Raw genomic sequence first — 230,686 nt, forward strand, 5'->3', positions numbered from 1 at the left:
TCAACCTTCCACACCCTCGGCCTGACCATCATCCGCGGCGAGCTGAAGACACTGGGCTACAAGCCGGGCTTCTCGCTGTTCGACACCGATGACGCCAAGGTGTTGATCAAGGAACTGATGCACAAGGAAGCCGACACCGACGCCGAGCAGATCAATGCGGTGCAGAGCCAGATTTCCACCTGGAAGAATGACCTCATCCTGCCCGGGGCGGCGCTGTCGCATGCCGAGGATGAAGATGCCCAGTACGCCGCGGTGATCTACGAGGCCTACAACCGGCATCTCAAGGCCTACAACGCGGTGGACTTCGATGACCTGATCCTGCTGCCGGTGGTGCTGTTCCGTGACCATCCCGAGGTGCTGGCGCGCTGGCAGCGGCGCATCCACTACATGCTGGTCGATGAGTATCAGGACACCAACATCAGTCAGTATCTGCTGGTGAAGATGCTGATGCAGGAGCGTCAGACCTTCACCGTGGTGGGGGACGATGATCAGTCCATCTACGCCTGGCGCGGTGCGCGCCCCGAGAACCTCGTCACCCTCGGCGAGGATTTCCCGCGCCTGAATCTGATCAAGCTGGAGCAGAACTATCGCTCCACCGGCATCATCCTGCGCGCAGCGAACACCCTGATCGCCAACAACCCGCACGTCTACGACAAGACGCTGTGGTCGCAGATGGGCGATGGCGACCCGATCCGCATCATCATGAATCGCAACGAAGAGGCCGAGGCCGAGCGCGTGGCGGGGGAGATCCTGACGCGGCGCATCAAGGAAGGCGCCGAGTGGCGTGATTTCGCGGTGCTCTATCGTGGCAACTTCCAGGCGCGCCTGCTGGAGCTGAAGCTGCAGCATTACCAGATTCCCTACAAGCTCTCCGGCGGTACCTCCTTCTTCGGGCGCAACGAGATCAAGGACGCGATGGCGTATCTGCGGCTGTTGATCAATCCGGCCGATGACAACGCCTTCCTGCGCATCGTCAACGTGCCGCGACGCGAAGTCGGGCCGGGCACGCTGGAGAAGCTGGCCAACTACGCCACCGGGCGTGGCGTGTCACTCTACGCCGCCTGCAGCGAGATGGGCCTGCGCGAGCAGCTCAGCGAGCGGGCGCTGGACCGCCTCGGCCGCTTCACCCACACGCTGGACCGCGTGCGCCGCGAGATGGATGCCGGTCAGTCGATCAGCGCGATCCGCGAGCTGTTTCATGAAGTGGATTACGAGGGCTGGCTGTATCAGAACGCCAGTGCCCCCAAGATCGCCGAACGGCGCATGGCCAACGTCTGGATCCTGATCGACCAGCTGGAGAAGTCGATCAGCGGCAATCCCCAGGACCAGGTGGAAGAGCTTGAAGGCAGCGAGGCGATGGTCGGTGACACCGAGACCGGTGATGTCGCGGCGGCCATCTCACGTCTGGTGCTGCGCGACATTCTCGAGCAGCAGGCCGAGGAGGACGATTCGGACCGTGTGCAGCTGCTGACGCTGCATGCCTCCAAGGGCCTGGAATTCCCGCACGTCTACGTGATGGGGCTGGAGGAAGACCTGTTGCCGCACCGCAACTCCATCGAGATGGAGACGGTGGAGGAGGAGCGTCGCCTCGCCTATGTCGGCATCACGCGGGCACGGCGCACGCTGGTGCTGACACTGGCCCGGCAGCGCAAGACCTACGGCGAGATGATGGACTGTGTGCCGAGTCGCTTCCTGGACGAGCTGCCCCCCGAGGATCTCGAGTGGGAAGGGCGTGCCGACAAGCCGCAGGATCAGGAGAAGAAGGTGGCCCGCGGACGGGATGCCATCGCGGGCCTGCGTTCCCTGCTCGGTTAGTCGCGCTCGAGGGTCAGCGCACGGAGTCGAGCAGATAGTCCACGGCGGCCTTCACTTCCTCATCGGACAGCGCCGGGTTGCCGCCCTTGGCCGGCATGGCATTGAAGCCTTCGATGGCATGGGTGTAGAGCGTCTCGTCGCCCTTGGCGAGACGCGCTTCCCAGTCGCTGGCCTCGCCCAGACGCGGTGCGCCGGCCGCGCCCGTGGTATGGCAGGCCATGCAGATACCGCCGTAGACCTTCTCGCCGTCGATCGCGCTGGCAGCGCTGGCGGAGTCGGTCTCCGCCGCCGCAGACGGCTGTTGGCCCGCTCCGGCCATGTCACCTGCGCAACTCTCACCTTTCAGGCATAGCTCACCCACCGGCTTGAGGCGCTCGGCGATGGCGTCATGCGAATTGTCCGCGGCGAGCGCCTGTGAACTGACAAGCACGCTGAACAGCATCGCGCTCAGGGAAACCGGCAGGGATGAGCGCGTGAGGAATGACGCGGATGGCTGGCGAGCTTGCATGAGGTGCACCTTTTGAAGGCTGTGTATCGAGCCAGTATAGCGCTGGCCGAGGGGGCGGCAACCGTGTGACGGGCGTGATATCTCGACAACGTAGAATCAAGACGTTACCATAAGCGCGCCTTGGTTCTCCGCAACCATGGCATGCGCGCCCATAGCTCAGCTGGATAGAGTACTGCCCTCCGAAGGCAGGGGTCGCAGGTTCAAATCCTGCTGGGCGCGCCAACGAATTCCGTCATCGGCCGATCGGCAAGATGACATCCGAGAAGCCCTCGCACCTCACGGTGCGGGGGCTTCTTGCATTCTGGCTTGCGTGGACTGTCGTGCAGACTTTCTTTGACGCCATCAAACGAGTGTTCTAAAACGGAGTGAGCCACGACGACGTCTGTCGAGATGGCTCGCATGCGTGAGTTGCTGGACGCTCAGCGAGCAGCCTTCGCCCACGCGCCGATGCCGAGTGCCGAGGAGCGGCGTGGCTGGCTGGCAGCGCTGCGTGATGCCCTCAAGGCGCACGAGGAGGCCTTGGTCGCGGCCATCAGCCGAGATTTCGGTCATCGCAGTGCTCACGAGACACGCCTGGCGGAACTGGTACCGAGCTACGAGGGCATTCGCCATGCACGCCGTCACCTGAAGGGCTGGATGAAGCCCTCGAAGCGCCACGTCAGCGCCGCCTTCCAGCCAGCCAGTGCAAGTGTCGTCTACCAGCCACTTGGTGTGGTCGGCATCATCGTGCCGTGGAACTATCCGCTGTATCTGGCGATCGGCCCCTTGATCAGCGCGCTGAGCGCCGGCAATCGGGTGATGATCAAGATGAGCGAATTCACGCCGGAAACCGCCGAGGCGCTGCGCGGCATGCTCGCGGATGCCTTCGAGGAAGTGCAGGTCGCGGTGGTGACCGGCCAGGCCGAGGTCGCGGCGGCCTTCTCGGCACTGCCCTTCGACCACCTGCTGTTCACCGGCAGCACGGCGGTGGGCCGGCATGTGATGCGCGCCGCGGCGGAGAATCTGACCCCCGTCACGCTGGAGCTGGGCGGCAAGTCGCCGGTGATCATGTCGCGCCAATTGATGGCGGACGACGCGCAGCGCCGCGAGGCGGCCTCACGTCTTGCCTTCGGCAAGGGCATGAATGCCGGCCAGACCTGTGTCGCTCCGGATTACGTGCTGTGTGCGGAAGATCAGATCGAGTCGCTGGTTCAGGCGTTGGGGGAGTGCTTCCAGCGCTTCTATCCGCGCTTCGCCGAGACGCAGGATTACTCGCGCATCATCAATCAGCGTCAATACCAGCGCGTGAGGGAAGTGCTCGAGGATGCACTGGCCAAGGGTGCGACGCTCAGGCCATTGCTCGACAGCCCTGACTGGGATGACCCGGCGCTGGTCGAGAAGCGTCTGATGCCGCCGCTGGCACTGCTTGAGGTGACGGATGAGATGCGGGTGATGCAGGAGGAGATCTTCGGGCCGCTGCTGCCGATTGTCGCGCTGCCGGACGCGGCGGTGGATGAGCTGTCCGCTGCGATGGCCTACGTGAATGCGCGCCCACGCCCGCTGGCGCTTTACTACTTCGGCCACGACAAGCACGAACAGCAGCGGGTCACCGAGGGCACGCATGCAGGCGGAATGTGTCTGAACGACACCCTGCTGCATGTGGCGCAGGATGACATGCCGTTCGGCGGCATCGGGCCATCCGGCATGGGGCATTACCACGGGCGGGAAGGGTTCCAGACGCTGAGCAAGGCCAAGGGCGTCTTTGCCAAGGGGCGCATGAATGGCGCGAAGCTGATGTATCCGCCCTATGCCGACGGGCCGGCAGCACGCGCCATCCATGGTCTGATCCGCCGCCTGCTGATGCGCTAGGCGCTGTCAGCGGTGCAGATCGCCCGCGCTTTCCGGCTGGTAGTGGAGCGCCTCGATACGTACCTCGTGCAGGCTGCCATCCGGCAGCTGCCACTCGATGAGGCTACCGACCCGCAGCCCCAGCAGAGCGGCTCCCAGAGGCGCCAGTACTGACAGGCCATCCTGCTGGTCTGACAGGGCGTGCGGATAGACCAGCGTGCGTATCAGGGTCTGCTGGCGGGTCAGATCCGTGAACTCCACGCGGCTGTTCATGCTGACGATATCGGCGGGCACCTCGTGAGGCTCGACGATATCGCCGCGCTCCAGTTCGTCCTCGAGCTGTTCCGCCACCTGGCGGTCGGCAGCCGAGACGCGATCAATCAGGCGCTCGAGGCGTTCGGCATCCAGACGATTGATGATGATCGAGGGAAGTGTGGCCATGTGACCTCCTGTCAGGTGTGGTATCCGCGCCTTGCTGACAAGGCCTGGCGAGTTACCAAAAAAACAGCCCTCCGCCGGGTAGGCGAAGGACTGTGTGCAGAAGTCATCATATAAACTTCACTCAGCGCTGGATAGTCCGGATAGTCCTGCAAGCCATCGTTTCAGGCGCTGGAGCTGACGAACAACCAGTCGCTGATCTCGGCATGATTCAACACCACCAATTGCTGCGCACGGGGCGACTCATCCAGATAATCCGGATTGATGCCCAGCTCACGCAGCACATACTGGACGAGGGCGCCGCGAGTTGGCAGGTGAAGCTCGCCGTCGACCATGCCGTGGTCCTGTTCGATCAGGCCACGCTCATCTGGCGTCAGGCGAGGGTCTGCCCCCAGGCGCAGGGTGACCCGGGTTTCCCAGCCGTCATCGAATTCACGTTGACTGCCTTCAAGTGCCTCGCCGAACAGCTCAGGGACATCGCGGAATCGAGACAGCACGAAGTCGCGAAAAGCCCGGTTCTTCTCACAGAAGGCCCGCACATGCCAGCGACCTGCGGCATAGACCAGCGTATGTGGACACAGGATACGCTCTTCCCCCTGAGGGGAGTTCAAAGAGGCGTAGGTGACCTCCAGGCGTGCTCCCTGGCTGGCCGCTTCAATCAATGTCCGGACCACGGGCGGGCTGGCGCTGCGGGACGGCAAGCGGAGCGCCTCGGTGTTGGCCTGACCGAGTCCGAGTCCGGTGAAGTGGGGATTCAGATTGTCATGATTGCCGAGCAGCTGCAGATATTCATCCACCTCACCCCGCGTCAGCATCGGGTGAAAATTGGCGGAGGGGCGGTAGCCCTTGATCACGGGATCATATTCAAGATTGTGTTCGGCGACGGTCTCGCGATAGGTCTTCATGACGCGTGACGCCTGCTGGCGTGCTATCCCGAAGGCGTTGCCCAGATGACGTGACGTGACGCGGCCTTCCCACAGGGCGATGATCTCGATCAGACGGTAGCGTGCCAGCGTGTCCCAGGGCAGGGTTTCCAGGCGTTCCTTGATGCTCATTGATGAATCCTTTCATACGGGTCTTCTATGGCGTCTTACTTGCTGGCGCGCTTGCGCTCGTTCTCTTTCAGGTACTTCTTGCGGATACGGATGTGCAGCGGAGTGACTTCCACCAGCTCATCGGAATCCAGGAACTCGATCGCCTGTTCCAGAGTGAAGCGGATCGGCGGCGTCAGCACGATGTTCTCGTCGTTGCCGGTGGAGCGCATGTTATCCAGCTTCTTGGCCTTGGTCGGGTTGACGACCAGGTCGTTGGCACGGTTGTGGATACCCACCAGCATGCCTTCATAGACTTCGGTACCGTGACCGATGATCAGCTTGCCGCGCTCCTGCAGAGTGTACAGGGCGTAGGACAGTGCCTTGCCCGGCACCATGGAGATCATGACACCGTTGCGACGCTCGACGCCTGCGCCTTCCTTCAGGTCACCGTAGTGATCGAAGCGGCTGGTCAGGATGCCGGTACCGGAGGTCAGGGTCAGGAACTGGCCACGGAAGCCGATCAGACCACGTGACGGGATGATGAAGTCCAGACGCACACGACCCTTGCCATCCGGGTTCATGTTGGTCAGCTCACCCTTGCGGTAGCCCAGCTCTTCCATGATGGAGCCCTGGTGCTGCTCTTCACAGTCGATGATGACTTCTTCGTACGGCTCCTGCTTCTTGCCGTCGATTTCCTTGATGATGACTTCCGGGCGGCCCACGGCCAGCTCGAAGCCTTCACGACGCATGGATTCGATCAGTACGGAGAGGTGCAGCTCACCACGGCCGGAAACGACGAATTTCTCCGGCGTCTCACCCTGTTCGACGCGCAGGGCGACGTTGTGGATCAGTTCCTGATCCAGACGCTCACGGATGTTGCGGCTGGTGACGAACTTGCCGTCCTGACCGGCGAACGGAGAGTCATTGACCTGGAAGGTCATGGAGACGGTCGGCTCATCGACGGTCAGCGGCGGCAGCGCTTCGACGGTCGCGGTGTCGCAGATGGTGTCGGAGATCGCGAGGTTCTCGATACCGGTGATGCAGACGATGTCGCCGGCGGTCGCCTTGTCGGTCTGCACGCGGTCCAGACCCATGTGGGTCATGACCTGGCCGATCTTGCCCTTGCGGACAGCGCCTTCCTTGGTGACGATGGAAACCTGCTGGCCCGGGCTGACGGAACCGCGCTTGATGCGGCCCAGACCGATGACGCCGACGTAGCTGTTGTAGTCCAGTGCGGAGATCTGCATCTGGAACGGGCCGTCCAGCTCGACCTTCGGCGGCTCGACGATGTCGACGATGGACTGGAACATCGGGTCCATGGTGTCTTGCAGGTCTTCCGGATCCATGCCGGCAATGCCGTTGAGGGCAGAGCAGTAGATGATCGGGAAGTCGAGCTGCTCGTCGGTCGCGCCCAGGTTGTCGAACAGATCGAAGATCTGGTCGACGACCCAGTCAGGACGAGAGCCCGGACGGTCGATCTTGTTGACGACGACGATCGGCTTCAGACCCTGGGCGAAAGCCTTCTGGGTCACGAAGCGAGTCTGCGGCATCGGGCCATCGACAGCATCGACCAGCAGCAGTACGGAATCGACCATGGACATCACGCGCTCGACTTCGCCACCGAAGTCAGCGTGCCCAGGGGTATCCACGATGTTGATGTGGTAATCGTTCCACTGGATCGCGGTGTTCTTCGCGAGAATGGTGATGCCGCGCTCTTTTTCCTGGTCGTTGGAATCCATGATGCGTTCCTGACCCTCGGCCTTGCGGTCCAGGGTGCCAGACTGACTCAGGAGCTTGTCGACCAGGGTAGTTTTACCGTGGTCAACGTGGGCGATGATGGCTATGTTGCGAAGTTTCTCGATCACGACGGGAACCTGTGCGGAAAATGGGCGCTCGCGTACCGGGCGCTTGTGATTTGGGGCGCATTATAGGGGGCATGGCATGCCTCCTGCCAGCATCGTGCATTCACGAGGCGGGTCAGTGAGGGCCATGGATTGGCCTGAAGTGCCCAAATGATTGTCTCTCAAGTCTTTTCCGCGCGCTTGTGACAGATGAAAAAAAGAGCCGCCGGCTCCATCGGAGAATTACCATGGCTGAGAAGACACTTGCCCTGATTGAAGAACACGAAGTCAAGTGGGTTGATCTGCGCTTCACCGACACCAAGGGCAAGGAGCAGCACGTCTCCATCCCGGCGCGCACGGTTGACGAAGAATTCTTCGAGAATGGTCAGATGTTCGATGGTTCTTCTATCGAAGGTTGGAAGGGCATCAACGAGTCCGACATGATCCTGATGCCGGACGACGGCACTGCCTTCCTTGACCCGTTCACCGAAGACACCACTCTGGTGCTGCGCTGTGACGTCATCGAGCCGGCCACCATGCAGGGCTATGAGCGCGACCCGCGTTCCGTCGCCAAGCGTGCCGAGGAATATCTGAAGTCCACCGGTCTGGGCGATACTGCCTTCTTCGGTCCGGAGCCGGAATTCTTCATCTTCGATGAAGTGCACTGGAAGAACGAGATGAACGGCGCGATGTTCAAGATCTCTTCCGAAGAAGGTGCATGGGCGACCGATTCCACGCCGGAAGGCGGCAACCTGGGTCACCGTCCGCGTCTGAAGGGCGGCTACTTCCCGGTCCCGCCGATCGATAGCTTCCACGATATCCGTGCTGCCATGTGCAACACCCTGGAAGCCATCGGTCAGGAAGTCGAAGTTCACCACCACGAAGTGGCGAACGCCGGCCAGAACGAGATCGGTGTCAAGTTCAACACCCTGGTCAAGAAGGCCGATGAGGTTCAGGAACTCAAGTACGTGATCCACAACGTGGCGCACGCTTACGGCAAGTCCGCGACCTTCATGCCCAAGCCGCTGGTCGGTGACAACGGTTCCGGCATGCACGTTCACCAGTCCTTCTGGAAGGATGGCGACAACCAGTTCGCCGGTGACGAGTACGCGGGTCTGTCCGAAATGGCCCTCTACTACATTGGCGGCATCATCAAGCACGCTCGTGCGCTGAACGCCTTCACCAATGCGTCCACCAACTCCTACAAGCGTCTGGTGCCGGGCTTCGAAGCCCCGGTCATGCTGGCCTACTCTGCCCGCAACCGTTCCGCTTCCATCCGTATCCCGTACACCGCCAGCCCGAAAGGCAAGCGTGTCGAGGCTCGCTTCCCGGATCCGACGGCCAACCCGTACCTGGCGTTCTCCGCGATGCTGATGGCCGGTATCGACGGCATCAAGAACAAGATCCACCCGGGCGATGCCATGGACAAGAACCTCTACGACCTGCCGGCCGAAGAAGCCAAGTCCATCCCGACCGTGGCCGAGAGCCTCGAACAGGCACTGACCGCGCTGGACGGCGATCGTGAGTTCCTGACCCAAGGTGGCGTCTTCACCGACGACATGATCGATGCCTACCTCGAGCTGAAGGGCGAAGACATCCAGCGCCTGCGCATGGCGACTCACCCGCTCGAATTCGACATGTACTACAGCGTCTGACTGTCAGCGGTGCTGGCCCTGGGCAGCGTCTCGGCGGAGCTCGAGGCGGCTCAGGTCTACCGGCACGTGGATGCCAACGGCAACGTGGTGTTCAGTGATCAGCCGGCGGGCGGCAGCAAGGTCAAGCTGACGCCGCTGAGTGTGGTGCCTTCCACCGAGTCTGCTCCCTCGCGGTAGCCGACCCTCCGCGCCTGCCGTGGATGTCAGCTTCCGTGGCTATACCCGCTTCTTCATCCAGAGCCCGAGCAATGAAGAGACGCTGCCCACGGGGCAGGCCGGCAACCTGGCGGTGCGCCTGGCCATCGAGCCGCAGCTGCGTCCCGAGCACAAGGTACGCGTGACCGTGGATGGCGCGCCGTCGCAATCGGCCATGAACAGCAGTGTCTTCATGGTGCCGGGGCTCGAGCGTGGCAAGCATGTCATCCAGGCGGAGCTGCTGGATGCCTCCGGACGAGTGCGCCAGACCACCGAGCCCCGTGTGGTCTACGTGCAACGCGCCAGCGTCAATCTCCCGCGCAATCCCAACAACCCGGCCAATGCCGGGGGTGGCTGAGAGTGCACCATAATGGTGCTTCAAATCGACGCCCGAAAGAGGTGCATCGGCGCGGGTGCCATGCACGCGGCATTTGCACCAGACTGGCGCGGTTATTGCAGAACAGGGAGACGTACTGCGAATGGCGGATAAAGGCATGCATCAACGACTGCTCGAACACCTGAATACTGCCGTGGTGGTGCTGGATGCACAGCTGCGCGTGGTATGGCTGAACCCGGCGGCCGAGACGCTATTGGCGGTCAGCCTGGTGCGCGTCAAGGGCAGCTCCCCTGAACATCTGACCGGGCTGGATGAAGAGCCCATCAAGGTGCTGCGCAAGGCGCTGGAAGAACAGCATCCCTATACCCAGCGTGAGGCCGAGATCGTCAATGCGGCCAACGAGCCGCTGACGGTGGACTTCACCGCGACCCCGGTCAGCGCCAATGAGCTGCTGGTGGAAATCGAGCCGCGTGATCGTCTGATGCAGATCTCTCGCGAGGAGGCGCTGATCGCTCGGCAGGAAGCCGTCAAGGTGCTGACACGCGGGCTGGCGCATGAAGTGAAGAACCCGCTTGGCGGTATCCGGGGCGCGGCCCAGTTGCTGGAGCGCGATCTGCCGGAACCGCAGATGGTGGAGTTCACGCGCATCATCATCGAGGAGGTGGATCGCCTGCGCGATCTGGTCGATCGCATGCTGGGGCCGAATCGGCCACCGCTGCAGTCGCCGGTCAATATCCACTCGGTGACCGAGCGGGTGCGCTCCCTGCTGGCGGCGGAAGGGCATCACATCAAGCTGACGGCCGACTATGATCCGAGCCTTCCTGAAGTCATCGGCGATGAAGGCCAGTTGATCCAGGCGGTGCTCAACATCGCGCGCAACGCGACCCAGGCCCTCAACGAGCAGCCGCAGCCCGAATCAGCCGATGGCAATGAGGCGCCGTGGGAGATCACCCTGCGCACGCGGGCCCGGCGGCAGTTCACGCTGGGTCATGAGCGCCATCGTCTGGTCTGTGAGCTGGCGATCAGCGACAACGGCCCGGGCATTCCCGAGGCGCTGCGCGAGACGCTGTTCTACCCGATGGTCTCGGGGCGCGCCGAAGGCTCAGGGCTCGGGCTTTCCATCGCCCAGGGCATCCTGCACCAGCATCAGGGGTTGATCGAGTGTGACTCGCGCCCCGGCCATACCGAATTCCGACTATTAATCCCGCTTGCCGGCACTTCTGGAGATCCCTCATGAGCGAGACTGCACGCGTCTGTATCGTCGATGATGACCGCGCCATCCGCTGGGTACTGGAGCGCGCTCTGGCCCAGCCTGACCTCGAGGTGGAAAGCTTCGAGCGCCCGGATCAGGCAGAAGCCAGCATCATGCGACAGTGCCCGGATGTGCTGATCACCGACATCCGCATGCCCGGTATCGATGGCCTCGATCTGATGGCACGAGTCCGCGAGCGTTATCCGGACCTGCCGGTGATCGTGATGACGGCCCATTCCGACCTCGACAGTGCCGTGGCCTCCTATCAGGGCGGTGCCTTCGAGTATCTGCCCAAGCCCTTCGATGTCGATGAGGCGCTGGCGCTGGTGCGGCGCGCCGTGGCGCACGCGCGGGAATCCAAGGCCCCCGCGGTGGTGCCGGAAGGATTGACCAAGGAGATCATCGGGGAAGCGCCAGCGATGCAGGAGGTCTTTCGGGCCATCGGTCGCCTGTCCCAGTCGCACATCACCGTACTGATCAACGGCGAATCCGGGACCGGCAAGGAGCGTGTCGCCCAGGCGCTGCATCAGCATTCGCCCCGCAAGGCCAAGCCGTTCATCGCGTTGAACATGGCGGCGATCCCCAAGGACCTGATGGAGTCAGAGCTCTTCGGCCACGAGAAGGGCGCCTTCACCGGTGCCACCGCTCTGCGTCGCGGACGCTTCGAGCAGGCCGATGGTGGCACCCTGTTCCTGGACGAGATCGGCGACATGCCGGCGGAAACCCAGACACGTCTGTTGCGGGTGCTGGCGGATGGCGAGTTCTACCGCGTGGGGGGCATCACGCCGGTCAAGGTGGATGTGCGTATCATCGCCGCGACCCACCAGCACCTGGAGGCGTTGGTGGAGGATGGTCGTTTCCGCGAGGATCTCTTCCACCGCCTCAACGTGATTCGCGTCCACCTGCCACGGCTGTCAGAGCGCCGTGAGGATATCCCGCGCCTGATGCAGCACTTCCTCGCCGAAGCCGCACGCGAGCTGGCCACGGACCCCAAGGTGCTCACCGAGGCGGCCGAGAAGCACCTCACGCGCTTCGACTGGCCGGGCAACGTGCGCCAGCTGGAGAACACCTGTCGCTGGCTGACGGTGATGGCCTCGGGCCGCGAGGTGATGGTCGAGGATCTGCCGCCGGAACTGCGTGACGTCAGTGGCACCGAGGCCGCGTCCGGGGACTGGCGTGGTGCCTTCCGTGAATGGGCGGACCGCGCACTCGCCGCCGGTCATACCCATCTGCTGGAAGAGGCGGTGCCCGACTTCGAGCGCATCCTGATCGAGACGGCGCTCAAGCATACCGGCGGTCGCAAGGGCGAAGCCGCCGAGTTGCTGGGCTGGGGACGCAACACGCTGACGCGCAAGCTCAAGGTGCTGTTGCCGGCACTGGCCGAGGATTGAGGGACAGGAGAACCGCCCAGCGGTCTGGAGAGAAAGAGAACAGGGTGCCACAATCCCTGTTCTCTTTTTTTCTGCCCGTCATTCACCGTTGTCTGCTCGCCGGCGTCGTTTCTCGGGCGCCTGCCAAGGAGTTGCCTGATGTCATCAATGAACTGGGAACGACTGCTGGAGCCGAGTCGCCTGCATGACGCACCGGGCACCGTATCGCGTGAGATGGGCCGTACGCCCTTCCACAAGGATCACGACCGGATCGTGTTCGCGGGCTCCTTCCGACGGCTGGGTCGCAAGACCCAGGTGCACCCACTGACCGACAACGACCACATCCACACGCGTCTGACCCACTCCCTGGAGGTCGGCTGCGTCGGGCGTTCGCTGGGCATGATGGTCGGCGAGAAGTTGAAGGACCATCTGCCCGAGTGGGTCACGCCCGCCGACCTCGGCGTCATCGTCCAGACCGGCTGTCTGGGACATGACATCGGCAACCCACCCTTCGGGCATGCCGGAGAATATGCCATCCGTGACTGGTTTGCCGCAGAGGCCGCCAGTGACCACGGGCGTCTGTCAGGCTTGAGCGAGGCCGAGCGCGAAGACCTGCTGACCTATGAAGGCAACGCCCAGGGCTTTCGTATCGTCACCCAGATCGAATACAACCAGTTTCATGGCGGCATGCGCCTGACGGCGGCGACGTTGGGCACCCTGCTCAAGTATCCCTGGACGGTGAAGCACGCCACGGCAGGCGGCAAGTTCGGTTGCTACCAGAGTGAGCGTGAACTGCTGGATCAGGTGGCCGAGCGCTGCGGGCTGCTGGCGCGTGACGATGGCCGCTGGTGTCGCCACCCGTTGGCGTGGCTGGTCGAGGCTGCCGATGACATCTGCTATGCGCTGCTCGATCTCGAGGATGGTCTCGAGATGGGCATACTGCAGTTCGAGGAGGTCTACGAGATTCTGACCGGCATCAGTGGTGGCGCGCCGCGGGAGTATGACGACATGGTCGCGCGTGGCACGTCACAGCGGCGCAAGGTGGCGGCCCTCAGGGGCGCGGCGATGGAGCGGGCGGTCAATGACGTGGCCCAGGCCTTCGTGCAGCATGAGGCGGAATTGCTGGCGGGCACCCTCAGTGAGGACCTGCTGGATCTGTGTCATCCCGATCTCGGCTGGGGCGTGCGGGAAGCCAAGAATCTGGCGCGCCAGAAGATCTTTCGCAACGAGCGCAAGGCCAAGCTGGAAATCGGCGCCTACACCACGCTGGGCATCCTGCTCGAAGCCTTCATCGGGGCTGCCCATGAGCTGCACACCACGGGGCGCTCCAGCTTCAAGCATCAGCGCGTGCTGGCGCTGATCGGCGAGAACACCCCGACGCGTGACTGGGATCTCTACCGCAGTTACCGGCGCATGCTCGATTTCATCGGCGGCATGACCGATCACTTCGCCGTGGACCTCGCTCAGGAGATGGGTGGCCGCTTGCGCGGCGACTGAGCCTCATTCATGATAAGCTATTATCATGCAGGGCAATAACGATAAACGAGGCTTATTTATGAGCAAGAAAACCCCCGGAGGAACCGCTGCCAACGCGGAGAACAAGCCAGAGAAGGCCTTCGACATGATCGACAAGCCGACCTTCTTCGGCTCGATCTTTCTGCTGCTGGCAGTGACGTTGCCATTGGTCATCTTCCCCGAGCAGGGTGCGATGTGGGTATCGGCGGCCAAGAATTTCGTCACCAGCAAGCTGGGTGTGCTCTACCTGATGCTGGGTGTCGGAGCCGGTGGCTTCATGATCTACATCATCTTCAGTGATATCGGGCAGATCAAGCTGGGCGACGCCGAAGAGAAGCCCGAGTTCTCGATCGTGTCGTGGGCGGCCATGCTGTTCTGCGCCGGTATCGGGGCCTCCATCCTCTACTGGTCGATGATCGAGTGGGTCTACTACTACCAGTCGCCGCCGTTCCACGTGGAAGGTCAGACACCGGAGGCCGCGGAATGGGCCGCCGCCTACGGTATCTTCCACTGGGGGCCGCTGGCATGGGCGATCTATCTGATTCCCGCCGTGCCGATCGCCTACTTCTACTACGTGCGTCACCACAGTGTCCTGAAGATTTCCGAGGCGCTGATGCCGGTGCTCGGCGAAAAGCTGGCGCGTGGCTGGCTGGGCAAGCTGGTCGACATCAGCTTCGTCTTCGGCATGCTGGGTGGCGGGGCGACCACGCTCGGTCTGGCAGCTCCGATGATCAACGAGGGGGTGCATGAGCTGTTCGGCGTACCCAAGTCGCTGATGACCCAGGTCGTCGTGCTGCTGGTGTGTACCGCGCTGTTCGGCTACAGCGCCTACGTGGGGCTTAAGAAGGGCATCAAGCTGCTGTCGGATATCAACTTCTGGCTGGCGGTCGGGTTGCTGCTGTTCATCTTCATCGCAGGTCCGACCCTGTTCATGGCCAATACCGGTCTGGACGCGCTGGGGCGCGTGATGAGCAATCTGATCCACATGGCGACCTGGCTTGAGCCGTTCGCCGAGTTCAAGGGCTTCGAGAACACCCACTTCCCGCAGGACTGGACCATCTTCTACTGGGCCTGGTGGCTGGTGTTCGCGCCCAGCGTGGGGCTGTTCATCGCGCGCATCTCGCGGGGTCGCACCATTCGCGCGATGGTGGCGGGCTCGATGTTCTTCGGCACCATGGGCTGCTTCCTGTTCTTCATGGTGATGGGCAACTACGGCCTGTACCTGCAGCTGTCAGGTGAGCTGGACGTGGTGACCATACTCAACGAGCAGAGCCCGACCGCTGCCATCTTCGCCATGCTGCATACCCTGCCGCTGGACTATGTGGTGATCTTTGCCTTCACGCTGCTGGCACTGATCTTCACGGCCACCACCTTCGACTCCATCTCCTACATCCTGGCGGCCGTGGTCCAGAAGGAAGTGGATGAGGAGCCGATGCGCTGGAACCGTCTCTTCTGGGCCTTCGCGCTGTCGTTCATGCCGATCGTACTGATGTTCGTCGGCGGGCTGGAAACCCTGCAGACGGCCTCGATCATCGGTGGCGTGCCGTTGCTGGCGGTGGCGTTGCTGCTGTGCATCTCCATCGTGCGCGCCGCGCACTATGACCTGCGCTATCAGCCGGATTACACGGTCAAGGAGATCAATATCGAGGAATTCCCGGAAGACGACCCCTGGACGGAAGAGGGCACCTGGGAGATTCCGGACGAGGACGTGCCTGCGGCGGGCAAGCCGCAGCAGGACACGCCCAAGGATCATGTCGAAGGCGACCCGCACAGCCGTCCTTCCCGACTGTGACTCAGGCGGTTTCCTGCAGTGTCTCGCTGCGGGAGCGGCGCGGTGTCAGCACCGGCGGCGTCGGGTCCTTGTCGTCATTGTCGAGGGCCAGATAGCGACTGATGGCGGCACCGATACGCCGTGAACTGTCCTGAATGCCCTGGTTGCCGAACAGACGATTGAACTCGAAGACCATCGGATGGCCATCGACCATCGCGATATCGAAGCCGGCGTGGTCGACACTCAGCGCCTCGGCCAGCTGCAGCGCCAGCTCGATGGCGGGCGCCGGGATGTTGTCATAGGCCGTCTCGCCGCCCTGACTGACATTGGAGCGATAGCCGCCCAGCGGCGTGACGCGCCAGTAGGCAGTGATGACTTCGCCACCGACCACCACGATGCGCAGGTCACGATCGATATCAAGCCGCGGCTGGGCATACAGCACCGGGTGCTCGGCTGCGTGGGCTTCCAGCTCGCCACGTGACTGGATCAGCTTCACCCCGGCCCCCATGGAGCTCTTCACTTCCTTGACGATCAGCGGATAGCCGAAGCGTGCCTCGATGTCGTCGATTGCCTGACGGCTGGCACCCCGAATCTCGGTGGGCGGCACATTGTCCGGGCAGATGGCCTGAAAGACGCGCGTCTGCTCGACCTTGTCGTGGCCGATGGCGTAGCTGGGCAGGCTCGGGAAGATGCGTTTTCCCAGGCCGTAGACCAGGGTGGTGATCTGCCAGTATTCGGGAAACAGCAGGATGTCAGCGGCGCGGATCTCGTCGAGGTGATCCAGCATGCGTTCCGGCTTGATGTAGCGAACGCCGGCGATACCGAGGGTGCGAAATGCGTCGAAGGTGATGAGTTTCATGGGGGATATGTCGCCAGAAGCGCCATCATTGCGATGGCGCGATCAAGGAGCCAGGGCTGGACCGGCGCGTATTTAACGTCGCGCCGGCCCGCTTGGCAAGTCCTTGTGACGGGCGGGCGTTCGGCCTGTACCCGCAGCAGAATCGCCTCGTTGATGCGCTGCTTGAGTGCCTCATCCAGCGCCGGGCAGCCATCCTCCGGGGTCATGCAATGGGTGCTGAGCCACTCGGCCAGCCCTTCGCCATTGACGACGTCCGGGTCGCCCTTGCGCTGTTCACCACGCCGGATGATCTGCCAGCCCGGCAGCGCCAGAATGCCGTGTACCGGTACCTCGACACCACACTCGCGCTTGAGCCAGGCGGCAGTCCAGTCACGCGCGACGCGTGTCTCGCGCAGCGGCTTGCGCTCGCGCCCGCCGGGGAAGTGCAGGCGCCCATCCTCCAGCTTGACCTCGTTCTTGATCGCTCCCAGAGCATCCAGCGGACGCGAGCGCGCCTTGGTGCGGATGGCATAGGCACCGAGCGGCGTGAGCACCAGATGGTCGATATGGAAGCCGTCGGCGGGGACGTCATGATAGACCACGCTGCTCAACTGCTCCGGGCGAATGAGCTGATCCAGCTCCTGGCCGATGGACAGCTCGCAGGCCAGCCCCAGCTTCAACTTGCGGATGCGCTGGAAGTGGCGGGTGAGGCGCAGCGCGAAGATCAGCACGAACAGCGCGCAGGCCAGTCCATAGCCCGCCCACTCCAGCCAGTTCTGCTCTTCGCCGAACACCATGCGTCCCATGCCATAGATCAGCGGGCTCAGTGTGATGAGCGGTCCCAGTGCGCCATCGAGAAACAATGACTGGAAGGCGTCATCGAGGCGGTCTCGCAGGCTCTGGCCCGGCTCGCGCAGCTGGCGGCGGGTCAGGGGTGACTGGATGCGGCGCTCATGCAGGCCGCGCATGCCCAGCACCACCAGCGCGATGGCGCCCAGCGGGGTGAGAAAGAAGACAGGTAACAGGTATTCCAGCCAATCCATCGGGATGTCCTATCTACAGGAGAGGGGAGCGTATTCAGTGGCCCAGCGCACGTGGCAGCGGCACGATCGGCACCTCGACCTCACCCTGCGCTGCGTTGTGGGTAGTGTCCAGTACCGGCACCACACTGTCATTGATCCAGTACAGCTTGCCGTCACTGCGCACGTCGGCCTGCAGTGCATAGCGATGGCCATCCTCGATGGCATTGCGATCATATTGCAGGCTGACCGGGAAAGGCCCCTGGCGCAGACCGCCGAAGCGGGTGCTGGCGATCAGGTTGGCCGGTGCATCGGCTCTGGAGATATCCACCAGGCGGACCTCCAGCAGCGCATCACCCGGTGCCTGGAAGGCCTGCTGTGGCACCACGCGTGCCTCCAGCTGAGCGAAGTCAGGGCCGGTCATGCAGCCCGCCAGCCCCAGCGTGCCGAGCAGCAGGTTCAGCCGCCGGCCAGCTTGACGGTATAGCCGCGTCGCGTCAGCTCGGTCTTGAGCGTCTCGCGGTGATCGCCCTGGATCTCCACGATACCGTCCTTGAGGCTGCCGCCGGTGCCACACCGCTGCTTGAGAGTCTTGGCAAGCGCCTTGAGTTCCTTCTCCGCCAGCGGAATCCCGCTCACGGTGGTCACGCCCTTGCCCTTGCGGCCGCTGGTCTCGCGGCGGATACGCACCACGCCATCGAGGCTGTCGAGCCGTTCGCGCTCGGCGAGGTCCGCGCACTCGCAGTCGGCTTCGGCGCGGCGGCATTCGGGGCAGGTGGCGCCGTGTTCAGTGGAATAGACAAGCCCGGAAAGTTGATCCTTGAGCGAGGCCATGATGTCTCCTGCGGTACGCCGTCAGATCAGTTGATCTTCGGGTCCAGCTCGCCACGGTGGTAACGCTCGAACATCGCTTCGAGGTTGATCGGGTCGATCTTGCTGCCGTGGCCGGCAGCACCGAAGGCTTCGTAGCGTGCGATGCAGATGTCGCGCATCGCCTTCACGGATTCCTTCAGGTACTTGCGCGGGTCGAATTCAGACGGGTTCTGGGCCATGAAACGACGGATGGAGCCGGTGGAGGCGAGGCGCAGGTCGGTATCGACGTTGATCTTGCGCACACCGTGCTTGATGCCTTCGACGATCTCGTCGACCGGAACCCCGTAGGTTTCCGGAATCTTGCCACCGTATTCGTTGATGATTTCCAGCCAGTCCTGCGGCACGGAGGAAGAGCCGTGCATCACCAGGTGAGTCTCGGGGATGCGGGCGTGGATTTCCTTGATGCGCTGGATGGACAGGGTGTCACCCGTCGGCGGCTTGGTGAACTTGTAGGCGCCGTGGGAGGTGCCGATGGCGATGGCCAGGGCATCGACGTGGGTCTTCTTGACGAAGTCGGCGGCTTCTTCGGGGTCGGTCAGCATCTGGTCGTGATCCAGCTTGCCTTCGGCACCGATGCCATCTTCTTCACCGGCCATGCCGGTTTCCAGCGAGCCGAGGCAACCCAGTTCGCCTTCGACGGACACGCCACAGGCATGCGCCATCTCGACGGTGCGACGGGTCACATCGACGTTGTATTCGTAGCTTGTCGGGGTCTTGCCATCTTCCCCCAGCGAACCGTCCATCATCACCGAGCTGAAGCCCAGCTGGATGGAGCGCTGGCAGACGGCTGGCGAGGTGCCGTGATCCTGGTGCATGACCACCGGGATATGCGGGAATTCCTCGATCGCGGCCAGAATCAGGTGGCGAAGGAACGGCGCGCCGGCGTATTTGCGAGCGCCTGCAGAGGCCTGGACGATCACCGGAGAGTCGGTGTGGTCGGCGGCTTCCATGATGGCGCGCATCTGCTCGAGGTTGTTGACGTTGAACGCGGGAATGCCGTATCCGTACTCGGCTGCGTGGTCCAACATCTGGCGCATGCTGATCAATGCCATGACATCACCTGTCTTCTTGGGGAATGGAAAAGGGAGTAGCGCAGCCCGGGTCAGCTTGCAGCGGCTTCCAATGCCGCCACGGCCGGTAGCGTCTTGCCTTCCACGTACTCGAGGAAGGCACCGCCACCGGTAGAAATGTAGGACACGCGGGACTCGACAGCGTATTTGTCGATGGCCGCCAGGGTGTCCCCGCCGCCAGCGATGGAGAAGGCGTCGCTCTCGGCGATGGCCATGGCCAGCTTCTCGGTACCGTTGGCGAACTGGTCGATCTCGAACACGCCCACCGGGCCGTTCCACAGAATGGTGCCGGCATCCTTGAGCAGCGCCCCGAAGCGGGAGGCGGTGTCCGGGCCGATATCCAGAATCATCTCGTCATCACGCACGTCGGCAACGTCACGCACGATGGCCTCGGCCTTGTCGGAGAACTCGGTGGCCACGACGACGTCGGTGGGCAGCGGGATCTCGACCTTGTCCATCAGCGCGCGAGCGGTCTCCAGCAGGTCAGCCTCGTAGAGCGACTTGCCGACGTTGTAACCGGCGGCGGCGATGAAGGTGTTGGCGATGCCGCCACCGACGATCAGCTGATGGCACTTGTCGGACAGCGCCTTGAGCACGTCCAGCTTGGTGGAGACCTTGGAGCCGCCGACGATGGCGACCATCGGCGCGCGCGGCGCGGCGAGTGCCTTCTCGAGGGCTTCCAGCTCGGCAGCCAGCAGCGGGCCGGCGCAGGCGTCCGGGGCGAAGCGTGCCACGCCATGGGTGGAGGCCTGGGCGCGGTGCGCAGTGCCGAAGGCGTCCATCACGTAGATGTCGCACAGGGCGGCGTAGGCGCGAGACAGCGCTTCATCGTCCTTCTTCTCGCCGGCATTGAAGCGCACGTTTTCCAGCAGTACGACCTCGCCCTCGGCGACGTCCGGTGCCGTATCGAGATAGTCGGTGATCAGACGCACCGGGCTGCCCAGCAGCTCGCCCAGGTGTGCCGCGACCGGTGCCAGAGAGAACTGCTCTTCCGGCTGCCCTTCGGTGGGACGGCCCAGATGGCTCATCAGCATGACGCGCGCTCCCGCATCGCGGGCCGCCGTGATGGTCGGCAGGCTGGCGCGGATACGCGCGTCGCTGGTCACCTGACCATTGCGAACCGGCACGTTGAGATCTTCGCGGATCAGCACGCGTTTGCCTGACAGGTCGAGGGCGGTCATCGTTTGCACGTTCATGACGGGTTCCTTGGTCGTGAATCGGTGGAGAGAGCTCCCGTCGCCAGAGGCGTTGTCATCTCGCAGGCGTGCCAATGGGTGGCGACGTCCAGCATGCGATTGGCAAAGCCCCATTCGTTGTCGAACCAGCACAGCATCTTGATCAGCCGGCCGCCGGCAACACGGGTCTGGGTCGCATCCACGATACCCGAGCGCGGATCGTGGTTGAAGTCGATGGACGCCGTCGGCTCCTCGCTCAACCCCATCAGGCCCTGCAGGCGTCGTGCGCAGGCTTCGCGCAGCAGGTCATTGACCTCGTCCGCGCTCACGTCGCGCTTCACCTCGATGGACATGTCCATGCAGGACACGTTGATGGTCGGCACCCGCAGGTGCAGACACTCGAAGCGTCCTTCCAGATGCGGCATCAGGCGGTTGATGCCCTTGGCCAGCCCCGTATCCACCGGCACGATCGAACTCATTGCGGAGCGCGTCAGGCGCAGGTCCGTCTGGTGGTAGGCGTCGATCACCGGCTGGTCGTTCATCGCCGAATGCACCGTGGTGGTGACGCCACGCTCCAGCCCGAAGGCCTGCTCCAGCACCGTGAGGATCGGGATCAGGCAATTGGTCGTACACGACGCCGCCGAGACGATGCGCATGCCGCCAGCGTCCTGCCCTGTCCCGGCGGGGGCCAGCGCCGACTGGTTGATGCCGCACACGATGGTGGCATCGACATCGGCGTCGGTATCGCCGGGCTGGGAGAACAGCAGCCGTCCCGCGCCTGCCGATAGATGGCGCTCGGCGGTGGCGCGGTCCTTGAAGCTGCCTGAGCACTCCAGGACCAGGTCAATCCCCAGTGCCCGCCAGGGCAGGCAGTCTGGATTGGCCTCGGACAGGATGCTGATCGCATGGCCGTTGACGACCAGCTGGCCGTCGCGCTGCTCCACCGTGCCGGGGAAGCGGCCATGGGTGGTGTCGTAGCGTGTCAGATAGGTGATGGTGTCCAGGTCTGACAGCTCGTTGATCGCCACCACTTCCAGTGGCAGCGTCTCGCCACGTGCTTCACGTTCCACCAGCGCTCTCAGCACACACTGACCGATGCGTCCGTAGCCATTGATGGCCACTCGCAAGGGGGCGTTCCCCTGGCGAAGACGCATGCTGGCCTCCTGGGAGGCGTCGGAGGTGGGCAGAGGGGACTGATGGCTCAATGAGGTCTCGTTCCGAGTGTTTTTCAGGGGGTCCATGGTAGCGCATCGCTTTGCTGGGCGGAGGGAGCGAAAGGCGCGCAAGCGCCTGATTTCTGGTTTTTTTCGTCTAAGAACACGTAGTCACACTACCCAACTGGAGGGGTTGTGTAGTCGCCATCCACGCTGTCTGTCGAGGGCTGGATCGCCGGAGAATGACCGTTCATGCAGGATGAATCGTGTCATCAAGCTGTGAGTGACATGGAGTGCGTCGACTACAGGCGACAGCCGGTGACGGTGGAGGGCTTCTCGAGTGTCGCACAGACGAAAACGCCGCCGCTCCCAGCGGGAGGCGGCGGCGTCGATCTGCGTCTCACTCCGTCATCGACGGGGTGAGTCAGGCGGTGATCAGCCCAGCAGCGTGTTGGCGCGTTCGACCACGTTCTCGACCGTGAAGCCGAAGTGCTTGAACAGGTCGCCAGCCGGCGCGGATTCCCCGAAGGTCTCCATGCCGATGATGTCGCCGTTCAGGCCGACATACTTGAACCAGTAGTCACGATGCCCGGCTTCGATCGCCACGCGCGCGGTGACGGAGGACGGCAGCACGGATTCGCGGTATTCCGCGTCCTGGGCATCGAACAGGTCGGTGGCCGGCATGGACACGACACGCACGGCGCGACCGGCGGCTTCCAGCTCGGCGGCGGCATCCATCGCCAGACCGACTTCGGAGCCGGTGGCGATCAGGATCAGTTCCGGCTGGCCGTTGGCGGCGTCCTTCAGCACGTAACCGCCACGGCTGATGTTGGCCAGCTGGGCCTTGTCGCGGTTCTGGTGCGGCAGGTTCTGACGCGACAGGATCAGCGCGGTCGGGCCGGAGTGACGCTTGATGGCCGCATCCCAGGCGGCTGCGGTCTCCACGGCATCCGCCGGACGCCAGGTGGACAGGTTCGGCGTGGTGCGCAGGCTGGTCAGCTGCTCGATCGGCTGGTGCGTCGGGCCATCTTCGCCCAGACCGATGGAGTCGTGGGTGAAGACGTAGACGGCCTGCTGACCCATCAGGGCGGCCATGCGAACGGCGTTGCGCATGTACTCCATGAAGATCAGGAAGGTCGCGCCGTACGGGATGAAGCCGCCGTGCAGACCGGCGCCGTTCATGATCGCACCCATGCCGAACTCACGCACACCGTAGTGCAGGTAGTTGCCGCTGAAGTCTTCGCGGGTGATCGCCTGGGCGCCCTTCCAGAAGGTCAGGTTGGACGGGGCGAGGTCGGCGCTGCCGCCGAGCAGTTCCGGCAGCTGCGGGCCGAGCTGGTTCAGGCACTCGAAGGAGGCCTTGCGCGATGCCGGGCTGTCGCCGGCGGCCTGAGCGTCCTCGATCATCTTCTCGCTGCTCAGGGCGTGCGGCAGCTTGCCTTCCAGACGACGGGTGAACTCGGCGGCCAGTTCCGGGTGCGCGTCGGCGTAACGGGCGAAGCGCGCATCCCAGTCACTCTCGAGCTTGGCGCCGCGCTCGCTGGCATCCCAGCCCTGATAGATGTCTTCCGGGATGTGGAAGGGTGCGTGGGTCCAGCCCAGCTTCTCGCGGGTCGCCGCGACTTCGTCGTCACCCAGCGGAGCGCCGTGGCAGGACTCGGTGCCTTCCTTGTTCGGGGAGCCGAAGCCGATGACGGTCTTGCAGATGATCAGGCTCGGCTTGTCGTCGTGGCTCTTGGCCAGGGCGATGGCGGCGTTGATCTCTTCCGGCTTGTGGCCGTCGACGTTGGCCACGACGTGCCAGCCATAGGCTTCGAAGCGCTTGGCGGTGTCATCGGTGAACCAGCCTTCGACTTCCCCATCGATGGAGATGCCGTTGTCGTCATACAGGGCGATCAGCTTGCCCAGACCCAGGGTGCCGGCCAGCGAGCCGACCTCATGGGAGATGCCTTCCATCAGGCAGCCGTCGCCCAGGAAGCACCAGGTGGTGTGGTCGACGACGGTGTGGCCCGGACGGTTGAACTGCGCCGCCAGTGTCTTCTCGGCGATCGCCATGCCCACGGCATTGGCCAGCCCCTGGCCCAGCGGGCCGGTGGTGGTCTCGATACCCGGCGCATAACCGTATTCCGGGTGACCGGCGGTCTTGGAATGCAGTTGGCGGAAGTTCTGCAGATCTTCAAGGCTCAGCTGGTAGCCCGTGAGGTGCAGCAGGGAGTAGAGCAGCATGGAGCCGTGGCCGTTGGACAGCACGAAGCGGTCACGGTCGGCCCAGTTCGGGTTGGCCGGGTTGTGCTTGAGGTGGTCGTTCCAGAGCACTTCAGCGATGTCGGCCATGCCCATGGGGGCGCCGGGGTGGCCAGACTTGGCCTTCTGAACGGCGTCCATGGAAAGTGCACGGATGGCGTTGGCCAGGTCAAAACGGGAAGGCATGCAATAGCTCCTCGCCTGCGGGGCGTCAAGAGTGTGGCAATGAATCACGGCGTTCTGCCTGTGGTGCGCAGCGCGCCGGAAAGGACAGTGCGTCGCGTGAACCTTGTGCGTACGAAGCTTCGCCCGTACGCGATCTCCGGGCCAGTATTGTCACCGAGATGACGGGGCGCGGCAAATCGCATCCGGGCCCCGCAGCCGTCCATGCGTCTTGCTGACTTATGCCGGTTGGTGTCCTTCTTGTGGCAAAAAGGTCTCGAAACGGCCGTCGTGCAGTCCGCATGGCGCTAGGCACTCACATAAGTGGCGTGTAAACTCGCCCCCCCGAGGCCGGGCCGTCTGTGTCAGTCCTCAACGTGCGCCGCAAGCGTGTTTCTACTCGGTCTCAAGCAGCCATCTGCCGTCAGTGGCCGAATCATCCCCGCATCCGAAAAGAGGGTCGAGGACCAATGAGCGAATACTCACTCTTCACATCCGAGTCCGTGTCCGAAGGGCACCCGGACAAGATTGCCGACCAGATTTCCGATGCCGTGCTCGATGCCATCATCGCGCGCGACAAGCAGGCACGCGTGGCGTGCGAAACGCTCGTCAAGACAGGCGTGGCCATCGTGGCCGGTGAGATCTCCACCAGCGCGTGGGTCGATCTCGAGGAGCTGGTACGTCGTGTCATCACGGATATCGGCTACACCTCTTCCGATGTCGGTTTCGACGGCGAGACCTGTGGTGTCCTGAACCTGATCGGCAAGCAGAGCGTCGATATCGCCCAGGGCGTCGATCGCACCAAGCCGGAAGATCAGGGCGCGGGCGACCAGGGCCTGATGTTCGGCTATGCCACCAACGAGACCGACTCCTTCATGCCGGCGCCGATCCACTACGCTCACCGTCTGGTGGAGCGTCAGGCGGAACTGCGCAAGAACGGCATGCTGCCGTGGCTGCGTCCGGATGCGAAGAGTCAGGTCACCTTCCGCTACGACGAAGCCGGCAAGCCGGTCGCCGTCGAAGCCGTCGTGCTGTCCACCCAGCATGACCCGGAAGTGTCCCAGGAAGACCTGCGCGCGATGGTCAAGCGCGAGATCATCGAGCAGGTCCTGCCGGCCGAGTGGCTGTCCGAGACCACCGAATACCACATCAACCCGACCGGCAACTTCGTCATCGGTGGCCCGGTGGGTGACTGTGGTCTGACGGGCCGCAAGATCATCGTCGACACCTACGGCGGCATGGCCCGTCACGGTGGTGGTGCCTTCTCCGGCAAGGACCCGTCCAAGGTCGATCGCAGCGCCGCCTATGCCGGTCGTTACGTGGCCAAGAACGTCGTCGCCAGCGGTCTGGCCGACAAGTGCGAGATCCAGGTCTCCTACGCCATCGGTGTCGCCGAGCCGACTTCCGTCTCGATCAACACCTTCGGCACCGGCAAGATCAGCGATGCCAAGATCGTCGAGCTGGTGCGCGAGCACTTCGACCTGCGTCCGTATGCCATCACCACCATGCTGGATCTGGCGCACCCGATGTATCAGCTGACCGCTGCCTACGGCCACTTCGGTCGTGAGCCGTTCGAGCACAGCTACAGCTGGACCGACGTGACCGGCGAGAAGAAGACCGAAACCTTCACCGCCTTCCCGTGGGAAAAGACCGACCGTGCCGCTGGCCTCAAGGCTGCTGCCGGCCTGTAAGGTCGTCAGCTCGACAGGCCTGGCAGGGGAGGGGCATCTCGCCCCTCTGACCCTTTGTGGGACAGCAACAGGAGAGAGGCCCAGTGGCTGATCTACGCTATCTCAAGGGCTACGGCCCCGAGATCCAACAGCAGGCGAGTGAACTGCTGGCGTCGGGCAAGACGGCAGCCTTCTTTCTCGCTAGATATCCCGAGCCACATCAGCTGCAGGGGGCCCGTGCGCTGCATGACTACACCATGGCGCTGAAGAATCAGTACCTGCGCAGCTCGGCGCCGATCAGCAAGGTGGTCTATGACGACCGGATTCACGTCATCGACAACGCCCTGGGGCTGCACACCTTCGTGTCGCGGGTGCAGGGCAACAAGCTCAAGGCCAAGCACGAGATCCGCATCTCGTCGTTGTTTCGGCGCCTGCCGGAGCCGCTGCTGAACATGATCGTGGTCCATGAGCTGGCGCATCTGCGCGAGAAGGCCCACGACAAGGCGTTCTATCGACTCTGCTGTCACATGCAGCCGGAGTATCATCAACGTGAGTTCGAGCTGCGTCTCTATCTCTGTCACCGTGAACGTCACGGCGATCTCTGGTAGTCACGGCCAGTGCTGGGGAATGACAAGGACGTCATGCCCGCCAGGGTATCGGCGCCACTGCAAAGGATCGTTTTCGGATGCTCAATCTCGCTGCACTGTTCATTACCATCACTGCCGTGTGCATGTGGTTCAACCACCGGGTCCTGCGCCTGCCCCCGACCATCGGCGTGATGGCCATCGGTCTGGTGCTGTCACTCGGCGTGATCGGGCTGGATCACTTCGCAGTGACCACCGTCGTGGCCGACATCGCGGAAGACTGGCTGGGGCGCATCAACTTCAACAGCCTGCTGATGGACGGCATGCTGTCCTTCCTGCTGTTCGCCGGTGCGCTGCACGTGGATCTCTCGCGTCTGAAGGCCTACCGGCGCTCCATCGGCCTGCTGGCCACGCTGGGCGTGCTGGTCTCGACCCTGGTGATCGGCTCCGCCGCCTGGTGGCTGTTCCAGTGGGCCGGCATCGAGGTGCCCTACCTGTATTGCCTGGTGTTCGGCGCGTTGATCTCGCCCACCGACCCGATCGCCGTGCTCGGCATCATGCGCAGCGCCGGGGCGCCTGCCGACATGGAGATCCGCATCGTCGGCGAGTCACTGTTCAATGATGGCGTGGCGGTGGTGCTGTTCACCGCGCTGTTGAGCGCGGCCTCGGCGGGCAGCGGTGAGGTCGAGCTCGGCCACATGGGGCTCCTGTTCCTCGAGGAAGCCGGCGGCGGGATTCTGCTCGGTCTGGCACTGGGGGCGCTGGTCTATCAGCTGATGCGCAGCATCGACCAGTATCAGGTCGAGGTGATGCTGAGCCTGGCGCTGGTGTTGGGCGGCTACGCGCTGGCCTCGGCGCTGCACGTCTCCGGCCCCATCGCGATGGTGGTGGCGGGGCTGATCATCGGCAACATGGCGCGTGATGGCGCCATGTCCGACAACACCCGCCGCTATCTGGACGGTTTCTGGGAGCTGGTCGACGAGATTCTCAACGCGGTGCTGTTCGTGCTGATCGGCCTCGAGCTGGTGCTGATGCCGATCACCCTGACCTCGATCGGTATCGCCCTGGCGCTGGTGGCGGTCATCCTGCTCTCGCGTCTGGCGCTGATCGGCATTCCGCTGAGCATCTTGCGGCGCTGGTATACCTTCCGGGCCGGCACCACGCGCGTGCTCACCTGGGGGGGACTGCGTGGCGGCATCTCGGTGGCACTGGCCCTGGCGATTCCCGAAGGTGACTTCCGCGAGCCGCTGGTGGTTACCACCTACATCATCGTGCTGTTCTCGATCCTCGTGCAGGGGTTGAGCATCGGCAAGCTGGTGACCGCAGTCGTCGGAGATCGCTCTCGCTCGGAGGCGCCGCACGACCAGCATTGAGTCAGAGCCTGCCAAGAGAAACGCCCCCTCACTGATAGCAGTGAGGGGGCGTTTTCGTTGCTGTCGAGAGAGGCAAGCCAAGGGCATCGCAATGGCGGGTCAGAGGGCGGCCAGCCCCCGGGCAAAGACGCCGCTGAGCGGCTTGGCCTCGCCGCCCGGTGCCGCGCGGGTGACGGCGGGCTGGCGCATCAATGTCAGCAGCAGATCCCGTCCCGCCAGTAGCGGGTCGACCACCGGCAGACCGATATCCCGAGCGATGGCGTCGCGCAGCGGCCCCATCGCGGCGCAGCCCAGCACGATGCTGCCGGCACCGCTCGCCCTGGCCTGCTCACAGCTCTCAAGCAGCGCCTGCGGGGGAGTGCGTGCCTCGGACAGCGCCAGTACCGGGACGTCACAGGCCAGCAGCGCCTTGCACAGCGGACGCATCGCATAGCGCTCCAGCAGCTGCTCGGACATCGGCAGCGTGCTGGTCATGCTGGTGACGATGGCAAAGGAGGGAGCCGCCAGCGTGGCCATGTGCATGGCGGCCTGGGCGATGCCGATCACCGGCACGGGGCTCAGTTCGCGGGCGGCCTCAAGGCCGGGGTCACCGAAGCAGGCCAGCAGATAGCCATCGGCGGGGGGCGTGTCCAGCAGGCCTTCTCTGTCCCGGGTGATCAGACTCAGCAGCGCGACCACCGCCATGGCTTCCTCGACGGCCGTCTCGATGCTGGGGGCGCCATGCTCGGCGGTCAGTACCTCGAGTCGGACGTCGTCCGCGAGCTGTCGTTGCAGCGAGTGCGCCATCTGCTGGCTCATCGCCTGGCTGGTGTTGGGATTGATGACCTTGAGACGCAACATGGCGCCCCTCTGGAGACAACAATGACACCCCAGACTCCCCCTGACCTGAGCAACGCCAGCAAGCGGCTCATCAACGACGACCTCGCGCCCTGCGAGCAGAACTGGAACTGGTACAACATCTTCTCGTTCTGGATGTCCGACGTGCACAGTGTCGGTGGCTATGTCTTCGCCGCCAGTCTGTTCACCCTGGGCCTGGCCAGCTGGCAGATTCTGGTCTCGATGCTGGTGGGGATTCTGGTGGTGCAGGTGTTCGCCAATCTGATCTCGCGGCCCAGCCAGCAGACGGGGGTACCGTTTCCGGTGGTCTGCCGCCAGTCCTTCGGCATCTATGGCGCCAATATCCCGGCGATCATCCGCGGGCTGATCGCGGTGGTGTGGTACGGCATCCAGACGTATCTGGCGGCACATGCCTTGATGCTGGTGCTGCTGCGTTACGTGCCGTCGCTGGAGGGGCTGACCGAGGTCCAGTACCTCGGCCTCTCGCAGCTTGGCTGGTACTGCTTCCTGTTCATGTGGGTGCTGCAGGCGCTGGTGTTCTGGTGGGGCATGAACGCGGTGCGCCGTTTCATCGATTTCGCCGGACCGGCGGTCTATGTGGTGATGTTCGCGCTGGCGGGCTGGATTGTCTGGCAGGCCGGCTGGGACAACATCAGCTTCACGCTGGGCAGCAAGACACTCTCCGGCAGTGATGCCCTGTGGCAGATGGTGATCGCCGCGGCCCTGGTGGCGGGCTACTTCGCGGGTCCGACGCTCAACTTCGGTGACTTCTCGCGTTACTGCGCCACGCCTGGTGACGTGAAGCGTGGCAACTTCTGGGGCCTGCCGGTCAACTTCCTGCTGTTTGCCGTCATCACCGTGGTAGTGGTGTCCGGCACCCAGCCCATCTTCGGCGAGATGCTGCATGACCCGATGGAGACTGTCGCGCGCATCGACAACGGTGTCGCGGCGGCGCTGGGCATCCTGACCCTGGTGCTGGCGACCATCGGCATCAACATCGTGGCCAACTTCGTGTCACCGGCGTTCGATTTCTCCAATGTGGCGCCGTCGCGCATCAGCTGGCGGATGGGCGGCATGCTCGCCGCCGTCGGCTCCATCTTCATCACGCCGTGGAATCTGTTCAACAATCCGGAAATCATCCAGTACACCGTGGGCATTCTCGCCGCAGCCATCGGCCCGGTGTATGGCGTGATCCTGTTCGATCACTACTTGATCCACAAGGGCGGCATCAACACCCGGGCACTGTTCACCGACAGCGCGCAGGGGGAGTATTTCTTCGAGAAGGGCGTCAATGTCGCGGCGGTCAAGGCGTTGCTGGCCTCCTCGGCGGTGACGCTGGTGATCAGCTTCCTGCCGCTGGGTGACATCACCCACTTCACGCTGTTCATCGGCGGCCTGATGGCGGCAGGGCTGTATGGCATCTTCTCGGGATATTGGCTGGGAGATGCCGCCTCCGCGCGCATCTATGTGCCTGCTGGCTCACGCGGCAAGGTGACGATATCGCATTGCTCGGCGCCGTCTGCGCCAATCTGTATTTCTGCTTCGGCGCGACGATGATCCAGGATGCCATCACGCTATCGCTGTGGAACCTGAGCTTCTCGACCTCCATGCTGATCGCCATGCCGGCCTGGCTGGTGTGGGGCTGGCGGTACCAGCTGGTCAGCAGTCTGCCGTTGATACTGGGCTATCTGCCGCTCTTTCTATGGCTGAGCCCGCTCTCGCTCAAGGACCTTGCCGGCGCGGGAGGTGCCTACATGATCGCGACGATGATCATGGCGCCGGCGCTGGCGCACGCTCGCAGCTCCACCTTCCTGCGTACCGTCAAGCTGCGCCGGGCACTGGAGGTGCGCAACGCCGAGCTCAGCCACATGAATCAGCAGCTGCTCACGCAGCAGCATGAGCTGGAATACCGTGCCAACCATGACCTGCTGACCAGCCTGCCCAACCGCCGCTGTGGTCTCGAGTTTCTCGACAGGACGTTGGCCGCCAGCCTGCGAGAACGCCGGTGTCTATCCATCCTGTTCGTGGATGTCGATCGCTTGAAGTACGTCAACGACACCTTTGGCCATCCCCAGGGGGACCGGCTGATCCAGTTGGTCGCCGCAGGCGCGGCACAGGCCGCGGGAGAGGAAGGGATGGCCTGCCGTCTGGGCGGAGACGAGTTTCTGGTCGTGCTGCCCGGGGCCTGCGATATGGCCAGTCAGCAGGCGGCGAATCAGCTGATGCATCACCTGGAGGCGCAACGTCTCGAGGAGCAGATCGCCTTTCCGGTCGAGGTGAGCATCGGGCGGGTCACGCATGACTCGGTACTGCAGGGCGAGATCAGCGTGCAGGATCTCATCCACATCGCGGATGATCGCATGTACCGCCAGAAGCGCGCCGGCCGGCATGCGGTGGTAAAGGGGAGCAATCAGCAGGCGTGAGCGGCCGGCGTCTTCTGCAGAGGCGGCGCCACGGCATGCGTCACTCGGCCAGGTGCGGACATTGTTCATCTCGGACGTGCATCTGGGCACGCCGGACTGTCAGGCGGCGCTGCTCGCGAAACTGCTGCGGCGCGTGCGCCCTGAGCGTCTGTATCTGGTCGGCGATATCGTGGATCTGCTGGCGATGCGCAAGCGTGCGGTGCTCGACAAGGACCAGCAGGCGCTGGTGGCGCGGGTACTGCGCCTGGCACGCAGTGGCTGCGAGGTCATCTACATTCCCGGCAATCACGATGCCGCCTTCCGTCGTCTGTGCGGTCTGAAGCTACACAACGTCAGCATCGAGCGGCGCGCGATTCATACCACGGGCAGTGGACGTCGCCTGCTGGTCTCCCACGGCGATGAATTCGATACCCATGTGCGCATCGCGCCGTGGCTGCTCACGCTGGGGGATGGCATGCACGGCTTCATCCTGTCGCTCAATCGCTGGTGCAACCGCGCGCGTGGCATGTTCGGTCTGCCTTACTGGTCGCTGGCCAGCGCGCTCAAGCGCCGCAGTGGCGTCGCCCAGCGCTATGTGGCCCAGTTCGAGGAGGCGGCCATGCGCCAGGCACGTCTCGAAGGCCTGGATGGCTATGTCGGTGGGCATATCCACCAGGCGGGCTTTCGGGTCGAGGATGGCGTGCTCTACTGCAACGACGGCGACTGGGTAGAGCACTGCACTGCGCTGGCGGAAGATGGCGACGGCGCACTGCATCTGATCGACTGGCAGGGGCAGATCATCGAGACGGCGCCGCGTCATGTGATGCCGCGTCAGGCCGTGCCACCTGCCACCGAGGCCGTCACCCCCGAGATGGCCGGGGCCTGAGCCTCACCCCAGCCCGCTGATCGTCAGCATCCATGACAGGTAGAGTGGGATGATCAGCGGGGCCGCCAGGGTAGTCAGCATCACCGCGATCGCGCCCTTGGCCGGCTGGATGTTCAGCTCGATGGCCAGCACGACCACATTGGCGGCCATCGGCACCACCCCCAGCAGCAGCAGGACCTGCGCCAGTACCGGGTCGAGTGCGAACAGGCTGCCCAGCAGCATCACGCTGCCCAGACTCAGCAGCGGCCACATCACGAAACGCAGGGCAGTCGCGGCCAGGATGAAGCGCGGGTCGACCTCGCGCAGGCTGACACCCCCCAGCGTCATGCCGATGATCATCATGCCCAGCACCGTGTAGCTGTACTTGAAGTAGTCGAGCCCCTCCATGACCGCCCCCGGCACCTGAAGCCCCAGCGTGCCGACCAGCAGTGCGGCCATGAAGGCGTAGATCAGCGGCAGCCGCGCGATCTTCACCAGACTTTGCTGCATCGAGAACTGCCCGCGCGCACTGACGTAGAAGCCCAGCGTGAACTCATACAGGGTGATGCCGAGCAGGCAGAACAGGTACTGGGTCACGCCTTCCGGCGGCAGCAACAGCATCGCGACCGGCAGGCCGAAGTAGCCGGTGTTGCCGGTGCCGGAAGAGAAGGCGAGCAAGGCGGCCTCCTGCGGCGGGAAGAACTTCGCGGCCAGTGGACGCACCAGCAGACAGATGAGGCTCGACAGCGTGAACAGGCCCAATGTCAGACCCAGATCGCTCAAGGAGGGCTCGCCCAGCACCAGTCCGCGGAAGAAGGTCAGCGGCGCGATCACGTAGATCAGCAAGGTGGCGATGGGGCGTGGGTCGATGGCCAGCTTGCGGGCGCACAGTGCGCCGATGGCAACGAAGGTGATCAGCATCCAGAGCGGTTGCTGCAGATCCAGGTGATCCATCACGGTTCCTTGTGAAGCGACAAGAACATCAATGCCGGACACGACCGACCAGGAGGCCGCCCCATGAGCGCCAGCGAACACCCCTCAGGCATCAGTTTCGAGTTCTTTCCACCGAATACCGAGGTGGGACGTGAAAAGCTGATGGGTGTCCGTGACCGCCTGGCCGCGCTGGACCCGGCATTCTTCTCGGTCACCTATGGCGCTGGTGGCTCCACGCGTGAGCGCACCTTCAATACCGTGCAGTCCGTGCGCAGCAGCGGTATCTGCACGGCGCCGCATCTGTCATGTGTCGGCAGCGACCGTGGTGAGCTGCGCGAGATTCTCGGCGAGTATCGCGAGCAGGGCATCAAGCGCCTGGTGGCGCTGCGCGGTGATCTGCCGTCCGGGATGGGCGCGCGCAGTGAACTGCGCCATGCCAATGAGCTGGTGGAGTTCGTGCGTGACGAGACCGGCGATCATTTCGAGATCGCGGTGGCCGCCTACCCGGAGTGTCACCCGCAGGCTGACAACTACCGTATGGATCTGGAGAACTTCGCACGCAAGATGAATGCCGGGGCCGACATCGCCATCACCCAGTACTTCTTCAATGCCGATGCCTACTTCCACTTCGTGGAGCGAGCACGTGATCTGGGCATCCAGCAGCCGATCATCCCGGGCATCATGCCGATCACCAATTACACCAAGCTGGCGCGTTTCTCCGACTCCTGCGGTGCCGAGATTCCGCGCTGGATTCGCAGGCAGCTCGAGAGCTACGCCGATGACAGCGAGAGCCTCCAGGCCTTCGGTACCGAGGTGATCTCGCGGATGAGTCAGCGTCTGCTGGATGGCGGCGCGCCGGGTCTGCATTTCTATACCCTCAACCAGGCCGGGCCGTGTCTCAAGGTGCTGGAAAACCTGGGGATCTCTTCTCGCTGAGGTGTGCTCGCCCGGCGTGCGCGGCAAGTCATTGGCAGAATTGCATTGAATGTGACGTCTCTCGCCCTGAGGTCTGAGGGGTAGCCGCTTGCGACAGCGGCCCGCAAGCCACTCAAGGCGTCGGCAGTGAAGCCGGCCTCAGTGAAGGAGAGATTGGTCATGAATCACGAGACACAGCACACGGCATCCTTTGCGTCATCTACCAGAAAGCCCTTCAAGAGCGCCGCTGCGGTGGCGCTCGGTGCCTGGTTGTTCGGCGGTGTCGCCCAGGCGGCCACCGAGGTGGAAATGCATCGTGTCAGCAGTGACGGGGTCGGCGAGACCGTCGGTAGCATCATGGCCGAGGACACTGCTGATGGTCTGCTGCTGACGCCGAAGATCGAAGGACTCGAAAGCGGCATCCATGGCTTCCACCTGCATGCCAATGCCAGCTGCGAACCCGCCGAGAAGGACGGTGAGGCCGTGGCCGGTGCCGCGGCAGGTGGCCACTTCGACCCAGAGGAGACCGGCACCCACCAGGGCCCGTATGGCGATGGCCACCTGGGCGATCTTCCGGCGCTGAGCGTCGATGCCGATGGCAAGATCTCGCTGCCGGTGTTGGCTCCGCGCCTCAAGGAGAGCGATCTCGGCGGTCATGCGTTGATGATCCACTCCGGCGGTGACAACTACACCGATACGCCCAAGCTGGGTGGTGGCGGCTCGCGCGTTGCCTGCGGCGTGGTCAAATGAGTCAATGCAGCTTGCCGGGGTCCAGGATACGCACCGGCTGGACCTCATCACTCGCGGGCTCGTCGCGTGGCGCGTTCACGCGCGTGGACAGCTCCTCGAGGGTGGGCGGTTCCTCGATGGCCTGTTGCTCGAAGAAGTCACAGGACACGCAGTCACGGTAGCGTGTCTCGTTCTGCTCCCAGGTGCGCAGGCGGTCCATTGCTCCGCAGCGTGGGCAGACGGCACCCGCGATGAAGCGCTTGATGGTAGACATGGTGCCTCCAGTCAGGATCTGGTTGTGTCAGGCCGCTCGGCATCGGGCAATGCGAGCGTCAGGCGGACGATGCGCCATATGATACGCCCCCGACCGGCAAAGGTCAGGGGCGCAGGGACAGCGGTGTGTGATCTCAGGCCGCCTGGGCACCGATGCCGGAGTGACGCAGCAGGGCATCGACCTGCGGGTCACGGCCCCGGAAGGCGCGGAACAGCTCGGCGGCATCACGCGAGCCACCCTTGGCCAGTACCTCTTCCCGGAATCGCTGACCGGTGGCGGTGTCGAAGACGGCGCTTTCCTCGAAGGCGCTGAAGGCATCCGCCGACAGCACTTCGGCCCACTTGTAGCTGTAGTAACCCGCGGCGTAACCGCCGGCGAAGATGTGGCTGAAGCCATTCTGGAAGCGGTTGAACTCGACCGCCGGGACCACGGCGACCTTGCTGCGTACCTCGTCGAGCAGCGTCTGGACATCGCCGGCGGACGGCGTGTCGAGCTCGTGATGCAGGCGGAAGTCGAACAGCGAGAATTCCAGCTGGCGGACCATGGTCATCGCCGCCTGGAAGTTGCGTGCCGCCTGCAGGCGCTCGAGCATGTCGTCGGGCAGGCGCTCGCCGGTATCCACGTGACGCGCGATCAGATCCAGCCCTTCACGCTCGTAGCAGAAGTTCTCCATGAACTGGCTGGGCAGCTCGACGGCGTCCCACGCCACGCCATTGATGCCGGAGACTTCGGCGACTTCCTGACGGGTCAGCATGTGATGCAGACCGTGGCCGAACTCGTGGAACAGCGTGACCACCTCATCGTGGGTCAGCAGCGCCGGGCGGCCACCCACCGGGCGGGTGAAGTTGCAGGTCAGATAGGCGACCGGCAACTGCAGGCTGCCATCCTCGCGGCGACGACGCACGCGGCACTCGTCCATCCAGGCGCCGCCACGCTTGCCTTCGCGGGCATAGAGATCGAGATAGAAGCCGGCGATCGGCGTGTCATTCTCGATCACCTCGTAGTAGCTGACGTCGTCGTGCCACACCGGCACTTCACGCTGCTGGAAGGTGATGCCGTAGAGGCGATTGACCACCTCGAACAGTCCGTCGATGGCCTGCGGCGCCGGGAAGTAGGGGCGCAGCTGTTCCTGATTGATCGCGTAGCGTGATTCGCGCAGCTTCTCGCTGGCGTAGCCGACATCCCACGGTTGCAGGTCATCGATGCCGAGGCTTTCGGTGGCGTAGGCCGCCAGCTCGTTGAACTCTTCACGCGCCTGGGGCACTGCGCGGGTCGCGAGGTCCTCGAGGAAGCTGATGACCTGTGCCGGCGAGTCGGCCATCTTGGTCGCCAGTGACAGTGAGGCGTAATCGTCGAAACCGATCAGCCTGGCCAGTTCCTGACGCAGGGCCAGAATCTCCTCGATCACCGGACCGTTGTCGAAATCACCGGCGTTGGGACCCTTTTCCGAGGCGCGGGTGACGAAGGCGGTGTAGACCTCCTCGCGCAGCTCGCGGTTGTCGGCGTAGCTGAGCACCGGGAAGAAGCTCGGGAAGTCCAGGGTGATGCGATAGCCTTCCAGCCCCTTGGCCTCGGCGTTGGCCTTGAGCGCCGCGAGGCCGCTTTCCGGCACGCCCGCCAGCGCCTCTTCCTCGACATCCTTGTGCCAGGCCTGGGTGGCATCCAGCACATGGTTGGAGAAGGTGTTGGAGAGTTCGGACAGGCGCGCCTGGATCTCGCCATAACGCTGCTTCTTGTCCTGGGGCAGATCGACACCGGCGAGACGGAAATCGCGCAGACTGTTGGTGATCGCCTTCTGCTGGGCTTCATCGAGGCTTGCGAATTCATCGCTGTCCGCAAGGCGCTGATAGGCCGCAGCCAGATCGCTGTTCTGACCCACCCAGGTGGAGTAGGCCGACAGCTTGGCCAGACAGGCCTGATAGGCCTCGCGCAGCTTGGGGGAATTCATGGTCGAGTTGAGGTGCGAGACCGGTGACCAGGCCTGACTCAGGCGGTCGCCCAGCGCTTCCAGCGGCGCGGCGAAGTTGTCCCAGCGCGTGTCGTCGCGGGTGGCCTCGATCAGGCGCTCGATCTCCTGCTGGTTGTGCTCCAGCAGTTCGCTGATCGCGTCTTCGACATGCTCGGCCTTGAGGGTGTCGAAGGGGGGCAGAGTGTTGCGTTCCAGCAGGGGATTGATCGACATCGTGTACCTCGCGTCATTCGGATGGGCGGCAGCGGTGAACGGTAAAGGAAGACTGGCGCATCGGAGGCGCCACGAGAACGGTGTCACCGTCGCCGCGGGGATACCTAGAATGTGAGGCCTTGGCGCGTGTTATTCAATCTATCGACCCGATAGGAGGACCACGAGAGCAGACATGAGCGAAACCACCGAACGCTGGGGCAGTCGCCGCGCCTTCATCCTGGCCGTCACCGGCGCTGCCGTCGGGTTGGGCAACATCTGGCGCTTCCCGTACATGACGGGCGAGAACGGCGGTTCGGCCTTTCTGCTGCTGTACATCGGCTTCGTGCTGCTGCTGGGCCTGCCGGTGATGATGGCCGAGATCATGATCGGTCGCGCCGGTCGGCGCGGGCCGATGCAGGCGCTCGCCCATCTGGCGACCAGCGCTGGCCGTACGCCGAACTGGCGCTGGCTGGGCTTCTTCGGTGCCATCACCATGTTCTTCATCCTGTCGTTCTATTCGGTGGTGTCGGGCTGGTCGATCGAGTATCTGGTCGATTCACTGAAGGGGGACTTCAGCGGCATGAGCCCGCCGGAGATCGGCGCCTCCTTCGGTGCCTTTCTGGAAGACCCGGTCACCATGACCTTCAACCACACCGTCTTCATGCTGATGACCATGAGCGTGGTGGCCGCCGGCATCTCCTCGGGGCTCGAACGTCTCAACAACCTGATGATGCCGCTGCTCTACGTGCTGTTGCTGGCATTGGCCGGTTACAGCATCAGCACTCCGGGCTTCGGTCCCGCCATCAGCTGGCTGTTCATGCCCAATCCCGACGCCATCACGCTGGACGTGATACTCAATGCCATGGGGCATGCCTTCTTCACGCTGGCGGTCGGCGCCTGTGCGCTGATGGCCTATGGCGCCTACATGCCGGAGCGCCAGAGTCTGCCGACGGCCGCGATCGCCGTGGCGGCGCTGGACATCGGGGTGGCATTGCTGGCGGGGATCGCCATCTTCGCGGCGGTGTTCAGTCAGGGGCTGGACCCGGCTTCCGGGCCCGGCCTGATGTTCGTCAGCCTGCCCATCGCCTTTGCCAATCTGCCGGGCGGTAGCCTGCTGCTGGCGCTGTTCTTTCTGTTGCTGCTGCTGGCGACCTGGACCAGCTCGATCAACATCGCCGAGCCCATCGTCGAGGTGCTGCAGGGCTGGGGAATGACACGTCGGCGTGCCGCGCTGGCGGTGGGCATCGCGGTCTGGGCGATGGGCCTGTTGTCGGTGCTGTCCTTCTCGAGCCTCAAGGAAGTGCACCTGCTGGGCGAGATGAACGCCTTCGATGTGGTGACGACGATTCCGCCGGACTTCTTCCTGCCGATCGGCGGCCTGCTGATCGCCATCTTCGCGGGCTGGATCATGCCGCAGAATCTGGCATTGGCGGGGCTGGGGACGTCGCGTCGTTTCTTCCGTTGCTGGCGTTGGGTGCTGCGCTGGATCTCGATTCCGCTGGTGCTGGTCGTGCTGGGGTGGAGCTTCTTCAAGTAGACGTCGAGCAAACCGCAACGCGATTCAGGCTGCCGCGCTATTGGCATCATGACGATGGGAGCAGTAGGCTGGTGGCCTAATTCAGGAGGCAAGGCATGAGCATTCGATCCTTCAAGGGCCTGACGCCGCGGCTGGGCGAACGGGTTTTCATCGACCCCAGCAGTGTCGTACTGGGCGATGTCGCCCTCGGTGATGACAGCTCGGTATGGCCACTGGCCGTGATCCGCGGCGACATGCACCGTATCCGTATCGGCGCGCGTACCAGCGTGCAGGACGGGGCAGTGCTGCACATCACTCACGCCAGCGACTTCAATCCGGGCGGCCATCCGCTGGAAATCGGTGACGACGTCACCATCGGCCACAAGGCCGTGCTGCACGGCTGCACCATCCATGACCGCGTGCTGGTCGGCATGGGAGCCATCGTGATGGACGGTGTGGTGGTGGAGGATGAGGTCATCATCGCGGCGGGCGCACTGGTGCCGCCTGGCAAGCGTCTCGAAGGCGGGCATGTGTATGCGGGCAATCCCGCGCGTGCGCTGCGTCCCATCAAGGACAGCGAGCGTGAGTTCTTCACCTATTCGGCGGTGAACTACGTCAAGCTGAAGGATCAGCATCTGGCTGAGGATTACGCCGGCTGAACCTCCTTCAAGGAGTTCCCCGAGCGCAGCAAAGAGCACTCCCCCGTCGGCCCTGGCTGGCGGGGGAGTGCGCGTTTCGGGGGCTGCATTTCCCGAGCGTTGACGGTGGAGGCAGCATCTGCACTCACAAACCCGGACAAGCCATTGTTTTTCATGAAATGCTTGCGTCATAATCTGGACATATATCCAGTGCCAGTGTGTGGTGACTGGTCCAGTGACATCGTCGAGGGCTCGCGACCCGTATCTCATGGCCAATTTTCGTACCCATATCACCGTGGCAGCCTTTGCCGGCGGTATCGTGGCGGCGGCCGGCTGGCAAGGCGGCCTGTGGTCACTGGCGGAGGGTGTGCCGCTGGCGAGCCTGACGACCTTCGGTGGCATCCTGCCGGACATCGACTCCGACAACTCGCGCGCCATCCGTATCCTGTTCACGCTGTTTGCGGTGCTGGCGACCATGGCCTGCGTGCTGCTGCTGCAGGACCGCCTGCTGGCGGGGCCGCTGATGATGGCGGGCGGCGCGACCTATCTGGGCGTGCGCTATGTGGCCAGCGCCATCTTCAAGCGTTTCACCGTCCATCGCGGCATCTGGCATTCCCTGCTGGCCTCATTGCTGTGCTCGCTGGGCGTGACGGCCGCCAGTCTGCATCTGCTCGGCCAGAGCGAGGAGCAGGCCTGGTGGCAGGGCGCCGCCCTGTTGTTCGGCGCCATGATCCATCTGTTGCTGGATGAGATGTACAGCGTCGACATGGTCGGAGCGCGTCTCAAGAAGAGTTTCGGCACTGCCTTCAAGCTGTTCGATTACCGCGAGCCGGGCAACTCGCTGGCGATGGTGGCGGTGATCGCCGCGATGACTCCCTGGCTACCGCCGCTGGCGGTGCTGGTGGACATCATGCACCTGCAGGGACCGCTGTCCGTCTTCGGCGCCAGCCTGTCTCGCCTGATGGCCGGTGTCTGACACGACGGCTGCCCCTCCGCCATGCTGTCGCCGATATTGCCCTCCAGTCCCCCCAGCAGCACATGACGCTCCGCACAGTTTCTCAGCTCACGCACATTGCCTGGCCAGTCATGGTCGAGCAGCGCCTGCAGCGTACGCGAATCCAGCGGCGGAACCTCCAGACTGGTGCGCTCGCTGGCCAGAATGGCGAAGTGTCGAAACAGCTGCAGGATATCCTCGCGATGCTCACGCAGTGGCGGCAGATACAGCGTGACGACGTTCAGGCGGTAGTAGAGGTCTTCACGAAAGTCGCCGGCGCTGGCCGCTTCACGCAGGTCACGCTTGGTGGCCGCGATGACGCGGATGTCGATGGGGCGCGGTGTATTGCTGCCCAGTCGCTCGATACTGCGCTCCTGGAGGACACGCAACAGCTTGATCTGCAACGACATCGGCATGGACTCGATCTCATCGAGAAACAGGGTGCCGCCGTCGGCGTGTTCCAGCTTGCCGATCCGGCGCTCGCTGGCGCCGGTAAAGGCCCCCTTCTCGTGGCCGAACAGCTCCGACTCGATCAACGTCTCCGGCATGCCGCCACAATTGAGTGCCACGAAGGGCTTGCTGGCACGGAGACTGCGCTCGTGGAGACAGCGGGCCACGCGATCCTTGCCGGCTCCGGTCTCGCCGTACAGCAGGGTATCGGCATCCACCGCCGCCAGCCGTGAGACCTGGGCATCCAGGCGCTGAATCACCTCGCTGCTGCCGACCAGACGTGGCCCGGCGCTGTTGCGCTGGGTATCCAGCTGCTCGCGCAGTGAGCGGTTCTCCAGCGCCAGACGCCTGGCGGCCACCGCACGCCGCACCCCGTCCAGCAGCCGCTCACGATCGAAGGGTTTCTCGATGAAGTCCCAGGCGCCGCCCTGCATGGCGGAGACGGCGGTATCGACATCGCCATGCCCTGTCATCACGATCACCGGCAGCTCGTCATCCAGCTCACGGGCAGCGCGCAGCAGGCTCAGACCATCCATGCCCGGCATGCGGATGTCGGTGATCACCACGCCTTCGAAGGGGGCTTCGGTGTTCAGGATCTCAAGCGCTTCCTCGGCACTGGCCAGCGGCCGGGTGAGGTAATCGGCCAGCATCAGGCTCTGGCTCAGGCTGTCGCGTAGATGTGGTTCGTCATCCACGACCAGCACCTGCATGTCAGCATTCGTGACATCACTCATGACGGCTCCTGTGAATTGGCGGCGGCGGATGGGGAAAGGGGCTGTGAGGGCGTGGGGAAAGGGGCTGTGAGGGCGTGCCCGACGCCGGCAGCGTCAGTCGGAACAGTGCGCCCCCCAGCGGTGAGGGATGCGCCTCGAGGGTGCCGCCGAGATCCGCCACGATACGCGCGCTGATCGACAGCCCCAGTCCCAGTCCCTTGCCATCGGCGCGCTGGGTATAGAAGGGTTCGAAGACCCGTGTCAGCTGGGCTGGCGCAAGCCCCGGGCCGTTGTCATGCACTTCCAGCACCACTTGCGTGCCTTCACTGCCGGCTCGTTCATGCAGGTTCAGCTGGAGGCAGGCTGGCGCTGACGGCCTGTCGCCCAGCGCATCCAGTGCATTGCTGAGCAGATTGACCAGTACCTGCTCGAGGCGTACCGGTTCGGCGCGCACCCTGGGCAGGGCGGTGCTCTGCTCACGCGTGATGTCGACTGCCTGGGCATCACGGCGTGGCTGCAGCAGGCGCAGGGCATAGTCGAGACTGGTGGCGAGGTCGACCGCTTCCAGGCGGTCACCACTCTTGCGCGAGAACTGGCGCAGCTGGGCGCTGATCTCGCCCATGCGCTGGGTCAGCTCGGTGATCTGGCGCAGGTTGCTCTCGACCTGAGGTGTCTGGGCACGGGCGAGGAAGGCGCTGGCATTCTCGGCATAGGCGCGGATGGCGGCCAGTGGCTGGTTGAGCTCGTGGTTGATGCCGGCGGCCAGCTCGCCAAGCACTGCCAGCTTGGCGGTCTGGATCAGTTCATCGCGGGTCGCGCGCAGCTCACGCTCGGCGCGGGTACGCTCCTCGACTTCCGCGCTCAGGCGCGCATTGCTGGCAGCGAGGTCACGGGTGCGCTCGACCACGCGTTGCTCGAAGGCATCGCGTGCCTGGGCGAGGGCCTCGGCCTGGGCGCGCCGCTCGCTGACATCGAAGACCGTCACCAGCCAGCGCGGGCCATTGGGGCTCGGTAGCGGGGCGCAGGACAGCTCCAGCGGCACGGCCACTCCGCTGCGCAGGCCATGCACTTCCAGCGGCCCGATCGGGCGGGGGCGGGTCAGGTGGTCCAGCAGCGCACGCTCGGCCGGCAGGAACAGTTCGCGCAGGTCACGCCCTTCGCGTGCGCTGGGCTGCCGGGGGCTGTCGTCCCGTGAGGCATCGGCGCTCAAGGGCGAACCGAACAGCGCCACGGCGGTAGGATTGAGGTACACCAGGTGAGCACGTTCATCGAGGATGCACAGCCCCGCCTGAGTGCGGTCGATGATGCCCCGCACCCGTTGCTGACTGGCGGCGAGCGACTGTCGTTCACGTTCGGCGAACAGACGCCGCTCGCGCAGGATGCGCAGCCGTTGCCAGCCCAGCCCCGCCAGCAGGCACAGCAGTACGTAGCCACCGGCGGCCAGTCCGGCGGCTTGCCAGATGCTGCCGCGCAGCGGGGCCAGGGGCTTGAGCACATGCAGGCGCCAGCCGATGTCCGGCAGCGGGCGTGACAGGCTCAACCAGGCGTGCTGCCAGAGATCGCCCGGCGTCAGTTGCAGCAGCTCGACCGTGGTCGACAGATCGGACAAGGCTTCACGGTGATAGAGCCGCAGGGGGCGCAGGCGTTGATTGGCATAGCGCTGGGTGTCGAGCAGCCGGTTGCGGGTCTCGTCACTGAGGGGGTCCAGCGTGCGCAGTACCCGGTCGGGCTGACTGGCGATGAAGATCACGCCGTGCGGGTCGGTGACCATGATGTCGGCATTCTGATCCAGCCATGCCGCTTCCAGCGCGGCGATCTGCACCTTGGCCACCACCACGCCGCGCCGCCCGCGGGGACTCACCACGCTGGCGCTGAAGAAGTAGCCACGCTCGCCGGAACTGGTCCCCAGCCCGTAGAAGCGTGCTTCGCCGCCATCGATGGCGTCCTTCCAGTAGGGGCGGAAGCGATAGTTCTGGCCGATGAAGGTGGATGCCGAGCGCCAGTTGCTGGCGGCGATGGTGGTGCCGACGTCGTTGACCAGGTAGAGGTCGGACACCTTCGCGAGCGCGCGCATGCGATCCAGCCGTTGATTGAGTGCCATCTCGGCGCTGGGGTCATCGGGGGCATCAAGGAAAGCGCGCAGCTGATCGTTCTCGGCGACCAGCCGTGGCAGGTAGGCATGCTGACTCAGTTGACCACGCAGGCTGGCGGCGGTCAGGCGCAACTCGTTGTCTGCTTCATGGGTCAGGCGCTCGAGTGACTGGCTGCGCGCGACGGCCACCGCCTGCCAGACGCACAGCATCAGACCGATCGGTAGCACGATCGCCAGCAGCAGACGCCAGTGGTGAGGCAGACGCGTGTCCTTCATCGGCAGGCCTTCCTGGGCAAGGGCTCAGCACCCTCAGCGCTCCGGCATGGCCTGTGCACGGCGCAGGGCACGCTGTGCACGGGTTTCGGCGCGCTCCAGCTCCAGCAGTGAATCCTCGACGAACACCAGGTGCTCGTGGGCCGCGTTGCGGGCGTCCTCGGCGCGTCCTTCCATGATCGCCTCGAACAGGGTGCGGTGCTGCTGGATCAGGCGCGGACGCGATTCCGGCTTCTCGAACAGGTGGCGCAGGTTGGCCACGATGCTCTTCTCCAGCAACTGGAACAGGCTGCGCATCGAGTGCAGCAGCACCACGTTGTGTGCGGCCTCGGCGATGGCGAGGTGGAAGGCGGCATCCGCGCCGGCTTCCAGTTCCGGGTCACGTCCCTCGAAACTCTTCTCCAGCGTCTCGAAGCATTGACGCAGCATCTCCTTGTCGGCCGGAGTGGAGCGCATGGCAGCGTAATAGGCGCTGATGCCTTCCAGGGCGTCGCGAAACTCCAGCAGGTCGAGATTGAACTCGGAGTGCCGACCCAGCAGCGCACTGAGCGGGTCGGACCAGGCGCGCGCCAACTCTTCGGACACGTAGGTGCCGCCACCCTGACGTGAGGTCAAAAGCCCGCGCGCCGCCAGCTTCTGGATGGCTTCCCGTACGGACGGTCGCGAGACCTCGAACTGCTCGGCGAGGGTGCGCTCCGGAGGAAGCCGCTCACCGGGCTTCAGACTGCCTTCGAGAATCATGCTCTCGAGGCGCTCGGTGAGCACATCGGCGATACGGGGTTGGCGGACGGGGGCGTAACGCATGGAAGTGTCCTTGCGGCAGGAGTGAAAGGTGGCGCCGAGTGCTGCAACCCCGAGTGCTTCACTGCTGTGCCCGACAACAATCACAACAATTCGCCTGCGGAGTTTCCGTCATGTCCGAGCCCCTCCTGGCCTTGCTGGCCTTTGCCCCCATTCTGCTGGCGGGCATCCTGCTCGTCGGCCTGCAATGGCCCGCGCGCCGCGCCATGCCATTGGTCTTCCTCGTCACCGCTGCCATCGGCTATTTCGTGTGGCAGATGTCGCTGACGCGCATTCTGGCCTCCACGCTGCAGGGATTGATGGTCACCGTCTCGGTGCTGTGGATCATCTTCGGCGCCATCTTCCTGCTCAACACCCTCAAGCATTCCGGGGCGATCGCGGTGATCCGCGGTGCCTTCACCACCATCAGCCCGGATCGGCGCGTACAGGCGATCATCATCGCCTGGCTGTTCGGCAGCTTCATCGAGGGCGCTTCCGGCTTCGGGACGCCTGCGGCCATCGCGGCGCCGCTGCTGGTCGCCATCGGCTTCCCGGCGCTGGGGGCGGTGATGGTGGGCATGATGATCCAGTCGACGCCGGTATCATTCGGTGCGGTGGGCACGCCGATCGTGATCGGCGTGAACGCAGGCCTCGACAAGACCAGCCTCAGCGAGCAGCTGCTGGCGAATCATTCCAGCTGGGAGGCCTTCCTGCAGCTGATCACCTCGGAAGTCGCCATCGTGCATGGCATCGTCGGCCTGCTGATGCCGCTGTTCATGACCGTGATGATGACGCGCTTCTTCGGCGCGAAGAAACGCTGGAGTGAAGGGCTGTCGATCGCACCGTTCGCGCTGTTCGCCGGGCTGTGCTTCACGCTGCCCTACGTGGCGGCGGGAGTCTTCCTCGGCCCGGAATTCCCGTCACTGATCGGTGCCCTGGTCGGCCTGATCATCGTGGTACCGGCGGCGCGTGTCGGTTTTCTGCTGCCGAAGGACAGCTGGGACTTTCCGCCCGAGGCCGAATGGCCCAGGCATTGGCTGGGCGACCTGACGCTGGAGCGTGATGAGGTCGAGATGGCCGCCGCCGGCAGACGTCCTCTACCACTGTGGCTGGCATGGCTGCCCTATGGCCTGATCGCGCTGCTGCTGGTCGCCTCGCGCGTGTCGGGCGACGTCAAGGCGTGGCTGGTCAGCGTGCAGTTCAGTGCCACGGACCTGCTGGGGGCCAGCGGTGTGTCGGGGTCGATACAACCGCTCTACCTGCCGGGCGGCATCATGGTCTTCGTGGCACTGATCACCCTGATGCTGCATCGCATGCAGACGCGTCAGCTGGTGGCGGCGGCCAGTGAATCCTGGCGCACGCTGGTCGGGGCCGGATTCGTGCTGGTGTTCACCATTCCCATGGTGCGCATCCTGATCAACTCCGGCGTCAATCTGAACGACCTGGCCTCGATGCCGGTGGTGATGGCGAACGTGGTGGCCGACAGTCTCGGTCAGGCGTATCCGCTGTTCGCGTCCGGCATCGGCGCGCTGGGGGCCTTCATCGCCGGCTCCAACACGGTCTCGAACATGATGCTGTCCCAGTTCCAGTTCAATGTCGCTGCCCAGCTCGGGCTGTCGGGAGCGCTGATGGTGGCGCTGCAGGCGGTCGGGGCGGCGGCCGGCAACATGATCGCCATCCACAATGTGGTGGCGGCCTCGGCGACCGTCGGCCTGCTGGGGCGTGAGGGACGCACCCTGCGCATGACGGCGATTCCGACGGCTTACTATCTATTGGCTTCTGGCGTGCTTGGCTTGCTGGCGTTCCACTTGCTTGGCCTGAGTGACCCATTGCTGCCATGACTGCTCCTGACGCCATTGCACGAGATGCCTTGAGCGAGACCCCATCGGCGACTGAGCGTGCAGCTGCCTATCTGGCATTGCGCGAGGCGCTGGCATTGCACCTTCCCGCTGAGCGCTTGATTCACGACGCGTTGCGGACGCTGGCCTACGGCACGGATGCCAGCTTCTATCGTCTGGTGCCGCAGCTGGTGGTGCGCGTGCATGACGAGCAGGAGCTGGGACATGTGCTGCGCGAGTGTCGGGCGCGCAAGCTGCCGGTAACCTTCCGGGCGGCCGGGACGTCGCTGTCCGGTCAGGCGCTGACGGATTCGGTGCTCATCCAGCTGGGCGGTGAGTGGCGTGGGGCGCAGGTGCTGGAACAGGGCAGTCGCATCCGTCTGCAGCCGGGGGTGATCGGCGCGCGTGCCAATCAATTGCTGGCCCCCTTCGGGCGCAAGATCGGCCCGGACCCGGCCTCCATCAACAGCTGCATGATCGGTGGCATCGCGGCCAACAACGCCTCCGGCATGTGCTGCGGCACGGCACACAACAGTTATCGCACCGTGGAGGACATTCGCGTCATTCTCGCCGATGGCACCTGCCTGGATACGGCGGTGCCGAAGAGCGTACAGGCCTTCCGTGCAAGCCACGCTGGCCTGCTGGCAGCGTTGGAAAGGATGGCCTGCGATGTGCGGGCGGACCCTGAACTGGCGGAGCGCATCCGCCACAAGTACCGCCTCAAGAACACGACCGGCTACAGCCTCAATGCGCTGGTCGACTATGCCGATGGTCTCGAGATCCTCAAGCATCTGATGATCGGCTCGGAAGGCACGCTGGGCTTCATCGCCTCGATCACCTATCGCACGGTGATCGAGGAGTCGCACAAGGCGGCGGCGCTGGTCTACTACCCGAACATCGATGCGGCCTGTCGCGCCACCATGCTGCTCAAGACGGCGCCGGTCGCGGCGGTGGAGCTGATGGACCGCGCGGCGCTGCGCTCCGTCGAGGACGCGCCGGGCATGCCGGAGGTGCTGCGCACCCTGCCGGAAGCGGCGGTCGCGCTGCTGGTGGATGTGCGCGGCGCGCATCAGCAGGAGCTGGAGGCGCGCATGGCGGAGGTCGCCCGCGTGCTGGAAGGCATCGAGACCTGTGAAGCGTGGGCCTTCACCCAGGATGCGCAGCGCTATGCGTTGTACTGGAAGATCCGCAAGGGGCTGTTTCCGGCGGTCGGTGCGGTGCGTGACCTGGGGACCACCGTGATCATCGAGGATGTCGCCTTCCCCGTCGAGCGGCTGGCGGAAGGGGTCGGGGCGCTGACGGAGGTCTTCCTGCGTCATGGCTACTCTCAGGCGATCCTGTTCGGCCACGCGCTGGAAGGCAACCTGCATTTCGTCTTCCCGCAGGGCTTCGAGCGTGAAGGCGAGGTGGAGCGCTATCAGGCATTGATGGATGACGTCGCACGGCTGGTGGGGCAGGAGTACGGTGGTTCGCTCAAGGCCGAGCATGGCACCGGTCGCAACATGGCACCTTATGTAGAGCTTGAGTGGGGCAAGGAGGCCTACGCCCTGATGTGGCGTATCAAGGAGGCTTTCGACCCGGACAATCTGCTCAATCCGGAAGTCATCCTGACGCGCAATTCCCGTCTGCATCTGGAGAACCTCAAGCCTCTCCCGGCAGCAGACCCGCTGGTGGATCGCTGCATCGAGTGCGGATTCTGTGAGTCGGTCTGTCCGTCGAAGAATCTCAGCCTCACTCCACGTCAGCGCATCGTCATCCGGCGTGAGATCGCACGACTCGCCGCCCTTGATATGCCGACGGACGGGCAGCGCGCTCAGCTGGCGGCGCTCAAGAAGGATTACGCCTATCAAGGCATGGAGACCTGCGCGGGAGATGGTCTGTGTGCGACCCAGTGTCCGGTCGGCATCAATACCGGGGATCTGATCCGCGGTCTGCGCCACGAGGAGAACGCCGGTGCCGATCATCCGGGCAAGGTGAAGGTGGCGCACTGGGCCGGCGAGCACTTCACCCATGTCACCAGTGGCATGCGCGGTGTCTTGCGCCTGGCAGATGGGCTGCATGGTGTGGTCGGTACGCGCAACATGCGACGGCTGACTCAGGCCGCACGCAAGGTCTCCGGCGACAGGGTGCAGCAATGGACCCCCAGCATGCCAGGCGCCGCTCCGCGCCCCTATCTCAAGCGTCTGGCGCAGCCATTGGGGCGCAACGAGACGCCCAATGGGCATGTCGTCTATTTTCCGTCCTGTGCTACGCGTGTCTTCGGGGTCGCCACTGACGACATCGATCCGCGCAGCGCCACCGAGATGGCGCTGGCCCTGATGGACAAGGCGGGATTCGAAGTCGTTCTGCCCAAGGGAGTGGATGCTCTGTGCTGCGGAATGGCCTTCCAGTCCAAGGGCCAGTTCGAGGCCGGGGATGCCAAGGCCGCCGAGTTGGCAGCCGCGCTGGTGGAAGCGAGTGATGGCGGGCGTCTGCCGATCTTCTGTGATACCAGCCCGTGTCTCGCCCAGGCACAGGCCTACGCACGTGAACATCTCGAGGTATCGCTGACGCTGGTCGAGCCGGTGCAGCTGGTGCTCGACTATCTATTGCCACACCTCTCGATCACACCGCTCAAGGCAAGAGTCGCGGTGCATGTCACCTGCTCCAGTGTTCGCATGGGCTTGGCGGAGCGTTTCGTGGCACTGGCGCGCCAGTGTGCGACCGAAATCGTCGTGCCGGAAGAGATCACCTGCTGTGGTTTCGCGGGAGACAAGGGCTTCGCGACACCGGAGCTCAATGCTTCGGCGCTGAAAGGGCTGAAGGACGTGGTCGCCGACTGTGACTATGGTGTCTCCAACTCGCGCACCTGTGAGATAGGGCTGAGTGAGCACTCAGGGCTCAGTTATCAGTCGATTCTTGGCCTGGTGGATCGTGCCTCGGCATCAAGGCAAGGATAGCGTGACAGCGTGATGACAATCTCTTGAAAAAGCCCTTGTGCTCAGCCCGAATCGTGCGTAAAGTACGCATCCGCTGCCGGGGACGCATGGCGTTACCAGCGGTGAAAGAGGTTTGCAGGTGATTGTTTTATTTGATGTTTTTGAAGTCCGCTTCCAAATCATCGATTGACAATCCCGGGCGATTCGCTAGAATACGCCGCACTCCTTACGGAACAGGTGATCGAGCAACGCTCCTCACCGCTGGATGATGCTTAGAGGCAGTCGATTGACTCATCATCAAGTGCTTGACTTCTCAAGCGTTCCGGATAGAATATGCCTCCTCGCTTAACAGCGACGCTCTTTAAAAATTTGATCAGGTAATTCGTGTGAGCGCTTGCCGATGAGTGGTGACAAGGTCACCAAATATCGGAGCAAGCCTCTCACGAGAAGTTTGACTCTGAACCAAGTTTGGTCTGCTTAACAGACTATCAAGCTTTCAACTGAAGAGTTTGATCATGGCTCAGATTGAACGCTGGCGGCAGGCTTAACACATGCAAGTCGAGCGGAAACGATTCTAGCTTGCTAGAAGGCGTCGAGCGGCGGACGGGTGAGTAATGCATGGGAATCTGCCCGATAGTGGGGGACAACCTGGGGAAACTCAGGCTAATACCGCATACGTCCTACGGGAGAAAGCAGGGGATCTTCGGACCTTGCGCTATCGGATGAGCCCATGTCGGATTAGCTTGTTGGTGAGGTAACGGCTCACCAAGGCGACGATCCGTAGCTGGTCTGAGAGGATGATCAGCCACACTGGGACTGAGACACGGCCCAGACTCCTACGGGAGGCAGCAGTGGGGAATATTGGACAATGGGCGAAAGCCTGATCCAGCCATGCCGCGTGTGTGAAGAAGGCCTTCGGGTTGTAAAGCACTTTCAGCGAGGAAGAACGCTTCGGGATTAATACTCCCGAGGAAAGACATCACTCGCAGAAGAAGCACCGGCTAACTCCGTGCCAGCAGCCGCGGTAATACGGAGGGTGCAAGCGTTAATCGGAATTACTGGGCGTAAAGCGCGCGTAGGTGGCTAAGTCAGCCAGGTGTGAAAGCCCCGGGCTCAACCTGGGAACGGCATCTGGAACTGCTTGGCTAGAGTGCAGGAGAGGAAGGTAGAATTCCCGGTGTAGCGGTGAAATGCGTAGAGATCGGGAGGAATACCAGTGGCGAAGGCGGCCTTCTGGACTGACACTGACACTGAGGTGCGAAAGCGTGGGTAGCAAACAGGATTAGATACCCTGGTAGTCCACGCCGTAAACGATGTCAACTAGCCGTTGGGTCCCTTGAGGACTTAGTGGCGCAGCTAACGCAATAAGTTGACCGCCTGGGGAGTACGGCCGCAAGGTTAAAACTCAAATGAATTGACGGGGGCCCGCACAAGCGGTGGAGCATGTGGTTTAATTCGATGCAACGCGAAGAACCTTACCTACCCTTGACATCCAGAGGACTTTCCAGAGATGGATTGGTGCCTTCGGGAACTCTGAGACAGGTGCTGCATGGCTGTCGTCAGCTCGTGTTGTGAAATGTTGGGTTAAGTCCCGTAACGAGCGCAACCCCTATCCTTATTTGCCAGCGAGTAATGTCGGGAACTCTAAGGAGACTGCCGGTGACAAACCGGAGGAAGGTGGGGACGACGTCAAGTCATCATGGCCCTTACGGGTAGGGCTACACACGTGCTACAATGGCAAGTACAAAGGGTTGCAATACGGCGACGTGGAGCCAATCCCATAAAGCTTGCCTCAGTCCGGATTGGAGTCTGCAACTCGACTCCATGAAGTCGGAATCGCTAGTAATCGTGGATCAGAATGCCACGGTGAATACGTTCCCGGGCCTTGTACACACCGCCCGTCACACCATGGGAGTGGACTGCACCAGAAGTGGTTAGCCTAACCTTCGGGAGGGCGATCACCACGGTGTGGTTCATGACTGGGGTGAAGTCGTAACAAGGTAGCCCTAGGGGAACCTGGGGCTGGATCACCTCCTTATCGACACTGTCTACTGCTCGCGGCAAGTGCTCACAACGAATTACCTGATCTTATTGCTGGCTTAGCCGGCAGTGGCAAGCGTGCTCGACAGAGCGCGCTTCTCACTGTTCTCTGAACAGCCGCTCTTTAACAATGTGAATCATGCTGACGATGGAATGTGCGCCAAGCACATCTCCATCAAAACGATATGTCGGAGAGGTCCGGCAGATTCGTAATCCTTGACAGACCCCTTGGGGTTATATGGTCAAGCGATTAAGCGCATACGGTGGATGCCTTGGCAGCCAGAGGCGATGAAGGACGTGATAGCCTGCGATAAGCGTTGGCGAGGTGGCAAATACCCTGCGACCCAACGATTTCCGAATGGGGAAACCCACTCACCATCAGGTGAGTATCTATAGGCCAATACATAACCTATAGAGGCAAACCCGGGGAACTGAAACATCTAAGTACCCGGAGGAAAAGAAATCAACCGAGATTCCCCAAGTAGCGGCGAGCGAACGGGGACCAGCCCTTAAGCGATACAACTGACAGACGAACAAGCTGGGAAGCTTGACGATACAGGGTGATAGTCCCGTAGTCGAAGTCTGAGTATCGTGAAATCGAGTAGGTCGGGGCACGAGAAACCTTGACTGAACATGGGGGGACCATCCTCCAAGGCTAAATACTCCTGGCTGACCGATAGTGAACCAGTACCGTGAGGGAAAGGCGAAAAGAACCCCGGCGAGGGGAGTGAAATAGATCCTGAAACCGTATGCGTACAAGCAGTGGGAGCACCTTCGTGGTGTGACCGCGTACCTTTTGTATAATGGGTCAGCGACTTATATTCTGTGGCGAGCTTAACCGTATAGGGGAGGCGTAGCGAAAGCGAGTCTTAACTGGGCGACCAGTCGCAGGGTATAGACCCGAAACCGGGCGATCTATCCATGGCCAGGGTGAAGATTGAGTAACATCAATTGGAGGCCCGAACCCAAGTATGTTGAAAAATGCTGGGATGAGCTGTGGATCGGAGTGAAAGGCTAATCAAGCCCGGAGATAGCTGGTTCTCCTCGAAAGCTATTTAGGTAGCGCCTCACGTATCACCGCTGGGGGTAGAGCACTGTTTCGGCTAGGGGGTCATCCCGACTTACCAACCCGAGGCAAACTCCGAATACCAGTGAGTGCAGCGTGGGAGACACACAGCGGGTGCTAACGTCCGTTGTGAAAAGGGAAACAACCCAGACCGTCAGCTAAGGTCCCAAAATCCTGATTAAGTGGGAAACGATGTGGGAAGGCTCAGACAGCTAGGAGGTTGGCTTAGAAGCAGCCATCCTTTAAAGAAAGCGTAATAGCTCACTAGTCGAGTCGGCCTGCGCGGAAGATATAACGGGGCTAAATCAGGTACCGAAGCTACGGGTTCATCCTTATGGATGAGCGGTAGAGGAGCGTCGTGTAAGCCAATGAAGGTGGATTGAGAAGTCTGCTGGAGGTATCACGAGTGCGAATGCTGACATGAGTAACGATAAGGGGAGTGAAAAACTCCCCCGCCGGAAGACCAAGGTTTTCTGTTCTACGTTAATCGGAGCAGAGTGAGTCGGCCCCTAAGGCGAGGCGGAAACGCGTAGTCGATGGGAAACGGGTTAATATTCCCGTACCGGATGTGGTTGCGATGGGGGGACGAAGAAGGCTAGGTGAGCCAGGCGTTGGTTGTCCTGGTGAAAGCATGTAGGCCGAGGAATCAGGCAAATCCGGTTCCTCTGAGGTCGAGATGCGAGACGAACTGACTACGGTCAGGAAGTCATCGATGCCACGCTTCCAGGAAAAGCCTCTAAGCTTCAGATCACATGCGACCGTACCCCAAACCGACACAGGTGGTCAGGTAGAGAATACCAAGGCGCTTGAGAGAACTCGGGTGAAGGAACTAGGCAAAATGGCACCGTAACTTCGGGAGAAGGTGCACCGGTTCGAGTGAAGGACTTGCTCCGTAAGCTCTTACCGGTCGAAGATACCAGGTGGCTGCAACTGTTTATTAAAAACACAGCACTCTGCAAACGCGCAAGCGGACGTATAGGGTGTGACGCCTGCCCGGTGCCGGAAGGTTAATTGATGGGGTTAGGATTCGTCCGAAGCTCTTGATCGAAGCCCCGGTAAACGGCGGCCGTAACTATAACGGTCCTAAGGTAGCGAAATTCCTTGTCGGGTAAGTTCCGACCTGCACGAATGGCGTAATGATGGCCACGCTGTCTCCACCCGAGACTCAGTGAAATTGAAATCGCAGTGAAGATGCTGTGTACCCGCGGCTAGACGGAAAGACCCCGTGAACCTTTACTATAGCTTTACACTGGATGCTGATGTTGTCTGTGTAGGATAGCTGGGAGGCTTTGAAACCACGTCGCCAGATGCGGTGGAGCCAACCTTGAAATACCAGCCTGACATCATTGGCGTTCTAACTCAGGTCCGTTATCCGGATCGAGGACAGTGTATGGTGGGTAGTTTGACTGGGGCGGTCTCCTCCTAAAGAGTAACGGAGGAGCACGAAGGTACCCTCAGCACGGTTGGAAATCGTGCATTGAGTGCAAGAGCATAAGGGTGCTTGACTGCGAGACAGACACGTCGAGCAGGTACGAAAGTAGGTTCTAGTGATCCGGTGGTTCTGTATGGAAGGGCCATCGCTCAACGGATAAAAGGTACTCCGGGGATAACAGGCTGATACCGCCCAAGAGTTCACATCGACGGCGGTGTTTGGCACCTCGATGTCGGCTCATCACATCCTGGGGCTGAAGTCGGTCCCAAGGGTATGGCTGTTCGCCATTTAAAGTGGTACGCGAGCTGGGTTTAGAACGTCGTGAGACAGTTCGGTCCCTATCTGCCGTGGGCGTCGGAAGTTTGAGAAGAGCTGCTCCTAGTACGAGAGGACCGGAGTGGACGAACCTCTGGTGTTCGGGTTGTCATGCCAATGGCATTGCCCGGTAGCTACGTTCGGACGGGATAACCGCTGAAAGCATCTAAGCGGGAAGCCCCCTTCAAGATGAGACTTCCCTGAGGCCTTGCGCCTCCTGAAGGGCCCTTGAAGACTACAAGGTTGATAGGCTGGGTGTGGAAGCACAGCAATGTGTTGAGCTAACCAGTACTAATTGCCCGTGAGGCTTGACCATATAACACCCAAGGGGTTTGCGCATGATTCATATTGCGAGTCGCGAGGCCACAAGCCTCGGGACTCAGGCACCGCAAGGTGCCACCGTTTCGCCTGACGACCATAGCGAGCGTGAACCACCCGATCCCATGCCGAACTCGGAAGTGAAACCGCTTAGCGCCGATGGTAGTGTGGAGTTTCTCCATGTGAGAGTAGGTCATCGTCAGGCACTTATACTGAACCGCCCATGTAGCCTTGCTGCAGGGGCGGTTCTCTTTGTGTCGTCAGGCACTTATACTGAACCGCCCCTGCAGCCCAGCTGCAGGGGCGGTTCTCTTTGTGCGTAGGAAAAAGAGCACTGGATGATACTTGTCGGTGCCCTGTCTCTGGTCATGGCGGGCGTGATGCTGGTCGGTTACTCCCTTGAGCAGGGGCTGCTGGGGCCGGGCATGCGACTGGCGCTGGGGCTGGGCTTCGGCATCGGCATGATCGTGCTGGCTGAATGGCTACGTTGGCGCACGACGCAATCTCCCAGCTTGACCGGAGCCGTGAGTGGTGCGGGAAGTCTGGTCACCGCAGCAAGTCTATTGGCCGGTCACTACCTGCTGTCGTTGGCTTCTCCACTCGTCACCTTCGTGCTGTTGGCTCTGCTGAGTCTGTGGACGCTGGAGCGTGCCCGCCATCATGGCCCATGGCTGGCCGCGCTGGGCATGCTAGGTGGTTACGCCCTCCCGCTTGCCTTGCCCCTTCAGGCACAGTTGGGAGGAGCCGCCAGCCTGATGCTGCTGGGGCATCTAGGGGTCATCGCCCTGGCATGCCGCCTTCTGCACCGGAAGATCGGACTGAACTGGCTGTATTGGGGGGGATTGTGCGGTGCCTTGCTATGGTGGATGGCGCTGCTCCCCCTGGAATGAGTGAAAAGCCCCCGAACTTTGGTCGTTGTTCTTGGCTCGCAAGCCCATGAATCCGATAGAATGTGCCCTTTTGCACAGGGACGCTCCCCGCATGACCATCCGTGATCTCATTCGCCTGCTCGGAGATGGTGACTACCACTCCGGAGAGGCCCTGGGCGAAGAGCTCGGGGTGTCGCGTACGGCGGTCTGGAAGCAGCTCAAGAAACTTGAGGCGCTTGATATCCCGCTTGAGGCTGTGAAGGGGTTGGGCTATCGACTGGCCAACCCTATCGAGTTGCTTGATGGACAGCGGATCATCGAAGCGCTGCCACGCGAGACTCGCAAGCATCTGAAGCGCCTGTTCATCGAGGAATCGTTGGATTCCACCAATACCTTCATCCGTGAGCGCTTTCGCCAGGGAGCGGGTCATGCAGAGGTCTGCCTGGCTGAGGTGCAGTCTGCCGGGCGGGGTCGTCGTGGTCGCGAGTGGCAGACGCCATGGGGCCGCAGCCTGGTCTTCTCACTTGGTTGGCGCTTCGAGTCAGGTGCCGCGTCACTGGAAGGCTTGAGCCTGGCGATCGGCGTGGCCGTCGCCGAGGTGCTGGAGGCGGATGGGTTGCCTGCGCGCCTGAAGTGGCCGAATGACGTCCTGCTTCAGATACAGAAGGACCAGCCGAAGATTGCCGGCATTCTGGTCGAGGTGACAGGTGATGTCTCCGGGCCTTGTGATGTCGTGATCGGTATCGGGTTGAACATCGAGTTGCCGGCGAGTCATCGCGAGGATATCGGGCAATCGGTCGCGGCGGTACGTGACATCATCCCGGGCGCTTCACGCAACGCTTATGCGGCTCGCCTGATGGAGTCGCTGCTGGCCCTGTTGCCTGAGTTCGAAGCTGAAGGGTTCTCTGCCTGGCAGCAGCGCTGGAATGAGCGCAATGCGTTCAAGGGGCGCGATGTGGTGATTCTGCGAGGCGACAAGCGGGAGGAAGCCATCGCTGAAGGTGTGGATATCAACGGAAATCTCGAGGTGCGCATGAATGGCGAAACCATCACACTCGCCGGTGGCGAGATCAGTCTGCGCGCTGTCTCATGATTCTGGATCTTGATATCGGCAACACCTTGTCCAAGTGGCGTCTCAAGGACACTGTCTCCAGCGAGATCCGCTCACGCGGCGCAGTATGGACACGTGAAGAGTGGCGTCCAGGGGAGGATATTCCCGATCTGGACGTCGTCACGGCAGTGCGCATTTCCAGCGTGGCGCGCAAGCAGGTATTGGATGAGACCGTCGAGCTGCTGCGCAAGCAGGTCGGGGCAGTGCATGTGGCACGCTCGACACGTGAGGCGCTGGGGGTCACCTGCGGGTATGAAGAGCCGCAGCGATTGGGGGTGGATCGCTGGCTTGGCGCGCTTGCCGGGCATCATCTGACCGGCGGATGTTGCAGTGTGGACTGTGGAAGCGCCATTACCGTGGATTTCGTGTTGCCGGGCGGGAAGCATCTCGGGGGCTATATCATTCCCGGGCTACGCCTGATGAAGGAGAGCCTCAAGCTGGGGACGCGCAACGTGGCCATCGACCCGGACAGTGAGGTGGACAGCCTGCTGGCGCCGGGACGCAATACGGTGGAGGCGGTCAATCACGGGATCTACATGGCGGCGGTCAGTGCCGTCAATCGGTTGTATGCCGAGGTGTGTGATCGTGAGGGGGTCGCGCTGCCGCTGTTGCTGACCGGAGGGGATGCACGCGTGGTAGCGAGAGGCCTGCGGGTTCCTCATGCATTATGGCCGGACATGGTCTATGCCGGTCTCGAGGCGCTTTTCCCGCTGACAGCGGCGGAGCGTGCCGGACGCCTGTCAGGCGCGCCGGAGCAGCCGCGCGTTGCTGATCTGGAAAAACTTCGCTCAGGGCTTGCACTTACCCAGATGCTTTGACATACTACGCCCCGTTCTGAGGAGATACATTCCCTCAAGCGCTTGAAGTCAAAAGAAATCAAGCACTTGACAGCGTATCCCAAGCGACGTAAGATTTGTCGCCATAGAAGAGGTGGGGTTCCCGAGTGGCCAAAGGGAGCAGACTGTAAATCTGCCGCGAAAGCTTCGAAGGTTCGAATCCTTCCCCCACCACCAGATTCGCTCATGATGGCATGTTCATCAGGGCAGCAAGAGTTGGAAAGCGGGCATAGTTTAATGGTAGAACCTCAGCCTTCCAAGCTGATGACGCGGGTTCGATTCCCGCTGCCCGCTCCAGTTCATCTCGTCTGACGAGATTGCGCAAAGGTTTTGCTCGTGTAGCTCAGGGGTAGAGCACACCCTTGGTAAGGGTGAGGTCGGCGGTTCAAATCCGCCCACGAGCTCCATACAACGGAAAGGCGAGTCGCAGTTTGGCTCGTCTTTTTCGTTTCCGACGACCTCCCAGGTCGCGGTCAAAGATAAGGCTTGTCAGTATGGGTTGTCTCAGCTATGATGGCGCCCGCTGTTAATTCAGCCTTGTTTTTAGTCTCTGGAACACGCAAGTGTTACAGGCCAGTAGCTCAATTGGCAGAGCAGCGGTCTCCAAAACCGCAGGTTGGGGGTTCGATTCCCTCCTGGCCTGCCATCCTTCCCCAGGATGGTATTCGACTTCTTACCGATTCTCGATTCTAGCGATCGCTGCACCCTTGAGGAGTCTCTTTGATGAAACAGAACGCCGAGGTGCAGGAAGCGCGCCACGACGGATTCAAGTGGTCGGTCGTTGTCATTCTTCTTGTGCTGGCTGTTGCCGGCAACGCCTATTTTGCTGACCAAGCGCTGCTTTATCGCGTGCTTGGCGTCGTCGTGCTTGGCGTTGCAGCGGCTGCTCTGGCCATCACGACCAACAAGGGTCGTGATGTCGTCGAGCTGGCAAGCAGTGCGCGCCGCGAGATCCAGCGCGTCGTTTGGCCGACCCGACAGGAAACTGTCCAGACAACTGCCATCGTGCTGGGTGCCGTGCTTATCGTGGGCCTGTTGCTATGGCTCATCGATACCACCCTCGGCTGGCTGATGTCCGGCATCGTCAGTTAACGGAGTTTCCATGTCCAAGCGTTGGTATGTCATACACGCCTATTCCGGTTTCGAAAAGCAGGTCATGCGCTCCCTGAATGAGCGTGTGAAGCTGTATGCCATGGAAGAACACTTCGGTGAGATCCTGGTGCCTGTGGAAGAAATCGTCGAGATGCGTGACGGCAAGCGCCGCAAGAGTGAGCGCAAGTTCTATCCAGGCTACGTGCTGGTCGAGATGGACATGAATGATCAGTCCTGGCACCTGGTGAATGAAACCCCGCGCGTCATGGGGTTCATCGGTGGCACGCCGGAGAAGCCGGCTGCGATCACCCAGAAAGAAGCCGACGCCATGTTGCGTCGCGTTCAGGACGGTACTGACAAGCCGCGTCCGAAGACTCTCTTCGAGCCGGGCGAGACAGTGCGCGTCACCGACGGTCCTTTCGCCGATTTCAATGGCGTCGTCGAAGAAGTGAATTACGAAAAGAGCCGTCTGCAGGTCAGCGTGCTGATCTTTGGGCGTGCCACGCCAGTGGAGCTCGAGTTCTCGCAGGTCGAGAAGGACTGATCTCTGGATCACCTTTCCTGTCTGGATACGAGCATCACGGCAACACGACGGGTCGCCTGAGGCGGCCCGGTTTCACGGGGAGCCGCAAGGCGCTACCACCCAAAATGGAGTCCTATCATGGCCAAGAAAGTACAGGCTTACATCAAGCTGCAGGTCGCAGCCGGTAAAGCTAACCCGAGCCCGCCCGTGGGTCCTGCCCTCGGTCAGCACGGTGTCAACATCATGGAGTTCTGTAAAGCGTTCAACGCCGCTACCCAGAACGTCGAGCCGGGCCTCCCGACTCCTGTGGTCATCACCGTGTATTCCGACCGCAGCTTCACCTTCGTCACCAAGACGCCGCCTGCCGCCGTCCTGCTGCTGAAGGCTGCTGGTCTGAAGTCCGGTTCTGGCGAGCCGAACAAGAAGAAGGTCGGTACCGTGACTCGCGCTCAGCTCGAAGAGATCGCGACCACCAAGGAGCCGGATCTGACAGCTTCCAATCTGGACGCTGCTGTTCGCACCATCGCCGGTACTGCCCGTAGCATGGGCCTGAACGTGGAGGGTCTTTGATCATGGCCAAGATTTCAAAGCGCGCCCAGGCGATCAACGCAAAAGTCGAATCCGGCAAGGTCTACAGCGTCGAAGAAGCTGTCGCCCTGCTGTCCGAGCTGTCCACCGTCAAGTTCAAGGAGACTGTTGAAGTCTCTCTGAATCTGGGTGTCGATCCGCGTAAATCCGACCAGGTCGTTCGCGGCGCTACCGTCATGCCGAACGGCACCGGTAACGACGTGCGTGTCGCTGTCTTCACCCAGGGCGCCAACGCTGAAGCAGCGAAGGAAGCCGGTGCAGACGTCGTCGGCATGGACGATCTTGCTGAGCAGGTCAAGAAAGGCGTGATGGACTTCGACGTCGTCATCGCTTCTCCGGACGCCATGCGCGTCGTCGGTCAGCTGGGTCAGATCCTCGGCCCGCGCGGCCTGATGCCGAACCCGAAAGTCGGTACCGTGACGCCGGACGTCGCGACTGCCGTGAAGAATGCCAAGGCAGGTCAGGTGCGTTTCCGTACTGACAAGAACGGCATCATTCACGCCGGTATCGGCAAGATCGACTTCAGTGCAGACGCGATTCAGGGTAACATCGACGCCCTGGTCGCCGAAGTGAAGAAGCTGAAGCCGAGCACTTCCAAAGGTATCTACCTGAAGAAGATCACCCTGTCCAGCACCATGGGCCCGGGTCTGACCGTCGATCACGCCAAGTACGCGTAAGGCAGTCACAGAATGTTTCACTTTGCGGTCCCCGTGCTCAGCCGCGGGGCGCCGTCAAAGACCGCAGGTGCCAGCCTTGTCGCTTCGGTGGCAGGGCTGGCTTAATCGCGACGTGATGCCTGCATCGCGCGCAGCCTGCGCAGATGGTGTCCCAGCCTCGCTGGTGGCAGCCATCCTCCAAGACTCTCCCGCGCAGTTCAGGTGAGAGAGATGGTAAACCACTGGGGAATTCGTTCCCCGGCACGAAATGGAGTCAACACCGTGGCTTTAGGTCTCGAAGACAAGAAGGCAATTGTTGCTGAGGTCAGCGAAACCGCCAAGGGTGCTCTCTCCGTAGTCGCTGCCGACTCTCGTGGTGTAACTGTTGGCGCAATGACCGAATTGCGCAAGCAGTGCCGCGAAGCGGGCGTCCAGCTGCGTGTTGTTCGCAACACCCTGGCTCGCCGTGCGCTGTCCGGTACCTCTTATGAGGTGCTGAACGAGTCCTTCGTCGGCCCGACCCTGCTTGCATTCTCCATGGAACACCCGGGCGCTGGCGCTCGTCTGTTCAAGGAATTTGCCAAGAAGGTCGAGGCATTCGAAGTCAAGGCACTGGCCTACGAAGGCGAGTTCATCCCGGCGGCCAACATCGACCGTCTGGCATCTCTGCCGACCCGCGACGAAGCACTGTCCAAGCTGCTGTCTGTCATGAAGGAAGCTTCTGCAGGCAAGCTGGTCCGTACTATCGCAGCACTGCGCGATCAGAAGCAGGAAGCCGAAGCCGCCGCGTAAGCGTCGCTTCTTCCTCCTGGCTGTCTCGTGCAGCCTGAATCGATTTCCGTTTGACCGAGCATCTTTGCTCCGCAAAGTTTAGGATTGCTAAAATGGCACTGACCAAAGAAGACATCATCAACGCCGTCGCTGACATGACCGTCATGGAAGTGGCTGAGCTGATCGAAGCAATGGAAGAGAAGTTCGGCGTTTCTGCCGCTGCCGCCGTCGTTGCTGGCCCGGCCGCTGCAGGTGAAGCCGCTGAAGAACAGACCGAGTTCGACATCGTTCTGACTGCTGCTGGTGACAAGAAAGTCAACGTCATCAAGGCTGTTCGCGAACTGACTGGCCTGGGCCTGAAAGAAGCCAAGGCAGCTGTTGACGGCGCTCCGGCCACCCTGAAAGAAGGCGTGAGCAAGGAAGACGCTGAAGAAGCGAAGAAGAAGCTGGAAGAAGCTGGCGCGTCCGTGGAACTCAAGTAACTCGTGTTCCAGGCTACGCACGCTGCGTAAGCTTCCTGGCTGGTGGCGGACTCCGCCACCAGCCTTTTTCTGTTGCAAGACGAATTATGACGGCGAGCCAGCCCGCAAGGGAGGCTTGCCGTCCGCGCCTGATGGACATCGCCGCGCCATCAGGTATGAGCCGACCACGCATCGGTCACCCAAGGTGAACAAGCTGGGGAATACAGATGGCTTACTCATACACTGAGAAAAAACGCATCCGCAAGGATTTTGGCAAACTGCCCCAAGTGATGGATGTGCCTTACCTGCTGGCCATCCAGCTTGATTCCTACCACGACTTTCTCCAGCAGGACAGGGCGCCAGAACAGCGCCTGGAAGTCGGCCTTCACGCTGCCTTCAAGTCCGTGTTCCCGATTGCCAGTTTCTCTGGCAACGCAGCGCTCGAGTATGTCAGCTACCGTTTCGGTACGCCGGCGTTCGACGTAAAGGAATGTCAGCTGCGCGGAGTGACCTACTCTGCACCGCTGCGCGTGAAAGTGCGCCTGATGATCTACGACAAGGAATCGTCCAACAAGGCGATCAAGGACATCAAGGAGCAGGAAGTCTACATGGGGGAAATCCCCCTGATGACAGAGAACGGTACCTTCGTCATCAATGGTACTGAACGTGTCATCGTGTCTCAGCTGCATCGCTCGCCGGGTGTGTTCTTCGATCACGACAAGGGCAAGAGCCACTCGTCCGGCAAGTTGCTGTACTCCGCACGTGTGATTCCTTACCGCGGTTCCTGGCTGGACTTCGAGTTTGACCCGAAGGACAACGTCTACGTCCGTATCGACCGTCGTCGCAAGCTGCCGGCCTCCGTGCTGCTGCGTGCCATGGGCATGACCAGCGAAGAGATCCTCGGTACCTTCTTCGATACCACCATGTACCACATCGAGCGCAGCGGCTTCTCCGTTGAGCTGGTGCCGTCACGCCTGCGTGGCGAGACTGCCGCCTTCGACATCAAGGATGCCGATGGCAGCGTGATCGTGGAAGAAGGTCGTCGCATCACCCAGAAGCACGTCCGTCAGATGGAAAACTCCGGCCTCGAGCGTCTCGAAGTGCCGATGGAGTACCTCTACGGCAAGGTGCTGGCCAAGGATCAGATCGATCCGGCCACCGGTGAGCTGGTGTGCGAATGCAACAGCGAGATCACCCCGGAACTGCTGGAGAAGATGGCCCAGGCCAAGATCACCCAGTTCGAGGTCATCTACACCAACGATCTGGATTGCGGTCCGTTCGTGTCTGACACATTGAAGCTGGATACCACGCGTAACCAGCTCGAGGCACTGGTCGAGATCTACCGCATGATGCGTCCGGGCGAGCCGCCCACCAAGGACGCGGCAGAATCACTGTTCCAGAACCTGTTCTTCAGCGAAGACCGCTACGACCTGTCGGGCGTGGGTCGCATGAAGTTCAACCGTCGCCTGCGTCGCGAAAGCGATACCGGCAGCGGCGTGCTCGATCAGGACGATATCCTGACCGTCATGCAGGAACTGATCAGCATCCGTAACGGCAATGGCGATGTCGATGACATCGACCACCTGGGCAACCGTCGCATTCGCTCTGTGGGCGAAATGGCGGAAAACCAGTTCCGTGTCGGTCTGGTCCGTGTCGAGCGTGCGGTCAAGGAGCGTCTCTCCATGGCCGAGAGCGAAGGCCTGATGCCGCAGGATCTCATCAACGCCAAGCCGGTTGCGGCGGCGGTGAAGGAATTCTTCGGTTCCAGCCAGCTCTCCCAGTTCATGGATCAGAACAACCCGCTGTCCGAAGTGACGCACAAGCGCCGTGTCTCCGCGCTTGGTCCGGGTGGTCTGACCCGTGAGCGCGCCGGCTTCGAAGTTCGTGACGTTCACGCCACGCACTACGGCCGTCTGTGCCCGATCGAGACGCCGGAAGGCCCGAACATCGGTCTGATCAACTCCCTGGCGACCTACTCCAAGACCAACAGCTATGGCTTCCTCGAGACGCCGTACCGCAAGGTCGTGGATTGTCAGGTCACCGACGACGTCGTCGATCTGTCCGCGATCGAGGAAGGCGATTTCATCATCGCCCAGGCCTCCGCGACCGTCGACGAGAACAACCGTCTGGTCGACGACCTGGTTCAGGTGCGTCACCGTGGCGAGACTACCTTCATGGCGCCGGAAAAGGTCACCATGATGGACGTGTCTCCGCGTCAGGTCGTCTCCGTCGCTGCGGCATTGATCCCGTTCCTCGAGCACGATGATGCCAACCGCGCCCTGATGGGTGCGAACATGCAGCGTCAGGCCGTTCCGACCCTGAAGGCTGACAAGCCGCTGGTCGGTACCGGCATGGAGCGCTTCGTGGCGCGTGACTCCGGCGTCTGCGCCGTGGCACGTCGTGGCGGCGTCATCGACTCCGTCGATGCCAAGCGTATCGTCGTGCGTGTGCGGGAAGAAGAGATCATCGGCGGTGAAGCCGGCGTTGATATCTACAACCTGACCAAGTACGTCCGCTCGAACCAGAACACCTGTCAGAACCAGCGTCCGATCGTGCGCCCGGGCGACGAAGTCGCCATCGGCGATATCCTGGCCGACGGCCCGTCCGTCGACATGGGGGATCTGGCACTGGGTCAGAACATGCGTCTGGCGTTCATGCCCTGGAACGGCTTCAACTTCGAGGACTCCATCCTGTTCTCGGAGCGTGTGGTGCAGGAGGATCGCTTCACCACCATCCACATCCAGGAACTGACCTGTGTCGCGCGTGACACCAAGCTCGGGCCGGAAGAAATCACGTCCGATATCCCGAACGTCGGCGAGTCCGCACTCTCCAAGCTGGATGAGTCCGGTGTCGTCTACATCGGTGCCGAGCTGAATCCGGGCGACATCCTGGTCGGCAAGGTCACGCCGAAGGGCGAGACCCAGCTGACGCCGGAAGAGAAGCTGCTGCGTGCCATCTTCGGCGAGAAGGCGTCCGACGTGAAGGACACCTCTCTGCGTGCCCCGACCGGCATGAAGGCCACCGTCATCGACGTTCAGGTCTTCACCCGTGACGGCGTCGAGAAGGATCAGCGTGCGCTCTCCATCGAGCAGATGCAGCTGGCCGAGGTCCGCAAGGACCTGCAGGAAACCTACCGCATCGCGGAAGAGGCGACCTTCGAGCGTCTGCAGCGCAACCTGGTCGGTCAGGCGGTCAACGGTGGTCCGAAGCTCAAGAAGGGCGACGTGCTGACCGATGACTACCTCGAGGCCCTGCCGCGTCAGGAGTGGTTCAAGCTGCGTCTGCAGGATGAATCTCTCAATGAGCTGCTGGCCCAGGCCGATGAGCAGCTCGAGATCCGTCGTCGCGAGATGGACGAGCGCTTCGAAGACAAGAAGCGCAAGCTCACCCAGGGCGATGATCTGGCACCGGGCGTGCTCAAGATCGTCAAGGTATACGTCGCCGTGAAGCGCCGTATCCAGCCGGGTGACAAGATGGCCGGTCGTCACGGTAACAAGGGTGTCATCTCCGCGATCATGCCGGTGGAAGACATGCCGTTCGATGGTTACGGCGAGCCGGTAGATGTCGTGCTGAACCCGCTGGGTGTTCCGTCGCGCATGAACGTCGGTCAGATCCTCGAGACCCACCTCGGCATGGCCGCGCGTGGTCTGGGCGTGAAGATCGAGCACATGCTGCGCGAAGAGCGTGCCGAGCAGGTCAAGCAGATCCGCGAGTTCCTCGACAAGGTGTACAACACCGTCGGTGGCCGCCAGGAAGACCTCTCCGTGCTCAGCGATGACGAGATCATCACCATGGCGCACAACCTGAAGAAGGGCGTGCCGATGGCGACGCCGGTCTTCGATGGCGCCAAGGAACACGAGATCAAGCAGTTGCTCACGCTGGCCGGTATCCCTGATTCCGGACAGATGGACCTCTACGATGGCCGCACCGGCGAGAAGTTCGATCGCAAGGTGACCGTCGGTTACATGTACATGCTCAAGCTCAACCACCTGGTGGATGACAAGATGCATGCGCGTTCGACCGGCTCCTACTCCCTCGTCACGCAGCAGCCGCTGGGTGGTAAGGCGCAGTTTGGTGGTCAGCGCTTCGGTGAGATGGAGGTCTGGGCCCTCGAGGCGTACGGCGCTGCCTACACCCTCCAGGAGATGCTCACGGTCAAGTCCGATGACGTGGAAGGCCGTACCAAGATGTACAAGAGCATCGTAGATGGCGATCACACCATGCAGGCGGGCATGCCCGAATCCTTCAACGTGCTGGTGAAGGAAATCCGCTCGCTGGGTATCGACATGGAGCTGGAAGGCTGACGCCGAAAAGCCACAAGTATTGACGGTCCGCAAAGCCTGGTGTCAGCAGCCAGGCTTTGCCCATGACAACTCCGCAACGGAGCGACCCATGAAAGATTTGGTGAAAGTTCTCAAATCGCAGGCGCAGTCCGAAGAATTCGACGCCATCAAGATTACCCTGGCGTCTCCGGACATGATTCGCTCGTGGTCTTTTGGTGAAGTGAAGAAGCCTGAAACCATCAACTACCGGACATTCAAGCCGGAACGTGATGGTCTTTTCTGTGCCAAGATCTTTGGCCCGGTGAAGGACTACGAGTGCCTGTGTGGCAAGTACAAGCGGATGAAGCATCGCGGCATCATCTGTGAGAAGTGTGGCGTTGAAGTGACCAAGGCGGCAGTGCGTCGTGAGCGTATGGCTCACATCGAACTGGCCAGCCCGGTCGCGCACATCTGGTTCCTGAAGTCGCTGCCGTCCCGTATCGGCATGCTGCTCGACATGACTCTGCGTGATATCGAGCGTGTGCTGTACTTCGAAAGCTTCGTGGTCATCGATCCGGGCATGACGACCCTCGAGAAGGGTCATCTGCTCAATGATGAGCAGTACTTCGAGGCGCTGGAAGAATTCGGCGATGACTTCGATGCCCGCATGGGTGCCGAGGCCATCAAGGCGCTGCTCGAGGACATCGAGCTGGAAGAAGAGGTCGAGCGCCTGCGCGAAGAGATTCCGCAGACCAACTCCGAGACCAAGATCAAGAAGCTGTCCAAGCGCCTCAAGCTGCTGGAAGCCTTCTACTATTCCGGCAACAAGCCGGGCTGGATGATCATGGAAGTGCTGCCAGTGCTGCCGCCGGACCTGCGTCCGCTGGTACCGCTGGACGGCGGCCGCTTCGCGACCTCGGATCTGAACGATCTGTATCGCCGCGTGATCAACCGCAACAACCGCCTCAAGCGTCTGCTCGACCTCAATGCGCCGGACATCATCGTGCGCAACGAGAAGCGCATGCTGCAGGAATCCGTGGATGCACTGCTCGACAACGGTCGTCGCGGTCGCGCCATCACCGGTTCCAACAAGCGTCCGCTGAAGTCACTGGCCGACATGATCAAGGGCAAGCAGGGTCGTTTCCGTCAGAACCTGCTGGGCAAGCGTGTCGACTACTCCGGTCGTTCCGTCATCACCGTCGGCCCGACCCTGCGTCTGCACCAGTGTGGTCTGCCGAAGAAGATGGCGCTTGAGCTGTTCAAGCCGTTCATCTACGCCAAGCTGCAGGCCTCCGGTCACGCCAGCACCATCAAGGCCGCCAAGAAGATGGTCGAGCGTGAAGCCCCGGAAGTCTGGGATTTCCTCGCCGACGTCATCCGCGAGCACCCGGTGCTGCTGAACCGTGCCCCGACTCTGCACCGTCTGGGTATCCAGGCGTTCGAGCCGCTGCTGATCGAAGGCAAGGCCATCCAGCTGCACCCGCTGGTCTGCGCGGCGTACAACGCCGACTTCGATGGTGACCAGATGGCCGTCCACGTACCGCTGACGCTGGAAGCCCAGCTGGAAGCGCGTGCGTTGATGATGTCGACCAACAACGTGCTGTCGCCGGCCAACGGCGAGCCGATCATCGTGCCGTCCCAGGACGTCGTGCTGGGTCTGTACTACATGACCCGCGAGAAGATCGGTGCCAAGGGTGAGGGCATGGCCTTCGCGAACCTGGGTGAAGTCGAGCGCGCCTTCGGCACGCACAGCGCTCACCTGCACGCGATGGTCAAGGTCCGTCTGACCGAGACGCTCAAGGATGAAGAATCCGGCGAGCTGTACGAGAAGACGTCCCTGCACGACACCACCATCGGTCGCGCACTGCTGTTCCGCATTCTGCCGAAGGGCATGCCGTTCGAGCTGATCAACCAGGTGATGAAGAAGAAAGCCATCTCCGGTCTGATCAACGAGGCGTACCGTCGCGTCGGTCTGAAGGACACCGTCATCTTCGCTGACCAGCTGATGTACACCGGCTTCCGTCTCGCGACCTGGTCCGGCGCCTCCATCGGCGTCAACGACTTCGTCATTCCGGACGCGAAGAAGGTCATCATCGACGCGGCCGAAGACGAAGTGAAAGAGATCGAAGACCAGTTCTCCTCCGGTCTCGTGACCGCGGGCGAGAAGTACAACAAGGTCATCGATATCTGGGCGCGTGCCAACGACCGTGTCGCCAAGGAGATGATGGCGGGTATCTCGAAAGAGACCGTCGTCAACTGGAAGGGCGAAGTGGTCAACGGCGAAGACGGCAAGCCGATGGAGCAGGAGTCGTTCAACAGCGTCTTCATCATGGCTGACTCCGGTGCTCGTGGTTCCGCGGCCCAGATTCGTCAGCTGGCCGGCATGCGTGGCCTGATGGCCAAGCCGGATGGCTCGATCATCGAGACGCCGATCACCGCCAACTTCCGTGAAGGTCTGAACGTACTCCAGTACTTCATCTCCACCCACGGTGCCCGTAAGGGTCTGGCGGATACGGCACTGAAGACCGCCAACTCCGGTTACCTGACGCGTCGTCTGGTCGATGTTGCCCAGGATCTGGTCATCACCGAAGCGGATTGTGGCACTCAGGAAGGTCTGATCCTGCACCCGGTCATCGAAGGCGGTGACATCATCGTCCCGCTGTCTCAGCGTGTGCTGGGTCGTGTCGTGGCACAGGATGTCGTCGATCCGGTCTCTGATGAGGTCCTGATCGCACGCGGCACCCTGCTGGATGAAGCCTGGTGTGCACAGCTCGATACCATGGGCGTCGATGAGATCATCGTGCGTACCACCATCGGCTGTGAAACCGTGCACGGTGTCTGCTCGGCCTGTTATGGCCGTGATCTGGCGCGTGGCCATCAGGTCAACGTCGGTGAAGCCATCGGTGTCATCGCGGCACAGTCCATCGGTGAGCCGGGTACCCAGCTGACCATGCGTACCTTCCACATCGGTGGTGCCGCCTCGCGTGCTTCTGCCGTGGATAGCGTCCAGGTCAAGCACGGCGGCCACGTGCGTCTGCACAACATCAAGTCGGTCGAGCGCGCGGATGGCAAGCTGATCGTCGTCTCGCGTTCCAGTGCGCTGGCTGTCGCTGACGATCACGGTCGTGAGCGTGAGTTCTACAAGCTGCCGTATGGTGCCGAGCTGTCCGTACGTGACGGTGACAAGGTCGAATCCGGTCAGTCCGTCGCCAAGTGGGATCCGCACACTCACCCGATCGTCGCCGAAGTGGCGGGTCAGGTGCAGTTCACGGACATGGAAGATGGTCAGACCATCAACCGTACCACCGACGAGATGACAGGCCTGTCCTCCATCGAAGTCATCGAGAGCGCCTCACGTCCGTCCGCGGCACGTGACAAGCGCCCGATGATCATGCTGGTGGATTCCAGTGGCAAGCACGTGACACTGCCGGGCTCCAACACGCCGGTCCAGTACCTGCTGCCGGGCAATGCCGTCGTGTCCGCCGAGAATGGCGCAGCCGTCGGTGTGGGTGACGTCATCGCACGTATCCCGATGGAAGCGTCCGGTAACAAGGACATCACCGGTGGTCTGCCGCGCGTTGCCGACCTGTTCGAAGCACGTCGTCCGAAGGAACCGGCCATCCTGGCCGAGATCTCCGGTACCGTGACCTTCGGCAAGGAAACCAAGGGCAAGCGTCGCCTGACCATCACGCCGGCCGAAGGTGACCCGTTCGAGCTGTTGATCCCGAAATGGCGCCAGATCAGCGTCTTCGAAGGGGAAACGGTCGAGAAGGGTGAGGTCATCTCCGATGGCCCGAGCAATCCGCACGATATCCTGCGTCTGCTCGGCGTCGCGGAAATGACCAAGTACATCACCACCGAAGTCCAGGAGGTCTATCGCCTCCAGGGTGTCGGCATCAACGACAAGCACATCGAAGTCATCGTGCGTCAGATGCTGCGCAAGGTGGAGATCACCGATTCCGGCGATTCCAGCTTCATCACCGGCGACCAGGTGGAATACGCCCGTGTCGTCGAAGAGAACATGCGTCTCGAGGCCGAAGGCAAGTTCCCGGCCAAGTTCGACCGCATCCTGCTCGGTATCACCAAGGCGAGCCTGGCGACAGAATCGTTCATCTCGGCGGCCTCCTTCCAGGAGACCACACGAGTTCTGACCGAAGCCTCTGTCACCGGCAAGCGCGATTATCTCCGTGGTCTGAAGGAGAACGTCGTGGTGGGTCGCCTGATCCCGGCGGGTACTGGCCTGGCTTATCACGATGAGCGTCGCCGCCGTCGTGATGGCCTGCCGCTCGCACCGGCCCCGTCGGCACAGGACGTCGAGCAGGAGCTGGGTGCCCAGCTGACCGCTCTCGACGCGGACGACGACGACCTCTGAGGTCTTGAGCCCCGCCGTCGCTGACGGCGGGGTTGACGCCCTTGTGGCCCAAGCCCTAGAATATGCAGCCTTTAACAGTAGGGCAGGTGCATCCTGTCCGATTGTTGGAAGGCAGTACAACCCATTGGAGCAAGCAAATGGCAACCGTAAACCAGCTCGTGCGCAAGCCGCGCAAGCGTCAGGCGTCCAAGAGTGACGTCCCTGCGCTGCAGGCATGCCCGCAGAAGCGTGGCGTGTGTACTCGCGTATACACCACTACCCCGAAGAAGCCGAACTCCGCACTCCGTAAGGTCTGCCGTGTTCGCCTGACCAACGGCTTCGAAGTCTCTTCCTACATCGGCGGTGAAGGTCACAACCTTCAGGAACACTCTGTTGTTCTGATCCGTGGCGGTCGTGTGAAGGATTTGCCGGGTGTCCGTTACCACACCGTTCGTGGTGCACTGGATACCTCTGGCGTGCAGAACCGTAAGCAGGGCCGTTCCAAGTACGGCGCCAAGCGTCCGAAGGCGTAATTCAAAGTTTAATATCGGTCTGATAAGAGTAAGGTCGGGTGTCGCGTCCATCGCGAGGCATCCCGGGTTTACCTGAAGGACCCTTCTACTGAGGGCTTATCATGCCTAGAAGACGTGTAGCAGCTAAGCGCGAAATCCTGCCGGATCCGAAGTTCGGAAGCGAGCGCCTGGCCAAGTTCATGAACCACCTGATGATCAGCGGCAAGAAGTCTGCAGCCGAGCGCATCGTTTACGGTGCCCTCGACCGTGTTGCCGAACGCTCCAATGATGAGCCGCTGGATCTCTTCGACAAGGCGTTGGAAGCCATCCAGCCGATGGTTGAGGTGAAGTCCCGTCGTGTCGGTGGTGCTACCTACCAGGTGCCGGTCGAAGTTCGTCCGTCCCGTCGCCAGGCACTGGCCATGCGTTGGCTGGTGGACGCTGCGCGCAAGCGCGGCGAAAAGACCATGGTGCAGCGCCTCTCTGGCGAGATCCTGGATGCCGCTGAAGGCAAGGGTTCTGCTGTGAAGAAGCGTGAAGACGTGCACCGCATGGCAGAAGCCAACAAGGCCTTCTCCCACTACCGCTTCTAAACAACGGGGATACTCACCGTGGCACGCAAGACTCCACTTAAGCGTTACCGCAACATCGGTATCTGTGCCCACGTCGACGCCGGTAAGACTACCACTACCGAGCGCGTCCTGTTCTACACCGGCCTGTCCCACAAGGTCGGCGAAGTCCACGATGGTGCTGCCACCATGGACTGGATGGAGCAGGAACAGGAACGTGGCATCACGATCACCTCTGCGGCGACCACCTGCTTCTGGCAGGGCATGAACAAGCAGTTCGACGAGCACCGTATCAACATCATCGATACTCCGGGGCACGTTGACTTCACTGTTGAAGTCGAGCGTTCACTGCGTGTTCTCGATGGCGCGGTCGTGGTGCTGTGTGGTTCTTCCGGTGTCCAGCCGCAGACAGAGACTGTCTGGCGTCAGGCCAACCGTTACGAAGTTCCGCGCATGATCTTCGTCAACAAGATGGACCGCGCTGGCGCGGACTTCTTCATGGTCGTCGAACAGGTGCGCAAGCGCCTGGGCGCGAACGCCGTGCCGATCCAGATCAACTGGGGCGCGGAAGACGAGTTCAAGGGCGTCATCGACCTGATCAAGATGAAGGCGATCGTCTGGGACGAAGACAATCACGGCATGAACTATGAGCTGATCGACATTCCGGCTGAGCTGCAAGACACAGCTGCCGAATGGCGTGAGCACATGCTCGAGTCTGCTGCTGAAGCGTCCGAAGAACTGATGGACAAGTACCTTGAAGAAGGCGACCTGACCGAGGAAGAAGTCAAGGCTGCGCTGCGTCAGCGTACCCTGGCCAACGAAATCTGCCTCGTGACCTGTGGTTCTGCCTTCAAGAACAAGGGTGTCCAGGCGGTTCTGGATGCGGTCATCGAATACATGCCGTCTCCGCTTGAAGTCAAGGCCATCGAAGGTGAGCTTGACGACAAGGACGGTACCATCGAGACCCGCGAAGCTGACGACAAGGCTCCGTTCGCGGCGCTGGCGTTCAAGATCGCGACCGACCCGTTCGTGGGTACCCTGACCTTCATCCGCGTCTACTCGGGCGTGCTGAAGTCTGGCGATGGCGTCTTCAACTCCGTCAAGAGCAAGAAGGAGCGTGTCGGTCGTATCGTCCAGATGCACTCCAACTCTCGTGAGGAGATCAAGGAAGTCTATGCTGGCGATATCGCCGCATGTATCGGTCTGAAAGACGTGACCACCGGGGATACCCTGTGTGATCCGGACAACAAGATCGTGCTTGAGCGCATGGAATTCCCTGAGCCGGTCATCTCCGTCGCCGTCGAGCCGAAGTCCAAGGCCGACCAGGAAAAGATGGGTGTCGCACTGGGCAAGCTGGCCCAGGAAGATCCGTCCTTCCGCGTCGAGACCGACGAAGAGTCTGGTCAGACCATCATCTCCGGTATGGGTGAGCTTCACCTGGATATCCTCGTTGACCGCATGCGTCGCGAGTTCAATGTCGAGGCGAACATCGGCAAGCCGCAGGTGGCTTACCGTGAGACCATCCGCACCAAGGTCGAGCAGGAAGGCAAGTTCGTTCGTCAGTCCGGTGGTCGTGGTCAGTTCGGTCACGTCTGGCTTCGCATTGAGCCTCTGACTGCAGAGGACAAGGGCGACGACGAAGAAATGACCTTCAAGTTCGAGTCCGAGATCGTCGGTGGTGCGGTTCCGAAGGAATACGTGCCGGCCGTCGAGAAGGGTGCCGCTGAGCAGCTCAAGAATGGTGTCATCGCCGGTTATCCGATGATCGACGTCAAGGTCACGCTGTTCGATGGTTCCTACCACGACGTCGACTCCAACGAGACCGCGTTCAAGGTTGCCTCTTCCATGGCGATCAAGGCCGGTGCCCCGAAAGCGGGTGCAGTGCTGCTTGAGCCGCTCATGAAAGTCGAAGTCGTCACGCCTGAAGATTTCATGGGTGACGTCATGGGCGACCTGAACCGTCGTCGTGGCCTCGTTCAGGGCATGGATGATTCTTCCACTGGCAAGATCATCAATGCACTGGTGCCGCTGGGTGAGATGTTCGGTTATGCGACCGACCTGCGCTCACAGACCCAGGGCCGCGCAAGCTACTCCATGGAGTTTGCGAAATACGACGAAGCGCCGAACAGCATCGTCGAAGCCGTCATCAACCAGAAGTAACCGATTAGCTAACGAAAGAGGTTATAGCAGTGGCTAAGGAAAAATTTGAGCGTTCGAAGCCGCACGTCAACGTCGGCACCATTGGTCACGTCGATCACGGCAAGACCACTCTGACTGCGGCACTGACTCGTGTCTCTGCAGAAGTTTTCGGTGGTGACGCGCGTGCGTTTGACTCCATCGATAACGCCCCGGAAGAGCGTGAGCGTGGTATCACCATCTCCACCGCTCACGTGGAATACCAGTCCGAAGTGCGTCACTACGCGCACGTCGACTGCCCGGGTCACGCTGACTACGTCAAGAACATGATCACCGGTGCTGCCCAGATGGACGGCGCTATCCTGGTCTGTTCCGCAGCTGACGGCCCCATGCCGCAGACTCGCGAGCACATCCTGCTGTCCCGTCAGGTCGGCGTTCCGTTCATCGTTGTCTTCCTGAACAAGGCTGACATGGTCGATGACGAAGAACTGCTCGAGCTGGTCGAGATGGAAGTGCGCGAACTCCTGAGCGAGTACGACTTCCCGGGTGACGACACTCCGATCGTCATCGGTTCTGCTCTGATGGCTCTGGAAGGCAAGGACGACAACGGCATGGGTACTACCGCCGTTGCCAACCTGATCAAGGCCCTGGATGCGTACATCCCGGAGCCGGAGCGTGCTATCGACCAGCCGTTCCTGATGCCGATCGAAGACGTCTTCTCCATCTCTGGCCGTGGTACCGTCGTGACTGGCCGCATCGAGCGTGGTCTGGTCAAGACTGGCGAAGAGATCGAGATCATCGGCGTGCGTGACACCACCAAGACTACCGTTACCGGTGTCGAGATGTTCCGCAAGCTGCTGGACGAAGGTCGTGCTGGTGAGAACGTTGGCGCTCTGCTGCGTGGCACCAAGCGTGATGACGTCGAGCGTGGTCAGGTTCTGGCCAAGCCGGGCTCCATCAAGCCGCACACCAAGTTCGAAGCAGAAGTCTACGTTCTGTCCAAGGAAGAAGGCGGTCGTCACACTCCGTTCTTCAAGGGCTATCGTCCGCAGTTCTACTTCCGTACCACTGACATCACTGGTACCTGTGAGCTGCCGGAAGGCGTCGAGATGGTCATGCCGGGCGACAACGTCCAGATGGTCGTGTCTCTGATCGCTCCGATCGCCATGGAAGATGGTCTGCGCTTCGCTATCCGTGAAGGCGGTCGTACCGTCGGCGCTGGCGTCGTGGCCAAGATTGTCGAGTAAGGTTCTCCTTACCTGACACAGAAGGGGGCCCTGTTGGGCCCCCTTTTCTCGCATGTTTGACACCTGATGTCAGTCTGCCTATAATGCGCATCCTTTGAATGCGTGGGTGACGGCCTACGCCGTCGACATCCATTGGAGTTTTGGGCAATGCAAAACCAGAAGATTCGCATCCGGTTGAAAGCATTCGACCACCGTCTGATCGACCAGTCCTCTGCAGAGATCGTTGAAACTGCAAAGCGTACCGGTGCTCAGGTTCGTGGCCCGATCCCGCTGCCGACCCGTCGCGAGCGTTACACCATCCTGGTATCTCCGCACGTCAACAAGGACGCGCGTGACCAGTATGAGATTCGTACCCACAAGCGCGTTCTCGACATCGTCGAGCCGACAGAGAAGACTGTCGACGCGCTGATGAAGCTTGACCTGGCCGCCGGTGTGGACGTCCAGATCAAGGTTGACTGATACCTCACTAGTCACTGCGGCCCAGCGCTCTCAATGATGGAGCAGCAGCCGCCACGCCGGGATGGCGTCATACAATGTGCTAGTGGAATGCTCTGGAAAGGGCAGCCATAGCGGGTGACAGCCCCGTACACTAAAGGAGACTGAACATGTCTATCGGTTTAGTCGGTAAGAAGGCCGGGATGACCCGCGTCTTCACCGAAGCTGGCGCATCCGTGCCGGTTACCGTGATTGAAGTTGAGCCGAACCGCATCGTGACCATCAAGTCCGTCGAGACTGATGGCTACAATGCGATTCAGGTGACAACTGGTTCCCGCAAGGCCAAGCACCTCACCAAGGCAACTGCTGGTCAGTATGCCAAGGCGGGTGTTGAGGCTGGTCGTTCCCTGATGGAGTTCCGCCTGGAAGAAGGCGATGAAGCTCCTGCAGTGGGCGGCGAACTCACCGTATCCCTCTTTGAAGCTGGTCAGAAGATTGACGTGACTGGCACCTCCAAGGGTAAAGGTTTCCAGGGCGCAGTTAAGCGCTGGAACTTCCGCACCCAAGACGCTACCCACGGTAACTCACTGTCGCACCGCGCGCCGGGTTCCATCGGTAACTGTCAGACCCCGGGCCGCGTCTTCAAAGGTAAGAAGATGGCTGGCCAGATGGGCAACGTCCGTTCCACCGTCCAGAGCCTGGAAGTGGTCCGCGTCGACGCTGAGCGCAATCTTCTGTTGGTCAAGGGTGCCGTTCCAGGTGCTCCGGGCGGCGAAGTGATCGTGCGTTCCGCTGTGAAAGCTCGCTGAGGGGAATTAACCGATGAATCTTAATCTTGCAGGTGCAGGCGGCGCAGTAGACGTCTCCGATGCTACCTTTGGTAAGGACTTCAACGAGGCTCTGGTTCACCAGGTCGTCACCGCCTATCTGGCTGGTGCGCGTCAGGGTACCGTGGCTCAGAAGACCCGTTCTGACGTGTCCGGCGGTGGCAAGAAGCCGTGGCGTCAGAAAGGTACTGGCCGCGCTCGTGCCGGTACCATCCGTTCCCCGCTGTGGCGTTCTGGCGGTGTGACCTTTGCAGCACGTCCTCAGGACCACTCGCACAAGGTCAACCGCAAGATGTATCGCGCTGCCATGCGTTCCATCCTGTCCGAGCTGGTCCGTCAGGATCGCCTGGTCGCGGTCGACGCAATCACTGTCGATGCTCCGAAGACCAAGCTGCTGATCGCCAAGCTCCAGGAACTGGGCCTTGAGAAAGCGCTGATCGTCACAGAAGAGCAGGACGTCAATCTGTACCTGGCTGCGCGCAACATCCCGTATGTTGACGTCGTCAATGTCGCTGGCGCTGACCCGGTCAGCCTCGTCGGTTACGACAAGGTGCTGATGACTGTCGCTGCCCTGCGCAAGTTCGAGGAGAACCTGGGATGAATCAGGAACGCGTATTCAAGGTCCTGCTTGGTCCTCACATGACCGAGAAGGCCGCGGTCGCTGCCGAGAACAACCAGTACGTGTTCAAGGTTGCCAGCGACGCGACAAAGCCCGAAATCAAGAAAGCCGTCGAAGAGCTGTTTGGCAAGAAAGTCGATCGTGTTCAGGTTCTGAACATGAAAGGCAAGACCAAGCGCACCGCTCGCGGTGTTGGTCGTCGCGCTGGTTATCGCAAGGCCTATGTAACTCTGGCCGCCGGCGAGACCATCGAAGACTTCTCTGGCGCCGAGTAAGGCAGGAGTACGGAACATGGCAATTGTTAAGACAAAACCTACCTCCGCCGGTCGCCGCCACCTGGTAAAAGTCGTCAATGACGAACTTTTCAAAGGTCGCGCGTACGCTCCGCTGCTTGAAAAGCAGTCAAAGTCCGGTGGTCGTAACAATAATGGTCGCATCACTACTCGCCACATCGGCGGTGGTCATCGTCACCATTACCGTCTGGTCGACTTCAAGCGCAACAAGGATGGCATTCCGGCCATCGTCGAGCGCCTGGAATACGATCCGAACCGTAGCGCGAACATCGCGCTGGTGAAGTACCTCGACGGCGAACGTCGCTACATCATTGCACCGAAAGGTGTCTCTGCTGGCGACCGTCTCGAGTCCGGTGTCAACGCACCGATCAAGAAAGGCAACGCTCTGCCGCTGCGCAATGTCCCGGTGGGTTCCACCGTTCACTGTGTAGAGCTGAAGCCGGGCAAGGGCGCTCAGATCGCTCGTAGTGCAGGTACCAGTGCCCAGGTCGTGGCACGTGACGGTAACTACACCACGTTGCGTCTGCGCTCTGGCGAGATGCGTAAGGTGCTGTCCGAATGCCGTGCAACACTCGGCGAAGTGGGCAACTCCGAGCACAGCCTCCGTCAACTGGGCAAGGCCGGTGCTAAGCGTTGGAGAGGCGTGCGCCCGACCGTTCGCGGTGTCGCGATGAACCCTGTCGATCACCCGCATGGTGGTGGTGAAGGTCGTACCTCTGGTGGCCGTCATCCGGTCAGCCCGTGGGGCGTCCCGACCAAGGGTCACAAGACTCGCAAGAACAAGCGCACCGATAAGCTTATCGTCCGTCGCCGCAAGGCCAAGTAACAGATATTGAGAGGTAACGGCTGTGCCACGTTCACTGAAGAAAGGTCCATTTATTGACCTTCATCTGCTGAAGAAGGTTGAGACAGCAGTGGAAAAGAACGACCGCAAACCGATCAAGACCTGGTCGCGTCGTTCCATGATCCTGCCGAACATGGTCGGGCTCACCATTGCCGTCCATAACGGTCGCCAGCATGTCCCGGTTCTCGTTTCTGAGGAAATGGTCGGTCACAAGCTCGGCGAGTTTGCTGCCACCCGCACATACCGCGGGCACGCTGCAGATAAAAAAGCCAAACGGTAAGCCAGAGAGGATTTAAGAGATGGAAGTAGCTGCTAAGCTGCGCGGCGCTCGTTTATCCGCCCAGAAGGCCCGTTTGGTGGCTGACCAGGTGCGCGGTAAGCCGGTCGCCGAGGCGCTGAATCTGCTCGCTTTCTCACCGAAGAAGGCCGCGAAGATTGTTCGCAAGGTTCTGCAGTCCGCGATCGCGAATGCGGAAGAAAACAACGGCATGGACATTGACGAGCTTCGCGTCTCGACTATCTGTGTCGACGAGGGCATGACGCTCAAGCGCATCCAGCCACGTGCCAAAGGCCGTGCGGATCGCATCTTGAAGCGCACTTGTCATATCACCGTCAAGGTAGCCGAGAAGTAGGAGACGACCAATGGGTCAGAAAGTTAATCCGACAGGTTTCCGACTGGGTATTGTCAAGGATCATACCTCTGTCTGGTACGCCGAAGGCGCTACCTATGCCGACAAACTGAACAACGATCTGCAGGTGCGTGGATTCCTGGAAGAGCGTCTGAAAAGCGCTTCCGTGAGCCGCATCAGCATCGAGCGTCCGGCAAACAACGCCCGTATTACCATTCACACTGCCCGTCCGGGTATCGTGATCGGTAAGAAAGGTGAAGATGTCGATCGCCTTCGTCGTGAAGTTTCCGAGATGATGGGCGTTCCCGTCCACATCAACATCGAGGAGATTCGCAAGCCGGAACTCGATGCCAAGCTGGTCGCTGCCAATGTGGCAGGTCAGCTCGAGCGTCGTGTCATGTTCCGTCGTGCGATGAAGCGTGCTGTGCAGAACGCAATGCGTCTGGGCGCCAAGGGCATCAAGATTCAGCTCTCCGGTCGTCTCGGCGGTGCCGAAATCGCCCGTACCGAATGGTACCGCGAAGGCCGCGTTCCGCTTCACACCCTGCGTGCTGACATTGATTACTCCACCTTCGAAGCTCACACCACCTACGGCATCATTGGTGTCAAGGTCTGGATCTTCAAAGGCGAGATCCTCGGTGGCATCGAAGAGGTGCGAGCCAAGGCGAAGCAGCCCGCGTCCGCACCCAAGAAGAAAGGCAAGTAAGGGGGTAATCGATGTTACAGCCCAAGCGTATGAAATTCCGCAAGATGCAGAAAGGTCGCAATCGTGGCCTGGCGCATCGCGGAAGCAAGGTAAGCTTTGGTGAGTTTGGCCTGAAAGCCACCGGCCGTGGTCGTATCACCGCTCGTCAGATCGAAGCTGGCCGTCGTGCCATCACTCGTCACGTCAAGCGTGGCGGTAAGATCTGGATCCGCGTCTTCCCAGACAAGCCGATTTCCAACAAGCCGTTGGAAGTTCGTATGGGTAAAGGTAAGGGTTCTGTCGAGTACTGGGTCGCACAGATCCAGCCCGGCAAGGTCCTTTACGAGATCGAAGGTGTATCCGAAGAGCTGGCCCGTGAAGCATTCAGTCTGGCCGCTATGAAGATGCCGATCTCCACCACCTTTGTTAAGCGGACGGTGATGTGATGAAAGCCCAAGAACTCCGTGAAAAGTCAGTCGAGGCGCTCCAGGAGCAGTTGTTCGAACTGCTGCGTGAGCAATTCAATCTGCGCATGCAGAAGGCTACCGGTCAGCTGAGCCAGGTTCACCTGCTCAAGCAGACTCGTCGCCAAATTGCTCAGGTTAAGACTGTGCTCAACCAGAAGTCAGGTGAGTAAAATGGCCGAAGAAACTAAAGCACGCACACTCACCGGCAAGGTGGTGAGTGACAAGATGGAAAAATCCATCGTTGTCATGGTCGAGCGCCGTGAGCGTCACCCGATCTATGGCAAGTACCTGAGACGCTCCACCAAGCTGCACGCCCATGATGAGGCGAATCAGGCTCGGATCGGTGACACCGTCTCTATCGCCGAGACTCGTCCGCTGTCCAAGAAGAAAGCCTGGACCCTGGTCGAGGTGGTTGAACAGGCCAAGGGTTGATCCCTAGGCCAGTTCCCACCAGGCAGTCAGATTAGGTTTGGAGAAAACCGATGATTCAGACTCAGACAATGCTGGATGTCGCCGACAACAGTGGCGCGCGCCGGGTGCAATGCATCAAGGTGCTGGGTGGTTCACACCGCCGTTACGCTCGTGTTGGAGACATCATCAAGGTCACCGTCAAAGAAGCTATCCCGCGTGGCAAGGTCAAGAAAGGCCAAGTCATGAAGGCAGTGGTCGTTCGTACCAAAGCCGGTGTCCGTCGTAATGACGGTTCCGTGATCCGCTTCGACGGTAATGCGGCCGTTCTGTTGAATAACACCAACGAACAGCCGATCGGTACCCGTATCTTCGGCCCGGTTACCCGTGAACTTCGCAGTGAGAAGTTCATGAAGATCATTTCCCTGGCGCCCGAAGTGCTGTAAGGAGCGGAAGCGGATATGCAAAAGATCAAACGTGACGATGAAGTCATCGTCATCGCCGGGAAGGACAAGGGCAAGCGCGGTACCATCAGCAAGGTGCTGAAAGGTGAGCGTCTGCTAGTGTCCGGTGTGAACATGATCAAGCGTCACACCAAGCCCAACCCGATGCTGGGCACCCAGGGGGGTATCGTCGAGCGCGAGGCTCCGATTCACGCGTCCAACGTGGCCATCTTCAACCAGGAGACCGGCAAGGCGGATCGTGTCGGTATCCAGGTTCAGGAAGACGGTACTAAGGTACGCATCTTTAAGTCGACTCAGAAGCTGATCGACGCCTAACGCGAGTCGGGTACAACATGGCGAACTTGAAAGAACGTTATCAGAACGAAGTGGCCGCCCAGCTTAAAGAGCAGTTCGGCTACGCCAACGTGATGCAGGTGCCGCGTATCACCAAGGTGACCCTGAACATGGGCATCGGTGAAGCCACCGCTGACAAGAAGCTGATCGACAACGCGTTTGCCGATCTCCAGATGCTGTCTGGTCAGAAGCCGATCATCACCAAGGCACGCAAGTCCATCGCTGGCTTCAAGGTCCGCGAAGGATGGCCGATCGGTGTCAAGGTGACCCTGCGCAGCGATCGTATGTGGGACTTCCTGGACCGTCTCGTGAACGTGGCTATCCCGCGCGTTCGTGACTTCCGCGGTCTGAACCCGAAGTCCTTCGATGGCCGTGGAAACTACTCCATGGGTGTGCGTGAGCAGATCATCTTCCCGGAGATCGAGTATGATAAGATCGACCGGATTCGTGGCCTGGACATCACCATCACCACTAGCGCCAACACCGATGATGAAGGTCGTGCGTTGCTGGGCGCGCTGAACTTCCCGTTCAAGAAATAAGGGTGGATCATGGCAAAGAAAAGCATGGTTGAGCGTGAGCTCAAGCGCACCAAGCTGGTCGCAAAGTACGCCGCCAAGCGCGACGCACTGAAGACCATCATCAATGACGTCAACGCTTCTGAAGAAGAGCGCTTCGACGCACAGCTGAAACTGCAGCAGCTGCCGCGTGATGCCAGCCCGGTCCGTCAGCGTAACCGCTGCCGTATCACTGGCCGTCCGCACGGCTACTACAACAAGTTCGGCCTGAGCCGCAACAAGCTGCGTGAAGCCGCTATGCGTGGTGACGTGCCTGGTCTGACCAAGTCCAGCTGGTAACACCACTGCAAGAATTCAGGAGCGCAACGTAAATGAGCATGCAAGACACTCTGGCGGATATGTTCACTCGTATCCGCAATGCGCAGATGGCCACCAAGGAGACGGTTACCATGCCGTCTTCCAAGCTCAAGGTTGAAGTGGCCCGCGTATTGAAGGAAGAGGGTTACATTTCCGAGTTTGCTGTCGCAGAAGGCGCGAAGCCGGAACTGACCGTGACCCTCAAGTACTTTGAAGGCAAGGCGGTTATCGAGAACATCAAGCGTGTTTCCAAGCCGTCCCTGCGCCAGTACAAAGGCAAGGGCGAGCTGCCGAAAGTCGCAGATGGCCTGGGTATTGCGATCGTTTCCACCTCCCGGGGCGTGATGACCGATCGTGCGGCCCGTCAAGCTGGTGTCGGCGGCGAAGTCCTCTGCACCGTATTCTAGGAGTTTGGAATGTCCCGCGTAGCCAAGTATCCGGTTAAATTGCCGAACGGCGTCGAGGCAAAACTCGATGGCGACAAGCTGACCGTGAAGGGCAGCAATGGCCAGCTGGAACTGACCGTCCACCAGGACGTGGTCATCAACCTGGAAGAAGGTCAGATGACCTTCGCCCCGGCTGAGACTGCCAAGAACTGGGCAATGGTTGGTACCACACGTGCTCTGGTCAACAACATGGTGTCTGGTGTTTCCGAAGGCTTCACAAAGTCTCTGGAAATCAATGGTGTGGGTTATCGTGCCCAGGCCAAAGGCCAGACAATCAACCTGACACTGGGCTTCTCACACCCGGTCGACTATGAACTGCCGGCAAGTGTTACGGCTGAAACGCCGAAGAACACTCAGATCGTCCTGAAATCTGCTGACAAGCAGGCTTTGGGTCAGGTCGCCGCAGAGATTCGCGCGTTCCGTCCGCCGGAGCCCTACAAGGGCAAAGGTATTCGGTACAGCGACGAAGTCGTCCGTCGTAAAGAAGCCAAGAAGAAGTAAGGCAGGGTTATGAACGCGAAGAAAGAATCTCGTCTCCGTCGTGCCCGCCGCGCTCGTGCGAAAATCCGCGAGCTGGGCGTGTTTCGCCTGTGCGTGAACCGCACCCCGCGTCACATCTACGCGCAGATCATCTCGCCGGATGGCGGCCAGGTCCTGGCCACCGCATCCACGCTCGACAAGAGCCTGCGCGAAGGTTCTACCGGTAACTCGGACTCCGCCGCCAAGGTGGGTGCTCTGATTGCCGAGCGCGCGAAGGAAGCGGGTATCAAGCAAGTGGCTTTCGATCGCTCCGGGTACAAGTACCACGGTCGCGTGAAGGCCCTGGCCGATGCCGCACGTGAAGGCGGCCTGGAATTCTAAAGGGTTTTACGATGGCGAATATCGAACAGAAGGGCGGTGACCTGCAAGAGAAGCTCGTGCAGATCAACCGCGTCGCCAAGGTAGTCAAGGGCGGCCGTATCTTCGGTTTCACCGCTCTGACTGTCGTTGGTGACGGCAATGGTCGTGTTGGCTTCGGTCGTGGCAAGGCGCGTGAAGTGCCGGTCGCGATCCAGAAGGCAATGGACCAAGCTCGTCGCAACATGATCAAGGTTGACCTGAAGGGCCACACCCTGCAGTACCCGGTGAAGGCTCGTCACGGCGCATCCAAGATCTACATGCAGCCAGCATCCGAAGGTACCGGCATCATTGCCGGCGGTGCGATGCGTTCCGTGCTCGAACTGGCAGGCGTCCATGACGTCCTGGCCAAGTGCTACGGTTCCACCAATCCGGTCAACGTGGTGCGCGCGACCATCAACGGTCTCGCTGCCATGAAATCTCCGGAAGACATCGCCGCCAAGCGTGGCCTGTCTGTCGACAAGATTGCGGGGTAAGGCACCATGGCAGCTAAGATCACGGTAACCCAGATCCGCAGCACCATCGGCGTCCTCGAAAAGCACAAGGCCACCATGAAAGGCCTTGGGCTGCGTCGCATCGGTCACACTGTCGAGCTGGAAGACACCCCCGCGGTACGCGGCATGATCAACAAGGTTCATTACCTTGTCCGTGTTGAGGGAGAGTAATCCATGAAATTGAATACCCTGAGTCCGGCCCCGGGCTCCAAGCACGCTGCAAAGCGTGTCGGTCGTGGTATCGGCTCCGGTCTTGGTAAGACCGGCGGTCGTGGCCACAAGGGCCAGAAGTCCCGTTCCGGTGGCAGCGTCAAGCCGGGCTTCGAAGGCGGTCAGATGCCTATGCAGCGTCGCCTGCCGAAGTTTGGTTTCACTTCCGCGAAATCTCTGGTTTCCGAAGAAGTGCGCCTGAGCGAGCTGGCACTGGTAGACGGTGATATCGTCGACCTCGAAACGCTGAAGAAGGCCAACGTGCTTCGTGATTCCACGAAGTTCGCGAAGGTCATGCTCTCCGGCGAACTGGACAAGGCAGTCACGGTCCGCGGCATCAAGGTCACCAAGGGTGCCCGTGCTGCGATCGAAGCTGCCGGTGGCAAGGTAGAGGACTAAATGGCTAAGTCAGGAAACGTACCGGCGATGCAGGGAAGTGGGTTGAGCGAACTCTGGGCGCGTTTGCGCTTCGTGTTCATCGCCATCGTGGTGTACCGAATCGGTGCACACATCCCCGTTCCCGGTATCAATCCTGACCAGCTTGCTGCCTTGTTCAGGGAAAACCAGGGCACCATCCTGAGCATGTTCAACATGTTCTCCGGTGGTGCACTGGAGCGAATGAGTATCTTCGCGTTGGGCATCATGCCCTACATATCCGCGTCGATCATCATGCAGCTCCTGACGGTGGTCTCGCCTCAGCTAGAGCAGTTGAAGAAGGAAGGTGAGGCCGGTCGTCGCAAGATCAGCCAGTACACGCGCTACGGCACGGTCGTACTGGCCCTGGTCCAATCGATCGGCATGGCAGTCGGACTGGTCGGAAACGGTGTCGCCTATTCCGCTGACTTCAGCTTCTACTTCACCGCCGTGAGTACGTTCGTGGCTGGTGCAGTGTTCCTGATGTGGCTGGGAGAGCAGATCACCGAGAAGGGTATCGGCAACGGGATCTCACTGATCATCTTTGCTGGTATTGTCGCCGGGCTGCCGAGTGCCATCGGCCAGTCTTTCGAACTGGCGCGCAATGATGGTGCCTGGAATGTGCTTCCGCTGCTGGCGCTGACGCTGCTCGCAGTCGTTACCGTTGCCTTTGTGGTGTTCATCGAACGCGGTCAACGCCGCATCACGGTGAACTATCCGCGCCGTCAGGTGGGCAACAAGATGTATGCCGGTCAGAGCAGCTACTTGCCGATGAAGGTCAACATGGCCGGGGTCATCCCGCCGATCTTCGCGTCAAGCATCCTGCTGTTCCCTGCATCGATGGGCCAATGGTTTGGCCAGAGTGAAAGCATGCAATGGTTGCAGACGGCTTCTCAGGCTCTCGGGCCGGGCCAGCCACTGTACATCTTGCTTTTCGCTGCCGCTGTAGTATTCTTCTGCTTCTTCTACACGGCGCTGGTCTTCAATCCCAAGGATGTTGCTGACAACCTCAAGAAGTCAGGAGCTTTCCTGCCGGGGATTCGCCCAGGCGAACAGACGGCCCGTTACATCGATAAGGTGATGACTCGCCTGACGCTGTTCGGCGCCCTCTACATCACCCTCGTCTCCCTGATGCCGCAATTCCTCGTTGTCGCCTGGCAGGTTCCGTTCTATTTCGGCGGTACCTCTCTGCTCATCGTGGTTGTGGTGGTCATGGACTTCATGGCCCAGGTGCAGTCGCATCTGATGTCAAATCAGTATGCGTCGGTGATGAAGAAGGCCAACCTCAAAGGCTATGGCAGCGGTGGCATGATGCGCTGATTGCGCAGCCCCTGTTAGCAAACTGGAGAGAACGATGAAAGTTCGAGCTTCCGTCAAGAAAATTTGCCGTAACTGCAAGATCATTCGGCGTCGTGGCGCAGTGCGGGTCATCTGCACTGAGCCGCGCCACAAGCAGCGTCAGGGTTAATCCCTCGACCCCGCTTAGCTGAATACAAGCTCGGGTGCTGGCATACCCCCTTGTTCCCAACGGGATCAAGGGGTATGCTATTGCGCCCTTTGTGGATGTAAAATCCGCCGCTAACCTTTCGGAGAAAACTGATGGCCCGTATTGCTGGCGTCAATATCCCGGACAACAAGCACGCGGCGATCTCGCTGACTTATATCTTCGGGATTGGCCGTACGCGTGCACAGCAGATCTGCGCCGCTCTCGGTTTAGAACCGAGCGTCAAGATCGCTGATCTGTCTGTTGAACAACTGGACCTGGTTCGTGCCGAGGTGGGTAAGTACACCGTCGAAGGCGACCTGCGTCGTGAGATCACGCTGAACATCAAGCGTCTCATGGACCTCGGTTGCTATCGTGGCCTGCGCCATCGTCGTGGTCTTCCGTTGCGCGGTCAGCGCACCAAGACCAACGCACGTACACGCAAAGGTCCGCGTAAACCGATTCGCAAGTAAACGAACTGGCGTTTAGACAGGAAACATCTAATGGCTAACCCGAGTAAGCGCAAGAAGGTTAAAAAGCAGGTAGTGGATGCCATCGCGCATATCCATGCCTCTTTTAACAACACTATCGTGACGATCACAGACCGCCAGGGCAATGCTCTCTCCTGGGCAACTGCCGGTGGTTCGGGTTTTCGTGGTTCTCGCAAGAGCACCCCGTTCGCTGCGCAAGTCGCAAGTGAACGTGCAGCGACCGCTGCAGCCGAATATGGTGTGAAGAACGTCGACGTGCTGGTCAAGGGCCCGGGCCCGGGTCGTGAGTCCGCCGTGCGTGCTCTCAATGCCGCAGGCTTCCGCGTGCAAAGCATCACCGACGTGACCCCCATCCCGCATAATGGGTGCCGTCCGCCGAAGAAACGCCGCGTTTAAGGAGACAGACTCATGGCTCGTTATATTGGACCGAAGTGCAAACTGTCTCGTCGTGAAGGCACCGACCTCTTCCTGAAGAGTGGCGTGACTCCGTTCGAGAAGAAGTGCAAATCCGAACAACCCCCGGGTGTTCATGGCCAGCGCCGTCAACGTCTTTCAGACTACGGCCTGCAGTTGCGTGAAAAGCAGAAGGTTCGTCGCATGTACGGCGTTCTGGAAAAGCAATTCCGCAATTACTACAAAGAAGCCGCTCGCGTGAAAGGCGCGACTGGTGAGGTTCTGCTCCAGCTCCTCGAGGCTCGCCTCGACAACGTCGTCTACCGCATGGGCTTCGGCTCCACGCGTTCCGAGGCACGTCAGCTGGTCAGCCACAAGGCGATCGCCGTGAACGGCCGTACCGTCAACGTCGCTTCCTTCAATGTGAAGGCCGGTGATGTGGTTACCGTTCGTGAGAAGGCCAAGAACCAGGCTCGCATCCAGCAGTCTCTGGCACTCGCTGCCAACCGCGGTGATGTCTCCTGGGTCGACGTCGACTCCAAGAAGATGGAAGGCACTTTCAAGGCTGTCCCCGAGCGTGGCGACCTGTCTGCCGATATCAACGAAAACCTGATCGTCGAGCTGTACTCCAAGTAATGTGATGCCGGGCTGATTCGTCGGCCCGGCTGGAGTACCCAGATTATCCGTTTGGCAGCCTTAAAGGTGTTCTTATGCAGCGCTCAGTGACAGAGTTTCTCCGTCCTCGCGATATCAAGGTCGAGGAAGTCAGCGCCCATCATGCGCGGATCGTCCTCGAGCCCTTCGAGCGTGGTTTCGGCCACACCCTGGGGAATGCTCTGCGTCGCATCCTGCTGTCTTCCATGCCCGGCTGTGCCGTCGTGGAAGCTGAGATCGAAGGCGTTCTGCACGAGTACAGCGCCATTGAAGGGGTACAGGAGGATGTCATCGAAATCCTGCTGAACCTCAAGGACGTGGCCATCAAGATGCATGGTCGCGACGAAGCTGTGCTGGCGCTGAACAAGAAGGGCCCGGGCATCGTGACTGCTGGCGACATCGCCGGTGACCATGATCTCGAAATCGTAAATCCGGATCACGTCATCGCTCACCTGAATGATGGTGGCGAGCTGAAGATGCAACTCAAGATCGCTCGTGGCCGCGGCTACGAACCGGCTGACGCGCGTCTCTCTGCAGATGACGAATCACGTGCCATTGGCCGTCTCCAGCTGGATGCGACCTTCACGCCGGTTCGCCGGGTCTCCTATGCTGTCGAGGCGGCGCGTGTTGAACAGCGCACCAACCTTGACAAGCTGGTGATTGACCTGGAAACCGACGGCACGCTGGATCCGGAAGAAGCGATCCGCCGCTCCGCAACCATCTTGCAGGAGCAGCTGGCCGCCTTCGTTGATCTGGAAGCAGACAAGGAACAGGAAGTCGAAGAAGAGGAAGATCAAATCGATCCGATCCTTCTCCGTCCCGTAGACGATCTTGAGCTGACCGTTCGCAGTGCGAACTGTCTCAAGGCCGAGAATATCTATTACATCGGTGATCTCATTCAGCGCACCGAAGTTGAGCTGCTGAAGACCCCGAATCTCGGCAAGAAGTCCTTGAATGAAATCAAGGACGTGCTGTCCGCGCGTGGTCTGTCCCTCGGCATGCGGTTGGAAAACTGGCCGCCCGCAAGCCTGAAGGACGACAAGGCTTCCGCTTAAGGAAGCCCGGTCGGCTCAAGCCCCAGACTGGTAAGGAATCACAACCATGCGTCATCGTAAGAGTGGTCGTCACCTGAACCGTACCAGCTCTCACCGTGAAGCCATGTTCAAGAACATGTGCATCTCTCTGGTAGAGCACGAAGTCATCAAGACTACCCTGCCGAAAGCCAAGGAACTGCGTCGTCATATCGAGCCGCTGATCACCCTGGCCAAGCAGGATTCCGTTGCGAACCGTCGTTTGGCGTTCTCTCGTACCGGTTCCAAGGAAGCGGTCGGCAAGCTCTTCAATGAGCTCGGCCCGCGCTACACCACCCGTCCGGGCGGTTACCTGCGCATCCTGAAGTGTGGCTATCGTGCCGGTGACAATGCCCCGATGGCATTCGTCGAGCTGGTCGATCGTCCGGCTGCCTCCGAGGCAGCGGGCGAAGAGTAAGCTTCGGCTTGCTTCGTCCACAAGAAAAGGCCAACCCTTCGGGGTTGGCCTTTTTTTATGCCTGATAGTGCTGTCCGCTGACGTGTCTTGAGCGCCTGTCTTGGCGTTGGAGGCTCTCTGGCGCTTCAGCAGCGGTGCCAGGAAGCGACCGGTATGCGAGACCTCCTGCGTTGCCAGTTGCTCCGGTGTCCCCTCGGCGATGATCTGCCCCCCGCCTGAGCCGCCTTCCGGACCCAGATCGATCAGCCAGTCAGCGGTCTTGATCACATCCAGGTTGTGCTCGATGACGACGACGGTGTTGCCGTGATCGCGCAGGCGGTGCAGGACCACCAGCAGTTGTCGGATATCCTCGAAGTGCAGGCCGGTGGTCGGTTCATCGAGGATGTAGAGCGTCTTGCCGGTATCGCGCTTGGCCAGCTCGCGCGCCAGCTTGACGCGTTGGGCTTCCCCGCCGGAGAGCGTGGTCGCGCTCTGGCCGAGGCGAACGTAGGACAGGCCGACATCCATCAGTGTCTGCAGTCGACGCGCGATGGCGGGCACCGGTGAGAAGAACTCCAGTGCCTCCTCGATGGTCATCTCCAGCACTTCATGGATGTTCTTGCCCTTGTACTGGACCTCGAGCGTCTCACGATTGTAGCGCTTGCCCTTGCAGACATCGCAGGGCACGTACATGTCAGGCAGGAAGTGCATCTCGACCTTGATCAGGCCATCGCCCTGACAGGCTTCGCAGCGCCCACCCTTGACGTTGAAGCTGAAGCGGCCCGGCTTGTAGCCGCGCGCGCGCGCTTCCTGGGTCCCGGAGAACAGCTCGCGGATCGGCGTGAAGATCCCGGTATAGGTGGCGGGGTTGGAGCGAGGTGTACGCCCGATGGGGCTCTGATCGATGTCCACCATCTTGTCGAACAGATCCAGTCCCTCGATCTTGCCGTAGGGCGCCGGGGTCAGCGTGGTCGCACGATTGAGCTCACGGGCGGCCAGCGGCATCAGCGTGGCGTTGATCAGTGTCGACTTGCCTGAGCCGGAGACGCCGGTGATGCAGGTCAGCAGGCCTGTCGGCAGCGTCAGCGTCACGTTCTGCAGGTTGTTGCCGGTGGCACCTGTCAGGCGCAGCACCTTTTCGGGATTGGCGGGCAGGCGATAGGGCGGCACGGCGATCTCACGCTCGCCACTCAGGTACTGTCCGGTCAATGAGCCGGGCGTCGCCTCGATCTGCGCCGGGGTGCCCTGGGCGACGATCTCGCCGCCGTGCACGCCGGCGCCTGGGCCGATATCGAGTACGTGGTCCGCGGCACGGATGGCATCTTCATCATGCTCGACCACGATCACGGTGTTGCCCAGATCACGCAGGTGAACCAGTGTCTTGAGCAGGCGATCATTGTCACGCTGATGCAGGCCGATGGAGGGCTCATCGAGGATGTACATCACGCCGACCAGGCCGGCGCCGATCTGGCTGGCAAGACGGATGCGCTGTGCCTCACCCCCGGAAAGGGTGTCGGCGCTGCGCTCCAGCGTCAGATAGTCGAGGCCGACATTGACGAGGAACTCGAGGCGCGCCTGGATCTCGTTGACGATCTTGGCAGCGATCTCGCCCTTGCGCCCGGGCAGGCTCAGCTTGCCGAACTCTTCCCACGCTTCGCCGATCGGCTGGCGCACGACCTCGGCGAGGGTGCGATTGTCGACGTAGACATTGCGTGCCTCGCGGCGCAGACGCGAGCCATCGCAGCTCGGGCAGGGTTGAACGGCCAGATAGCGGGCGAGATCCTCGCGCACCATGTTGGATTCGGTCTCACGGTAGCGCCGCTCCATGTTGGGCAGTACGCCCTCGAAGGGATGTTCGCGCGTCACCTTGCGGCCGCGGTCATTGACGTAGCTGAACGCGATGTCCTCACGTCCGCTGCCATTGAGCACGGCATCACGCGCTTCATCACTGAGTGATTCCCAGGCGGCTTCCAGAGCGAAACCATAGTGCTCGGCGACGGACTGCAGCTGGCTGAAGTAATAGACGCTGCGACGGTCCCAGCCCTTGATCACGCCCTCGGCCAGCGACAGCTCCGGATGGCTGATCAGCTTCTCCGGGTCGAAGTATTGCTTCACCCCGAGACCGTCACAGGTCGGGCAGGCGCCAGCCGGGTTGTTGAAGGAGAACAGGCGTGGCTCCAGCTCGGCCAGGGCATAGCCACACACCGGGCAGGCGAAGCGCGAGGAGAACACCAGGTCTTCCTGTTCGCCATCCATGAAGTGCAGCCGTGCGCTGCCATCGGCCAGGTTCAGTGCGGTCTCGAAGGACTCGGCCAGACGCTGCTTGAGGTCCTCGCGCACCTTGAAGCGATCAACGACGACGTCGATATCATGCTTCTTGTTCTTCTCCAGCGGCTTGAGGTCATCCAGCTCGACGATGAGGCCATCGATACGCGCGCGGACGAAGCCCTGGGCGCGCAGCTCGGAAAGCAGTTGCAGGTGCTCGCCCTTGCGCCCGCTGACTACCGGTGCCAGCAGCATCAGCTTGCTGCCCTCGGGCAGGGCCAGCGCCTGATCGACCATCTGCGAGATAGTCTGGGCTTCCAGATCGATGTCGTGGTCCGGGCAACGCGGCGTCCCGGCGCGAGCGTACAGAAGGCGCAGGTAGTCGTAGATCTCGGTAATGGTACCGACGGTGGAGCGGGGGTTGTGCGATGTCGATTTCTGCTCGATGGAAATCGCCGGTGACAGACCCTCGATGTGGTCGATATCCGGTTTTTCCATCATCGACAGAAACTGGCGAGCATAGGTGGACAGTGATTCGACGTAGCGCCGCTGTCCCTCGGCATAGAGTGTGTCAAAGGCAAGTGACGACTTGCCGGAACCGGAGAGCCCGGTCACCACGATCAGCTTGTCACGCGGCAGTTCGACATCGATGTTCTTGAGGTTGTGGGTGCGCGCACCCCTGACCTGAATCCTGTCCATTGCCACCTCGGGCTGCGTCGATAAAAGCAACGATTATAAGGCGCGGGCGAAACGCCCGGCAAAGGCTGCATGCTTTCAAAGCCGACAGGCGAGCCTTAGAATGTGCAGTCCATCGGTGATCAGCACCCATCCTCCCTTTCTTGACTGTCCTGCTCCGGAGCCCGCCGCCATCCATGAAGACCTCTCGACTGCTAGCGCCGGAACGTCGCGCCATCGTCGGCCTTGCCAGCCTGTATGCCACCCGCATGCTCGGGCTGTTCATGGTGTTGCCGGTGCTGGCGCTCTACACCCGTGATCTGGCTGGCGCGACGCCGACGCTGGTCGGCGTCGCGTTGGGCGGGTATGGCCTGACCCAGGCACTGCTGCAGATCCCCTTCGGCTGGTTGTCCGATCGCCTCGGGCGCAAGGCCGTGATCGGCTTCGGACTCGGGCTGTTCATCCTTGGCTCGTTGGTCGCGGCAAATGCCGACAGCATCGAGATGATCATCCTTGGTCGTTGCCTGCAGGGCAGCGGTGCCGTGGCAGGTGCGATCATGGCGCTGCTGGCCGATCAGACGCGAGAGGAGGTGCGCACGATGGCGATGGCCTCCATCGGCATGTCGATCGGCGTCGCCTTCGCGCTGGCGATGGTCGCGGGACCCCTGACCGCGGATGCGTTCGGACTTTCGGGCGTCTTCTGGCTGACGGCCATCATGGCCGTGGCGAGCGTGTTCGTACTCTGGAAACTGGTGCCTGCTGCACCCAGGCGTCAGCATCAAGATGTGGGGCTTGATCGTCGCCAGCTCAAGGGCATTCTTGCGAATTCCGCATTGTTGCGCATGGATGTGTCGATCTTTGCGCTGCACATGATCCTCACGGCCTGTTTCGTGGCCATCCCGCAGCAGCTGGTCAACTTCGGCATCGCGCCCGCCCATCATGGCTGGGTCTATCTGCCCTTGATGGGCCTGGCGTTTGTCGCCATGCTTCCGCTGGTCATCGTGGCCGAGAAGTACCGCCGCATGAAGCCGGTCTTCCTGGGCGCCGTGGCGACCATCGCGACAAGCCTGTTGCTGCTGGGGGTGGATGGCATCGAGCACGCAGGTCTCGTGCCCTTCCTTGGCCTGCTGTGGCTGTTCTTCGTGGCCTTCAATCTGCTGGAAGCCACCTTGCCGTCGATGATCTCCAAGCTGGCGCCGGCCGGTGCCAAGGGCACCGCGATGGGGGTGTATTCGACCAGCCAGTTCCTCGGTGCCTTCGTGGGGGGTGTCGGCGGCGGCTGGCTGACGGGCCATTTCGGGCTGAGTGGCGTCTTCTTCGGCATGGGGTTGCTGGCGCTGCTGTGGCTGGCTGTGGTCTGGAACATGCAGCCGCCGCGACATCTTGGCAGTGAAGTGGTCGGCCTGTCGCCAGAAGCCGCGAGGCTTCCGGCCGTCGAGTTGCAGACGCGCCTGCTGGCCATTGCCGGCGTGGAAGAAGCTCTGGTCGTGCGTGAGGAACAGGTCGCCTATCTGAAGGTCACACGCGATACACTGGATGACAAGGCGCTGGCGACTTTCACTCGTCAGCGTGATGGCGAAACTCCGGCAGGTGCCGAGGCACCTGCCAGCTGAACCCTGACACTGGCAGATCACTGTCAGTGCACTCGATACCTTCGCCGGTGCCTGATGTGCACCGGTCTATTTTCAGGAGTAATCTTCATGGCTCGCGGCGTAAACAAGGTCATTCTGATCGGTAATCTCGGTCAGGATCCGGAAGTCCGTTTCACTCCGTCCGGTAGTGCGGTGTGCAACCTCAACCTCGCCACCACGGATACCTGGAATGACCGTCAGAGCGGTCAGCGTCAGGAACGTACCGAATGGCACCGTGTGGTGATGTTCAACAAGCTGGCGGAAATCGCTCAGCAATACGTCAAGAAAGGCTCACGCCTCTATATCGAAGGTCGTCTGCAGACGCGCAAGTGGCAGGATCAGAACGGCAACGACCGCTACAGCACCGAAATCGTCGCCAATGACATGCAGATGCTGGATACCCGTGGTGAAGGCGGCGGCGGTGGCGGCTTCAGTGGCGGCGGTCGTCAGCAGCAGGCACGTCGGCAAGCTCCGCAGCAGGGTGGCCAGTTCGGCAGGCCAGCCGCCGGCACCGCAGCAGGGTGGCAACTTCGGTGGTCAGCCGCCGGCCCCGCAATGTCCACTTTCAGCTCGTTCCCCTTGGCAGGCCCCCGATGATTGAGGTCATTCATGCATGGTAGCTATTCCCCCTCACTGGTATTGCTTTCCATTCTGGTCGCGGTACTGGCATCTCATGCTGCCTTGCAGCTGATTCGGCAGGTCGCGCTGTCGGTGTCGCGTGCCAGTCGCCTGGGGTGGCTGCTGGGTGGGGCTCTGGCGATGGGCCTGGGCATCTGGTCAATGCATTTCATCGGCATGCTGGCCTATGACATCGGTACGTCGGTCACCTATGAGTGGGGCTTGACGCTACTCTCGATGATGGTGGCCGTGCTCTCTTCCGGACTGGCGCTGTGGGCCAACACGCTGTCGCGCTTGACGCTGCCATGGCTGTTTGGCAGCGGAGCGGTGATGGGGGGCGGGATCGCTTCGATGCACTATCTCGGCATGGCGGCGATGCAGATGCCGATGGCGTATCGCTACGATGCCCCGTTGTTGGGACTGTCGATTCTGGTGGCCGTCATCGCCTCGACGGCTGCGCTTTGGCTTGGAGGGCTCTTTCTGCATCAACGCCGCCCGCGTCGCAGTTATCAGGCCCTTGCTGCGTTGCTGATGGGGGGAGCGATCGCAGGGATGCACTATCTGGGCATGGCGGCGATGGAAGTGGTGCCGGGCAGCATGTCTGGCTGGCAGTGATACTCGGGGTTGCCTCACTGGCCGTGCTGGGACTGACGTTGCTGGCGCTGAAGGCAGAAAGTCGTGTGCGGCGCAGTCGACACTATCGGGCGCGGTTGAGCGGTCTGCTGGAGTACCGCACCCGGGAATTGCGTCACGAACGGGATCAGGTGACCGTGATGCTGGATTCCATCGATGAAGGGGTGATCAGCCTTGATCGGGAGGGAATGATCCGCCACATCAATCCCATCGCGGCAGAATTGTGTGGCTGGGATCCCGCGCTGGCCCGGGGCCGCCCCTGGGCGCGCATTCTGCAATTGCGCCATGAGGGCTCCCTCCACATGATGGATACCCACCTGGATGTCGTGCTCAGCCGCGGGGAGGTCGTGCACATGGCGAACCAGACCCTGCTGGTCGCCAGGGATGGCAGTGAGTGTGCGATAGAGCTCAAGGCGTCTCCGGTACGCGCTCGCAATGATGAGGTGGAAGGTGCCGTGCTGGTCTTCCGTGACATCAGTTATCGCCAGGCGATGATTCGTCGGCTCGATTTCCAGGCCCATCATGACAGTCTGACGGGGCTGCAGAACCGCAGTGCCTTCGATGATGCTCTGGGGGCCTCGCTGGAAGACGGCGATCTGCATCAATTGCTGTATCTGGATCTCGACTTCTTCAAGGTCATCAACGACACCTGCGGTCATGCAGCGGGGGATACCGTGCTGCGCGAGATTGCGCATCTGATGCGCGAGCAGATCCGGGATTCTGATGTGCTCGCCCGTCTGGGAGGCGATGAATTCGCGGTCATCCTCTACCGATGCAATCGTGAACAGGCACTGGAGCGCGCCTCGAGACTCTGCTCGACCATCGCGGATTATCGTTATCTCGAGGATGGGCGTCAGTTCCAGCTGGGTGTCAGCATCGGCCTGGCGTCCATCACGGGGAGTGCACCGGCCACGGAAGTGCTGCGTCAGGCCGACGCGGCCTGTTACATGGCCAAGCAGAATGGTCGCAACCAGGTGCATGCCTATCACGAGGAAGATGCCGGGCTCGAGCGTGCCCAGCGCGAGCTCCAATGGTTGCCTCTGTTGCAGGAAGCGCTGGAGAAACGCTTCTTCACGCTCTATATCCAGCCGATTGAATCGTTGTGCCGCCCTTCCAGTGGGCCTTACTACGAAGTATTGCTGCGCTACGTCAATGCCGAGGGCGAGCATATGACCCCGGCCCACTTCATGGGCACTGCCGAGCGCTTCGGGCTGATGCCTGCCATTGATGTCTGGGTCGTCACTGAAGCGCTGCAGGTACTGAAATCCAATGACGGGCGCATTGAAGAAGACGCCATCCTGGCCATCAATCTCTCGGGGCAAAGCCTGAGTGACATGCCATTGCGCGATCAGCTGATCACCATGATCGAGGAGAGTGGCGTGGCGCCTGAGCGATTGTGCTTCGAGATCACCGAGACGGCCGCCATCAGCAATCTGGCGCAAGCACGCGAATTCATTCGTGGCATTCGTCGCCTTGGCTGCAGCTTCTCGCTGGACGATTTCGGCAGCGGAATGTCCTCTTTCGCCTATCTCAAGGAGTTGCCCGTCAATCAGCTCAAGATCGATGGCGCCTTCGTGCGCAATCTGACCCGTGACAGCCTGGACGCTGCCATCGTCTCGGCCATCTGCCGCATCTGTGCCCAGATGGGCATCGTCACCATCGCCGAATACGTGGAGCGACGTGAGTTGCTGCCGGCACTTGAGCAGATCGGTGTCGATCTCGTTCAGGGCTATGGTATCGGTCGCCCCCAGCCGCTGGGAGGGGTGCTGCTCACCTCTGGTCCCCGGCGCGACAACGGGCCTGCAGCCAGCCTGCAAGGTTGATAGAATGTCGCCTTTGCATCGGCACGCTTCGTGCCGATGCGTCTGTTTGCCGGAGTGTGCCTGTGAAACTCTTGCTGCTGGATGCCGGGCATTGCCTGAGCCTCGGCCTGGCCCGAGTGGCCAACACCCGTACGGATCTCGAGCTTCAAGTGCTCGATGCCGTGCGTATCGACGCCAGTGATATTCGCTCGCATCGCGCGGATGTGGTGATCGTGCCTCCCTTCGTCAGTCCTGCGGACTCGGCACCGGCAGACGTCACGGCGCATGCCGAGCACGTGGAAGCCGTGCTGGCGGCCTGTGTCGAGACAGACACGCCGCTGGTGTGGTGCGTGGCGGACCAGATGTTCGAGCAGGGCGGGGAAGGCTTGCTCGATGAGGAAGAGGTGCCGTCCCCCATCGATACGGCATTGCGTCGGGTCATCGCCACGGGCGACCGTATCCGCGCCGAATTGCCGAGCCATCTGATCGTGCGTCTCGGGCCGTTGTTCGGCCCCGATGGCCGTGATGCCTGGCTGCCGACGCTGATCGAGTCGTTGCTCGCGGGTCAGGAAGTCCGCGCTGCGGAAGACGTCATCCTGTGCCCGACCAGTGTCGACGCCGTGGCCATGGCGCTGGTCGGCATGCTGCAACAGCAACGTTGCGGTGCGGGTTCCTGGGGCGCCTATCATCTGGCGGGTACCGAGCCTGTCAGCAGTTACGCCTTCATCAGCGTGGTGCGGACTCAGCTGATCACTCGGCTCGAGGGGATCGGGGAGGAGGTATCACCCGGCCCGATCAAGGCGTTGACGCTCAACTCGGGAACTCCGCTGCGCCGAGTGCTCAACTGTCGACGAGTGCTGGAGACCTTCGGGGTGCATCAGAAACCCTGGCGGCTGGAGCTGTCCCGCCTGCTGGACGATTGGGTGGCACAGCGCACCCCGGTGACCTCACCTCAAGAGGATGTCTGACGTGCGGAGATCTTTACTGTGAATGCACTGCGTAGTGTGTTGTTTTACTTCGGTTATTTCATGGCGTTGCTGCTCAGTGCCCTGGTGCTGGTACCCGTGGCAGCCTGCTTGCCGCTCAAGGCACGTTATCGCGTTCTGCATAGTTACAACCACCTTGTGCTCTGGTGGTTCCGTCTTACCTGTGGCGTCAGGGTAGAGGTCAGCGGACGTGAGCAGCTGCCCGAAGGGGCATGCGTTCTGCTCTCCAACCACCAGAGTGAGTGGGAAACCATCTATCTGCAGGTGGTCAAGCGGCCGCTGTGCACCGTGCTCAAGCAGGAGTTGCTCAAGATTCCCGTCTTCGGTTGGGGGCTCAAGCTGCTTGAGCCGATTCCGCTGGACCGCAAGCAGCCCGCCAAGGCGCTCAAGCAGGTGTTGAGCGTGGGAACGCAGCGGCTCAAGGATGGCTTCACGGTGCTGATCTTCCCGGAAGGGACGCGCCTGGCACCGGGGACGCGCAAGAAATTCAACAAGTCAGGTGCCGCGATTGCCTGTCGTGCTGGAGTGCCGGTCGTCCCGGTGGCCCACAATGCAGGCGAGATCTGGCCCAATGACAGCTGGATCAAGCGTTCTGGCACCCTGCATGTCGTCTTCGGGCCTGCGATCGAGACCACCGGCCGCAAGCCGGATGCGGTGATCGCGGATGTCGAGGGGTGGGTGGAAGACACCTTGCAGCGGATATCCCGCACTCCACGTCCGCCACTCGAGGAAAAGGCACCGGCAGACAGCGTGGGCGTCTGAGCGCTTCAGTCCTGGAAGCGCTCCAGGATCAGACAGGCGTTGGTGCCACCGAAGCCGAAGCTGTTGGAGAGCACACGCTCGATCTTTACGCCATCACGGCGAGTGGTGACGATATCGAGGCCGTCGGCGCGTTCATCCAGTTCGCTGACGTTGGCGGAGGCGGCAATGAAGTCGTTCTCCATCATCAGCAGCGAGTAGATGGCTTCCTGCACGCCAGTGGCGCCCAGAGAGTGGCCGGTCAGCGACTTGGTGGAGCTCATCGCCGGGCTGTCCGCACCGAAGACTTCCTGGATGGCCTTGAGTTCGGCGACATCACCCACTGGCGTCGAGGTGCCGTGAGTATTGATGTAGTCGATCTTGCCGTTCACGGTTGCCATCGCCTGACGCATGCAGCGTGCGGCGCCTTCACCGGACGGTGCCACCATGTCGTGGCCGTCTGACGTTGCGCCGTAGCCTGTCACTTCGGCGTAGATCTTGGCGCCACGTGCCTTGGCGTGCTCCAGCTCTTCCAGTACCAGCATGCCGCCACCGCCAGCGATGACGAAGCCGTCACGGGTGGTGTCGTACGGACGAGACGCGGTTTCCGGCGAGTCGTTGTAACTGGTGGAGAGCGCGCCCATGGCATCGAACAGGCAGGACAGTGTCCAGTGTTCTTCTTCACCGCCGCCAGCGAAGACCACGTCCTGCTTGTTCAGCTGGATCTGCTCGACAGCGCTGCCGATGCAGTGAGCCGATGTCGCACAGGCCGAGGAGATCGAGTAGTTGATGCCCTTGATCTTGAACGGCGTGGCCAGGCACGCGGAGACGGTGGAGCCCATGGTGCGGGTGACGCGGTACGGTCCGACGCGGCGCAGGCCCTTGGCGCGCATGATGTCAGCGGCCTCGACCTGGTTGGCGGAAGATGCGCCACCGGAACCGGCGATCAGGCCGGTACGCTCGTTGGAGACCTGCTCCGGGCTCAGGCCGGAATCAGCGATCGCCTGCTCCATGGAGATGTAGGCATACGCCGCGGCATCTCCCATGAAACGCAGTTGCTTGCGATCGATATGGTCTTCGAGGTTGATGTCGACTACGCCCGCGACCTGGCTGCGGAAGCCAAGCTCGGCGTATTCCTCTTTGCGGCGGATACCGGAACGTCCCTCTTGGAGGGATTCCAGGACCTGCTGGCGATCATTGCCCAGGCAGGAAACAATGCCCAGCCCGGTGACTACCACTCTACGCATGGGAGCCTCCCGTTCAGAAGTTCGCAGTGGAGGTGAACAGACCGACGCGCAGGTCGTTGGCCTGATAGATGTCGCGGCCATCAACGGTGACTGTGCCATCGGCGATGCCGAGGATCAGCTTGCGAGTGATGACCCGCTTGATGTTGATGGTGTAGGTCACCTTCTTGGCGGTCGGCAGGACCTGACCGGAGAATTTCACTTCTCCGCAGCCCAGCGCACGACCGCGGCCCGGGTTGCCAAGCCAGCCGAGGTGGAATCCGACCAGTTGCCACATGGCATCGAGGCCCAGGCAGCCCGGCATGACCGGATCGCCCGGGAAGTGGCAGTCGAAGAACCACAGGTCCGGAGTGATATCGAGCTCAGCGATCAACTGCCCCTTGCCGTGGCTACCGCCTTCCTCACTGATGTGAGTGATGCGATCCAGCATCAGCATGTTGGGAGCAGGCAGTTGCGCATTGCCCGGGCCGAAGAGTTCGCCCTGGCCGCAGGCCAGCAGCTCGTCGCGAGTAAAGGAGTGTTGCTTGGTCACTGAGTCATTCCGAGTAGCGGGATGGTTATGCCGTACGGGGCGTAACAACGCCCGAATGGGGCTAGTCTAATGGCTGGCCCCACTGAATGCACGTGGGGGGCAGACTAAAGGGCACCATGGGGCGGTGCAAATATCTGCTTCAGCTTTTGGCGTGCCAGTCGATAAGATCGACCGAGGGTCCGGTATGTGGCCGAATGCTTCCTTCAATCGCCCCCTCATCTGGGGGGGAGTCATTGCTCTGTGCCTGATGCCGTGGCTGCCAGGCCTCGAACTGCGACTGTGCGCGCTGATACCGGTCATCCTGGCAGGCGCGGACATCCTGCGGTTGATGCGCCGACTGCATCTGCGGCGCGAGTTGCTGGAGGCGGCCGTGCACCTCAGCAGCGATGGACTCCTGATCAGTGATAGTCAGAACAAGGTATTGGCGGTGAATGCCGCCTTCAGTCGGATCACCGGCTACGCGCCGGAGGAGATCATCGGGCGCAACCCCTCCCTGCTGTCCTCGGGTCGCCATGACGAGGACTTCTATCGCCGCTATTGGCAGGCCCTGGCGGTGCATGGCTATTGGGAGGGCGAGGTCTGGAACCGGCGCAAGCAGGGCGATGAGTACCCTGAGTGGCTGAGGGCGCGACGCATGGAGCGCGCAGGAGAGGTGTTCCACATCGCGCTGTTCTCGGATATCTCGCGCCACAAGGCGCGGGAGGAAGACCTGCAGCGCATCGGGCTGGAGGACACTCTGACCGGCCTGCCCAATCGACGTCGTCTGAGTGACCTGATGGTGAGTCGTCTGGGCAGCTTGCGGGCCGGTGAAGCCCTGGACCTGGCGCTGATCGACATCGACGCCCTCAAGAGCATCAACGACTCGCTGGGCACCGAGGGGGGAGACCGTCTGCTCAAGCTGTTCGCGCGGCGCCTCACGGAGCTGGCACGCGGCGGTGTCGCAGGACGCATCGGCGGTGACGAGTTCGTGATTCTGCGAACCACGGCGGGGGGAGACCACGGTGAGTGGATCGAAGAGCTGCGCTCGACGCTGACCCAGCCACTGGAAGTGGACGATCAGATTCTCCACCTGGCGCTCTCGATCGGCAGCTGTCGTGCACCGGAGGACGGGCGTGATCCCGAAGTGGTGATGCAGCGCCTGGAAAGCGCGCTCTACGCCGCCAAGCGCCACGGTCGCAATATCGACATGCGCTTCCAGCCGGCGCTGGACTCCGGTGCCGATCTCCAGCTGGGATTGGCCAACGATCTACGGGCAGCGCTCGAGAGCCATGGCCAGTTGCAGCTGCACTACCAGTGTCAGCATCAGGCCAGTACCGGCAAGGTGAGCAGTGTCGAGGCGCTGCTGCGCTGGCAGCATCCATTGCGTGGGCCGGTGTCACCTGCTGACTTCGTCCCGCTGGCCGAGCGCCATGGCCTGATGCTGCGACTGGGCAACTGGGTGCTGCGCGAGGCCGTGCAGCAGCAGGCGAACTGGCGACGTGCGGGACACCGCCTGTGCATCTGGGTGAATGTCTCGGCACTGCAGCTGATACAGGGCAATTTCGAGGCCTCGCTGGCCGCGCTGCTGCTGGAGTATGACGTGCCGGCGGACAGCATCGGCCTGGAATTGACCGAATCGGTGTTGCTGGATGAGCGCGCCGGTGACATCTCGCGCCGGCTGGCGACCCTGCGCAGCAGAGGCCACCAGATCGCGGTGGATGATTTCGGGACCGGCTATTCGTCGCTGTCCTATCTGAAGGATCTGCCAGTGGACAAGCTCAAGCTGGATCGCGCCTTCATTCGCAGCTTGCCGGGGGAGCGCTCCGATGCGGCCATCACCATGGCGGTATTGGCGATGGCCAAGGGGCTGGGCATGGAGATGATCGCGGAGGGTGTCGAGACGGCAGAGCAGCGTGAGTACCTGGTATCGCACGGTTGTGGCTGGATTCAGGGCTTCTACTTCTCCCGTCCCGCGCCGGCGGCGGACGTCATCGAGCGTCTCAATGGCTATGAATCCGGCCAGTTGTCCATCTTCCAGCGCGAGATGGCCAGGCATAGCCCGCCCCAGATGAGGGCCTGTGCCGGCAACAGCCAATCGGCGAGCGTGACGTCAGCGAGCTGAGCGCCGCCGTAATAGGACAGGGGCGCGCTTGTCGCCCCGCCGATGGCGGCGAGCCATGGGCGCTGCCATAGCCAGTGCAATGCATGATGTACGGTACTGGCGAACAACGGCCACAGGCACCACATCCACACGGGCAGCGGCAGCCAGTGTGTCCAGTCCGGCGCGGTGGCTGGCAGCGAGTAGCCACCGGCCAGGGTCAGACCGCCGTCCACCACCATGCCCAGTGCCAGAAAGCCCCCCAGCCATCGCAGCTCTCGTGCGCGCCGGGCCTGTGGGACGACCCAGCCCAGATGCGCGGCCAGAATGAGCGGGGTGACCAGCAGTGCGACCCAGGCGCCCCCCAGCACGCAGCTGAACCAGCCAAGCTGAAACAGCCCGGCATTCAGCAGTGGGGTGATGCGTGGAGAGCGCACGTTCAGGCGTTCCAGTCCTTGAGTCCCATCTGCACCGGGCGGGCGCCAGGGCCTCCCAGCAGCAGCTGACAGGTGCCGATGGTGCGCTCCCGGAAGCCCCCTTCACAGTAGGCCAGGTAGTAGCGCCACATCCGCACGAAGCGTTCGTCATACCCCTGTGCATAGACATCGTCGAGGCGTGCCTCGAAACGCTGCCCCCACGCCTTGAGCGTGGCCGCGTAATGCAGGCCGATATCCTCGAGTGTCAGCAGGTTCAGCTGGGTATCACGTTGCATGGCACCCAGTATGGCGCCATGTGAGGGCAGGAAGCCGCCCGGGAAGATGTAGCGCTTGATGAAATCCATCTCGCGGCTGGCGGCCGCGAAACGCTGATCACGGATCGTGATGGCCTGCAGGGCGATCAGGCCTTCGGGCTTGAGGAGTCGCTCGAGAGTCTTCAGGTAGGTCGGCAGATACTGATGCCCGACCGCCTCGATCATCTCCACCGAGACGATACGGTCGAAGCGGCCTTCGAGGGCACGATAATCCTGCTTGAGCAGCGTGATGCGATCTTCCAGTCCTTCCTCGGCGATGCGTGCCGCCGTATAGGCATGCTGCTCATCGGAGATGGTGGTGGTGGTCACGTGACAGCCGCGCGTTCGGGCAGCATGGATGGCAAGGCCGCCCCAGCCGGTACCGATCTCCAGCAGATGATGCTGTGGCCCCAGCTCCAGCAGGTCGAACAGTCGCTCCAGCTTGTGCGTCGAGGCTTCCTCGAGGTCTGCTTCGGGATGCGGAAAGACCGCCGCGGAGTACATGCGGTGCTCGCGATCGAGGAACAGCGCGAAGAGGTCGTTGCCAAGATCGTAGTGCGCCGAGATATTGCGCTTCGAGCCCGCCAGGGTATTGCGCGCCAGCGCGTAGGCGACACTCAGCGCCCACTTGGAAAGGCGCGATGTCCCGCTGTCCACCGAGTCATTGACCTGTTCCAGATTGAAGGCGAACAGACGCACCAGCCCCACCAGATCATCCGTCTCCCACTGACCGTCCATGTAGGCTTCCGCCGCCGCGACGGTGCCCCCCAGTGCCATGCGCCGCCAGGCGCGCGAATCGTGGATGCGCAGCGTGATGTCACGTGGCCCCCCTTGCCCCAGCACATGGCGCTCACGACCTTCCAGCACGGTCAGGCTGCCGCCCTCGAGTCTGTCGAGCATGCGCAGCAGCCGAGGGCGCAGCAGGCGGGTCAGGCGGTCATCGTGACGGGGGATTGCCACCGGACTGGGGGGAACGGGTTCAAACTGGCTCATGGTGATGTCCTCATGACGGATGCCGAGTCTCTGGCTGAGGGCGCGGATGATCGAAGATCGGCACGCGCTTGAGCGCCAGACGCAGCGCCTCGTAATGGATGCCTGCCACGGTCTTGAGCGTCATCCACGGGAAGCGCAGCAGCAGGCGGGTCATGGCGCGTGGAGTCGCGGGTTCCAGATGCAGGCTCAGGCTGGCATCGAAGAGTGATTCCCCGGGCTTGCGTGTCACTTCCTCGCCCAGTGGATGATTTTCCATGTGCAACAGGAGCTCATCGTTGCTGGGGTCATTGAAGCGCCAGTGATAGCGCATGCCCATCGGCATGAAGGGCGAGACATGCAGGCGCTTGTCGAAATGCGCCGAATGCATGCGCCGTCGCGAATCGGTGCGCGAGGCATACAGCACACGCTCGCCCCAGGGAATGTTGGTCACCTCACCGAGCACGGCGCCCAACTGGCCCGTCGCGTGGTAGAGGTAATAGAGTCGGATCGGGTTGAAGCCCACCCCGAAATGCCGCAGCTGGGTCAGCAGGAAGATGCGGCCTTGCGGCAGGGGCGCATGATCGCCCGCCATGGCGAGCTCGCGTCGACAAGCCTCATGGACACGCTCGATCAATGGGCCATCCGTCAGACCGTGCAGGGCTGCCGGGAGATGGTCGCGTTCGCGAAAGGCCAGCGGTGCCGCCCGGCTGGCGCTTGCCAGACGCCGGCCTGCCATCAGGTCCGGCAGCTCATCCAGCGCCAGCCACGCCATCGCGACGCGATAGCGAAAGGCATGCTGGCGCGGCGCATGGCGGCGATGGCGCAGCGTGCCGTAGCCGATACGGCTGGCGGGCGCCTTCAATCGTCTGCCTCGCGGGCACCCAGTGCCTCGGCGACGCGCAATGCACTCCACACGCCATCTTCATGGAAGCCGTTGCGCCACCAGGCACCACAGAAATGGGTGCGTCCCACCGGGCCACCAGACCGTGGCGAGACACCGGAGATCTCCATGAAGCGCTGCTTGGCGGCCTCGGCCTCAAGCGTGAAGCGCGGGTGATCATAGGCGTAACGGCCCAGTACGAGGGCGGGGTCGATGGCATCGCTGTCGTTGAGCGTGATGCAGAAGGTCTCTCGAGGCGGATAGTCGCGCTCATCGAGGCGCTGCAGGATGTTCATGTCGTAGGTGACGCTGGCTCGCTGGGCGTCATCCCGGCCATCGAGACGGTAGTTCCAGCTCGCCCAGGCCTCACGGCGCCTGGGCAGCAGGGAGGTGTCGGTGTGCATCACCACGTCATTGCGCTGGGTCGTGATCGCCGAGAGCACGTCCTGCTCACAGGCGCTGGCGTCTTTCAGCAGAGCCAGTGCCTGAGGCGCATGACAGGCCAGCACCACCTGATCGAAGCGTTCGCAGCGCCCATCGACGTGCTCCAGTGTCACGCCGTCGACATCGCGCCGTATCTGGCGGATCTCGCTGTTGAGGTGAATGCGCTCGGCATAGCCCTCGGTCAGCGGGGCGATGTAGCTGCGTGACCCACCGATCAGCGTGAACCACTGGGGACGATCGTTGATCGACAGCAGGCCGTGATGGCGGAAGAAGCGCACGAAGAACTGCAGCGGGAAGCGCTCGATGTCCGCGATGCTGGCGGACCAGATCGCCGCGCCCATCGGCAGCAGATAATGCTCACGAAACACCTGCGAGTAGCCGTTGGCGTCGAGATAGCTGCCCAGGGTCGCGTCCTCGGCGAGCCTGCCGCTGTCCAGGTCCGCCGCGGCCTGCTGATTGAAGCGCAGGATGTCACGCAGCAGTCGATAGAAGCGCGGGCGCAACAGGTTGCGTTTCTGGGCGAACAACGACAGCAGCGTATGGCCGTTGTACTCGAAGTCCTCGGCGGTGGTGTGTACCGAGAAGCTCATCTCGGTGGGCTGATAGGCGACATCGAGACGCTCCAGCAGGCGCTGGAAGTGGGGATAGGTGCGGTCGTTGAAGACGATGAATCCGGTATCGATGGCCCATTCGCTGCCATCGGCGGTCTGCACGTCCATGGTCGCAGTGTGGCCGCCGAGACGCTCGGCCGACTCGAAGACATGCACCTCGTGGTGACGACTGAGGTAGTAGGCCGCTGCCATGCCGCTGATGCCGCTGCCGATGACGGCGATCCGCTGGCGGGGAAGAGGAGCTGTTGCCTGTGACGTCGTTGTATTCATGCCACTCCAGAGAAGGAACCTGCCTGATGTCGGTCAATCTCGCGTCATGCGCAGTCCGATCTGGCGGCGCAATGTCGGCGGTAGAATGCCCAGCAGCTTCACCAGCAGCGTGAAGCGCCTGGGAAAGTGGATATCGAGCCGGTGACGCGCCAGCCCTGACACGATCGCCTCGACGGCCTGATCGACCGTGACCTGCATCGGCATCGGGAAGTCATTGCGCTCGGTCAGCGGTGTCTTAACGAAGCCCGGATGAATCACGCTGACATCGATCCCCTGGGCATCCAGGTCCAGCCGCAGCGACTCGAGGAAGTAGCTCACTGCAGCCTTGGAAGCCCCATAGGCTTCGGCGCGTGGCAGCGGCAGGTAGGCCGAGGCACTCGACACCGCCGCCAGCTGTGGCCGCTCTCCCCCCTGCGCGGCAGCCGTGCGAAGCAGGGGCAGCGCGCTCTCGATCACATCCACGGCTGCCTGGAAATTGGTGGCGAAGACTCGGTGAACCAGATCGGCCTCGAAATCACGTGCATCCAGATATTCGCAGGTACCTGCGTTGAGGAGCATCAGGTCGAGTCCACCGAAGTCTTCCTCGATCTGTCGTGCGGCCGTGCGGATGGCATCACGGTCGGTGAGATCCAGCGTGATCACCAGTGCATCACCGGGGCCTTGTTCGGCGTCGGCCGCGATGGCCTTCAGCTTGTCGGTGGAGCGTGCGCTCAGCACGACACGATGCCCATCGGCCAGCAGGCGACGTGCCAGCCCTTCACCGATCCCGGAGCTGGCACCGGTCAACCAGATGCGCTTGCGTGTCGTGGCTCAGTCCATGCGTCGCTTGAGCAGCCTGATCACCTTGCCCAGCAACGGCACCTGCTCGTAGAGCAGCTCGCCGGCATCGAAGAAGTCACGGTGCCGACATACCTTGCCGTGTCGGAATTCGAGGCGTGAGGCACCTTCCACCACGATATCGCTGCCGCCGTTCAGGCGCGGATGGCGATAGGTCATCGTCCAGCTCAACCATGCCAGTCCCTGCTCCGCGCTCTCTCGGGCCCAGCGGATGATGAAACACGAAATCAATCGATGAGACATTCGTGTACAACCCTGAGAAATACTGATTGAGCGCTTCCAGGCCCTGAGCTTCGTGCAGAGGGTCGCGAAAAACGACATCGTCACTATAGACTGATTTCAGCAGCTCTGTAGAGGTTTTGTCCAGCTTTTCGTAAAGGCGACAGACCCGAACCAGCGCCGGGCTCATCTCGGGGGGCAGCGATTGCATGGCTGTGCTCCTGACGTCGAGACACTGGCAGGGTCATTCGCTTCTGGTGAGCGCCTTGAAGGCATCGAGGGCTCGCTGGCGGGCGGCCTTGTGGTCGACGATCGGGCGCGGGTAGCCACAGGCATGGCAGTCGTCAGCCGTGGGCTGGTGACGACGCTTGGCGGGAAGGTCGGCCAGCTCAGGCACGAAGCTTGCGATGAAGTCGCCGTCCTTGTCGAAGCGTTGCCCCTGGGTGGTGGGGTTGAAGATGCGGAAATAGGGCGCGGCATCGGTGCCGGTCGAGGCGGCCCACTGCCAGCCGCCATTGTTGGCCCCCAATTCACCATCCACCAGGTGCGCCAGGAAGTAGGCCTCACCACGGCGCCAGTCGATCAACAGGTGCTTGGTGAGGAACATGGCCGTCACCATGCGCAGGCGATTGTGCATCCAGCCGGTCTCGACCAGCTGGCGCATGGCGGCATCGACGATGGGGTAGCCGGTACGCCCTTCGCACCAGGCGGCGAAGCCTGCGTCATCATCGCGCCATTGCAGGGCTTCGGTATGGCGCTGGAAGGGACGGTGGCGATTGACGCGCGGAAAGCCGACCAGGATGTGCTGGTAGAACTCGCGCCAGATCAGCTCGTTGACCCAGGTGGTCAGGCCGACATCACCGTCGGCGAGACTGCCGTTTTCCGCCAATACCGCCGCGTAGCACTGTCGAGCCGAGATCATGCCGAGCGCCAGATAGGGGGACAGTTCGCTGGTGCCGCGCGTGGCGGGCAGGTCGCGCTGCTCGTGGTAGCGGCGCGCCCGGAAGGTCATGAAGCGCTCCAGGCGCTCCTGGGCGGCATCCTCGCCGGCAGGCCATCGCTCCGCCTCCAGCGGCTCGCTCGGCCCATGTTCCACGTCGACGCTTAGCGTGTCGGGAAGCGCGGGAATGGCGTCTCCCGAAATCTCGCGTCCCTCGGCGTCTCGGGGCGCATCCTGCACCGCGGGAGCCTCATTGAGCGCCAGACGCCGCGCGTCGATCTCCTTGTGCCAGCGCTTGGAGAAGGGCGTGAAGACGCCGTAGTAATCGCCCTTGCCGGTCAGCAGTTCGCCGGGCGTGAAGGCGAGCATGTCAGTGTAGCGATGCAGGCGGATGTCGCTGTCGGCCAGGCGCGCGCGGACGAGTCTGTCGCGCTCGCGCTCATTGACGGCGTACTCGTCATTGAAGTGCAGCGCCTGGGCGCCAAGTTGCGTGCACAGCGTGGCCAGCGCTTCGGGCACTTCCGCGAAGGTGTCGCAGTCGAGGACCTTGAGCGGGATGTGATGGCCGGCGAGTGCCTGCTGCAGGACGTGCAGACCGCGACGCAGGAAGTCGAGCTTGTTGGCACCATGACCATGGGTCATCCACTGGGCATAGCAGGGGGTGACCACCGCCACCACCGGGCCGCGTGCGGCCGCTTGCGAGAGGGCGGTATTGTCATGCACGCGCAGGTCGCTTCGCAGCCACACGAGCTGCAGAGGGATCAACGAGCCAGCAAGGACCTCAGGCGGACCACCGCTTGAACGGGGTCGGCCCCGAGACCTTCCAGGGGCCCGTCCACCAGCTCCTGCTGGCGAATCTGGGCGGCCGGGCCAGCGATGGCCAACGGCACGGAGAGTTGTTCTGCCACCCGCGGCAACTGGCGGCGCATGACATCGCTGCGCTCGGCCTGAGTGCCGACCAGGATCACGGCCTGCGCCTGGAACCGCTCAGCGGCCAGTGGCAGCTCGGCCAGGGGCAGCGGGCCATCCAGCAGGCTGACGTGATAACCGGCATCGCTGGCGACCAGCGCCAGCAGCAGCAGCCAGCTCAACCCCGGTTCATCCGGCAGGCGCGTCAGAGTGATGTGCGGGGCATGGCGCTCCTGATTCGCGAACATCAGGCGGGCGCCGATACGTGAGCGCAGGAAGCTCTCGAGGAAACATTGTGCCAATCGGGCCCCGAAGGTCGTGGTGCCACGCTCCTCCAGCTGCTCGACCACCGGCTTCCACAGGCGTTCGACCACACTGTTGACCGGATACAGCGCCAGACTCTGGTTGTAGAGCTCCGCCAGCCGAGACTCATCCTGGGCGTCGATGGCGGCCATGATCAGTTGCTGCTGGCCGCCCCAGCTGCCTTCATCCGGCATCGGCGCCGTCTCTGGCTGGGGCTGATCCAGTAGCTCCCGCACCTGACTGACGGGCACGCCTCTGTTGAGCCACTGCAGGATGTGCTCGATGCGCTCGATGTCCTCGCGGGCATACAGGCGATGTCCCTTGGGCGTACGGCGCGGTTCGATCAACCCGTAGCGGCGCTCCCAGGCTCTCAACGTGACCGAATTGACGCCGGTCAGGCGTGAGACTTCACGGATCGGAAACAGGGGCGAGCTGGCAGTTTCCGTGGCCTTGTCAGTCATGGATGGTGTTACCTCTGCATTCGAAGCGCTGCGGGATGCCGGCAATGCATCTTGTGCATTAGCTGTACATGTGGGGCTCAGGATGGCGCAGCCGCCTCGGCCTGACAAGTGGCATCACGCGTCGCGTTGTCCTGTTGCTCCACAATCTCGATCAAGGCCTCGACAAACGCTGGATGGGCACCCACCGGGTCCAGCAACGTGATCGGACAATCCGGATGCTGCTGGCGGGATGTCTCGAGCATGGCGGGGACGTCTTCGCGCAGATGGCGGCCCGCCGCAAAGAACAGCGGCAGGATGTCGATACGCGCCGCACCGTCCGCCGCCAGGGCGTCGATGGTGTCGGTCAGCAGCGGGTCACACAGCTCCATGTAGGCCAGACGTGTCGGGCGCTTCAGGCGACTGGCGAGCGAGGTCTCGAGTGCCTCGAAGGGCTCGCGCCAGCGTGGATCACGCGAGCCATGCGCCAGCAGGATCAAGGCATCATCCTGGTGTTCCGTCTTGCTCATGAGGGCTTCCTGTGGGTCGGATGAGCATAGCGCCAGCGATGGGCCGTGAGCGATACCTTGTCTTCGCTCCAGTCCTCGCCAAGCGCCTGGATCTCGGGCAGTGCCGTGAAGGCTTGCCAGAGTGCCGCGCAGATGTCCTCAGGCGAGTCTTCCAGGTGAGTCTGGCTCCAGCCGGCGGTGGCCAGCAGGCTCAGGGTCTCGCGCCGCCGCTTCATCGTGGATCAGGCGTGTGATGCGCAGGCGAGTGTGCAGGGTGGCATTGGCCGGCAGCTCCTCGCTCAGGTGGCGGCTCAGGGCGCTCATGCGCGGACTGGCCACATAGCGGGCAGAATCATCGCGAAGCCGCTGCCATTCCTGCGTGTCAGACGCTGTCTTGCCCAGACGCAACAGCCTGTCACCCCAGGGGGCGACGATACCGTCTGCCCGCCATGTCTCGAGCGCTGACTGGAAGCGCGGATCACGCGCGGTGAAATACTGAGCGCCGATGTCGAGGGGGCCGTGGGGAGTGCGCCGACTGGCCAGACGACCGCCCGGGCCGCGTGCCTTCTCGAAGATCGTCACCGCGTGACCCTGCGCTGCCAGGTACGAAGCAGCAGAGAGACCGGCGATACCGGCACCGATGATGGCGATGGACGATACTGACATCAGGCAGGACTCCTGCTGGGGAAGATGGACTGGGAGGATGCAGCATGAAATGACGCCGGCATCCCTTGAAGTTAACTTCTTGTGCAGGATTGTACAATAAAGGTATAGATTCATGGCAAGAGTTGGCACACTCGATGCTTCATCGCCGAGGAGGACAGCATGCGAATCTTGATCACGGGGGCAACGGGATTTGTCGGGCAGGCACTCTGCCGCTCACTGTCCGCGGCCGGGCATGAGCTGGCAGTGGTGTCACGTCGTCCGGAGCGGGCCGAGCGGCAGTTCGCCGAACTGGGCATCACCCTGAAGGCGGCGGATTCGGCGCTGATGTTCAAGGACTGGCAGCCACAGGGCATCGTCAATCTGGCGGGGGAATCGATTGCCGGGAGGCGCTGGAGCGAGGATCACAAGCAAGAGCTGCGTCGCTCGCGGCTGGAAACCACCGAGCATCTGGTGCTGCTGTGTCAGCAACTGGCGGCTGAGGGGCAGGCTCCCCAGGTGATGGTATCCGGTTCGGCGATGGGCTATTACGGCGCGCAGCCCAAGGCGGGTGAGCCGGGTGATGTCGAGATCGACGAGCAGGCAACGCCTCACGATGACTTCAATCATCGCCTGTGTCGCGACTGGGAAGCGGCCGCCATGCCAGTCTCGGACTGTGGTGTTCGCCTGGCGATCATCCGCATCGGTCTGGTGATGGAAGCGGATGGCGGAACGCTCGCCAAGTTGTTGACGCCCTTCAAGTTCGGCTTGGGTGGGCGTCTCGGCGATGGCCGTCACTACATGCCGTGGATCCACCGCCATGATCTGATCCGCATCATCGAGCGTCTGCTGGAGGATGAGGACTTGAGTGGGGCCTTCAATGCCAGTGCACCGCATCCGGTCACCAACATGGGCTTTACCCACGCCTTGGCGCGCGGTCTGGGGCGCCCGGCGATCCTGCCGCTGCCGGCCAAGGCCCTCAAGCTGGGGCTGGGAGAGATGAGCACGCTATTGCTGGAGGGCGCCCGCATGGTGCCGGCGCGTCTGCTGGCCGCAGGCTTCACCTTCGACTACCCGACCCTCGACGTGGCCTTCGCCGACATTCTGGCGGCTAGAACGGCAGCGGAGCGTTCAGCACCAGCGATGGCGCGTCGCTGCCTGTCGCTGACGGAATCACCAGCTGAGCGGCATGCAGCAGCAGGCGAGGGCTGGCATTCAGTGCCGCCCCGCGTGCATAGAAGCCATCACCGATGATGGGATGGCCGAGCGCCAGCATATGCAGGCGCAGCTGATGCGAGCGCCCGGTATGAGGTGTCAGCAGGACACGGCTGGCGGCGAGGGTCTGAGGCGAGCCATCCGGGCGCTGGCCATCGAGCATCAGGTGACGCTCGACTTGATAGTGCGTCAGTGCCGGTTTGCCATGGAGGAAGTCGACGATCTGCCGCGGTCTGCGCGGCCAGTCACAGCGCAGCGGCAGGGCGATGCTGCCCTCGTCGGGCGTGAGATGCCCTGCCACCACGGCCACGTAGCGTTTCTCGAGGGTGCGCGACTGGAAGAGGCGCGACAGCCGCCGCTGTCCCTCGACATTGCGCGCCACCAGCAGCACCCCGGAAGTTGCCACATCCAGCCGATGCACGGCACGGGTGTCCTCGCTCAACCGGCACAGGCGCGAATGGACGCTGTCGAAGCGTGAAGGGTCGCGGCCCGGTACCGAGGGCAGCTCGGCCGGCTTGTCGATCGCCCACCAGTCATCGCCTGCCGCCAGCAGCGTCAGCCCCACTCCCTCGACACGCGCGACCTCCTCGGCAAGGCGTTGTCCCTGCCAGCCATGCTCGGTCGTGGTATCGGCGGGCAGATCAACGTTCGTGAGCATCCACGGTGACGATGACGCGCACGCTGTCCAGACGCAGACGCGTGGTCTCGATGGCGCCATCGAGAGCGGCACGCTCCTGGCGCAACGCTTCCAGCTCTTCCTCGCGCACCGACGGGTTGTGGCTGGCCAATGCTTCGAGGCGGGCGAGCTCAGCACTGAGCTGCTCACGCATCTGCTGCTGGGCCTGCTCGACGATGCTCGGCAGTTCGCGCTCGGCTTCCTGCTCGGCGTCGCTCATCAGCTTGCGCAGTGTCGCGTGGCTCTGCTTGATCAGATCACGCGCGACCGCCTTCTTGACCGGCTTGAGGTTCTTGGCCAGCCCGCCGAAGGAGACCTTGTCGGACAGGTTGCTGCCGTTTTCATCCAGCAGCACCCGGATGGCGGTCGGTGGCAGGAAGCGACCCAGGCGCAAGCCGCGCGGTGCGGTGGACTGGGTGCGGAACACCACTTCCGTCATCAGGCGACCGCCCGGGATCGCCGGGTGCTTGAGCAGTGCCAGCGCCGTGTTGCCCATGGAGCCATCGATGATGCGCACCAGCATCTCGCGGACCAGCGGGTGCTCCCACGACAGATGCTGGACATCTTCGCGTGACAGCGCCGTGGCGCGGTCGCTGGTGACGCTGAAGCCTTCCTCGCCCTTCACCAGCCCCGGCAGGCCGTCGAGCATGTGCGGGCCTGGTGCCAGGTAGGTGATGCCATCGCCGAGGTCACGGCTCTCGATGCCGAAGATGTCGAAGGCGCGCTCCAGGTAGCCCGGCAGCGCCTTGTCGTTGTCCAGTGTCTCGATGGCGGCGATGACTTCCGCGGCGCGCTCGTGACGACAGGCATTGAGTTCCAGCAGACGGTTGCGACCGGACTGGCGCTCGGCCTGCAGGGCGTCGAAGCGTTCGCGGGTCTGCTCGATGATGCTGTCGATCTCTTCGCTGTCGAGCAGGGCTTCTTCCAGCTCGTCACCGAATTGGGAATACAGCTCGCTGCCGATGCCGTGGGGCGCACTGAAGGCGTCCATGCCATCGCGGTACCAGCGCAGCAGCTGGGCGCCCGGTGAGCCTTCGAAGACCGGTACGTGGATCTCGATCGGGAATTGCTGGCCGATGCGGTCCAGACGCCCGATGCGCTGCTCGAGCTGGTCCGGATGCACCGGCAGGTCGAACATCACCAGGTGGTGGCAGAACTGGAAATTACGGCCTTCCGAGCCGATTTCCGAGCACACCAGCAGCTGCACGCCTTCTTCCTCGGAGGCAAAGGCGGCGGCGGCGCGATCACGCTCGACCAGGCTCATGCCCTCATGGAAGACCGGTGCATGCACACCGCCCAGCACGCGCAGACCTTCGGACAGCTCACGCGCGGTATCGGCGGTGTGACAGATCACCAGCGCCTTCTCGTTGCCGAGGTCGGTCAGGGTTTCCAGCAGCCACATGACGCGCGGGTCGATCTGCCACCAGGGCTCGGCGTTCATGCGGTCATCGGGCAGGGCGCGGTACATCTCGTCGAGGAACAGCACCACCTCGGGGTGGTTCATGCCGGTCTCGATCAGCAGGTCATCGAGGTAGTCCTCGTCACGCTCCAGCTTGCGCACCACACGCCGGTAGGAGGAGGGCAACTCCAGCTCGTGGACGTGCAGACGACGCTCGGGGAAGCCTTCGACGTGGGTGCGCGAGTTGCGGAACATCACGCGGCCAGTGCCGTGGCGGTCGAGCAGCTGGTCACGCAGCTGACGACGGGCGCTGTCGCGCTGGGCGTCATCGCTGTCGCTGTCCATCAGGGTCTCGAGCAGGGCGCGGCTGTCGCCGTCATCCAGCACGGCGGTCAGGCTGTCCAGGCCGCTGGTGTCAGTCGGCAGGGCGTCCAGGCTGTCGATGGCCGAGGCCACGGCGACGTAACCCTCTTCCTCGGCCTTGAAGCGCTCCAGGTCGTGGTAGCGCTCCGGGTCGAGCAGGCGCAGGCGCGCGAAGTGGCTCTCCAGCCCCATCTGCTCCGGCGTGGCGGTCAGCAGCAGCACACCGGCGGTCTGGCGAGCGAGTGATTCGACGCAGGCATAGCCCGGGCCGACCTTGTCTTCGCTCCAGTCGAGGTGGTGGGCTTCATCGACGATCAGCATGTCCCAGTCGCAGGCAGCAGCCTGGACCTGACGTGACGGATTGGCGAACAGCCAGTCCTGGCTGGCCAGAATGATCTGGTTGCCTTCGAAGGGGTTGCGCGTGCCGTGGGCCTTGCATTGCTCTTCATCGAGCAGCGAGACATCCAGCGCGAAGCGGCGCAGCATCTCGACCAGCCACTGGTGGGTCAGGCTCGCCGGTACCAGGATCAGGGCGCGACGGGCACGACCGCTGAGCAGCAGGCGATGCAGGATCAGGCCGGCTTCGATGGTCTTGCCCAGGCCGACTTCATCGGCCAGCAGCACGCGCGGTGCGTGACGGCGCGAGACCTCATCGGCGATGTACAGCTGGTGCGGTACCAGGTCGACCTTGGGGCCGGACAGGCCCAGCGCGGGGCTCTGCTCGACACGATGGAAGTGGCGCAGGGTGCGGTAACGCAGGTCGAACCAGTCATTGCGGTCGACCTGGCCGGTCAGCAGGCGGTCACGGGCCTGGTTGAACTGCATCTTGTCGTTGAGGCGTGCCTCGGGAAGCTCGAGCAGCTCGCCGGCGCTTTCGCCTTCACGTTCACAGATGTAGAGGATCTGGCCGCGCACTTCCTTGGAGTCATCGACGATCAGCCATTCGCCATCGTCGGACTGGATGCGGTCGCCATTGCCGAAGGCGACTCGGGTCAGGGGCGCCTCGCGGAGGCTGTAGGTGCGGGTTTCTTCGCTGGCGGCAAAGAGGACGGTAACCGTGCGGAAATCGACATTGAGGATCGTGCCAAGGCCGAGATCGGCCTCACCATCACTGATCCAGCGCTGACCGGGAATGAAGTCGCTCATGATGCCTCGGGGTAGGACAAAGACGGGAATCGGGAATACAGGGGCGCGGTATCTTACCGGATCACGCGCCGTGGCTTAAGCGCCTTTTGTCCTTGTGAGGCGTCACGATCCAGACGGGGGCATCAGCGCCTGCAGCTGGGCGCGGCTCAACTCGCCGATGTGGCGTTCGATCAGGCGGCCTTCGCCATCGAATATCAGGGTGGCGGGCAGGCCCTGTGCGTCGGCGAGCCCCATCAGCTGCATGGCGGGGTCCAGCAGGGCGTATTCCAGCGTGAGTCGCTCACTCTTGAGGAAACGAGTGACCGCGAGCGCCTGTTCGCCCTGATTGGCCAGCACCACGGTGACATCCGGCCGGGCGTCCACCTCGGCCAGCAGCGGCATCTCCCGGCGGCAGGGCGGGCACCAGGTAGCCCACAGATTGACGATCACGCGCTGATTGCGGACCTCATCCAGCAACACCGGGCGACGATCCAGATGATGCAGGGTGATCGACGGCATGCGCTCGATGGAATGCGTGCTGCCCAGCGGGTCGAGCTGCTTGAGGCCGAGGAAAGCGGTCAGGCCCAGAGTCAGACTGCCCAGCGCGATGACCTGGCGAATCACGCCATGCCGGCGCAGCAGCCACAGGCTGGCCAGGGTCGCGGCCAGCATGCCGCCGAGCAGGTGGTAGCCCGGTTGCCACAGCTTGAGAATATCCAGCGGTGTCTGCTGATAACTTGCCCAGTGCAGGGCGACGTAAGTGAGGCGCGCACCGATCACCCAGCTGACCAGCATGCGATTGAACCAGCGCGAGGGGCTCAGCGGTGAAGAGTCGTGAGCGGGCGCGGTCGTGCCCCTGGCGTGCATGCGCGCCAGTAGACGAATCAGCAGCGAGAACTCGATCAGCATCACCAGGGCTGCCACGAAGGCATAGAGGCGTTCGACGGAAATCAGGGCAGGGCCCAGAGCGATGGCATCCATGCGGTTATCCTTTGGCGGTGTCCGGGAAGGCGCTTGGCCGGCGCTGCAGTCGTGAGGCTCGAGTATGCGATAATCGACGGACTTCGACATCCACGCCTCGCGCGCTGAGCATTGCTCTGGCGCCGAGGACGCTCCAGGGATATCCCCATGCTTTCACATCATTATGACCGTAGCCGTGCGATCGCCGTTGCCAGTCAGGCCGCCGGCCTTATCGCCATCGTCGCGCTGGAAACCTGGCTGGGGGATGCCGCCCGCCCGTGGCAGGGGCTGGTGTTCGCCCTGATGCTTGCCTGTGGACTAGGGTTGGCGCTGCGCAGTTACTACCTCAAGCAAAAGGCCCGCCGCGACCGAGAACGTGCTGGTCGCGAGCGGGCCCGCAAGGCGAGTGACACCTGGATGTCCGATTGACGCAGGTGAGCGACTCAGTAGCTCTGCAGTCGGTAGCCTTCACGCTCCATGCAGTACTTCAGCAGCGTCTGCTTCTCGTTGTCTGACTTGTCCGTCAGGCCAAGTTCGTACTGGCAGCCGGCCCAGGTGTTGTGAGCCTCCGTGCTGTTGGCACCGGGCTTCTCCCATTGGGTACGGGTGGAGGCGTAGGCGGAGAGCAGGGAGGTGAGCAGCAGGGACAGCATGGCAAGGCGCAGTGTGTGCATGTGGCATCCTGAGGGATGTAAGGCATTGGAGGGAAAACCTTCCAGCATCAAAAAAGCCGCTGATCAGTGATCAGCGGCTTTTTCAGATATCTGGTCGGAGTAGCAGGATTCGAACCTACGACCTCTGCCTCCCGAAGGCAGCGCTCTACCAAGCTGAGCTATACTCCGATGCGTCGTGAGCTTGTCTCGACGGAGGTGAATTATACGCAGACAGCTTTGCTTTGCAAGCCCTTGAGGTCAAAAAGTTTTATCGATGTCTCAAGGGGCAATTCGGCTGTCGAGAAGCGCGCTTCTCTTCACCTCATCCTGCCGGTGCTTCTCGTCACGTTGGGGATCAGGCCTGACGGCCGACACTCAACAGCGCGATGCGTTCGAGGCTGTCGCGGAAGTCACTCTCCGGCAGCGCCTCGAGTTCCGCCAGGGCGTTGTCGGCCATTTCCTGCGCGCGACTGCGGGTATAGTCGAGGCCGCCGGTGAGGCGCACGACTTCCAGTACCTCGTCGAGTTGCTCCAGTCCGCCCTTCTCGATGGCGCCACGTACCAGGCTGGCCTGCGCCGGGCTTCCGACCTGCATGGCGCGAATCAACGGCAGGGTCGGCTTGCCCTCGGCCAGGTCATCACCGACATTCTTGCCCATGGTCTCGGCGTCGCCCTGATAGTCGAGCAGGTCATCGATGAGCTGGAAGGCGAGGCCCAGGTAGCGGCCATAGTTCTGCAGCGCGCTGACCTGTGCCGCCGTGACGGTGCCATCTGCTTCCTGGGCGAGTATCGCCCCGGCATGCGCGGCCGCCTCGAACAGCATGGCGGTCTTGCCGTGGATGGTCTCGAAGTAGGCGGCTTCATCGATGTCGGCATTGCCGATGTTGGTCAGCTGCAGGACCTCGCCTTCGGCGATGGTGCAGGTGGCGGCGGAGAGAATCGCCATCACGTCCATCGAGCCGACTTCCACCATCATCTGGAAAGAGCGGGAATAGAGGAAGTCACCGACCAGCACGGAGGGCGCATTGCCCCAGGTGTCATTGGCGGTGGAGCGACCGCGACGCAGACTGGACTCGTCGACGACATCATCGTGCAGCAGTGTCGAGGTGTGCATGAACTCGATCAGTGCGGCCAGGTTGATGTGGCGATCACCCTGATAGCCGAGTGCGCGGGCTGCCAGCAGCACCAGGACCGGGCGCAGGCGCTTGCCACCACTCTGGATGATGTACTGACCGATGGTCTGGACCAGCGGCACGCGCGACTCGAGCTGCGCGAGAATGGTGCGGTCTACGGCGGCGAAGTCATCTGCCACTGCCGCGTGAAGGGTCGATGCGTCGGCTTGCATGAGGTCGTCGTGCCCGTAGCGAGAGGTGAGGCCGCCGTGGCGTGCCATTTGCCGGTTATGCTATGGGGCACCCCTATGGCCGTCAAGGCGTGCACCCGCGCAGGGATGCAGGCTGGCGGCGGGTCGGGCGTGTGCATCTTGACATTGCTTGTCGATCGCGGCACGCGGCGCTATAATACGCGGCCGTGACTCATCCCGCTCCCTGTCAGATGGCTCCAGAAGGGGCGCCACTCGCAGCAGGCCACCCAAGAGCACACCCTTGATGAGTTCGATGGAGAGAATCATGTACGCAGTTATCAAGAGCGGTGGCAAGCAGTACCGCGTTCAGGAAGGCCAGACCCTGAAGCTCGAGAAGCTTGAAGTCGCCACTGGCGAAACTATCCAGTTCGACGAAGTCCTGATGGTCGCTGAAGGCGACGACATCAAGGTCGGCGCTCCGCTGGTTGAAGGTGCCAAGGTTGCTGCCGAGGTCGTGTCTCACGGCCGTGGCGACAAGGTCACCATCATCAAGTTCCGTCGCCGGAAGCACTCCATGCGTCGTGCGGGCCACCGTCAGTGGTTCACCGAAGTCAAGATCACTGGTATCTCTGCGTAATTGCAGCGCTACCCACCATAGGAGAATTATCCAATGGCACATAAGAAGGCGGCGGGCTCTACCCGCAACGGTCGCGATTCTGAATCCAAGCGCCTTGGTGTGAAGCTGTTCGGTGGCCAAGCGGCTATCGCCGGCAACATCATCGTGCGTCAGCGCGGCACCCGTTTCCACGCCGGTACTGGCGTTGGCATCGGCAAGGACCACACTCTCTTCGCTCTGGCCGACGGCCACGTGAAGTTCGAGACCAAGGGTCCGAAGAACCGCAAGTTCGTCAGCATCGTTTCTGCCTGAAACGTCTGACAGCTTACGCAGACTGGACGATGCCCCGGTATCGTATGACGGTCTGCAAGGAAGCCCCGCTCAGGCGGGGCTTTTTTGTCGCATGACGGCCCGGGTCGTCGTCAGGAGAGAGCAGCATGCAGTTCCTTGATGAAGCGTCGATCATTGTCGAGGCCGGACGTGGCGGCAATGGTTGCCTGAGTTTTCGCCGTGAGAAATACGTGCCGCGTGGTGGCCCCGATGGGGGTGACGGCGGGCACGGCGGTAGTGTGTACCTGATCGGGGATGATTCCCTCAATACCCTGATCGACTTCAAGTTCCAGCGCTATTACCAGGCCGAGAGCGGTGACGCCGGCCAGGGCCGTCAGATGGCGGGCAAGGCGGGTGAGGACCTGATCGTCAAGGTGCCGGTCGGCACCACCGTGATCGACGAGGAAACCCTCGAGATCATCGGTGACGTGACGGAAATCGGCCAGCTGGTGCTGGTTGCGCAGGGTGGACGTCGTGGTCTGGGCAACATCCACTTCAAGTCCTCCACCAATCGCGCGCCGCGCCAGACCTCCAAGGGCACCTGGGGTGAGCGTCGCAACCTGCGTCTCGAGATGAAGGTGATGGCGGATGTCGGCCTGCTGGGCATGCCGAATGCCGGCAAGTCGACGCTGATTCGCGCCGTCTCCGCGGCCAAGCCCAAGGTCGCCAACTACCCCTTCACCACGCTGGTGCCGAATCTTGGCGTCGTGAAGATCGGTAGCCACCAGCACTTCGTGATGGCCGACATTCCCGGCCTGATCGAAGGGGCGGCGGATGGTGCCGGCCTGGGGCTGCGCTTCCTCAAGCACCTGACGCGCACGCGCCTGTTGCTGCATGTGGTGGATATCGCGCCCTTCGACGAGAGCGACCCGGTCCATGCGGTCGAGGCGATTCTCAATGAGCTCAAGAACTTCTCCTCGGCACTCACGGAGCTGCCGCGCTGGCTGGTGATCAACAAGATCGATCTGCTGGCGGAAGAGGATCGCGAGGCGATGGTCAAGGACCTCGTCGAGCGTCTGGGCTGGGAAGGTGAGCTGTTCGTCGTCTCCGCGGCCAGTGGTATCGGCACTCAGGAGCTGGTGCAGGCCGCACACCGCTGGCTGGGCGAGCAACGCCTGCAGCTGGCGGAAGATCCGGAAGCTGCCGAGGCGCATGCCGCCCTGCTGGCGCGGATGGAGAACGAGTCGCTGGAGCGCGCTGAAGAGCGCCTGACACGTCGCAAGCGCAAGAAGGATGACGAAGAAGAGGACGATGACGACTTCAATGACGACGATTACGACGTCGAGGTCGAATACGCGCCCTGAGGTCGAGGTTCGTCCGGTGGCTGCCCTGCGAGGCAGTCACTGAGTGACGAGCGACCCGCTTCGCGATTCACGCCCCGCCCCGAGCCTTCTGGTCTCGCGGCGGGGCGTTTTCGTTGCAGGTGCCGCTCGAGGGTGATGACAGCAGCGGGGCGGGAGCGGACAATGACGCGACGGGGCAGTCACAGCCTGCCGAGCGGGGCGGGAGACCACATGACAGGAGATAGTGCGGTGGCGGAGCAGAAGGTGGCGGAAGTGGCGGAGATGGGCAGTCGGGTCGGACGTGAGGCATTGGCCAGGGCGCGGCGCGTGGTGGTCAAGATCGGCAGTGCGCTGCTGACCGACGACGGCCGCGGGCTGGACGATGCCGGCATCGGGCGTTGGGTCGACCAGATCGCGGCACTGCATGCGCGTGGCATCGAGGTGATCGTGGTGTCTTCCGGCGCGATCGCCGTCGGCATGTCCCGGCTTGGCTGGACGGCGCGACCCAGTGGCGTGCATGAGCTGCAGGCCGCGGCGGCGGTCGGCCAGAATGGCCTGACCCAGTGCTATGAAGAGCATTTCCATCGTCACGGCCTGACCACCGCCCAGATTCTGCTGACCCACGACGATCTCTCCAATCGCAAGCGTTACCTGAATGCACGCTCGGCGCTGCGCACCCTGGTGGAGCTGCGCGTGGTGCCGGTGATCAACGAGAATGACACTGTCGTCACCGACGAGATTCGCTTCGGTGACAACGATACGCTCGGCGCGCTGGTCGCCAATCTGCTGGAAGCCGATGCCCTGTTGCTGCTCACCGATCAGGAAGGGCTGTACGACGCCGACCCGCGCCATGATCCGGCGGCCAGGCTGATCGAGGAAGCGCAGGCCGATGACCCGATGCTGGTCAAGGTCGCCGGTGGCGGCGGGGTGCTGGGGCGTGGCGGCATGGCCACCAAGGTGCGGGCGGCGCGCCTGGCAGCCCGCAGTGGCGCGCTGACGGTGATTGCCTCCGGCCGCCAGCCTGACGTGATCACGCGCCTAGCCGCTGGCGAGCGCTTCGGTACCCTGCTGCTGCCCGAGCATGCGCCGATCGCGGCGCGCAAGCGCTGGATCGCCGGGCAACTGCAGGTGCGGGGCACCCTGACGCTGGATGCCGGTGCCGTCAGCGTGCTGACCACGCGTGGTTCCAGCCTGCTGCCGGTGGGCGTGAAGAAGATCGAGGGAGCCTTCAAGCGCGGTGACCTGGTGCAGTGTGTCGATGAATCCGGCGCGCGGATCGCCAAGGGGCTGGTCAACTATTCCGCGGTCGACGCCGAGCGCATCCTGGGGCTGCCGAGTCATCAGATCGAGGCTGCGCTGGGCTATATTGAGGCGCCGGAGCTGATCCATCGCGACAACCTCATCGTGCTGTAGGGCGCATGAGGCCTGCCGATGCGGGCCTCATGCTGGCAGTCATCCGTCTGGCCATGCTAGACTCTGCCGTCCTGTCGGGAGCTGGTCCGCTCCGATGGCGAAGGCTTGGCGGGGCTTCCACGTCAAGTCGCTGATTTCTCTATGGTCTTCACGTCAAGTGTCGAAAGCGAGAGATGACCGGACCCGCTGTCGCCTCGCGACAACGTCTTCCAAATTCAAGTTCATGAGTACGCGCCTACGGGTGGACTCATAAGGAGCATCAAAGTGGCAAACTCCAAGCAAGCTCGCAAGCGCGCTCGTCAGGCTGAAGTCCGTCGTCAGCACAACTCCGCACAGCGTTCCGCCGTGCGTACCAGCGTCAAGAACGTGCTGAAGGCCGTCAAGACTGGTGACCACGCTGCTTCCATGGCCGCTTTCAATGTCGCGCAGAAGGTCCTCGACCGTTACGCCGACAAGGACATCCTGTCCAAGAAGAAGGCCGCTCGCGTCAAGAGCCGTCTGAACGCACGCGTCAAGGCACTGGCTGTCTGAGACGTGTTCGCGTGAAAAAACCGGCTTCGGCCGGTTTTTTTGTGTCTGTCTATCGTGTTGGATGGCATCGGTATCGGATCAGGGAAGTGAAAGGGGTGTCAGGGTGAGCAAGCCGCAGGATGAGTCGCCCAGAGGCGATCAGGATGTCGGGAAGGAGTCGGGTCGCCAGGCCGTGCAGACTGGCTCTCAGGCGACGGCTCAGGCAGAGACCAGCAGTGGAGACAGCCTGCCGGTGCGTGCGGGACTGCTGCGCTCCGGGCTGATCGTCAGCGTGATGACGATGCTGTCGCGGGTGCTGGGGCTGGCGCGAGACGTGATCATCGCCAGTCTGCTGGGGGCAGGCAGCGGGGCGGATGCCTTCTTCGTGGCCTTCAAGATCCCCAACTTCATGCGTCGTCTGTTCGCCGAGGGGGCCTTCAATCAGGCCTTCATTCCGGTGCTGTCCGAGTATGCGACCCGGCGCACGCGGGAAGAGGTCCGCGAGTTGCTGGATGCCGTCAGTGGCAGTCTCGGCGTCATCCTGGCGCTGATCACGGCGCTGGCGATGCTGTGCGCGCCCTGGCTGGTGTGGGTCTTCGCGCCGGGGTTCGGTGACGATGCCGGCAAGCTGGCGCTGACCGGTGACATGCTGCGCCTGACCTTTCCCTATCTGCTGCTGATCTCGCTGACCGCCTTCGCCGGCAGCGTGCTCAATACCTGGAACCGCTTCGCGGTGCCGGCCATCACCCCGGTGCTGCTCAACCTGAGCCTGATCGGCGCGGCGCTGTTGCTGGCACCGCGTTTCGAGACACCCGCCATGGCGCTGGCCTGGGGCGTGTTGATCGCCGGTGGCGTGCAGCTGCTGTTCCAGGTGCCGTTCCTGCTGCGTCTTGGCCTGATGCCCAAGCCATGGCCGAACTTCGCCCACGAAGGCGTGCGGCGCATCCTCAAGTTGATGACACCGGCGCTGTTCGGGGTCTCGGTCTCGCAGATCAACCTGCTGCTGGATACCGTGCTGGCCTCGTTTCTGGTCACCGGCAGCGTGTCGTGGCTCTATTACTCCGACCGGCTGGTCGAACTGCCGCTGGGCATCATCGGCATCGCCATCGGCACCGTGATTCTGCCGGCGCTCTCCAAGCGTCACGCGGAGCAGTCGCTGGAGCACTTCCAGAAGATGCTCGACTGGGCGCTGCGTTCGGTATTGTTGATCGGCGTGCCGGCGGCGCTGGCGCTGGGCGTGCTCGCGGAGCCGCTGCTGATCACGTTGTTCCACTATGGGGCGATGACGGACAATGATGTGGTGATGTCGGCCCAGAGCCTGCGGGCCTACAGCTTCGGGCTGCTGGCCTTCATGCTGATCAAGGTGCTGGCACCGGGCTTCTATGCGCGTCAGGACACGAAGACGCCGGTCAAGATCGGCATCATCGCGATGGTCGCCAACATGGCCTTCAACCTCGCGCTGATCGTGCCGCTGGCCCATGCGGGCCTGGCATTGGCCACGGCGCTGTCGGCCTTCCTGAATGCCGGGCTGTTGGCGCGTGGCCTGTATCGCGAGGGTGTGCTGCGCTTCCAGCCGGGCTGGGGGCGCTATTCGCTGACGCTGATCGGCGGTTGCGCCCTGATGGGCGGCGGCCTGCTGTGGCTGTCACCGGACTGGACCACCTGGCTCGGTTGGGGCCTTTGGGAGCGCTGTGCGATGATGGGGGCGCTGGTCGTCGGCGGTGTGCTGGTCTATGCACTGTGGTTGGGGCTTTGCGGCATACGTCCGCGCCACTTCCGCATGCAGGGCTGAGCCCCGACTCTCGATTCACATCTCGCGTTCCAGCAGTTTTCTCTCTGGTGGGGCAACGGTGGCTGTCAGCGCCGTGCCCCTTCGCTATAATCGACCACTTTCGGCGGCTTGTGTGATGCACGCATGGACTTGATCAGAGGACTCCACAATCTCGCCCGCCTGCGCAAGCAGGATGGCAGTCGCGGCTGCGTGGCCACCATCGGCAATTTCGATGGGGTGCACCTCGGCCACCAGGCGATTCTGGAGCAACTGCGCGAGCGCGCGGCGGCCTATGGGCTGCCGGCCACGGTGGTGGTGTTCGAGCCGCAGCCGCGCGAGTTCTTCGCGGGTGACAAGGCGCCGCCACGCCTGACGCGACTGGCGGAAAAGGTCCGCCTGCTGGGTAGCCACGGCGCCGAGCGCGTACTGTGCCTGCCCTTCAATGAGGCGCTGCGCTCATTGTCGGCCCGTGAATTCATCGAGCAGGTACTGATCGATGGTCTCGGCGTGCGCCACCTGGTGGTCGGCGACGACTTCCGCTTCGGCTGTGATCGTGCCGGTGACTTCGCGCTGCTGGAGCGCATCGGCGCCGCCGAGGGCTTCGCGGTGGAGCATACCCGCACCTTCGAGATCGCCGGTGAGCGTGTGTCCAGCACTCGCGTGCGCAAGGTACTGGCCGCGGGTGACATGGCATTGGCCGCCAGATTGCTGGGACGAGCCCATCACTGGCAGGGGCGCGTGGTCGCGGACCGTCAGCTGGGGCGTACCATCGGCGTGCCGACCGCCAATCTGCCGCTGCCGAATGCGCCGCTGGCGGTCTCCGGCGTCTACGCGGTGATGGCGCATCTGGCCGATGGCCGCGCCTGCCCGGCGGTAGCCAATATCGGCTGGCGCCCGACGGTCGGCACGCCGCGCCCGGTCCTTGAGGTTCACCTGCTGGACTTCGCGGAGGACCTCTATGGCCAGTCGATGCGTGTCAGCTTCTGTGCCTTCCTGCGTGGCGAGCAGCGCTTCGATGGCCTGGAAGCTCTCAAGGCCGCCATCTACGCCGATATCGCATTGGCACGCCGCTTCTTCGCACTGGCCGCAGGTGAGACGCCCGCCAGTGATGAGCAGGCATTGCTCGATTGCATGACCTCGATGGCTGACCTGCCGCTGGCCAGCCGTCCGCTGAGCGCACTGATGATGAATGCGCCGACGGCACCCTTACACGGCACTGCTGAGGTGTCTGATTCCACAGCTCGGGAAGCTCAGGCTTCCCGCCCCCACGACGGCTGACCCGAAAGGCTATGAGCGACTACAAGCACACTTTGAATCTGCCCGATACCGACTTCCCGATGCGCGGCAATCTCCCCAAGCGTGAGCCGGACCAACTGGCCCGCTGGAACGAGATTGACCTCTACGCGCGTCTGCGTGAAGCAGGCAAGGGCCGTCCGAGCTTCGTGCTCCACGACGGCCCTCCCTATGCCAACGGCAATATTCACATCGGTCACGCCGTCAACAAGATTCTCAAGGACATCATCGTCAAGTCCAAGACGATGGCGGGCTTCGATGCGCCTTACGTGCCGGGCTGGGACTGTCATGGTCTGCCCATCGAGCACAAGGTCGAGACCACCCACGGCAAGCATCTCGAGTCCGAGAAAGCCCGCCACCTGTGCCGCGAATACGCGGGCGTGCAGGTGGAAGGTCAGAAGCACGAGTTCATCCGTCTCGGCATCGTCGGTGACTGGGGTAACCCGTATCGCTCCATGGACTTCGCCAACGAAGCCGGCGAGATCCGTGCGCTGGCCGAGATGGTCAAGGGCGGTTATGTCTTCAAGGGCCTGAAGCCGGTCAACTGGTGCTTCGACTGTGGCTCTGCGCTTGCGGAAGCGGAAGTCGAATACGCCGACAAGACCTCTGACGCCATCGATGTCGCCTTCGCGGCAGACGACAGCGCGGCGCTGGCCAAGGCCTTCGGCCTCGAGTCACTGAGCAAGCCGGCGGCGATCGTGATCTGGACCACCACCCCGTGGACCATTCCGGCCAACCAGGCGCTCAACGTTCACCCGGACTTCGTCTACTCGCTGGTCGATACCGGCGAGCGCCTGCTGGTGCTCGCCGAGGAGCTGGTCGACGACAGCCTGGCGCGCTTCGGGCTGAGTGGCGAGACACTGGCGACCGTCAATGGCGCGGCACTGGAGAATCTCAACTTCCGCCACCCGATCTACGATCGTCTGTCGCCGGTCTATCTGGCCGACTACGTCGAGACCGGTGCCGGTACCGGTATCGTCCACTCCGCGCCGGCCTACGGCGAGGATGACTTCCACACCTGCCGTCGTTACGGCATGAGCTTCGACGAGATCGAGAGCCCGGTGCAGGGCAACGGCGTCTACGTGCCGGACCTGCCGGAATTCGGTGGTCAGTTCATCTGGAAGGCCAATCCGAACATCGTCGCGCGTCTGGAAGAACTCGGCGCGCTGATGGCGCACGAGAAGATCACCCACAGCTACATGCACTGCTGGCGCCACAAGACGCCGGTCATCTATCGCGCCACGGCCCAGTGGTTCGTCGGCATGGACATCGCCGGCACCGATGGCGTGACCCTGCGTGACAAGGCGCTGTCCGCCATCGAGGACACCACCTTCATTCCTGCCTGGGGCCAGGCGCGCCTGAAGAGCATGATCGCCAACCGCCCTGACTGGTGCATCTCGCGTCAGCGCAACTGGGGCGTGCCGATTCCGCTGTTCCTGCATCGCGCCACTGGCGAACTGCACCCTGACAGCGTCGCGCTGATGGAAGCGGTCGCGGATCGCGTCGCCGAGCACGGCATCGATGCCTGGTGGTCACTCGACAGCCAGGAGCTGCTGGGCGATGAGGCCGAGAACTACGAGAAGGTCACCGACACGCTGGATGTGTGGTTCGATTCCGGAACGACCCACTGGCATGTGCTGCGTGGCTCGCACCCGCATGGTCACGAGGAAGGTCCGCGTGCCGACCTGTATCTGGAAGGCTCCGACCAGCACCGTGGCTGGTTCCACTCGTCACTGCTGACCGGCTGTGCCATCGACGGCCACGCGCCCTACAAGGCACTGCTGACTCACGGTTTCACCGTCGATGCGCAGGGCCGCAAGATGTCCAAGTCAGTGGGCAACGTGGTCGCGCCGCAGCAGGTGATGGACAAGCTGGGTGCCGACATTCTGCGCCTGTGGGTGTCCTCTAATGACTATTCCGGTGAGATGGCCGTCTCGGACGAGATCCTCAAGCGGACTGCCGATGCCTATCGCCGCATTCGCAACACCTCGCGCTTCCTGCTGTCCAACCTGAACGGTTTCGAGCCCGAGCGTGATGCGCTGGCCTTTGACGACATGCTGGCGCTGGACCAGTGGGTGGTCGATCGTGCCGCCCAGCTGCAGGCACGTGTCGAGCTGGCCTACGAGGAATACCGCTTCCTCGACATCTACCAGCAGGTGCTGACCTTCTGCTCGCGTGAGCTGGGCGGCTTCTATCTGGATGTCATCAAGGACCGCCAGTACACCACGCAGCCGAACTCGCGTGCGCGTCGTAGCTGCCAGACGGCGCTGTATCACGTGATCGAGGCGCTGGCACGCTGGATGGCACCGATCCTCTCCTTCACCGGTGAAGAGATCTACGCCAACATCCCGGGTCCGCGCAAGGACACCATCTTCCTCGAGACGGCCTACACCGGCCTGACCACCCTGGCGGATGATGCCCCCATGGGGCGTGAGTTCTGGGAGCAGGTGCTGCACGTCAAGCAGGCGGTCAACAAGACGCTGGAAGGCGCGCGCAACGCCGGTCTGGTCAAGAATGGCCTGGCGGCGGAAGTCACCCTCTACGTCAATGATGAGCTCAGCACTCTGCTGGCAAGTCTCGGCGACGAACTGCGCTTCGTGATGCTGACCAGCGGCGTGACCCTGGCGCCTCTCGATGCTGCGGGTGACGCAGAAGAGACCGAAGTGTCCGGCCTCAAGGTGGCGGTCAAGGTCAGCGAGAATGCCAAGTGCGAACGTTGCTGGCACCACCGTCCGGAAGTCGGCACCCTGCCGGAACATCCGACTCTGTGTGGCCGCTGCGTGACCAACCTGCCGGATGGCGAAGGCGAGACGCGTCACTTCGCGTGATCGCTGACGCGACCGCGGCATCGTTCAGCCTCCGCTGAGCGCTGATATCGAACGCCGGGCTCTGGCCCGGCGTTCGTGTCTTGCCGCCGACGGATTCATTCGGGAAGGTAACATGACGTCTTCTTCACAACCGCCTGCCAGTGAGGCCGGCTCGGCCGCCAGTGAGCCGATGCGTTCGCCGTTGCGCTGGCTGTGGCTGTCAGTGGTGATCGTGGTGCTGGATCTGACCACCAAGTGGTTGGCCAGCAGTTCTTTGATCTACGGTCAGGCCAACGAGGTGCTGCCGGTCTTCAATCTGACGCTGCTGCACAATACCGGCGCGGCCTTCAGTTTCCTGGCCGGTCATGACGGCTGGCAGCGCTGGCTGTTCGCCGGCATCGCCGTGGTGGCGGCCATCGGTCTGAGCATCTGGCTTGCGCGCCTCAAGCGTCACGAGACCTTCACGGCGCTGGGCATCGCGCTGGTACTGGGTGGCGCACTGGGCAATCTTTATGATCGTGTCGTGCATGGTTACGTGGTGGACTTCCTGTCCTTCCACTGGGGCAATGCCTTCTTCCCGGCCTTCAATGTGGCGGACGTCGCCATCAGCCTGGGAGCCGTGGCACTGATCATCGAATCCTTCCGTGGCCGCTCCGAGTGAGTGGCGCAAACGAGGTCAGCATGAGCGAATATCGTATCGCCGAAAACATGGAGGTCAGCCTCCATTTCCGTCTGCGTCTGGAAGACGGCACCGAAGTGGATTCCACCTTCGACAAGACGCCGGCCACCTTCCAGGTAGGCGATGGCAATCTGCCGCCGGGCTTCGAGCGGCCGATCATGGGCATGGCGGCAGGTGAGACCGGCAGCTTCACGGTCACGCCGGAGCATGCCTTCGGTCAGCACAATCCGCAGAATGTCCAGACCGTGGCGCGCAAGAGCTTCGATGACGAGATCGAGGTCGGCATGGTGATGTCCTTCGCCGAGCCGTCAGGCTCGGAGCTGCCGGGCATCATTCGCGAGATCGATGAGCGTGACGTCAAGGTCGACTTCAACCACCCGCTGGCCGGGCGTACCCTGACCTTCGAGGTCGAGGTGCTGTCCGTCTCCCCCGCGACCACGCACTGAGTCTTCTTTTCCAGGGGCGCCTCACACGTGTGCCCCTTGCCATCAAGCGGAGCCTGTCATGCAGATCAAGCTGGCCAACCCGCGCGGTTTCTGCGCCGGAGTGGATCGCGCCATCGATATCGTCAACGGGGCGCTCGACGTGTTCGGGCCGCCGATCTACGTGCGTCACGAGGTGGTGCACAATCGCTTCGTGGTCGACTCCCTCAAGGAGCGCGGCGCCATCTTCGTCGAGGAACTGCACGAAGTGCCGGATGACGTCATCGTCATCTTCTCGGCCCACGGTGTCTCGCGTGCGGTGCAGGAAGAGGCCGAGCGTCGCAACCTCAAGGTCTTCGATGCCACCTGTCCGCTGGTGACCAAGGTGCACATGGAAGTGCTGCGCTATGCGCGCAAGGGCCAGGATTGCGTGCTGATCGGCCATGAGGGTCACCCGGAAGTCGAGGGCACCATGGGTCGCTATGACACCTCCAAGGGTGGCACCATCCACCTGGTGGAGGACGAGTCCGATGTGGCGCGCCTGGAGGTCAAGGACCCGGGTCAGCTGGCCTTCGTCACCCAGACCACACTGTCCATGGATGACACGGCGCGTGTGATCGATGCGCTGCGCGAACGCTTCCCGGCGATTCAAGGGCCGCGCAAGGACGATATCTGCTACGCGACCCAGAATCGTCAGGACGCCGTACGCATGCTGGCGGAAGCCTGCGATGTGGTGCTGGTGGTCGGCAGCCCCAACAGCTCCAACTCCAATCGCCTGCGCGAACTGGCCGAGCGCATGCAGACCCCGGCCTGGTTGATCGATGATGCCGAGCAGATCGAGGCCGCCTGGCTCGAGGGTATCGGCAGTATCGGGATCACGGCAGGCGCAAGTGCGCCCGAAGTGCTGGTGCAGGGCGTGATCGATCGCCTGATGGCACTGGGGGCTTCGGCGCCCGAGGAACTGGAAGGTCAGGAGGAGAATATCGTCTTCTCCATGCCCAAGGAGCTCAAGGAGCGCTTGATCGCCTCGGATCAGATTCGCGAGCTGTAACGCTCTGTAAGTCATTGGTCATCTGAAAGCCGCGACTCTGTCGCGGCTTTTTTCGAGGCTTCACGCTCATCGAAGTCATGATGGTGGTCGCGATCATCGGGATTCTGGCGGCGGTAGCAGTGCCATCCTATCTCGGGTACGTGGAGCGCAGCTGGCGTTCTCATGCTCAGCAGGCGCTGGGCCAGCAGGCCAGGCAGTTGCATGGCTTCTATGGCCACGATTTCTCCGAGGCGCCGGTGCTGGAGGGTGAGTTGCCAGCCGATGGCGTCAGCAGTATCGAGGATGCCGGCGGCAATCTGCGTTACCTGATCTCCTATCGCAGCCTCACGCCGAGCACCTTCGTGTTGCAAGCCACTCCGCAGGGAGCACAGCTCAACGATGACTGCGGCATTCTGTGGATGGATGAGGTCATGAATACCGGCGCGGAAGGAGGGGGGCGGTGTTGGTGATCAGCGTGGCGTCGGTCTGATCGAGGCGCTGGTGGCCGTGCTGCTGCTTGGTGTCTCCTTGCTGGGGCTGGGGCTGCTGCAGGTGCAGACGTTGCAGCATCAGCGCGTCAGTTACAGCAATACGGTGGCACAGCTGCTGTCATTGGACATGGCCGAGCGCATCCGAGCCAATCTCGAAGCCATTGCGCAATACGATGGTGCCGATACGCAGGACCCACCGGACAATGGATGCTCGTCAGACTGCACGCCTGCTCAGTTGGCCAATCAGGATGTGATCGACTGGCGAACGGCCATTCAGGGTTCCACTCTGACCAGCGGTGTCGGCAACGTGACGGTAGACGAGCGCCTGGTCGGCGGTGCCGGTATCGGGGTGCATGACGTCAGTGTCCAGGTGCAATGGAGCGATACGCTCAATGGTGGAATGGATATCCAGGCATATCGCTTCGAGGTGGAGCCATGAACCCGCGTGTCTCTGCATCAGGCGGGGGTTGGCCTGGTCGAACTGATGATCAGTCTGGTGCTGGGGCTTCTCATCACGGCGATGGCGGTGCAGATGTTCTCGACGTCACGCAGTACCGTGAGTACCCAGGAAGCCCTGTCCTATCTTCAGGAGTCGGCGCGTTATGTCTCGTTCCGGCTTCAGCCCCTCATGCGCAATGTGGGCTACGCGGGGTGTGCCAACAGTCGTGATATCACCAATGCCAGTTCAGTGGATGACTCCCACGATCTCACGGCGCCCTTCGGTGGGCAGCAGCGTACCCAGCGTAGCCTCAGCTATTTCAATCTGACGTTCGTCGCCGCCAGCAAGGATGGCGATGAGACCACGCTCATCAGCAGCATGACCTCACTGGGCGGACCACTGAGCGTGCGCAATGGCAGTGAAGCGGCCTTCGTGACCGACGAGTTCGCGCTGGTCAGTGATTGCAACAGCACCGATGTCTTCAAGGTGTCGGGGACGACCCAGGGCAGTATCGAGACCAACGATACCCTGTCGCGTTCCTATGGCAGTTCACAGTCATCGAATGCCTATCTGTATCCGGTGCAGGCCTGGGAGCTCCGGCTGGATGATCAGGCCAATGACAGCTCGGTGCGTGCGCTGTATCTCGATCGCATTGATGCCACCTTTGCGCGCGAAGAGCTGGCCTCTGGCGTCGAGGGCTTCGATGTCAGCTTCAGTCTGGACACCACCGGCAACGGCAGTGTCGATCGGGTCAAGGTGCCTGCCGCCACGGTTCGCAGCGAAGACCGTTGGGATGAGGTGCGTCGCATCGAGATCGCCCTGACACTCGAGAGCCTGCCAGGCGTGGTGCCGGGCGGAGATAACGATGGCCGTCTGACACGCACCTTCAATCTCACGTTCACGCCGCGCAATCTGCAACTGAGGGGCAGCTGATGCATACATCGCCGTCAACATCCGGGCCCTGCGCGGCAACGAGGGGGCCCGCGCATCAGCAAGGCATCGCACTGCTGATCGTGCTGGTCATGCTGGTGGTGATCGGTCTGCTGGCCGTCACCGGCGTGGAGGACAGTCAGTTGCAGACCCGGATGGCCGTCAACAGCCGTAACTTCGAGCAGTCCTATTACAACGCCGAGACCAGCCTCAGCATCGGTGAGCGGGCGTTGCAGGAGGGCCTGGAGAATGGCGCCTGGGAACTGGGCGATTTCGATGACTCGGCTGGGCTGATGCTGGCACTCCCTGAGGATGCGCCGCCGATCAACCCGCTCTCTGAAGCGGATTGGCAGGCCAATGGCATCGATACGCTGGATGATGATAACGGCGCGGTGATCGGGGCGTACGTGATCGAGTATCTGGGCAAGGTCGGGCAGCCCCCACTGAATACCAGCAACGAATTGAATGCGGTCGGTACGCGCCTGGATGCCTTCCGCGTCAGTGCAATGGGCCTGGGAGGCGGCAATGGCGCCTCCTGGACAGTGGTGCAAAGCGAGTTGGAACTGGGCCCTTACTTCTGAGAGGAGCATGAACATGCGTTATCTGCTGAGTGGTGCCCTATGCCTTTTCGCTCTGCCTTGCCTGGCGGCTCCCGGGGAAATCGCTCGTGCGCCAGTGACGGAAGCCACGGGTGTTCAGCCCAATATCCTGTTCATCCTTGATGATTCGGGCAGCATGGCCTGGGAGGATACGCTCAATCAGGGCGTCGAATACTGGGGCTATCAGCCCGCCTCGTCGGTGCTTGGAGACTCCGGGGTCTACATCGATCAGCAGTCCGCCGCACAGAAGACCAACTTCGCCAACTGGTTCACCTATTACCGCGACCGCATGTCCGTTGCCAAGTCGGCCATGGCAGGCGTCATCGATACCAACGAGTCTCGGGTAGGCCTGCGTACCATCCAGGGGCGCAACAACCGCAACGTCGCGGACATGACCGATGCCGATGAACGTGACGACCTGATGGAAGAGCTGTTCACCGCTTATCCCTCCGGCGGGACTCCACTGCGCACGGCCTTGAAGAATGCCGGCGAATACTTCGCCAGTACTGGCAACAATGCGCCCATCCTGAGTGCGGATGAAGGCGGCATGTGTCAGCAGAATTACGCGATCATGATGACTGATGGCTATTGGAATGGCTCAAGTCCCAGTGTCGGCAATGTCGATGGTGGCAGCGGTGATTACATCAGTGCCAGTCACCGTGACAGTTACTCCAATACCTTGGGTGACGTGGCGATGTATTACTATCGCACCGACCTGCGCACTGATCTGATCAATAGCGTTCCCACCGTGCCGGATGTGGATGAAAACCCGTCCCAGCACATGGTCACCTACACTGTCGGCTTCGGGGTGGATGGTTCCCTGACCGAGAATCCATCCGGTATCGATACCTCCTTCACCTGGCCTCAGCCGGTGTCCAATACCAATACCACCATTGATGATCTTCGCCATGCCGCCTGGAATGGACGCGGCGAGTACCTGAGTGCTGCCAACCCCCAGGCCCTGATCGATGCATTGAACAATATCGCCCAGTCAATCGCGGGGCGTGCTGCCAGCACCGGCAGTCTGGATATCAGCAGTGGTAGCCAGACCAGTGATGCCTATGTCATCCAGACGACCTATGACCCGGCCAACTGGGCGGGGGATGTGGTCGCACGCAAGATCGGCAGCGATGGCACCTTGAGCAGCACATCCGAGTGGTCCGTCGCGGAGTGGTTGCGTGACGATGCCGGTCGCAGCAGCAGTCGCAAGGTGATCACCTATAATCCGGGGATTTCGGACGTCGACGAGAAGGCCTTCTTCTTTGATATCGAGGAGGCCGGCTCATTGGAGGCGGAACAGATTCTCGACCTCGTCGGTTTCCTGGACGAGACGCTGTTGACCGATGCCGTGCTGCGTGACGCAGCTGACGGGGCAGATTCTGGATACGAGCGGGACCTTCCTCACGCTCAATGGGACACCGCTTGCCGTGAGAACGTCGGAGCTCGAGAATCTGATCGGCTATCTCAAGGGCGATGATACCTATGAAGGTACCTTGTTCCGTGATCGTGACGACAACTATCTCGGTGATATCGTCCACGCCTCGCCGGCCATCGTCGGCCCGCCTTCCGCCAGCTACCGCAATGACATGGAAGTGTCTTCGTACCGCTCCTTCAAGACCTTGCATGAAGATCGCCAGTCGATGATCTACATCGGTGCCAACGATGGCATGTTGCATGCCATCGACATGGAAAGCGGGGAAGAGAAATTCGCCTACATGCCATATGCCGCTTTCAGCATCGAGGGAGGGCGTGGCATTCGTCAGCTCGCCGACCAGAATTATGTTCACCAGTATTACGTCGATGCCACGCCTGTCGCGCGCGATGTCCACGTACAACTGGGAGAGGAAGACGCTCCCAGCTGGCATTCGGTCCTGGTGGGGGGGCTTGGCGCGGGTGGCAAGGCGGTCTACATGCTGGATATCACGGATCCCGAAGCCTTCGACACGCTGGGGGAGTCCAATGGCACCTCGCCGGCGGATATCGTGCAGTGGGAATTCACCCACGAGGATCTCGGTTACACCTTCAGCGACATTCAGGTTGCTCGACTTGATGATGGCAAGTGGTACGCCATCTTCGGCAATGGCTACAACGCGGATAGTGACGGGCGTGCCAAACTGTTCATCGTGGATCTGGAGGACCCGGAAAACTTCGCGCTGCTGGATTCACAGCAGGGCAGCAATGCCGGGGGGTCCTGCACGTCAGCCAACAGCGACTGCAATGGCCTGTCGAGCCCGGAGCTGGCGGACATCGATGCCGATGGCATTACCGATTGGGTCTACGCGGGTGATCTTCACGGCAATGTCTGGGTGTTCGACATGCGTGATTTCTCGTTGGATGACGTGGGGAGCGGCGAGACGTCGCGCCTCTTCCAGTCATGTGCGGTGGCTCTGAACAGCACGACATCGACCTGTCCGACGGCTTCGCGCCAGCCCATCACCTCGCGAGTGGCCGTGGCACGCAGCGGTGTCTTCAACAGTACCGTCGATACGCCGTACCTGAATGTCTATTGGGGGACGGGGCAACTGTTGACACTGCAGGATGCCATCGACACCTCGACGCAGTCTTTCTATAGCGTATTGCACACGGGCGACACGACGCGTCGTTATCACGGACAGCTGGAAAAGCAGAGCTTCACGAACATCACCGGGGTCAGTGATGCACGTACCGTCACCGGTGTGGGTGTCGATTATGCCAATCAGAACAACAATGGCATCCAGTACGGGTGGTATGTGGAGCTTTCCGATTCCGGGGAGCGTCTGGTGACGATTCCGGCAGTACGTGGCGATCTGATCGTCTTCAATACCACGATCCCGGGCAGCAATGGCCCCTGTACCGGTGGTGCCAGCGGCTGGTTGAATGCCCTCAGCCTGCGCAATGGTCTGCAACCGGTCCGCAGCAACAACAGTGTCCAGCAGGTCTTTGACTACAATGGCGACGGCAAGGTGGATGCCAGCGACAACGTCAACAATCAGGTCGTGCTGTCGATAAAGACGGACGGGGAGCCCACCTCGCCCAAGTTCCTGGGAGATACCCAGTACGTCGGTCAGGGCGGTACCAATCAAGTGGTCGAGATGGCCATGGACTTCGGGATCGATGGACTGGAAGGCCGTAGTGCCTGGTACCAGCTGCGCTAGGAGAGGGAACATGCAGACATCACGATACAAGTGGCAGCGGAGCGGCGGCGCATGGATGCTGGCAGCCTGTGCACTCCTCACGGGGTGGGGCGGGACGGCCATGGCGGCAGATACCCTGATTCAGCTGGACATGGAGCAGACCGTCACAGGCGTGATTGACCAGGTGGAGGGGGACCAGCTGCAGCTCAACGACATGGGATTCGTGATCCTGCCCTCCACGCGCGTCCTCAATCGCAATGGGCGAGAACTTCAGGCATTCCACCTCAATCCGGGGCAGGAGGTCGAGGTACGCTTCGATCCGCGCGGCGAGCCAAGACCGGTGATCGATATCACGCTGCTTCGCAGGGGGCGTTGATGATCAGACGAACTGGCGGTTCTCGATCACAAGGTGGTTTCGGCTTGATGGAGCTGATGATTGCCGTGGCCATCATCGGAATCCTGGCCGCTATCGCCTATCCCAGCTATCAGGATCAGGTGGAGCGCTCACGCCGCACGGATGCCATCACGTCCCTTCTGGCGCTTGCCCAGACCCAGGAGCGCATCATGGCCACCTGCGGAGAATATGCGACCGCCAGTGTGACTACCGCCACGGACTGTGATGATGCTCTGGGGCTCGGCGGAGACGGGATCGGGCTTGGACAGGCGGATACGGCCAGCGAGGAGGGCTTCTATACACTGGCCGTCGCGGGGGACGCCGACAGCTATACGCTGACGGCCACTGCCACGGGCAGTCAGGCCAATGATGAGGACTGCGCCACTTTCACGTTGACGGAGCTGGGTATCAAGGGAGCTGCGGTATTGGCAGATTCAGAAGGCACCGACAGTAGCAATTGCTGGTATGTGGCTGGTTGACGTTACATTGCCCCATTTTACATCGCGAAGGGCACCTTCGCCTGCGTGTTTCTCAGGGATATGACGATGTCAGTTTTTCATGCGCTTCGACGCACACGTCAGCAGGAGGGGCAGCAAGGATTCACGTTGATCGAGCTGATGATCACGTTGGCAGTGCTGGTCATCACGATCACGATCGCCGTCCCCGCCTGGCAGGGAGTGGTCGCGCGCAATGCCGTGACCAGTACCGCCGAGACACTCATTGCCTCGGTCAACTACGCGCGCAGCGAGGCGGTGGCCAGTGGTGGCAGCATCACGCTCTGTCCGCTGAATGCCGCGGGTGATGCCTGCATGAATTCGACCCGCTGGAGCAATGGCTGGGCGGTCGTGCAGGGCACTCAGGCGGATGCACGAGTATCGCTGGGCGATGATCTGTTGCGCCTGTTCGATGCCGCCATCACCGTGCAGGCAGATGTCACCGGCGTGACCTTTGATGACCAGGGCGCGACACCGGACTCCACCTGGCTGTTGATCTGTGACCAGTCGGGTGGTCAGGGCCATCGCCAGCTTGAATTGACCCCCATTGGACGAGTACTGACGGAGACATATGGCAGCGATGACCAGAGTTGCTGAGGTGGGCTCGCATCCCGCGAGAAAGGGGCAACAAGGTACCAGTCTGCTGGAGGCTCTGATCGCCCTGTTGCTGATGGGGCTGACGTTGCTGGGTTTCGGACTCATGCAGATGGAGAGCCTGCAGGCCAACAACGAGAGTTATGCGCGTACCGAAGCTCGCATCTTGTTGATCAGCATGGCGGAGCGTATCCAGGCCAACCCTGACGGCGTGGATGACTACGCTGGCCTCGACACCGAGAGCGCGGGCAATCCCGGCAATTGTCCCTGCAGTGTTGCTGAGCTGGCGGCACGCGATGTAGCGGTGTGGGCGGACCGGCTTGAGGACAGTGGACTGAACGCGCCGGTCGGGGCCATCGCCAGCAGCGGGAGTGATCTTCTGACACTGACCCTCGGCTGGAGCGGTGCCGCGCCGCTGGGTCAGAACGCAGACAGCATGGACGCCGATGCTCAGGCGTTGAGCGAGACCCTACAGATACGAGTGGTGCCCTGATGTCATTGAAAGTCTCTCTCTCGCGGCGAGCCTGCGCGTCGCGCTCGCCCAGGGCGCCTCGCTCGATGCCTTCACGGCGTGCCCAGCAGGGCGTCGGCCTGGTCGAATTGATGTTGGCGCTGGTGCTGGGGTTGTTCATTTCCGCCATGGCGCTGGAGTACTTTCTTGCCTCGCGCTCAACCCTCAACACGACGTCTGCCGTGTCCTACCTGCAGGAGTCTGCGCGCCATGTCACGCGTCGCTTGCAGCCATTGGTGCGCAATGCCGGTTTTTCCGGCTGTGCGTCGGTGAGCAGTGTCAGTGATGGCACCGGCAGCCACGCGCTGTCCGATGCTCCCTTGACGGCCGAGTCCGACACGGTGGCGGGGGTCACCTACGACCGCCTGGCCCTGCAGGTACCCGCACTGGGAGCGCAGCGTGGCTGGCAGCTCGGGTCGAGTGTCGCTCAGGGGGATACGTCGTTGGTACTTGAAGATTACGCCGCCGATACGCTGGAGGCGGATAGCGTCGTGCTGATCAGTGACTGCGAGAGTGGTGATATCGCTCGCCTGGCGGGCGATGGCAGCAATTCACTGGATCTGTCGAGTGCTGTGGAACATGGCTACGGCGGTGCCCAGCAGACCCAGGCATATGTCTACCCGTTGCAGCGTTGGTATCTGCTGCTGTCGCAGACCGATGACGATTCTCCCGTCCGTCTGTGCCTGAACGGAGAAGATGTCGGTGGTGACCCGACCGCAGGCTGTGATGAAGAAGTGGCGCGATACGTCGAAGCGCTGGATCTGTCCTTCGATACGGCCTCGGGCAGTGGCAGTGCGAGTCGTTTCGCAGTAGAGCGCAGCGCGGCGGAAGTGGAAGCCGCAAATGACTGGGGTAGCGTCAGACGTATCCACATCAGCCTGACCCTCAAGACGCCACCGACGATCAACGTCGAGGGTGAGGATGATGGTGAATTGGAACGTACCTTCGACATTACCCTGAGCCCGAGGAATATCGGTCTATGAATCAGATGAACGCCCCCCGGCATCCTCGTCAGCAGGGGATGGCATTGCTGGTCGTGTTGATCATGCTGATCGTGGTCGGCGTGATGGCAGTGACGGGCAATGAGGATACCCAGTTGCAGACCCGCATGCTGATGAATACCCAGTTCTACGACAACGCCTATGCCGAGGCCGAGAGCCTTCAGCAGCAGGCCGAAAGTCGTCTGCTCGAGGGCGAGCTGACGCTGGATGACTTCGGCGAGGATGGTTTCTATGACCTGACGGCGGGAGAAAGTCTGGACTTCGATCCTCTGCAGGCAGACGCCTGGGATGGCGAGGGCATCCTGAGTGGCAATGCGGCTGCCAATGGTAACTATGTCATTGAATATCTTGGGGAAACGACAGAAGGCGTTCTGAATGACGACAACCTGAGCAGCAGCCGGTTGTTGAATGCCTTCCGCATCACGGCCGCCGGTTGGAGTCTTGAGAGCGCGGGAGACCTTGAGAGCAGAAAGCGTGCACTGGCAGTGGTGCAAAGCGAAATCATGATGGCCGATTGAAGGGAATCTATCGATGAAATCGAAGCACTCACCCCGCCGCAGCGGCTTGCGTCGTATTCACCTGCCGGTCTTGCTGTCAGGCGGGCTGCTGGTGGTCACCTTGCCCGTACTGGCAGACAGCGACACGCTACTTCAGTTGCCCACTACCCAGAGCGTCGGGGTCACCCCCAACGTCCTGCTGGTATTGGATGATTCGGGCTCGATGTCATTCGAGGATACCTTCGAGGGTGGTGAATACGAACAGGGTTATAATCTGATTTATAAGAAGGTTAATTATGCCAACTGGTTTACTTACTACAGGAGTCGTTTGAGTGTTGGTAAGGCTGCTGGTTTGGAGCTACTTTCAGGCATTGAGTATCGCACAGGTTTCATTACGATAAATCCTGGTGCTAGTACTTCGAGAAAAGTTGAAGTTGATAATATTTTTGACTCGATTATCCAATACGTAACCAATGTTTTGGGGGCAGTGGTTGAGCTGGTGACGAATAGCGATAGCGGCAACAAACATCTTGAAGAGATCAGAGATGCTATTGTCGAGTCGGAAATAATTCCAAGTAACGCCTCTCCGTGAGGCACTGTATCGTGCTGGAGAATATTATAGCGATAATTATCCATCTCTAGGAGCTACGCCGATACTCTCAGAAGATGAAGGCGGCATGTGTCAGCAGAATTTCACTGTTCTCATAACCGATGGTTTCTGGAATTCCGAGGACTCCTCAGACTCCAATGCGATTGAAAGAGATATTCGTGATGCCAACGGTGATGGTCGCACTTGGCAACAAAGTAATGGCCGATCTGGTGGCGATGCCACCTTGGCGGATGTCGCTTATTATTATGCACATAATGATCTCCTGCCGAAGCTTGGAAGCGGGACCTATGAAAAGCAGGTGATGACGACCTATACGGTGGCGTTCGGGGTCGAGTCGACTAGTAACGACTGGGATGACAAGGATCGCGTTACGGAGAGCAGCTCCAGCACCATCGATGATCTGGAACAGGCCGCCATCGATGGCGGGGGCTCCTACTTCAATGCCTCCAGCCCGACGGATCTCGTCTCGGCGCTGGCGGCGATCGCCTCCGAGATCGTCGCGGTAGGCAACAGTGTCAGCGGCCTATCTACCAATCTGACGACGGCCAGTGTCGAGACGGACAGCCGACTGGTCGAGAGCCGCTATTCCGCCTCGACCTGGACGGGAGATGTAGTGGCCTCCTCGGTACAGGAGGGCAAGGATGTCGAGGATGAAGACCAGCTCTGGAGTGCTGCCACCCAGCTGAGTGAGGCATTGGCAGAGGAGGATGGCCTCGAGACACGTACGGTCTTCACCATGTCCGGGGGGAACGGCGTCGAGTTCACGACTGACAACGCGGGCCGCCTGAGCTCCAGCCAGCGCAACGATCTCGCGCGCATGGAGGTCGGTGGCAACTCTACCGATGACCATGTGAAGGCAGCGATCGAGTGGTTGCGGGGCAGTGATGAATATGAGGGCGATGGTCTGCGCAAACGCACTGGCGTGCAGCTGGGCGACATCATCGGCTCATCGCCAGTCGTCGTGACACGTGAGGACTCGACGACACAGGGCAGTGTCTTCGTCGGGGCCAACGACGGCATGCTGCACGCCTTCGACCTCAATACCGGTAGCGAGCAGTTCGCCTACATTCCGGAGCTGCTCTATAGCGAAGAGGACGACGCAGGGCTGGGCTATCTGACCGACCCGGGCTATCAGCATCGCTATTATGTCGATGGTGAAGTGCGTATCGCCAGTCTGGATGGCGAGGAGTGGCTGGTATCCGGTCTGGCGGGCGGTGGACGCGGCCTGTTCGTGCTAAATGTCACCAAGGCCGTGGCGGGTGAAGACTTCGATGAAGATGATGTAGTGCGCTGGGAATTCGGCTCAAGCGACGATGATGACATGGGGCATGTCTTCGGCAGTGCGCATATCGTATCACTGAACAATGGTGACAGTGCGGTGCTGGTCGGCAATGGCCTGGAAACCGCCGATGAGAACGCCGCGCCGACGTTGTTCGCGCTGGAGCTCGATGGAGTCAATGCCGGTGGCGTGATCGCCAAGTTGTCCCCCAGTGGGGTGACCGGCGGCCTGGCCAATCTGCAGGTTGCTGATATCGACAGCAATGGCACCGTCGATTTTGCCTATGGAGGGGATCTTCAGGGGCGGTTGTGGAAGTTCGATCTCAGTGATGATGACAGCAGCAAGTGGAGTGTCACGCGGCTGTTCACGGCCTGTGCTACCAGCCTGACTGGCGGGGAGTGCCAGACGGATGCGCTGCAACCGATCACGGTCAAACCGACGCTGAGTCGCTACTCCGGAGGCACGCAGACCATGTCTTCGCCCAATCTGCTGGTGTCCTTCGGAACAGGGCAGGACATGTACGCTGATGCCGAGGACGAGGCCTGGGTCACCCAGAGCCTCTACACCGTGCTGGATGCCGGTGGCAGTCACACCAGCTTGATGCGCAGCAACCTCGAGGAGCGGACTTTCGTCAGTGGCAGCTACACCAACGGGGAGCTGACTGGACGGACTCTCGGTGGCGACAGCTTCAGCTATTACCCCAGCCAGCTGGAAGATCAGGACAGCGATCGCTTCGGCTGGTATCTGGATCTGGATGCCTCCGAGCAGGAAGAGCTGGTCGAGCCGGCCAACCTGCTCTCCAACCTGGTGGTCTTCTCTACCAGCACCTCCAGCACGGGGACCAACTTCTGTGAAAGCACCGGGGGCGGCTGGCTGGTCGCGCTGGATACCGAGACAGGGTTGCCGACCTACGACGACAGCGAAGGCAGCTATGTGACCATCTTCGATTTCAATCAGGATGAAGCCTTCAGCGCCGATGATCTGGTCGGCACCATCATCGACAACACCGTCGCCGTCGGCAATGTGGTCGTCAGCGTGAAACTGAGCGGTACGCCGACGTCCAGCGTCAGTGTCGGCAATACGGTCTATGTGGGTAGCAGCTCATTGGGAACGGTAGAAGGCACCGTCTCATCCTACGACCTGAACGTGTCCAGCTCGACGGATACCGGTCGTGTTTCCTGGTATCAACTGCGCTGACTGTCTCACCGCAGGTACGCCCGCGGTTTCACGTTGACGGAAATCATGATCGTGGTCGTCATCGTCGGCATCCTCGCGGCGATCGCCTACCCGAGCTATCAGGATCAGGTAATCCGCTCACGTCGTGCCGATGGGCAGGCGGCACTGATGTCATTGGCACAGGCTCAGGAGCGCTACATGGCGCGTTGCGGTGGCTACGCGACCAGCATCGCCGGTGACAGCGATTGTGACGAGGAGGGACTGGGGCGCGCCACCGAGTCGCCGGAAGGCTATTACGCCCTGAGCTTGGAGGATGGCGCCACGACGACCCGCTTCACGCTGATCGCGACTGCGGTGGCGCCTCAGAGCGCCGATAGCGATTGCCCTGCGCTGACCCTCACCAATACCGGCATCCGCGACACGACCGGCGATGGCGATTGCTGGTAGCAGTGGCGAGAGCGGCCTCGCTCGGTGCGATGCTGGATTGCGCGCGGCTCGCTTGCACCGCCTTGCGGGCGGCGTATTCTGGAAGCCTTTCCCGGTCTTGAGGCAGGAGCGAACAGGCGTGAATGACTTTGTGGTGGTAGGCGGTGGCGTGATCGGCATGCTGACTGCGCTGGCAACTGGCGGATGGCGGTGCCAGACGGTCACGCTGGTCGAGCGGGGCCAGTGTGGGCGCGAGGCATCCTGGGCGGGCGGCGGTATCGTCTCGCCGTTGTATCCGTGGCGTTACTAGTGCGCCGATCTCGACGCCTGTCTGCCTGGTCGGAAGGTTTCTACCCCACGCTGGCCGAGGCGCCTGATCGAGACCACCGGCATCGACCCCGAATATCGCCAGCAGGGTCTGCTGTACCTGAATGTCGAGGATGCCGAGCAGGCACTGAGCTGGTCCGAGGAATACACCAAGCCGCTGACGCGCGTGGAGGCTGACTTTCTTTACGACAAGGCACCGGCCGTCGCGCCCGGTTGCGAATCGGCGCTGTGGATGCCGACGCTGGGCAGCATCCGCAATCCGCGCCTGGGCAAGTCACTGCGCGCCGCTCTCGATGCCCACCCGCGCGTACGTCTGCTCGAGAATGTCGCGGTGCAGGGCATTCTGCTGCAGGACGACACCGCCATCGGCGTGCAGACCGCCAATTCAGTGCTGTCCGCCGGACAGGTCGTGGTCTGTGGGGGCGCCTGGAGTCGCGAGATATTGAGTGAGGCGGGGCTGGCGCTGCCGGTGCGGCCGGTACGCGGCCAGATGGTGCTGTTCAAGGCACCCAAGGGGCTGGTGGAGCGCGTGGTACTCAAGAATGGACGCTACGTGATTCCACGTGCCGATGGGCGCATCGTGGCGGGTTCCACGCTGGAGGAGGTCGGCTTCGACAAGGCGACCACCCTTGAGGCGCGTGAGTCGCTGATCAAGAGCGCCTGCGAGATCATCCCGGCGCTGGCCGAGTGTGAGGTCGAGCATCACTGGGCGGGGCTGCGCCCGGGCTCACCGACCGGCACGCCGTTCATCGGTGCCGTGCCCGAACGCCGCCATCTGCACGTCAATGCCGGTCACTATCGCAATGGCCTGGTACTGGCGCCGGCCTCGACCCGCCTGCTGGCGGACCAGTTGCTGGGGCGTACGCCTATCATCGACCCCACCCCCTACCAGCCCGAGACCTTGCTGGGCGAGATCGCCACGCTGGAAGCCTCGTCCCAGCCAGACGCGACGCGCTGGGCCTGAGGACAGTGCGTTACTTGCGTGGGCCCTCGTCGAGGAAATGCTGCTGGTGCTCCTGACAGCAGAAGTGCAGCGCTTCATGGCGGATGGCGTCATTTTCCGGCAGATGCAGATCGCAGTAGGCGCAGCGCACCATGTTCTGGGCCTCGCGCTCGGCAGGCTGGCCGTCATCGTGGTTGTCCTGGCTCAGCTTCCATTGGCGATACATGCGATAGAGGCGCAGGCCTGCCCAGAACAGGACGACGAATACCAGCAGACGGATGATCAACAGGCTCATTCCTATATGACTCCCAGATGAGGCGGCGCGCGTGGCTTTTTGCCAGCGGCGCGACCTTGCGGGACAATGGCGGCCATCATGAGACTGATGAGCCGGTGCACGGCTCAGCAGTCTGAGCCAGATGTCTGGCCACAGTGTACTGGCCCCTTATCGAACCGCCAATCGAGAGATCCTTACCGCATGCAAGATCTGACTCTGGTGATGGCCCAGCTCGACCCGCTGGTCGGTGATATCCCCGGCAATACCGAGCGTGCCATCGAAGCCGTCCGTGAAGCGAGTCTCGAGCACAAGGCCGACGTCGTCGTGCTGCCCGAGCTGTGTCTGACCGGCTACCCGCCGGAAGACCTGTTGCTGCGCGAATCCATGGAGGCACGACTCGACGAGGCGCGCGCGCGGATGGCCAGCAAGGTCGCGCGTGGCGTGATGGTCATCGTCGGCTACCCCGGCATGCGTGACGGCAAGCGCTACAACCTGGCCGGCGTGCTCAAGGATGGCGAGTGGATCGCCGAGTACGCAAAGCAGGCCTTGCCCAATTATCAGGTCTTCGATGAGCAGCGTTACTTCACGCCGGGCTCCGAGGCCTGCGTGGTGGAATGCCGCGGCGCCCGTCTGGGTATCGTGATCTGTGAAGACCTGTGGGATGGCGCGCCCGTTCGTCAGGCGCGGGATGCCGGCGCGGACATTCTCGTCAGCCTCAATGCCTCGCCCTATCATCTGGAGAAGCCGGCCGAGCGCAATCATCTGTTCGCTCAGCGGGCGGCCGAAGTGAAGTGTCCGCTGGTCTACGTCAATCAGATCGGTGGCCAGGACGAGCTGGTCTTCGATGGTGGCTCCGCCGCCATCGATGCCGAGGGCAATACCTGCGTGCAGGCACCCTGGTGGGATGTCGGCCTGATGCCGGTGCAGTTCCTCAAGGAGGAAGGCGGTAGCTGGGCGCCGCAGAGCGGCGAGATCGCCGAGCTGCTGTCACCGGAAGAGTCGCTCTACTGTGCACTGGTCACCGGCCTGCGTGACTACGTCAACAAGAGCGGCTTCAAGGGCGTGGTGCTGGGTCTCTCTGGTGGCATCGACTCCGGCCTGTCGCTGGCGATTGCCGTCGATGCGCTGGGCGCGGACCGCGTGCATGCGGTGATGATGCCGTATCACTACACCGCGGACATCTCCAGGGAAGACGCTGCCGAGCAGGCGACACTGCTGGGCGTGAATTACGAGGTGATGCCCATCGCGCCGATGGTCGAGGCCTTCACCGAGACACTGGCGGAGAGCTTTGCCGGCAGTGAGCGCGACACCACCGAGGAGAACCTGCAGTCACGCTGTCGTGGCGTGCTGCTGATGGCCATCTCCAACAAGAAGGGCCTGATGGTGCTGACCACTGGCAACAAGAGCGAGATGGCGGTGGGTTACGCCACGCTCTATGGCGACATGGTCGGTGGCTACAATGCGCTCAAGGACGTCTACAAGACCTGGGTATTCCGTCTCGCCAACTGGCGCAACACCATGGGCCCGGCGATTCCGGAGCGTGTCATCACGCGTCCGCCGTCCGCGGAGCTCGCCGAAGACCAGCTCGACAGCGACTCGCTGCCGGACTACGACACCCTGGATGCGATTCTCACCCATTACATCGAGGGTGACATGAGTGCCGAGGCGATCATCCGTGCCGGTTTCGAGGAAGAGGATGTCTATCGTGTGGTGCGTCTCGTCGACCGCTGTGAGTACAAGCGCCGTCAGGCACCGGTTGGCGTGCGTGTCACGCCGCGTGGCTTCGGGCGTGACCGTCGCTACCCGATCGTCAATGGCTGGGCGGCCGGCGACTGAGGCAACTCATGTCCGGTGTCAGGGATTGCGGATTCTTTGCGCAAGCCGCTGAAAGCGCCTGAGTCCGACGATTCTGGCCATGCTGACAGCACGAAAAAAGCCCGTGATCGTCAGACGGTCAGGTCATCCGCCTTCACGTAGCGCGGCTCGAAGGTACGGCCATCCAGACGCTTGTTGTCCGGATCATTCTGGATCAGCACCTTGAGCGTCTCGCTGGCGCGGTCGCGCAGACCGAGGCCCAGATAGCCTTCGACCATCACGGCCAGCGCATCGCGAGTGGCAGGAGTGTTAGGGTAGTGCTCGATCACCCACTCGCCACGCTTCACGGCGGCCAGATAGGCCTGCTTGCGCAGGTAGAAATCGGCAGTCTGCAGCTCGCCACGCGCGAGTACGTTGCGCAGATAGATGATGCGCTGACGCGAATCTGCGGCGTAGGTGCTGTTGGGGAAGCGGCGCACCAGTTCGCCGAAGTCGACGTAGGCGTCCCGCGTCGCACCGAGATCCCGCTTGGAGATGTCGATCAGGTCCAGCGATTCCAGGCTGAAGCGCCCTGCACTATAGGCTGCCAGTCCACGCATGTAGTAGGCATAATCGACCTGCGGGTGGTCCGGGTGCAGCCGAATGAAGCGGCTGGCCGCCGCGCGTGCGGCTTCCCAGTTGTCCACCTGGTAGTAGGCGTAGATCAGCTCCAGCTGCGACTGTTCGGCATAGCTGCCGAACGGGAAGCGAGTATCCAGTGCTTCAAGTTGCTGCACGGCGGAGTTGAAGCGGCTGGTATCCAGGGAAACCTGAGCCTGACGGTACAGCTCCTGCTCCTGAAGATCCGGTGCCGGCTCGTTGGACGCACAGCCGACCAGCAAGGTGCTGGCCAGGGCGAAGGCAGTCAAGGGAAGGGCGCGCATCGGTTTCCTCATCTCGGGCAATCCATGGCGGGCATGCTAGAATCCGCCGATCCGCACTCACTATAAAGCAAAGGCCCTTTCCTGCGAAACGGCCTCAGAGAGCAATATGGCAGACACCATCAACCGCGAAGAGCGGATCCCGGAGGCGATGATTGGCATGCGCCTTGATCAGGCCTGCGCCGAGATCTTCTCCGACTATTCCCGCGAGCGCCTCAAGCACTGGATCAAGACCGGTGCCTTGACCCTCGACGGTGCCGCCGTCAAACCCCGCGAGAAGGTCTATGGCGGTGAACGTCTGGCCCTGACCGCCGAGCTTGAAGAAGAAGTCAGTCATGGCCCCGAGGACATCGAGCTCGAGATCGTCTTCGAGGATGACGACGTGCTGGTCATCAACAAGGAGCACGGCATGGTCGTGCACCCGGGGGCCGGCAATCCGGATGGCACGCTGCTCAATGCCATCCTGCACCATTGTCCGGGCAATGCCATGCTGCCGCGTGCCGGTATCGTGCATCGTCTCGACAAGGACACCAGTGGCCTGATGGTGGTCGCCAAGTCGCTGACCGCCCAGGCGGACCTGGTCGAGCAGCTGCAGGCGCGTACCGTGTCTCGCGAGTACGATGCCGTCGTGACCGGTGTGCTGACGGCGGGCGGTACCGTGGATGCGCCCATCGGGCGTCACCCCAAGGATCGCAAGCGTCAGGCCGTGACCCATAGCGGCAAGATGGCGATCACGCATTTTCGCGTGGTGGAGCGCTTCCGGGGTCATACCCATATCCGCTGCAAGCTGGAAACCGGGCGTACCCACCAGATCCGTGTGCACATGGCGCACCAGCGCTATCCGCTGATCGGGGACCCGGTCTACGGAGGCCGTCTGAAGCTTCCGCCGGGGGCCAGTGACCCGCTCAAGGAGCTGCTGCGTCAGTTCCCGCGTCAGGCGCTGCATGCCCGTCGCCTCGCCTTCATCCACCCGATCACGGGCAAGGAAGTCGAATTCCGCGCCGAGATGCCGGGTGACATGCTGGTCTTGATCGACTATCTCAAGGAAGACATCGCCCGCTGAGGGGCTCGGTTCGCGTATCCCATCGCGCCAGGAGAGGTTATGCACGACGACAGTCTACGCCCGACCCTGATTCTGCCGGACTGGCCAGCACCCAGTCCGGTGCAGGCCTTCGTGACCACGCGTGAGAGCGGCCCGAGTCAGGGGCCATACGCTGGCTTCAATCCGGCGCGGCATGTCGGGGATGATCCGGCGATGGTCGCGCGGGTGCGTGACCTGCTCGCGGCCGAGGTCGATGATGGTCGTCCACTGGCGTGGCTGGATCAGGTGCATGGGACTCAGGTGGTGGATGCCTTTGACGTCTGTCACGCCGATGAGCGCCATGAGGCGGTGCCACCACGTGCTGACGCCTGCATCAGTACCGGTACGGGGCAGGCCTGCGTGGTGATGACGGCGGACTGCCTGCCGGTGCTGTTCTGTGATCGACAGGGGACGCGGGTCGGGGTGGCGCATGCGGGCTGGCGTGGCCTGGTGGAAGGTGTGCTGGAAGCCACTGTCGCCCGTCTTGGAGATGACCCGGGCGAGCTGATGGCCTGGCTGGGTCCGGCGATCTCCAATGCCCAGTTCGAGGTCGGCCCCGAGGTGCGTGACGCCTTCATCGCGGATCTCCCCGAGGCCGACGACGCCTTCGAATCCAGCCCCTATCGGCTGGGCCACTACATGGGCGACCTCTACAAGCTGGCTCGCCTGCGGCTGGAGCGTGCGGGGGTCGGCCATGTCAGTGGCGGTCACTTCTGTACCGCCTCGGAATCGCGCTTCTACTCCCATCGCCGTGATGATGGCGTGACGGGGCGAATGGCCACGGTGATCTGGTTACGCTGACCCCCATCTCTAGGGTTAGATACGAAATGTTACAGGCGAAGCTCCTGAGAAGAGGAGTACCGCCATGACTCTCAGGAGAAGGCACCATGCGCATCGACAAACTCACCAGCAAGCTGCAGAACGCGCTTGCGGATGCCCAGTCGCTCGCCGTCGGGCGAGGCCACAATGAAATCCATCCCCAGCACCTGCTGCTGGCCCTGCTGGAGGACCGCGATGGCGGTCTCAAGGCGTTGGTCAACAAGGCGGGCGGTGATGCCACCAGCTTGATGAGCGGGCTCAAGCGTCAACTGGATGACCTGCCCACCGTGTCCCAGTTCGACGGCAATGTCGCGCCTTCCCAGGCGCTCGGCAAGCTTCTGAACCTGGCCGACCGCGAAGCCCAGAAACGCGGCGATCAATACATCGCTTCCGAGCTCGCGTTGCTGGCCGCGCTGGAGCTGGGCGGTGATCTCGGCAAGTTGTTCACCTCCTCGGGCATCAAGAAGCCCGCCCTGACCTCCGCCATCGATGCACTGCGCGGTGGCGAGGCGGTGGGAGATGCCGACGCCGAGAACAATCGAGAGGCACTCAACAAGTACACGATGGACCTCACCCAGCGTGCGCGCGACGGCAAGCTCGACCCGGTGATCGGGCGTGACGAGGAGATTCGCCGCACGATTCAGGTCCTTCAGCGTCGCACCAAGAACAACCCGGTATTGATCGGTGAGCCCGGTGTCGGCAAGACCGCCATCGTCGAGGGGCTGGCCAGCCGTATCGTCAATGGTGAGGTGCCGGAAGGCCTCAAGAACAAGCGTGTGCTGTCTCTCGACATGGGCTCGCTGCTGGCGGGGGCCAAGTTCCGCGGTGAGTTCGAGGAGCGCCTCAAGTCCGTCCTCAAGGAGCTGTCGCAGGAAGAAGGCCAGGTCATCCTGTTCATCGATGAGCTGCACACCATGGTCGGCGCGGGCAAGGCCGAGGGCGCGATGGATGCCGGCAACATGCTCAAGCCGGCGCTGGCGCGTGGCGAGCTGCACTGTGTCGGTGCCACCACGCTTGACGAGTATCGCCAGTACATCGAGAAGGATGCCGCGCTGGAGCGTCGTTTCCAGAAGGTGCAGGTGGATCAGCCCAGCGAGGAGGACACCATCGCCATCCTGCGTGGCTTGAAGGAACGCTACGAGGTGCACCATGGGGTGGATATCACTGACAGTGCGATCATTGCGGCCGCGCGCCTCTCATCGCGCTACATCACGGACCGTCAGCTGCCTGACAAGGCGATCGACCTGATCGATGAAGCCGCGTCACGCATCCGCATGGAGCTGGACTCCAAGCCGGAGGAGATGGATCGTCTCGACCGCCGTCTGATCCAGCTCAAGATGGAACGTGAAGCCCTCAAGAAGGAGACCGACGAAGCGGCACTCAAGCGTCTCGGCGCGCTTGAGGACCAGATCGCGGAGCTGGAACGCGAATATGCCGATCTCGATGAGGTCTGGAAGGCCGAGAAGGCCAGTATCCAGGGGGCAGCGCAGTTCAAGGCCGAACTGGAACAGGCGCGCATCGATCTGGAACAGGCGCGGCGTGCCGGCGACCTCAGCCGCATGTCGGAACTGCAGTACGGCGTGATTCCGGGGCTCGAGAAGCAGATCAGCGAAGCCGGCGAAGGCGAGGCGGATACCTCCGCCCACGTGCTGCTGCGCTCCAATGTCACCGAGGAGGAGATTGCCGAGGTCGTCTCGCGCTGGACCGGCATTCCGGTCTCCAAGATGCTCGAAGGCGAGCGCGACAAGCTGCTGCGCATGGAAGAGGCGCTGCACGAGAAGGTGATCGGTCAGGACGAGGCGGTGATCGCGGTGGCCAATGCGGTGCGTCGCTCACGCGCCGGGCTATCGGACCCGAATCGCCCCAACGGCTCCTTCCTGTTCCTCGGCCCGACCGGGGTCGGCAAGACGGAGCTCTGCAAGTCGCTGGCCAGCTTCCTGTTCGATACCGAAGAGGCAATGGTGCGCATCGACATGTCCGAGTTCATGGAGAAGCATTCCGTGGCCCGTCTGATCGGCGCGCCTCCCGGCTATGTCGGCTATGAAGAGGGTGGCTATCTGACCGAGGCCGTGCGTCGCAAGCCGTACTCCGTGCTGCTGCTCGACGAGGTCGAGAAGGCGCATCCGGATGTCTTCAATATCCTGCTGCAGGTATTGGAAGATGGCCGCCTGACCGATGGGCAGGGGCGTACCGTCGACTTCCGCAATACCGTGATCGTGATGACCTCGAATCTGGGGTCCGAGATGATCCAGCGCATGAGCGGTCTCAATGGCGAGCTGGCGGACGAGGAAGACACGCAGAAAGAGAGTGTCGATCGCAAGGCGGCCTTCCAGTACGACGACATGAAGACGGCGGTCATGGAAGTCGTGGGCAATCACTTCCGGCCGGAGCTGATCAACCGCATCGATGAAGTGGTGGTCTTCCACGCGTTGGGGCAGGCGCAGATCGCCTCCATCGCCGGTATTCAGCTCGAGCGGCTCAAGGCGCGGCTGGCCGAACGTGATCTCGGCTTCGAGATCACTGATGCCGCGATGGCGCTGCTGGCCAAGGCAGGCTTCGATCCGGTCTACGGTGCGCGTCCGCTCAAGCGCGCCATCCAGAGCCGTATCGAGAACCCGCTGGCCCAGGCGCTGCTGGGCGGTGAATTCGTGCCCGGTGACGTGATCCAGGTCGGCGAAGAGGGCGGAGAACTGACCTTCACGCGCTGAATCGCGCGCCCGTGAGTGACGCCCCACCGTGACGGAAGTCTGTCTTCCACTTGCGGTGGGGCGTTTTCGTGTCTGTCGTCTGGGCGCAAAATGACAACCCGGCGGCAGGGATGCTGAAAATCACGAGGCAGAAAATTGCGAATTAAATGCCATCTGTGAGGTTTTACGCACGCATATGGCCGGATTTCCCGTTATCGGTGTGGCATTTGGCGTAGGCGGCGCACACTGGCGTAAGGTTGAGTTGACAGCCCCTTGCGGCTGTTGGACTCTTGACCATTCCTGATTGCGGGCGTGGCCATTCGGGCGACCCTCGAAGCGCCACGTGAAGGACAGACGCTGAGTCGCTGTCCGCCTGTCGAAGGATATGCCGATCAGGGTACGCCAACCGTACCGATCGGCCATCAGCCCCGACCGCATCCAACCGATGCGACAAGAGTGCAGGCCCTAACCGGGCCGCAGACGCCAGGGTTTGGCATCAGGTGCCGCAACTGTTGCGGTAGCGACATTCAGGTCGCACTCGATCCGGCTTGCGTATTGCTGCCGGACGCACTCGAGACCTCCAGGGGAGAACAACCAAGTGGAATTGCTTTCCGGCGCTGACATGATCGCCCGCGCGCTGCATGACGAGGGCGTGGAGTATATATACGGCTATCCCGGTGGAGCGGCGCTGCACATCTATGACGCCCTGTTCCGTCAGGACAAGGTCCAGCACATTCTGGTCCGCCACGAACAGGCTGCTACCCACGCAGCCGATGGCTACGCACGCGCTTCCGGCAAGCCCGGAGTCGTGCTGGTCACCTCAGGCCCCGGCGCGACCAATGCCGTGACCGGTATCGCCACGGCCTACATGGACTCGATTCCCATGGTCGTGCTGTGTGGCCAGGTCGCCAGCCACCTGATCGGTGAAGACGCCTTCCAGGAAACCGACATCGTCGGTGTGACTCGCCCGATCGTGAAGCACAGCTTCTCGATCAAGCATCCGAGCGAGATTCCCGAAGTCATCAAGAAGGCCTTCTATCTGGCCTCCAGTGGTCGCCCGGGGCCGGTCGTCATCGATATCCCGAAGGACATGACCGCCCCGACCGAACGCTATGAGTACAGCTACCCCAAGAAGGTACGCATGCGCTCCTACAGCCCGGTCACCCGTGGCCACAGCGGCCAGATCAAGAAGGCCGTCGAGCTGATGCTCAAGGCCCGCCGCCCGCTGTTCTTCACCGGCGGTGGCGTGGTCTCCGGTCGTGCCAGCGAAGCGCTGACCGACCTGGTGCGCCGTCTGAACTTCCCGATCACCACCTCGTTGATGGGCATCGGTGCCTATCCGCAGGGCGATCGCCAGTGTCTGGGCTGGCCCGGCATGCACGGCTCCTATGAGTCGAACAATGCCATGCACCACACCGATCTGATCATCTGCATCGGCGCGCGCTTCGATGACCGCGTGACCAACAACACCTCGAAGTTCTGCCCGACGGCCAAGATCATCCACGTCGACATCGACCCGAGTTCAGTCTCCAAGACCGTGCGCGCCGATGTACCGATCGTCGGTCCGGCCGATGCCGTGATCAACGAGATGATCAGCCTCGTGCAGGGTCGTGAGCTGGCCAACCCCGATGCACTGGAGGCCTGGTGGACCCAGATCGATGGCTGGCGTGCCGAGCGTGAAGGCAAGCTGTATGAGCCGTCCGCCCCGGGCGAGCCGCTCAAGCCGCAGCAGGTGGTGGAAGCCGTGCACCGCGCGACGCGTGGCGAAGCCTTCGTCGCCACCGATGTCGGTCAGCACCAGATGTTCGCCGCCCAGTACTACAAGTTCCAGCGCCCCAACCGCTGGATCACCTCCGGTGGTCTGGGCACCATGGGCTTCGGCTTCCCGGCGGCCATGGGCATCAAGATGTCCTACCCGGATGACGATGTGGTGCTGTTCACCGGGGAAGGCAGCTTCCAGATGATGATGCAGGAGTTCTCGACCTGTAAGCAGTACGGGATCGGGGTCAAGATCATCAACCTCAACAACCAGTCGCTGGGCATGGTGCGTCAGTGGCAGGACCTGAACTACAAGTCCCGTCACTCGCATTCCTACATGGAGTCGCTGCCTGACTTCGTGCAGCTGGCGGGCGCCTATGGCTTCCGTGCCATCAAGGTGCACACGGTGGAGGAGCTCGAACCTGCGCTGGAAGAAGCCTTCCGCAACAAGGACGAGCTGGTGTTCCTCGACATCTATGTCGACCCGCGTGAACACGTCTATCCGATGCAGGTGCCTCTCGGCTCCATGCGTGACATGCTGCTTACGAAGACGGAGCGGACCTGATGCGCCATATCATCTCCATTCTGATGGAAAACGAACCGGGCGCGCTGTCACGGGTCGTCGGCCTGTTTTCACAGCGCAATTTCAACATCGAGACCCTCAACGTGGCCCCGACCGAGGACGCGACCCTGTCACGTCTGACCGTCACCACGGTCGGCGAAGATCGCGTCATCGAGCAGATCACCAAGCACCTCAACAAGCTGGTGGATGTGGTCAAGCTGGTGGATCTCACCGAGGGCAGCCACATCGAGCGCGAGCTGATGCTGGTCAAGGTCAAGGCGTTGGGCGCCCAGCGTGACGAGATCAAGCGCACGGCGGACATCTTCCGTGCCCAGATCGTTGACATCACGCCGAGCCTCTACACCATCCAGATCACCGGTGACGGTGGCAAGCTGGATGCCTTCCTGGCGGCGATGCAGCCGGTAGGCGTGCTGGAAGTGGCACGTACCGGGGTCTCCGGCATCGCCCGCGGTGAGAAGGTGTTGAGCCTGTAAGACGGTGATTGTGGAAACGCAAGACAAGAACGGCGCCCCTCGGGGCGCCGTTTTCGTTGTGGCGTCATCACTCCTCTGGCCGTCGCGGGGTACCGGGCAGCTGTTCCCAGAGTGCGCGTACCAGTGGATGTCGAAGACGTTTCTCCTGTACGCACAGCCCGACCTTGTAGGGGGTCAGCGGCGGATCGACATCGAGGATGCGCACCTGATCGGCCAGCGGGGAGTTGTCGAGCACGATCTGCGGCACCACGCCGATCCCGAAGCCCAATCCGACCATGCTGACGATGGCCTCGTTGCCGGCAACCTGGGCATACAGGCGCGGCTTGATGCCACGAGTATGGCACCAGGCATCGAAGCGCTCGCGCGCCAAGCCGGTCTCGGAGAGGATCATCGGGACGCGCGCCCAGTCGATGTGGTCGTCCCCCGCTGACGAATCGTCCGCCTCGCCGATGCCTTCCAGCTGATGGCCGGGGCCATCACGACGCGGGGCAATGAAGCGCAGCGGCGACTCGGCGAAGTCGGTGAAGGCCAGGCGCGAGGGCAGCACGTCCGGGCGTGCGGCGATCGCCAGGTCCTCGTGGCCCATCAGCACGCGCTCCAATGCCACGGCGGGGTCACCGGTATGCAGTTTGAGCTCCACATGCGGATGGCGGGCCCGGAAGGAGGCGAGAATCTCATACAGGAAGCTGTAGCTGGCGGTCACCGAGCAGTACAGGGATAGCTCGCCACGCAGTTCGTCGCTGTCTTCTAGCAATGACTGACGAATGTCATCCCATTGACTCAGGAGTTCGCGAGCATGACGACGGAAGCGCTCTCCCGCCGGTGTCAGTGCGACGCTGCGGTTGTCGCGCTCGAACAGGCTGACGCCCAGTTCCTCTTCCATGGCGCGAATGGCACGTGACAGGGCAGAGGCGCTCAGGTGCAGGGCAGTACTGGCGCGTCCGAAATGCAGCGTTTCGGCGAGGGTTAGGAATTGCTTGAGTTGACGATTGTCCATGCCGGAGTCCGCTGTCGATGAGTGCTGAAGGGGGAAATGCCTTGTGTTGCGCCATATGGCATATGATGGTGCAAATATAGCATTTTACGCAATGTCGAGGTGCGGGTAAGGTGGACTCATCGCCGCGCAGGAGGAGGACGGCAGACCTTGATCCAAGGCGCACGACCTCCCAGGGACGCAGAGCGGTCAGGATAGATGGCCGTCGGCGTTGGACACTGACATACGCCCTTCCCTCGCGGGAAGGGTCGCAAGAACAACAGACACTCTTTCAAGATCTCACGCCATCCCACTGACGGGGTGAGCCGCCAGGAGCAATGACGATGAAACTCTATTACGACAAGGATTGTGACCTCTCCCTCATCCAGGGCAAGAAAGTGGTCATCCTCGGTTACGGTTCCCAGGGCCACGCCCACGCGAACAACCTGAAGGAATCCGGCGTCGACGTCACCGTAGCCCTGCGTCGCTCTTCCTCCAGCTGGGCCAAGGCCGAAGCGGCTGGCCTGAAGGTTGCTGAAGTCGAGGAAGCGGTCAAGGCGGCCGACCTGGTCATGATCCTGGCGCCGGACGAGAACCAGAAGGCCATCTACGAGAACCAGGTGGAACCGAACCTGAAGCAGGGCGCGACACTGGCCTTCGCTCACGGCTTCAACGTCCACTACAACCAGGTCGTGCCGCGTGCTGACCTCGACGTCATCATGATCGCGCCGAAGGCACCGGGTCACACCGTGCGTTCCGAGTTCGTGAAGGGCGGCGGTATCCCGGACCTGATCGCCATCCACCAGGATGCGACTGGCCAGGCCAAGGACATCGCACTGTCCTACGCGGCAGGCGTCGGCGGCGGTCGTACCGGCATCATCGAGACCACCTTTAAGGACGAGACCGAAACCGATCTGTTCGGTGAGCAGGCTGTCCTGTGTGGTGGCGCGGTCGAGCTGGTCAAGATGGGCTTCGAGACCCTGACCGAAGCCGGCTACGCACCGGAAATGGCCTACTTCGAGTGTCTGCACGAGCTCAAGCTGATCGTCGACCTGATGTACGAAGGTGGCATCGCCAATATGAACTACTCCATCTCCAACAATGCGGAGTATGGCGAGTACGTGACCGGCACCGAAGTCATCAACGAGCAGTCCCGTGTCGCCATGCGCAATGCACTCAAGCGCATCCAGAGCGGTGAATACGCCAAGATGTTCATCCAGGAAGGCAACACCAACTACCCGTCCATGACGGCCCGTCGTCGTCAGAACGCCGAGCACCCGATCGAACAGACTGGTGAGAAGCTGCGCGGCATGATGCCGTGGATCACTGCCAACCAGCTGGTCGACAAGTCACGCAACTGATCCTGCCAATTGGATCCGGCGTGAAATGAGCGGGGCGCTCTCCATCAGGAGGGCGCCCCGCTTGCGTTGTTGCTCTATAAGCGCTATCGAATGGGGGAGGGAAGTGACAGTCGACGGTGAGGCCGCTAGGGTGTCACTACTATTCGCGCTCACTGGCAGGTGTAGAATGTGGTTACCCTGCCACGACGAGGCATGATGCAAGGAATCCCATGACTGACGAAAATCGACATCCCGGCGCAGAAGATGCCCCCGAAGAACCGACCCGCCGTAGCAGTTCCGTGCTGGACAAGGTGGTGGAAGAATTCACCGACGACAGCGAAGTCGTGGAAGAGGCCATCGAGGATGGCAAGCCCGTTCGTCGGCGTGGCATCTACCTGCTGCCCAACCTGTTCACCACGTCGGCATTGTTCTCTGGCTTCTTCGCTGTGGTATGTGCGCTGAACGGCGAGTTTGCCAATGCCTCCATCGCCATCTTCGTCTCGATGGTGCTGGATGGTCTCGATGGACGTGTGGCTCGCCTGACCAATACGCAAAGCGCCTTTGGTGCGGAGTACGACAGCCTGGCGGACATGTTGTCCTTCGGCGTGGCACCGGCACTGGTCACCTTCAGCTGGATTCTGCAGGATGTCGGCAAGATCGGCTGGATCGCCGCCTTCGTCTATGTCGCGGGCGCGGCGCTGCGCCTGGCGCGCTTCAATGTCCAGATAGGCTCCACCGACAAGAAGTGGTTCATCGGCCTGCCCAGTCCGGCAGCGGCGGCACTCGTGGCTGGTTGTGTGTGGACCATGCACAACTTCGACGCCGAGACCTTCGCCTTCAAGTCGCTGATGGTCTTCGTGGTCGCGGCTGCCGGTATCCTGATGGTGTCGAACATCCGCTACTACAGCTTCAAGGAGATCGACCTCAAGGGGCCGGTGCCCTTCGTCGCGCTGCTCGCCATCGTGCTGGCCTTCGTGGTCATCTCGCTGGAGCCGTCCGTGATGCTGCTGGGCCTGTTCGGTTGCTATGTCGCCAGTGGCCCGATCATGGCACTGGGCCGCAAGCTGCGCGGCAACAAGTAAGCGCCAGCTGCCATTGGTGTGATGATCGATATTCGGCCCCGCCATTTCTGGCGGGGCCGAATGCGTTTCTGGCCAGGGAAGAAAGGTGTCAGCAAGCGACGAGAGAATAGGTGTCGCCCGCATGTCCTCGAAATGACAATCGATGGAAAAAGCCCTTGTGCTCAGCCCGAGATCGATGCGTAAAGTACGCATCCGCTGCCGGGGACGCATGGCGTTACCAGCGGTGAAAGAGGTTTGCAGGTGATTGTTTTGTTTGATGTTTTTGAAGTCCGCTTCCAAATCATCGATTGACAATTCCCGGGCGATTCGCTAGAATACGCCGCACTCCTTACGGAACAGGTGATCGGAGCAACGCTCCTCACCGCTTGGAATGATGCTTAGAGGCAGTCGATTGACTCATCATCAAGTGCTTGACTTCTCAAGGCGTTCCGGATAGAATATGCCTCCTCGCTTAACAGCGACGCTCTTTAAAAATTTGATCAGGTAATTCGTGTGAGCGCTTGCCGATGAGTGGTGACAAGGTCACCAAATATCGGAGCAAGCCTCTCACGAGAAGTTTGACTCTGAACCAAGTTTGGTCTGCTTAACAGACTATCAAGCTTTCAACTGAAGAGTTTGATCATGGCTCAGATTGAACGCTGGCGGCAGGCTTAACACATGCAAGTCGAGCGGAAACGATTCTAGCTTGCTAGAAGGCGTCGAGCGGCGGACGGGTGAGTAATGCATGGGAATCTGCCCGATAGTGGGGGACAACCTGGGGAAACTCAGGCTAATACCGCATACGTCCTACGGGAGAAAGCAGGGGATCTTCGGACCTTGCGCTATCGGATGAGCCCATGTCGGATTAGCTTGTTGGTGAGGTAACGGCTCACCAAGGCGACGATCCGTAGCTGGTCTGAGAGGATGATCAGCCACACTGGGACTGAGACACGGCCCAGACTCCTACGGGAGGCAGCAGTGGGGAATATTGGACAATGGGCGAAAGCCTGATCCAGCCATGCCGCGTGTGTGAAGAAGGCCTTCGGGTTGTAAAGCACTTTCAGCGAGGAAGAACGCTTCGGGATTAATACTCCCGAGGAAAGACATCACTCGCAGAAGAAGCACCGGCTAACTCCGTGCCAGCAGCCGCGGTAATACGGAGGGTGCAAGCGTTAATCGGAATTACTGGGCGTAAAGCGCGCGTAGGTGGCTAAGTCAGCCAGGTGTGAAAGCCCCGGGCTCAACCTGGGAACGGCATCTGGAACTGCTTGGCTAGAGTGCAGGAGAGGAAGGTAGAATTCCCGGTGTAGCGGTGAAATGCGTAGAGATCGGGAGGAATACCAGTGGCGAAGGCGGCCTTCTGGACTGACACTGACACTGAGGTGCGAAAGCGTGGGTAGCAAACAGGATTAGATACCCTGGTAGTCCACGCCGTAAACGATGTCAACTAGCCGTTGGGTCCCTTGAGGACTTAGTGGCGCAGCTAACGCAATAAGTTGACCGCCTGGGGAGTACGGCCGCAAGGTTAAAACTCAAATGAATTGACGGGGGCCCGCACAAGCGGTGGAGCATGTGGTTTAATTCGATGCAACGCGAAGAACCTTACCTACCCTTGACATCCAGAGGACTTTCCAGAGATGGATTGGTGCCTTCGGGAACTCTGAGACAGGTGCTGCATGGCTGTCGTCAGCTCGTGTTGTGAAATGTTGGGTTAAGTCCCGTAACGAGCGCAACCCCTATCCTTATTTGCCAGCGAGTAATGTCGGGAACTCTAAGGAGACTGCCGGTGACAAACCGGAGGAAGGTGGGGACGACGTCAAGTCATCATGGCCCTTACGGGTAGGGCTACACACGTGCTACAATGGCAAGTACAAAGGGTTGCAATACGGCGACGTGGAGCCAATCCCATAAAGCTTGCCTCAGTCCGGATTGGAGTCTGCAACTCGACTCCATGAAGTCGGAATCGCTAGTAATCGTGGATCAGAATGCCACGGTGAATACGTTCCCGGGCCTTGTACACACCGCCCGTCACACCATGGGAGTGGACTGCACCAGAAGTGGTTAGCCTAACCTTCGGGAGGGCGATCACCACGGTGTGGTTCATGACTGGGGTGAAGTCGTAACAAGGTAGCCCTAGGGGAACCTGGGGCTGGATCACCTCCTTATCGACACTGTCTACTGCTCGCGGCAAGTGCTCACAACGAATTACCTGATCTTATTGCTGGCTTAGCCGGCAGTGGCAAGCGTGCTCGACAGAGCGCGCTTCTCACTGTTCTCTGAACAGCCGCTCTTTAACAATGTGAATCATGCTGACGATGGAATGTGCGCCAAGCACATCTCCATCAAAACGATATGTCGGAGAGGTCCGACAGATTCGTAATCCTTGACAGACCCCTTGGGGTTATATGGTCAAGCGATTAAGCGCATACGGTGGATGCCTTGGCAGCCAGAGGCGATGAAGGACGTGATAGCCTGCGATAAGCGTTGGCGAGGTGGCAAATACCCTGCGACCCAACGATTTCCGAATGGGGAAACCCACTCACCATCAGGTGAGTATCTATAGGCCAATACATAACCTATAGAGGCAAACCCGGGGAACTGAAACATCTAAGTACCCGGAGGAAAAGAAATCAACCGAGATTCCCCAAGTAGCGGCGAGCGAACGGGGACCAGCCCTTAAGCGATACAACTGACAGACGAACTAGACGAACAAGCTGGGAAGCTTGACGATACAGGGTGATAGTCCCGTAGTCGAAGTCTGAGTATCGTGAAATCGAGTAGGTCGGGGCACGAGAAACCTTGACTGAACATGGGGGGACCATCCTCCAAGGCTAAATACTCCTGGCTGACCGATAGTGAACCAGTACCGTGAGGGAAAGGCGAAAAGAACCCCGGCGAGGGGAGTGAAATAGATCCTGAAACCGTATGCGTACAAGCAGTGGGAGCACCTTCGTGGTGTGACCGCGTACCTTTTGTATAATGGGTCAGCGACTTATATTCTGTGGCGAGCTTAACCGTATAGGGGAGGCGTAGCGAAAGCGAGTCTTAACTGGGCGACCAGTCGCAGGGTATAGACCCGAAACCGGGCGATCTATCCATGGCCAGGGTGAAGATTGAGTAACATCAATTGGAGGCCCGAACCCAAGTATGTTGAAAAATGCTGGGATGAGCTGTGGATCGGAGTGAAAGGCTAATCAAGCCCGGAGATAGCTGGTTCTCCTCGAAAGCTATTTAGGTAGCGCCTCACGTATCACCGCTGGGGGTAGAGCACTGTTTCGGCTAGGGGGTCATCCCGACTTACCAACCCGAGGCAAACTCCGAATACCAGTGAGTGCAGCGTGGGAGACACACAGCGGGTGCTAACGTCCGTTGTGAAAAGGGAAACAACCCAGACCGTCAGCTAAGGTCCCAAAATCCTGATTAAGTGGGAAACGATGTGGGAAGGCTCAGACAGCTAGGAGGTTGGCTTAGAAGCAGCCATCCTTTAAAGAAAGCGTAATAGCTCACTAGTCGAGTCGGCCTGCGCGGAAGATATAACGGGGCTAAATCAGGTACCGAAGCTACGGGTTCATCCTTATGGATGAGCGGTAGAGGAGCGTCGTGTAAGCCAATGAAGGTGGATTGAGAAGTCTGCTGGAGGTATCACGAGTGCGAATGCTGACATGAGTAACGATAAGGGGAGTGAAAAACTCCCCCGCCGGAAGACCAAGGTTTTCTGTTCTACGTTAATCGGAGCAGAGTGAGTCGGCCCCTAAGGCGAGGCGGAAACGCGTAGTCGATGGGAAACGGGTTAATATTCCCGTACCGGATGTGGTTGCGATGGGGGGACGAAGAAGGCTAGGTGAGCCAGGCGTTGGTTGTCCTGGTGAAAGCATGTAGGCCGAGGAATCAGGCAAATCCGGTTCCTCTGAGGTCGAGATGCGAGACGAACTGACCACGGTCAGGAAGTCATCGATGCCACGCTTCCAGGAAAAGCCTCTAAGCTTCAGATCACATGCGACCGTACCCCAAACCGACACAGGTGGTCAGGTAGAGAATACCAAGGCGCTTGAGAGAACTCGGGTGAAGGAACTAGGCAAAATGGCACCGTAACTTCGGGAGAAGGTGCACCGGTTCGAGTGAAGGACTTGCTCCGTAAGCTCTTACCGGTCGAAGATACCAGGTGGCTGCAACTGTTTATTAAAAACACAGCACTCTGCAAACGCGCAAGCGGACGTATAGGGTGTGACGCCTGCCCGGTGCCGGAAGGTTAATTGATGGGGTTAGGATTCGTCCGAAGCTCTTGATCGAAGCCCCGGTAAACGGCGGCCGTAACTATAACGGTCCTAAGGTAGCGAAATTCCTTGTCGGGTAAGTTCCGACCTGCACGAATGGCGTAATGATGGCCACGCTGTCTCCACCCGAGACTCAGTGAAATTGAAATCGCAGTGAAGATGCTGTGTACCCGCGGCTAGACGGAAAGACCCCGTGAACCTTTACTATAGCTTTACACTGGATGCTGATGTTGTCTGTGTAGGATAGCTGGGAGGCTTTGAAACCACGTCGCCAGATGCGGTGGAGCCAACCTTGAAATACCAGCCTGACATCATTGGCGTTCTAACTCAGGTCCGTTATCCGGATCGAGGACAGTGTATGGTGGGTAGTTTGACTGGGGCGGTCTCCTCCTAAAGAGTAACGGAGGAGCACGAAGGTACCCTCAGCACGGTTGGAAATCGTGCATTGAGTGCAAGAGCATAAGGGTGCTTGACTGCGAGACAGACACGTCGAGCAGGTACGAAAGTAGGTTCTAGTGATCCGGTGGTTCTGTATGGAAGGGCCATCGCTCAACGGATAAAAGGTACTCCGGGGATAACAGGCTGATACCGCCCAAGAGTTCACATCGACGGCGGTGTTTGGCACCTCGATGTCGGCTCATCACATCCTGGGGCTGAAGTCGGTCCCAAGGGTATGGCTGTTCGCCATTTAAAGTGGTACGCGAGCTGGGTTTAGAACGTCGTGAGACAGTTCGGTCCCTATCTGCCGTGGGCGTCGGAAGTTTGAGAAGAGCTGCTCCTAGTACGAGAGGACCGGAGTGGACGAACCTCTGGTGTTCGGGTTGTCATGCCAATGGCATTGCCCGGTAGCTACGTTCGGACGGGATAACCGCTGAAAGCATCTAAGCGGGAAGCCCCCTTCAAGATGAGACTTCCCTGAGGCCTTGCGCCTCCTGAAGGGCCCTTGAAGACTACAAGGTTGATAGGCTGGGTGTGGAAGCACAGCAATGTGTTGAGCTAACCAGTACTAATTGCCCGTGAGGCTTGACCATATAACACCCAAGGGGTTTGCTTCGGTAAACCGCCGGGATTGCGACAGGATCGACGACATATCGGTCAGCATGATTCATATTGCGAGTTCGCGAGGCCACAAGCCTCGAGGAGCTCAGGCATCCGCAAGGATGCCACCGTTTCGCCTGACGACCATAGCGAGCGTGAACCACCCGATCCCATGCCGAACTCGGAAGTGAAACCGCTTAGCGCCGATGGTAGTGTGGAGTTTCTCCATGTGAGAGTAGGTCATCGTCAGGCACTTATACTGAACCGCCCCTGCAGCCCAGCTGCAGGGGCGGTTCTCTTTGTGCGCAGAGAAAAAGTGGTGCTCAGGAAAAGTCGTGCTCGGAGAAGCATGGCTGGATGTTTAAAAGCCTTGCTGGTGCGTAAAGTACGCATCCGCTGCCGGGGACGCATGGCGTTACCAGCGGTGAAAGAGGTTTGCAGGTGATTGTTTTATTTGATGTTTTTGAAGTCCGCTTCCAAATCATCGATTGACAATCCCGGGCGATTCGCTAGAATACGCCGCACTCCTTACGGAACAGGTGATCGAGCAACGCTCCTCACCGCTTGGAATGATGCTTAGAGGCAGTCGATTGACTCATCATCAAGTGCTTGACTTCTCAAGCGTTCCGGATAGAATATGCCTCCTCGCTTAACAGCGACGCTCTTTAAAAATTTGATCAGGTAATTCGTGTGAGCGCTTGCCGATGAGTGGTGACAAGGTCACCAAATATCGGAGCAAGCCTCTCACGAGAAGTTTGACTCTGAACCAAGTTTGGTCTGCTTAACAGACTATCAAGCTTTCAACTGAAGAGTTTGATCATGGCTCAGATTGAACGCTGGCGGCAGGCTTAACACATGCAAGTCGAGCGGAAACGATTCTAGCTTGCTAGAAGGCGTCGAGCGGCGGACGGGTGAGTAATGCATGGGAATCTGCCCGATAGTGGGGGACAACCTGGGGAAACTCAGGCTAATACCGCATACGTCCTACGGGAGAAAGCAGGGGATCTTCGGACCTTGCGCTATCGGATGAGCCCATGTCGGATTAGCTTGTTGGTGAGGTAACGGCTCACCAAGGCGACGATCCGTAGCTGGTCTGAGAGGATGATCAGCCACACTGGGACTGAGACACGGCCCAGACTCCTACGGGAGGCAGCAGTGGGGAATATTGGACAATGGGCGAAAGCCTGATCCAGCCATGCCGCGTGTGTGAAGAAGGCCTTCGGGTTGTAAAGCACTTTCAGCGAGGAAGAACGCTTCGGGATTAATACTCCCGAGGAAAGACATCACTCGCAGAAGAAGCACCGGCTAACTCCGTGCCAGCAGCCGCGGTAATACGGAGGGTGCAAGCGTTAATCGGAATTACTGGGCGTAAAGCGCGCGTAGGTGGCTAAGTCAGCCAGGTGTGAAAGCCCCGGGCTCAACCTGGGAACGGCATCTGGAACTGCTTGGCTAGAGTGCAGGAGAGGAAGGTAGAATTCCCGGTGTAGCGGTGAAATGCGTAGAGATCGGGAGGAATACCAGTGGCGAAGGCGGCCTTCTGGACTGACACTGACACTGAGGTGCGAAAGCGTGGGTAGCAAACAGGATTAGATACCCTGGTAGTCCACGCCGTAAACGATGTCAACTAGCCGTTGGGTCCCTTGAGGACTTAGTGGCGCAGCTAACGCAATAAGTTGACCGCCTGGGGAGTACGGCCGCAAGGTTAAAACTCAAATGAATTGACGGGGGCCCGCACAAGCGGTGGAGCATGTGGTTTAATTCGATGCAACGCGAAGAACCTTACCTACCCTTGACATCCAGAGGACTTTCCAGAGATGGATTGGTGCCTTCGGGAACTCTGAGACAGGTGCTGCATGGCTGTCGTCAGCTCGTGTTGTGAAATGTTGGGTTAAGTCCCGTAACGAGCGCAACCCCTATCCTTATTTGCCAGCGAGTAATGTCGGGAACTCTAAGGAGACTGCCGGTGACAAACCGGAGGAAGGTGGGGACGACGTCAAGTCATCATGGCCCTTACGGGTAGGGCTACACACGTGCTACAATGGCAAGTACAAAGGGTTGCAATACGGCGACGTGGAGCCAATCCCATAAAGCTTGCCTCAGTCCGGATTGGAGTCTGCAACTCGACTCCATGAAGTCGGAATCGCTAGTAATCGTGGATCAGAATGCCACGGTGAATACGTTCCCGGGCCTTGTACACACCGCCCGTCACACCATGGGAGTGGACTGCACCAGAAGTGGTTAGCCTAACCTTCGGGAGGGCGATCACCACGGTGTGGTTCATGACTGGGGTGAAGTCGTAACAAGGTAGCCCTAGGGGAACCTGGGGCTGGATCACCTCCTTATCGACACTGTCTACTGCTCGCGGCAAGTGCTCACAACGAATTACCTGATCAAGTTAGTTTATCGAGTAGTAGTGTCGGGTCTGTAGCTCAGTTGGTTAGAGCGCACCCCTGATAAGGGTGAGGTCGGCAGTTCAAATCTGCCCAGACCCACCAAAAGCTTCGTGCTTTTGTCGACACGGTTTGCCGACTTTTGGGGCCATAGCTCAGCTGGGAGAGCGCCTGCCTTGCACGCAGGAGGTCAGCGGTTCGATCCCGCTTGGCTCCACCATCAAGTTCCGGTTCAAGCTTCTACTACCTGATAATGCTGACAGTTCACAGTGACAAGCATATCGCCTTCCTCGAGAAGGTTGTGTGACTTCTCACTGTTCTCTGAACAGCCGCTCTTTAACAATGTGAATCATGCTGACGATGGAAAACGATATGTCGGAGAGGTCCGACAGATTCGTAATCCTTGACAGACCCCTTGGGGTTATATGGTCAAGCGATTAAGCGCATACGGTGGATGCCTTGGCAGCCAGAGGCGATGAAGGACGTGATAGCCTGCGATAAGCGTTGGCGAGGTGGCAAATACCCTGCGACCCAACGATTTCCGAATGGGGAAACCCACTCACCATCAGGTGAGTATCTATAGGCCAATACATAACCTATAGAGGCAAACCCGGGGAACTGAAACATCTAAGTACCCGGAGGAAAAGAAATCAACCGAGATTCCCCAAGTAGCGGCGAGCGAACGGGGACCAGCCCTTAAGCGATACAACTGACAGACGAACAAGCTGGGAAGCTTGACGATACAGGGTGATAGTCCCGTAGTCGAAGTCTGAGTATCGTGAAATCGAGTAGGTCGGGGCACGAGAAACCTTGACTGAACATGGGGGGACCATCCTCCAAGGCTAAATACTCCTGGCTGACCGATAGTGAACCAGTACCGTGAGGGAAAGGCGAAAAGAACCCCGGCGAGGGGAGTGAAATAGATCCTGAAACCGTATGCGTACAAGCAGTGGGAGCACCTTCGTGGTGTGACCGCGTACCTTTTGTATAATGGGTCAGCGACTTATATTCTGTGGCGAGCTTAACCGTATAGGGGAGGCGTAGCGAAAGCGAGTCTTAACTGGGCGACCAGTCGCAGGGTATAGACCCGAAACCGGGCGATCTATCCATGGCCAGGGTGAAGATTGAGTAACATCAATTGGAGGCCCGAACCCAAGTATGTTGAAAAATGCTGGGATGAGCTGTGGATCGGAGTGAAAGGCTAATCAAGCCCGGAGATAGCTGGTTCTCCTCGAAAGCTATTTAGGTAGCGCCTCACGTATCACCGCTGGGGGTAGAGCACTGTTTCGGCTAGGGGGTCATCCCGACTTACCAACCCGAGGCAAACTCCGAATACCAGTGAGTGCAGCGTGGGAGACACACAGCGGGTGCTAACGTCCGTTGTGAAAAGGGAAACAACCCAGACCGTCAGCTAAGGTCCCAAAATCCTGATTAAGTGGGAAACGATGTGGGAAGGCTCAGACAGCTAGGAGGTTGGCTTAGAAGCAGCCATCCTTTAAAGAAAGCGTAATAGCTCACTAGTCGAGTCGGCCTGCGCGGAAGATATAACGGGGCTAAATCAGGTACCGAAGCTACGGGTTCATCCTTATGGATGAGCGGTAGAGGAGCGTCGTGTAAGCCAATGAAGGTGGATTGAGAAGTCTGCTGGAGGTATCACGAGTGCGAATGCTGACATGAGTAACGATAAGGGGAGTGAAAAACTCCCCCGCCGGAAGACCAAGGTTTTCTGTTCTACGTTAATCGGAGCAGAGTGAGTCGGCCCCTAAGGCGAGGCGGAAACGCGTAGTCGATGGGAAACGGGTTAATATTCCCGTACCGGATGTGGTTGCGATGGGGGGACGAAGAAGGCTAGGTGAGCCAGGCGTTGGTTGTCCTGGTGAAAGCATGTAGGCCGAGGAATCAGGCAAATCCGGTTCCTCTGAGGTCGAGATGCGAGACGAACTGACCACGGTCAGGAAGTCATCGATGCCACGCTTCCAGGAAAAGCCTCTAAGCTTCAGATCACATGCGACCGTACCCCAAACCGACACAGGTGGTCAGGTAGAGAATACCAAGGCGCTTGAGAGAACTCGGGTGAAGGAACTAGGCAAAATGGCACCGTAACTTCGGGAGAAGGTGCACCGGTTCGAGTGAAGGACTTGCTCCGTAAGCTCTTACCGGTCGAAGATACCAGGTGGCTGCAACTGTTTATTAAAAACACAGCACTCTGCAAACGCGCAAGCGGACGTATAGGGTGTGACGCCTGCCCGGTGCCGGAAGGTTAATTGATGGGGTTAGGATTCGTCCGAAGCTCTTGATCGAAGCCCCGGTAAACGGCGGCCGTAACTATAACGGTCCTAAGGTAGCGAAATTCCTTGTCGGGTAAGTTCCGACCTGCACGAATGGCGTAATGATGGCCACGCTGTCTCCACCCGAGACTCAGTGAAATTGAAATCGCAGTGAAGATGCTGTGTACCCGCGGCTAGACGGAAAGACCCCGTGAACCTTTACTATAGCTTTACACTGGATGCTGATGTTGTCTGTGTAGGATAGCTGGGAGGCTTTGAAACCGCGTCGCCAGATGCGGTGGAGCCGGATCGAGGACAGTGTATGGTGGGTAGTTTGACTGGGGCGGTCTCCTCCTAAAGAGTAACGGAGGAGCACGAAGGTACCCTCAGCACGGTTGGAAATCGTGCATTGAGTGCAAGAGCATAAGGGTGCTTGACTGCGAGACAGACACGTCGAGCAGGTACGAAAGTAGGTTCTAGTGATCCGGTGGTTCTGTATGGAAGGGCCATCGCTCAACGGATAAAAGGTACTCCGGGGATAACAGGCTGATACCGCCCAAGAGTTCACATCGACGGCGGTGTTTGGCACCTCGATGTCGGCTCATCACATCCTGGGGCTGAAGTCGGTCCCAAGGGTATGGCTGTTCGCCATTTAAAGTGGTACGCGAGCTGGGTTTAGAACGTCGTGAGACAGTTCGGTCCCTATCTGCCGTGGGCGTCGGAAGTTTGAGAAGAGCTGCTCCTAGTACGAGAGGACCGGAGTGGACGAACCTCTGGTGTTCGGGTTGTCATGCCAATGGCATTGCCCGGTAGCTACGTTCGGACGGGATAACCGCTGAAAGCATCTAAGCGGGAAGCCCCCTTCAAGATGAGACTTCCCTGAGGCCTTGCGCCTCCTGAAGGGCCCTTGAAGACTACAAGGTTGATAGGCTGGGTGTGGAAGCACAGCAATGTGTTGAGCTAACCAGTACTAATTGCCCGTGAGGCTTGACCATATAACACCCAAGGGGTTTGCTTAGGTAAACGCCGGGAAACCGCCGGGATTGCGACGAACCGCCGGGATTGCGACAGGATCGACGACATATCGGTCAGCATGATTCATATTGCGAGTCGCGAGGCCACAAGCCTCGAGACTCAGGCACCGCAAGGTGCCACCGTTTCGCCTGACGACCATAGCGAGCGTGAACCACCCGATCCCATGCCGAACTCGGAAGTGAAACCGCTTAGCGCCGATGGTAGTGTGGAGTTTCTCCATGTGAGAGTAGGTCATCGTCAGGCACTTATACTGAACCGCCCCTGTAGCCTTGCTGCAGGGGCGGTTCTCTTTGTGCGTAGGAGAAAAGTGGCACGAAAGAGAAGAGAGTCAGGCGTCGCGGGTTTCGCACCTCGGAGTTGCTCGACTTTTTCTTCATCAGGGTGAACTAAAGCGTCATGCCAGACTCTGAGTAGGTGAGTTTCGACGTTCCCTTGCTTAGAAACTTGTCTGTGCTATCCCATCAGCAGACTTTTTGAGATATGGCACTCCTGCCTTGCAGTCGAGCAGCCAGTCCGCCGGCCACTTCCCCAGTGGCCGGTTTTTTTATGTCTGCCGTCTGGCTCCTTGCCTTGCAGGCAAAAAAAAGTGGCCGGATGAGTGATCATCCGGCCGCTCTGGTATCTGATGGAGTCCTCACAGTGTGAAGACCGCATCAGGGAGGGAGGAGCTGTTTAGCTGTTCTGCTCGATACCCTGAATGTACCAGTCTGCACCATCGCGCAGCTCACGGACCAGGTGCCAGGTCTCGTTGAACTCGTTCTGCTCGCCATTCTCGTCGAGCACGCCGTGGAACAGCACTGTCGCTTCCGCCTGCTTGCCGATTTCCTGCACGCTGCCCAGTTCAGCGAACAGACGCACGACTTCGGTACGGTTGTTGGCTGGCTGCTGAGCGCGTTCTTCGCGCAGCATGTTGTAGAGCTCCGGCGTCACGTATTCCTGGATGCGCGGCAGGTCATTGTTGTCCCAGGCGCGTTGCAGGGTCATGAAGTGCTCCTTGGCACCACCGAGGAACTGTTCCTTGTCGAACCAGGCCGGCTCACTGACGGGAGCTCCGCCGCCCAGCCCTGCACCGATACCGCCAGCAGGCGCCAGCGACTCGCCCTGCTCCTGGTGCGCTTCACGTGCCTGCACGTTACGTGGCTGATCATCGTGACGGGGGGAGGCGCTACCGCTGCCTGCCGGCCCGCCGCTCGCCATGGCGGCCTTCTTGCGCGCGCTCAGGAACTTAAAGGCGATGAAGGCGATCACCGCGATGATCAGGAAGTCTGTCATGCGCAGACCATCGAAGGCGCCGCCGAAGAACAGCGATGCCAGCAGTCCGCCTGCCAGCAGACCTGCCAGCGGGCCGGCAAACTTGGACAGACCGCTGGAGGGCTTGGACTTCGCTGCAGTGCTGCTGTTGGTGGCCTTGTTGCTGCCAAATAGTGAGCTGGAGGATTTTCCGCTGTCAGCGGATCGTGAGTAGCTACCGAAACTCTTGCCGCCGCCGAGGCGCTTGGCCTCCGCGTGTTCGACGCTCAGACCGAAGCCGAGCAAGCCGACCATCAGCATGATGAACAGATGGCGCATGTGGGATCTCCTTGGATGCGCTAGCGTGTAAGTGGAAGCCCCATTCTAGCCCTAGAATCGACGTGGGAGGACCAATGGACGACGAAAAGTCTCAACACCTGATGGCGAGGCGGTCATTGTTGTTGCTGATCGACTTTCAGGCCCGCCTGATGCCGGTACTGAGTGGCGGAACCGAAGCCATCAACAGTGCCATCTGGCTGGGCGGCATCGCCCAGGCGCTGGAAATTCCCGTGTGGCTGACGGAGCACTGTCCGGACAAGCTGGGCGAAAGTGCTCCCATGACACACTTGCTGAGCGAGCGAACCCGCTGCTTCACCAAGCGCAGCTTCAGCGCGCTGGAGGCGCAGGATTTTCGAAAGGCGCTGGAGCAGAGCGGATGTGATCAGCTGGTGGTATGTGGTGCCGAGGCGCATGTCTGCGTGATGCAGACCGTGCTGTCACTATGCGGTGCGGGGTATCGAGTGGCGCTGGTAGCTGATGGTGTCGCCAGTCGCCGCCCGCGTGAGGCAGCATTGGGAGTGACCCGCTGCGAGGCGGCGGGGGCCAGTGTCGTCAGCGCCGAGATGGTGGCTTACGAATGGCTTGGAAGCGCGGATCACGTCCTTTTCGGTGATATTCATCGCCGTTATCTCAAACCCCGGGCAGGAGAGCACCTGGCGTTCCCCGGGTTGGGTGGGTGAGTCGCAGGGCGACCTGCAAGGGCGACCTGCAGGACGCGCGTCAGGCGCGTGCCGCGTCGGCTTCACTGCGCGTGAAGACCAGCGTATCGCCCTCTGAGGCGGCATTGGAGAAGCGGTAACCGGCCACATCGAAGTCCTTGAGGTCCTCGGCCGTCTCGATATCGTGCTTGAGCATCCAGGCGCTCATCAGGCCGCGTGCACGCTTGGCGTAGAAGCTGATGATCTTGGACTGACCATTCTTCTCGTCCTTGAAGACCGGCGTCACGATACGGTGGCGGAATGCCTTGGCGTCGATGGCCTTGAAGTACTCGTTGGAGGCCAGATTGACCAGTATCGGCGTGCCACTGTCTTCGACGGCCTGCTCCAGTGCCGGCGTCAGCGTCTTGCGCCAGTAGGCGTAGAGGTCCTTGCCGGCCGGGTTGCTCAGGCGGGTGCCCATCTCCAGGCGATACGGCTGGATGAGATCCAGCGGGCGCAGTAGCCCGTAGAGGCCGGAGAGAATGCGCAGCCTGTGTTGCGCGCGCTCGAATTCTTCCTCGCTGAACGTTTCTGCCGCCATGCCCTGATAGACATCTCCCTGAAAGGCCAGTACCGCCTGCTTGGCATTGTCTGGCGTGAAGGGGGGCTGCCATTCCTGAAAGCGAGCGGCATTGAGGCCGGCCAGCTTGTCGGAAAGCTTCATGAGGCTTGCGATGTCCTGCGGTGATTGCTCGCGCAGGATATCGATCAGTGGTTGAGCCTGATCAAGAAAGTCGGGTTGGGTATGACGGGAGGTCACGGGGGCGCTGTCGAAATCCAGCGACTTGGCGGGCGAAATCACACTCAGCATGAAGACCTCCTGACAGGGGAAAGGTCTCAGTATATCAGGCAGACAACATGGCCCCGAGTCCGTCGGGACTATCGGGGCCATAGATTGCGATGCGTGACGCCAAAGGCATCAATAGCGTCGGATCAGGAAGACGCCAGCGAACAGCAACAGCACGCCCGCCACGCGCCCCAGCGAGAGATCATGCTGCGGGAAGGTTGCCCAACCGAAGTGATCCAGAACGACCGAAGCCGTCAGCTGGCCCGCCAGGAAGGTGGCCATCATGGTGGCCGCGCCCAGCTTGGGTACCAGGATCACGCTGGCTGCCACGAAGAAGGCCCCCAGCAGACCACCGGTCCAGCTCCACCAGGGAGCCGCTTTCAGGGCACCAATGCCCGGCATGGGCAATCGCATGGCCAGCACGATACCGATCAGGGCGATCGAGCCGATCACGAAGCTGACCATGGCGGCCATGAGCGAACTGTGGGTCTGCAGGGCCAGCGTGGAATTGACGCCGGCCTGGATCGGCATCATGGCACCGGCGGCCACGGCCATGAGAATCATGCTCAGTTCAGCGGGATTCATGGGGTTTCCTTGGAGACGAACAGGCCGGTCATCACGACCGGCCTGTCGGGGTTGCGCGTCAGGGGCAGATCAGGGGCAGGGGTTCGGCGCGGTGTTGTGGATCATCTCGATCTCGGCCAGCACCTCGTCGCTCAGTTCCACCTCGAGGCTTTTGATGTTGCTCTCCAGCTGCAGCATGGTGGTGGCACCGATGATGTTGCTGGTCAGGAACGGACGCGTGTTGACGAAGGCGAGTGCCATCTGCGCCGGGTTCAGGCCATGACGGCGTGCGATATCCACGTAGCAGGCGATGACGTGCTGGGCCGGCTCCGCGTTGTAGCGCTGGAAGCGCTCGAACAGGGTCAGACGCGCGCCTTCCGGACGGGCGCCATCCAGATACTTGCCGGACAGGGTGCCGAAGGCCAGCGGCGAATAGGCGAGCAGGCCCACATCTTCGCGGTGCGCGAACTCGGCCAGCCCGACCTCAAAGCTGCGGTTGACCAGATTGTAGGGATTCTGGACGCTGGCGACGCGCGGCAGATTCAGGCGCTCGGCCAGATTCAGGCACTGCATCACGCCCCAGGGCGTCTCGTTGGACAGACCCACGGCGCGAATCTTGCCCGCGGTGACCAGTTCGCCAAGCGCGGAGAGGCTTTCTTCCAGCGGCGTCATGTCCTCGTCTTCCACCGGCTGGTAACCCAGCTTGCCGAAGAAGTTGGTCTTGCGATCCGGCCAATGCAGCTGATAGAGGTCGATGTAATCGGTGCCCAGGCGGCGCAGGTTGTCGTCACAGGCGGCGATGATCTGCTCGCGGGTCAGGCGTGAACCACCGCGGAGGTAGTCCATGCCCGGGCCGGTGACCTTGGTGGCGATCTTGACCTGGTCACGGTTGCCGCGTGCGGCCAGCCAGCTGCCGATGTACTGCTCGGTGCGGCCCTGGGTCTCGCCATTGGGCGGGACAGGGTACATCTCGGCGGTATCGATGAAGTCGATGCCGGCATCGAGCGCACGATCCAGCTGCTGGTGGGCATCGGCTTCGCTGTTCTGCTCACCAAAGGTCATGGTGCCAAGGCACAGCAGACTCACGTCAATGCCGGTGCGGCCTAGAGCTCTACGTTGCATGCAGGATTCCCCTGTCGGGTGGTTGGCAATTCACTCGCGGGACGGCGCACATATTAGCAGCGTAACAAAAACCCACAAGGCGGGCTTGAGTCCCCCTGATTGCGCGAGTATGCTTGGCGCCCCGTTGTCAGGGGAGCAGCCTCGCGAGGCCGCCCGCATGGGCAAACTGACAGCGTTGGCAAGGAGAACAGCGTCGCAGGCTCAGGAAAGGGCCAGATACGGCGTCATCCCTCTTATCTGTTTCAAGGTTACTCGTCATGCCGCAGGCCTCAACCCTGATGACCGGACTGAAATACCGCCTGGCGGAGCGTCTGTTCCACGCCTCCTGGCTTTCCGGCTCTCAGCAGAAGCATCGTCTGACCATGCGTCTGTTCAATCACTGCGCTAAGGCCGGTCATACCGGTGCGCTGTCATTGTACGGCCACATGCTGTTCCAGCGCGGCAGTTCGGCGCAGGAAAAGGCCAAGGGTGCCCGTTTCGTCGTCAAGGCGGCACAGGCGGGTGACATCCATGCCCAGTACCAGGCAGGGTGCATCTACGAGCATGGCTGCGCGCAATACCAGAGTGACCCGGCCAAGGCCGTGACCTGGTATGCACGTGCGGCAGAGCGTCATCATGCGCTTGCCGCGCAGCGTCTGGCACGTGCCTATCGTGAAGGCTCGCTGGGGCTGGCGGTCTGCCCGCACAAGGCGGAGCACTGGGAAGCGCATGCACGCAGCGGTGACGAAGCCGCCCTCCACTGAGCCAATCAGGACTCGCCAAACGGGGGGCAATTCCCGTAACCTGAAGACATTCAACCCCTTCTTGCCTGGTCCTTGGCTGCCTGAGATACCGTGGGAGACGCGTGTGACGCTGCCTATTCTGCTCGATATTGAAGCCTCCGGCTTTGGCCGCGGCAGCTACCCGATCGAGATCGGTCTGGCGCGTACCGATGGCAGCAGCTGTGCCTTCCTCATCCAGCCGCTGGAAGAGTGGGTGCACTGGGACCCCAAGGCTGAGTTGTTGCATGGCATTTCACGCGCCCGATTGGCACGTGAAGGTCGCCCGGTGCGGGAAGTGGCGCAGTGGATCAATGATGAGCTAAGCGAGACACGTATCGCGTACAGCGATAGCTGGGGCTACGACAATACCTGGTTGTCGTTGCTGTTCCATCATGCCGGCATGCTGCCGCACTTCCGGCTGGAAGCGCTGCGCCGGCTGCTGGATGAGGAGCAGCTGAATCGCTGGGCCGAGCTCAAGGAAGCCGTGATCGCCGAAGGCGGCATCCAGCGCCATCGCGCTGGAGATGATGCCCGTCTGCTGCAACTGACCTGGCAGAAGGCCCAGGCCATCGAGCGCAACGACTGAGCGACTCAGGCCCCGCTTACCGCCAGCAGCACCTTGCCGGTGCTGGCGTTGTCCTGCACATAGGCATGTGCAGCCTCGGCGTCCTGGATCGGCCAGCTCTTGTCGATATGCGGACGTATCTCGCCTCGCGCCAGGCGTGGCCAGACGTGGACATAGAGTGCATCCAGCACCATGCCCTTGCCCTTGGGCGAGCGGGAACGCAGGGTCGAGCCGATCAACCGCTGGCGCTTCATCAGCATGCGGCCCAGATCCAGCTCGTCCATGCGTCCGCCCATCAGGCCGATCAATACCATGCGGCCATCCTGGTTCAGGACCTGCTGATTGCCTGACAGGTAGCCGCCGCCGACCGGGTCGAGAATCATGTCAGCGCCGCCCCATTCGTTCACGGCATCGACGAAACTGCCATCGTGGCGATTCCAGCCGGCATCGGCCCCCAGTCGCAGGCAGGTGTCCAGCTTCTCCTGACTGCCGACGGTCACAAAGCAGGGATGGCCGAACAGGCCGCACAGCTGGATGGCAGTGGTGCCGATACCGCTGGCCCCGGCGTGCAGCAGGACGCGTTCCTTGTGCTTGAGGTTGCCCTCGATGAACAGGTTCAGCCAGGCGGTGGCGAACATCTCCGGCAGGGCGGCCGCCTCACGCAGGCCGAAGCCCTCCGGCACCGGCAGTACCTGCAGGACATTGACCACCACCTCTTCGGCATAGCCTCCGCCTGCCAGCAGGGCACAGACCGGGTCCCCCACCTGGAAGCGTTCCACGTGTCTGCCCACCTCGAGGATGGTGCCGCTGACCTCGAGACCGAGAATCTCGCTTTCCCCGGCCGGGGGCGGATACTGCCCGGCGCGCTGCATCAGATCCGCGCGGTTGACGCCGGCCCAGGCCACCTGGATACGCACCTCGTCCGAGGCGATACCTGAAGGGGCCTCGGTTTCCTGCCAGACCAGCGCCTCGTTCTCGACGGCTATCGCATACATTCGCTATCTCCTTGGCTTGGCAATCGTGGCTGCCTTGCTGTGATCGCTCCGTCCTCAGACGGATGTCTGTCATCTCACTGTACGGGGACTGTGACGCACCTGTCATGAAGTGGCGCGATTCTGACGTGATATCAAGCCTCTGTTTCAGACTGCGAGTGACGCACCGCGTTGCGCAAAGGAGTGAGCATGATCGATACCGCCCGTGTCATCGCCGCCAAGTATCCCGCCTTTGCCAGGCGCCACCCTCTGATTCGTCGCCCGGCGCTGGCGCTGCTGCGGCGTCTGGTTCACGAGAGCGAGATCAATGCCTTCCTCGCCGAGCATGCCGGTCTGCGCGGTTTTGACTTCATCGACCGTGTGCTCGATCACTTCTCCTTCGCCTACTCCGTCTCCTCGCGGGAGCGCGAGAACATCCCTGCCTACGGGCGAGTGGTGATCGTCGCCAACCACCCGCTGGGCTCGCTGGATGGGCTCGCGTTGCTCAAGCTGGTCGGGGAGGTGCGGCGTGACGTGAAGATCGTCGCCAACGACATCCTGATGAAGGTCGAGCCGCTGGCGCCCTTGCTGCTGCCGCTGGACAACCTCAGTCGCCGCGGGTATCGCAGGAGCAGCACCCAGATCTGCGAGGCACTGATGAATGAAGAGGCCGTGATCATCTTCCCGGCCGGAGAGGTCTCGCGCGCAGGACCGACCGGGCCGCGTGACGGCAAGTGGCTGTCGGGTTTCCTGCATTTCGCGCGCAAGACCAACGCGCCGGTACTGCCGATTCACGTCAGTGGTCGCAACTCGACACTCTTCTACACCCTGTCATCGATCAACCGTGGCTTCGGCACGCCCCTGCTGGCCCACGAGATGTTTCGCCAGCGCGAACGTCAGCTCAAGCTGCGCATCGGGGAACTGATTCCGCTGGCGCGTCTCGACAGTGATGCCCTGAGCACCAATGCCAAGACACGCCTGCTGCGCAAGCATCTCTATCGCATCGGACGCGGCAAGCGCGGGCTGTTCGTGACCGAGAAGGCCATCGGTCATCCGGAGGAGCGCCAGGCGCTGCGTGAGGAACTGACGCCGTGTGAGCTGCTGGGTGAGACCCGCGACGGCAAGAAGATCTACCTGTTCGATGCCTTTCCCGGTTCCAGCGTGATGCGCGAGATCGGTCGGCTGCGCGAGTTGAGCTTCCGCCGCGTCGGCGAAGGGACGGGAGAGCGTCGTGACATTGACCGTTACGACGCGCATTACCGCCATCTGGTGCTGTGGGATGACGCCGATCTCGAGATCGCCGGGGCCTATCGCATCGGTGAGGTGGGCAAGATCATGGCGGCACATGGCGAGAAGGGGTTCTACAGCCCGACCCTGTTCCGCTTCACGCCGGAGATGTTCGCGCATATGCAGGAGGGCCTGGAGCTGGGGCGCAGCTTCGTGCAGCCACGCTATTGGGGGCGCCGCAGTCTCGATTACCTGTGGCAGGGGCTGGGTGCCTATCTGCGCCGTCACCCCGAGATTCGCTGGCTGTTCGGCCCGGTCACGCTCTCCAACAGCTACCCGGAGGCTGCTCGGGCGTTGATCGTCAGCTATTACCGCCACTACTACGGGGATGAGGAGGGGCTGGCGCGTGCACGGGCACCGGTCGCGCAGAGTGCACCGGGCAGTGCCGCCCATGAGGCGGAGCGTCTGTTCGATGGTCAGGATGCCGAGGGCGATTTCCGTCGCCTGCGCGCCCAGCTGGACGCGATGGGCGTGACGGTGCCGACCCTCTACAAGCAGTACGCCGAGGTCACCGAGCCCGGCGGCACTCGCTTCCTCGACTTCAGCGTCGATGCCGATTTCGGCTACTGCATCGATGGGCTGGTGATGGTCGATATCCGACGCATCACCGCCAGCAAGCGCAGCCGCTATCTCGGGGAGCCGGGGGCCAGGCGGTCCAGCAGGGGAGTGATCTCGCGTTCGCTGATCAGGCGGGCGCGAGTATCCGCGTCGAGGAAGCCCGCCTCGACGGTGCGATCCAGAAATTCCAGCAGCGGCGCGTAGAAGCCGTCACTGTCGAGGACGGCGATCGGCTTGGCGTGAAAGCGCAGGTATTGCCAGGTCCAGGTCTCGAACAGCTCCTCCAGCGTGCCGATCCCGCCCGGCAGGGTCACGAAACCATCCGCCAGCGCGGCCATCTGCGCCTTGCGCTCATGCATGTCCGCCACTTCGATCAGCCGAGTCAGCCCGGTGTGTGCCTTCTCGTTGCGCACCAGCGCCTGCGGGATCACGCCGACCACCTCACCGCCTGCGGCCAGCGCGGCATCTGCCAAAGCGCCCATCAGTCCGGCACGTGCTCCTCCATAGACCAGTCCCCAGCCACGTTCGGCGATCGCGGTCCCCAGTGCCTCGGCCTTCTGGCGGTGATGCGGGGAGGCCCCCTCGCGGGAACCCAGATAGACACAGATGCGATGCATGTTGCTCTCCTGAAGGTGTGTTGTGGTACCTGCATTCACGGGCCTGCTCTGCTACCCTTGCCGCCCCCGCAGGCGACGGCTGGCGGGCGCTGACGCCCCGGCGGGCGCGGGACAACAAGGCAGGAGAGACAGATGGCGCAGGTGCGCGGACGCTTCGCCAGTCGGCTGGGCTTCTTGATGGCCGCCGCTGGTTCGGCAGTAGGGCTTGGCAACGTCTGGGGCTTCCCGTCCCAGACCGCCAACAACGGAGGCGGGGCCTTCGTGGTGATGTATCTGGTGCTGGCCTTCCTGCTGGCGTGGCCGGCGTTGATGGCCGAGCTGGTCATCGGGCGGCATGGTCAGGCCAATATCGTCACCAGCATGAGTCTGGGGCGCGGCATCACCAAGCGCTTCGGCGCGCTGGCGGGCTGGGCGGGCATGCTGACCGCCAGCCTGATCCTGGCCTTCTACGCCATCGTCGCGGGCTGGCTGCTGGGCTATACCGCCGCGCCGGTCAGCGCGGCGCTGGGCATGTCGTCCGCCGCCAGCTGGCTGACCACCTTCGACTTCACGCGCAATGTCTCGCTGACGGCGGTCTTCCTCGCCCTGACCATGGCGATCGTGGTCGGTGGCGTGCGCGGCGGGATCGAGAAATGGTCCACACGTCTGATGCCGCTGCTGCTGGCCCTGCTGGTGGGGTTGATCGGCTACGTGCTGACCCTGCCGGGCGCCGATGAAGGCCTGAGTGTCTATCTCACCCCGCAGTGGGATCGCATCTTCGATGCTGACCTGATGCTGAGCGCGATGGGCCAGGCATTCTTCTCGCTGTCGCTCGGCGTGGGGGCGATGCTGATCTACGGCTCCTATCTGGGGCCGGAGCAGAACCTGCCGCGTCTCGGCGTGCTGGTGACGCTGATCGACGTCGGCATCGCCTTCCTGGCCGGCCTGCTGGTGATTCCGGCCATGTATGCCGCGCGTCATCTGGGCGTCGAGATCTTCGATGCCGACGGCCTGCTCAAGAGCTCCGACACGCTGCTGTTCGATACGTTGCCGGCGCTGTTCGGTCAGATGGGTGGCGCGGGAGACGTCTTGATGGTGGCGTTCTTCGCGCTGATGAGCGTGGCGGGCATCACCTCCTCCATCTCGATGCTGGAAGTGCCGGTATCCTTCGTGGTCGAGCGTGGCTGGCTGGGACGGCGTGCCGCCACCCTGGCCGTCGGGGCCGCCATCATGGCCATCAGTCTGACCATCGCCGCCAACTTCGGGGCGCTGTTCGGTCTGGTGATCATGTTGACCACCCAGTACAGCCAGCCACTGGTCGCGCTGGTGATGTGTCTGCTGGTCGGCTGGGCAATGTCGCGCCATGCGCTGCTCAAGGAGATCCAGAGCGGGGCGCCGGACATCGAGTCCAGCCTGTTCTGGAAGATCTGGCCGTGGTACGTGCGCCTGATCTGCCCGCTGTGCATCGCCTTGGTGTTCGCGCACTCGCTGTAAGCCGAAACGCCCCCTGCACGACGCAAGAAGCCCGCCAATTGGCGGGCTTCTTGCGTCTTGTGCCTCCTGGCCGACGGCCTCTGCTCGAGGGACTGAGTGTCGGCTCGATCGCAGGCAGGGCTCAGGGCAGCTCGGACAGCACGTCGTAGTGGGCATCGACCCAGTGCCCGATGGCATTGCCCTCGGCATAGGCGAGGTGCTGGGCGTACTGTGTGTGCAGGCAGCGCACCTGATTCCAGTCGCGGATGCCGCCGACGCCACGCTCACGCATCAGCTCAGCGAAGCCCTGGGACTCGATGGCGCTGCGCTCGGCCTCGCTCATGAAGCTCCAGCGCTCGGCGACATAGGCTTCATGACTGGCACGATAGCGCGCCAGCAGTTCCTCGTCGGTCTTGAGGCTCTCTTCCAGCTCCTTGATCACGCCTTCGGCCTCGATGCGTGACAGCGAGATCTTGAGGCGCTCGTCGCTCAGCCAGTAGAGGGTCGGGAAGGGTTTGCCATCCACCAGCGAATGCATGCGCAGCACCAGCGGGGTGCCCTCGCCATCGGTGGCGGCCACGGCCTGGATGCCGCGCGGCTTGCGCCCGAGCTGGCGCTCGATGATCTCGAGCTCACGCGCGTCGGGACTATGATTGGTCAGGATCACCATGCTTGCAGTCAGGCTCCAGCACACACTTGTTGGACCGGGAGACGGCCCGGAAGAACGCCTGGTTGAGCTGCTGGGGGCTCGGCACATAGCCATGCCACTCGCGCTCGCAGTAGTCACTGCCGCGCGCCATCAGCTCCGGGGCCAGACGATTGAACCAGCCATCATAATCGTAGGGGTCAAGGCCCGGCAAGCTGATGTGCGGGTAGTCGGCGAAGCGCTCGCCGAACCACTGCTCCAGCGAGGCCTCGACCTGCGCATGCAGCTCGGTCATGTCCGGATAGATCCACTTGCTGTAGCGAATGCCCATCGGGCCTCCTCGCTGGCGTGGCGGCAGGGAGCGTCAGGGTGACAGGTGGCGAGAGCCTCAGTCCTCACGCGCCAGCGGCGCGAACTGCCCATTGCCCAGTTCACACAGTAGCGCGGGAGCGAGACCGATCTCCAGTCCTCGGCGTCCACCGCTGATGAACATCTCCTCCACCCCCTCGGCGCTGTCATCCACCCACAGCGGCAGCCGCTTCTTCTGGCCCAGTGGACTGATGCCGCCGACCACATAGCCGGTGGCGCGCTCGGCGGCCTCGTGGGGGGCCAGGGCTGCCTTGCGGGCATGGCAGGCACGCGCCAGTGCCTTGAGGTTCAGCGTGCCGGTGACGGGCACCACGGCGACCACCAGCGGCTGGCGGGCACTGCTGCCTTCCAGCTGACAGACGAGTGTCTTGAAGACCCGTGCCGGCTCAAGCCCCAGCGCCTGGGCAGCCTCTTCGCCATACGCAGGCGCCCGAGGGTCATGGGCATATTCCAGGGTACGGTGAGGCCTGCCCTTGAGCAGCTTGAGCGCGGGTGTCATGCCGGTACGCTCCCGACGGGCGCCGTGCTGTGCGTGCCGAGCGCGCGGGCCTTCTCGCGCAGGGCAGGGAGATCCAGCTCGGCGCTGTCAGTGTGTTCGTGCAGGTGGGAGAGCAGGGTCGTGCGCAGCTCGCCTTCGATGCGCTGCGATTGCTTGGCGTGATGATCGAACTGCACCAGCACGCAGTGGCCACGCGCCCCGCAGACACCGCGCTGCCAGGCTTCCTGGGTCACGGTGAAGGAGCTGCCGCCAAGCCGCGACAGCCAGGTGCGAATCTCGACATCCTGGCCGTATTGCAGCTCGGCGAGAAAGTCGACCTCGATGCGCGCCATGATCAGCGGCCATTTGCGCGGGTCGAGATCCGGCACGAAGACGCGGAACAGGTCATTGCGCGCCCACTCGAACCAGGCCGGCAGGCGCGTGTTGTTGATATGTCCGAGGGCATCGGTATCGAAGAAGGCCGGCTCCAGCGTCTTGAAGTACATGTCATCGCTCCTGTGCGTCCTTGCGGGCTTTTCAGCCTATCAGGAAGCTCAGACGCTGGCTGTACGCCGTGCGGCTAGTCGTCGTTGCAGCGGCGTGAACACGCCCAGCCATGCCGTCGCGATCACGAACCCCAGCAGGGTGCCCGCCGCGACCCCCATGCTCGGGTAGCTGAGCGAGACCACCAGTGAATAGCACAGCAGCGAACCAAGGCCCGCCGGGTAGTGCTTGATCACGGTGGCGACAGCGGCCGGCCCCTGAGTCAGATGCAGAATGATCAACAGCGGATACATGGTGACAGGGAAGGCCGCCACCAGCCCGGCCCAGGACGGTGGCAACAGATGGGCCAGCGCGGTGATGCCGAACACGATGCCGGCCGCGAGGCCCGCACGCGCCAGCAGCGAAGGCCACGAGAACGGGGCCTTGCGACTGCGGGTTTCCGGTACGTCGCGGTACAGGCGCATGCACAGCATGATGGCGATCAGCGTCACGATCACGCCGCTGACACGGGTGAACTCGAACTGCGCCAGGATCACGCTGGCCGCCAGCCAGCCCAGCAGGCCACCCAGAGTACCGTTGATGACACCGCGCAGCCCCTCTGCACGCCCGCATAGCCAGTAACCGACCCCCAGGGCGAGGGTCGAGGAGAATCCGGCCAGCGTGTAGATGGCACTCTCACCGGCGAATTCGGGGGAAATCTCGACCCCGATGAAGCCCAGCGTGATGGCCGTGCCGAGCGGATAGCCGGACAGCAGCCCGGCCATGCGCGTCGAGAGACGCTCCGCGATCAACGACAGGCCGATCACCACCGCGACCGAAATCAGCAGCTTGAGCAGCTGCAGGCCAAGCTCCCCATGCAGTACCGCTGTCATCAAGTGGCGTCCCAGAACTGGCGGCGCAGTAGGGAGATCTTGCCCAGTGCCTTGCCGGAGGCCTGATGTCGGTGTGCCTCGGCGACTTCACGGAAGTCGAACTGGCGCTCGTCCAGGCGCACCTTGAACTCGCCTTCCTCGACCAGTTCCACCAGCTTGCCCAGTGCCTGACGCTGCTGCTCGTGACCGATGCCGGCGCTGAGCGGCAGCAGGATCGATAGTACTTCCAGGCTGCGACTACCGGCATGCAGCGGCGAGAGATCTGCCGTGGTGCGCGCATTGATGGTCACGATGCGCCCGCCCAGCCTGCTGGCGGCGAAGCTGGCGGCCAGGTTGTCACCCCCGACGCAATCGAAGACCAGATCAAAGCCCTGGCCAGCCGTCAGGCGCTCCACGTAGTCGGCCACCGCTTCCTCGCGGTAGCGAATGACGTGGTCCGCGCCACAGGCACGTGCCAGCTGCGCCTTGTCATCCGTGGAGACGGTCGTGGCGACTTCCGCACCGATGCAACGGGCGATCTGCAGTGCGACATGACCGACACCGCCGGCGCCGCCGTGAATCAGTACGCGTTGCCCCGCCTCCAGCTGGCCACGTTCCACCAGCGCCTGCCAGGCGGTGATGAACACTGCAGGCAATGCCGCGGCTTCCATGAAGCTCAGGCGGCGCGGCTTGCGGGTGATCAGACGCTCATCGGCGATCATGTAATCCGCCAGCGCCCCGGGGTGAGACGCGACACCCCCGGCAAATCCGAGCACTTCATCGCCCGGTGAGAAGGTCAGCACATCGTCTCCGACGGCATCGACGATGCCGGCGACATCACCATGCAGGATGCAGGGTTCGGGGGGGAGAAGGGCGACCTGCCCGCTGGCCAGCTTGAGATCGAGCGGGTTGACGCTGGAAGCGGCGACGCGAATGCGCACCTGTCCGGGGCCGGGTTCCGGCAGTGGGCATTGCGTGCATTCGAAGTCGGCATCCGGGCCGGGGTTGCGCAGCACCATGGCGTGCATGGAAGCGAGCATGAGACGTCCTCGTTGAAACGAATTCCGGCCAGTTCGGCCAGTGAGCGCCACACCCTACCCATTGCGCTGCGCCGCGGCAATGCGACTTGGGTGGTTTCCGCCGTCCTGGTGACGGAATTGCATGATCGACAACGAAAAAGCCCCTGCCGAAGGGCAGAGGCTTTGGGAGGTGTCACGCGTTCTGGCGCTTGGTCTCCTTGTCGATCGGGGCGATCTCGCCGGACTTCAGCTTGGCGAGGTACTGGCTCAGCTCGCGCTTCACGACCGGCATCAGGTAGTAGAGACCGATGATGTTGGCGATGGACATGGCGAAGATCATGGCGTCGGAGAAGTCGATGACCGGACCGAGGCTCATGGAGGAGCCGATGACCACGAAGGCGAGGAAGATCAGCTTGTAGACGATCTCGGCACCCTTGCTCTCACCGAACAGGTAGGTCCAGGCTTTCAGGCCGTAGTAGGACCAGGACAGCATGGTGGAGAAGGCGAACATCAGCACCGCCAGCGCCAGCACATACGGGAACCACGGGAAGGCGGTCTCGAAGGCGTAGGACGTCAGCTGGACGCCGCCGAGGCCTTCGACCTGATAGGCGCCGGTGATGACGATGACCAGTGCGGTCATGGTGCAGATGACGACGGTATCGATGAACGGTTCGAGCAGCGCGACGATGCCTTCGGTGGCCGGCTGGGAGGTCTTCACGGCAGAGTGGGCGATGGCGGCGGAGCCGATACCGGCTTCGTTGGAGAAGGCGGCGCGCTTGAAGCCCTGGATCAGTACGCCGACGATACCGCCGCCGACCGCGACCGGTGCGAAGGCACCTTCGATGATGGCGCCGAAGGCCGCCGGAATCGCGCTGAAGTTGAAGCCCAGGATGATGAGAGCCGCGATCACGTAGATGACCGCCATCATCGGCACCAGCTTCTCGGTGACGCGAGCGATGGACTTGATGCCGCCGATGATGACCATGCCGACGATGGCGGCCATCACGAGACCGAACAGCCAGCCGTAGCCGATCAGGAAGCTGGCATCACCGCCGGTGACGTTGACGGCCTGCTGATAGGACTGGTTGGCCTGGAACATGTTGCCGCCGCCGATGGAGCCGCCGATGGCGCAGATGGCGAAGAAGATCGCCAGGATCTTGCCAAGCCCGGCCTTGCCATTCTCCGCGAAGCCCTTGGACAGGTAGTACATCGGGCCGCCGGAGATGGAGCCATCGGGATTGACGTTGCGGTACTTCACGCCAAGGGTACATTCGCAGAACTTGGAGGCCATGCCGAGCAGACCGGCCAGAATCATCCAGAAGGTCGCGCCCGGCCCCCCCAGCGAGACGGCGACCGCGACACCGGCGATGTTGCCCAGCCCGACCGTGCCGGAAAGCGCGGTGGCCAGTGCCTGGAAGTGGGACACCTCGCCTTCATCCTTCGGGTCGGTGTAGTCGCCCTTGACCAGACGCACGGCATGCCCGAACAGACGGAACTGCACGAAGCCGAAATAGAGCGTGAAGACGACGGCAGCGATGATCAGCCAGCCGACGATCAGCGGGAACTGGGTGCCTGCCACCGGCACGGAATAGAAGATGGTGGAGACGATCGGATTGACGATCGGCCCGACGATGTCACTGATGGCCTGATCCATGCCTTCGGCACGGGCAGAGCCTGCGGCCATGAGCGCTGCCATGGCAGCAGCCCAGGGGGCAAGGGAGCGGAATCGACTCATGAGAAGGGACCTCGGGATCAGGGCACGACGGTGACGGGGACCGAGGCTTCCTGGATCAGATGCGCGGTCACGCTGCCGAAGATACGAGAGCGCATGCTCTCCCCCTTGCGACCGACGATGATCTGCTCGGCATTCACTTCCCGCGCCAGCAGGCTCAGGATCTCGGCGGCGTCACCGTGACGAACGCGGCCTTCCACCTGATACCCCTCCTTCTCGAGCTCCGTGATGGCAGGCGCGAGAACGCGCTCGCGTGCCAGCTTGATCTCGCTTTCACGGCGACTCGCACGCTGGGCGTTCTCTTCCGGCGTGTTGAAGCTGTAGGGCGACCATTCGACGACATAGCAGAGAATGATGCGGGTTTCGGGGCCGACCAGCGTCGCGACGCGCTTGGCGTGTGCGATGGCACTGTCGCCGCCCGGCGTTCCATCCAGTCCGACAATCAGGGAGGTGGTCATTGAGGCCAGCGGATTCTTGTTGAATTACCGTTCTTGGACGGTTGAAAGCACTTTACTCCTCGGCAGGTGCAGAAATCCCTGCGTTTATCATGCTTCATGAAACGGTGATTAAACGTAAGGAGACCGCGTTGTGCTTGCGGGTAAAAGGTGTCTTCGGACATGCACAAAGCCTTATGCTGTAGTCATTCCACGGGGTTGTCCTCAGGGGCTCGACGACAGTCTGCGCGACTGGAGCCGTGAGCACTATGGCTGGGAGATACCGCCGACTCAGTACATCAGGGCGAACAGCTGGCGGCGGAAGCGCACGGTCAGCTCATGGGTCGCGCCGAGGGCATCGAACACGCGCAGCAGCGTCTTGCGGGCCAGATCATCCCCGTATTGACGGTCGGTCTTCATCAGGCCGATCAGGGCATCGAGCGCCAGCTCGTAGTGGCCATCGGCAAGATCACGCATGGCGTATTGACGGTCGGTCTTCATCAGGCCGATCAGGGCATCGAGCGCCAGCTCGTAGTGGCCATCGGCAAGATCACGCATGGCGCGCTGGTAGCGGGCCTCGCTGTCATCCCGCTCGATCATGGCCTGGACCTCTTCCGGGCTCGGCGCCTCGGCGATGAGGATTCCTGCGCCAGCTGCTGGTAAATCGCCTTGGCGGTCGCCAGATCGCCGGTTTCCAGTGCGCTGGCGGCCTGCTCGACGAGGCTGGGGCCGGCACCGGCAGCAGGCATCACCTTGTGCTGCTCGAGGAACTGGCGAATCTCGGCTTCCGGACGGGCGCCGGTGAAGTTGCCTGCCAGACCGCCCTGGATGACCAGCTTGACGTCGGGTACCGAGCGCACTCCCAGCTGGGCAGCGATGTCCTGCTGTTCCTCGGCGTTCAGCTTGGCGAGGATGAAGCCACCGGCATACTCACGGGCCAGCATCTCGAGAATCGGCGTCAGGACGCGACAATGCTCGCTCTGGGGAGACCAGCAGTCCAACAGCACCGGTACCTGCTGCGAGGCCTCGAGGACCTGCTGCAGATTGCTCATGTCTGTCATTGCCGGTCAGTGGCTGGCCGGTATTGGGATCGATGATCATGATGCATGCCCCGGAACCGGCAGGGCGAGCTCGCTGACCACGGCCAGCCCGACCACTGCAGGTACCTTGCAGCTGGAGTGCTGGATGAGCACGACATCCCCGAGCTGCATCTCGCGCAGGAAGTTGCGCGCCTGATAGTTGCGCACGCCATCCCAGAGTGCCGGCGACTCGCGGCGCAGGTCTTCCAGCGAGAAGGCGTCGGGTTCGGTCTTGACCAGCCAGTGGCGCATGCAGGCACTCCTTCGAGACTGACGTGATGAGTGTGAAGGTGATGAGTGTGAAGGTGATGGGCGTGGAGAATGGGAGGAACAAGGGCCGGGCGCTGGCCTCGTCGATATCCTCGCACAGGAATGTCACGCATACGAAAAAGGCCTGATGCAGGGCATCAGGCCTTTCGAATTCTTGGTAGCGGGGACCGGATTTGAACCGATGACCTTCGGGTTATGAGCCCGACGAGCTACCAGACTGCTCCACCCCGCAACATCATGTGGTACTGCCATTTGCTCCAACTGCTGACGCATCAGAGGTTGGTAGCGGGGACCGGATTTGAACCGATGACCTTCGGGTTATGAGCCCGACGAGCTACCAGACTGCTCCACCCCGCATCAACGTGGGGCGTAGTATAAGGATATACAGTGCTGAGTCAACCGTTATCCCGTAATCAGCGGGCACAGGACGTTCCAGGAACAGGGAGAGACAATAACATGACGCAAACAGCACCCGTTGCATGGGTCACCGGTGGCACGGGTTCGAGAACATCGCGCTTTCCGGTATCGAACTGGACAACTTCGAAGCCTGTCAGGCAGGCGTCAATGAAATTCGCGAGCGATGAGCTACGAGCAGTGGCGCGAAGTCATCAACTGCAACCTCGATAGCGTCTTCAATACCTGCCGTGCCGTCATCAATGACATGCTGGAGCACAAGTACGGCCGCATCGTGAACATTTCCTCCATCAACGGCCGCAAGGGCCAGTTCGGTCAGGTGAACTACTCGGCCGCCAAGGCGGCGACCAAGGGCATCACCGTCAATACTCTGTCGCCGGGCTATATCGCCACCGACATGATCATGAAGATTCCGGAAGAGATTCGTGAATCCATCCGCGAGACGATTCCGGTCAAGCGTTATGGTCAGCCGGACGAGATCGCTCGCGCGGTGGCATTCCTCGCGGACGAGAAATCCGGTTTCATCACCGGTGCCAATCTGGACATCAATGGTGGCCAGTTCATGGGCTGATGTCCTCAGTGGTTGAACAGGGCATCGAAGCGCGGCAACTCGGCCTGCCAGGCTTCCCAGTCCAGCGGACCATTGGCCAGCAGCGCATCCAGCACCTCGTCGAGTTCCTCATCACGCTCAAGGCGCTCGCCCAGTTGCTGATTGATGCGGGCCACCTGAACGGTCAGGCGCCGCGATTCGTCTTCCGCACCTAGCGGCGCCTCGAACAGGATCGCCAGATGGACACGCAGCTCCGCGAGGCGCTCATTGGCGGCGTTGGCGCTGACCGGCTCGGCACGGCGCATCTGGTTGCGCGCGGCATTGGCCTGGCGGCTGGCATCGTCGAACGCCGATGACTCGGGGAGTTCGACATCCTCGATATTGCCCTGGCGTGCACTGGCATCGGCGACGGCATGTTGCTCCAGCAGGTCGCGCCACTGCTGCCATTCCTGGCGCAGCTGCTGGGCATGGAGTTCATCCAGGCGCTGTTCGCGACGCTTGAGAATGCCATTCCAGCGCCGACGCATGCCGTCACCGCGCTTGCCACGCGGCAGGGCACCCAGCGCGTCGGCTTCCTTGAGGGCGTCGTCCAGCTGGGCGGCGTCTTCCAGGGTCGTCGGTTCCCAGCTATCGAGGCGCTCGATCAGAGCCTGCCATTGTTCGAGGCGGACCTGCTCGCGCGTGTCACGCGCTTCACGGTCCTGATCACGTGCGGCGAAGATGCGGTCGCAGGCGGCGCGGAAGGCAGACCACAGGCGTTGCTCCTCGCCCTTGGGGGCACGGCCCAGTTCCCGCCAGCGAGTCTGCAGTGCCTTGGCCTGCTCGGCGCGCGCACGTGCCGGAGCGTCTTCATCGGCCAGCGCTTCGGCGGCGTCCACCAATGCCTGCTTGGCCGCGGCGATCTCGCCGGCGCGCTGGTCGATCAAGCCTTGCAGCGCGGTCAGCGCTTCACCGAAGCGATGCGACAGCTGGCGGCCCGGGCCTGCCGGTACCGGAGTGTGACGGCGCCACTCTTCGCGTGCGCGGTCGCGGATCTGGCGCAGGGCGTCCGGGTCCGCATCGCCCATGGCGTGTCCATTGAGCGATTCCAGCTGCTCACAGAGCGCCTCACGCATGGCAAGGTTGTGCTCGCGTGCCTGCTTGCGCGCTTCGCGGTAATCCTGCAGCTGTTGCTTGATGCTGTCCGAGGCGCTGCGGAAGGACTGGCTGGACTCACGGCTGGCAGCGGCATCGCCCAGGCTGCGCCACTGCTGAATCAGTTGCTGATGCTGGCGGTCGCGCTGCTCATCACTGAGGTCCTCGCGCTCGGCCAATGTGGTGATGGCTTCCAGCAGCTGTTCACGCTTGGGAGCGGCGACGAAGTTCTGCCAGTCACGCAGCTCCGCGACGCGAGCGCCCAATTGACGAAGGCGCGTCTGACGCTCGCTGTCGAGCTGGCCTTCGGTGCGGTCGCGCAGTGAACGATGCAGGCGACTGGCGGGCTTGAGCTTGCCGGCTTCCAGGTAGGTGTCCAGCTGATCCAGTTCGGCGCTGATGGCTTCCAGATTAAGTGGCACAGCTGATGGCGATACCAGGCATCGAGCGGGTCCTGCAGCTGTTGCTGCAGGCGCTGATGACGTTCGAGCAGCTCGGCAGGGGCCGAGAACTGGTCGGTCAGCTCGCGCCAGCGTTCGTCGGCGGCCGGCAGTCGCTCCCACTCTCGCAGCAGCGAGCGATAGCGTGATGGCACGCTGTCTTCCCAGGCCTGACGCGGCAGCTTCTCCATCTGACCCCAGGCGGCCAGTGAGGCGGGAAAGCAGTCCGGTCATGAGAGAGCGGTTATCCAGGCAAAAAAATAGAGGGGCGCAACAGCGGCCAGTCACTCGGCGGGGTGACGGCGCATGAATTTCGTCACCCCGCTATCTTATCAGTCACGAGGCCATGTTGTGTGGTCTCACGCGCCCATCGGTGCGTCGTGGCCTCGCGACACCTGACAGTGTGGACTGCTGGCCGTATCATCAGTTGCAGCGCCGTGTCAGCTCACATAGCTTTGTTCAGCAGAGCGATGTCACGAGTGTCGGAGGGTGTCACTTCCCTCACGCAACCCGGAGTCAGGTCATGAGTCTCAGTACGGACAGGGCCTCCCAGGCCTTCACCTTCAAAGGCGGTATGCTGCCGATGACGGTCATGGAACTGGTCAGTGGAGACCCGGAGCAGATCCGTGCCCAACTGGTCAGCAAACTCAGCCAGTCCCCCGCCTTCTTTCAGCACACGCCGGTGGTGTTGAGCGTCGAGAAGCTCGACGAGCCGCACCTGGCGCTGGAGCGTATCTGCGCCGTGTGTCGCGGCCACAAGCTGTTGCCGGTGGCGGTGCGCGGTGGTGGCGACCCGGTGCGCCAGTCTGCCTGGGCATTGGGTCTCGGGTGGTTCCCGCCCCAGGAAAATCGCGGCCGGACGCTGGAGTCCGTGCCGCCGGTCACGACTGGGTGCCGGCCCATGCCAGCAAGGTTTACCGTGGTACCGTGCGCTCAGGGCAGCAGGTCAGCGCGCCAGAGGGTGATCTGGTGATCATCGGTGCCGTGAATGCCGGTGCCGAGATTCTGGCCGCCGGCAGCGTGCACATCTATGGCGCCCTGCGCGGCCGGGCGCTGGCCGGTATCCATGGCGATCGCAATGCCAGCATCTACTGCAAGGAACTGCATGCCGAGCTGCTTTCGGTAGCGGGAACCTACAAGCGGCTGGACGACATCGACAACCGTCTGCTGGGTGCCAGTGTCGAAGTCGTGCTCGAACACGACCAGCTTTGTATCGCACGCCTCGGTTGAGTGATGCCGGCGTGCCTCGAACGATATCCAATATTTACCGGTGATCCCCGTTTCACGGGGGACTCTCAGCAAGGAAGATACCTTTGGCCAAGATTATCGTAGTGACGTCAGGCAAGGGCGGAGTCGGCAAGACGACCAGCGCCGCCGCCATTGCCACCGGACTGGCTCTGCGCGGCAACAAGACCGTCGTGATCGATTTCGATGTGGGTCTGCGCAACCTGGATCTGATCATGGGTTGCGAGCGGCGCGTGGTCTACGACCTCGTCAACGTCATCCAGGGCGAGGCCAATCTCAAGCAGGCGCTGATCCGCGACAAGCGCATCGACAACCTGCATATCCTTCCGGCCTCCCAGACCCGTGACAAGGATGCGCTGACGCTGGAAGGCGTCGAGAAGGTGCTCGAAAGCCTGCGGGAAGAATTTGACTACGTCATCTGTGACTCCCCGGCCGGTATCGAGCGCGGTGCCCAGCTGGCGATGTACTTCGCGGATGAAGCGGTGGTGGTCACCAACCCGGAAGTCAGCTCGGTGCGCGATTCCGATCGCATCATCGGTCTGCTGTCTTCCAAGACACGCCGTGCCGAGAGCGGCGATTCTCCGGTGCGCGAACACCTGTTGATCACCCGCTACCATCCGGCGCGCGTGACCGGGGGTGACATGCTGAATCTGACGGACATCCAGGAAATCCTGTCGATCCCGCTGATCGGCCTGATTCCCGAGTCGGAGGCCGTGCTGCGCGCCTCCAACCAGGGGGTGCCGGTGACCCACGACCAGAAGAGCGATGCTGGTCAGGCCTATGTGGACTGCGTTTCCCGCCTGTTGGGCGAGGAAGTCCAGCTGCGCTTCCATGAAGTCGAGAAGCGCGGTCTGCTGGCCAGAATGTTTGGAGGGGGGCGCAAGTGAAATTACTGGATTTTCTGAAGCGAGAGCGCAAGAAGACGGCCAATGTCGCCAAGGAGCGGCTGCAGATCATCGTGGCTCACCAGCGCAGTCAGCGTGACCAGCCGGACTACATGCCGATGCTGGAGCGTGAGCTGCTGGAGGTGATTCGCAAGTACGTTCAGGTCGATCAGGATGCCATCAACATCTCGCTGGACCGCGAGGATGATTGTTCGGTGCTCGAGCTGAACGTCACTCTGCCGCGCCCCGGCGAGGCATGAGGGGCGCGGTGTTCTGGCATGTGCATTTTCTGACCGTCCGCGTGGAGATTTCCTGTGGCAGAGCCCACCTTCCTGTGGCACGACTACGAGACCTTCGGCGCCGACCCGCGCCGCGACCGTCCATCGCAGTTTGCCGCCATTCGTACTGATGCGGAGCTCAACGAGATCGGTGAGCCGCTGACGCTCTTCTGCAAGCCCGCTGACGACTTCCTGCCTCATCCGATGGCATGCCTGATCACGGGGATCACGCCGCAGCAGGCCGAGCGTCGCGGCCTGCCGGAGGCCGAGTTCGCCGGGCGCATCAACGACGAGATGAGCGTGCCGGGCACCTGCTCGGTGGGCTACAACAGCCTGCGTTTCGATGATGAAGTCAGCCGTCACCTGTTCTATCGCAACTTCCTCGACCCCTACGGGCGTGAGTGGCAGAACGGCAATTCGCGCTGGGACCTGATCGATGTGGTGCGTGCCTTCCATGCGCTGCGCCCCGAGGGGATCGAGTGGCCCCGGCGCGAGGACGGAGCCCCCAGCTTCCGTCTGGAAGATTTGACGGCCGCCAATGGCATCGAGCATGCCGGCGCGCACGATGCCCTGGTCGATGTGCGGGCCACCATCGCCCTGGCGCGTCTGCTCAAGTCACGCAATGCCCGGCTGTTCGAGTATCTGCTCAAGCTGCGCAACAAGCGTCATGTCGCCAGCCTGCTGGACATCGGTGCGCGCAAGCCGATGCTGCACATCTCACGTCGCTATCCGGCCTCGCGAGCATGCGGTGCGCTGGTGGTGCCGCTGGCGGAGCACCCCTCCAATGCCAATGGCGTCATCGTCTATGACCTGTCGGTGGACCCGGCACCGCTGATGGATCTCACTCCCGAGGAGATTCGGGCGCGGGTGTTCGCCAGTGCGGATGACCTGGCGGAAGGTGAGGAGCGCATCCCCCTCAAGGTCATTCATCTCAACAAGAGTCCGGTGCTGATGCCGGCGACGGCGCTCAAGGATGTCTCCGGCCCTCACCAGGGGGAATACGGCGAGATCGTCGCGCGCCTCAAGCTCGACCCTGCACGATGTCGTGAGCACTGGAAGTGGCTCAAGGACAATGCGGGGGTCGGAGTGAAGGTCGCCCAGGTGTTTGCCGAGACGCCGCCGGCCGGCCCGGCTGACCCGGACCTGATGCTCTATTCGGGAGGCTTCTTCTCGCCCGCGGACCGCAAGGAGATGGAGCGCGTGCGTGCCTCTCACCCCGAGGCGCTGGATGACACGCCCTTCGCCTTCCAGGATGGGCGACTCGAGGAGATGCTGTTCCGCTACCGCGCACGCAGCTACGGCTACACGCTTGATTCAGCCGAGCGGGAGCGCTGGGAGCAGTGGCGCTGGGAGCGCATGAATGACGAGCAGGTCGCCAGCCTGACCGTGAAGGGCTTCGTCAGCGAGATCCAGCGTCTGGCCCAGAACGAGCAGGATTCGGCGCGCGTGCAGATTCTGGAAGAACTGGCGATGTATGTGGAAGGCATCATGCCGCCACAGGCCTTTGGCTGATTCAATGCTTGGCATTGCCCGCAGGTTGCGCCGAGGGAGCGGCGGTGGTGGCACCGTGCTCGGCACGTGGCGCCTCCGGCAACAGGGGGAGCGCGAGCGTCGGCAGGCGCTGATCGAAGTCGCTGGGGATCTCGGGATCAAAGGCCAGTTCCAGCGGCGCCGCCTGAGTCACCTGCTGCCAGGCGTCACGGATATCCTGGACGCTGACCTGCTCCACGGCGTGGATCAGCTGCTGGCGGCGATCAAAGTCGGTCCAGCCGAAGCTCAGTTCGCTCCAGTTGCGTGATGCAAGCTCGGAGAGGCGGCGCGGCTTCTGCTCGAGACCATCGATCACTGCACTGCGATAGCTGGCGAGCGTGGCCTCATCCAGCGCCGTGATGCGCTCATCGAAGGTCGTGAAGAAGGCATCCATGCGCGAGAACAGGGTCTTGCTGTCCTTGGAAGGCGACTGGACCAGCAGGCTCAGGCCCGGGGCATCCAGCATGGGGGAGTAGCTGGCCGAGACGATGTAGCCCAGTTGCTCATCGGTGCGCAGCCGGCTGTAGAACGGGGCTTCGATCAGCTGGCCCAGCACGGCCAGACTGGCCTGACTCTCGAGCGTGCGATCCTTGCCCTGCAGGTAGCGCAGTGCGCCGGCATCACCGCGTGAGCTCTCCGGTCGCAACGCGAGGGGCTGGTCCACCCGGTGGATGGCAAGCTCCGGGATGCCGTCGCGCGTGACGCGGGGGGCCAGGCCATTGATCACCAGCTGACCGGTCTCGCGTGCCTGAGTGTCGCTCAGGTTGCCTGTCACCATGGCCTGGACATGCAGGCGTGCCAGGAAGCGCTTGCGGAAGGCGTCCAGACGTTCGCTGGTGACCTGCGCCAGCACGTCCTGCTGCTGCGAGACGGTGGTGGGCTGGCCGACCAGCGCTTCACTGAGACTGCGGCCCAGCTGCGTATACAGGGGCGCCTGGGCGCGATTGCTCAGGCTGCGTGTCATGCGCTGCGTGATGCGTGCCAGTCGTTGAGAGTCGATGTCACCATTGACCAGTTGATCCAGCACCTCGCGCATTTCCGGCTGCTGGCCGTCGCGCCAGCCACTGAACTGCAGCGTGATGCCGCGGCCATGGGCATAGGCCAGAGCATCCTGTCCGGCCAGACGTGCCGGGTACAGGCGGGCATTCAGGCTGTCGTTCAGCCATGCCGCCAATACGCGACTCATGACTTCATCCTCGACCGAGGCACTCACGGCGGGGTTGAGCAGCCCGAAGCGCCACTCGGCCTTCGGGACCCCGAAACTGTCATCACCCTGATACCAGAGTTCGGCACCGGGCTCGTCGATCAGCTGACGTGGCGGCGCATCGGGCAGATTCAGGACCTGAAAGTCGCTGGCCAGATAAGGGTTGGGAGCCGGAAGGGCAAGCCGGGCGGCCAGCGAGGGATCGTCTCCGGCACGGGCGACGGCATCGTCCGTGAGGCGCGTCAGGGTATAGGGCGCCTTGAACCATTTGCCCTGTTGCTCTCCCGTGACATCAGGGCCGGAGTAGACCTCCAGCAGATTCTCTGGCGTCAGGCGATCAAGGGTCGACTCGATCAGCTCGGCGTCATAGTCCTGCATCAGGTAGGGCGCGGCCAGCACATCCTTGACCGGATAGCGCGTCATCATCATGGCCAGGCTGCTGGCCAGGTCCACGGGAGAGCTGCGCTGCTGGAAGCGGAATTCCTGCTCGCCCAGCGCCGCCTGCTCCTTGTAGCGCCACTCCTTCAAGCCCTGCTGGCGAATCAATGCCAGATAGTCGAACAGCGCGGCGCGGATTTCCGGCTGGTGCCGGGCGCCTTCGGGCGTCAGGGTGACATTGATGCTGAGCAGGGCATTCTCGCCATCGCTCGGGCCGCCGCCGGCCGAGAGCCCATCCGCCCAGCCCTTGTCCTTGAGCACCGCCAGCAGGCTGCCTTCCCCTTCATGTCCGATGAGGTTGGCAAGATAGCTGACCGGTTTGACGCGATACTGCGCGACGGGGTCCTCGATGGGGAACATGAAGTCGAGCTCGCGCTCCTGCTTGAGTGCCTTGACCTCCACGCGTGCGGGCAGCTCATCGGCAGTGACCAGCGGCGCGTCGATCTGTGGCCGTGAGAGCTCGCGATTCGGGACATCGGAGAAGTTGTGGCGCGTCAGTGACTCCAGCGTATCCAGCGATTGGGGGCCGACCAGGGTGAGGCGCATCACGCCGGCGCCGTAATGCGCCTGATAGAAGTCCACCAGGCGTTGGCGCAGGCTGCCGGCCTCGCTGTCCTTGAGTGTCTCGAGGCTGCCGACGCTGAAGCGGTTGAAGGGGTGATCTGGATTGAGTGCCTGCTCGACAGCCTCATTCACGCGCCGCCCGTCATCCTGCAGGCGTGCCTGATATTCGGAATGCACGGCATGACGCTCGCGGTCGACGTAGTCGGCATTGAACTGTGGTGCGACGAAGAAGCGGGCAAAGCGCGGCAGGGCCTCGGCGAAGGCATCCGGTGCGATATCGAAGAAGTAGTTGGTGTCCTGGCTGGCGGTGAAGGCGTTGTGCTGCCCGCCGTGACGGGTGATGAATTCCTGATAGGCATCAGGCTCTGGATAACGATCGGTGCCGAGGAACAGCATATGCTCGAGGAAGTGAGCAAGTCCGGGAACGTCATCGGGGTCCTGGGCGCTGCCCACCTCCACGTCCATGGCAGCGGCAGCCTTGTCAGCCGCCGGGTCGCTCACCAGCAGCACCTTGAGGCCATTGTCGAGCGTCAGGCTGCGATAGTCGCGCTGGTCATTGGCGCTCTTGATCACCGGGCCTGCCTGTCGCGGAACATGCGTCGCGTTTCCAGCGACTCGGCGCGCGCCACGTGGGGCGCGTGGTCCATGACCTCCAGCCAGCTGGGCGTCAGCCCCCAGAGCGCTGGCACCTGGCGAAGCCTCGGGCCTTCCAGGCGCAGCATCGAGACCGGCAGGCGCGGAGCGCGATTGGCGCTCACCAGGCGCTCGCGAGAGCCCCGCTGCACGCGGCAGTCGCCAGCATGCCACACCTTGGTGGCGCTTGCGTTTGTGCTCAGTCTCGATATGCTGGACGGAAACACTGTTCGATTCAATGGCTGACACGGGGCGCTTCAAGAGAGCACCAGAGGAATTCGATGGCCCGTCCACGTCAGCATGCACCGGAAGCGCTGCATGCGCGGGTAATGGAGACATGCGATGAATGGCTCAAGCAGCAGCCCGTTCACGCCTTGTCCTTGCGCAACCTGGCTCGACCCTGGACCGTCTGCGCGATGCGATTGCCGGGCAGGAGACCCCGAGCCCCTCCCAGCGTCTCAAGGCATTGGCGCGAGCCTATTGGGGCTTTGCCCAGCGCGACCCCTATCGCTGGCAGCTGCTGTTCGATTTCCCGCTGGCTCAGGAAGGGGAGCTGGATCAGCGTCAGAACGCCATGATCGAAGGCTTGTTCGAGCGAGTGGAGCTGGCTCTGGTCGAGTACGCTCCCAAGGTGGAGTCAGTGGAAGCCAAGCGCATGGCGCGAACCCTGTGGGGCAGCGTGCATGGCCTGGTCCAGCTGGGCATGAATGAACGCCTGGGTCTGTGGCAAGGACAGCCGCTGGAAGTCACGGAACTGCTCGACCAGCTGCTGGATACCATGCTGGCGGGGCTCAAGGTGCGCAGCGAGGCTGCAGGCTCGGGGGATGCCACGGAAGCAGGGCGATGAGTCGAGACCTTCTGCGGCGGCCACGCTTTGCCCCCTTCTTCTGGACCCAGGCCCTCGGGGCCTTCAATGACAATCTCTTCAAGAACGCGCTGCTGCTGCTGCTGACCTTCGTGGTCATCGAGCAGCGCGGTTGGGACACCGGCGTCGTCAACAATCTGGCCGCCGGGTTGTTCATCCTGCCTTTTCTGCTGTTTTCCGCCTGGGGCGGCCTGCTGGCGGACCGCCTCGACAAGCAGCGGCTGATCGTCAGGCTCAAGTGGCTGGAGCTTGCCACCATGAGCGTGGCGGCGGGTGCCTTGATCTTCGAGGCCTGGGAGCTCTTGCTGGCGCTGCTGTTCATGATGGGCACCCAGTCCGCGCTGTTCGGCCCGGTCAAGTACGCCATCCTGCCTCAGCATCTCAAGGCCGATGAGCTGGTCAGTGGCAATGCCTGGGTCGAACTGGGCACCTTCCTCGCCATTCTGATCGGTACCCTGGCGGCCGCGGCCTTGATGGCGCTGGGCGGTGAGCTGGCGCGCTGGGCGCTGTCGGCATCGCTGGTGTCGCTGGCGGTGCTTGGCGTACTGGCTGCCATGCGCATTCCGCCGGCGCCTTCCGCTTCTCCGGGGCCGGTGCCCTGGCGGCCGCTGTCCGGCAGCGTGGCGGTGATGCGCGAGGGGCTGAGCAATCGTCGGCTACGCTGGGCGCTGCTCGGCATCAGTGCGTTCTGGTTCCTCGGCGCGAGCTATCTGACGCAATTGCCGGCGTATGCGCGGGATATCGTCCATGGGGCCGAAGGGGCGACATCGGCCCTGCTGGCGGCCTTTGCCATCGGCATTGGCCTGGGGTCGCTGGCCTGTGAGCGTGTCTCGCGCGGACGACTCGAGACAGGGCTTGTGCCCTTCGGGGCGCTGATCATCTTTGCCGGCGGGCTGGACCTTGCCTTGCGCCCGGCGCTGGCTGAGGCCCAGATGGCCACGCCGCTGATCGAGCTGCTGGGCATCGCCGGATTCTGGCGCATGTGGCTGGATCTCGGCGTCATCGGCTTCGGCGGCGGCCTGTATATCGTGCCGCTCTACACGCTGTTGCAGCTGCGCAGCCCCGAGGACCATCGCGCGCGCATGATCGCGGCCAACAATGTGCTCAATGCCTTGCTGATGGTGCTCTCGGCCGGTGCCGGCATTCTGGTGCTGGGCGTGATGGGGCGTGATATTCCGGACTTCCTGCTGTTGCTGTCCTTGATCAGCGGATTGATCGCGGTGATCTGCATGCTGCGTGACCCGCGGCCCTTCCTGCGGCTGATCATCTTCATCCTCATTCACCTGATGTATCGGCTGCACCTCAAGGGGCGCTGGCGGATACCGGCGGAAGGCGCGGCACTGGTGGTGTGCAACCACGTCAGCTTCATGGATGCGCTGATACTCGGCGGCGCCAGCCCGCGCCCATTGCGGTTTCTGATGGATGCCGAGATCTATCACTCTCCCTGGCTGAAATGGTTCTTCCGCATTGCGGGGGCCATTCCGGTGGATTCCTCGCGCAAGGACCCCGCCGGTGTGCGTCGTTCACTGGAAGAGGTCGGCAAGGCGCTGCGCGATGGCGAGGTGGTCATGATCTTCCCGGAAGGCAAGCTGACGCGAGATGGGGAAGTGGGACGCTTCCGGCGTGGGCTGGAGCTGATCCTCGCGCGTGATCCGGCGCCGGTGATCCCGATGGCTCTGGGGGGGCTGTGGGGGTCGTGGTTCTCCCACGGCGGCGGGCCGGCCTTTGCCAAGTGGCCGCGTCGCCTGCGTGGTCGGGTGGAGTTGTGCGTCGGTCGCACCTTCGCGCCGGAGAACGTCAAGGCTGCGGAGCTGGAAGAGGCCGTGCGCGATCTGCATCGCAAGGCGACACGCCTGGCGGACTGCCGGCGGCGCTGGAGCTGCTGCCGTGGGCGGCAGGCTGATTGGATGGCGCGGTGTGGCGGGTGACCCAGAAGCCGATGCCGCCCACCAGGCATGCGGCAAGCATGACCAGCGGTACCGGCAGCATGTTGGAGCCGTTCAGCCACAGGCTGGCAATCGCACCGTAGAGTCCGCCGCCCAGGAAGAGCGCGGTGCCCGAGATGGCGTTGGCGACCCCGTGGCCGCGGGTGAACAGCGACTGGTAGTCCGCCATCACGTTGGGGGTGATCATGGCGCCTGCGCCAAGTACCACCAGCATGCCGGGAATCAGGGTGGCGGCGCTGATCGTGCCAGTGAGGCCCAGCCCCAGCAGCCAGGTGATGCCGGTCAGCTGGACGCTCAATGCCAGCTTGACCAGCGTGCGCGTGCGCAGGTGCTTGAGGCCGAGGTGATTGAGACGGTTGCCGACGAACATCGCGACCACATTGGCGCCGAAGGCCAGCGCGAACTGCGGCGGTGTCATCCCGAGTAGCCCTTGATACAGGTAGCTGGCATTGGTGATGAAGGTGAACATGATGCCGGGCCCGCACAGGATCAGCATCAGGTGCCCCGGGACTCCCCGGGTGGTGAGGACGTCGCCATAGCTGCGCAGCACGTTGCGTGGTCTGAAGGGCGTGCGCTCGCTGGCGGGGTGGGTCTCCGGCAGCCAGCGATGGATGATCAGACCGACTATCAGCCCGTAGACTCCCAGCGTGAAGAAGATCGTCGTCCAGTGGCTCAGCGAGATCACCAGGGCGCCCAGGGACGGCGCTATCAGTGGCGCCGTCATCAGTACCATGGTCACGTTGGTCATCAGGCGCGCGGCGTCCTTGCCGGTCGCGACGTCTCTCACCACGGTGCGCGAGACACCGCCGGTCATGCCGGTGGCGATGCCCTGAAGCACTCGCCAGACCAGCAGCCAGTGGAAGTCTCGTGTCAGTGCGCAACCGAGTCCGGCGACGAGAAACAGCACGAAACCACTCAGGGCGACGGGGCGGCGCCCGAGACTGTCGGACAGCGGGCCACCGCCCAGCTGACCCATCGCGTAGCCGAAGAAGAACATGGTGATGGTCAGGCCGATGCGATGCTCGTCCACACCGAAGTCGCCTGCCATGGAAGGCATGGCGGGTAGATAGGCGTCGGTCGCCAGAGGCGCGAGCGCCACCATCAGTGCCAGCATCAGCGTGAAGCGTGCGGGGTGGTGGTGCAGGACAGTCGTCGTCAGGTGCGCGTGGTGCGCGAGGCCTGCCAACAGCGTGCCGAGGTGATCTGGTTGTCCTTGACCTGCTGGATCTCGATGCGGGTCGTGCCGATGGCCAGACTGGCTGGCGCATCCGGGAAGGATTCCAGGTGCTCGAGGATCAGACCATTGAGCGTCTTGGGGCCATCGGTCGGCAGCTGCCAGCCGATGGCCTTGTTGATCTCGCGGATGTTGGCGGTACCCTCGATCACGTAGCTGCCGTTGTCCTGAGGATGGATTTCCTGATGAGTGCCGGCCACGTCGGTGGTGAACTCGCCGACGATCTCCTCGAGGATATCCTCCAAGGTCGCCAGCCCCTGCACATCGCCATACTCGTCGACCACGATGCCGATGCGGCGCTTCTGCTTCTGGAAATTGAGCAGCTGGGTATGCAGCGGGGTGGATTCCGGGATGAAGTAGGGCTCGCGGGCCTCCTGGATGATGGAGGCCTTGGTGACCTCGTCCAGTGACAGGAAACGGGCCGCATTGCGCAGGTGCAGGATGCCGATGATGTTGTTGATGTCACCCTTGTAGATCGGCACTCGTGTGTGCTGACTGGCGCGGATATGACTGAGAATGATGTCGAGATCATCATCGAGGTCGATACCGAAGATTTCCTGACGCGGCACCATGATGTCATCGACGGTAACGTTCTCGAGGTCGAGGATCGACAGCAGCATGCCCTGGTGACGGCGCGGGATCATGCTGCCAGCCTCGTGGACCACGGTGCGCAGCTCGTCACGGGTCAGGCTGTCGGCCCCGCCGCTGACATCGCGAACGCCGAACAGGCGCAGCAGGCCATTGGAAATGCCATTGACCAGCCAGACCAGCGGATAGAGCAGCTTGAGCATGGGTTCGAGAATCACCGACGCCGGATAGGCGATACGCTCGGGATTCACGGCGGCCATGGTCTTGGGCGTCACTTCGGCGAAGATCAGCACCACGATGGTGAGGACGGCAGTGGAGATGGCAGGGCCGGAGACATCACCGAAGTAATGGATGGCAATGATGGTGGCCAGAGACGCTGCCAGATTGTTGACGAAGTTGTTGCCGATCAGGATGACGCCGATCAGACGGTCCGGGCGAGATAGCAGGCGGGTGACGCGCTTGGCGCCGCGCTCACCGCTCTTCTCGCGGTGGCTCAGGCGATAGCGGTTGATCGACATCATGCCGGTCTCGGAGCTCGAGAAGAAGGCAGACAGGAAGATCAGGATGACCAGCAGGCCGAACAGCAGCCCCAGCGGGGTGTCGTCGCTCAAGAGTGAAGGGTCCTCGGTGGCGGATTTACGCGCATGATACTGCTGCCGTGACGGCAATGCACCAGCTGCTGCGGGTGCTGCCCGTCACGACAGCGACGCTCAGTGGGAAAACACGACCTGCAGGGCGAACTTGGTGCCGAAGAAGGCCAGCGCCAGCACCAGGCAGCCGCCCAGCGTCCAGCGCGCCGCGCGCTGTCCGCGCCAGCCCAGGACATGATGGCCGAACAGCAGCACGGCGAAGATCACCCAGGCGCCGAAGCTCAGGACCGTCTTGTGCGCGAGGTGCTGGGCGAACAGGTTGTCGAGGTAGATCATGCCGCTGAGAATCGACACGCTGAGCAGGATCATTCCGGCCCAGATCAGCTCGAACAGTGCGCGCTCCATGCTGGTCAGCGCGGGCAGTACCTGGACGATGCCGCGGGTGTGACGCTTCTTCAGCGCATGCTGCTGCAATGACAGCAGACCGGCCTGCATGGCCGAGATGCTGAAGAAGGCCAGTGCCGCCACCGAGGTGAGGATGTGGGCGATGAGCCCCGCGGAAAGTGGATTCTCGGTATTGGCGCTGGGAAGATTCATCACGCCAAGGACGCAGATGGCCGCCACGGGGAAGAGGGCAGCACCGCCGGCAATCACCGGCTTGAGCATGCTGGCCAGGATCAGCAGCAGGCTGATGGCCCAGCTGACCAGCGAGGCGCTCTCGAACAGTCCGAGGTGCAGCTCGCCGCCATGGCTGATGGTGAGCCAGACGATCACGGCATGGCAGGCGACGGCTACCAGTGCCAGGCCGCGTACCAGACGTGGTCTGGACGGTACCCGGCGGATGAGCGTCAGGCCCTGCCACAGGCCGGCGCCGAGATAGAAGATGATGGCCAGAAAGGCAAAGGGCAGAGCCTGCATGTGCTGTTGTCCAGGTGCCGAGGATGTACGAGGAGGCAGGTCCTGTACGAGACGCTGCCTATATGATGTGACTATACCGAATGCACTCATGTGATTGCATCCACCATGGAGACAGACCCGCCCTGTGCGTATAATGCGCCACAGGATGAGCGGCCCCCAGACGTCCCTAGCCGGAGAGGCCCATGTTTCAAAGTTTGAGTGATCGCCTGTCGCAGACGCTGAAGTCGATTACCGGCCAGGCCAAGCTGACGGAAGACAACATCAAGGACACGCTGCGTGAAGTGCGCCGTGCGTTGCTTGAGGCGGATGTCGCACTGCCGGTGGTCAAGGCCTTCATCGACCGCGTGCGCGAGCGTGCCGTCGGTCAGGAAGTGTCCAAGAGCCTGTCGCCGGGTCAGCAGTTCGTCAAGATCGTCCAGCAGGAGCTGGAAGCGATCATGGGCGAAGCCAATGAAGGTCTGGTGCTCAAGGGCAGCCCGGCCGTCATTCTGATGGCGGGTCTGCAGGGTGCGGGCAAGACGACCACCGTCGCCAAGCTGGCGCGTTATCTGCGTGAGCGCGAGAAGAAGAAGGTGCTGGTGGTCTCGGCGGACGTCTATCGTCCGGCCGCCATCGACCAGCTGGAAACGCTGGCCAGGGAAGTCGAGGTGGATTTCTTCCCCTCCGACTCCTCCCAGCAGCCTGTCGCCATCGCTGAAGCGGCGATGAAGCACGCGCGTATCCAGTTCCACGACGTGGTGCTGGTGGATACCGCCGGCCGTCTGCATGTCGATGCCGACATGATGGACGAGATCGCGGCGCTGCATCGCAGCGTCAATCCTGATGAGACGCTGTTCGTCGTCGATGCGATGACCGGTCAGGATGCCGCCAATACCGCCAAGGCCTTCCATGAAGCCCTGCCGCTGACCGGTGTCGTGCTGACCAAGGCCGATGGTGATGCGCGTGGTGGTGCGGCGCTGTCCGTTCGCCACATCACCGGCAAGCCGATCAAGTTCATGGGGATGGGGGAGAAGGTCGATGCCCTCGAGCCCTTCCACCCGGACCGCATCGCCTCGCGTATCCTCGGCATGGGCGACATGCTGTCGCTGATCGAGGAAGCCGAGCGCAGCGTCGACAAGACCAAGGCCGAGCAGCTGGCCAAGAAGGTCCAGAAAGGCTCGGGCTTCGATCTCGAGGACTTCCGCGATCAGCTTCAGCAGCTCAAGAACATGGGTGGCATGGGCAGCCTGATGTCCAAGCTGCCGGGCATGGGGCAGCTGGCGGAAGTCGCCCAGAGCCAGGCCAGCGAGAAGGAGCTGGGCAAGCTCGAGGCGATGATCAACTCCATGACACCCAAGGAGCGTCGCAACCCGGATCTCATCAATGGCTCGCGCAAGCGTCGCATCTGCATGGGCTCCGGTACCCAGGTGCCGGACCTCAATCGTCTGCTCAAGCAGCACAAGCAGATGGCCAAGATGATGAAGAAGGCCGGCAAGAAAGGTGGCATGCAGAAGATGATGCGTGGCATGTCCGGCATGATGGGCGGCGGCGGTCCCGGTGGCATGGGTGGCCCCGGTGGCATGGGTGGCCCCGGCGGCATGGGAGGCATGGGTGGCCCGGGCGGCGAATGCTGGAGGCATGGGTGAGTCCCGGGCAAGGCTCGGACGCTTCCCGCCGTCAGGATCTCGAGGCGTCAGAGTCACGAATCGCGCCCCGTGACACGGCTCGTGTCGCGGGGCGCGCGTATGGCCATGGAAAAAGGTTTCCAAGGCTTGGCATTTTCCGTAGAATGTCGCCTCTTCGTGTGGACCCTCCATGCGAAGCCGAGTTCTGTGGCACGATTTTCACTTCAACACGAAGGACAGATTACGCAATGGTTACCATTCGTCTGGCACGTGGTGGCGCCAAGAAGCGTCCCTTCTACCACCTGGCTGTAGCTGATTCCCGCACAGCCCGTGATGGCCGCTTCATCGAGCGCGTCGGCTTCTTCAACCCGGTCGCTCGCGGCCAGGAAGAGCGTCTGCGCATCGATCTCGAGCGCATCGCTCACTGGCAGCAGCAGGGCGCACAGGTCTCTGACCGTGTCGCTCAGCTGATCAAGGAAGCTGGCAAGCAGCAGGCTTGATTTCCAGGATGCCTACTCACTCGAACAACCCGCAGCCGACCGCACACACCTCGCATGGCGATGATGTGGTGGTCATGGGGAAGCTTACCAGCCCCTATGGCGTGAAAGGCTGGCTCAAGGTGTACTCCTACACCAGCCCGATCGATGGCATCTTCGACTATGCCGGCTGGATCCTGAAGCTTGACGGGAAGCAGATTCCCGCGCGACTTGCCCAGGCACGTCGTCATGGCAAGGGTCTGGTGGCGCAGCTGGAAGGTGTCGACGATCGCGAAGCGGCGCAGGCGCTGGCCGGGGCGGAGATTCTCCTGCCCAAGCAGCAACTGCCGCAGCTCGAGGTGGGTGAGTACTACTGGCATCAACTGGAAGGTCTCGAGGTGGTGACGCTGGATGGCCAGCGCCTCGGACAAGTGAACACCCTGATGGAAACCGGTGCCAACGACGTTCTGGTGATCAAGCCGAACGACGACAGCATCGATGAGAAGGAACGGCTCGTGCCGTACCTGCCCGATCAGGTGGTTCGCGATGTGGATCTCGTCAATGGACGCATGAGCGTCGATTGGGATCCCGAATTCTGATGAAAAGCACAGAGAGCTGACGCCTGTGTGGATTGGTGTAGTAAGTCTGTTTCCGGAAATGTTCACGGCGATCACCGCCAGTGGCGTGACCGGCCGAGCGGTCGACAAGGGCCTGCTCGAGGTCGATTTCTGGAACCCGCGTGACTACGCCACCGACAGGCACCGTACGGTCGATGATCGTCCCTACGGCGGTGGTCCCGGCATGTTGATGAAGGTCGAGACCCTGCGAGGCGCCATTCGTGACGCCCGTGCCGCTGGCGGTGACGACGCCCGCGTGATCTATCTCTCCCCGCAAGGCCGCAAGCTGGATCAGGCCGGTGCCCGCGAACTGGCGACGAATGAGCGCCTGATCGTGGTGGCCGGACGCTATGAAGGCATTGACGAACGCGTGGTGGAAGAGGAGATCGACGAGGAATGGTCGATCGGCGATTACGTCCTGTCTGGCGGTGAGCTGCCAGCCATGGTCCTGATCGATACGGTAGCGCGCCTGGTGCCGGGCGTACTCGGGCATGAAGCCAGTGCGGAGGAGGATTCCTTCACCGACGGCCTGCTCGATTGTCCGCACTACACTCGCCCCGAAGTCATCGACGGCAAGCGAGTGCCGGAAGTGCTGCTCAGTGGCAATCATGCCCTGATCAAGCGCTGGCGGTTGCAACAGTCTCTGGGACGTACCTGGCTCAGGCGTCCGGATCTGCTGGAGAGCCGCACGTTGACTCGTGAGGAGCGCAAGCTGCTTGACGAGTTCATCGCGCAGCACGCCCGGAAAGGCAAGGCCTGACCTTCGCGGACCTCGCGTTCGCCGTCAGGAGAAGGCCGCCACCGTGGCGGAGGTGCGGCACGGCCCGGAGTCATCTTGCGGGAGCCCCGTGGCGCGTCACACACAAGGTCGATCCCCGTGTTCAAGGCCGTTTGCGGTGCCGGGGTCATGACGAACATCAGCCTCAGGGTTGATGCTAACGAATTTGGAGCTAGCGATGAGCAGCAAGAACAAACTGATCCAGGCGATCGAAAACGAGCAGATGGCCAAGGAAATCCCGGCCTTTGCACCGGGCGACACCATCGTCGTCCAGGTCAAGGTCGTCGAAGGTACCCGCGAGCGTCTGCAGGCCTTCGAAGGCGTGGTGATCGGCAAGCGTAACCGCGGTCTGAACTCCGCCTTCACCGTCCGCAAGATCTCCCACGGTGTGGGCGTCGAGCGTACTTTCCAGACTTACAGCCCGCAGGTTGCTGCCATCGACGTCAAGCGTCGTGGTGACGTCCGTCAGGCCAAGCTGTACTACCTCCGTGAGCGTAGCGGCAAGTCTGCACGCATCAAGGAAAAGCTGGGCTAAGCGCTCCGCATTCCCTGACTGCAGAACTCGGCAGTACGGCGGAGGAGCGAATTGCCACTTGCTCCTCCGCCACACAAAGACCCCGCCATGCCTCGCATGGCGGGGTCTTTGTGTCTGTGGATGAGGGAAAGTTGCCGCAGTGACCGTCGGATTCATTTCAACGTCAGGGCGTCACGGTAGAATCATCGGGAAGGAGGAAGCAGGCATGAAGGATGACGAGACGCTGGTCGCGGCATTTCTCGATACGTTGTGGCTGGAGCGCGGCGCCAGTGACAACACGCTTGGTGCCTATCGAAGTGACCTCGAGAGCTGGCAGCGGTGGTTGCTGGAGCAGCAGGAGTCCGGAGGCGAAGCCACGCCATTGCTGGAGGCGACCCCTGTGCAGGTGCAGGCATTCTGTGACTCACGACGTGAATCGCATGCGCTGCGCTCCACCGCGCGACTGTTGTCTGCGTTGCGGCGGTTCTATCGCTGGGCACTGGCCGAGGGCATGATCGAGGCGGATCCCGTGCATGAGGTGCGCCTTCCCCGCGTGATCCCCAGCCTGCCTGGCACGCTCGACGAGGAGGAAGTCGAGCGCCTGCTGGAGGCGCCGGATCTCGAGACGGCCATCGGCCTGCGCGACCGTACCATGCTGGAGGTGCTCTATGGCGCGGGATTGCGCATCAGTGAACTGGTCGGTCTGCGGGTCGATGCGCTCAATCTGCGCCAGGGCGTGGTCAGAGTGATCGGCAAGGGCGATCGCGAGCGGCTGGTGCCGTTGGGCGAGGAGGCCTGTGACTGGCTGTCACGCTGGCTGTCGGCTGGCCGACCTGCGATGATGGCCGACCAGACGCGCCCGGCGCTGTTTCCCGGTCGGCATGACAAGGCCATGACGCGGCAGACCTTCTGGCACCGCATCCGGCGCCACGCCGTCACGGCCGGTATCGACAAGCCCCTGTCACCGCATACCCTGCGCCACGCCTTTGCGACGCACCTGCTCAATCATGGTGCCAACCTGCGTGTCGTGCAGCTGTTGCTGGGTCATCGTGATCTATCCACGACCCAGATCTATACCCATGTGGCTCAGGCGCGTCTGGAACGCCTGCACGCCGAACATCATCCGCGTGGTTGATACCAGGCACTTCGCCCCGCGGACGCCAAGGAGAGTCTGATGAGCAAGTTCACCCGCCGCCCGCAGCGCCTGCCACAGGCGTTGCGTCTGTTGAGCGCTGCTACCCTGCTGAGCGTGATGGCACCGCTCGCCCAGGCTGACGCGCTGGATGATCTGCGTGACAAGCTGGTAGTCAATGGCCAGCCGTTGCCGGTGGAGTCGCTGGCTTCCAGTCCGATCGAGGGTCTCTTCGAGGTGAAGCTCACCAGCGGCGAGACCTTCTTCACCGATGCGACGGGCAAGCACCTGATCGTGGGGGAAATGTACCGCAACGACGGTGACAAGGGGCTGGTGAATCTCAGCGAGCAGAAGGCCAATGGCGAGCGCCAGAAGCTGCTGGCCGAGGTCAGTGAGGACGACATGGTCATCTTCCGCCCGGCGGGTGAGGTCAAGGCGGTGATCAGCGTCTTCACTGACACCACCTGCCCCTATTGCCGCAAGCTGCATGAGGAAGTGCCGGAGCTCAATGCGCGTGGTGTCGAAGTGCGTTATCTGGCCTTCCCGCGTGGCGGTCTGCGCTCGCAGGGCGCACGCGAGCTGGCTCAGGTATGGTGTGCCGAGAATCGCACCGAGGCGATGAATCAGATCAAGAATCAGAGGCAGGCGCCCAAGCAGGAAGCCAGCTGTGATGCCCCGGTGGAAAGCCAGTATCAGCTCGGTACGCGCATGGGCGTGCAGGGCACACCGGCCATCGTGATGCCGGATGGCAAGATGGTGCCGGGCTATCTGCCGGTGGATCGCCTGACCACCATGTTGGGACTGGATGGCTGATGGTGTGACGCCTCAGAGTGGCTGCGCGTTGACAGGGCGTCCTGCCTTGCTACCGTGGTCACGAAAGACACAGACGCGAGCTGTCTGGATAATAGACCGACGACAGGTCGGCAAGGCCATGGCGCTCCGGCGCGGCCTCCAAGGCTGGATACCGTAACAAGAGAGGAAAGCGACGTTGAAACCGGTGAAAGTAGGAATCTGTGGTCTGGGTACCGTAGGCGGCGGCACGTTCAACGTGCTGGTACGCAATGCCGATGAGATTGCGCGTCGTGCTGGACGCCCGATTATCGTCGAACAGGTTGGCGCTCGTCGTGACAACCCTGACTGCGATATCACCGGCGTCAGCCGCACGCATGACATCTTCGAGGTCGCGCGCAACCCCGAGATCGATGTGCTGGTCGAACTGATCGGTGGCTATGACGTGGCCTATGAGTTGGTGATGGAAGCGATCGCCAACGGCAAGCATGTCGTGACCGCCAACAAGGCGCTGATCGCCGTGCACGGCAACGAGATCTTCCGCGCCGCAGCCGAGAAAGGGGTGATGGTGGCCTTCGAGGCAGCGGTCGCCGGTGGCATCCCGGTCATCAAGTCCCTGCGGGAAGGCCTGGGCGCCAACCGTATCCAGTGGCTGGCCGGCATCATCAACGGCACCGGCAACTTCATTCTCAGCGCGATGCGCGATGAAGGCCGCAGTTTCGATGACGTGCTGGCCGAGGCGCAGGCGCTGGGCTATGCCGAAGCGGACCCGACCTTCGACGTTGAAGGCATCGATGCCGCCCACAAGCTGACCATCCTGGCCTCCATCGCCTTCGGCGTGCCGCTGCAGTTCGACAAGGCCTACACCGAAGGCATCTCGCGCATCACGGCCGATGACATCGAGCAGGCCGACAACCTGGGCTATATCATCAAGCACCTGGGGATCACCCGCGCCACGGCCAAGGGCCTTGAGCTGCGCGTGCATCCGACGCTGATTCCCAAGGAGCGCCTGCTGGCCAACGTGCATGGCGTCAAGAATGCCATCGAGGTGATGGGCGATGCAGTGGGCCCCACCCTCTACTATGGTGCCGGCGCCGGTGCCGAGCCGACGGCCTCTGCCGTCGTGGCGGATCTGCTCGATGTGGCGCGCGATATCGCCACCGACCACCGCTACCGCGTGCCGTATCTGGCCTTCGCTGAAATCAATCAGCACGGTGACACCCTGCCGATCCTGCCGATGGAAGAGATCGAGACGGCCTGCTACCTGCGTCTGCATGCGGTGGATCGTCCGGGGGTCCTGGCGCGTGTCGCGTCGATTCTCTCCGAACAGGGTATCTCCATCGAGGCGATCATCCAGAAGGAGGCCACCGAAGGCGAGCTGGTGCCGATCATTCTGCTCACGCACCGCGCGCGCGAACTGCACATGAACGAAGCGATTCGCCAGCTGGAAGCGCTGGTGGATGTCGCCGGTTCCGTGGTGCGCATTCGCGTCGAGGATCTCGACGACAACGCCTGATCGCGGGCAAATGGTACCGGGTCATCGAGGTAGATGGCTCGGTACCGCTGGGCAGCCGGCGCAGGCCGGAAGAGCAAGAATCATAACGGTGGCGAACGCCACGGGAAGACACGACATGCGTTATATCTCCACGCGCGGCCAGGCGCCGGCGCTCGGTTTTGAAGATGTGGTCCTCACGGGGCTTGCCAGCGATGGTGGCCTGTATGTGCCGGAAACCCTGCCGCAGTTCAGTGCCGAAGAACTGACGGCGATGGCTGGTGAGTCCTATGCGGAAATCGCCTTCCGTGTCATGAAGCCCTTCGTCGATGGTGCCATCGATGACGAGACCTTCCGTGAACTCGTGCGCGAGACCTACGCGACCTTCAGTCACGATGCGGTCGTGCCACTCAATCAGCTCGACAGCAACCATTACCTGCTGGAGCTGTTCCACGGCCCGACGCTGGCCTTCAAGGATGTCGCGCTGCAGCTGCTGGGTCGCCTGCTCGATCACTTCCTCGCCAAGCGTGGCGAGCGAGCGGTGATCATGGGCGCGACCTCCGGTGATACCGGTTCTGCCGCCATCGAGGGCTGCCGTGCCTGCGATCACGTGGATATCTTCATCCTGCATCCGCACAACCGCGTCTCCGAAGTACAGCGCCGCCAGATGACCTCCGTGCTGGCGCCCAACGTCTTCAACGTCGCCATCGAAGGCAACTTCGACGATGCCCAGGCGATGGTGAAGGCCAGCTTCGCCGACCAGGATTTCCTGGATGGCACGCGTCTGGTCGCGGTCAACTCGATCAACTGGGCGCGCATCATGGCTCAGACCGTCTACTACGTGGCCGCCGGTGTGGCGCTGGGCGCTCCGGCGCGTCAGGTCAGCTTCACGGTGCCGTCGGCCAACTTCGGCAACATCTTTGCCGGCTATCTGGCCTCGCGCATGGGGCTGCCGGTACGTCAGCTGGTGATCGCCACCAACGCCAACGACATCCTGCATCGCACCATCTCCTCCAACGACTTCTCGCGTCAGGAGCTGAAGGCGACGCTGGCACCGTCAATGGATATCGTGGTGTCCTCCAACTTCGAGCGTCTGCTGTTCGAAGCCTATGGCCGTGATGGTCAGGCGATCCGTGAACTGCTCGAGCACTTCTCGCGCGAACCGGCGGCGCTGGCAGATGCCCCGCTGGCCAGGCTGCGTGAGCTGTTCTCCAGCCACAGTGTCGACGACGAGACGATTCTCGAAGTCATCCGTGAAGCGCATCAGCGCACCGGCGAGATCCTCGATCCGCATACGGCGACAGGCTATCGCGCGGCAGAAGTCTGCCGGACGGATACCGCGACGCCGATGATCACGCTGGCGACGGCGCATCCGGCCAAGTTCGCCGAAGCGGTGGCGCGTGCTGGTTTCGCGGGTGTCGATCTGCCGCCACATCTGCATGACCTGCTGGAGCGCGAAGAGCGCTACAGCGTGCTGCCGGCCGAACTGGCCGCCGTGCAGGACTTCGTGCGCGAGAATCGCCGCGGGTGATCGCATCAACGACGGCTCAGGCCTCCGGGGCTGAGTCGTCGTCCTTCTTTCATGGCCGTCATTTTCGCAGTCCGCTGTCGAAATGACGGCCATGTCGTTTGTCAGGAGTTCTTCATGTCTGTCACTCCCTCCTTGTCACCCTCCTTGGCACAAGGCACCGCATCGCGCCCTGATGAGCGTACGCTGGCGGCCAGCATCGCGCGGGTCATCCAGCCTCGCGTCAGAGATGAGCGCCTCTACCAGCAGGGGATCGCGACGGGGCTCAGCGAACTGCAGGCACGAGTACTGGCAGGGCGGTTGACGCTGGAGAGCTGCAAGGCGCCGCTGGAGGCGCTGGTCACGCCGGCGCTCCGGCATATCGAGCATCCCGAGCGGCTGGCGGATGGCCGGCGGGCGGCAGAGCGCATCGCGCGTGCTGTCGCCGAGGGTGAGCATATCGGCATCCTCACGGACTATGACGTGGACGGCATCACCTCGCATGTGGTGATGCTGCGCACGCTGACGGAGCTGTTCGATGTGCCCTACGACCGGGTGCACAGTCTGATCGGTCATCGCATCCACGATGGTTACGGCATCAGTCTGCCGCTGGTCGAGCGCATCATGACATTGTCGCCGCGCCCGAGCCTGATCGTCACCGCGGATTGTGGTTCCAGTGATGAGGCGCGCCTGGCGCTGCTCAAGGAAGCGGGGATAGAGGTCGTGGTGACGGATCACCATGCGCTGCCTCAGGAAGGGCCGCCGGCTTCCGCCTACGCGACCGTCAATCCGACACGTGACGATTGTGCCTATCCGGATGCGACCATCGCCGGTTGCATGGTGGCCTGGTTGACCATGTCATTGACGCGCAATGTGCTGATCGAGCAAGGCAGATTGCCGGGGGATGCACCCAAGTTGTCGCCATGGCTGTCATATGTGGCGCTGGGGACGGTGGCGGACTGTGTGTCACTGGGGGGCAGTGCGATCAATCGTGCGGTGGTCAATCTGGGTCTGACGTTGATCAATCGCATGCAGGAGCCCTGCTGGCGAGCCATGGCAGAGCGGCTCGGGGCCGATAGCGTGCCCTTCGATGCCGAGACGCTGGCCTTCCAGATGGGGCCGCGCATCAATGCCCGCTCACGACTGGATGATCCTTACGCCGCACTGCATTTCATGCTGGCGCGTGGAGATGAGGCTGCTCAGCGCGCGCTGGAGGTGCTCGATCAGGACAATCAGTCGCGCAAGGCGATCGAAGCCGAGATGGTGGAGTCGGCGCGCGCCTTGGCGCTCGCCTCGTTGCGGGAAGGGCATCAGGTGATCGTGGTGCATCTGGAAGATGGACACCCGGGAGTGCAGGGCATTGTCGCTTCACGTCTCGTGCAGCAGTTCGGGCGTCCGACCGTCGTGCTGACACCAGCCGCGGTGCCCGGCATGTTGACCGGGTCCGGGCGCTCCATCGAAGGATTGCATCTGCGGGATGCGTTGCAGCGAGCGCATGACCTGGCACCGCAGTGTCTGCCGCGTTTCGGTGGGCACAGAGGTGCGGCAGGGGTGGGCTTGCCCCTGGCGGAGAAGGATACCTTCACTCGTGCTCTGCAACAGGCGGCCGCGGAGCAATTGGGTGAAAGGGCGCTCAACCCCTTGATTCTCAGTGATGGTGAACTGGCAGAAGGGCAGTTGAGCCTGGAGACCCTGGATGAACTCGAGCGTCTGGCGCCCTTCGGGCGTGAGTTCGAGGCGCCTCTCTTCGAGGGCAGTTTCCTGGTCGAGAGTCTGCGACCAGTAGGTGCCGATGGCACACATCTGTCGCTTGAGCTCTCGCTCGGGCGTACACGCCTCAAGGCGATCTGGTTCCGGGCGCTGTCGCCGGGGGAATCGCCGGCATTCGGCGTGGGGGCCGCTCTGAAGTGTGCTTACAAGCTGTCGCGCAATCGCTGGCGGGGGAGAGAATCGCTGCAGCTGATGCTGGAGCATGCCGTACCAGCATGAGCGTGCTTGAATGAATTGCGGTATCTGGCCAGAAAGCCCTTGTGCTCAGCCCGGATCGTGCGTAAAGTACGCATCCGCTGCCGGGGACGCATGGCGTTACCAGCGGTGAAAGAGGTTTGCAGGTGGTTGTTTTGTTTGATGTTTTTGAAGTCCGCTTCCAAATCATCAGTTGACAATCCCGGGCGATTCGCTAGAATACGCCGCACTCCTTACGGAACAGGTGATCGAGCAACGCTCCTCACCGCTTGATGATGCTTAGAGGCAGTCGATTGACTCATCATCAAGTGCTTGACTTCTCAAGCGTTCCGGATAGAATATGCCTCCTCGCTTAACAGCGACGCTCTTTAAAAATTTGATCAGGTAATTCGTGTGAGCGCTTGCCGATGAGTGGTGACAAGGTCACCAAATATCGGAGCAAGCCTCTCACGAGAAGTTTGACTCTGAACCAAGTTTGGTCTGCTTAACAGACTATCAAGCTTTCAACTGAAGAGTTTGATCATGGCTCAGATTGAACGCTGGCGGCAGGCTTAACACATGCAAGTCGAGCGGAAACGATTCTAGCTTGCTAGAAGGCGTCGAGCGGCGGACGGGTGAGTAATGCATGGGAATCTGCCCGATAGTGGGGGACAACCTGGGGAAACTCAGGCTAATACCGCATACGTCCTACGGGAGAAAGCAGGGGATCTTCGGACCTTGCGCTATCGGATGAGCCCATGTCGGATTAGCTTGTTGGTGAGGTAACGGCTCACCAAGGCGACGATCCGTAGCTGGTCTGAGAGGATGATCAGCCACACTGGGACTGAGACACGGCCCAGACTCCTACGGGAGGCAGCAGTGGGGAATATTGGACAATGGGCGAAAGCCTGATCCAGCCATGCCGCGTGTGTGAAGAAGGCCTTCGGGTTGTAAAGCACTTTCAGCGAGGAAGAACGCTTCGGGATTAATACTCCCGAGGAAAGACATCACTCGCAGAAGAAGCACCGGCTAACTCCGTGCCAGCAGCCGCGGTAATACGGAGGGTGCAAGCGTTAATCGGAATTACTGGGCGTAAAGCGCGCGTAGGTGGCTAAGTCAGCCAGGTGTGAAAGCCCCGGGCTCAACCTGGGAACGGCATCTGGAACTGCTTGGCTAGAGTGCAGGAGAGGAAGGTAGAATTCCCGGTGTAGCGGTGAAATGCGTAGAGATCGGGAGGAATACCAGTGGCGAAGGCGGCCTTCTGGACTGACACTGACACTGAGGTGCGAAAGCGTGGGTAGCAAACAGGATTAGATACCCTGGTAGTCCACGCCGTAAACGATGTCAACTAGCCGTTGGGTCCCTTGAGGACTTAGTGGCGCAGCTAACGCAATAAGTTGACCGCCTGGGGAGTACGGCCGCAAGGTTAAAACTCAAATGAATTGACGGGGGCCCGCACAAGCGGTGGAGCATGTGGTTTAATTCGATGCAACGCGAAGAACCTTACCTACCCTTGACATCCAGAGGACTTTCCAGAGATGGATTGGTGCCTTCGGGAACTCTGAGACAGGTGCTGCATGGCTGTCGTCAGCTCGTGTTGTGAAATGTTGGGTTAAGTCCCGTAACGAGCGCAACCCCTATCCTTATTTGCCAGCGAGTAATGTCGGGAACTCTAAGGAGACTGCCGGTGACAAACCGGAGGAAGGTGGGGACGACGTCAAGTCATCATGGCCCTTACGGGTAGGGCTACACACGTGCTACAATGGCAAGTACAAAGGGTTGCAATACGGCGACGTGGAGCCAATCCCATAAAGCTTGCCTCAGTCCGGATTGGAGTCTGCAACTCGACTCCATGAAGTCGGAATCGCTAGTAATCGTGGATCAGAATGCCACGGTGAATACGTTCCCGGGCCTTGTACACACCGCCCGTCACACCATGGGAGTGGACTGCACCAGAAGTGGTTAGCCTAACCTTCGGGAGGGCGATCACCACGGTGTGGTTCATGACTGGGGTGAAGTCGTAACAAGGTAGCCCTAGGGGAACCTGGGGCTGGATCACCTCCTTATCGACACTGTCTACTGCTCGCGGCAAGTGCTCACAACGAATTACCTGATCTTATTGCTGGCTTAGCCAGCAGTGGCAAGCGTGCTCGACAGAGCGCGCTTCTCACTGTTCTCTGAACAGCCGCTCTTTAACAATGTGAATCATGCTGACGATGGAATGTGCGCCAAGCACATCTCCATCAAAACGATATGTCGGAGAGGTCCGACAGATTCGTAATCCTTGACAGACCCCTTGGGGTTATATGGTCAAGCGATTAAGCGCATACGGTGGATGCCTTGGCAGCCAGAGGCGATGAAGGACGTGATAGCCTGCGATAAGCGTTGGCGAGGTGGCAAATACCCTGCGACCCAACGATTTCCGAATGGGGAAACCCACTCACCATCAGGTGAGTATCTATAGGCCAATACATAACCTATAGAGGCAAACCCGGGGAACTGAAACATCTAAGTACCCGGAGGAAAAGAAATCAACCGAGATTCCCCAAGTAGCGGCGAGCGAACGGGGACCAGCCCTTAAGCGATACAACTGACAGACGAACAAGCTGGGAAGCTTGACGATACAGGGTGATAGTCCCGTAGTCGAAGTCTGAGTATCGTGAAATCGAGTAGGTCGGGGCACGAGAAACCTTGACTGAACATGGGGGGACCATCCTCCAAGGCTAAATACTCCTGGCTGACCGATAGTGAACCAGTACCGTGAGGGAAAGGCGAAAAGAACCCCGGCGAGGGGAGTGAAATAGATCCTGAAACCGTATGCGTACAAGCAGTGGGAGCACCTTCGTGGTGTGACCGCGTACCTTTTGTATAATGGGTCAGCGACTTATATTCTGTGGCGAGCTTAACCGTATAGGGGAGGCGTAGCGAAAGCGAGTCTTAACTGGGCGACCAGTCGCAGGGTATAGACCCGAAACCGGGCGATCTATCCATGGCCAGGGTGAAGATTGAGTAACATCAATTGGAGGCCCGAACCCAAGTATGTTGAAAAATGCTGGGATGAGCTGTGGATCGGAGTGAAAGGCTAATCAAGCCCGGAGATAGCTGGTTCTCCTCGAAAGCTATTTAGGTAGCGCCTCACGTATCACCGCTGGGGGTAGAGCACTGTTTCGGCTAGGGGGTCATCCCGACTTACCAACCCGAGGCAAACTCCGAATACCAGTGAGTGCAGCGTGGGAGACACACAGCGGGTGCTAACGTCCGTTGTGAAAAGGGAAACAACCCAGACCGTCAGCTAAGGTCCCAAAATCCTGATTAAGTGGGAAACGATGTGGGAAGGCTCAGACAGCTAGGAGGTTGGCTTAGAAGCAGCCATCCTTTAAAGAAAGCGTAATAGCTCACTAGTCGAGTCGGCCTGCGCGGAAGATATAACGGGGCTAAATCAGGTACCGAAGCTACGGGTTCATCCTAGTCTGCTGGAGGTATCACGAGTGCGAATGCTGACATGAGTAACGATAAGGGGAGTGAAAAACTCCCCCGCCGGAAGACCAAGGTTTTCTGTTCTACGTTAATCGGAGCAGAGTGAGTCGGCCCCTAAGGCGAGGCGGAAACGCGTAGTCGATGGGAAACGGGTTAATATTCCCGTACCGGATGTGGTTGCGATGGGGGGACGAAGAAGGCTAGGTGAGCCAGGCGTTGGTTGTCCTGGTGAAAGCATGTAGGCCGAGGAATCAGGCAAATCCGGTTCCTCTGAGGTCGAGATGCGAGACGAACTGACCACGGTCAGGAAGTCATCGATGCCACGCTTCCAGGAAAAGCCTCTAAGCTTCAGATCACATGCGACCGTACCCCAAACCGACACAGGTGGTCAGGTAGAGAATACCAAGGCGCTTGAGAGAACTCGGGTGAAGGAACTAGGCAAAATGGCACCGTAACTTCGGGAGAAGGTGCACCGGTTCGAGTGAAGGACTTGCTCCGTAAGCTCCTTACCGGTCGAAGATACCAGGTGGCTGCAACTGTTTATTAAAAACACAGCACTCTGCAAACGCGCAAGCGGACGTATAGGGTGTGACGCCTGCCCGGTGCCGGAAGGTTAATTGATGGGGTTAGGATTCGTCCGAAGCTCTTGATCGAAGCCCCGGTAAACGGCGGCCGTAACTATAACGGTCCTAAGGTAGCGAAATTCCTTGTCGGGTAAGTTCCGACCTGCACGAATGGCGTAATGATGGCCACGCTGTCTCCACCCGAGACTCAGTGAAATTGAAATCGCAGTGAAGATGCTGTGTACCCGCGGCTAGACGGAAAGACCCCGTGAACCTTTACTATAGCTTTACACTGGATGCTGATGTTGTCTGTGTAGGATAGCTGGGAGGCTTTGAAACCACGTCGCCAGATGCGGTGGAGCCAACCTTGAAATACCAGCCTGACATCATTGGCGTTCTAACTCAGGTCCGTTATCCGGATCGAGGACAGTGTATGGTGGGTAGTTTGACTGGGGCGGTCTCCTCCTAAAGAGTAACGGAGGAGCACGAAGGTACCCTCAGCACGGTTGGAAATCGTGCATTGAGTGCAAGAGCATAAGGGTGCTTGACTGCGAGACAGACACGTCGAGCAGGTACGAAAGTAGGTTCTAGTGATCCGGTGGTTCTGTATGGAAGGGCCATCGCTCAACGGATAAAAGGTACTCCGGGGATAACAGGCTGATACCGCCCAAGAGTTCACATCGACGGCGGTGTTTGGCACCTCGATGTCGGCTCATCACATCCTGGGGCTGAAGTCGGTCCCAAGGGTATGGCTGTTCGCCATTTAAAGTGGTACGCGAGCTGGGTTTAGAACGTCGTGAGACAGTTCGGTCCCTATCTGCCGTGGGCGTCGGAAGTTTGAGAAGAGCTGCTCCTAGTACGAGAGGACCGGAGTGGACGAACCTCTGGTGTTCGGGTTGTCATGCCAATGGCATTGCCCGGTAGCTACGTTCGGACGGGATAACCGCTGAAAGCATCTAAGCGGGAAGCCCCCTTCAAGATGAGACTTCCCTGAGGCCTTGCGCCTCCTGAAGGGCCCTTGAAGACTACAAGGTTGATAGGCTGGGTGTGGAAGCACAGCAATGTGTTGAGCTAACCAGTACTAATTGCCCGTGAGGCTTGACCATATAACACCCAAGGGGTTTGCTTAGGCAAACACCATAGCGAGCGTGAACCACCCGATCCCATGCCGAACTCGGAAGTGAAACCGCTTAGCGCCGATGGTAGTGTGGAGTTTCTCCATGTGAGAGTAGGTCATCGTCAGGCACTTATACCTGAACCGCCCCTGCAGCCTCATGCTGCAGGGGCGGTTCTCTTTGTGCGTGAAAAAGATCCTCGTCAGGCACTTATACTGAACCGCCCCTGCAGCCCAGCTGCAGGGGCGGTTCTCTTTGTGCGCAGGAAAAAGTCGTGCTCGGAGAGGTACACGCTACGGATCGGTGGCAGAGCCGTGGTTCATGACCTGGCCAGCCAGAACCACCAGACGATGGCAGCGATCAGGCCAAGCCCTATCAAATTGACGAGTATGCAGATCATGCTGACTCTCCTTGTGGCATGGTGGAAGAATTTCCTGTGCTGTCCGTACGTGACCGAGCTGCCCCCGGGGGAGTGAACCCCCGCAGGCGGTTGGCGTTCGTCACGACCGTCACGGAAGACAGTGACATGGCCAGCCCGGCGATCACCGGCGACAACAGCATGCCGGTGAAGGGATAGAGAATGCCTGCCGCAATCGGAATGCCGATCAGGTTGTAGCCGAAGGCACCCACCAGGTTCTGCTTGATGTTGCGCAGCGTGGCCTGGCTGATTGCGATCGCGTCCGCGACCCCTGCCAGGGAGGGCTGCATCAGCGTGATGCCGGCCGTCTCGATGGCGACATCAGTACCTTCACCCATCGCGAAGCCGACATCGGCCAGCGCCAGCGCCGGCGCATCATTGATGCCGTCGCCGACCATTCCCACCACATGGCCTTCCTGTTGGAGGCGGGCGATCTCATCGTGCTTGTCATCCGGTGAGACGCCGGCACGATAGTCATCGATCCCGGTCTCACGGGCCACGGCAGCGGCCGTGTGATGATTGTCACCGGTCAGCATGATCACCTTGAGGCCAACGGCATGCAGGCGAGCGATGGCGTCGCGGCTATCGTCACGCAGCGGGTCGGCCAGCCCGAAGACGGCGATCAATGCATTGTCACGTGCCATCAGGATCACGGTGCGGGCATTGTCTTCCAGCGACGTGATCTGCTCACTCAGCGGTGCAAGGCTGATACCTGCATCCTCCAGCATGGCAGCGTTGCCCATGCGCCAGGTGCGGCCTGCATCGTCCTGAGCCTGAATGCCGCGCCCGCTGATGGTCTGGTAGTCATTGAAGGCCTTGCTGCGCGAGGCCTCGGGACGCTGTGCTTCGATATGTGCCAGCAGCGCGGTGGCCAGGGGGTGCTCGGAGCCCCGCTCCAGGGCATGGGCGGCATCCAGCACCTCCTGCTCGCTTTCCCCCGAGACCCGATGCGTTTCAGTGACTTCCGGCTTGCCGCGCGTCAGGGTACCGGTCTTGTCGACCACGAGTGCGGTCAAGCGACTGGCGGTCTGCAGTGCCTCACCGCTGCGCACCAGCACGCCATGTTCCGCTGCCTTGCCGACCCCGATCATGGTCGAGATCGGCGTCGCCAGACCCAGTGCACAGGGGCAGGCGATGACGAGAACCGCCGTCGCGACCACCAGCATATGCACGCCAGTCGGGGCGGGCCCGACGTTGAACCAGAGAAGCGCCGCGACAATGGCGATGATCATCACGCTGGGCACGAATACGCCGGAGATGGTATCGGCCAGCCGTCCGATCGGGGGGCGCGAGTTCTGCGCCTGACGCACCTGACTGATGATGCGGCCCAGGCGTGTCTCGCTGCCAATGCGCTCGACCTCGAAGACCAGACTGCCACGCGTGTTGAGCGTGCCGGCAGCCACGTCATCGCCGACACCACGTGAGACAGCCAGTGGCTCACCGCTCAACATCGATTCATCGATGTGGCTCTGTCCTTCGATCACCTTGCCATCCACCGGGATGCGCTCACCGGGGCGAATGCGCACGTGGTCACCGCTGCGTACGTCGTTGACATCGATCTCGCGCTCTTCGCCCTCGCGAATGACCCGAGCGGTACGGGTCTGCAGATCCAGCAGCGCGCGCAGTGCTTTCTGTGTACGCCCGCGGGCTCTGACCTCCAGTGCCTGACCAAGACTGATCAGGCCGATGATCATGGTCGAGGCTTCGAAGTAGAGGCCACGAGCCGCCTGAGGCACCGTCTCGGGGAAGATCAGCACGCCCATGGAATAGAGCCATGCCGCTCCGGTACCGAGTGCCACCAGCGTGTCCATGTTGGCCTGATGATGGGTGAAGGCCTTCCAGGCGCTGGTGAAGAAGCTGCGTCCTGCGGTGGCGAGCACACCCAGCACCGCGACCCCGATGGCCAGCCACACTCCACGTTCGAGACCTTCGAAGCCGGGATGATGGAAGAACATGCTGATCATCAGCGGGATACCGATGCCAAGTGACAGCACGCTGTCACGGATGCGAGAGCGATATTCCTGGTCAGCCTCTTCCTGCTGTTGCGCGTCATTGGCGCCCGGGTCTTTCACCACGCTGGCCCCATATCCCACGTCTTCGATGGCCGCGATGATCTCGGTGGTCGCAAGCTGGCTTTTGACCTGTGCCGTGCGCGAAGCGAAGTTGACCTCAGCATGTTCCACGCCATCCAGGCCATCCAGTGTCTTCTGGATAGTGGCGACACAGCTGGCGCAGGTAATGCCGGACAGCGAGAGCTCAAGACTTCCGCTATCCGTCGGCCCTCGATCAGGCAGCACACGCTGTTGCCATCCGGCACGCCGTCCGGCATGTCCTGCCAGCTCTCCATGGCATGCTCCATGCGCTCTGCCAGGGCTTCCAGCTCGCGGATGCGCTCACGCACTCGGGGCAGATGTTCCTTGAGCAGGTCTCTCACCATGGGGCAGGGGGAGTCATGCTGGTCAGCCTGCTGCAGAATCTGCTTGATATCGGCAAGGCTGAAGCCCAACTGGCGTGCCTGACTGATGAACTTGAGACGTACCAGCGCCTGCTCATCGAAGCGCTGGTAGTTGTTGACGGGATCGCGCCGGGCCGTGATCAGGCCCTGGCGGGTGTAATGGCGAACGGTTTCGGCGGTGACGTTTCCTTCGCGGGCCAGTTCAGCGACTTTCATTGCATCATCTCCTCGTGATCAAGAGTGGCGGAGAGAGCATTCGGCTGCCCTGAAGGTCTATCGGCAGCCAATGTTCCGTGAATGATCCTCAGTGTAAGACCTATGTGCAGGACATAGGTCAAGCGACCCACTACATACGAAAAACCTGATGTTCGACCAATAGGCTAGAGAGGAAGGCTGACAGTGCAGACATGAATGAAAGTTCCCCAAATACTAGAAATCTCCCTATTCAAACAAACGTTCGCCCTTGACTTGAACGGGCGACTCGCCCAAAACGTAGGTGTCAGGGCTATGCATCAACGAACGATAACAACAACATGCAGCTCTCCAAGCCACCTGCAATGGGACGCCATCCATAATGAAAAACAAGATGAACAAACTCACCCTCGGGGTCGCGCTGGCAGCGGCTGCCACGGCTTATGCCGGTGGCGTTCACGCGGGGGCCTTCCAGCTCAACGAGCAGAGCGTCAGCACTCAGGGGACGTCCTTCGCCGGGCGCGCCTCGAATGCCAACGATGCTTCCACCGTCTTCGGCAACCCGGCTGGCATGTCCTTCCTGGATCGCGCCCAGATCACCGGTGGGGTGACCTATCTGGACGTCAATACCGATATTGATGTCGCCAGCGCGAATGATGCACTCGGTCGGCCAGTCTCTGGCGGAGATGACGGCGACATGGTGCCGGGGGCGGCAGTGCCTTCCTTCTATTACGTGCAACCGATGAACGATCAGGTCGCGCTGGGCTTCGGGGTCTATGCGCCCTTTGGTGTGATCACCGATTATGGCTCTGATTTCCGTGGCCGTTATTTCGCCAATTACAGTGAAGTCGAGGTGGTCACCGCCCAGCCAACCATCTCCTACCGCATCAATGACAAGTGGGCCATCGGCGCCGGTGTGACCTACAACAGCATCAAGGGTGAGCTGACGTCGAATACTGTCGATGTCGGCGCAGGGGATGGCAAGGTCAAGATCAAGGGCGACGATGCCGCCTGGGGCTACAACGTCGGGGTCATCTTCCAGCCAGTGGAAAGTACCCGTCTCGGTCTGTCCTATCGCTCCAAGGTCGACTACAGCCTGGAAGGCGAGGCCAAGTACAACAATGTCTTCACTGGCACGGGCTTCGCGAATACCGAGCAGGATGCGTCGCTGGACGTGACCTTGCCGGAAAGCATCGACTTCTCCGTGACGCACAAGCTGGATGATCGCTGGACGCTGATGGCGGGCGTGACCTGGGTGCACTGGAGCCGCTTCGACGAGATCGCGGTGGAAGTCGACAACATGAACGACATCGTCGAGGAGCAGGGCTACGAGGACAGCTGGCAGTATGCGGTCGGTCTGAGCTATCAGCTCAATCCGCAGTGGGTGCTGCGTACCGGCATGGCCTTCGATGACAGCCCGACCGTGGATGAGCATCGCAGCGCGCGTATCCCGTCCGGGGATCGCACCATCTTCTCGCTGGGGGCCGGCTGGACGCCGATGCCGGAGCTGACCATCGACATGGCCTACACCTACCTGTGGGAAGAGACGGCCACCGTCAGCCTGAGCGAGCCCAACCGTGGGACCTATGAAGCTGATTACGAGAATGAAGCGCATGGCTTCGGTCTCGGCGCGACCTATCGCTTCTGAGTACGTAAGCAGCTGAAACGCTGAGCGGATCTCAGGACAACCAATACAACAACCAATACAGAAACGCCCGGTCATATGACCGGGCGTTTTTTGTTGCCCCTGCCGGAGGCCATCCGGCAGGGGCGGGACCATCGCCTCAGCGCGAGCATCGGCGGTCCGTCACCAGCGTCTGACATGACGATCAGAAGTCGTAGCGTGCCAGGAACATCAGCTGGTCCCGGTCAGCACTGTACTCGCTGCCGTCTGACTGGCGGCTGTTGTCGAAGCGGTACTCGGTGGCCAGCGTCAGGTCCTTGACCCGCCAGGCCGCGCCCAGGATCTGATAGGCGTAGCGGGCTTCGCTGTCGGTGTCTTCCAGGTGGTTCAGGCCGCCATAGAGCTCGACGCTGTCATCGCCCCAGATGACCTCCTTGAACTTGTAATTGACCACGAATTCCGCGCCGCGCGCCTTGTCGACGAAGGCTTCCGAGGAGTCCAGGGTGCTGCCGGCGATATGGTTGCGATATTCCCCGCCGACGAGCGCGATGTACCAGTTGCCCGGCGACCAGTGACCGCCGAGCAACCAGGCATCGACATCGCCGTTCTCGCTGTTGCCGCTCTCGTAGTCGCTCAGCTCCGTATGGTGGAAGACCCCGCCCACCGTGACGTCCTCGTTCGGATGCCAGTTGAGCGCGGCTTCATAGCTGTAGTCGCGCTCATAGCCTGAGTACTCGGTCTCGGTGGTGAAGACGCCGTCCTCGAAGAGCGAGGTCTCGTTGCTGTGCTGGCCATCATGACTGAGCTGGTAGAGCAGGCCGACGGTGAACTCTCCGAAACCCTTCTTCCAGTACAGCGAGTTGTCCGGGCGTCCCGTGCCATGCAGACCACCATCTCCGCTGCGGCCTTCGAAGGTACCGGACGCCTCGCCACCATTGATCCAGAACCAGTCGGTGTTGACGGCCACCATGTCGTACCAGGGGCCATACTGCTTGCCGACCGTGAAGCTGCCCCATTTCTCGTGTGCCGCCCCAGCGTAGAGCATGCGCTTGTAGTGAGCATTGGTGCCATCCTTGAACCAGGGGTCGAAGCCCCATTCGGCCCGGATGATCGAGCTCCAGCCTTGCTGGAACTGATGCTCGTGGATCAGGCGAATCCGCGAGCCACCGTTGTAGATCTCATCGTGTGCGCCATCCTGGATCACGGCAAACGCCGCCAGGCGGCCACTGAACTCGACGCGGTCGGTATCCGTCTTGTAGACCTCGATGGCCTGAGCCATGGGGCTCATGCTCAGCAGTCCCGTGCCGAGCAGGGCTGCGCCAATCGCGTGACGCAGACGAGGGTGAGTGAGAAGGGGGATGCTGGCTGTTGTTGTAGGTTGCATCGTCATCCTGTGCATGTCTTTCCATCGGTGTGGGGAATGCCGGAGCATCCTGCTCCGGCCTCGGTCGGGTGCACGCACCCGGTTGCCTGAGCCTTTTCTCAGGCAAAGCGGGGTCTTGATGGGCGCCGAAGCGCCCATCAGGCATGTCGTCGTGTTCAGGGTGTCAGTGGTGCGCCTGGCCCAGGTCCGGGGCGAAGGCAGCCTGCATCAATTCACGGGTGTAACGCTCACGGGGCGCCTCGAAGATGGCGTGGGTACTGCCGCTTTCCACCACCTCGCCTTCCTTCATCACGATGAGGTGGTCTGACAGTGCACGCACGACCGCCAGGTCATGGCTGATGAACAGGTACGTCAGGCCATGACGCGCCTGCAGGTCGCGCAGCAGGTCGATCACCGTGACCTGTACCGAGCGATCCAGCGCCGAGGTCGGCTCATCCAGCAACAGGAATTCCGGCTTGAGCACCAGGGCGCGAGCGATGGCGATACGCTGGCGCTGGCCGCCGGAGAATTCATGCGGATAGCGATTGCGCATGCCGGGGTCGAGGCTGACCTCACAGAGTGCCTCACAGACCTGTGCGTCGCGTTGGGCGCGATTGAGCTCTGGATGATGCACGCGCAGGCCTTCGCTGATGATCTCGCCCACGGTCAGGCGCGGCGACAGGGAGCCGAAGGGGTCCTGGAAGACAACTTGCATGCGCGAGCGCAGCGGTCGCATGCCGGACTTGTCCAGCGCGGCGATGTCCACGCCATCGAAGTCGATGTTGCCCTGGCTCTTGAGCAGACGCAGCAGGGCACGACCCAGCGTGGACTTGCCGGAGCCGGACTCGCCGACGATGCCGATGGTCTGGCCACGACGGACCTCGAGATCGATGCCGCGCACCGCCTCGAAGGCGACCTTGGGGCCGAACAGCGGACGCTTGATGGTGAAGCTGACGCGCACATCGCGTGCCGACAGCAGTACCGGTGCATCCGCGGCCACCGGTGCTTTCTCGCCGGCCGGTTCGGCATCGATCAGCATGCGGGTGTAGGCGTGCTGCGGGTTGTCGAAGACCTCGTGGGTGGTGCCGGTCTCCAGCAGCTCGCCGTGGCGCATCACGCAGACGCGGTCCGCGAAGTGGCGCACGATGCTCAGGTCGTGGGTAATGAACAGGATCGCCATGCCGTAGCGTTGCTGCAGCGACTTGAGCAGCCGCAGGATCTGCGCCTGCACCGTGATGTCCAGCGCGGTGGTCGGCTCATCGGCGATCAGCAGGTCCGGCTCGCAGGCCAGCGCGATGGCGATCATCACGCGCTGACGCTGGCCACCGGACAGCTCGTGGGGATAGCTGTCGATACGTCGCGCCGGCTCCGGAATGCCGACCTGCTCGAGCAGTTCCAGCGCCTTGTGACGGGCCGCGCGGCCCTTGAGGTCACGATGCAGTGCCAGTACCTCGATGATCTGTCGTCCGATGCGATGCAGCGGGTTGAGCGAGGTCATCGGCTCCTGGAAGACGGTGGCGATACGGTTGCCGCGCAGCTCGCGCATGCGCCGCGTCGAGGCACTCAGCAGGTCTTCGCCGCGCAGGCGGATGGCGCCCTTGATCTCGGCGAGTTCCGGCAGCAGGCGCAGGATGGCGGTCGAGGTCACCGACTTGCCGGAGCCGGACTCGCCGACCAGCGCCAGCGTCTCGCCCTTGTTGAGGGTGAAGCTGACGCCCTTGACGGCGGGTACCGCGCCATCCGGGAGCTGGAAGTCGACCTTGAGGTCATCGACTTCCATCAGCGGCGGCGTGCCCGGCGCCTCGGCCGCCAGCCCCAGGCGAGTCAGGGTGTCGGCGCGGGCCTGGTCGGCGGCGTTGCGTGCTGGCGGCAGGCTGGAGGCGGTGCCGGAGGGTGAAGGTGAAGAGGTCATGATCAGCGCTCCGGTTCAGCGAGTCTTGGGGTCGAGGGCGTCACGCAGGCCATCGCCGAGGAAGTTGAGGCAGAACAGGGTCGCGGCGAGGAAGGCCGAGGGCACCAGCAGCATCCAGGGCGCGGTCTCCATCATGTCCTTGCCTTCGGAGATCAACACGCCCCAGGAGGTCAGCGGTTCCTGCACGCCAAGCCCGAGGAATGACAGGAAGCTCTCCAGCAGGATGACCTTGGGCACCGTCAGCGTGACGTAGACGATCACCGGGCCCAGCGCGTTCGGAATCAGGTGACGCGTCACGACCTGCAGATCACGCACGCCGAGTGCATGCGCCGCCTCGACGAATTCGCGCTTCTTGAGTGCCAGCACCTGGCCGCGCACGATCCGCGACATGTCCAGCCACTCCACCGCACCGATGGCGGCGTAGATCAGGAAGATGTTGCGACCGAACACCACCATCAGCAGGATCACCAGGAACATGAACGGCAGCGAATACATGATGTCGACGAAGCGCATCATCAGATTGTCGGTGCGCCCGCCGAAGTAGCCGGAGACGGCGCCGTAGAGCACGCCGATCACCAGGCTGACGAAGGTGGCGACCAGCGCCACCGACAGCGAGATCTGGCCGCCATGCAGGGTACGGGTCAGCAGGTCACGGCCGTTGACGTCGGTGCCGAAGATGTGGCCGGAGGCCAGGTCCGGGCCGGTGCCGATGGCGTTCCAGTCGACCTCGTCGAGTTCGAAGGGCGTCAGCCATGGGCCGATCAGGCAGGCCAGCACGACGAGGGTCATCACCACCAGGCTGCACATGGCGGCGCGGTTCTGCTTGAGACGACGCCAGGCATCGCGGGTCAGGCTGTCGCCTGCCGGTGCCGCAGGGGGCTGGCCGTCGAAGGCACTGGCAGCGCCGGTGCCGTGGGGGGCGGGAGTTGTCTGTGACATGTCAGGGCCTCGGGTCAGTCGTCGTAGCGGATCTGCGGGTCGAGCATGCTGTAGAGCAGATCGACGATCAGGTTGAGCAGCAGGATCAAGGCGCCATAGAAGACCACCGTGCCCATCACCAGGGTGTAGTCACGATTGAGTGCACCCTGCACGAAATAGCGCCCGATGCCGGGAATGCCGAAGATCTGCTCGATCACCATCGAGCCGGTGATGATCCCGGCGATGGCCGGGCCGAGGTAGGAGACCACCGGCAGCATCGCCGGTCGCAAGGCATGGCGCAGAATCACCTTCCACTCGCTCAGCCCCTTGGCGCGGGCGGTGCGGATGTAGTGACTGCCCAGTACCTCAATCATGCTGGCGCGCATCATGCGGGCGATGTAGGCGATCTGCTGGATGGAGAGTGCCACCACCGGCAGCAGCAGGTTCTGCCAGGCGCCGCCGTTCCAGCCGCCGGCCGGCAGCCAGCCGAGCAGCACGCCGAACACCAGCGCCAGCAGCGGAGCGATCACGAAGTTGGGCACCGCGATCCCCGCCAGTGCGGTACTCATCACCACGTAATCCGCCGTCGAGTTGCGCCGGATGGCCGCGATCACCCCCAGCGGCACGCCGATCAGCAACGCGGCCAGAATCGCCCACATGCCCAGTTCCAGACTGGCCGGGAAGCCCTGGCTGATCAGCTCGCTGACGTCGAAGTCCTTGTACTTGAAGGACGGGCCGAGATCGCCCTGTACCAGATCACCCAGATAGCGGATGTACTGCATCGGCAGCGGTTCATCCAGGTGATAGGCCGCGCGCAGGTTCTGCTCGATTTCCGGCGGCAGGCGGCGTTCGCCATCGAAGGGGCCGCCCGGGGCGACCCGCATCAGGAAGAACGACAGGGTGATCACGATCAGCAGGGTGGGAATCGCCTGCAGCAACCGTTTGAGGGTGTAGCTCAGCATCCAGTGCTCCGTTCGGGCCGCTGCCCGGGTGTGTCGTTGTTATGGGTGGCTGTGGTCTGTCAGTGCGAGGTGTCGATATGCAGATAGCGACTCGGGTGAACGTCCAGCGCGTTGGGGGCCCAGCCGCTGATGGCGGGGGTCACGAGGCTGGAGGTGACGTAGTCGTAGAGCGGCAGCACCACATCGTGGTCGAGCAGATACTGCTCGGCATCGTGCAGTTGTTGCCGGCGAGCATCGTCATCGCCCTCGCGCGCCGCCGCCTCGATCAGCGCATCGTAAGCCGGTGAGCTGAGCCCGGGTGCGTTGGAGGTGTTGTTGCTGCTGAAGGCGTTCAGGAAGTCGTAGGCATCGGCGATGGTCGCGATCATGCCGTAACGGCCGACCTCGAAATCGCCCAGCGCCAGATCCCGGTAATGCACCGCGGCCTCGGTATTGGTCAGCGTCACGTGCACGCCCAGCGGCTTCCACATCGCTCCGAGCGCCACGGCGATCTTCTTGTGGTCTTCCAGGGTGTTGTAGCGCAGGGTCAGCTCAAGCGGGTGGTCTGGCCCGTAGCCCGCGTCTGCCATCAGCTCGCGGGCCTTCGCCATGCGCCGGTCCATCGACCAGTCAGCGAAGTCGAAGCGCGCGCCCTGATGTTCACTCAACGCCTCGGGCACGAAATGCCAGGAGGGGATCTGGCCCATGCCGAGAATGCGCTCGGTGATCACCTCACGACGCGTGGCCAGATTCAGCGCGCGACGAATGCGCCGGTCCGCCACGGGCGAGCCCTCGCGCAGATTGAAGACATAGAAGTACTCGCCGAGGATCGGGTAGGTGTGCAGGGCCTCGGCCAGATTGTCCTGAATCCACGCGTAGTGGCTGGCGGGTACGCCATAGGCGATCTCGACTTCACCCGCACGGAAGCGATTGAGCGCGGCATGGCTCTCCTCGATGGGCAGGTAGACCACCTCGTCGAGAGTGACGTTCTGTGCGCCGTGATAGCGCGCGTTGGGTGTCAGCGTGATATGCGACTGCGGCGCCCATTCCTTGAGCACGAAGGCGCCCGAGGTGACCATGTTGGCCGGCCGCGTCCAGTCAGCGCCATTGGCCACGATGACATGGCGTGGCAGCGGGGCGGCTTCGCTCATCGCCAGCGTCTGCGCCAGTGTTGCCGACGGATGACTGAGCGTGATGGTGAGCGTCTGCGCATCGGGCGCGGCCACGCCGAGCTGATCCGGGGGCAGCGCGCCGGTATTCACCGCGCGGGCATTGACGATCGGGTAGTAGAGGGTGGCGTTGTGGGCCGCGGTAGCCGGTGTCAGCAGGCGGCGCAGCGCAAAGACTGCATCCTCGGCGGTCAACGGCGTGCCGTCTGACCACACAAGCCCCGCGCGCAGATGGAAGGTCCAGATCCGTCCATCGGCGGACGACTCCCAGCGCTCTGCCAGCCCGGGAATCAGCTCGCCGTCGGCGGAGTAGGCGATCAGCGGCTCGAACAGATCACGCACGATGCGTGTCTCCCAGGTGCCGCTGGTCTGTTGCGGGTCCAGCGAGCCGGGTTCGGCGCCATTGGCGATGCGCAGGATCTGTTCGTCCTGGCTTGCGGGGCTTATGGAGCTTGTGGAGCTTGTGGCTTGTGCGGCCATGGCGCTGCTGGAAGCGCTCATGGACACGGAGAGAACGGACAGCAGCAGGCCTGCGCCGAGGCTTGCCGCGCATTGCATCGAGGAAGTGGGGGACATGCGTCGACTCCTTGTCACGCCCGTGGGGCGCGACGGCATCTTCTGGTGCCATCCTTGGCAGATGCCACGCGGCTGCCCCGGTGGACAGCCGCGTGAACCCATGACATTCGAGAGAGCGGCGAGCCTGGTCAGAGGCTCAGCAGGCTCGCCTCATTCGGAGAACGAGACCCAGCGTGAGCGGTGGATATCCTCGATGTTGCCCTGCCAGCCGCTGAGCTTGGGATTCACCAGGTTGCGTGACACGTAGTAGTAGATCGGCAACACGGCGTAGTCATCCAGCGCCTTGCGCTCGGCGTCCTGCATCAGGGCTTCTCGGTCATCCATGTCGAGGGTATCGGCGGCCTTTTGCATGTCGTCATCCAGCGCCTTGTTGGAATAGGCGCCGTAATTGTTGGGCACGCCGGTTTCCAGCAGGTTGAGGAAGTTCTGGGCGTCGTTGTAATCGCCGATCCAGCCGGCGCGACCGACATCGAACTTGCCCTGGCGCATGTCCTCGTAGTGCACCGCCACCTCGGCATTCAGCAGATTGACCTTCACGCCCAGCGGCTTCCACATCGCGGCGGCGGCGATGGCCACCTTCTTGTGGTCTTCGCTGGTGTTGTAGCGCAGGGTCAGCTCCAGCGGGTTGTCCGGGCCGTAGCCGGCGTCCTCCATCAGAGACCTGGCCTTCTGCATGCGTTCATCCATCGACATGTCCTTGAAGGGCATCTCCTGGATGTCGTAGTGGTTCACGCCGGTGGGCACGAAGCTGTAGGCCGGCACTTCGCCGGTGCCGAGAATCTTGTCGGTGATGATGTTGCGGCGGATGGAGAGGTTGAGCGCCTCGCGCACCCGCGGGTCTGCCGTGGCATGGCCGTCGCGTGAATTGAGCACGTAGTAGTAGATACCCAGGTAGGGCGCGACGTGGGTGGCGTCCGGCAGATTGTCCTT

General features: G+C 61.9%; 193 protein-coding genes, 10 tRNA genes, 12 rRNA genes and 12 pseudogenes (2 of these 227 running past the window's edge). 152 read left to right on the forward strand and 75 right to left on the reverse strand.

What is annotated here, in order from left to right:
• On the forward strand, positions 1-1,815 hold the 3' portion of the coding sequence (gene rep / locus CU110_RS00270; RefSeq protein ID WP_084207727.1) for a DNA helicase Rep. Its footprint begins 267 nt before the window's first position; 1,815 of the gene's 2,082 nt are visible here — the last part of the coding sequence; its start codon lies beyond the left edge, outside the window; the stop codon is at positions 1,813-1,815.
• Between the two features lie 13 nt (positions 1,816-1,828).
• Here rep and CU110_RS00275 read toward each other — a convergent pair whose 3' ends face one another.
• Positions 1,829-2,323, reverse strand: coding sequence for a c-type cytochrome (locus CU110_RS00275; RefSeq protein WP_084207728.1), 495 nt, complete (start codon positions 2,321-2,323; stop codon positions 1,829-1,831).
• A gap of 145 nt (positions 2,324-2,468) precedes the next feature.
• Here CU110_RS00275 and CU110_RS00280 point away from each other — a divergent pair.
• Positions 2,469-2,545, forward strand: a tRNA-Arg gene (locus tag CU110_RS00280).
• A gap of 177 nt (positions 2,546-2,722) precedes the next feature.
• Positions 2,723-4,171 carry a coniferyl aldehyde dehydrogenase gene (locus CU110_RS00285; protein ID WP_084209567.1) on the forward strand — a complete coding sequence of 483 codons (1,449 nt, stop codon included), beginning with the start codon at positions 2,723-2,725 and terminating at the stop codon, positions 4,169-4,171.
• Positions 4,172-4,177: 6 nt separating this feature from the next.
• Here the strand turns inward: CU110_RS00285 and rnk are convergent, their stop codons facing one another.
• The 3 genes from rnk to typA form a co-directional block, all read right to left on the reverse strand.
• Positions 4,178-4,591, reverse strand: a complete 414-nt coding sequence (rnk, locus tag CU110_RS00290; protein ID WP_077379911.1) for a nucleoside diphosphate kinase regulator — start codon at positions 4,589-4,591, stop codon at positions 4,178-4,180.
• Positions 4,592-4,752: 161 nt separating this feature from the next.
• The gene (locus CU110_RS00295; RefSeq protein WP_077379913.1) at positions 4,753-5,643 is read right to left on the reverse strand and encodes a WYL domain-containing protein; all 891 of its coding nucleotides are present in this window, start codon (positions 5,641-5,643) and stop codon (positions 4,753-4,755) included.
• 35 nt (positions 5,644-5,678) lie between these two features.
• On the reverse strand, positions 5,679-7,487 hold the full coding sequence (gene typA / locus CU110_RS00300; RefSeq protein WP_077379915.1) for a translational GTPase TypA: 1,809 nt from the start codon (positions 7,485-7,487) through the stop codon (positions 5,679-5,681).
• A gap of 224 nt (positions 7,488-7,711) precedes the next feature.
• Here typA and glnA point away from each other — a divergent pair, with 224 nt between their 5' ends.
• From glnA to CU110_RS00335, 7 genes are all read left to right on the forward strand, one after another.
• The gene (gene glnA / locus CU110_RS00305; RefSeq protein ID WP_065392424.1) at positions 7,712-9,118 is read left to right on the forward strand and encodes a glutamate--ammonia ligase; all 1,407 of its coding nucleotides are present in this window, start codon (positions 7,712-7,714) and stop codon (positions 9,116-9,118) included.
• Positions 9,119-9,127: 9 nt separating this feature from the next.
• The gene (locus CU110_RS00310; protein WP_164850232.1) at positions 9,128-9,295 is read left to right on the forward strand and encodes a DUF4124 domain-containing protein; all 168 of its coding nucleotides are present in this window, start codon (positions 9,128-9,130) and stop codon (positions 9,293-9,295) included.
• 19 nt (positions 9,296-9,314) lie between these two features.
• Entirely contained in the window at positions 9,315-9,671 is a 357-nt protein-coding gene (locus CU110_RS00315; RefSeq protein ID WP_127734295.1) for a hypothetical protein, read from the forward strand.
• A 136-nt stretch (positions 9,672-9,807) separates the two neighbouring features.
• On the forward strand, positions 9,808-10,887 hold the full coding sequence (gene glnL / locus CU110_RS00320; RefSeq protein ID WP_077380022.1) for a nitrogen regulation protein NR(II): 1,080 nt from the start codon (positions 9,808-9,810) through the stop codon (positions 10,885-10,887).
• Complete coding sequence (gene ntrC, locus CU110_RS00325; protein WP_077379917.1) at positions 10,884-12,293, forward strand: nitrogen regulation protein NR(I); 1,410 nt, start codon at positions 10,884-10,886, stop codon at positions 12,291-12,293. Before glnL ends, ntrC begins: the two co-directional genes overlap by 4 nt.
• A 138-nt stretch (positions 12,294-12,431) precedes the next feature.
• Entirely contained in the window at positions 12,432-13,769 is a 1,338-nt protein-coding gene (locus CU110_RS00330) for a deoxyguanosinetriphosphate triphosphohydrolase (RefSeq protein WP_084207729.1), read from the forward strand.
• A gap of 58 nt (positions 13,770-13,827) precedes the next feature.
• The gene (locus tag CU110_RS00335; RefSeq protein WP_077379921.1) at positions 13,828-15,579 is read left to right on the forward strand and encodes a BCCT family transporter; all 1,752 of its coding nucleotides are present in this window, start codon (positions 13,828-13,830) and stop codon (positions 15,577-15,579) included.
• A gap of 1 nt (position 15,580) precedes the next feature.
• On the opposite strand, the gene CU110_RS00340 is transcribed toward CU110_RS00335, so the two are convergent.
• From CU110_RS00340 to tkt, 8 genes are all read right to left on the reverse strand, one after another.
• Positions 15,581-16,417 carry an alpha-L-glutamate ligase gene (locus tag CU110_RS00340; protein WP_084207730.1) on the reverse strand — a complete coding sequence of 279 codons (837 nt, stop codon included), beginning with the start codon at positions 16,415-16,417 and terminating at the stop codon, positions 15,581-15,583.
• Positions 16,414-17,439, reverse strand: coding sequence for a nuclease-related domain-containing protein (locus CU110_RS00345; protein ID WP_127734297.1), 1,026 nt, complete (start codon positions 17,437-17,439; stop codon positions 16,414-16,416). Before CU110_RS00345 ends, CU110_RS00340 begins: the two co-directional genes overlap by 4 nt.
• Before the next feature lie 34 nt (positions 17,440-17,473).
• Positions 17,474-17,839, reverse strand: a complete 366-nt coding sequence (locus CU110_RS00350; RefSeq protein ID WP_127734299.1) for a YbaY family lipoprotein — start codon at positions 17,837-17,839, stop codon at positions 17,474-17,476.
• Positions 17,840-17,874: 35 nt separating this feature from the next.
• On the reverse strand, positions 17,875-18,249 hold the full coding sequence (locus CU110_RS00355; protein WP_084207732.1) for a translation initiation factor Sui1: 375 nt from the start codon (positions 18,247-18,249) through the stop codon (positions 17,875-17,877).
• A 26-nt stretch (positions 18,250-18,275) separates the two neighbouring features.
• Complete coding sequence (gene fba, locus CU110_RS00360) at positions 18,276-19,340, reverse strand: class II fructose-bisphosphate aldolase (protein ID WP_077379931.1); 1,065 nt, start codon at positions 19,338-19,340, stop codon at positions 18,276-18,278.
• A gap of 50 nt (positions 19,341-19,390) precedes the next feature.
• The gene (locus tag CU110_RS00365; protein ID WP_084207733.1) at positions 19,391-20,554 is read right to left on the reverse strand and encodes a phosphoglycerate kinase; all 1,164 of its coding nucleotides are present in this window, start codon (positions 20,552-20,554) and stop codon (positions 19,391-19,393) included.
• The gene (locus tag CU110_RS00370; protein ID WP_077379935.1) at positions 20,551-21,687 is read right to left on the reverse strand and encodes a glyceraldehyde 3-phosphate dehydrogenase NAD-binding domain-containing protein; all 1,137 of its coding nucleotides are present in this window, start codon (positions 21,685-21,687) and stop codon (positions 20,551-20,553) included. The genes CU110_RS00365 and CU110_RS00370 overlap by 4 nt, the downstream gene beginning before the upstream one ends.
• Positions 21,688-22,122: 435 nt before the next feature.
• Complete coding sequence (gene tkt, locus CU110_RS00375) at positions 22,123-24,117, reverse strand: transketolase (protein WP_077379937.1); 1,995 nt, start codon at positions 24,115-24,117, stop codon at positions 22,123-22,125.
• 446 nt (positions 24,118-24,563) lie between these two features.
• Between tkt and metK the strand changes: the two genes are divergently transcribed.
• From metK to CU110_RS00390, 3 genes are all read left to right on the forward strand, one after another.
• Positions 24,564-25,784, forward strand: a complete 1,221-nt coding sequence (gene metK / locus CU110_RS00380; RefSeq protein WP_077379939.1) for a methionine adenosyltransferase — start codon at positions 24,564-24,566, stop codon at positions 25,782-25,784.
• 83 nt (positions 25,785-25,867) lie between these two features.
• Entirely contained in the window at positions 25,868-26,371 is a 504-nt protein-coding gene (locus tag CU110_RS00385; RefSeq protein ID WP_077379941.1) for a YgjP-like metallopeptidase domain-containing protein, read from the forward strand.
• 77 nt (positions 26,372-26,448) lie between these two features.
• Positions 26,449-27,720 (forward strand): sodium:proton antiporter, encoded by a 1,272-nt coding sequence (locus CU110_RS00390; RefSeq protein WP_077379943.1) that lies wholly within the window; start codon positions 26,449-26,451, stop codon positions 27,718-27,720.
• A gap of 99 nt (positions 27,721-27,819) precedes the next feature.
• Here the strand turns inward: CU110_RS00390 and CU110_RS00395 are convergent, their stop codons facing one another.
• Positions 27,820-28,560, reverse strand: coding sequence for an aspartate/glutamate racemase family protein (locus CU110_RS00395; RefSeq protein WP_084207734.1), 741 nt, complete (start codon positions 28,558-28,560; stop codon positions 27,820-27,822).
• A 21-nt stretch (positions 28,561-28,581) separates the two neighbouring features.
• On the opposite strand from CU110_RS00395, the gene CU110_RS00400 reads away from it, so the two are divergent.
• The 3 genes from CU110_RS00400 to CU110_RS00410 are packed head-to-tail and all read left to right on the forward strand — an operon-like array spanning position 28,582 to position 31,845.
• The gene (locus CU110_RS00400) at positions 28,582-30,114 is read left to right on the forward strand and encodes an NCS1 family nucleobase:cation symporter-1 (RefSeq protein ID WP_127734301.1); all 1,533 of its coding nucleotides are present in this window, start codon (positions 28,582-28,584) and stop codon (positions 30,112-30,114) included.
• On the forward strand, positions 30,063-30,980 hold the full coding sequence (locus CU110_RS00405) for a GGDEF domain-containing protein (protein WP_127734303.1): 918 nt from the start codon (positions 30,063-30,065) through the stop codon (positions 30,978-30,980). The genes CU110_RS00400 and CU110_RS00405 overlap by 52 nt, the downstream gene beginning before the upstream one ends.
• 52 nt (positions 30,981-31,032) lie before the next feature.
• The gene (locus CU110_RS00410; RefSeq protein ID WP_127734305.1) at positions 31,033-31,845 is read left to right on the forward strand and encodes a UDP-2,3-diacylglucosamine diphosphatase; all 813 of its coding nucleotides are present in this window, start codon (positions 31,033-31,035) and stop codon (positions 31,843-31,845) included.
• Between the two features lie 3 nt (positions 31,846-31,848).
• Here the strand turns inward: CU110_RS00410 and CU110_RS00415 are convergent, their stop codons facing one another.
• Entirely contained in the window at positions 31,849-32,778 is a 930-nt protein-coding gene (locus CU110_RS00415; protein ID WP_084207736.1) for an AEC family transporter, read from the reverse strand.
• 63 nt (positions 32,779-32,841) lie between these two features.
• On the opposite strand from CU110_RS00415, the gene metF reads away from it, so the two are divergent.
• Positions 32,842-33,693 carry a methylenetetrahydrofolate reductase [NAD(P)H] gene (gene metF, locus CU110_RS00420; RefSeq protein WP_077379955.1) on the forward strand — a complete coding sequence of 284 codons (852 nt, stop codon included), beginning with the start codon at positions 32,842-32,844 and terminating at the stop codon, positions 33,691-33,693.
• Between the two features lie 159 nt (positions 33,694-33,852).
• Positions 33,853-34,422: a superoxide dismutase family protein gene (gene sodC, locus CU110_RS00425; RefSeq protein WP_084207737.1), complete on the forward strand. Its 570-nt coding sequence runs from the start codon at positions 33,853-33,855 to the stop codon at positions 34,420-34,422.
• 1 nt (position 34,423) lies between these two features.
• Here sodC and CU110_RS00430 read toward each other — a convergent pair whose 3' ends face one another.
• Complete coding sequence (locus CU110_RS00430) at positions 34,424-34,675, reverse strand: YheV family putative zinc ribbon protein (protein WP_084207738.1); 252 nt, start codon at positions 34,673-34,675, stop codon at positions 34,424-34,426.
• A gap of 133 nt (positions 34,676-34,808) precedes the next feature.
• A complete protein-coding gene (prlC, locus tag CU110_RS00435) occupies positions 34,809-36,857 on the reverse strand; it encodes an oligopeptidase A (RefSeq protein ID WP_084207739.1) in 2,049 nt (682 codons plus the stop codon).
• 172 nt (positions 36,858-37,029) lie between these two features.
• Here prlC and CU110_RS00440 point away from each other — a divergent pair, with 172 nt between their 5' ends.
• From CU110_RS00440 to CU110_RS16380, 3 genes and pseudogenes are all read left to right on the forward strand, one after another.
• The gene (locus CU110_RS00440) at positions 37,030-38,373 is read left to right on the forward strand and encodes a sodium-dependent transporter (protein ID WP_084207740.1); all 1,344 of its coding nucleotides are present in this window, start codon (positions 37,030-37,032) and stop codon (positions 38,371-38,373) included.
• A gap of 95 nt (positions 38,374-38,468) precedes the next feature.
• Positions 38,469-39,011, forward strand: a complete 543-nt coding sequence (locus tag CU110_RS00445) for a gamma carbonic anhydrase family protein (RefSeq protein ID WP_077379965.1) — start codon at positions 38,469-38,471, stop codon at positions 39,009-39,011.
• Positions 39,012-39,258: 247 nt separating this feature from the next.
• Positions 39,259-39,921 (forward strand): annotated as a pseudogene (locus CU110_RS16380) (metal-dependent hydrolase); the annotation flags it as partial.
• On the opposite strand, the gene CU110_RS00455 reads toward CU110_RS16380, so the two are convergent.
• Genes CU110_RS00455 through CU110_RS00465 form a run of 3 tightly spaced genes read right to left on the reverse strand, consistent with a single transcriptional unit; the run spans position 39,810 to position 44,316 of the window.
• Positions 39,810-41,168, reverse strand: coding sequence for a sigma-54 dependent transcriptional regulator (locus CU110_RS00455; RefSeq protein ID WP_127734307.1), 1,359 nt, complete (start codon positions 41,166-41,168; stop codon positions 39,810-39,812). The pseudogene CU110_RS16380 and the gene CU110_RS00455 overlap by 112 nt on opposite strands.
• Positions 41,161-43,515 (reverse strand): ATP-binding protein, encoded by a 2,355-nt coding sequence (locus CU110_RS00460; RefSeq protein ID WP_164850233.1) that lies wholly within the window; start codon positions 43,513-43,515, stop codon positions 41,161-41,163. Before CU110_RS00460 ends, CU110_RS00455 begins: the two co-directional genes overlap by 8 nt.
• Positions 43,516-43,548: 33 nt before the next feature.
• On the reverse strand, positions 43,549-44,316 hold the full coding sequence (locus CU110_RS00465) for an FCD domain-containing protein (protein ID WP_077379971.1): 768 nt from the start codon (positions 44,314-44,316) through the stop codon (positions 43,549-43,551).
• Positions 44,317-44,426: 110 nt separating this feature from the next.
• Between CU110_RS00465 and CU110_RS00470 the strand changes: the two genes are divergently transcribed.
• The 52 genes from CU110_RS00470 to rplQ all read left to right on the forward strand — a co-directional run bounded on the left by CU110_RS00470 (position 44,427) and on the right by rplQ (position 88,049).
• Entirely contained in the window at positions 44,427-46,133 is a 1,707-nt protein-coding gene (locus CU110_RS00470) for an L-lactate permease (protein WP_127734309.1), read from the forward strand.
• Between the two features lie 29 nt (positions 46,134-46,162).
• On the forward strand, positions 46,163-49,069 hold the full coding sequence (locus CU110_RS00475) for an FAD-binding and (Fe-S)-binding domain-containing protein (RefSeq protein WP_240665431.1): 2,907 nt from the start codon (positions 46,163-46,165) through the stop codon (positions 49,067-49,069).
• 476 nt (positions 49,070-49,545) lie between these two features.
• Positions 49,546-51,086: ribosomal RNA gene (locus CU110_RS00480) — 16S ribosomal RNA — on the forward strand.
• A 242-nt stretch (positions 51,087-51,328) separates the two neighbouring features.
• Positions 51,329-54,217 (forward strand): 23S ribosomal RNA (locus tag CU110_RS00485).
• Positions 54,218-54,308: 91 nt separating this feature from the next.
• Positions 54,309-54,424: ribosomal RNA gene (gene rrf / locus CU110_RS00490) — 5S ribosomal RNA — on the forward strand.
• The 16S, 23S and 5S rRNA genes sit together here, the layout of an rRNA operon.
• A 133-nt stretch (positions 54,425-54,557) precedes the next feature.
• Positions 54,558-55,109 (forward strand): DUF2339 domain-containing protein, encoded by a 552-nt coding sequence (locus CU110_RS00495; protein WP_127734311.1) that lies wholly within the window; start codon positions 54,558-54,560, stop codon positions 55,107-55,109.
• Between the two features lie 91 nt (positions 55,110-55,200).
• Positions 55,201-56,181, forward strand: a complete 981-nt coding sequence (locus CU110_RS00500) for a biotin--[acetyl-CoA-carboxylase] ligase (protein WP_077373336.1) — start codon at positions 55,201-55,203, stop codon at positions 56,179-56,181.
• Positions 56,178-57,017 (forward strand): type III pantothenate kinase, encoded by an 840-nt coding sequence (locus CU110_RS00505; RefSeq protein WP_077373339.1) that lies wholly within the window; start codon positions 56,178-56,180, stop codon positions 57,015-57,017. The genes CU110_RS00500 and CU110_RS00505 overlap by 4 nt, the downstream gene beginning before the upstream one ends.
• 111 nt (positions 57,018-57,128) lie before the next feature.
• Positions 57,129-57,212 (forward strand) — tRNA-Tyr (locus CU110_RS00510).
• A 46-nt stretch (positions 57,213-57,258) separates the two neighbouring features.
• Positions 57,259-57,332 (forward strand) — tRNA-Gly (locus CU110_RS00515).
• Positions 57,333-57,367: 35 nt separating this feature from the next.
• Positions 57,368-57,442, forward strand: a tRNA-Thr gene (locus CU110_RS00520).
• Between the two features lie 163 nt (positions 57,443-57,605).
• Positions 57,606-57,681, forward strand: a tRNA-Trp gene (locus tag CU110_RS00525).
• Between the two features lie 77 nt (positions 57,682-57,758).
• Positions 57,759-58,127, forward strand: a complete 369-nt coding sequence (secE, locus tag CU110_RS00530) for a preprotein translocase subunit SecE (RefSeq protein WP_043334897.1) — start codon at positions 57,759-57,761, stop codon at positions 58,125-58,127.
• Between the two features lie 10 nt (positions 58,128-58,137).
• Entirely contained in the window at positions 58,138-58,671 is a 534-nt protein-coding gene (gene nusG / locus CU110_RS00535) for a transcription termination/antitermination protein NusG (RefSeq protein WP_065392619.1), read from the forward strand.
• Positions 58,672-58,788: 117 nt separating this feature from the next.
• Positions 58,789-59,220: a 50S ribosomal protein L11 gene (rplK, locus tag CU110_RS00540; RefSeq protein ID WP_043334893.1), complete on the forward strand. Its 432-nt coding sequence runs from the start codon at positions 58,789-58,791 to the stop codon at positions 59,218-59,220.
• Between the two features lie 2 nt (positions 59,221-59,222).
• Positions 59,223-59,915: a 50S ribosomal protein L1 gene (rplA, locus tag CU110_RS00545; protein ID WP_065392620.1), complete on the forward strand. Its 693-nt coding sequence runs from the start codon at positions 59,223-59,225 to the stop codon at positions 59,913-59,915.
• Positions 59,916-60,176: 261 nt separating this feature from the next.
• Positions 60,177-60,686: a 50S ribosomal protein L10 gene (rplJ, locus tag CU110_RS00550; RefSeq protein ID WP_065392618.1), complete on the forward strand. Its 510-nt coding sequence runs from the start codon at positions 60,177-60,179 to the stop codon at positions 60,684-60,686.
• Positions 60,687-60,778: 92 nt separating this feature from the next.
• Positions 60,779-61,147 carry a 50S ribosomal protein L7/L12 gene (rplL, locus tag CU110_RS00555; RefSeq protein WP_043334886.1) on the forward strand — a complete coding sequence of 123 codons (369 nt, stop codon included), beginning with the start codon at positions 60,779-60,781 and terminating at the stop codon, positions 61,145-61,147.
• 206 nt (positions 61,148-61,353) lie between these two features.
• The gene (gene rpoB / locus CU110_RS00560; protein WP_077373342.1) at positions 61,354-65,430 is read left to right on the forward strand and encodes a DNA-directed RNA polymerase subunit beta; all 4,077 of its coding nucleotides are present in this window, start codon (positions 61,354-61,356) and stop codon (positions 65,428-65,430) included.
• 88 nt (positions 65,431-65,518) lie between these two features.
• The gene (gene rpoC / locus CU110_RS00565; RefSeq protein WP_077373345.1) at positions 65,519-69,760 is read left to right on the forward strand and encodes a DNA-directed RNA polymerase subunit beta'; all 4,242 of its coding nucleotides are present in this window, start codon (positions 65,519-65,521) and stop codon (positions 69,758-69,760) included.
• 137 nt (positions 69,761-69,897) lie between these two features.
• Positions 69,898-70,272, forward strand: coding sequence for a 30S ribosomal protein S12 (gene rpsL, locus CU110_RS00570; protein WP_077373348.1), 375 nt, complete (start codon positions 69,898-69,900; stop codon positions 70,270-70,272).
• Positions 70,273-70,373: 101 nt separating this feature from the next.
• Entirely contained in the window at positions 70,374-70,844 is a 471-nt protein-coding gene (gene rpsG / locus CU110_RS00575; RefSeq protein WP_043334878.1) for a 30S ribosomal protein S7, read from the forward strand.
• A gap of 18 nt (positions 70,845-70,862) precedes the next feature.
• Positions 70,863-72,980: an elongation factor G gene (gene fusA, locus CU110_RS00580; protein ID WP_065392571.1), complete on the forward strand. Its 2,118-nt coding sequence runs from the start codon at positions 70,863-70,865 to the stop codon at positions 72,978-72,980.
• 29 nt (positions 72,981-73,009) lie between these two features.
• Entirely contained in the window at positions 73,010-74,203 is a 1,194-nt protein-coding gene (gene tuf / locus CU110_RS00585; protein WP_065392570.1) for an elongation factor Tu, read from the forward strand.
• A gap of 147 nt (positions 74,204-74,350) precedes the next feature.
• Complete coding sequence (gene rpsJ, locus CU110_RS00590) at positions 74,351-74,662, forward strand: 30S ribosomal protein S10 (protein ID WP_024950650.1); 312 nt, start codon at positions 74,351-74,353, stop codon at positions 74,660-74,662.
• 146 nt (positions 74,663-74,808) lie between these two features.
• The gene (rplC, locus tag CU110_RS00595) at positions 74,809-75,447 is read left to right on the forward strand and encodes a 50S ribosomal protein L3 (RefSeq protein ID WP_065392569.1); all 639 of its coding nucleotides are present in this window, start codon (positions 74,809-74,811) and stop codon (positions 75,445-75,447) included.
• A 13-nt stretch (positions 75,448-75,460) separates the two neighbouring features.
• Positions 75,461-76,066 (forward strand): 50S ribosomal protein L4, encoded by a 606-nt coding sequence (rplD, locus tag CU110_RS00600; RefSeq protein WP_065392568.1) that lies wholly within the window; start codon positions 75,461-75,463, stop codon positions 76,064-76,066.
• Positions 76,063-76,359, forward strand: coding sequence for a 50S ribosomal protein L23 (rplW, locus tag CU110_RS00605; RefSeq protein ID WP_065392567.1), 297 nt, complete (start codon positions 76,063-76,065; stop codon positions 76,357-76,359). Before rplD ends, rplW begins: the two co-directional genes overlap by 4 nt.
• A gap of 16 nt (positions 76,360-76,375) precedes the next feature.
• Positions 76,376-77,203 carry a 50S ribosomal protein L2 gene (rplB, locus tag CU110_RS00610; RefSeq protein WP_043334862.1) on the forward strand — a complete coding sequence of 276 codons (828 nt, stop codon included), beginning with the start codon at positions 76,376-76,378 and terminating at the stop codon, positions 77,201-77,203.
• A 22-nt stretch (positions 77,204-77,225) separates the two neighbouring features.
• On the forward strand, positions 77,226-77,501 hold the full coding sequence (gene rpsS / locus CU110_RS00615) for a 30S ribosomal protein S19 (RefSeq protein ID WP_024950655.1): 276 nt from the start codon (positions 77,226-77,228) through the stop codon (positions 77,499-77,501).
• Positions 77,502-77,520: 19 nt separating this feature from the next.
• Positions 77,521-77,853 carry a 50S ribosomal protein L22 gene (rplV, locus tag CU110_RS00620; RefSeq protein WP_043334859.1) on the forward strand — a complete coding sequence of 111 codons (333 nt, stop codon included), beginning with the start codon at positions 77,521-77,523 and terminating at the stop codon, positions 77,851-77,853.
• Between the two features lie 10 nt (positions 77,854-77,863).
• Complete coding sequence (rpsC, locus tag CU110_RS00625; RefSeq protein ID WP_043334856.1) at positions 77,864-78,556, forward strand: 30S ribosomal protein S3; 693 nt, start codon at positions 77,864-77,866, stop codon at positions 78,554-78,556.
• A gap of 11 nt (positions 78,557-78,567) precedes the next feature.
• Positions 78,568-78,981, forward strand: a complete 414-nt coding sequence (gene rplP, locus CU110_RS00630) for a 50S ribosomal protein L16 (protein ID WP_043334854.1) — start codon at positions 78,568-78,570, stop codon at positions 78,979-78,981.
• Positions 78,981-79,172, forward strand: a complete 192-nt coding sequence (rpmC, locus tag CU110_RS00635; RefSeq protein WP_024950659.1) for a 50S ribosomal protein L29 — start codon at positions 78,981-78,983, stop codon at positions 79,170-79,172. Before rplP ends, rpmC begins: the two co-directional genes overlap by 1 nt.
• Before the next feature lies 1 nt (position 79,173).
• Positions 79,174-79,434: a 30S ribosomal protein S17 gene (rpsQ, locus tag CU110_RS00640; RefSeq protein ID WP_043334852.1), complete on the forward strand. Its 261-nt coding sequence runs from the start codon at positions 79,174-79,176 to the stop codon at positions 79,432-79,434.
• A gap of 50 nt (positions 79,435-79,484) precedes the next feature.
• Entirely contained in the window at positions 79,485-79,856 is a 372-nt protein-coding gene (gene rplN, locus CU110_RS00645) for a 50S ribosomal protein L14 (RefSeq protein WP_043334850.1), read from the forward strand.
• Between the two features lie 15 nt (positions 79,857-79,871).
• On the forward strand, positions 79,872-80,189 hold the full coding sequence (rplX, locus tag CU110_RS00650; protein WP_043334846.1) for a 50S ribosomal protein L24: 318 nt from the start codon (positions 79,872-79,874) through the stop codon (positions 80,187-80,189).
• Positions 80,190-80,206: 17 nt separating this feature from the next.
• Entirely contained in the window at positions 80,207-80,746 is a 540-nt protein-coding gene (rplE, locus tag CU110_RS00655) for a 50S ribosomal protein L5 (protein ID WP_065392566.1), read from the forward strand.
• A 9-nt stretch (positions 80,747-80,755) separates the two neighbouring features.
• Positions 80,756-81,061, forward strand: a complete 306-nt coding sequence (gene rpsN, locus CU110_RS00660; protein WP_043334842.1) for a 30S ribosomal protein S14 — start codon at positions 80,756-80,758, stop codon at positions 81,059-81,061.
• A gap of 32 nt (positions 81,062-81,093) precedes the next feature.
• Positions 81,094-81,486, forward strand: a complete 393-nt coding sequence (gene rpsH, locus CU110_RS00665) for a 30S ribosomal protein S8 (protein ID WP_065392565.1) — start codon at positions 81,094-81,096, stop codon at positions 81,484-81,486.
• Positions 81,487-81,495: 9 nt separating this feature from the next.
• Positions 81,496-82,026, forward strand: a complete 531-nt coding sequence (gene rplF, locus CU110_RS00670; protein WP_065392564.1) for a 50S ribosomal protein L6 — start codon at positions 81,496-81,498, stop codon at positions 82,024-82,026.
• Between the two features lie 9 nt (positions 82,027-82,035).
• A complete protein-coding gene (gene rplR, locus CU110_RS00675; RefSeq protein WP_024950667.1) occupies positions 82,036-82,386 on the forward strand; it encodes a 50S ribosomal protein L18 in 351 nt (116 codons plus the stop codon).
• Between the two features lie 11 nt (positions 82,387-82,397).
• Positions 82,398-82,898 (forward strand): 30S ribosomal protein S5, encoded by a 501-nt coding sequence (gene rpsE / locus CU110_RS00680; RefSeq protein WP_054556902.1) that lies wholly within the window; start codon positions 82,398-82,400, stop codon positions 82,896-82,898.
• Positions 82,899-82,904: 6 nt separating this feature from the next.
• Positions 82,905-83,087 carry a 50S ribosomal protein L30 gene (rpmD, locus tag CU110_RS00685; RefSeq protein ID WP_024950669.1) on the forward strand — a complete coding sequence of 61 codons (183 nt, stop codon included), beginning with the start codon at positions 82,905-82,907 and terminating at the stop codon, positions 83,085-83,087.
• A 3-nt stretch (positions 83,088-83,090) separates the two neighbouring features.
• Positions 83,091-83,525 carry a 50S ribosomal protein L15 gene (gene rplO / locus CU110_RS00690; protein WP_065392563.1) on the forward strand — a complete coding sequence of 145 codons (435 nt, stop codon included), beginning with the start codon at positions 83,091-83,093 and terminating at the stop codon, positions 83,523-83,525.
• Positions 83,526-84,860 carry a preprotein translocase subunit SecY gene (gene secY, locus CU110_RS00695; protein ID WP_065392562.1) on the forward strand — a complete coding sequence of 445 codons (1,335 nt, stop codon included), beginning with the start codon at positions 83,526-83,528 and terminating at the stop codon, positions 84,858-84,860.
• A gap of 34 nt (positions 84,861-84,894) precedes the next feature.
• Positions 84,895-85,008 (forward strand): 50S ribosomal protein L36, encoded by a 114-nt coding sequence (gene rpmJ, locus CU110_RS00700; protein ID WP_077373351.1) that lies wholly within the window; start codon positions 84,895-84,897, stop codon positions 85,006-85,008.
• Between the two features lie 131 nt (positions 85,009-85,139).
• A complete protein-coding gene (gene rpsM / locus CU110_RS00705) occupies positions 85,140-85,496 on the forward strand; it encodes a 30S ribosomal protein S13 (RefSeq protein WP_024950672.1) in 357 nt (118 codons plus the stop codon).
• A gap of 30 nt (positions 85,497-85,526) precedes the next feature.
• A complete protein-coding gene (gene rpsK, locus CU110_RS00710; protein WP_043334827.1) occupies positions 85,527-85,910 on the forward strand; it encodes a 30S ribosomal protein S11 in 384 nt (127 codons plus the stop codon).
• A gap of 12 nt (positions 85,911-85,922) precedes the next feature.
• On the forward strand, positions 85,923-86,543 hold the full coding sequence (rpsD, locus tag CU110_RS00715) for a 30S ribosomal protein S4 (protein ID WP_065392561.1): 621 nt from the start codon (positions 85,923-85,925) through the stop codon (positions 86,541-86,543).
• A 74-nt stretch (positions 86,544-86,617) separates the two neighbouring features.
• Positions 86,618-87,616 carry a DNA-directed RNA polymerase subunit alpha gene (rpoA, locus tag CU110_RS00720; RefSeq protein WP_065392560.1) on the forward strand — a complete coding sequence of 333 codons (999 nt, stop codon included), beginning with the start codon at positions 86,618-86,620 and terminating at the stop codon, positions 87,614-87,616.
• 46 nt (positions 87,617-87,662) lie between these two features.
• Positions 87,663-88,049: a 50S ribosomal protein L17 gene (gene rplQ / locus CU110_RS00725; RefSeq protein ID WP_065392559.1), complete on the forward strand. Its 387-nt coding sequence runs from the start codon at positions 87,663-87,665 to the stop codon at positions 88,047-88,049.
• Positions 88,050-88,160: 111 nt separating this feature from the next.
• Here the strand turns inward: rplQ and uvrA are convergent.
• Positions 88,161-90,992, reverse strand: a pseudogene (gene uvrA, locus CU110_RS00730) (excinuclease ABC subunit UvrA); the annotation flags it as partial.
• A 173-nt stretch (positions 90,993-91,165) separates the two neighbouring features.
• On the opposite strand from uvrA, the gene CU110_RS00735 reads away from it, so the two are divergent.
• The 6 genes from CU110_RS00735 (at position 91,166) to CU110_RS00760 (ending at position 97,400) form a co-directional block, all read left to right on the forward strand.
• Positions 91,166-92,581, forward strand: a complete 1,416-nt coding sequence (locus tag CU110_RS00735; protein WP_084207746.1) for an MFS transporter — start codon at positions 91,166-91,168, stop codon at positions 92,579-92,581.
• A gap of 87 nt (positions 92,582-92,668) precedes the next feature.
• Positions 92,669-93,196: a single-stranded DNA-binding protein gene (gene ssb / locus CU110_RS00740; RefSeq protein WP_127734313.1), complete on the forward strand. Its 528-nt coding sequence runs from the start codon at positions 92,669-92,671 to the stop codon at positions 93,194-93,196.
• A gap of 12 nt (positions 93,197-93,208) precedes the next feature.
• Positions 93,209-93,832 (forward strand): MHYT domain-containing protein, encoded by a 624-nt coding sequence (locus CU110_RS00745; RefSeq protein WP_127734316.1) that lies wholly within the window; start codon positions 93,209-93,211, stop codon positions 93,830-93,832.
• A complete protein-coding gene (locus CU110_RS00750; protein WP_127734318.1) occupies positions 93,829-95,673 on the forward strand; it encodes an EAL domain-containing protein in 1,845 nt (614 codons plus the stop codon). Before CU110_RS00745 ends, CU110_RS00750 begins: the two co-directional genes overlap by 4 nt.
• A 62-nt stretch (positions 95,674-95,735) precedes the next feature.
• The gene (locus CU110_RS00755; protein ID WP_077373366.1) at positions 95,736-96,620 is read left to right on the forward strand and encodes a sugar nucleotide-binding protein; all 885 of its coding nucleotides are present in this window, start codon (positions 95,736-95,738) and stop codon (positions 96,618-96,620) included.
• Positions 96,621-96,680: 60 nt separating this feature from the next.
• Positions 96,681-97,400, forward strand: coding sequence for a lysophospholipid acyltransferase family protein (locus CU110_RS00760; RefSeq protein WP_077373500.1), 720 nt, complete (start codon positions 96,681-96,683; stop codon positions 97,398-97,400).
• A gap of 5 nt (positions 97,401-97,405) precedes the next feature.
• Here CU110_RS00760 and fabB read toward each other — a convergent pair whose 3' ends face one another.
• Complete coding sequence (gene fabB / locus CU110_RS00765) at positions 97,406-98,623, reverse strand: beta-ketoacyl-ACP synthase I (protein ID WP_077373369.1); 1,218 nt, start codon at positions 98,621-98,623, stop codon at positions 97,406-97,408.
• Positions 98,624-98,636: 13 nt separating this feature from the next.
• Positions 98,637-99,152, reverse strand: coding sequence for a 3-hydroxyacyl-[acyl-carrier-protein] dehydratase FabA (fabA, locus tag CU110_RS00770; protein ID WP_077373372.1), 516 nt, complete (start codon positions 99,150-99,152; stop codon positions 98,637-98,639).
• Positions 99,153-99,399: 247 nt separating this feature from the next.
• Here fabA and CU110_RS00775 point away from each other — a divergent pair, with 247 nt between their 5' ends.
• Complete coding sequence (locus CU110_RS00775; protein ID WP_346427150.1) at positions 99,400-101,253, forward strand: EAL domain-containing protein; 1,854 nt, start codon at positions 99,400-99,402, stop codon at positions 101,251-101,253.
• Here CU110_RS00775 and CU110_RS00780 read toward each other — a convergent pair.
• The 11 genes and pseudogenes from CU110_RS00780 to CU110_RS00830 all read right to left on the reverse strand — a co-directional run bounded on the left by CU110_RS00780 (position 101,139) and on the right by CU110_RS00830 (position 109,956).
• On the reverse strand, positions 101,139-101,666 hold the full coding sequence (locus tag CU110_RS00780) for a DUF2878 domain-containing protein (protein WP_127734322.1): 528 nt from the start codon (positions 101,664-101,666) through the stop codon (positions 101,139-101,141). The two genes, CU110_RS00775 and CU110_RS00780, sit on opposite strands and share 115 nt — an antisense overlap.
• Positions 101,667-101,668: 2 nt before the next feature.
• Positions 101,669-102,952, reverse strand: coding sequence for a cyclopropane-fatty-acyl-phospholipid synthase family protein (locus CU110_RS00785; RefSeq protein WP_077373381.1), 1,284 nt, complete (start codon positions 102,950-102,952; stop codon positions 101,669-101,671).
• 10 nt (positions 102,953-102,962) lie between these two features.
• Entirely contained in the window at positions 102,963-103,793 is an 831-nt protein-coding gene (locus CU110_RS00790; RefSeq protein WP_077373383.1) for a DUF1365 domain-containing protein, read from the reverse strand.
• Positions 103,790-105,136, reverse strand: coding sequence for an FAD-dependent oxidoreductase (locus CU110_RS00795; protein ID WP_084207750.1), 1,347 nt, complete (start codon positions 105,134-105,136; stop codon positions 103,790-103,792). The genes CU110_RS00790 and CU110_RS00795 overlap by 4 nt, the downstream gene beginning before the upstream one ends.
• A gap of 33 nt (positions 105,137-105,169) precedes the next feature.
• Entirely contained in the window at positions 105,170-105,922 is a 753-nt protein-coding gene (locus tag CU110_RS00800) for an SDR family NAD(P)-dependent oxidoreductase (RefSeq protein WP_240665432.1), read from the reverse strand.
• A gap of 24 nt (positions 105,923-105,946) precedes the next feature.
• The gene (locus CU110_RS16385; RefSeq protein WP_240665587.1) at positions 105,947-106,144 is read right to left on the reverse strand and encodes a hypothetical protein; all 198 of its coding nucleotides are present in this window, start codon (positions 106,142-106,144) and stop codon (positions 105,947-105,949) included.
• Positions 106,145-106,151: 7 nt separating this feature from the next.
• Positions 106,152-106,403 (reverse strand): annotated as a pseudogene (locus tag CU110_RS16390) (nuclear transport factor 2 family protein); the annotation flags it as partial.
• A gap of 33 nt (positions 106,404-106,436) precedes the next feature.
• The gene (phrB, locus tag CU110_RS00810) at positions 106,437-107,894 is read right to left on the reverse strand and encodes a deoxyribodipyrimidine photo-lyase (RefSeq protein WP_127736624.1); all 1,458 of its coding nucleotides are present in this window, start codon (positions 107,892-107,894) and stop codon (positions 106,437-106,439) included.
• Positions 107,894-108,805 (reverse strand): MerR family transcriptional regulator, encoded by a 912-nt coding sequence (locus CU110_RS00815; protein ID WP_077373395.1) that lies wholly within the window; start codon positions 108,803-108,805, stop codon positions 107,894-107,896. Before CU110_RS00815 ends, phrB begins: the two co-directional genes overlap by 1 nt.
• A gap of 77 nt (positions 108,806-108,882) precedes the next feature.
• The gene (locus CU110_RS00820) at positions 108,883-109,311 is read right to left on the reverse strand and encodes a CbiX/SirB N-terminal domain-containing protein (protein WP_127734326.1); all 429 of its coding nucleotides are present in this window, start codon (positions 109,309-109,311) and stop codon (positions 108,883-108,885) included.
• A 138-nt stretch (positions 109,312-109,449) separates the two neighbouring features.
• A complete protein-coding gene (locus CU110_RS00830) occupies positions 109,450-109,956 on the reverse strand; it encodes an FAD-dependent oxidoreductase (protein ID WP_164850234.1) in 507 nt (168 codons plus the stop codon).
• 159 nt (positions 109,957-110,115) lie between these two features.
• Here CU110_RS00830 and CU110_RS00835 point away from each other — a divergent pair, with 159 nt between their 5' ends.
• Entirely contained in the window at positions 110,116-111,186 is a 1,071-nt protein-coding gene (locus CU110_RS00835; RefSeq protein ID WP_127734332.1) for a TIGR01777 family oxidoreductase, read from the forward strand.
• 28 nt (positions 111,187-111,214) lie between these two features.
• On the opposite strand, the pseudogene CU110_RS16395 reads toward CU110_RS00835, so the two are convergent.
• The 3 genes and pseudogenes from CU110_RS16395 to CU110_RS00850 form a co-directional block, all read right to left on the reverse strand.
• Positions 111,215-111,865 (reverse strand): annotated as a pseudogene (locus tag CU110_RS16395) (RluA family pseudouridine synthase); the annotation flags it as partial.
• Complete coding sequence (rapA, locus tag CU110_RS00845) at positions 111,789-114,731, reverse strand: RNA polymerase-associated protein RapA (RefSeq protein WP_077373406.1); 2,943 nt, start codon at positions 114,729-114,731, stop codon at positions 111,789-111,791. The gene rapA and the pseudogene CU110_RS16395, both read right to left, overlap by 77 nt.
• Positions 114,732-114,833: 102 nt before the next feature.
• Positions 114,834-115,691 (reverse strand): TlpA disulfide reductase family protein, encoded by an 858-nt coding sequence (locus tag CU110_RS00850; protein WP_084207756.1) that lies wholly within the window; start codon positions 115,689-115,691, stop codon positions 114,834-114,836.
• A gap of 147 nt (positions 115,692-115,838) precedes the next feature.
• On the opposite strand from CU110_RS00850, the gene CU110_RS00855 reads away from it, so the two are divergent.
• Entirely contained in the window at positions 115,839-116,099 is a 261-nt protein-coding gene (locus CU110_RS00855; protein ID WP_077373412.1) for a hypothetical protein, read from the forward strand.
• Between the two features lie 14 nt (positions 116,100-116,113).
• Here CU110_RS00855 and CU110_RS00860 read toward each other — a convergent pair whose 3' ends face one another.
• The 3 genes from CU110_RS00860 to ispB form a co-directional block, all read right to left on the reverse strand.
• Positions 116,114-116,344, reverse strand: coding sequence for a hypothetical protein (locus CU110_RS00860; protein WP_084207757.1), 231 nt, complete (start codon positions 116,342-116,344; stop codon positions 116,114-116,116).
• 91 nt (positions 116,345-116,435) lie between these two features.
• A tRNA-Pro gene (locus CU110_RS00865) sits at positions 116,436-116,512 on the reverse strand.
• Between the two features lie 166 nt (positions 116,513-116,678).
• Positions 116,679-117,668 carry an octaprenyl diphosphate synthase gene (ispB, locus tag CU110_RS00870; RefSeq protein ID WP_084209569.1) on the reverse strand — a complete coding sequence of 330 codons (990 nt, stop codon included), beginning with the start codon at positions 117,666-117,668 and terminating at the stop codon, positions 116,679-116,681.
• Between the two features lie 283 nt (positions 117,669-117,951).
• Between ispB and rplU the strand changes: the two genes are divergently transcribed.
• The 28 genes and pseudogenes from rplU to CU110_RS01000 all read left to right on the forward strand — a co-directional run bounded on the left by rplU (position 117,952) and on the right by CU110_RS01000 (position 143,625).
• Positions 117,952-118,263 (forward strand): 50S ribosomal protein L21, encoded by a 312-nt coding sequence (gene rplU / locus CU110_RS00875; RefSeq protein ID WP_065392479.1) that lies wholly within the window; start codon positions 117,952-117,954, stop codon positions 118,261-118,263.
• Positions 118,264-118,296: 33 nt separating this feature from the next.
• Entirely contained in the window at positions 118,297-118,554 is a 258-nt protein-coding gene (rpmA, locus tag CU110_RS00880) for a 50S ribosomal protein L27 (protein WP_043335969.1), read from the forward strand.
• Positions 118,555-118,679: 125 nt separating this feature from the next.
• Complete coding sequence (gene cgtA, locus CU110_RS00885) at positions 118,680-119,876, forward strand: Obg family GTPase CgtA (RefSeq protein WP_077373417.1); 1,197 nt, start codon at positions 118,680-118,682, stop codon at positions 119,874-119,876.
• 261 nt (positions 119,877-120,137) lie between these two features.
• A complete protein-coding gene (gene proB / locus CU110_RS00890; protein ID WP_077373512.1) occupies positions 120,138-121,268 on the forward strand; it encodes a glutamate 5-kinase in 1,131 nt (376 codons plus the stop codon).
• A 264-nt stretch (positions 121,269-121,532) separates the two neighbouring features.
• Positions 121,533-121,799: a 30S ribosomal protein S20 gene (gene rpsT, locus CU110_RS00895; RefSeq protein WP_077373420.1), complete on the forward strand. Its 267-nt coding sequence runs from the start codon at positions 121,533-121,535 to the stop codon at positions 121,797-121,799.
• A gap of 232 nt (positions 121,800-122,031) precedes the next feature.
• The gene (murJ, locus tag CU110_RS00900; RefSeq protein ID WP_255317675.1) at positions 122,032-123,570 is read left to right on the forward strand and encodes a murein biosynthesis integral membrane protein MurJ; all 1,539 of its coding nucleotides are present in this window, start codon (positions 122,032-122,034) and stop codon (positions 123,568-123,570) included.
• A gap of 123 nt (positions 123,571-123,693) precedes the next feature.
• Positions 123,694-124,827 (forward strand): bifunctional riboflavin kinase/FAD synthetase, encoded by a 1,134-nt coding sequence (gene ribF / locus CU110_RS00905; protein WP_127734336.1) that lies wholly within the window; start codon positions 123,694-123,696, stop codon positions 124,825-124,827.
• Between the two features lie 11 nt (positions 124,828-124,838).
• Positions 124,839-127,670: an isoleucine--tRNA ligase gene (gene ileS / locus CU110_RS00910; RefSeq protein WP_084207758.1), complete on the forward strand. Its 2,832-nt coding sequence runs from the start codon at positions 124,839-124,841 to the stop codon at positions 127,668-127,670.
• A gap of 112 nt (positions 127,671-127,782) precedes the next feature.
• Positions 127,783-128,310: a signal peptidase II gene (gene lspA / locus CU110_RS00915; protein ID WP_240499635.1), complete on the forward strand. Its 528-nt coding sequence runs from the start codon at positions 127,783-127,785 to the stop codon at positions 128,308-128,310.
• A gap of 20 nt (positions 128,311-128,330) precedes the next feature.
• Positions 128,331-128,774, forward strand: coding sequence for an FKBP-type peptidyl-prolyl cis-trans isomerase (fkpB, locus tag CU110_RS00920; RefSeq protein ID WP_077373432.1), 444 nt, complete (start codon positions 128,331-128,333; stop codon positions 128,772-128,774).
• 58 nt (positions 128,775-128,832) lie between these two features.
• A complete protein-coding gene (ispH, locus tag CU110_RS00925; RefSeq protein WP_084207759.1) occupies positions 128,833-129,801 on the forward strand; it encodes a 4-hydroxy-3-methylbut-2-enyl diphosphate reductase in 969 nt (322 codons plus the stop codon).
• 59 nt (positions 129,802-129,860) lie between these two features.
• A pseudogene (locus CU110_RS17470) lies at positions 129,861-129,916 on the forward strand (prepilin-type N-terminal cleavage/methylation domain-containing protein); the annotation flags it as partial.
• 4 nt (positions 129,917-129,920) lie between these two features.
• A complete protein-coding gene (locus tag CU110_RS00930; RefSeq protein WP_276317902.1) occupies positions 129,921-130,250 on the forward strand; it encodes a type IV pilin protein in 330 nt (109 codons plus the stop codon).
• Entirely contained in the window at positions 130,216-130,710 is a 495-nt protein-coding gene (gene pilV, locus CU110_RS00935) for a type IV pilus modification protein PilV (protein WP_127734338.1), read from the forward strand. Before CU110_RS00930 ends, pilV begins: the two co-directional genes overlap by 35 nt.
• 6 nt (positions 130,711-130,716) lie before the next feature.
• Complete coding sequence (locus CU110_RS00940) at positions 130,717-131,643, forward strand: PilW family protein (protein WP_127734340.1); 927 nt, start codon at positions 130,717-130,719, stop codon at positions 131,641-131,643.
• Positions 131,643-132,221 carry a hypothetical protein gene (locus CU110_RS00945; protein ID WP_127734342.1) on the forward strand — a complete coding sequence of 193 codons (579 nt, stop codon included), beginning with the start codon at positions 131,643-131,645 and terminating at the stop codon, positions 132,219-132,221. Before CU110_RS00940 ends, CU110_RS00945 begins: the two co-directional genes overlap by 1 nt.
• 13 nt (positions 132,222-132,234) lie before the next feature.
• On the forward strand, positions 132,235-133,716 hold the full coding sequence (locus CU110_RS15655; protein ID WP_164850238.1) for a hypothetical protein: 1,482 nt from the start codon (positions 132,235-132,237) through the stop codon (positions 133,714-133,716).
• Entirely contained in the window at positions 133,667-135,373 is a 1,707-nt protein-coding gene (locus tag CU110_RS00950) for a PilC/PilY family type IV pilus protein (protein WP_164850239.1), read from the forward strand. The genes CU110_RS15655 and CU110_RS00950 overlap by 50 nt, the downstream gene beginning before the upstream one ends.
• A 10-nt stretch (positions 135,374-135,383) precedes the next feature.
• Positions 135,384-135,728, forward strand: coding sequence for a hypothetical protein (locus CU110_RS00955; RefSeq protein WP_127734346.1), 345 nt, complete (start codon positions 135,384-135,386; stop codon positions 135,726-135,728).
• Positions 135,728-136,225: a type IV pilin protein gene (locus CU110_RS00960; protein ID WP_127734348.1), complete on the forward strand. Its 498-nt coding sequence runs from the start codon at positions 135,728-135,730 to the stop codon at positions 136,223-136,225. Before CU110_RS00955 ends, CU110_RS00960 begins: the two co-directional genes overlap by 1 nt.
• 66 nt (positions 136,226-136,291) lie before the next feature.
• Positions 136,292-136,837: a GspH/FimT family pseudopilin gene (locus CU110_RS00965; protein WP_164850393.1), complete on the forward strand. Its 546-nt coding sequence runs from the start codon at positions 136,292-136,294 to the stop codon at positions 136,835-136,837.
• Positions 136,821-137,327: a hypothetical protein gene (locus CU110_RS00970; protein ID WP_127734350.1), complete on the forward strand. Its 507-nt coding sequence runs from the start codon at positions 136,821-136,823 to the stop codon at positions 137,325-137,327. The genes CU110_RS00965 and CU110_RS00970 overlap by 17 nt, the downstream gene beginning before the upstream one ends.
• A gap of 65 nt (positions 137,328-137,392) precedes the next feature.
• Entirely contained in the window at positions 137,393-138,328 is a 936-nt protein-coding gene (locus CU110_RS00975) for a hypothetical protein (RefSeq protein ID WP_084207765.1), read from the forward strand.
• Entirely contained in the window at positions 138,325-138,864 is a 540-nt protein-coding gene (locus CU110_RS00980) for a hypothetical protein (protein WP_084207766.1), read from the forward strand. Before CU110_RS00975 ends, CU110_RS00980 begins: the two co-directional genes overlap by 4 nt.
• A 13-nt stretch (positions 138,865-138,877) precedes the next feature.
• Positions 138,878-139,435, forward strand: coding sequence for a hypothetical protein (locus CU110_RS00985; RefSeq protein ID WP_127734352.1), 558 nt, complete (start codon positions 138,878-138,880; stop codon positions 139,433-139,435).
• A gap of 319 nt (positions 139,436-139,754) precedes the next feature.
• Entirely contained in the window at positions 139,755-141,929 is a 2,175-nt protein-coding gene (locus tag CU110_RS00990) for a PilC/PilY family type IV pilus protein (protein WP_164850240.1), read from the forward strand.
• Positions 141,930-142,355, forward strand: a complete 426-nt coding sequence (locus tag CU110_RS00995; RefSeq protein ID WP_127734356.1) for a type IV pilin protein — start codon at positions 141,930-141,932, stop codon at positions 142,353-142,355.
• A gap of 133 nt (positions 142,356-142,488) precedes the next feature.
• Positions 142,489-143,625, forward strand: a pseudogene (locus tag CU110_RS01000) (FAD-dependent oxidoreductase).
• Positions 143,626-143,635: 10 nt separating this feature from the next.
• Here the strand turns inward: CU110_RS01000 and CU110_RS01005 are convergent.
• Entirely contained in the window at positions 143,636-143,899 is a 264-nt protein-coding gene (locus tag CU110_RS01005; RefSeq protein ID WP_077373474.1) for a PP0621 family protein, read from the reverse strand.
• Between the two features lie 180 nt (positions 143,900-144,079).
• On the opposite strand from CU110_RS01005, the gene CU110_RS01010 reads away from it, so the two are divergent.
• The gene (locus tag CU110_RS01010) at positions 144,080-145,714 is read left to right on the forward strand and encodes an NAD+ synthase (protein ID WP_084207770.1); all 1,635 of its coding nucleotides are present in this window, start codon (positions 144,080-144,082) and stop codon (positions 145,712-145,714) included.
• Between the two features lie 110 nt (positions 145,715-145,824).
• On the opposite strand, the gene CU110_RS01015 is transcribed toward CU110_RS01010, so the two are convergent.
• The gene (locus CU110_RS01015) at positions 145,825-146,616 is read right to left on the reverse strand and encodes an outer membrane protein assembly factor BamD (RefSeq protein ID WP_103751389.1); all 792 of its coding nucleotides are present in this window, start codon (positions 146,614-146,616) and stop codon (positions 145,825-145,827) included.
• 106 nt (positions 146,617-146,722) lie between these two features.
• On the opposite strand from CU110_RS01015, the gene rluD reads away from it, so the two are divergent.
• The 5 genes from rluD (at position 146,723) to ilvN (ending at position 154,014) form a co-directional block, all read left to right on the forward strand.
• Positions 146,723-147,676 (forward strand): 23S rRNA pseudouridine(1911/1915/1917) synthase RluD, encoded by a 954-nt coding sequence (gene rluD / locus CU110_RS01020; protein ID WP_077373483.1) that lies wholly within the window; start codon positions 146,723-146,725, stop codon positions 147,674-147,676.
• A 39-nt stretch (positions 147,677-147,715) separates the two neighbouring features.
• A complete protein-coding gene (gene pgeF / locus CU110_RS01025) occupies positions 147,716-148,495 on the forward strand; it encodes a peptidoglycan editing factor PgeF (protein WP_077373486.1) in 780 nt (259 codons plus the stop codon).
• Between the two features lie 86 nt (positions 148,496-148,581).
• The gene (gene clpB / locus CU110_RS01030) at positions 148,582-151,221 is read left to right on the forward strand and encodes an ATP-dependent chaperone ClpB (protein ID WP_127734358.1); all 2,640 of its coding nucleotides are present in this window, start codon (positions 148,582-148,584) and stop codon (positions 151,219-151,221) included.
• A gap of 577 nt (positions 151,222-151,798) precedes the next feature.
• A complete protein-coding gene (locus CU110_RS01035) occupies positions 151,799-153,523 on the forward strand; it encodes an acetolactate synthase 3 large subunit (RefSeq protein WP_084207771.1) in 1,725 nt (574 codons plus the stop codon).
• Complete coding sequence (gene ilvN / locus CU110_RS01040) at positions 153,523-154,014, forward strand: acetolactate synthase small subunit (RefSeq protein WP_043337227.1); 492 nt, start codon at positions 153,523-153,525, stop codon at positions 154,012-154,014. The genes CU110_RS01035 and ilvN overlap by 1 nt, the downstream gene beginning before the upstream one ends.
• 67 nt (positions 154,015-154,081) lie before the next feature.
• Here the strand turns inward: ilvN and ilvY are convergent, their stop codons facing one another.
• A complete protein-coding gene (gene ilvY, locus CU110_RS01045; RefSeq protein ID WP_084207772.1) occupies positions 154,082-155,011 on the reverse strand; it encodes an HTH-type transcriptional activator IlvY in 930 nt (309 codons plus the stop codon).
• Between the two features lie 320 nt (positions 155,012-155,331).
• Here ilvY and ilvC point away from each other — a divergent pair, with 320 nt between their 5' ends.
• From ilvC to rrf (CU110_RS01095), 10 genes are all read left to right on the forward strand, one after another.
• Positions 155,332-156,348, forward strand: a complete 1,017-nt coding sequence (ilvC, locus tag CU110_RS01050) for a ketol-acid reductoisomerase (protein WP_043337232.1) — start codon at positions 155,332-155,334, stop codon at positions 156,346-156,348.
• A 209-nt stretch (positions 156,349-156,557) separates the two neighbouring features.
• On the forward strand, positions 156,558-157,409 hold the full coding sequence (gene pssA / locus CU110_RS01055; protein ID WP_077373497.1) for a CDP-diacylglycerol--serine O-phosphatidyltransferase: 852 nt from the start codon (positions 156,558-156,560) through the stop codon (positions 157,407-157,409).
• A gap of 603 nt (positions 157,410-158,012) precedes the next feature.
• Positions 158,013-159,553: ribosomal RNA gene (locus CU110_RS01060) — 16S ribosomal RNA — on the forward strand.
• Positions 159,554-159,795: 242 nt separating this feature from the next.
• Positions 159,796-162,693: ribosomal RNA gene (locus tag CU110_RS01065) — 23S ribosomal RNA — on the forward strand.
• Positions 162,694-162,836: 143 nt separating this feature from the next.
• Positions 162,837-162,952, forward strand: a 5S ribosomal RNA gene (gene rrf / locus CU110_RS01070).
• A 549-nt stretch (positions 162,953-163,501) separates the two neighbouring features.
• Positions 163,502-165,042: ribosomal RNA gene (locus tag CU110_RS01075) — 16S ribosomal RNA — on the forward strand.
• Positions 165,043-165,118: 76 nt separating this feature from the next.
• Positions 165,119-165,195, forward strand: a tRNA-Ile gene (locus CU110_RS01080).
• 39 nt (positions 165,196-165,234) lie between these two features.
• Positions 165,235-165,310 (forward strand) — tRNA-Ala (locus CU110_RS01085).
• A gap of 207 nt (positions 165,311-165,517) precedes the next feature.
• Positions 165,518-168,352, forward strand: a 23S ribosomal RNA gene (locus CU110_RS01090).
• 167 nt (positions 168,353-168,519) lie between these two features.
• Positions 168,520-168,635 (forward strand): 5S ribosomal RNA (gene rrf, locus CU110_RS01095).
• A 429-nt stretch (positions 168,636-169,064) separates the two neighbouring features.
• Here the strand turns inward: rrf (CU110_RS01095) and CU110_RS01100 are convergent.
• Entirely contained in the window at positions 169,065-169,961 is an 897-nt protein-coding gene (locus CU110_RS01100; RefSeq protein ID WP_077373522.1) for a Tim44-like domain-containing protein, read from the reverse strand.
• 74 nt (positions 169,962-170,035) lie between these two features.
• On the opposite strand from CU110_RS01100, the gene CU110_RS01105 reads away from it, so the two are divergent.
• Positions 170,036-170,641 carry an isochorismatase family protein gene (locus tag CU110_RS01105; protein ID WP_240499636.1) on the forward strand — a complete coding sequence of 202 codons (606 nt, stop codon included), beginning with the start codon at positions 170,036-170,038 and terminating at the stop codon, positions 170,639-170,641.
• Between the two features lie 40 nt (positions 170,642-170,681).
• Here CU110_RS01105 and yaaA read toward each other — a convergent pair whose 3' ends face one another.
• The 3 genes from yaaA to CU110_RS01120 form a co-directional block, all read right to left on the reverse strand.
• The gene (gene yaaA, locus CU110_RS01110; protein WP_077373525.1) at positions 170,682-171,470 is read right to left on the reverse strand and encodes a peroxide stress protein YaaA; all 789 of its coding nucleotides are present in this window, start codon (positions 171,468-171,470) and stop codon (positions 170,682-170,684) included.
• A 108-nt stretch (positions 171,471-171,578) separates the two neighbouring features.
• The gene (locus CU110_RS01115) at positions 171,579-172,031 is read right to left on the reverse strand and encodes a DMT family transporter (RefSeq protein ID WP_077373528.1); all 453 of its coding nucleotides are present in this window, start codon (positions 172,029-172,031) and stop codon (positions 171,579-171,581) included.
• 69 nt (positions 172,032-172,100) lie between these two features.
• Complete coding sequence (locus CU110_RS01120; RefSeq protein WP_077373531.1) at positions 172,101-173,132, reverse strand: NADP(H)-dependent aldo-keto reductase; 1,032 nt, start codon at positions 173,130-173,132, stop codon at positions 172,101-172,103.
• 257 nt (positions 173,133-173,389) lie between these two features.
• Between CU110_RS01120 and CU110_RS01125 the strand changes: the two genes are divergently transcribed.
• Positions 173,390-173,875: a sel1 repeat family protein gene (locus CU110_RS01125; RefSeq protein ID WP_077373534.1), complete on the forward strand. Its 486-nt coding sequence runs from the start codon at positions 173,390-173,392 to the stop codon at positions 173,873-173,875.
• 103 nt (positions 173,876-173,978) lie between these two features.
• Positions 173,979-174,479, forward strand: a complete 501-nt coding sequence (locus CU110_RS01130; RefSeq protein ID WP_077373537.1) for a hypothetical protein — start codon at positions 173,979-173,981, stop codon at positions 174,477-174,479.
• A gap of 5 nt (positions 174,480-174,484) precedes the next feature.
• Here CU110_RS01130 and CU110_RS01135 read toward each other — a convergent pair whose 3' ends face one another.
• Positions 174,485-175,453, reverse strand: coding sequence for an NAD(P)H-quinone oxidoreductase (locus CU110_RS01135; protein ID WP_084207773.1), 969 nt, complete (start codon positions 175,451-175,453; stop codon positions 174,485-174,487).
• Positions 175,454-175,639: 186 nt separating this feature from the next.
• Here CU110_RS01135 and CU110_RS01140 point away from each other — a divergent pair.
• Positions 175,640-176,905, forward strand: a pseudogene (locus CU110_RS01140) (lysophospholipid acyltransferase family protein); the annotation flags it as partial.
• Between the two features lie 437 nt (positions 176,906-177,342).
• Here the strand turns inward: CU110_RS01140 and CU110_RS16415 are convergent.
• Positions 177,343-177,891 (reverse strand): TIGR00730 family Rossman fold protein, encoded by a 549-nt coding sequence (locus CU110_RS16415; RefSeq protein WP_127734362.1) that lies wholly within the window; start codon positions 177,889-177,891, stop codon positions 177,343-177,345.
• 132 nt (positions 177,892-178,023) lie between these two features.
• On the opposite strand from CU110_RS16415, the gene CU110_RS01150 reads away from it, so the two are divergent.
• The gene (locus CU110_RS01150; protein WP_077373548.1) at positions 178,024-179,364 is read left to right on the forward strand and encodes a sodium-dependent transporter; all 1,341 of its coding nucleotides are present in this window, start codon (positions 178,024-178,026) and stop codon (positions 179,362-179,364) included.
• A gap of 121 nt (positions 179,365-179,485) precedes the next feature.
• On the opposite strand, the gene CU110_RS01155 is transcribed toward CU110_RS01150, so the two are convergent.
• The 13 genes and pseudogenes from CU110_RS01155 to CU110_RS01210 all read right to left on the reverse strand — a co-directional run bounded on the left by CU110_RS01155 (position 179,486) and on the right by CU110_RS01210 (position 187,082).
• Entirely contained in the window at positions 179,486-180,013 is a 528-nt protein-coding gene (locus tag CU110_RS01155; protein ID WP_084207776.1) for a DUF501 domain-containing protein, read from the reverse strand.
• Positions 179,991-180,320: a hypothetical protein gene (locus CU110_RS01160; protein WP_077373554.1), complete on the reverse strand. Its 330-nt coding sequence runs from the start codon at positions 180,318-180,320 to the stop codon at positions 179,991-179,993. Before CU110_RS01160 ends, CU110_RS01155 begins: the two co-directional genes overlap by 23 nt.
• A 57-nt stretch (positions 180,321-180,377) precedes the next feature.
• Positions 180,378-180,857 carry an aminoacyl-tRNA deacylase gene (locus CU110_RS01165; RefSeq protein WP_084207777.1) on the reverse strand — a complete coding sequence of 160 codons (480 nt, stop codon included), beginning with the start codon at positions 180,855-180,857 and terminating at the stop codon, positions 180,378-180,380.
• A gap of 86 nt (positions 180,858-180,943) precedes the next feature.
• Positions 180,944-181,342, reverse strand: a pseudogene (locus tag CU110_RS01170) (thioesterase family protein); the annotation flags it as partial.
• A 48-nt stretch (positions 181,343-181,390) separates the two neighbouring features.
• Positions 181,391-182,212, reverse strand: coding sequence for a hypothetical protein (locus CU110_RS01175; protein ID WP_084207779.1), 822 nt, complete (start codon positions 182,210-182,212; stop codon positions 181,391-181,393).
• Positions 182,212-183,231 carry a zinc-binding dehydrogenase gene (locus CU110_RS01180; RefSeq protein ID WP_205694052.1) on the reverse strand — a complete coding sequence of 340 codons (1,020 nt, stop codon included), beginning with the start codon at positions 183,229-183,231 and terminating at the stop codon, positions 182,212-182,214. Before CU110_RS01180 ends, CU110_RS01175 begins: the two co-directional genes overlap by 1 nt.
• Before the next feature lie 172 nt (positions 183,232-183,403).
• Positions 183,404-184,945, reverse strand: a complete 1,542-nt coding sequence (locus CU110_RS01185) for an alanine/glycine:cation symporter family protein (protein ID WP_084207780.1) — start codon at positions 184,943-184,945, stop codon at positions 183,404-183,406.
• Between the two features lie 17 nt (positions 184,946-184,962).
• On the reverse strand, positions 184,963-185,400 hold the full coding sequence (locus CU110_RS01190) for a universal stress protein (protein WP_077373569.1): 438 nt from the start codon (positions 185,398-185,400) through the stop codon (positions 184,963-184,965).
• 267 nt (positions 185,401-185,667) lie between these two features.
• Positions 185,668-185,976, reverse strand: a complete 309-nt coding sequence (locus CU110_RS16420; RefSeq protein ID WP_240665433.1) for a tetratricopeptide repeat protein — start codon at positions 185,974-185,976, stop codon at positions 185,668-185,670.
• Positions 185,973-186,428, reverse strand: coding sequence for a thioredoxin domain-containing protein (locus tag CU110_RS16425; protein WP_240665434.1), 456 nt, complete (start codon positions 186,426-186,428; stop codon positions 185,973-185,975). The genes CU110_RS16420 and CU110_RS16425 overlap by 4 nt, the downstream gene beginning before the upstream one ends.
• A gap of 45 nt (positions 186,429-186,473) precedes the next feature.
• Complete coding sequence (locus tag CU110_RS01200) at positions 186,474-186,707, reverse strand: EVE domain-containing protein (protein WP_127734364.1); 234 nt, start codon at positions 186,705-186,707, stop codon at positions 186,474-186,476.
• Positions 186,708-186,880: 173 nt separating this feature from the next.
• Positions 186,881-186,957 (reverse strand) — tRNA-Met (locus CU110_RS01205).
• A 48-nt stretch (positions 186,958-187,005) separates the two neighbouring features.
• Positions 187,006-187,082 (reverse strand) — tRNA-Met (locus CU110_RS01210).
• 223 nt (positions 187,083-187,305) lie between these two features.
• On the opposite strand from CU110_RS01210, the gene CU110_RS01215 reads away from it, so the two are divergent.
• On the forward strand, positions 187,306-187,710 hold the full coding sequence (locus CU110_RS01215; RefSeq protein WP_240665435.1) for an SDR family oxidoreductase: 405 nt from the start codon (positions 187,306-187,308) through the stop codon (positions 187,708-187,710).
• A 5-nt stretch (positions 187,711-187,715) separates the two neighbouring features.
• On the opposite strand, the gene CU110_RS01220 is transcribed toward CU110_RS01215, so the two are convergent.
• Positions 187,716-189,245 carry a DUF349 domain-containing protein gene (locus tag CU110_RS01220; protein ID WP_164850241.1) on the reverse strand — a complete coding sequence of 510 codons (1,530 nt, stop codon included), beginning with the start codon at positions 189,243-189,245 and terminating at the stop codon, positions 187,716-187,718.
• Between the two features lie 541 nt (positions 189,246-189,786).
• Between CU110_RS01220 and minC the strand changes: the two are divergent.
• The 4 genes and pseudogenes from minC (at position 189,787) to sbcB (ending at position 193,182) form a co-directional block, all read left to right on the forward strand.
• Positions 189,787-190,493 (forward strand): annotated as a pseudogene (gene minC / locus CU110_RS01225) (septum site-determining protein MinC).
• An 83-nt stretch (positions 190,494-190,576) separates the two neighbouring features.
• A complete protein-coding gene (gene minD / locus CU110_RS01230) occupies positions 190,577-191,395 on the forward strand; it encodes a septum site-determining protein MinD (RefSeq protein WP_084207785.1) in 819 nt (272 codons plus the stop codon).
• On the forward strand, positions 191,392-191,652 hold the full coding sequence (gene minE, locus CU110_RS01235) for a cell division topological specificity factor MinE (protein WP_043336475.1): 261 nt from the start codon (positions 191,392-191,394) through the stop codon (positions 191,650-191,652). The genes minD and minE overlap by 4 nt, the downstream gene beginning before the upstream one ends.
• Positions 191,653-191,706: 54 nt before the next feature.
• The gene (sbcB, locus tag CU110_RS01240; protein ID WP_084207786.1) at positions 191,707-193,182 is read left to right on the forward strand and encodes an exodeoxyribonuclease I; all 1,476 of its coding nucleotides are present in this window, start codon (positions 191,707-191,709) and stop codon (positions 193,180-193,182) included.
• A gap of 1 nt (position 193,183) precedes the next feature.
• Here the strand turns inward: sbcB and CU110_RS01245 are convergent, their stop codons facing one another.
• Positions 193,184-195,979, reverse strand: coding sequence for an insulinase family protein (locus tag CU110_RS01245; RefSeq protein ID WP_164850242.1), 2,796 nt, complete (start codon positions 195,977-195,979; stop codon positions 193,184-193,186).
• Entirely contained in the window at positions 195,976-196,191 is a 216-nt protein-coding gene (locus tag CU110_RS15660; RefSeq protein ID WP_164850243.1) for an SOS response-associated peptidase, read from the reverse strand. The genes CU110_RS01245 and CU110_RS15660 overlap by 4 nt, the downstream gene beginning before the upstream one ends.
• A 129-nt stretch (positions 196,192-196,320) precedes the next feature.
• On the opposite strand from CU110_RS15660, the pseudogene CU110_RS01250 reads away from it, so the two are divergent.
• Both CU110_RS01250 and CU110_RS01255 read left to right on the forward strand, forming a co-directional pair.
• Positions 196,321-196,886 (forward strand): annotated as a pseudogene (locus CU110_RS01250) (TetR-like C-terminal domain-containing protein).
• Positions 196,883-198,832, forward strand: coding sequence for an MFS transporter (locus tag CU110_RS01255; protein ID WP_127734370.1), 1,950 nt, complete (start codon positions 196,883-196,885; stop codon positions 198,830-198,832). The pseudogene CU110_RS01250 and the gene CU110_RS01255 overlap by 4 nt, the downstream one beginning before the upstream one ends.
• 16 nt (positions 198,833-198,848) lie before the next feature.
• On the opposite strand, the pseudogene CU110_RS16430 reads toward CU110_RS01255, so the two are convergent.
• The 3 genes and pseudogenes from CU110_RS16430 to ccsA all read right to left on the reverse strand — a co-directional run.
• Positions 198,849-200,036, reverse strand: a pseudogene (locus tag CU110_RS16430) (multidrug effflux MFS transporter); the annotation flags it as partial.
• The gene (locus CU110_RS01265; RefSeq protein WP_077373614.1) at positions 200,006-201,283 is read right to left on the reverse strand and encodes an HlyC/CorC family transporter; all 1,278 of its coding nucleotides are present in this window, start codon (positions 201,281-201,283) and stop codon (positions 200,006-200,008) included. The pseudogene CU110_RS16430 and the gene CU110_RS01265, both read right to left, overlap by 31 nt.
• A 99-nt stretch (positions 201,284-201,382) precedes the next feature.
• A complete protein-coding gene (gene ccsA, locus CU110_RS01270; RefSeq protein ID WP_084207790.1) occupies positions 201,383-202,180 on the reverse strand; it encodes a cytochrome c biogenesis protein CcsA in 798 nt (265 codons plus the stop codon).
• Positions 202,181-202,362: 182 nt separating this feature from the next.
• Here ccsA and ffh point away from each other — a divergent pair, with 182 nt between their 5' ends.
• From ffh to rrf (CU110_RS01335), 13 genes are all read left to right on the forward strand, one after another.
• Positions 202,363-203,805 (forward strand): signal recognition particle protein, encoded by a 1,443-nt coding sequence (gene ffh / locus CU110_RS01275; RefSeq protein WP_127734374.1) that lies wholly within the window; start codon positions 202,363-202,365, stop codon positions 203,803-203,805.
• A 227-nt stretch (positions 203,806-204,032) separates the two neighbouring features.
• Positions 204,033-204,284, forward strand: a complete 252-nt coding sequence (gene rpsP, locus CU110_RS01280; protein ID WP_065392604.1) for a 30S ribosomal protein S16 — start codon at positions 204,033-204,035, stop codon at positions 204,282-204,284.
• Positions 204,285-204,292: 8 nt separating this feature from the next.
• Positions 204,293-204,859, forward strand: coding sequence for a ribosome maturation factor RimM (gene rimM / locus CU110_RS01285; protein WP_065392605.1), 567 nt, complete (start codon positions 204,293-204,295; stop codon positions 204,857-204,859).
• A gap of 25 nt (positions 204,860-204,884) precedes the next feature.
• A complete protein-coding gene (gene trmD, locus CU110_RS01290) occupies positions 204,885-205,637 on the forward strand; it encodes a tRNA (guanosine(37)-N1)-methyltransferase TrmD (RefSeq protein WP_065392606.1) in 753 nt (250 codons plus the stop codon).
• A gap of 196 nt (positions 205,638-205,833) precedes the next feature.
• Positions 205,834-206,190, forward strand: a complete 357-nt coding sequence (gene rplS, locus CU110_RS01295) for a 50S ribosomal protein L19 (protein ID WP_043336437.1) — start codon at positions 205,834-205,836, stop codon at positions 206,188-206,190.
• Between the two features lie 205 nt (positions 206,191-206,395).
• Positions 206,396-207,304: a site-specific tyrosine recombinase XerD gene (xerD, locus tag CU110_RS01300; protein ID WP_077373623.1), complete on the forward strand. Its 909-nt coding sequence runs from the start codon at positions 206,396-206,398 to the stop codon at positions 207,302-207,304.
• A 39-nt stretch (positions 207,305-207,343) separates the two neighbouring features.
• Positions 207,344-208,114 (forward strand): DsbC family protein, encoded by a 771-nt coding sequence (locus CU110_RS01305; protein WP_077373626.1) that lies wholly within the window; start codon positions 207,344-207,346, stop codon positions 208,112-208,114.
• A gap of 175 nt (positions 208,115-208,289) precedes the next feature.
• The gene (locus CU110_RS01310) at positions 208,290-209,606 is read left to right on the forward strand and encodes a homoserine dehydrogenase (protein WP_077373629.1); all 1,317 of its coding nucleotides are present in this window, start codon (positions 208,290-208,292) and stop codon (positions 209,604-209,606) included.
• A 115-nt stretch (positions 209,607-209,721) separates the two neighbouring features.
• On the forward strand, positions 209,722-211,113 hold the full coding sequence (gene thrC / locus CU110_RS01315; RefSeq protein ID WP_084207791.1) for a threonine synthase: 1,392 nt from the start codon (positions 209,722-209,724) through the stop codon (positions 211,111-211,113).
• A gap of 114 nt (positions 211,114-211,227) precedes the next feature.
• A complete protein-coding gene (locus CU110_RS01320) occupies positions 211,228-213,078 on the forward strand; it encodes a DHHA1 domain-containing protein (protein ID WP_084207792.1) in 1,851 nt (616 codons plus the stop codon).
• A gap of 480 nt (positions 213,079-213,558) precedes the next feature.
• Positions 213,559-215,099 (forward strand): 16S ribosomal RNA (locus CU110_RS01325).
• 242 nt (positions 215,100-215,341) lie between these two features.
• Positions 215,342-218,179 (forward strand): 23S ribosomal RNA (locus tag CU110_RS01330).
• Between the two features lie 23 nt (positions 218,180-218,202).
• A 5S ribosomal RNA gene (gene rrf / locus CU110_RS01335) occupies positions 218,203-218,315 on the forward strand.
• A gap of 269 nt (positions 218,316-218,584) precedes the next feature.
• Here rrf (CU110_RS01335) and CU110_RS01340 read toward each other — a convergent pair.
• Both CU110_RS01340 and CU110_RS01345 read right to left on the reverse strand, forming a co-directional pair.
• On the reverse strand, positions 218,585-220,903 hold the full coding sequence (locus CU110_RS01340) for a heavy metal translocating P-type ATPase (protein WP_240665436.1): 2,319 nt from the start codon (positions 220,901-220,903) through the stop codon (positions 218,585-218,587).
• Positions 220,888-221,277, reverse strand: a pseudogene (locus CU110_RS01345) (MerR family DNA-binding protein); the annotation flags it as partial. The pseudogene CU110_RS01345 and the gene CU110_RS01340, both read right to left, overlap by 16 nt.
• 370 nt (positions 221,278-221,647) lie before the next feature.
• On the opposite strand from CU110_RS01345, the gene CU110_RS01350 reads away from it, so the two are divergent.
• Positions 221,648-222,901 (forward strand): outer membrane protein transport protein, encoded by a 1,254-nt coding sequence (locus CU110_RS01350; RefSeq protein WP_240499638.1) that lies wholly within the window; start codon positions 221,648-221,650, stop codon positions 222,899-222,901.
• 181 nt (positions 222,902-223,082) lie between these two features.
• Here the strand turns inward: CU110_RS01350 and CU110_RS01355 are convergent, their stop codons facing one another.
• The 6 genes from CU110_RS01355 to CU110_RS01380 form a co-directional block, all read right to left on the reverse strand.
• A complete protein-coding gene (locus CU110_RS01355) occupies positions 223,083-224,165 on the reverse strand; it encodes a porin (RefSeq protein ID WP_164850244.1) in 1,083 nt (360 codons plus the stop codon).
• Between the two features lie 259 nt (positions 224,166-224,424).
• Positions 224,425-226,020: an ABC transporter ATP-binding protein gene (locus CU110_RS01360; protein ID WP_084209573.1), complete on the reverse strand. Its 1,596-nt coding sequence runs from the start codon at positions 226,018-226,020 to the stop codon at positions 224,425-224,427.
• A gap of 147 nt (positions 226,021-226,167) precedes the next feature.
• A complete protein-coding gene (locus tag CU110_RS01365) occupies positions 226,168-227,091 on the reverse strand; it encodes an ABC transporter permease subunit (RefSeq protein WP_084207794.1) in 924 nt (307 codons plus the stop codon).
• Between the two features lie 14 nt (positions 227,092-227,105).
• Positions 227,106-228,032: an oligopeptide ABC transporter permease OppB gene (oppB, locus tag CU110_RS01370; RefSeq protein WP_084207795.1), complete on the reverse strand. Its 927-nt coding sequence runs from the start codon at positions 228,030-228,032 to the stop codon at positions 227,106-227,108.
• 59 nt (positions 228,033-228,091) lie between these two features.
• Complete coding sequence (locus tag CU110_RS01375) at positions 228,092-229,756, reverse strand: peptide ABC transporter substrate-binding protein (RefSeq protein ID WP_164850245.1); 1,665 nt, start codon at positions 229,754-229,756, stop codon at positions 228,092-228,094.
• 150 nt (positions 229,757-229,906) lie between these two features.
• Positions 229,907-230,686: the 3' end of a peptide ABC transporter substrate-binding protein gene (locus CU110_RS01380; protein WP_084207796.1), read on the reverse strand. It continues 846 nt past the right edge of the window; 780 of the gene's 1,626 nt are visible here — the last part of the coding sequence; the start codon falls outside the window, past its right edge; the stop codon is at positions 229,907-229,909.

The sequence above is a fragment of the Cobetia sp. ICG0124 genome, from assembly GCF_004006355.1.
Classification (GTDB): domain Bacteria; phylum Pseudomonadota; class Gammaproteobacteria; order Pseudomonadales; family Halomonadaceae; genus Cobetia; species Cobetia marina.

Excerpts from the sequence above, each read along its gene's own strand:
- CU110_RS01010 (WP_084207770.1), top strand. The coding sequence starts at position 144,080 with ATGCAAGATCTGACTCTGGTGATGGCCCAGCTCGACCCGCTGGTCGGT.
- CU110_RS00745 (WP_127734316.1), top strand. The coding sequence starts at position 93,209 with ATGCATGGTAGCTATTCCCCCTCACTGGTATTGCTTTCCATTCTGGTC.
- CU110_RS00340 (WP_084207730.1), bottom strand. The coding sequence starts at position 16,417 with ATGAAACTCATCACCTTCGACGCATTTCGCACCCTCGGTATCGCCGGC.
- rpoA (WP_065392560.1), top strand. The coding sequence starts at position 86,618 with ATGCAGCGCTCAGTGACAGAGTTTCTCCGTCCTCGCGATATCAAGGTC.
- rpsP (WP_065392604.1), top strand. The coding sequence starts at position 204,033 with ATGGTTACCATTCGTCTGGCACGTGGTGGCGCCAAGAAGCGTCCCTTC.
- CU110_RS01160 (WP_077373554.1), bottom strand. The coding sequence starts at position 180,320 with ATGGGCATTCGCTACAGCAAGTGGATCTATCCGGACATGACCGAGCTG.
- CU110_RS00505 (WP_077373339.1), top strand. The coding sequence starts at position 56,178 with ATGATTCTGGATCTTGATATCGGCAACACCTTGTCCAAGTGGCGTCTC.
- CU110_RS01100 (WP_077373522.1), bottom strand. The coding sequence starts at position 169,961 with ATGCGCCATCTGTTCATCATGCTGATGGTCGGCTTGCTCGGCTTCGGT.
- CU110_RS01155 (WP_084207776.1), bottom strand. The coding sequence starts at position 180,013 with ATGGTGATCCTGACCAATCATAGTCCCGACGCGCGTGAGCTCGAGATC.
- rpsC (WP_043334856.1), top strand. The coding sequence starts at position 77,864 with ATGGGTCAGAAAGTTAATCCGACAGGTTTCCGACTGGGTATTGTCAAG.
- oppB (WP_084207795.1), bottom strand. The coding sequence starts at position 228,032 with ATGCTGAGCTACACCCTCAAACGGTTGCTGCAGGCGATTCCCACCCTG.
- CU110_RS00850 (WP_084207756.1), bottom strand. The coding sequence starts at position 115,691 with ATGGATGCCATCGCTCTGGGCCCTGCCCTGATTTCCGTCGAACGCCTC.
- CU110_RS00955 (WP_127734346.1), top strand. The coding sequence starts at position 135,384 with ATGCAGACATCACGATACAAGTGGCAGCGGAGCGGCGGCGCATGGATG.
- CU110_RS00815 (WP_077373395.1), bottom strand. The coding sequence starts at position 108,805 with ATGACTGACAAGGCCACGGAAACTGCCAGCTCGCCCCTGTTTCCGATC.
- CU110_RS00400 (WP_127734301.1), top strand. The coding sequence starts at position 28,582 with ATGACACCCCAGACTCCCCCTGACCTGAGCAACGCCAGCAAGCGGCTC.
- fba (WP_077379931.1), bottom strand. The coding sequence starts at position 19,340 with ATGGCATTGATCAGCATGCGCCAGATGTTGGACCACGCAGCCGAGTAC.
- rpsH (WP_065392565.1), top strand. The coding sequence starts at position 81,094 with ATGAGCATGCAAGACACTCTGGCGGATATGTTCACTCGTATCCGCAAT.
- CU110_RS00355 (WP_084207732.1), bottom strand. The coding sequence starts at position 18,249 with ATGGCCTCGCTCAAGGATCAACTTTCCGGGCTTGTCTATTCCACTGAA.
- CU110_RS01135 (WP_084207773.1), bottom strand. The coding sequence starts at position 175,453 with ATGTATGCGATAGCCGTCGAGAACGAGGCGCTGGTCTGGCAGGAAACC.
- ilvN (WP_043337227.1), top strand. The coding sequence starts at position 153,523 with ATGCGCCATATCATCTCCATTCTGATGGAAAACGAACCGGGCGCGCTG.
- CU110_RS00330 (WP_084207729.1), top strand. The coding sequence starts at position 12,432 with ATGTCATCAATGAACTGGGAACGACTGCTGGAGCCGAGTCGCCTGCAT.
- rplE (WP_065392566.1), top strand. The coding sequence starts at position 80,207 with ATGGCGAACTTGAAAGAACGTTATCAGAACGAAGTGGCCGCCCAGCTT.
- CU110_RS01305 (WP_077373626.1), top strand. The coding sequence starts at position 207,344 with ATGAGCAAGTTCACCCGCCGCCCGCAGCGCCTGCCACAGGCGTTGCGT.
- secE (WP_043334897.1), top strand. The coding sequence starts at position 57,759 with ATGAAACAGAACGCCGAGGTGCAGGAAGCGCGCCACGACGGATTCAAG.
- rplF (WP_065392564.1), top strand. The coding sequence starts at position 81,496 with ATGTCCCGCGTAGCCAAGTATCCGGTTAAATTGCCGAACGGCGTCGAG.
- pgeF (WP_077373486.1), top strand. The coding sequence starts at position 147,716 with ATGCACGACGACAGTCTACGCCCGACCCTGATTCTGCCGGACTGGCCA.
- CU110_RS01180 (WP_205694052.1), bottom strand. The coding sequence starts at position 183,231 with ATGCTCGCTTCCATGCACGCCATGGTGCTGCGCAACCCCGGCCCGGAT.
- CU110_RS16415 (WP_127734362.1), bottom strand. The coding sequence starts at position 177,891 with ATGCATCGCATCTGTGTCTATCTGGGTTCCCGCGAGGGGGCCTCCCCG.
- CU110_RS00945 (WP_127734342.1), top strand. The coding sequence starts at position 131,643 with ATGCATACATCGCCGTCAACATCCGGGCCCTGCGCGGCAACGAGGGGG.
- rplP (WP_043334854.1), top strand. The coding sequence starts at position 78,568 with ATGTTACAGCCCAAGCGTATGAAATTCCGCAAGATGCAGAAAGGTCGC.
- CU110_RS00365 (WP_084207733.1), bottom strand. The coding sequence starts at position 20,554 with ATGAACGTGCAAACGATGACCGCCCTCGACCTGTCAGGCAAACGCGTG.
- CU110_RS00775 (WP_346427150.1), top strand. The coding sequence starts at position 99,400 with ATGCCGTGGCTGCCAGGCCTCGAACTGCGACTGTGCGCGCTGATACCG.
- CU110_RS00795 (WP_084207750.1), bottom strand. The coding sequence starts at position 105,136 with ATGAATACAACGACGTCACAGGCAACAGCTCCTCTTCCCCGCCAGCGG.
- CU110_RS00285 (WP_084209567.1), top strand. The coding sequence starts at position 2,723 with ATGCGTGAGTTGCTGGACGCTCAGCGAGCAGCCTTCGCCCACGCGCCG.
- rnk (WP_077379911.1), bottom strand. The coding sequence starts at position 4,591 with ATGGCCACACTTCCCTCGATCATCATCAATCGTCTGGATGCCGAACGC.
- rplN (WP_043334850.1), top strand. The coding sequence starts at position 79,485 with ATGATTCAGACTCAGACAATGCTGGATGTCGCCGACAACAGTGGCGCG.
- rimM (WP_065392605.1), top strand. The coding sequence starts at position 204,293 with ATGCCTACTCACTCGAACAACCCGCAGCCGACCGCACACACCTCGCAT.
- ffh (WP_127734374.1), top strand. The coding sequence starts at position 202,363 with ATGTTTCAAAGTTTGAGTGATCGCCTGTCGCAGACGCTGAAGTCGATT.
- rplL (WP_043334886.1), top strand. The coding sequence starts at position 60,779 with ATGGCACTGACCAAAGAAGACATCATCAACGCCGTCGCTGACATGACC.
- CU110_RS00975 (WP_084207765.1), top strand. The coding sequence starts at position 137,393 with ATGCCTTCACGGCGTGCCCAGCAGGGCGTCGGCCTGGTCGAATTGATG.
- rplC (WP_065392569.1), top strand. The coding sequence starts at position 74,809 with ATGTCTATCGGTTTAGTCGGTAAGAAGGCCGGGATGACCCGCGTCTTC.
- proB (WP_077373512.1), top strand. The coding sequence starts at position 120,138 with ATGGGCAGTCGGGTCGGACGTGAGGCATTGGCCAGGGCGCGGCGCGTG.
- glnA (WP_065392424.1), top strand. The coding sequence starts at position 7,712 with ATGGCTGAGAAGACACTTGCCCTGATTGAAGAACACGAAGTCAAGTGG.
- CU110_RS00440 (WP_084207740.1), top strand. The coding sequence starts at position 37,030 with ATGAGCGAAACCACCGAACGCTGGGGCAGTCGCCGCGCCTTCATCCTG.
- rplD (WP_065392568.1), top strand. The coding sequence starts at position 75,461 with ATGAATCTTAATCTTGCAGGTGCAGGCGGCGCAGTAGACGTCTCCGAT.
- rpsJ (WP_024950650.1), top strand. The coding sequence starts at position 74,351 with ATGCAAAACCAGAAGATTCGCATCCGGTTGAAAGCATTCGACCACCGT.
- CU110_RS01360 (WP_084209573.1), bottom strand. The coding sequence starts at position 226,020 with ATGGAAGTCGATGACCTCAAGGTCGACTTCCAGCTCCCGGATGGCGCG.
- rplW (WP_065392567.1), top strand. The coding sequence starts at position 76,063 with ATGAATCAGGAACGCGTATTCAAGGTCCTGCTTGGTCCTCACATGACC.
- CU110_RS01185 (WP_084207780.1), bottom strand. The coding sequence starts at position 184,945 with ATGAGTCGATTCCGCTCCCTTGCCCCCTGGGCTGCTGCCATGGCAGCG.
- prlC (WP_084207739.1), bottom strand. The coding sequence starts at position 36,857 with ATGTCGATCAATCCCCTGCTGGAACGCAACACTCTGCCCCCCTTCGAC.
- thrC (WP_084207791.1), top strand. The coding sequence starts at position 209,722 with ATGCGTTATATCTCCACGCGCGGCCAGGCGCCGGCGCTCGGTTTTGAA.
- ntrC (WP_077379917.1), top strand. The coding sequence starts at position 10,884 with ATGAGCGAGACTGCACGCGTCTGTATCGTCGATGATGACCGCGCCATC.
- rluD (WP_077373483.1), top strand. The coding sequence starts at position 146,723 with ATGGCAGACACCATCAACCGCGAAGAGCGGATCCCGGAGGCGATGATT.
- CU110_RS00785 (WP_077373381.1), bottom strand. The coding sequence starts at position 102,952 with ATGAGCCAGTTTGAACCCGTTCCCCCCAGTCCGGTGGCAATCCCCCGT.
- rplS (WP_043336437.1), top strand. The coding sequence starts at position 205,834 with ATGAGCAGCAAGAACAAACTGATCCAGGCGATCGAAAACGAGCAGATG.
- CU110_RS01150 (WP_077373548.1), top strand. The coding sequence starts at position 178,024 with ATGGCGCAGGTGCGCGGACGCTTCGCCAGTCGGCTGGGCTTCTTGATG.
- CU110_RS15655 (WP_164850238.1), top strand. The coding sequence starts at position 132,235 with ATGCGTTATCTGCTGAGTGGTGCCCTATGCCTTTTCGCTCTGCCTTGC.
- metK (WP_077379939.1), top strand. The coding sequence starts at position 24,564 with ATGAGCGAATACTCACTCTTCACATCCGAGTCCGTGTCCGAAGGGCAC.
- rplU (WP_065392479.1), top strand. The coding sequence starts at position 117,952 with ATGTACGCAGTTATCAAGAGCGGTGGCAAGCAGTACCGCGTTCAGGAA.
- CU110_RS01255 (WP_127734370.1), top strand. The coding sequence starts at position 196,883 with ATGAGTCGAGACCTTCTGCGGCGGCCACGCTTTGCCCCCTTCTTCTGG.
- rpmJ (WP_077373351.1), top strand. The coding sequence starts at position 84,895 with ATGAAAGTTCGAGCTTCCGTCAAGAAAATTTGCCGTAACTGCAAGATC.
- CU110_RS01015 (WP_103751389.1), bottom strand. The coding sequence starts at position 146,616 with ATGCGCGCCCTTCCCTTGACTGCCTTCGCCCTGGCCAGCACCTTGCTG.
- rpmD (WP_024950669.1), top strand. The coding sequence starts at position 82,905 with ATGGCAGCTAAGATCACGGTAACCCAGATCCGCAGCACCATCGGCGTC.
- CU110_RS00855 (WP_077373412.1), top strand. The coding sequence starts at position 115,839 with ATGCTTTCACATCATTATGACCGTAGCCGTGCGATCGCCGTTGCCAGT.
- rplX (WP_043334846.1), top strand. The coding sequence starts at position 79,872 with ATGCAAAAGATCAAACGTGACGATGAAGTCATCGTCATCGCCGGGAAG.
- ispH (WP_084207759.1), top strand. The coding sequence starts at position 128,833 with ATGCAGATCAAGCTGGCCAACCCGCGCGGTTTCTGCGCCGGAGTGGAT.
- CU110_RS00430 (WP_084207738.1), bottom strand. The coding sequence starts at position 34,675 with ATGTCTACCATCAAGCGCTTCATCGCGGGTGCCGTCTGCCCACGCTGC.
- CU110_RS00335 (WP_077379921.1), top strand. The coding sequence starts at position 13,828 with ATGAGCAAGAAAACCCCCGGAGGAACCGCTGCCAACGCGGAGAACAAG.
- CU110_RS00295 (WP_077379913.1), bottom strand. The coding sequence starts at position 5,643 with ATGAGCATCAAGGAACGCCTGGAAACCCTGCCCTGGGACACGCTGGCA.
- CU110_RS00990 (WP_164850240.1), top strand. The coding sequence starts at position 139,755 with ATGACGACCTATACGGTGGCGTTCGGGGTCGAGTCGACTAGTAACGAC.
- rpoC (WP_077373345.1), top strand. The coding sequence starts at position 65,519 with ATGAAAGATTTGGTGAAAGTTCTCAAATCGCAGGCGCAGTCCGAAGAA.
- CU110_RS00985 (WP_127734352.1), top strand. The coding sequence starts at position 138,878 with ATGAAATCGAAGCACTCACCCCGCCGCAGCGGCTTGCGTCGTATTCAC.
- CU110_RS00960 (WP_127734348.1), top strand. The coding sequence starts at position 135,728 with ATGATCAGACGAACTGGCGGTTCTCGATCACAAGGTGGTTTCGGCTTG.
- rpsE (WP_054556902.1), top strand. The coding sequence starts at position 82,398 with ATGGCGAATATCGAACAGAAGGGCGGTGACCTGCAAGAGAAGCTCGTG.
- rplB (WP_043334862.1), top strand. The coding sequence starts at position 76,376 with ATGGCAATTGTTAAGACAAAACCTACCTCCGCCGGTCGCCGCCACCTG.
- xerD (WP_077373623.1), top strand. The coding sequence starts at position 206,396 with ATGAAGGATGACGAGACGCTGGTCGCGGCATTTCTCGATACGTTGTGG.
- yaaA (WP_077373525.1), bottom strand. The coding sequence starts at position 171,470 with ATGCTGAGTGTGATTTCGCCCGCCAAGTCGCTGGATTTCGACAGCGCC.
- ssb (WP_127734313.1), top strand. The coding sequence starts at position 92,669 with ATGGCTCGCGGCGTAAACAAGGTCATTCTGATCGGTAATCTCGGTCAG.
- CU110_RS00345 (WP_127734297.1), bottom strand. The coding sequence starts at position 17,439 with ATGGATTGGCTGGAATACCTGTTACCTGTCTTCTTTCTCACCCCGCTG.
- rplQ (WP_065392559.1), top strand. The coding sequence starts at position 87,663 with ATGCGTCATCGTAAGAGTGGTCGTCACCTGAACCGTACCAGCTCTCAC.
- secY (WP_065392562.1), top strand. The coding sequence starts at position 83,526 with ATGGCTAAGTCAGGAAACGTACCGGCGATGCAGGGAAGTGGGTTGAGC.
- CU110_RS01350 (WP_240499638.1), top strand. The coding sequence starts at position 221,648 with ATGAACAAACTCACCCTCGGGGTCGCGCTGGCAGCGGCTGCCACGGCT.
- CU110_RS00390 (WP_077379943.1), top strand. The coding sequence starts at position 26,449 with ATGCTCAATCTCGCTGCACTGTTCATTACCATCACTGCCGTGTGCATG.
- CU110_RS01190 (WP_077373569.1), bottom strand. The coding sequence starts at position 185,400 with ATGACCACCTCCCTGATTGTCGGACTGGATGGAACGCCGGGCGGCGAC.
- CU110_RS00965 (WP_164850393.1), top strand. The coding sequence starts at position 136,292 with ATGTCAGTTTTTCATGCGCTTCGACGCACACGTCAGCAGGAGGGGCAG.
- CU110_RS00760 (WP_077373500.1), top strand. The coding sequence starts at position 96,681 with ATGGCGTTGCTGCTCAGTGCCCTGGTGCTGGTACCCGTGGCAGCCTGC.
- CU110_RS00445 (WP_077379965.1), top strand. The coding sequence starts at position 38,469 with ATGAGCATTCGATCCTTCAAGGGCCTGACGCCGCGGCTGGGCGAACGG.
- CU110_RS00275 (WP_084207728.1), bottom strand. The coding sequence starts at position 2,323 with ATGCAAGCTCGCCAGCCATCCGCGTCATTCCTCACGCGCTCATCCCTG.
- ccsA (WP_084207790.1), bottom strand. The coding sequence starts at position 202,180 with ATGCAGGCTCTGCCCTTTGCCTTTCTGGCCATCATCTTCTATCTCGGC.
- rplR (WP_024950667.1), top strand. The coding sequence starts at position 82,036 with ATGAACGCGAAGAAAGAATCTCGTCTCCGTCGTGCCCGCCGCGCTCGT.
- CU110_RS00830 (WP_164850234.1), bottom strand. The coding sequence starts at position 109,956 with ATGTCAGTATCGTCCATCGCCATCATCGGTGCCGGTATCGCCGGTCTC.
- rpsQ (WP_043334852.1), top strand. The coding sequence starts at position 79,174 with ATGGCCGAAGAAACTAAAGCACGCACACTCACCGGCAAGGTGGTGAGT.
- clpB (WP_127734358.1), top strand. The coding sequence starts at position 148,582 with ATGCGCATCGACAAACTCACCAGCAAGCTGCAGAACGCGCTTGCGGAT.
- rplA (WP_065392620.1), top strand. The coding sequence starts at position 59,223 with ATGGCCAAGATTTCAAAGCGCGCCCAGGCGATCAACGCAAAAGTCGAA.
- CU110_RS00465 (WP_077379971.1), bottom strand. The coding sequence starts at position 44,316 with ATGCGTTACGCCCCCGTCCGCCAACCCCGTATCGCCGATGTGCTCACC.
- pssA (WP_077373497.1), top strand. The coding sequence starts at position 156,558 with ATGACTGACGAAAATCGACATCCCGGCGCAGAAGATGCCCCCGAAGAA.
- CU110_RS00460 (WP_164850233.1), bottom strand. The coding sequence starts at position 43,515 with ATGAAGGACACGCGTCTGCCTCACCACTGGCGTCTGCTGCTGGCGATC.
- CU110_RS01175 (WP_084207779.1), bottom strand. The coding sequence starts at position 182,212 with ATGACAGCGGTACTGCATGGGGAGCTTGGCCTGCAGCTGCTCAAGCTG.
- CU110_RS01120 (WP_077373531.1), bottom strand. The coding sequence starts at position 173,132 with ATGCAACGTAGAGCTCTAGGCCGCACCGGCATTGACGTGAGTCTGCTG.
- CU110_RS00415 (WP_084207736.1), bottom strand. The coding sequence starts at position 32,778 with ATGGATCACCTGGATCTGCAGCAACCGCTCTGGATGCTGATCACCTTC.
- CU110_RS01375 (WP_164850245.1), bottom strand. The coding sequence starts at position 229,756 with ATGTCCCCCACTTCCTCGATGCAATGCGCGGCAAGCCTCGGCGCAGGC.
- CU110_RS01365 (WP_084207794.1), bottom strand. The coding sequence starts at position 227,091 with ATGTCACAGACAACTCCCGCCCCCCACGGCACCGGCGCTGCCAGTGCC.
- fabB (WP_077373369.1), bottom strand. The coding sequence starts at position 98,623 with ATGCGTAGAGTGGTAGTCACCGGGCTGGGCATTGTTTCCTGCCTGGGC.
- CU110_RS01320 (WP_084207792.1), top strand. The coding sequence starts at position 211,228 with ATGTCTGTCACTCCCTCCTTGTCACCCTCCTTGGCACAAGGCACCGCA.
- CU110_RS01355 (WP_164850244.1), bottom strand. The coding sequence starts at position 224,165 with ATGAGCCCCATGGCTCAGGCCATCGAGGTCTACAAGACGGATACCGAC.
- glnL (WP_077380022.1), top strand. The coding sequence starts at position 9,808 with ATGCATCAACGACTGCTCGAACACCTGAATACTGCCGTGGTGGTGCTG.
- CU110_RS00495 (WP_127734311.1), top strand. The coding sequence starts at position 54,558 with ATGATACTTGTCGGTGCCCTGTCTCTGGTCATGGCGGGCGTGATGCTG.
- CU110_RS00395 (WP_084207734.1), bottom strand. The coding sequence starts at position 28,560 with ATGTTGCGTCTCAAGGTCATCAATCCCAACACCAGCCAGGCGATGAGC.
- CU110_RS00820 (WP_127734326.1), bottom strand. The coding sequence starts at position 109,311 with ATGAGCAAGACGGAACACCAGGATGATGCCTTGATCCTGCTGGCGCAT.
- rpmA (WP_043335969.1), top strand. The coding sequence starts at position 118,297 with ATGGCACATAAGAAGGCGGCGGGCTCTACCCGCAACGGTCGCGATTCT.
- ispB (WP_084209569.1), bottom strand. The coding sequence starts at position 117,668 with ATGCAAGCCGACGCATCGACCCTTCACGCGGCAGTGGCAGATGACTTC.
- rpsN (WP_043334842.1), top strand. The coding sequence starts at position 80,756 with ATGGCAAAGAAAAGCATGGTTGAGCGTGAGCTCAAGCGCACCAAGCTG.
- rpsK (WP_043334827.1), top strand. The coding sequence starts at position 85,527 with ATGGCTAACCCGAGTAAGCGCAAGAAGGTTAAAAAGCAGGTAGTGGAT.
- CU110_RS00370 (WP_077379935.1), bottom strand. The coding sequence starts at position 21,687 with ATGCGTCTTCGCCAGGGGAACGCCCCCTTGCGAGTGGCCATCAATGGC.
- rpsG (WP_043334878.1), top strand. The coding sequence starts at position 70,374 with ATGCCTAGAAGACGTGTAGCAGCTAAGCGCGAAATCCTGCCGGATCCG.
- ilvC (WP_043337232.1), top strand. The coding sequence starts at position 155,332 with ATGAAACTCTATTACGACAAGGATTGTGACCTCTCCCTCATCCAGGGC.
- CU110_RS00455 (WP_127734307.1), bottom strand. The coding sequence starts at position 41,168 with ATGAGTGATGTCACGAATGCTGACATGCAGGTGCTGGTCGTGGATGAC.
- CU110_RS00735 (WP_084207746.1), top strand. The coding sequence starts at position 91,166 with ATGAAGACCTCTCGACTGCTAGCGCCGGAACGTCGCGCCATCGTCGGC.
- lspA (WP_240499635.1), top strand. The coding sequence starts at position 127,783 with ATGACGTCTTCTTCACAACCGCCTGCCAGTGAGGCCGGCTCGGCCGCC.
- metF (WP_077379955.1), top strand. The coding sequence starts at position 32,842 with ATGAGCGCCAGCGAACACCCCTCAGGCATCAGTTTCGAGTTCTTTCCA.
- rplV (WP_043334859.1), top strand. The coding sequence starts at position 77,521 with ATGGAAGTAGCTGCTAAGCTGCGCGGCGCTCGTTTATCCGCCCAGAAG.
- tkt (WP_077379937.1), bottom strand. The coding sequence starts at position 24,117 with ATGCCTTCCCGTTTTGACCTGGCCAACGCCATCCGTGCACTTTCCATG.
- CU110_RS00500 (WP_077373336.1), top strand. The coding sequence starts at position 55,201 with ATGACCATCCGTGATCTCATTCGCCTGCTCGGAGATGGTGACTACCAC.
- ileS (WP_084207758.1), top strand. The coding sequence starts at position 124,839 with ATGAGCGACTACAAGCACACTTTGAATCTGCCCGATACCGACTTCCCG.
- rplK (WP_043334893.1), top strand. The coding sequence starts at position 58,789 with ATGGCCAAGAAAGTACAGGCTTACATCAAGCTGCAGGTCGCAGCCGGT.
- fkpB (WP_077373432.1), top strand. The coding sequence starts at position 128,331 with ATGAGCGAATATCGTATCGCCGAAAACATGGAGGTCAGCCTCCATTTC.
- CU110_RS00980 (WP_084207766.1), top strand. The coding sequence starts at position 138,325 with ATGAATCAGATGAACGCCCCCCGGCATCCTCGTCAGCAGGGGATGGCA.
- CU110_RS01215 (WP_240665435.1), top strand. The coding sequence starts at position 187,306 with ATGAGCTACGAGCAGTGGCGCGAAGTCATCAACTGCAACCTCGATAGC.
- CU110_RS16425 (WP_240665434.1), bottom strand. The coding sequence starts at position 186,428 with ATGAGCAATCTGCAGCAGGTCCTCGAGGCCTCGCAGCAGGTACCGGTG.
- rpmC (WP_024950659.1), top strand. The coding sequence starts at position 78,981 with ATGAAAGCCCAAGAACTCCGTGAAAAGTCAGTCGAGGCGCTCCAGGAG.
- CU110_RS01115 (WP_077373528.1), bottom strand. The coding sequence starts at position 172,031 with ATGAATCCCGCTGAACTGAGCATGATTCTCATGGCCGTGGCCGCCGGT.
- CU110_RS01105 (WP_240499636.1), top strand. The coding sequence starts at position 170,036 with ATGGACGACGAAAAGTCTCAACACCTGATGGCGAGGCGGTCATTGTTG.
- rpsM (WP_024950672.1), top strand. The coding sequence starts at position 85,140 with ATGGCCCGTATTGCTGGCGTCAATATCCCGGACAACAAGCACGCGGCG.
- CU110_RS01200 (WP_127734364.1), bottom strand. The coding sequence starts at position 186,707 with ATGCGCCACTGGCTGGTCAAGACCGAACCCGACGCCTTCTCGCTGGAA.
- nusG (WP_065392619.1), top strand. The coding sequence starts at position 58,138 with ATGTCCAAGCGTTGGTATGTCATACACGCCTATTCCGGTTTCGAAAAG.
- rplO (WP_065392563.1), top strand. The coding sequence starts at position 83,091 with ATGAAATTGAATACCCTGAGTCCGGCCCCGGGCTCCAAGCACGCTGCA.
- ribF (WP_127734336.1), top strand. The coding sequence starts at position 123,694 with ATGGACTTGATCAGAGGACTCCACAATCTCGCCCGCCTGCGCAAGCAG.
- rpsD (WP_065392561.1), top strand. The coding sequence starts at position 85,923 with ATGGCTCGTTATATTGGACCGAAGTGCAAACTGTCTCGTCGTGAAGGC.
- CU110_RS00350 (WP_127734299.1), bottom strand. The coding sequence starts at position 17,839 with ATGACCGGCCCTGACTTCGCTCAGCTGGAGGCACGCGTGGTGCCACAG.
- ilvY (WP_084207772.1), bottom strand. The coding sequence starts at position 155,011 with ATGGACAATCGTCAACTCAAGCAATTCCTAACCCTCGCCGAAACGCTG.
- rpoB (WP_077373342.1), top strand. The coding sequence starts at position 61,354 with ATGGCTTACTCATACACTGAGAAAAAACGCATCCGCAAGGATTTTGGC.
- CU110_RS16420 (WP_240665433.1), bottom strand. The coding sequence starts at position 185,976 with ATGATCGAGCGGGATGACAGCGAGGCCCGCTACCAGCGCGCCATGCGT.
- CU110_RS00835 (WP_127734332.1), top strand. The coding sequence starts at position 110,116 with ATGCGAATCTTGATCACGGGGGCAACGGGATTTGTCGGGCAGGCACTC.
- CU110_RS01125 (WP_077373534.1), top strand. The coding sequence starts at position 173,390 with ATGCCGCAGGCCTCAACCCTGATGACCGGACTGAAATACCGCCTGGCG.
- CU110_RS01005 (WP_077373474.1), bottom strand. The coding sequence starts at position 143,899 with ATGAGCCTGTTGATCATCCGTCTGCTGGTATTCGTCGTCCTGTTCTGG.
- sodC (WP_084207737.1), top strand. The coding sequence starts at position 33,853 with ATGAATCACGAGACACAGCACACGGCATCCTTTGCGTCATCTACCAGA.
- rpsL (WP_077373348.1), top strand. The coding sequence starts at position 69,898 with ATGGCAACCGTAAACCAGCTCGTGCGCAAGCCGCGCAAGCGTCAGGCG.
- rapA (WP_077373406.1), bottom strand. The coding sequence starts at position 114,731 with ATGAGCGACTTCATTCCCGGTCAGCGCTGGATCAGTGATGGTGAGGCC.
- CU110_RS01165 (WP_084207777.1), bottom strand. The coding sequence starts at position 180,857 with ATGACACCCGCGCTCAAGCTGCTCAAGGGCAGGCCTCACCGTACCCTG.
- CU110_RS00470 (WP_127734309.1), top strand. The coding sequence starts at position 44,427 with ATGTCCGAGCCCCTCCTGGCCTTGCTGGCCTTTGCCCCCATTCTGCTG.
- CU110_RS00970 (WP_127734350.1), top strand. The coding sequence starts at position 136,821 with ATGACCAGAGTTGCTGAGGTGGGCTCGCATCCCGCGAGAAAGGGGCAA.
- cgtA (WP_077373417.1), top strand. The coding sequence starts at position 118,680 with ATGCAGTTCCTTGATGAAGCGTCGATCATTGTCGAGGCCGGACGTGGC.
- CU110_RS00860 (WP_084207757.1), bottom strand. The coding sequence starts at position 116,344 with ATGCACACACTGCGCCTTGCCATGCTGTCCCTGCTGCTCACCTCCCTG.